This is a genomic window from Collinsella sp. Sow4_D11 (assembly GCF_052116465.1).
Classification (GTDB): domain Bacteria; phylum Actinomycetota; class Coriobacteriia; order Coriobacteriales; family Coriobacteriaceae; genus Collinsella.
The window spans coordinates 1-163,480 of record NZ_JBQKLA010000002.1; the positions used below are offsets into that span (position 1 = coordinate 1).

147 protein-coding genes, 6 tRNA genes, 2 rRNA genes, 1 pseudogene and 1 riboswitch are annotated in these 163,480 nt (G+C 59.1%); of the genes and pseudogenes, 43 read left to right on the top strand and 113 right to left on the bottom strand.

Annotation, left to right across the window (positions count from 1 at the left end; translation table 11 throughout):
* The coding region (locus ACTQ40_RS01260) for a hypothetical protein (protein WP_441563162.1) at positions 1-195 on the top strand (195 nt) is incomplete at its 5' end.
* 204 nt (positions 196-399) lie between these two features.
* On the opposite strand, the gene ACTQ40_RS01265 is transcribed toward ACTQ40_RS01260, so the two are convergent.
* The 5 genes from ACTQ40_RS01265 to arcA (ACTQ40_RS01285) form a co-directional block, all read right to left on the bottom strand.
* Positions 400-1,887 (bottom strand): YfcC family protein, encoded by a 1,488-nt coding sequence (locus ACTQ40_RS01265; RefSeq protein WP_370450555.1) that lies wholly within the window; start codon positions 1,885-1,887, stop codon positions 400-402.
* Between the two features lie 138 nt (positions 1,888-2,025).
* Entirely contained in the window at positions 2,026-3,021 is a 996-nt protein-coding gene (gene argF, locus ACTQ40_RS01270; RefSeq protein ID WP_154515223.1) for an ornithine carbamoyltransferase, read from the bottom strand.
* 104 nt (positions 3,022-3,125) lie between these two features.
* Positions 3,126-4,367 carry an arginine deiminase gene (arcA, locus tag ACTQ40_RS01275; protein WP_427719164.1) on the bottom strand — a complete coding sequence of 414 codons (1,242 nt, stop codon included), beginning with the start codon at positions 4,365-4,367 and terminating at the stop codon, positions 3,126-3,128.
* Positions 4,368-4,946: 579 nt separating this feature from the next.
* Positions 4,947-6,071: an aminotransferase gene (locus ACTQ40_RS01280; RefSeq protein WP_441044759.1), complete on the bottom strand. Its 1,125-nt coding sequence runs from the start codon at positions 6,069-6,071 to the stop codon at positions 4,947-4,949.
* 262 nt (positions 6,072-6,333) lie between these two features.
* The gene (gene arcA, locus ACTQ40_RS01285; RefSeq protein WP_427719164.1) at positions 6,334-7,575 is read right to left on the bottom strand and encodes an arginine deiminase; all 1,242 of its coding nucleotides are present in this window, start codon (positions 7,573-7,575) and stop codon (positions 6,334-6,336) included.
* A 548-nt stretch (positions 7,576-8,123) separates the two neighbouring features.
* On the opposite strand from arcA (ACTQ40_RS01285), the gene ppk1 reads away from it, so the two are divergent.
* Positions 8,124-10,532: a polyphosphate kinase 1 gene (gene ppk1, locus ACTQ40_RS01290; protein ID WP_441044760.1), complete on the top strand. Its 2,409-nt coding sequence runs from the start codon at positions 8,124-8,126 to the stop codon at positions 10,530-10,532.
* Between the two features lie 86 nt (positions 10,533-10,618).
* Positions 10,619-11,947 carry a 23S rRNA (uracil(1939)-C(5))-methyltransferase RlmD gene (rlmD, locus tag ACTQ40_RS01295; protein WP_441044761.1) on the top strand — a complete coding sequence of 443 codons (1,329 nt, stop codon included), beginning with the start codon at positions 10,619-10,621 and terminating at the stop codon, positions 11,945-11,947.
* A gap of 252 nt (positions 11,948-12,199) precedes the next feature.
* On the opposite strand, the gene ACTQ40_RS01300 is transcribed toward rlmD, so the two are convergent.
* The 3 genes from ACTQ40_RS01300 to ACTQ40_RS01310 all read right to left on the bottom strand — a co-directional run bounded on the left by ACTQ40_RS01300 (position 12,200) and on the right by ACTQ40_RS01310 (position 16,214).
* Positions 12,200-13,648, bottom strand: coding sequence for a PTS transporter subunit EIIC (locus tag ACTQ40_RS01300; protein WP_441044762.1), 1,449 nt, complete (start codon positions 13,646-13,648; stop codon positions 12,200-12,202).
* A 31-nt stretch (positions 13,649-13,679) separates the two neighbouring features.
* Positions 13,680-15,110 carry a 6-phospho-beta-glucosidase gene (locus tag ACTQ40_RS01305; RefSeq protein ID WP_441044763.1) on the bottom strand — a complete coding sequence of 477 codons (1,431 nt, stop codon included), beginning with the start codon at positions 15,108-15,110 and terminating at the stop codon, positions 13,680-13,682.
* Between the two features lie 123 nt (positions 15,111-15,233).
* A complete protein-coding gene (locus tag ACTQ40_RS01310) occupies positions 15,234-16,214 on the bottom strand; it encodes an EamA/RhaT family transporter (RefSeq protein WP_441044764.1) in 981 nt (326 codons plus the stop codon).
* Positions 16,215-16,794: 580 nt separating this feature from the next.
* On the opposite strand from ACTQ40_RS01310, the gene ACTQ40_RS01315 reads away from it, so the two are divergent.
* The 3 genes from ACTQ40_RS01315 to ACTQ40_RS01325 all read left to right on the top strand — a co-directional run bounded on the left by ACTQ40_RS01315 (position 16,795) and on the right by ACTQ40_RS01325 (position 19,017).
* Positions 16,795-17,337, top strand: a complete 543-nt coding sequence (locus ACTQ40_RS01315; RefSeq protein ID WP_441563163.1) for a DJ-1 family glyoxalase III — start codon at positions 16,795-16,797, stop codon at positions 17,335-17,337.
* Positions 17,334-17,915: a Maf family protein gene (locus tag ACTQ40_RS01320; RefSeq protein WP_441563164.1), complete on the top strand. Its 582-nt coding sequence runs from the start codon at positions 17,334-17,336 to the stop codon at positions 17,913-17,915. The genes ACTQ40_RS01315 and ACTQ40_RS01320 overlap by 4 nt, the downstream gene beginning before the upstream one ends.
* A gap of 100 nt (positions 17,916-18,015) precedes the next feature.
* On the top strand, positions 18,016-19,017 hold the full coding sequence (locus ACTQ40_RS01325) for a P1 family peptidase (protein WP_441563165.1): 1,002 nt from the start codon (positions 18,016-18,018) through the stop codon (positions 19,015-19,017).
* A gap of 373 nt (positions 19,018-19,390) precedes the next feature.
* On the opposite strand, the gene ACTQ40_RS01330 is transcribed toward ACTQ40_RS01325, so the two are convergent.
* Together ACTQ40_RS01330 and glf are read right to left on the bottom strand one after the other, a co-directional pair.
* Entirely contained in the window at positions 19,391-20,422 is a 1,032-nt protein-coding gene (locus ACTQ40_RS01330; protein ID WP_427748209.1) for a glycosyltransferase family 2 protein, read from the bottom strand.
* A complete protein-coding gene (gene glf, locus ACTQ40_RS01335) occupies positions 20,415-21,617 on the bottom strand; it encodes a UDP-galactopyranose mutase (RefSeq protein ID WP_441015723.1) in 1,203 nt (400 codons plus the stop codon). Before glf ends, ACTQ40_RS01330 begins: the two co-directional genes overlap by 8 nt.
* Before the next feature lie 231 nt (positions 21,618-21,848).
* Between glf and pta the strand changes: the two genes are divergently transcribed.
* On the top strand, positions 21,849-22,829 hold the full coding sequence (pta, locus tag ACTQ40_RS01340) for a phosphate acetyltransferase (protein WP_427718446.1): 981 nt from the start codon (positions 21,849-21,851) through the stop codon (positions 22,827-22,829).
* A 551-nt stretch (positions 22,830-23,380) separates the two neighbouring features.
* Here the strand turns inward: pta and ACTQ40_RS01345 are convergent.
* From ACTQ40_RS01345 to rnd, 7 genes are all read right to left on the bottom strand, one after another.
* Positions 23,381-24,559, bottom strand: a complete 1,179-nt coding sequence (locus ACTQ40_RS01345) for an acetate/propionate family kinase (RefSeq protein ID WP_427748213.1) — start codon at positions 24,557-24,559, stop codon at positions 23,381-23,383.
* Positions 24,560-24,722: 163 nt separating this feature from the next.
* Positions 24,723-25,901: an acetate/propionate family kinase gene (locus tag ACTQ40_RS01350; RefSeq protein WP_441563166.1), complete on the bottom strand. Its 1,179-nt coding sequence runs from the start codon at positions 25,899-25,901 to the stop codon at positions 24,723-24,725.
* 147 nt (positions 25,902-26,048) lie between these two features.
* Complete coding sequence (locus ACTQ40_RS01355; RefSeq protein WP_035137921.1) at positions 26,049-26,384, bottom strand: histidine triad nucleotide-binding protein; 336 nt, start codon at positions 26,382-26,384, stop codon at positions 26,049-26,051.
* A 155-nt stretch (positions 26,385-26,539) separates the two neighbouring features.
* Positions 26,540-26,806 (bottom strand): exodeoxyribonuclease VII small subunit, encoded by a 267-nt coding sequence (gene xseB, locus ACTQ40_RS01360; RefSeq protein ID WP_006234311.1) that lies wholly within the window; start codon positions 26,804-26,806, stop codon positions 26,540-26,542.
* Between the two features lie 42 nt (positions 26,807-26,848).
* A complete protein-coding gene (gene xseA, locus ACTQ40_RS01365) occupies positions 26,849-28,300 on the bottom strand; it encodes an exodeoxyribonuclease VII large subunit (RefSeq protein ID WP_441563167.1) in 1,452 nt (483 codons plus the stop codon).
* A 115-nt stretch (positions 28,301-28,415) separates the two neighbouring features.
* On the bottom strand, positions 28,416-29,120 hold the full coding sequence (locus ACTQ40_RS01370) for a zinc metallopeptidase (protein ID WP_441040951.1): 705 nt from the start codon (positions 29,118-29,120) through the stop codon (positions 28,416-28,418).
* A gap of 238 nt (positions 29,121-29,358) precedes the next feature.
* Positions 29,359-30,492 (bottom strand): ribonuclease D, encoded by a 1,134-nt coding sequence (gene rnd / locus ACTQ40_RS01375; RefSeq protein WP_441540625.1) that lies wholly within the window; start codon positions 30,490-30,492, stop codon positions 29,359-29,361.
* Positions 30,493-30,590: 98 nt separating this feature from the next.
* Between rnd and ACTQ40_RS01380 the strand changes: the two genes are divergently transcribed.
* The 6 genes from ACTQ40_RS01380 (at position 30,591) to ACTQ40_RS01405 (ending at position 35,967) form a co-directional block, all read left to right on the top strand.
* Complete coding sequence (locus tag ACTQ40_RS01380) at positions 30,591-31,508, top strand: diacylglycerol/lipid kinase family protein (RefSeq protein ID WP_427718460.1); 918 nt, start codon at positions 30,591-30,593, stop codon at positions 31,506-31,508.
* A 261-nt stretch (positions 31,509-31,769) separates the two neighbouring features.
* The gene (locus ACTQ40_RS01385; protein WP_441563168.1) at positions 31,770-31,976 is read left to right on the top strand and encodes a hypothetical protein; all 207 of its coding nucleotides are present in this window, start codon (positions 31,770-31,772) and stop codon (positions 31,974-31,976) included.
* 169 nt (positions 31,977-32,145) lie between these two features.
* Entirely contained in the window at positions 32,146-32,715 is a 570-nt protein-coding gene (locus ACTQ40_RS01390) for a tryptophan transporter (protein WP_441563169.1), read from the top strand.
* A gap of 131 nt (positions 32,716-32,846) precedes the next feature.
* Positions 32,847-33,392, top strand: coding sequence for a hypothetical protein (locus tag ACTQ40_RS01395; protein ID WP_441563170.1), 546 nt, complete (start codon positions 32,847-32,849; stop codon positions 33,390-33,392).
* Positions 33,393-33,461: 69 nt separating this feature from the next.
* Positions 33,462-35,228 (top strand): ABC transporter ATP-binding protein, encoded by a 1,767-nt coding sequence (locus ACTQ40_RS01400; RefSeq protein WP_441563171.1) that lies wholly within the window; start codon positions 33,462-33,464, stop codon positions 35,226-35,228.
* Positions 35,221-35,967 (top strand): energy-coupling factor transporter transmembrane component T family protein, encoded by a 747-nt coding sequence (locus ACTQ40_RS01405; RefSeq protein WP_427727867.1) that lies wholly within the window; start codon positions 35,221-35,223, stop codon positions 35,965-35,967. The genes ACTQ40_RS01400 and ACTQ40_RS01405 overlap by 8 nt, the downstream gene beginning before the upstream one ends.
* 194 nt (positions 35,968-36,161) lie before the next feature.
* On the opposite strand, the gene ACTQ40_RS01410 is transcribed toward ACTQ40_RS01405, so the two are convergent.
* Both ACTQ40_RS01410 and ACTQ40_RS01415 read right to left on the bottom strand, forming a co-directional pair.
* Positions 36,162-36,908, bottom strand: a complete 747-nt coding sequence (locus ACTQ40_RS01410) for an aspartate/glutamate racemase family protein (protein ID WP_229770678.1) — start codon at positions 36,906-36,908, stop codon at positions 36,162-36,164.
* A gap of 85 nt (positions 36,909-36,993) precedes the next feature.
* Positions 36,994-38,250 carry a carboxylate--amine ligase gene (locus ACTQ40_RS01415; RefSeq protein WP_441563172.1) on the bottom strand — a complete coding sequence of 419 codons (1,257 nt, stop codon included), beginning with the start codon at positions 38,248-38,250 and terminating at the stop codon, positions 36,994-36,996.
* Between the two features lie 257 nt (positions 38,251-38,507).
* On the opposite strand from ACTQ40_RS01415, the gene ACTQ40_RS01420 reads away from it, so the two are divergent.
* Both ACTQ40_RS01420 and ACTQ40_RS01425 read left to right on the top strand, forming a co-directional pair.
* A complete protein-coding gene (locus tag ACTQ40_RS01420) occupies positions 38,508-38,804 on the top strand; it encodes a hypothetical protein (protein ID WP_441563173.1) in 297 nt (98 codons plus the stop codon).
* A gap of 234 nt (positions 38,805-39,038) precedes the next feature.
* Complete coding sequence (locus tag ACTQ40_RS01425; RefSeq protein ID WP_427718477.1) at positions 39,039-40,172, top strand: coiled-coil domain-containing protein; 1,134 nt, start codon at positions 39,039-39,041, stop codon at positions 40,170-40,172.
* A 37-nt stretch (positions 40,173-40,209) separates the two neighbouring features.
* Here the strand turns inward: ACTQ40_RS01425 and ACTQ40_RS01430 are convergent, their stop codons facing one another.
* The 9 genes from ACTQ40_RS01430 to ACTQ40_RS01470 form a co-directional block, all read right to left on the bottom strand.
* On the bottom strand, positions 40,210-41,589 hold the full coding sequence (locus ACTQ40_RS01430; RefSeq protein WP_427795826.1) for a serine/threonine protein kinase: 1,380 nt from the start codon (positions 41,587-41,589) through the stop codon (positions 40,210-40,212).
* Between the two features lie 98 nt (positions 41,590-41,687).
* Positions 41,688-42,110: an XRE family transcriptional regulator gene (locus ACTQ40_RS01435; RefSeq protein WP_154517313.1), complete on the bottom strand. Its 423-nt coding sequence runs from the start codon at positions 42,108-42,110 to the stop codon at positions 41,688-41,690.
* 39 nt (positions 42,111-42,149) lie between these two features.
* A complete protein-coding gene (locus tag ACTQ40_RS01440; protein ID WP_154517316.1) occupies positions 42,150-42,692 on the bottom strand; it encodes a DUF4352 domain-containing protein in 543 nt (180 codons plus the stop codon).
* 419 nt (positions 42,693-43,111) lie between these two features.
* Complete coding sequence (locus ACTQ40_RS01445) at positions 43,112-44,215, bottom strand: ADP-ribosylglycohydrolase family protein (protein ID WP_441048600.1); 1,104 nt, start codon at positions 44,213-44,215, stop codon at positions 43,112-43,114.
* A gap of 9 nt (positions 44,216-44,224) precedes the next feature.
* Positions 44,225-45,148: a GIY-YIG nuclease family protein gene (locus ACTQ40_RS01450; protein WP_427727850.1), complete on the bottom strand. Its 924-nt coding sequence runs from the start codon at positions 45,146-45,148 to the stop codon at positions 44,225-44,227.
* Positions 45,149-45,628: 480 nt separating this feature from the next.
* Positions 45,629-45,874: a hypothetical protein gene (locus ACTQ40_RS01455; RefSeq protein WP_441015765.1), complete on the bottom strand. Its 246-nt coding sequence runs from the start codon at positions 45,872-45,874 to the stop codon at positions 45,629-45,631.
* Between the two features lie 107 nt (positions 45,875-45,981).
* A complete protein-coding gene (locus ACTQ40_RS01460; RefSeq protein ID WP_427727846.1) occupies positions 45,982-46,323 on the bottom strand; it encodes a HigA family addiction module antitoxin in 342 nt (113 codons plus the stop codon).
* Positions 46,295-46,576 (bottom strand): type II toxin-antitoxin system RelE/ParE family toxin, encoded by a 282-nt coding sequence (locus tag ACTQ40_RS01465; RefSeq protein WP_441563174.1) that lies wholly within the window; start codon positions 46,574-46,576, stop codon positions 46,295-46,297. The genes ACTQ40_RS01460 and ACTQ40_RS01465 overlap by 29 nt, the downstream gene beginning before the upstream one ends.
* A 100-nt stretch (positions 46,577-46,676) precedes the next feature.
* Positions 46,677-47,864 carry an N-acetyldiaminopimelate deacetylase gene (locus tag ACTQ40_RS01470; RefSeq protein WP_441563175.1) on the bottom strand — a complete coding sequence of 396 codons (1,188 nt, stop codon included), beginning with the start codon at positions 47,862-47,864 and terminating at the stop codon, positions 46,677-46,679.
* 144 nt (positions 47,865-48,008) lie between these two features.
* Positions 48,009-48,177, top strand: a riboswitch (Lysine riboswitch).
* Positions 48,178-48,242: 65 nt separating this feature from the next.
* On the opposite strand from ACTQ40_RS01470, the gene dapA reads away from it, so the two are divergent.
* Genes dapA through dapD form a run of 3 tightly spaced genes read left to right on the top strand, consistent with a single transcriptional unit; the run spans position 48,243 to position 52,044 of the window.
* Complete coding sequence (gene dapA / locus ACTQ40_RS01475) at positions 48,243-50,552, top strand: 4-hydroxy-tetrahydrodipicolinate synthase (RefSeq protein ID WP_441563176.1); 2,310 nt, start codon at positions 48,243-48,245, stop codon at positions 50,550-50,552.
* Complete coding sequence (gene dapB / locus ACTQ40_RS01480; RefSeq protein WP_441563177.1) at positions 50,545-51,285, top strand: 4-hydroxy-tetrahydrodipicolinate reductase; 741 nt, start codon at positions 50,545-50,547, stop codon at positions 51,283-51,285. The genes dapA and dapB overlap by 8 nt, the downstream gene beginning before the upstream one ends.
* Before the next feature lie 39 nt (positions 51,286-51,324).
* Positions 51,325-52,044, top strand: a complete 720-nt coding sequence (gene dapD, locus ACTQ40_RS01485; protein WP_154517324.1) for a 2,3,4,5-tetrahydropyridine-2,6-dicarboxylate N-acetyltransferase — start codon at positions 51,325-51,327, stop codon at positions 52,042-52,044.
* A 231-nt stretch (positions 52,045-52,275) separates the two neighbouring features.
* On the opposite strand, the gene ACTQ40_RS01490 is transcribed toward dapD, so the two are convergent.
* The 6 genes from ACTQ40_RS01490 to ACTQ40_RS01515 form a co-directional block, all read right to left on the bottom strand.
* Positions 52,276-52,620, bottom strand: a complete 345-nt coding sequence (locus ACTQ40_RS01490) for a type II toxin-antitoxin system RelE family toxin (protein ID WP_441563178.1) — start codon at positions 52,618-52,620, stop codon at positions 52,276-52,278.
* Complete coding sequence (locus ACTQ40_RS01495; protein WP_441063773.1) at positions 52,617-53,039, bottom strand: hypothetical protein; 423 nt, start codon at positions 53,037-53,039, stop codon at positions 52,617-52,619. The genes ACTQ40_RS01490 and ACTQ40_RS01495 overlap by 4 nt, the downstream gene beginning before the upstream one ends.
* 12 nt (positions 53,040-53,051) lie before the next feature.
* Positions 53,052-54,056: a nucleoid-associated protein gene (locus ACTQ40_RS01500; RefSeq protein ID WP_118377194.1), complete on the bottom strand. Its 1,005-nt coding sequence runs from the start codon at positions 54,054-54,056 to the stop codon at positions 53,052-53,054.
* Positions 54,057-54,228: 172 nt separating this feature from the next.
* Entirely contained in the window at positions 54,229-55,179 is a 951-nt protein-coding gene (locus tag ACTQ40_RS01505; protein ID WP_441563179.1) for an L-lactate dehydrogenase, read from the bottom strand.
* Between the two features lie 201 nt (positions 55,180-55,380).
* Complete coding sequence (locus tag ACTQ40_RS01510; protein ID WP_154517336.1) at positions 55,381-56,544, bottom strand: pyridoxal phosphate-dependent aminotransferase; 1,164 nt, start codon at positions 56,542-56,544, stop codon at positions 55,381-55,383.
* Positions 56,545-56,662: 118 nt separating this feature from the next.
* Positions 56,663-58,642, bottom strand: a complete 1,980-nt coding sequence (locus ACTQ40_RS01515; protein WP_441563180.1) for an NAD(+) synthase — start codon at positions 58,640-58,642, stop codon at positions 56,663-56,665.
* A 203-nt stretch (positions 58,643-58,845) separates the two neighbouring features.
* Here ACTQ40_RS01515 and ACTQ40_RS01520 point away from each other — a divergent pair, with 203 nt between their 5' ends.
* Positions 58,846-59,808: a hypothetical protein gene (locus tag ACTQ40_RS01520; protein WP_441563181.1), complete on the top strand. Its 963-nt coding sequence runs from the start codon at positions 58,846-58,848 to the stop codon at positions 59,806-59,808.
* A gap of 138 nt (positions 59,809-59,946) precedes the next feature.
* Positions 59,947-61,248, top strand: a complete 1,302-nt coding sequence (locus ACTQ40_RS01525; RefSeq protein ID WP_441563182.1) for a hypothetical protein — start codon at positions 59,947-59,949, stop codon at positions 61,246-61,248.
* A gap of 59 nt (positions 61,249-61,307) precedes the next feature.
* Here ACTQ40_RS01525 and ettA read toward each other — a convergent pair whose 3' ends face one another.
* The 3 genes from ettA to ACTQ40_RS01540 form a co-directional block, all read right to left on the bottom strand.
* A complete protein-coding gene (gene ettA / locus ACTQ40_RS01530) occupies positions 61,308-62,987 on the bottom strand; it encodes an energy-dependent translational throttle protein EttA (protein WP_055251458.1) in 1,680 nt (559 codons plus the stop codon).
* 184 nt (positions 62,988-63,171) lie between these two features.
* Positions 63,172-63,873: an SdpI family protein gene (locus tag ACTQ40_RS01535; protein WP_441563183.1), complete on the bottom strand. Its 702-nt coding sequence runs from the start codon at positions 63,871-63,873 to the stop codon at positions 63,172-63,174.
* A complete protein-coding gene (locus tag ACTQ40_RS01540) occupies positions 63,866-64,144 on the bottom strand; it encodes an autorepressor SdpR family transcription factor (protein WP_427727824.1) in 279 nt (92 codons plus the stop codon). Before ACTQ40_RS01540 ends, ACTQ40_RS01535 begins: the two co-directional genes overlap by 8 nt.
* A gap of 300 nt (positions 64,145-64,444) precedes the next feature.
* Here ACTQ40_RS01540 and ACTQ40_RS01545 point away from each other — a divergent pair, with 300 nt between their 5' ends.
* Both ACTQ40_RS01545 and ACTQ40_RS01550 read left to right on the top strand, forming a co-directional pair.
* The gene (locus ACTQ40_RS01545) at positions 64,445-65,242 is read left to right on the top strand and encodes a tRNA threonylcarbamoyladenosine dehydratase (RefSeq protein WP_154517356.1); all 798 of its coding nucleotides are present in this window, start codon (positions 64,445-64,447) and stop codon (positions 65,240-65,242) included.
* A gap of 14 nt (positions 65,243-65,256) precedes the next feature.
* Positions 65,257-66,039 (top strand): TatD family hydrolase, encoded by a 783-nt coding sequence (locus ACTQ40_RS01550; protein ID WP_441563184.1) that lies wholly within the window; start codon positions 65,257-65,259, stop codon positions 66,037-66,039.
* 59 nt (positions 66,040-66,098) lie between these two features.
* On the opposite strand, the gene ACTQ40_RS01555 is transcribed toward ACTQ40_RS01550, so the two are convergent.
* The 9 genes from ACTQ40_RS01555 to ACTQ40_RS01595 all read right to left on the bottom strand — a co-directional run bounded on the left by ACTQ40_RS01555 (position 66,099) and on the right by ACTQ40_RS01595 (position 75,354).
* The gene (locus ACTQ40_RS01555; protein WP_441548301.1) at positions 66,099-66,758 is read right to left on the bottom strand and encodes an HAD family hydrolase; all 660 of its coding nucleotides are present in this window, start codon (positions 66,756-66,758) and stop codon (positions 66,099-66,101) included.
* Between the two features lie 64 nt (positions 66,759-66,822).
* Complete coding sequence (locus ACTQ40_RS01560; RefSeq protein WP_441548302.1) at positions 66,823-67,665, bottom strand: Cof-type HAD-IIB family hydrolase; 843 nt, start codon at positions 67,663-67,665, stop codon at positions 66,823-66,825.
* 150 nt (positions 67,666-67,815) lie between these two features.
* Positions 67,816-68,490: a deoxyribose-phosphate aldolase gene (gene deoC / locus ACTQ40_RS01565; protein WP_441015806.1), complete on the bottom strand. Its 675-nt coding sequence runs from the start codon at positions 68,488-68,490 to the stop codon at positions 67,816-67,818.
* A gap of 278 nt (positions 68,491-68,768) precedes the next feature.
* Entirely contained in the window at positions 68,769-70,463 is a 1,695-nt protein-coding gene (pgi, locus tag ACTQ40_RS01570; RefSeq protein ID WP_441040996.1) for a glucose-6-phosphate isomerase, read from the bottom strand.
* A 199-nt stretch (positions 70,464-70,662) separates the two neighbouring features.
* Entirely contained in the window at positions 70,663-71,847 is a 1,185-nt protein-coding gene (locus ACTQ40_RS01575) for an iron-containing alcohol dehydrogenase (RefSeq protein ID WP_441563185.1), read from the bottom strand.
* Complete coding sequence (locus ACTQ40_RS01580) at positions 71,847-72,998, bottom strand: NAD(P)/FAD-dependent oxidoreductase (RefSeq protein WP_441536793.1); 1,152 nt, start codon at positions 72,996-72,998, stop codon at positions 71,847-71,849. Before ACTQ40_RS01580 ends, ACTQ40_RS01575 begins: the two co-directional genes overlap by 1 nt.
* Positions 72,999-73,000: 2 nt before the next feature.
* The gene (locus tag ACTQ40_RS01585; RefSeq protein WP_441536791.1) at positions 73,001-73,369 is read right to left on the bottom strand and encodes a (2Fe-2S)-binding protein; all 369 of its coding nucleotides are present in this window, start codon (positions 73,367-73,369) and stop codon (positions 73,001-73,003) included.
* Positions 73,362-74,969, bottom strand: coding sequence for an FAD-dependent oxidoreductase (locus ACTQ40_RS01590; RefSeq protein WP_441563186.1), 1,608 nt, complete (start codon positions 74,967-74,969; stop codon positions 73,362-73,364). Before ACTQ40_RS01590 ends, ACTQ40_RS01585 begins: the two co-directional genes overlap by 8 nt.
* Position 74,970: 1 nt before the next feature.
* The gene (locus tag ACTQ40_RS01595; protein ID WP_441563187.1) at positions 74,971-75,354 is read right to left on the bottom strand and encodes a (2Fe-2S)-binding protein; all 384 of its coding nucleotides are present in this window, start codon (positions 75,352-75,354) and stop codon (positions 74,971-74,973) included.
* Positions 75,355-75,596: 242 nt separating this feature from the next.
* Here ACTQ40_RS01595 and ACTQ40_RS01600 point away from each other — a divergent pair, with 242 nt between their 5' ends.
* The 5 genes from ACTQ40_RS01600 to ACTQ40_RS01620 are packed head-to-tail and all read left to right on the top strand — an operon-like array spanning position 75,597 to position 82,874.
* The gene (locus ACTQ40_RS01600) at positions 75,597-78,179 is read left to right on the top strand and encodes a dynamin family protein (RefSeq protein ID WP_441563188.1); all 2,583 of its coding nucleotides are present in this window, start codon (positions 75,597-75,599) and stop codon (positions 78,177-78,179) included.
* Between the two features lie 8 nt (positions 78,180-78,187).
* Entirely contained in the window at positions 78,188-81,652 is a 3,465-nt protein-coding gene (locus tag ACTQ40_RS01605) for a helicase HerA domain-containing protein (RefSeq protein WP_441563189.1), read from the top strand.
* Positions 81,649-81,840 carry a hypothetical protein gene (locus ACTQ40_RS01610; protein WP_441563190.1) on the top strand — a complete coding sequence of 64 codons (192 nt, stop codon included), beginning with the start codon at positions 81,649-81,651 and terminating at the stop codon, positions 81,838-81,840. The genes ACTQ40_RS01605 and ACTQ40_RS01610 overlap by 4 nt, the downstream gene beginning before the upstream one ends.
* Before the next feature lie 9 nt (positions 81,841-81,849).
* Positions 81,850-82,497, top strand: a complete 648-nt coding sequence (locus ACTQ40_RS01615; protein WP_441563191.1) for a DNA/RNA non-specific endonuclease — start codon at positions 81,850-81,852, stop codon at positions 82,495-82,497.
* Entirely contained in the window at positions 82,497-82,874 is a 378-nt protein-coding gene (locus ACTQ40_RS01620; protein WP_441563192.1) for an immunity protein YezG family protein, read from the top strand. Before ACTQ40_RS01615 ends, ACTQ40_RS01620 begins: the two co-directional genes overlap by 1 nt.
* A 233-nt stretch (positions 82,875-83,107) precedes the next feature.
* Here the strand turns inward: ACTQ40_RS01620 and ACTQ40_RS01625 are convergent, their stop codons facing one another.
* The 8 genes from ACTQ40_RS01625 to ACTQ40_RS01660 all read right to left on the bottom strand — a co-directional run bounded on the left by ACTQ40_RS01625 (position 83,108) and on the right by ACTQ40_RS01660 (position 89,803).
* Positions 83,108-84,241 (bottom strand): tyramine oxidase subunit B, encoded by a 1,134-nt coding sequence (locus ACTQ40_RS01625; RefSeq protein ID WP_441563193.1) that lies wholly within the window; start codon positions 84,239-84,241, stop codon positions 83,108-83,110.
* A 6-nt stretch (positions 84,242-84,247) separates the two neighbouring features.
* Positions 84,248-85,354: a polyamine ABC transporter substrate-binding protein gene (locus ACTQ40_RS01630; protein ID WP_441563194.1), complete on the bottom strand. Its 1,107-nt coding sequence runs from the start codon at positions 85,352-85,354 to the stop codon at positions 84,248-84,250.
* 3 nt (positions 85,355-85,357) lie between these two features.
* Positions 85,358-86,203: an ABC transporter permease gene (locus tag ACTQ40_RS01635; RefSeq protein WP_441563195.1), complete on the bottom strand. Its 846-nt coding sequence runs from the start codon at positions 86,201-86,203 to the stop codon at positions 85,358-85,360.
* A 3-nt stretch (positions 86,204-86,206) separates the two neighbouring features.
* Positions 86,207-87,142 (bottom strand): ABC transporter permease, encoded by a 936-nt coding sequence (locus ACTQ40_RS01640; protein WP_441563196.1) that lies wholly within the window; start codon positions 87,140-87,142, stop codon positions 86,207-86,209.
* Positions 87,143-87,154: 12 nt separating this feature from the next.
* Positions 87,155-88,267, bottom strand: coding sequence for an ABC transporter ATP-binding protein (locus ACTQ40_RS01645; RefSeq protein WP_441563197.1), 1,113 nt, complete (start codon positions 88,265-88,267; stop codon positions 87,155-87,157).
* Positions 88,268-88,295: 28 nt separating this feature from the next.
* Positions 88,296-88,646, bottom strand: coding sequence for a P-II family nitrogen regulator (locus tag ACTQ40_RS01650; protein ID WP_441536775.1), 351 nt, complete (start codon positions 88,644-88,646; stop codon positions 88,296-88,298).
* Positions 88,647-88,897: 251 nt separating this feature from the next.
* Positions 88,898-89,218 (bottom strand): DMT family transporter, encoded by a 321-nt coding sequence (locus ACTQ40_RS01655; protein WP_441563198.1) that lies wholly within the window; start codon positions 89,216-89,218, stop codon positions 88,898-88,900.
* 9 nt (positions 89,219-89,227) lie between these two features.
* A complete protein-coding gene (locus ACTQ40_RS01660; RefSeq protein ID WP_441031640.1) occupies positions 89,228-89,803 on the bottom strand; it encodes an iron-containing alcohol dehydrogenase in 576 nt (191 codons plus the stop codon).
* Positions 89,804-90,011: 208 nt separating this feature from the next.
* Here ACTQ40_RS01660 and ACTQ40_RS01665 point away from each other — a divergent pair, with 208 nt between their 5' ends.
* Positions 90,012-91,538 (top strand): Y-family DNA polymerase, encoded by a 1,527-nt coding sequence (locus ACTQ40_RS01665; RefSeq protein ID WP_441563199.1) that lies wholly within the window; start codon positions 90,012-90,014, stop codon positions 91,536-91,538.
* Positions 91,531-91,956 (top strand): hypothetical protein, encoded by a 426-nt coding sequence (locus tag ACTQ40_RS01670; RefSeq protein ID WP_427718560.1) that lies wholly within the window; start codon positions 91,531-91,533, stop codon positions 91,954-91,956. The genes ACTQ40_RS01665 and ACTQ40_RS01670 overlap by 8 nt, the downstream gene beginning before the upstream one ends.
* Before the next feature lie 20 nt (positions 91,957-91,976).
* Here the strand turns inward: ACTQ40_RS01670 and ACTQ40_RS01675 are convergent, their stop codons facing one another.
* Positions 91,977-92,360 (bottom strand): heavy-metal-associated domain-containing protein, encoded by a 384-nt coding sequence (locus ACTQ40_RS01675; RefSeq protein ID WP_441563200.1) that lies wholly within the window; start codon positions 92,358-92,360, stop codon positions 91,977-91,979.
* A 12-nt stretch (positions 92,361-92,372) separates the two neighbouring features.
* On the opposite strand from ACTQ40_RS01675, the gene ACTQ40_RS01680 reads away from it, so the two are divergent.
* Both ACTQ40_RS01680 and ACTQ40_RS01685 read left to right on the top strand, forming a co-directional pair.
* Positions 92,373-92,573, top strand: a complete 201-nt coding sequence (locus ACTQ40_RS01680; protein WP_441031675.1) for a DUF3793 family protein — start codon at positions 92,373-92,375, stop codon at positions 92,571-92,573.
* A gap of 46 nt (positions 92,574-92,619) precedes the next feature.
* Positions 92,620-92,757, top strand: a complete 138-nt coding sequence (locus tag ACTQ40_RS01685; protein WP_441031646.1) for a flavodoxin domain-containing protein — start codon at positions 92,620-92,622, stop codon at positions 92,755-92,757.
* Between the two features lie 116 nt (positions 92,758-92,873).
* On the opposite strand, the gene ACTQ40_RS01690 is transcribed toward ACTQ40_RS01685, so the two are convergent.
* The 6 genes from ACTQ40_RS01690 to ACTQ40_RS01715 form a co-directional block, all read right to left on the bottom strand.
* Positions 92,874-93,626, bottom strand: coding sequence for an amino acid ABC transporter ATP-binding protein (locus tag ACTQ40_RS01690; protein ID WP_441031648.1), 753 nt, complete (start codon positions 93,624-93,626; stop codon positions 92,874-92,876).
* A 12-nt stretch (positions 93,627-93,638) separates the two neighbouring features.
* Positions 93,639-95,000 carry an ABC transporter permease subunit gene (locus tag ACTQ40_RS01695; protein WP_441031650.1) on the bottom strand — a complete coding sequence of 454 codons (1,362 nt, stop codon included), beginning with the start codon at positions 94,998-95,000 and terminating at the stop codon, positions 93,639-93,641.
* Between the two features lie 116 nt (positions 95,001-95,116).
* Positions 95,117-95,977 carry an ABC transporter substrate-binding protein gene (locus ACTQ40_RS01700; RefSeq protein ID WP_427793865.1) on the bottom strand — a complete coding sequence of 287 codons (861 nt, stop codon included), beginning with the start codon at positions 95,975-95,977 and terminating at the stop codon, positions 95,117-95,119.
* 147 nt (positions 95,978-96,124) lie between these two features.
* Positions 96,125-96,991 (bottom strand): deoxyribonuclease IV, encoded by an 867-nt coding sequence (locus ACTQ40_RS01705; RefSeq protein WP_441563201.1) that lies wholly within the window; start codon positions 96,989-96,991, stop codon positions 96,125-96,127.
* A 166-nt stretch (positions 96,992-97,157) separates the two neighbouring features.
* Positions 97,158-98,177: a Gfo/Idh/MocA family protein gene (locus ACTQ40_RS01710; protein ID WP_441563202.1), complete on the bottom strand. Its 1,020-nt coding sequence runs from the start codon at positions 98,175-98,177 to the stop codon at positions 97,158-97,160.
* A gap of 93 nt (positions 98,178-98,270) precedes the next feature.
* Positions 98,271-99,458: an aldo/keto reductase gene (locus ACTQ40_RS01715; protein WP_441563203.1), complete on the bottom strand. Its 1,188-nt coding sequence runs from the start codon at positions 99,456-99,458 to the stop codon at positions 98,271-98,273.
* Between the two features lie 163 nt (positions 99,459-99,621).
* On the opposite strand from ACTQ40_RS01715, the gene ACTQ40_RS01720 reads away from it, so the two are divergent.
* The gene (locus tag ACTQ40_RS01720) at positions 99,622-99,816 is read left to right on the top strand and encodes a hypothetical protein (RefSeq protein ID WP_427793860.1); all 195 of its coding nucleotides are present in this window, start codon (positions 99,622-99,624) and stop codon (positions 99,814-99,816) included.
* Between the two features lie 116 nt (positions 99,817-99,932).
* On the top strand, positions 99,933-100,847 hold the full coding sequence (locus tag ACTQ40_RS01725; RefSeq protein WP_441563204.1) for a ketopantoate reductase family protein: 915 nt from the start codon (positions 99,933-99,935) through the stop codon (positions 100,845-100,847).
* Between the two features lie 91 nt (positions 100,848-100,938).
* Here the strand turns inward: ACTQ40_RS01725 and ACTQ40_RS01730 are convergent, their stop codons facing one another.
* From ACTQ40_RS01730 to ACTQ40_RS01740, 3 genes are all read right to left on the bottom strand, one after another.
* Complete coding sequence (locus tag ACTQ40_RS01730; protein WP_154517389.1) at positions 100,939-101,157, bottom strand: hypothetical protein; 219 nt, start codon at positions 101,155-101,157, stop codon at positions 100,939-100,941.
* A 185-nt stretch (positions 101,158-101,342) separates the two neighbouring features.
* On the bottom strand, positions 101,343-102,119 hold the full coding sequence (locus ACTQ40_RS01735; protein ID WP_441038733.1) for a hypothetical protein: 777 nt from the start codon (positions 102,117-102,119) through the stop codon (positions 101,343-101,345).
* Between the two features lie 312 nt (positions 102,120-102,431).
* On the bottom strand, positions 102,432-103,742 hold the full coding sequence (locus ACTQ40_RS01740; protein ID WP_441038734.1) for an O-acetylhomoserine aminocarboxypropyltransferase/cysteine synthase family protein: 1,311 nt from the start codon (positions 103,740-103,742) through the stop codon (positions 102,432-102,434).
* Positions 103,743-104,016: 274 nt separating this feature from the next.
* Between ACTQ40_RS01740 and ACTQ40_RS01745 the strand changes: the two genes are divergently transcribed.
* The 5 genes from ACTQ40_RS01745 to ACTQ40_RS01765 all read left to right on the top strand — a co-directional run bounded on the left by ACTQ40_RS01745 (position 104,017) and on the right by ACTQ40_RS01765 (position 107,627).
* The gene (locus tag ACTQ40_RS01745) at positions 104,017-104,964 is read left to right on the top strand and encodes a LysR family transcriptional regulator (RefSeq protein WP_427718589.1); all 948 of its coding nucleotides are present in this window, start codon (positions 104,017-104,019) and stop codon (positions 104,962-104,964) included.
* Positions 104,965-105,105: 141 nt separating this feature from the next.
* Positions 105,106-105,591: a ribonuclease HI gene (gene rnhA, locus ACTQ40_RS01750; RefSeq protein WP_370450639.1), complete on the top strand. Its 486-nt coding sequence runs from the start codon at positions 105,106-105,108 to the stop codon at positions 105,589-105,591.
* A gap of 74 nt (positions 105,592-105,665) precedes the next feature.
* The gene (locus tag ACTQ40_RS01755) at positions 105,666-106,772 is read left to right on the top strand and encodes a Gfo/Idh/MocA family protein (RefSeq protein WP_427718592.1); all 1,107 of its coding nucleotides are present in this window, start codon (positions 105,666-105,668) and stop codon (positions 106,770-106,772) included.
* Positions 106,773-106,774: 2 nt separating this feature from the next.
* Positions 106,775-107,185, top strand: coding sequence for an acylphosphatase (locus ACTQ40_RS01760; RefSeq protein ID WP_427795950.1), 411 nt, complete (start codon positions 106,775-106,777; stop codon positions 107,183-107,185).
* 61 nt (positions 107,186-107,246) lie between these two features.
* A complete protein-coding gene (locus tag ACTQ40_RS01765) occupies positions 107,247-107,627 on the top strand; it encodes a Fur family transcriptional regulator (RefSeq protein ID WP_441038736.1) in 381 nt (126 codons plus the stop codon).
* A 76-nt stretch (positions 107,628-107,703) separates the two neighbouring features.
* Here the strand turns inward: ACTQ40_RS01765 and ACTQ40_RS01770 are convergent, their stop codons facing one another.
* The 3 genes from ACTQ40_RS01770 to ACTQ40_RS01780 form a co-directional block, all read right to left on the bottom strand.
* Entirely contained in the window at positions 107,704-108,501 is a 798-nt protein-coding gene (locus tag ACTQ40_RS01770; protein WP_441038738.1) for an HAD-IIB family hydrolase, read from the bottom strand.
* Positions 108,502-108,584: 83 nt separating this feature from the next.
* Positions 108,585-109,163 (bottom strand): urease accessory protein UreE, encoded by a 579-nt coding sequence (locus tag ACTQ40_RS01775; RefSeq protein WP_441038739.1) that lies wholly within the window; start codon positions 109,161-109,163, stop codon positions 108,585-108,587.
* Positions 109,164-109,166: 3 nt separating this feature from the next.
* Positions 109,167-109,595: an FKBP-type peptidyl-prolyl cis-trans isomerase gene (locus tag ACTQ40_RS01780; RefSeq protein ID WP_055286916.1), complete on the bottom strand. Its 429-nt coding sequence runs from the start codon at positions 109,593-109,595 to the stop codon at positions 109,167-109,169.
* A gap of 120 nt (positions 109,596-109,715) precedes the next feature.
* On the opposite strand from ACTQ40_RS01780, the gene ACTQ40_RS01785 reads away from it, so the two are divergent.
* On the top strand, positions 109,716-110,729 hold the full coding sequence (locus ACTQ40_RS01785) for a dipeptidase (RefSeq protein WP_427718605.1): 1,014 nt from the start codon (positions 109,716-109,718) through the stop codon (positions 110,727-110,729).
* A 74-nt stretch (positions 110,730-110,803) separates the two neighbouring features.
* Entirely contained in the window at positions 110,804-111,580 is a 777-nt protein-coding gene (locus ACTQ40_RS01790; RefSeq protein WP_441563205.1) for a M48 family metallopeptidase, read from the top strand.
* Positions 111,581-111,586: 6 nt separating this feature from the next.
* On the opposite strand, the gene folB is transcribed toward ACTQ40_RS01790, so the two are convergent.
* From folB to uvrA, 41 genes and pseudogenes are all read right to left on the bottom strand, one after another.
* Positions 111,587-112,072 (bottom strand): dihydroneopterin aldolase, encoded by a 486-nt coding sequence (gene folB / locus ACTQ40_RS01795; protein WP_427718610.1) that lies wholly within the window; start codon positions 112,070-112,072, stop codon positions 111,587-111,589.
* Positions 112,073-112,115: 43 nt separating this feature from the next.
* The gene (locus tag ACTQ40_RS01800) at positions 112,116-112,697 is read right to left on the bottom strand and encodes an HD domain-containing protein (protein WP_441563206.1); all 582 of its coding nucleotides are present in this window, start codon (positions 112,695-112,697) and stop codon (positions 112,116-112,118) included.
* A 2-nt stretch (positions 112,698-112,699) separates the two neighbouring features.
* The gene (gene folE / locus ACTQ40_RS01805) at positions 112,700-113,257 is read right to left on the bottom strand and encodes a GTP cyclohydrolase I FolE (protein WP_441540597.1); all 558 of its coding nucleotides are present in this window, start codon (positions 113,255-113,257) and stop codon (positions 112,700-112,702) included.
* A gap of 67 nt (positions 113,258-113,324) precedes the next feature.
* Positions 113,325-113,906, bottom strand: coding sequence for an anaerobic ribonucleoside-triphosphate reductase activating protein (gene nrdG, locus ACTQ40_RS01810; RefSeq protein WP_154517419.1), 582 nt, complete (start codon positions 113,904-113,906; stop codon positions 113,325-113,327).
* A gap of 425 nt (positions 113,907-114,331) precedes the next feature.
* Entirely contained in the window at positions 114,332-116,554 is a 2,223-nt protein-coding gene (nrdD, locus tag ACTQ40_RS01815) for an anaerobic ribonucleoside-triphosphate reductase (RefSeq protein WP_427718616.1), read from the bottom strand.
* 567 nt (positions 116,555-117,121) lie between these two features.
* Positions 117,122-117,304 (bottom strand): hypothetical protein, encoded by a 183-nt coding sequence (locus ACTQ40_RS01820; protein WP_154517425.1) that lies wholly within the window; start codon positions 117,302-117,304, stop codon positions 117,122-117,124.
* Positions 117,305-117,520: 216 nt separating this feature from the next.
* A tRNA-Val gene (locus tag ACTQ40_RS01825) sits at positions 117,521-117,595 on the bottom strand.
* 3 nt (positions 117,596-117,598) lie between these two features.
* A tRNA-Gly gene (locus ACTQ40_RS01830) sits at positions 117,599-117,674 on the bottom strand.
* Between the two features lie 33 nt (positions 117,675-117,707).
* Positions 117,708-117,974 carry a hypothetical protein gene (locus ACTQ40_RS01835; protein ID WP_441563221.1) on the bottom strand — a complete coding sequence of 89 codons (267 nt, stop codon included), beginning with the start codon at positions 117,972-117,974 and terminating at the stop codon, positions 117,708-117,710.
* Between the two features lie 32 nt (positions 117,975-118,006).
* Positions 118,007-118,708 (bottom strand): annotated as a pseudogene (locus tag ACTQ40_RS01840) (alpha-amylase family glycosyl hydrolase); the annotation flags it as partial.
* A 210-nt stretch (positions 118,709-118,918) separates the two neighbouring features.
* Positions 118,919-118,994 (bottom strand) — tRNA-Gly (locus tag ACTQ40_RS01845).
* Positions 118,995-119,036: 42 nt separating this feature from the next.
* Positions 119,037-119,110 (bottom strand) — tRNA-Cys (locus ACTQ40_RS01850).
* A gap of 35 nt (positions 119,111-119,145) precedes the next feature.
* Positions 119,146-119,221 (bottom strand) — tRNA-Gly (locus ACTQ40_RS01855).
* Between the two features lie 105 nt (positions 119,222-119,326).
* On the bottom strand, positions 119,327-120,073 hold the full coding sequence (locus ACTQ40_RS01860) for an anti-sigma factor antagonist (protein WP_441038749.1): 747 nt from the start codon (positions 120,071-120,073) through the stop codon (positions 119,327-119,329).
* 81 nt (positions 120,074-120,154) lie between these two features.
* Complete coding sequence (locus tag ACTQ40_RS01865) at positions 120,155-122,500, bottom strand: GAF domain-containing SpoIIE family protein phosphatase (protein WP_441563207.1); 2,346 nt, start codon at positions 122,498-122,500, stop codon at positions 120,155-120,157.
* Between the two features lie 59 nt (positions 122,501-122,559).
* Positions 122,560-122,649, bottom strand: a tRNA-Leu gene (locus ACTQ40_RS01870).
* 595 nt (positions 122,650-123,244) lie between these two features.
* Positions 123,245-124,273, bottom strand: a complete 1,029-nt coding sequence (locus ACTQ40_RS01875; RefSeq protein WP_441563208.1) for an ABC transporter ATP-binding protein — start codon at positions 124,271-124,273, stop codon at positions 123,245-123,247.
* Positions 124,274-125,365: an ABC transporter ATP-binding protein gene (locus ACTQ40_RS01880; RefSeq protein ID WP_154517437.1), complete on the bottom strand. Its 1,092-nt coding sequence runs from the start codon at positions 125,363-125,365 to the stop codon at positions 124,274-124,276. It abuts the gene before it with no gap.
* Positions 125,366-125,367: 2 nt separating this feature from the next.
* On the bottom strand, positions 125,368-126,258 hold the full coding sequence (locus ACTQ40_RS01885; RefSeq protein WP_370450642.1) for an ABC transporter permease: 891 nt from the start codon (positions 126,256-126,258) through the stop codon (positions 125,368-125,370).
* Positions 126,259-126,317: 59 nt separating this feature from the next.
* Positions 126,318-127,355 carry an ABC transporter permease gene (locus ACTQ40_RS01890; protein ID WP_304212150.1) on the bottom strand — a complete coding sequence of 346 codons (1,038 nt, stop codon included), beginning with the start codon at positions 127,353-127,355 and terminating at the stop codon, positions 126,318-126,320.
* Between the two features lie 157 nt (positions 127,356-127,512).
* The gene (locus tag ACTQ40_RS01895) at positions 127,513-129,189 is read right to left on the bottom strand and encodes a peptide ABC transporter substrate-binding protein (RefSeq protein WP_441563209.1); all 1,677 of its coding nucleotides are present in this window, start codon (positions 129,187-129,189) and stop codon (positions 127,513-127,515) included.
* Positions 129,190-129,483: 294 nt separating this feature from the next.
* Positions 129,484-129,738 (bottom strand): preprotein translocase subunit SecG, encoded by a 255-nt coding sequence (secG, locus tag ACTQ40_RS01900; RefSeq protein WP_006236144.1) that lies wholly within the window; start codon positions 129,736-129,738, stop codon positions 129,484-129,486.
* A 164-nt stretch (positions 129,739-129,902) separates the two neighbouring features.
* Positions 129,903-131,456, bottom strand: a complete 1,554-nt coding sequence (gpmI, locus tag ACTQ40_RS01905; RefSeq protein WP_441563210.1) for a 2,3-bisphosphoglycerate-independent phosphoglycerate mutase — start codon at positions 131,454-131,456, stop codon at positions 129,903-129,905.
* Between the two features lie 5 nt (positions 131,457-131,461).
* Entirely contained in the window at positions 131,462-132,229 is a 768-nt protein-coding gene (gene tpiA / locus ACTQ40_RS01910) for a triose-phosphate isomerase (RefSeq protein ID WP_441563211.1), read from the bottom strand.
* Positions 132,222-133,412: a phosphoglycerate kinase gene (locus ACTQ40_RS01915; RefSeq protein ID WP_304212190.1), complete on the bottom strand. Its 1,191-nt coding sequence runs from the start codon at positions 133,410-133,412 to the stop codon at positions 132,222-132,224. Before ACTQ40_RS01915 ends, tpiA begins: the two co-directional genes overlap by 8 nt.
* 140 nt (positions 133,413-133,552) lie before the next feature.
* Entirely contained in the window at positions 133,553-134,578 is a 1,026-nt protein-coding gene (gene gap / locus ACTQ40_RS01920; protein WP_154517458.1) for a type I glyceraldehyde-3-phosphate dehydrogenase, read from the bottom strand.
* Positions 134,579-134,771: 193 nt separating this feature from the next.
* Positions 134,772-135,701 carry a DNA-binding protein WhiA gene (gene whiA / locus ACTQ40_RS01925; protein ID WP_441048567.1) on the bottom strand — a complete coding sequence of 310 codons (930 nt, stop codon included), beginning with the start codon at positions 135,699-135,701 and terminating at the stop codon, positions 134,772-134,774.
* A gap of 6 nt (positions 135,702-135,707) precedes the next feature.
* Entirely contained in the window at positions 135,708-136,628 is a 921-nt protein-coding gene (rapZ, locus tag ACTQ40_RS01930; protein ID WP_427718645.1) for an RNase adapter RapZ, read from the bottom strand.
* Between the two features lie 99 nt (positions 136,629-136,727).
* On the bottom strand, positions 136,728-137,414 hold the full coding sequence (locus tag ACTQ40_RS01935) for an N-acetylmannosamine-6-phosphate 2-epimerase (RefSeq protein WP_154517496.1): 687 nt from the start codon (positions 137,412-137,414) through the stop codon (positions 136,728-136,730).
* A 70-nt stretch (positions 137,415-137,484) separates the two neighbouring features.
* Positions 137,485-138,450: an ROK family protein gene (locus ACTQ40_RS01940; protein WP_427728775.1), complete on the bottom strand. Its 966-nt coding sequence runs from the start codon at positions 138,448-138,450 to the stop codon at positions 137,485-137,487.
* A 170-nt stretch (positions 138,451-138,620) separates the two neighbouring features.
* Entirely contained in the window at positions 138,621-139,541 is a 921-nt protein-coding gene (locus ACTQ40_RS01945) for a dihydrodipicolinate synthase family protein (protein ID WP_427718650.1), read from the bottom strand.
* Between the two features lie 68 nt (positions 139,542-139,609).
* Complete coding sequence (locus ACTQ40_RS01950) at positions 139,610-140,461, bottom strand: acetylxylan esterase (protein ID WP_441563212.1); 852 nt, start codon at positions 140,459-140,461, stop codon at positions 139,610-139,612.
* On the bottom strand, positions 140,454-141,431 hold the full coding sequence (locus ACTQ40_RS01955) for an acetylxylan esterase (RefSeq protein WP_427728772.1): 978 nt from the start codon (positions 141,429-141,431) through the stop codon (positions 140,454-140,456). Before ACTQ40_RS01955 ends, ACTQ40_RS01950 begins: the two co-directional genes overlap by 8 nt.
* Before the next feature lie 80 nt (positions 141,432-141,511).
* Entirely contained in the window at positions 141,512-142,339 is an 828-nt protein-coding gene (locus ACTQ40_RS01960; RefSeq protein ID WP_154517508.1) for an ABC transporter ATP-binding protein, read from the bottom strand.
* Entirely contained in the window at positions 142,340-144,355 is a 2,016-nt protein-coding gene (locus ACTQ40_RS01965; protein WP_154517511.1) for a dipeptide/oligopeptide/nickel ABC transporter permease/ATP-binding protein, read from the bottom strand.
* Positions 144,356-144,358: 3 nt separating this feature from the next.
* On the bottom strand, positions 144,359-145,315 hold the full coding sequence (locus ACTQ40_RS01970) for an ABC transporter permease (RefSeq protein ID WP_370450641.1): 957 nt from the start codon (positions 145,313-145,315) through the stop codon (positions 144,359-144,361).
* Between the two features lie 157 nt (positions 145,316-145,472).
* A complete protein-coding gene (locus tag ACTQ40_RS01975; protein WP_441563213.1) occupies positions 145,473-147,080 on the bottom strand; it encodes an ABC transporter substrate-binding protein in 1,608 nt (535 codons plus the stop codon).
* Between the two features lie 364 nt (positions 147,081-147,444).
* Complete coding sequence (gene uvrC, locus ACTQ40_RS01980) at positions 147,445-149,331, bottom strand: excinuclease ABC subunit UvrC (RefSeq protein ID WP_441563220.1); 1,887 nt, start codon at positions 149,329-149,331, stop codon at positions 147,445-147,447.
* A 60-nt stretch (positions 149,332-149,391) separates the two neighbouring features.
* Positions 149,392-151,689, bottom strand: coding sequence for a murein biosynthesis integral membrane protein MurJ (murJ, locus tag ACTQ40_RS01985; RefSeq protein WP_441563214.1), 2,298 nt, complete (start codon positions 151,687-151,689; stop codon positions 149,392-149,394).
* Between the two features lie 3 nt (positions 151,690-151,692).
* Positions 151,693-152,193, bottom strand: coding sequence for a Cys-tRNA(Pro) deacylase (gene ybaK, locus ACTQ40_RS01990; protein ID WP_427718664.1), 501 nt, complete (start codon positions 152,191-152,193; stop codon positions 151,693-151,695).
* Positions 152,194-152,327: 134 nt separating this feature from the next.
* Positions 152,328-155,207 carry an excinuclease ABC subunit UvrA gene (gene uvrA / locus ACTQ40_RS01995; protein ID WP_441563215.1) on the bottom strand — a complete coding sequence of 960 codons (2,880 nt, stop codon included), beginning with the start codon at positions 155,205-155,207 and terminating at the stop codon, positions 152,328-152,330.
* 260 nt (positions 155,208-155,467) lie between these two features.
* On the opposite strand from uvrA, the gene ACTQ40_RS02000 reads away from it, so the two are divergent.
* The 3 genes from ACTQ40_RS02000 (at position 155,468) to ACTQ40_RS02010 (ending at position 159,291) form a co-directional block, all read left to right on the top strand.
* Positions 155,468-156,298 (top strand): Mrp/NBP35 family ATP-binding protein, encoded by an 831-nt coding sequence (locus ACTQ40_RS02000; protein WP_427718672.1) that lies wholly within the window; start codon positions 155,468-155,470, stop codon positions 156,296-156,298.
* Positions 156,299-157,570 (top strand): NAD(P)/FAD-dependent oxidoreductase, encoded by a 1,272-nt coding sequence (locus tag ACTQ40_RS02005; RefSeq protein ID WP_441563216.1) that lies wholly within the window; start codon positions 156,299-156,301, stop codon positions 157,568-157,570.
* Positions 157,571-157,650: 80 nt separating this feature from the next.
* Positions 157,651-159,291, top strand: coding sequence for an NAD(P)/FAD-dependent oxidoreductase (locus ACTQ40_RS02010; protein ID WP_441563217.1), 1,641 nt, complete (start codon positions 157,651-157,653; stop codon positions 159,289-159,291).
* A gap of 65 nt (positions 159,292-159,356) precedes the next feature.
* Here ACTQ40_RS02010 and uvrB read toward each other — a convergent pair whose 3' ends face one another.
* From uvrB to ACTQ40_RS02035, 5 genes are all read right to left on the bottom strand, one after another.
* Complete coding sequence (gene uvrB, locus ACTQ40_RS02015; protein ID WP_441563218.1) at positions 159,357-161,597, bottom strand: excinuclease ABC subunit UvrB; 2,241 nt, start codon at positions 161,595-161,597, stop codon at positions 159,357-159,359.
* A gap of 51 nt (positions 161,598-161,648) precedes the next feature.
* Positions 161,649-162,230 (bottom strand): lytic transglycosylase domain-containing protein, encoded by a 582-nt coding sequence (locus tag ACTQ40_RS02020; RefSeq protein ID WP_154517536.1) that lies wholly within the window; start codon positions 162,228-162,230, stop codon positions 161,649-161,651.
* On the bottom strand, positions 162,223-162,864 hold the full coding sequence (gene coaE, locus ACTQ40_RS02025; protein WP_441563219.1) for a dephospho-CoA kinase: 642 nt from the start codon (positions 162,862-162,864) through the stop codon (positions 162,223-162,225). Before coaE ends, ACTQ40_RS02020 begins: the two co-directional genes overlap by 8 nt.
* A 192-nt stretch (positions 162,865-163,056) precedes the next feature.
* Positions 163,057-163,172, bottom strand: a 5S ribosomal RNA gene (gene rrf, locus ACTQ40_RS02030).
* A 146-nt stretch (positions 163,173-163,318) separates the two neighbouring features.
* Positions 163,319-163,480: ribosomal RNA gene (locus tag ACTQ40_RS02035) — 23S ribosomal RNA — on the bottom strand; the annotation flags it as partial.

Below are 163,480 nucleotides of genomic sequence, written 5' to 3' on the forward strand. Positions count from 1 at the left end.
TTTTTGACTACCCTTTATGTGGGGGTAGTCAAAAAAGCCCCGTCCCAAATTAGCTGCCCCAAACGCACTTCCCCTGCACCAACAATGGCAACATCGCAGGTTGAGCATAAGTCAGCGAGCGCCGTCCAGAACGTACAAGTTGGCATGAAAAAGGCAAGGCATAGACCTTTTGGTCATGCCTTGCCTTTTGAATGACAAATTGTCGTTCTGGGCGGCGCGCAGCGTCAACTGGTTGCGCGGTTCGTAGAACCGCGCAACATAAGAGCGCCCCCTCCCGCGCACGGAACGGGAGGGGGCTAAAGGTAGGAGTCTACCGGTGGGTTGACCCCACCGGACAGACGATGACCAAGTGATCCTCTACAGGATCGTCAAGGTTTCCGTGGGGCACCCGTTGGGTACTTAGATCAACACGCAGGCGACGGTCAGGATGATGGCGCAGACGACGGAGAGAACGACGATGAGCTTAAGGGCAAACTTGAGCCAGGTCGTCCACTCGATCTTGGCCAGGGCGAGACCGCCCATGATGGCACCGGAGGTCGGGGTGAACAGGTTCACGACACCGATGGCGGCGGAGAAGATCATGACCATGACCTCGGGCGAGAAGCCGAGCTTAACAGCCAGCGGTCCCATGATGGGCATGGAGACGGTAGCCATACCAGAGGTCGACGGGATCAGGAAGGACAGGCCGAAGTAGACCAGGAAGCTCATGGGAGCGAAGATCACGCCGGACAGACCAGCCAGGGCACTGGCGGCAGCGTCGAGGACGTAGACGTCGAGACCGGTGTTGGCCATGAGGACGGAGATGCCACGGGCGAGGGCGATGACGAGAACAACGGACATCATGTCGGCAGCGCCGGTGATGAAGGTGTTAACGATCTGCTTCTCGGACAGGCCACCGATGATACCGATCAGGATAGCCATGAGGAAGAACCAGGTGGAAGCCTCGTCGAAGTACCACTGGCCAATGGGCAGGCCGGTGATCAGGGCAGACCAGCCCTGGACGACGGTGTTACCGTCGGCATCGTAGACAGCGCCAGCGTCAAAGAAGTTGGCAACGCCCTCGTTGAGGTCGGCCAGCGGAATGAAGCCGACGATCATGACGACGAAGGTGAAGGCAAAGGCGATCAGAACACCCTTCTGACGACCGGTGAGCTTGACCTCCTTGTTAACCTCGGAAGCAGCCTTGCCGTGAGCCTCTTCGGCGTCCTTGAGCTCCTGCATCGACAGGATGGTGGAACCCTTGTCAGCCTTGACCTTCTTGGCATAGCCCATGACGAAGAAGATGGAAATGGCCGTGGTAACAATCCACAGGACGGCACCGAGGCCGATGATGATGGACTGGTTGACCTCAATGCCAACGCCGGTCAGAGCGTCGACGGCAGCGCCGACGGCGAACGGGTTAACCGTGGAGCCCAGGCAGCCGCAGCCAGCGCCGAGCAGGACGGTAGCGGCGCCGACCATGGGGTCGAAGCCGGCAGCCATCATGGTAGCGGCGAGCAGGGCGTAGAAGGGAACGGTCTCCTCGCACATACCATAGGTGGTACCACCGAGGGAGAAGATGAGCATAAGGACAGGAACGAGCATGATCTCGTTGCCCTTAAGCTTCTGCACCAGAACGGCGATGCCGTTGTCCAGAGCGCCAGTCTCGGTCATCATACCGAGGAAGCCGCCCAGGATCATAACGAAGAGGCAGACGGGCAGAGCGTCAGCGAAGCCCAGGATCGGGGCGGTGCAGAAATCGCTCAGACGGGCTGCAGTAACAGCGCCGCCGGACGTGCCGGAGACGATAACGGTAATCACTGCAACAATTGCCAGCAGAGCTAGAAGAATGGTGAACGATGAAGGCATACCGCGCTTTTTCTTAGCGGTCTCAGTCATAGTTCTCATCCCCCCTTCATAAATCATTTAACTTTCTCGCGCGAAGCGGATCTTCCGTGCCGTGCCCACCGCCCGACGCAAGATATTTACCAGACAAACCGCTCGGGGTGTGCAGCAATACACCCCGAGCGAAATGCTTAAAGGCTCTTACTTGAGCGTTGCGTACATGACAGCCTTGATGGTGTGCATGCGGTTCTCGGCCTCGTCGAAAACCTTGGAAGCGGGGCTCTCGAAGACCTCGTCGGTGACCTCCTGCTCGGTAATGCCGAACTGCTCGCACTTCTCGGCGCCAATCGTGGTGTTGGTGTCGTGGAAGCTGGGCAGGCAGTGCAGGAAGATGGCACCCGGGTTGGCCATAGCCATGACCTCGGAGGTGACACGATACGGGGTGAGCTGAGCGATGCGCTCGGCCCAAACCTCGTCAGGCTCGCCCATGGAGACCCACACGTCGGTGTAGATAACGTCGGCACCGGTGACGCCGTCCTTGACGTCGGTGGTCAGCTTGATGGTGCAGTCGTTAGCCTCGGCGATAGGCTTGCAGGCCTCGATGACGTCGTCAGCGGGCATGCACTCCTCGGGGCCACAGGCCACGAAATTCATGCCGAGCTTGGAGCAGACAACCATGAGGGAGCGAGCAACGTTGTTCTTGCAGTCGCCCATGAAGACGAGGGTCTTGCCCTTGATGTCGTAGTTGAAGTTCTCCTGGACGGTCAGGATGTCGGCGAGCATCTGGGTGGGATGCCACTCAGTGGTCAGGCCGTTCCACACGGGCACGCCGGACTTAGCGGCGAGCTCCTCGACGTCGTCCTGGGCAAAACCACGGAACTCGATGCCGTCATACATGCGGCCGAGAACGCGGGCGGTGTCCTCGATGGACTCCTTCTTGCCCATCTGCGACGAACCCGGATCGAGGTAGGTGACGCCCATGCCCAGATCCATGCCGCCGACCTCGAAGGCGCAGCGGGTACGAGTGGAGGTCTTCTGGAAGAGCAGAACGATGTTCTTGCCCTCGAGATAGCGATGCGGAACGCCAGCGCGCTTCATGTCCTTGAAGTTCTTGGAGAGCTTGAGCAGGTACTCGATCTCCTCGGTGGTGAGGTCGAGGAGCTTGAGGAAGCTACGGCCGGAGAGGTTAACACCCATGGTTCGTTTCCTTTCGAAAAATGAATTACGCAAGTATTCGTGTTGCCCGTTTGACGGGCAAAACCGGTGCGGTTGTAGGGGGACCGCACCGGAAACGGAAAGACTTAGAGGTCCTCGCGCCAGAAGGGCATGCTCATGCAGCGCGGGCCGCCACGGCCGCGGGAGAGCTCGGCGGAGGGCACGACGAGAAGGTCCAGGCCCTCCTTGTACAGCACGTCGTTGGTGACGGTGTTGCGGGCGTAGACGCAGATCTTGCCGGGCTCGACGCACAGGGTGTTGGAGCCGTCGTTCCACTGCTCGCGGGAGGCCGCGATCGGGTCGCCGCCGCCGCAGGGGATCAGCTTGACCTGGTCGACGCCGGTGGCGTCCTCCAGGACGTGCTCGAGGGTGTCCTCGATCAGGCGGATGTTCACGTCGCCCGGGTTCTTGCCGGCGGTCAGCTCGTAGACGCGCAGGGTGCCCATGATGGCGGGGTGGATCGTGAACTTATCGACGTCGATCTGGGTGAAGACCGTGTCGAGGTGCATGAAGGCGCGCGAGACCGGGATGTCGAAGGCCAGGATGCGCTCGACCTTGGAGTCGGAGTTCCAGAAGATGTTCTGGGCCATGACGTCGATAGCGGCGGCCTGGGTGCGCTGGGAGATGCCGACGGCGAGGGTCTTCTCGTTGATGTTCAGCACGTCGCCGCCCTCGGTGTGGAACTGGCAGTCGCGGCGGAAGTACAGGGAGACGTCCTTGTAGTCGGGGTGGTACTTGAAGACGTACTTGCCGTACAGGGTCTCGCGGTTGCGGGTGACCGAGTACATGCGGTTGAGGTTGACGCCCTCGCCGACGACCGCGAACGGGTCGCGGGTGAAGTAGAGGTTGGGCATCGGGTCGATGATCAGGTCGGACTCGGACTCGGAGTTGACCAGGGAGTCGAGGGTCGTGGAGGCCGTGAGGGGCATCTCGATCTCGGCCTTGGTCATGCCGGCCATGGTCTTCTTGACGAACTCGAGGTTGTCCTCGATGGAGTCCAGCTTCTCGCGGACGATCTGCGGCATGTGCTTCCCGCGGATGCCGGCCTCGGCGATGTACTGGTCGGTGAACTCGTCGCGGGCGCCGGGGACCTGGTCGAACACCTCGGCGACGAGGTTCTCGAGGTAGAGCACCTCGACGCCCTGGTCCCTCAGGATCTGGGCGAAGGTGTCGTGCTCCTGCTGCGCGACCTCCAGGAACGGGACGTCGTCGAACAGGAGCCGCTCGAGCTCGTCGGGCGGCAGGTTGAGGAGCTCGTCGCCGGGACGGTGTAGGCAGACCTTCCTGAGCTTGCCGATCTCGGAAGGCACGTGCAGACCTTTCGTCATGGCCTCCTACCTTTCTTTCGGGCCCTTGTCAGGGCCGATTCGTTAGCGCCCCTCCGTGTGAGGCGTTATTGCTGACGACATATTTATATCCAAAATCAACCCATACTTCCACCTTGCCCCCGAACGGTTTTTTATAGGGGGTGAACGGCATACACATATACTTCACGCATGGCACACTTCATCTTAATAAAGTGTATTTACGTGCTTAAACGCGTTTTCAATCCAAAAATCAAATGGAACTAAACTTTATTAAACCACCCTCAGATTGCATATTTCGTGCAACGATATGAATAGAATTCGCAATTCTTGCTGTGTCTCAACCATTTTGATTTTTATTCATAAAAAAGTTTGTCCTATTCATTTTTAGCAAACAGATTACCGTTTACCAGACGTTGGATACCGTTCACCGGAAGCTTAGTATAAGGCCCGTCGAATACCCGATCGATCTTGCGTCTCCATTTGTAACAACTTGACTTTTCCGGCGGCAAAGACATGCAGACCCGCTCCCCAAAAGGGGCGGGTCTGCATTCGGTACACCTAGGGCCAAGTAAGGTTTAGGCCTTCGAGGGCCTCAAGGGATTAGCGATCGAACTCGGCCAGTGCATCGCCCAGAAGCCTCAAGCCCTTGCGAAGAACATTTTCGCTCGCGCAGTAGCCCAGGCGTGCGCCGCAGGGAAGCTCAAAACGGCTGCCGGGCACCAGCAGCACTCCCCTCTCGGACAACAGACGCTTGCAGAACTCCTCGTCGTCCTCGGGAATATCAAGCTGGATAAACGAGGTAGACACGCCCTGCGGGGCCGTCCAGGAAACGCGATGTTGCGTATCGATCCAAGCCTGCGCGATATCGCGATTGCCAGACACGATCTTGCGGTTGCGCTCGAGAATCTTGTCCTTGTGCTCAAGCACATAGGTCGCCAGGGCATCGTTGAACACGCCGCCGCAGATCATAGTGTAATCGCGATAGGTACGGATGCGATTGGACACCTCTTCGTCGGTCACGACCCAACCCACGCGGGCTGCAGGCGTCGAATAGGTCTTAGATACCGAGTTGGTGACAATGGCCTTCTCATACACGTCGGCCATCGACATAAAGGACTCGGTGTTCTCGAGCGGCAGATATACCTCGTCACACAGCACGTAGGCGCCCACTGAACGGGCAATCTCGGCAATCTGACCGAGCGTATCGGCATCAAGCACCGTACCAATGGGGTTCGATGCGTTATTGATGCAGATGAGTTTCGTGTTGGGGCGAACGAGGCGCTTGAGTTCCTCGATATCGGGTTTCCAGCCAAGCTCCTCGCGAAGCTCCCAATACTCGACCTCGGCGCCCAGTGTACGCGGGATCTCGTAGAGCGGCGCATAGGTAGGCCACTCGGCGATGACATGATCGCCGGGCTCGACCACGGCCATGATGGCGTTGAGGTTGGCACCCGTGCAGCCGTTGGTCTGCAGAATGTGATCGGGATTGACCTCGCGACGATAGAGCTTGGCGACTTCAGCCTTAAACTCCGGTGAACCCTCGATCCAGCCGTAGTTCATCTTCTCGCGATCCAGGCGCTCGTAGAAGGTAGCGCCGTCCTGCTCGTCGAGCGCGCGCAGCTCACCCATGGTAAGCGACGAGATCGTCGACTGGGCGATATCCCACGTGGCGCTCTTCTCCCAAACGTTGAGCCATTCCTCAACGCCGATTGTCTTGATATCCATGGCTAGGCTCCAATCGCTAGAACACGGGGATGATGCCGGCGAAGGTCATGGGAATGGAGATGATGCCCAAAAGGCAAAGAAGCCGACACCGTTGGGGGGTATCAACGTGACTGCCCCTAGTCATATGGGCCGCCTTATCTGATGTTAATTAAGCTTCATTAAACAAGAATGGGGCGGTGCGAAAGATCCGCACCGCCCCAATGGGAGACATCTAATGGCAGCTAGATGTTTGTTTTAAGACCTGTACGGGTCTTTGAAAACCTTAGAGGTCCTCGCGCCAGAAGGGCATGCTCATGCAGCGCGGGCCGCCACGGCCGCGGGAGAGCTCGGCGGAGGGCACGACGAGAAGGTCCAGGCCCTCCTTGTACAGCACGTCGTTGGTGACGGTGTTGCGGGCGTAGACGCAGATCTTGCCGGGCTCGACGCACAGGGTGTTGGAGCCGTCGTTCCACTGCTCGCGGGAGGCCGCGATCGGGTCGCCGCCGCCGCAGGGGATCAGCTTGACCTGGTCGACGCCGGTGGCGTCCTCCAGGACGTGCTCGAGGGTGTCCTCGATCAGGCGGATGTTCACGTCGCCCGGGTTCTTGCCGGCGGTCAGCTCGTAGACGCGCAGGGTGCCCATGATGGCGGGGTGGATCGTGAACTTATCGACGTCGATCTGGGTGAAGACCGTGTCGAGGTGCATGAAGGCGCGCGAGACCGGGATGTCGAAGGCCAGGATGCGCTCGACCTTGGAGTCGGAGTTCCAGAAGATGTTCTGGGCCATGACGTCGATAGCGGCGGCCTGGGTGCGCTGGGAGATGCCGACGGCGAGGGTCTTCTCGTTGATGTTCAGCACGTCGCCGCCCTCGGTGTGGAACTGGCAGTCGCGGCGGAAGTACAGGGAGACGTCCTTGTAGTCGGGGTGGTACTTGAAGACGTACTTGCCGTACAGGGTCTCGCGGTTGCGGGTGACCGAGTACATGCGGTTGAGGTTGACGCCCTCGCCGACGACCGCGAACGGGTCGCGGGTGAAGTAGAGGTTGGGCATCGGGTCGATGATCAGGTCGGACTCGGACTCGGAGTTGACCAGGGAGTCGAGGGTCGTGGAGGCCGTGAGGGGCATCTCGATCTCGGCCTTGGTCATGCCGGCCATGGTCTTCTTGACGAACTCGAGGTTGTCCTCGATGGAGTCCAGCTTCTCGCGGACGATCTGCGGCATGTGCTTCCCGCGGATGCCGGCCTCGGCGATGTACTGGTCGGTGAACTCGTCGCGGGCGCCGGGGACCTGGTCGAACACCTCGGCGACGAGGTTCTCGAGGTAGAGCACCTCGACGCCCTGGTCCCTCAGGATCTGGGCGAAGGTGTCGTGCTCCTGCTGCGCGACCTCCAGGAACGGGACGTCGTCGAACAGGAGCCGCTCGAGCTCGTCGGGCGGCAGGTTGAGGAGCTCGTCGCCGGGACGGTGCAGGCAGACCTTCCTGAGCTTGCCGATCTCGGAAGGCACGTGCAGACCTTTCGTCATGGCCTCCTACCTTTCTTTCGGGCCTTACTGGCCGAATGTATCAGCGCCCCTCCGTATGGAGCGCTGCTTGCTGACAGCTCTAGTTATATCCAATTTCCACCCGCAATTCCACCTCGCCCCCGAACGGTCAACAAAGTACGATGAACGGTATATCGCATATGATTTCCCATGATGCACTTCAGTTTCGTAAAGCAGATTTTCCTAGGTAAACGTTATTTTTCTAGGAAATCAAGATTGAACACTCAAAGTTATCCATGATTCAAAATTGCATAGCGAAAACGGTTTTCTGCATATAAATGACGCTTGTCCTCGATTCGACCTAAATTCGATTATATTCAGCTTGCTATCATTCTTATTCATACATTCTCACCAGTTGAGTGAGGATATAGATCGCTTGTTCAAAGCACCGGACGTTAGTGCTTCGGATCGTCAGCGTAATAAGTAGGTAAAGATACCGTTCGCGCGATACGTCCGCGCCATAGGTCGACTAAATTGAGACAATAGCAAACAGTGTTAGGCTACCGTCCCTTTGGGGACTGAACGGACAGATGCATATGCCGAGCAAAATCGAAAAGAAGCAGAACGCCGCCAAGCTGCGCAAGAAACCGCGCGATTTCTCGTATACGCAAAATCGAGAGCTTAGCTGGCTGCGCTTTGATAACCGCGTACTCGACGAAGCCTTCGATGAGTCTGTGCCACTGTTCGAGCGCCTTAAGTTCGTCTCGATCTTCGAGTCAAACCTCGACGAGTTTCTCATGGTGCGCGTGGGCGGCTTGTCCGATCTGGCGGAGCTCAAAAAACAGCCCGTCGACAACAAGAGCAATATGACCGCCTCCGAACAGGTCGATGCTGTCATGGCAGAGCTGCCCGGGCTCCTTACCCGCTGGGAGTCGATCTTTAAGAGCATCGAGGACAAGCTCGACGCTTTGGGCGTTCACCGCGCCCGCATCGATTCGCTTACGCCCGAGGAACATACCTTTGTAACCCGCTACTTCCAGGCCTACGTATCACCGGTCATCTCGCCGCTGGTCATCGATCCGCGCCATCCCTTCCCCAACCTGCGCAACGGCGCGCTCTATCTGGCTTGTGGCCTGGACGGCATCACCGACGAGGAGAGCCTGCTGGGCCTTATCGAGATTCCCGCCTCGATGAACCGCGTGGTCGAAATCCCCTCGCCCACCGGCACCTACTCCTACATTCTGCTCGAGGACGTCATCCTCGCCTGCCTGGACAGCTGCTTCGGCTCCTATAAGCCGCTCGACCGCGCGCTCATCCGCGTCACCCGCAACGCCGACATCGATCCGGACGGCGAAGGCGTCGAGGAGGAAGAGGATTACCGCCAGCACATGAAGCGCATCCTCAAGAAGCGCCTGCGCCTGCAGCCGGTGGTGCTCGCCGTATCGGGCTCGCTCGAAAAGCCAACGCTCAAGACCATCCGCAAAGCGCTCGAGCTTTCGCGCCGCTCGGTTTTTACCTGCGATATCCCGCTCAACCTGGGCTATGTCTTTAGCATTGAGGGCAAAATACCCGAGCATCTACGAAACGAGTTGCTCTTTACGCCGTTTAGGCCGCAGCCCAACCCCACCATCGATATGACCCGCTCCATCCGCGACCAGGTGCTGCAGCACGACAAGCTGCTCTTTTACCCTTACGAGACCATGAACCCGTTCTTGGACCTGGTGCACGAAGCAGCCTACGACCCCGAGTGCATCTCGCTTCGCATCACGCTCTACCGCGTGGCCAAACAAAGCCGCCTGTGCGAGTCGCTCATCGATGCTGCCGAAAACGGCAAAGAGGTTACAGTGCTCATGGAGCTCCGCGCCCGCTTTGACGAGCAAAACAACATCGAATGGGCCGAGCGGCTGGAAGAGGCCGGCTGCACCGTTATCTACGGCTCCGAGGGCTTTAAATGCCATTCCAAGATCTGCCAGCTCACCTATCGCGAGGGCATGGCGCTTACCCGTCTGACGCTTTTGGGTACCGGCAACTTTAACGAGAAGACGGCCAAGCTCTACAGCGACTTTATGCTCATGACCGCGCATCCCGGCATCGGCGAGGACGCCAACCTGTTCTTCCGCAACCTGTCGCTGGGCAACCTGCGCGGCGACTACCGCTTCCTGGGCGTGGCGCCCGTGGGCCTCAAGCCGCTCATCATGCGCGGCCTGGACCGCGAGATTCAGCGTGCCCTTGTCGGCGAGCCCGCCCGCGTGTTCTTTAAGCTCAACTCGCTTACCGACCGCGAGGTCATCGACAAGATCGCCGAGGCATCGTGTGCCGGTGTGCGCGTGGACATGATCATCCGCGGCATCTCGTGCCTCAAGCCCGGTGTTCCGGGCAAGACCGAGAACGTGCACGTGCGCTCCATCGTCGGACGCTTTTTGGAGCATGCGCGCGTCTATGCCTTTGGCGTGGACTCGGATATGATCTACCTGAGCTCGGCAGACATGATGACGCGCAACACCGAGCACCGCGTGGAGATCGCCTTCCCCGTGCTCGACCCCACCTGCCGCGCCCAGGTGCACGAGTACATGGGCATGCAGCTGCGCGACAACGTGAAGGCACGCAGTCTGACGAGTGACGGCACCTGGATTCCCGTGGAGCGCAAAGAAGGCGAGAAGCCCTTCAACTCGCAGGAAGCTCTGCTGGAGCATGCCTATCGCAACGCCGAGGCCGTCGCCAAGACAGAACCTACGCTCGCATCCAAGCCTGAGCTCGAACCGCAGCCGGCCGCACCCGAGGTCCAGAAGGTTCAGGCAACCGTCATAGAGCCTGAGTCCGAGCCTGCTCCTCGGCCCCAACCGCAGACGGCCAACCCCGCGTCCGAGAAGGGCGCCCGCCGCGAGAAGCCCGCTGGCAAGACCAAGACCATCGAGCGCCATCGCCCCGGTCGCGTGCGCATGGGACTGGGCCTGATCGGCCTAGGCCTTAAGACGCTCATTACCGGCAAGACGAAATAGACGTTTGTAGAAGCGCCCCGTATTTGAGGAATACCCCAAATACGGGGCGCTTTTCACTGCTACCATGGTTGCGAACAATACCGCGAATGACAGGCAGGAACATGAAGCTCACCATAGAATCGATGACCTACGGCACCGACGGACTGGCGCACGCCGACAACGGCAAGGCCGTCTTTGTGCAGGGCGCCGTGGCAGGCGACACCGTCGAGGCCGAGATCGTGCAGGACGGCAAGTCGTTTATGCGCGCCCGCACGACCGAGATTCTGGAGCCGGGCCCCGATCGCATTCAGCCCCCCTGCCCCTTCGTGGGCGTCTGCGGCGGTTGTTCGTGGGGCAATCTCTCGCGCATCGCGCAGCTTGCCGCCAAAGAGCAAAACCTGCGCTCCACGCTCGAGCGCATTGGCAAGTTCGCCCCCGAGCAGGTCAACGATCTTGTCCAGCCCATCCGCCACACCAAGGACGACTGGGGCTACCGCAACAAGATTGAGCTGGAGCCCACCCTCGTTAACGGCCGCGTTCGCCTTGGCATGCACGGCGTCGATCCCAGCAAGATCGTCACCGTAGATTCGTGCCCGCTGTTCGATAAGCGTTTTCCCAAGGCGCTCAAATCGGTCGTCGGCGCGCTCAACTATCTGAGCGGCAGTCACGATCTGGGTCTGGAGCGCGTGGGCATTCGCGCTTCGCGTCGCACCAAGGCACTCGAGGTCGCACTTTGGACGCCCACGGGCTCCTTCCCGCGCTCGCAGGTCTCGCGCGTGTTGGCAGACGCCGCTCGCCCCACGAGCGTAGTGCGCGTCATGAGCAAGGGAGAGAAGAAGGCCCGCCGCGTCTCCAAGGTGGAGATGCTCGCCGGCGAGGGCTCCTGGACCGAGAACATCGCCGACGGCCAGATGCGCCTTTCTGCCCCATCGTTTTTCCAGGTCAACACCAAGGGCGCCGAGATTTTGATCGAGCTTGTCATGGAGGCGCTCGACCCGCAAGAAGATGAGCTTGCCATGGACCTGTACTGCGGCGCCGGCACCTTTACCCTACCGCTCGCCCGCCGCTGTGATTTTGTTGCCGCCGTCGAGGCCTACGGCCCGGCCGTGCGCGACCTGCGCCGCAACCTCGAGATCAACAAGCTCGATAACGTCGATGTCATCGGCGGCGATGCCGTGCGCGAGTTCCCCGACCAGGATGCCGATGTCCTGGTGGTCGACCCGCCGCGTGCAGGTCTGGCACCCGAGGCAATCGATCTCATCGCCAGCACGAGTGCCCGCGACGTGGCCTACGTGAGCTGCGATCCGGCGACTCTGGCACGCGATCTTAAGCGCTTTGTCGAGGAAGGTACCTTCTCCCCCGTCAAGATCACGCCGGTCGACCTGTTCCCGCAAACCTTCCACTGCGAAACCGTCGTCCATCTCAAGCGCAACTAGACTGTTTGCCCAAGACCACACCCGATGATTTTTCTGGGACGGGGATAAAAATAAATTTGTTCCGAATGATTATTTAATCCCCGTCCCGAAATTAAACCGCCCCCCATTTCTTGGACATTGAACTGCCGCCCGAGAAAGCTAAACGCCTTCTGGCAGGTTGTCCCGGGCCGAGGGCGGCCGCCTCAACCGTCCTCGGCCCTCACCCACCTCAACTGCCCTCAACTACATAGAGCTGGTCGAGAAGGGCCCAAGCTAGCGGGCGCCTTCCTCGTCGTCGTTGGGCCGGTAGGTAATGAACTCGATAACAAAGGCCAGGACGGCAGAGACGAGCGAGGCGATGATCGCGAAGATCATGTGGGAGATTCCGGCGCCACCAGGGGTCCCGTCGATGAAGTTGAGCAGGTTGAAGACACCGAGGCCACCCGAGATGTACATGAGGGCGCCCGTCATTCCCACGATGGCGCCGCCCACGGCGGAGCTCAGGCATGCCACGACGAACGCGCGCTTGTTGGGGAGGGCGATGCCGTAGATGCCCGGCTCGGTGACGCCGAAGAAGAAGGCGGAGATCATCGCGGGAAGGGCGATGCCGCGGAAGCGCTCGTCCTTGTTTCTGAGATACATGGCAAAGATAACCGCTCCGAGCGCGAACCCGTGGCCGACGGTGGCGGCGAGCACGCTGTCGTGGCCGAGGGTGTTCAGGTTCATGATGGAGATGGGGATGAGGCTCCAGTGGAAGCCAAAGATGACAAGGCACATCCACAGTCCGCCGACCAGGGCGCTGCCCAAGACGGAACCAACCACGGGAAGCTGGAAAATGAACGAGAACGCCGCGCTCAGCAGGTTGGTGATGAGGGTGGCCACCGGGCCGATGACGAGGTAGCCCAAGACGATGGAGACCGTCATCGTGGCGAGCGGGACGAGGAACATCTTGAGCGCAGCCGGCATCCAGCTCTTGAGCCAGCGCTCAATGATAGAGCCGAACCACACCATGAGAAGGACGGGAATCACCGAGCTCACGTAGCCGGACACGGGCATGATGATGGGGACCCCGAGGGCGGTGGCGTACCACGAGAACGTGCCGGCCACGCCGAGGTCGATGCTGCCGAGCGCCTCGCCCGAGGTCAGGGCGACCATCGTCGGGTAGAGGAGCGCCACGCCGATTGCCACGCCGGTGAACTCGTTCATACGGAACTTGCGCGCGGCACTGAACGCCAGGGCGACGGGAAGGAAGTAGAAGAAGCCGTCAGCCACGGTGTAGAGCAGCGTGTAGAGGCCGTCGTTTGCAAAGGCCGGGACGAAGTAGGTGATGAGGGCAAGCAGTCCCTTCATGATGCCTGCGGCGGCAAGCGGTCCCAGGATGGGCTGGAAGATGCCAGAGATGAGGTCGATGATGACGGAGGCAACGGTCTTATCGCCCTGGGGCTCGTCGTCGGCGCTTGCGCCGCCCGAGAAGTTACCGGCCTCCAGGACCGCGTCGTAGACGTCCTCGACGATGTTACCCACGACCACCTGGTACTGGCCGTTGGCCTGGATGACCTGGATGACGCCCTTGAGGGCCTCTATCTTGGCCGTGTTGGCGCGGGACTCGTCCTTGAGCTTGAAGCGCACACGCGTGATGCAGTGCGCGACGCTGGCGACGTTCTCGGCGCCGCCTACGTTCTCGAGTATGGATCTGGCCAGATCGTCGTATTTTTCAGCCATTATTTTCTCCTTAGTGATATTGCCCGGGCGGCTAGCCCAGGTCGCCTCCGTTGGTGGCGATGGCCTGTCGGTACCAGTAGAAGCTCTTCTTGCGCCTGCGCTCGAGCGTGCCGTTGCCCAGGTTGTCGCGGTCCACGTAGATGAAGCCGTAGCGCTTCTCCATCTCGCCGGAGCCCGCGCTCACGAGGTCGATCGGCCCCCAGGTGGTGTAGCCGAGCATCTCGACGCCGTCCTGCTCGATGGCGTCGCGCATGGCCTCGATGTGCTCGCGCAGGTAGGCGATACGGTAGTCGTCCTCGATCGTGCCGTCGGGAAGCACCTCGTCATAGGCGCCGAGGCCGTTCTCCACCACAAAGAGCGGCTTTTGGTAGCGGTCCCAGAGGTCGTTGATCGTGATGCGGAATCCCAGCGGGTCGATGACCCAGCCCCAGTCGCTCGTGCGCACGTAGGGGTTCTCCACGCCGGCGAAGGCGTTGCCCTCGGCGACGCCGCCCACGGAATCGGGGTCGCCCGCGGTGCAGCGCGAGGAGTAGTAGCTAAACGAGATGAAGTCGACGGTGTTCTCCGCAAGGATGCGCTCGTCCTCGGCGGTCATGCCCACGTCGATGCCCTCGCGCTCGAGCATCTTGAGCGCGTAGCCGGGGTAGTGCCCGCGCGCCTGCACGTCCACGAAGAAGAGGTCCTCCTGGTTCTTGACCTGCGCCGCGCGGACGTCCTCGGGGCGGCAGGAGTAGGGGTAGTAGCTTCCCGCGGCGAGCATGCAGCCCACCTTGTTCTCCGGGTCGACCTCGTGGGCGATCTTGGTGGCCCAGGCGCTGGCCACGAGCTCGTTGTGCGCGGCGCGGTACTCGGCCTCGCGGGCGTTCTCCCCGGGCTCGAGGACGATGCCGGCACCCATAAAGGGACGGTGCAAGATCATGTTCATCTCGTTGAACGTGATCCACCAGCGCACGAGGCCGCGGTAGCGGTTGAAGAGCACCGTCACGAGCCGCTTGTAGAGCTCGATGAGGGTGCGGTTTCGCCAGGCGCCGTACTTCTTGACGAGGTGGATGGGGCAGTCGAAGTGCGTGATGGTCACGAGGGGCTCGATCCCGTGCTCGCGGCAGCAGCGGAACACGTCCTCGTAGAAGGCGAGCCCGGCCTCGTTGGGCTCCTCCTCGTCGCCGTTGGGAAAGATGCGGCTCCAGGCGATGGAGAGGCGAAAGACCTTGAAGCCCATCTCCGCGAAGAGGGCTATGTCCTCGCGGTAGCGGTGGTAGAAGTCGATGCCCGTCTGGGCCGGGTAGTAGTACCCGGGCTCGAAGTCGAGCATGCGCCTCAGGCCGCGACTCACGTCGTTGCGCTCCGGCCCGTGTGGGATGACGTCGACATTGGCAAGGCCGCGGCCGCCCTCGTCATAACCTCCCTCGCATTGGTTGGCGGCGGTGGCTCCTCCCCAAAGGAACCCTTTTGGAAATGGCATGGTGCCTCCTTCTCTCTGGCGTCCCCACCTCTGCGGGGGACGCTTTAATAACGTCCTTGCGACCTCACGCGCCGGGCCCGTGGCCCTTTCCCTGATGCGCGCGGGCCGCCTGTGAAGGGATGACTAGCTGACGGCTTGTCCTGCGGCGGCGCGACGTGCCTCCCGGCCTCCAAGCAGGGAGGGGACCTGCGCCAGGCACACGCCGGCGAGGATGATGGCGACGCCCAGCCACTCGACGACGCCGAGCGGCTCGCCGAGGACGATCATGGCGATGAGTAGGCCGGCAGGGAGTTCCGCGGCGGCCATGACAGTGGAGAGGCCCGCGGGCAGGTGCGGAGAGCCCATGCCGAAGAGCAGGACCGGGCAGAGCATGCCAAAGAAGCCGGCGATGACGGCAAAGGGCAGGATGCCCTGGGCGAGGACGCCCGAGACGACGTAGTCCGGGCACACCGTGAGCGACATGACCACGGAGCCCGCGCATACGATGACGCCACGCTGCTCGGACGAGCAGGGGGCCTCGACCTTGCCGGAGAGGGTGACAAAGAGGGAGCAGGACACGGCCGCCCCCAGCGCGCAGAGCAGGGCCACGGGGTCGTACCCGGTGATGCCGGTCTTGTAAACGCCGCTGGCGAACACCGTTCCGAAGACGATGACCAAGGCGGAGACCACTTGGAGGGCCCTCGGCGGTCGGCGCGTCATGACGGTCTGCCACAGGAGCCCCAGCCACGTGAACTGGAAGAGGAGCGTGAGTGCCACCGGGGCGGGCAGCACGCTCATGGCGTAGCAGTAGAGGATTGAGGTGAGGCAGGTGAGGGCTCCCAGGCCCATGAGCTTAAGGGCGAGCTTCCAGCCCACGCGCTGCCATCGGTGCCCGAGTGCGTGGCCCGCGAGTGTGGCGAGAGCGAAGAAGAGGCAGCCGAACCACGCCTGGCTCGCCACCACCTGCGCCGAGGTGAAGCCCGCGGCGTAGGCGAGCTTGTAGGTCGTGGCCATCGCGCCGTAGCAGGCGCCGCCCGCAAAGACCTGGAGCGCCGCCTTGGCCTGTCCCGCGCCCGTGGCTCCTGCCTCGGCGGCCTGTTGCTTGATTGTGTTTGTTCCTGCCATTAGGCTCCCTTCCATCTGCTGTCTTGCAGATGCACGTCTCGTGCGTCTGTTCCCTGCAGTCGGAAGGTGGGCTCGTGCGGTCTTCTGGCGGTGCATGTGGCACCTGCTGCCAAGACGAAAAAAGCCACGCAACCGACTGCTCGGTTGCGTGGCAAAAAGGTGGCTAGCGCCCAGAAAAGTCCACGCGTTTTTAGACTGAGACAAAATACTACAACAGGTGAGATTCCGTCAAGAAAAACCGAGGAAAAAAGTGAGTCTCTGCCCGCCGTACCTGTGGCGGTCGTTCCCCGAACGGGGCGGTGCGTTGGGGACTGTCTCGATCTGTAACAGTAAGATCCGGTTTTAGTCCGTAGATGTTACAGATTTAGACGTTTTGTCGGGGCGGTTTCCGTTTGTCTTGATCTGTAACAGTTAGGGGTCAAAAGTGGGTCTAGATGTTACAGATTGAGATTGTTGAGGATGGGTGAGGGTAGCTAAAATAGCCCCGTCCCTTTTTAAACATTGGGAAATCGAGCGTGGCAAGCATAGGTCTTCGGGGTATAAGACGGCTAATTGTATCCGCCTTACGAAAGGAACTCTCATGCCCAGCGTTGCCGTTCTCGCCGCCGATGGTTTTGAAACTATTGAATGCCTGACCATGGTCGACGTCATGCGTCGCGGCGGCGTGCGTGCCACGCTCGTCTCGATCATGCCCACACGCGAGGTCGTGAGCTCGCTGCAGATTCCCGTGACCTGCGATGCGCTCTTTGATGAGATCAACTTTGAGGAGTACGACTGCATCGTGCTGCCCGGCGGCCTGCCCGGAGCCACCAACTTGCGCGCCGACCAGCGTGTCTGCGATGTAGTCTGCGAGTTCGCCGCAACAAAGCACGTTGCCGCCATCTGCGCCGCCCCGTTTATCCTGGGCGAGCTTGGTCTACTCGAGGGGCGCCGCGCCACGTGCTTCCCCGGCTTTGAGAAGGGCTTCCCCGAGGGTGCTTATACCGGCGAGAAGGTCACGCAAGACGGCAACATCATCACTGCCAGCGGCATGGCACAGTCACTTCCCTTTGCCTTGGAGCTGCTGCGCACACTCGCCGGCGACAAGGCCGTCGAGAAGGTTGCCGAGGGCATCCAGCTATGATTTTGGCTTCGCAATCGCCGCGCCGCATAGAGCTGATGCGCGAGGCGGGCTATGACGTTCGCGTAATTCCCGCAGATATCGACGAAACACCTTTTGATGGCGAAGCTCCGCTTACGCTTGTCGAACGCTTGGCACGCGCCAAAGCCGCTGCCGTTGCCTCCGAGCACGCCGAACCCAACGAACTGACTGTCGCAGCCGATACCATTGTCACCTTTGACGGGCAAATTTTGGGCAAGCCGGCAGACGAGGACGAGGCACGCACCATGCTCCGCGAGCTTTCGGGCCGCACGCACCAGGTGGCAACCGGCGTCTGTATCGTTAAAGCCGGCGACGCTGCAGCTCCGCATGCTGCCGAAAGTCTGTCGTTTGTCGATGTGACCGACGTGACGTTCTATGAGCTTACCGAGGAGCAGATCGGGCACTATGTTGCCTCCAGCGAACCCATGGACAAGGCAGGAGCCTACGGTATCCAGGGCACAGGCGGCCGCATGCTCGTGCATGACATTTCGGGCGACTTCTACAACGTGGTGGGCTTACCCATCGCTCGCGTCGCACGCGCGATTCAAAAACTCTCGTAATTGCATCTGGCGCTGGGTATCCCCCGGCGCCTACAATTTTGCCGTACCGTACGGATCCCGACCGAGCATAAGGCCCGGCGGAAAACCGATAGGAGAAAACATGGACACACTGCTCGAAGCCATTGACGTTTGCGATGTCGATGGCTTTTGCTTTGGCAACTATACAGACGGGGAGGCCGGCACCGGCTGCACCGTAATCGTGGCGCCCGAGGGTGCCACCGGCGGCGTTGACGTACGTGGTGGCGCTCCCGCTTCGCGCGAGACCGATCTGCTGCGTCCCGAGAACACCGTCGATAAGGTCCACGCCGTCTGCCTTTCGGGCGGTTCGGCCTTTGGTCTCGAGGCGGCAAGCGGCGTGGCCCGCGAACTCGAGAGCCGCGGCATCGGTCTGCCCGTCGGCCCCACGCAGGTGCCCATCGTGTGTTCCAGCTGCATCTTCGACCTCGCCTTTGGCGATCCCACCGTGCGTCCCGACATTGAGGCCGGTATCGCCGCCGTGCGCGAGGCGCTCGACCATACCCCCACCACACTCGATCAGGGCAATGTAGGTGCCGGCACCGGCGCCACCGTAGGCAAGCTCATGGGGCCCGCCACCTGCATGAAGGCTGGCCTGGGAGCTGCTGCCGTGGCACTCGGCACCGTCAAGGTGGGCGCCGTGGTCTCGGTCAACGCCTGTGGCAACGTGGTCGACCCGACCACCGGCGAGTGGGTGGCCGGCATGCGCGCCGCAGCCGATAGCGACCAGATCGTCGACATGGAGCTCGCCGCCCTTGCCGCCGCCGGCTCTATGAAAATGCCACTCGACCGCACCAACACCACCATCAGCTGCATCGTCACCAACGTGGAGCTCACTAAGGCCCAGGCCACCAAGGTCTCCCAGATGGCCGCAGACGCCCATGCACACGCCATCCGCCCCACACACACCACCAACGACGGTGACACCATCTACACCCTTGCCAGCGGCAAGCTGGGCAGCCAGGCAAGCGCCGCCGTTCCCCTAGACCTGCTGGGCATGCTCGCCGTAAGGGCCCTGGAAACCGCCATCGTAAACGGAGCCAAAACCGCCAAAACATCCCACGGCATCCCCGGCGTTGCGAAGTAAACTAGCTCGTCCGGTTACCCGGTTGGTCTTGGTTATGTTTGCTGCTCTACAGTCCTGGCTCGCACGAAGAGCACATTAAGTGCTCTTCGGCTCGTGCGGAACTCGCGACAAACATAACCAAGACCAACCGGGCAACCTACTCAACAAGATCTCTTTCAGCCCAGGCCCCTGTGTACCGCGCGTCCAAGATCTTCAGATTCAGGCAGCCTGACAATCGATTCTTATAGCAAAGGCCCCTTGGCCTTTAGTTTGATACAAGTTCCGCACGAGCCGGAAAGCACTTAATGTGCTTTCCGTGCGAGCAGGACTGTTCGCAGTATCAAACTAAAGGCCAAGGGGCCCAGTCAACCTATCAGCAGCGATTACTCAACAGCTAGTTAAATTTGAAGATCTTTGAGGCAAGACGGTATAGGCCGAGTGTGGTTTTGTCTCCAGCCCGCCCGTGCAGGTTGGTAAAGAAGCCGACCACACCGTAGCGTGCACGACGATACATACGCTCGTCGTAGGCCTTCAAATCACTCCACAATGTCGTCAGGCGCTCGTCGGCGCAATCCTCATCGGAAAGCTTGGTTAGCACCGAACAAATTGCCATCATCATGGTGAAATAGCCCATCATGTACGCGCGCAGACGCGACGACTCGACATCGCTGTACAGATGGAACGCCTCCATCATAATGCGCGTCACGCGAAACTGCTGGTCCAGACGTTTGACCATCGTGGCCTCGTTGACGCTCTGGCCCTCGCGACCGATAAAGTAACGATAGAGGTCGATGTCGGCGTAGTACATGGTCTTGCAGCGCGGCAGCGGCACATAGGCGTAGATATTGTCTACATAGAACGTGTGCGGCGGCATAGGCAGATTGGACGCGCGCAGCACATCCGTGCGATAACACAGGCTGTGCATGAGCAAATTCTGGTCCGGGCGGAAATGGCCAATCTGGTCCCAGGTAAAGATCTTTTTGCGCGGCAGGGCAAACTTGTAACCAATAGCGGTATGCGTACCCTCGTAAACCTTCTCGTACACATAGTTCGAGATAAACAGATCGACGCGCTGGTCGCGCTCCTCAAAGCCACGCAGAATCGAAAGCATGGTCGAAAGCGCCGCACCGTCGAGCCAGTCATCCGAGTCGACGACCTTGTAGTAGGTGCCCTGCGCCTCGCGCAGGCCCGAGAGGACGGCCATGCCGTGACCGCCGTTCTCCTGATGCACCGCGCGGATGATACCGGGGTAACGCGCCTCCCACTCATCGGCCTTAGCTGCCGTCTCGTCCTTGGAACCGTCATCGACGATGATGATCTCGATATCGGTGGCGTAATTGCTCCCCTCCAGAATGGAGGTGATGCAATGGTCCATGTCCTTGGCGGCGTTATACGAGGGAATACCGAATGATATGACTTTATGCATGGCAGGCGATAATCTCATCCGAAAGATCGAGGGCAGAGTTGGTCACGGCATCCATATCGTAGTAACGATACTCGGCCAGGCGACCCACCGGGTGGAAGTTCGTCAGGTTCTGGACGCGCTCAAGATAGCGCTCATAGAGCTCGCGGTTCTCGGGCTCCAGAATGGCGTAATAGGGCGTCTCGCCCGAGCCGGGCGTATAGGACTTGGAATACTCCTTCATGATGGTGGTCTTGCCGGGCAGGACCTGACCAGTCATGTTCTTGAACTCGGTGATACGCGTGTAATCCTCGCTCGTGGTGTAATTGACGGTGCCCACGGGCTGGAACTGGTCCATATCGAGCGTCTCGAACTTCATGTCGAGCGTACGGTACGGCAGAGCGCCCAAGTCGAGGTTGAACAGCTCGTCGAGCGGACCGGTGTAGACGATCTCGCCGCCATAGACCTTGCCGTCGATCTTGACGGTGGTCTCGTCAATCTCAAAGAGGTCACGGGCGTCCACGTCGCAGAACACATCAATCAGATCGTGGTCGAGCATATGCTCGAACAACGCGGTATAGCCGTCCTGCGGCATGCCCTGGAAGGGAGCCTGCGGGAAATAGCGGTCATCGTCGCCCACAAAGACGGGAACGCGGCCGGTGATCGAGGGATCGATCTGGTCGGGCGTCTGGCCCCACTGCTTCATGGTGTAATGCAAAAAGACGTTCTCGTAGACGTAATCGGCGACCTCGGCAAGATCCGGGTCGTTCTTCTTGCGCAGCTCCATGATGGGCACCTTGACGTCCTTGCCAAAGGTCTCCACGAGCTTCTGATACAGCTCCTCGCCGCGCTCATCGCCAAAGGCGAGCTTGAGGCTCGCATGGTTAAAGGGCACGGGCATAAGGGTGCCGTTGATGTTGGCGAGCACCTTGTGCTGGTAGTCCGTCCACTTGGTAAAGCGCGACAGAAAATTGTGGACGCGCTCGTTAAAGGTATGGTAAATGTGCGGACCATACTCGTGGACCAGGATCCCGGCCTCATCAAAGCAGTCGTAAGCATTGCCCGCAATGTGGCCACGGCGCTCCAAAACGGCAACGCGATAGCCGATGGTCTCGGCAAGACGGCGGGCACAAACGGCACCGGCATACCCGGCACCGACGACAATCATGTCATATGCGCCGGCGTTAAAGCCTTCAGGCAGGCCTGAGGTAATCTGCATCGATACTCCTTGTCAAAAGCCACGGGCTCGTTAGCTGGGCTTTTCTCGAACATTCTTCGAGACATATTTATCAGAGCGATTATAGCGCTAATGCGTCCTATAATGAGCTTGCCACACAAGGAAAGCTCAAGCACCCCGGCGTACATATTTGAAAGGTAAACCCGCTAGCAGCGGGTTTATTCGTGGACAGCCGGGTGCCTGGAGCTTAGCGAAACGCTTGTAAGGAGTAACATGAGCGATTTCCTAAACCGTATGAAGTCTGCCGCCAAGGCCGACCTTAAGACGATCGTCCTGCCCGAGGGCGAAGATCCGCGCACCATCATCGCAGCTACCAAGATCATCGAGGAGGGCTTGGCAAAGATCGTCATCTTGGGCAACCCCGACGAGATCAACGTTCCCGGCGCTACCGTCATCGACCCGCGCAATGCCGAGAAGCACGAGGAGTACGCGCAGAAGTTTGCCGAGCTCCGCGCCAAGAAGGGCGTCACTATCGAGCAGGCTCGCGCCCAGGTGATGGACGCCACCTACTTTGGCACCATGATGGTCAAGATGGGCGATGCCGATGGACTGGTCTCCGGCGCCTGCCACTCCACCGCCGACACTCTGCGCCCCGCGCTGCAGATCCTCAAGACCGCCCCGGGCACCAAGCTGGTCTCGGCCTTCTTTGTGATGTGCACCGACACCCCGCAGTTCGGCACCGACGGCACGCTGATCTTCGCCGACTGCGGCCTCAACATCAACCCGTCCTCCGATGAGCTCTCCGAGATCGCCATCGCCTCCGCTCACTCCTGGTCCACCTTCATGGGCAACGTTGAGCCGCACGTGGCTATGCTCTCCTACTCCACCATGGGTTCCGCCGGCGGCGAAGTCGCCAAGAAGGTCCAGGAGGCCGTGAAGTTCTGCAAGGAGAAGGCCCCCGAGCTCGCCATCGATGGCGACCTGCAGCTCGACGCCGCCATCGTCCCCAACGTCGCCCAGCTCAAGGCTCCCGGCTCCTCCGTTGCCGGCAAGGCCAACGTGCTCGTGTTCCCCGACCTCGAGGCCGGCAACATCGGCTACAAGCTGGTCCAGCGCTTCGCCGGCGCCGACGCCTACGGCCCCATCCTGCAGGGCATCGCCAAGCCGGTTAACGACCTTTCGCGCGGCTGCTCTGCCGACGACATCGTGGGTGTCGTAGCCATCACCGCCGTCCAGGCTCAGATGGCTGAGTAGCGCACGCACTCGCCCGAAGGCCGTACGGGCTAACCCCTGAAAACGTCCTCGACCAATGAAACGCCCCCGTTCTGCTCCTTCGGAGCTACGAACGGGGGCGTTTCTGGTCTGCGGAATGTTTTCAGGGGTTAGCCCGTACGGCCTTCTACCGCAACGCAGCAATCAGGGCATCTGGAGTGGACGGCGGCTTGGCTACGAGCTGGGGCTGAAGATCTGAATGATTGGATGCCGTTGCTGGGGGGCAAACGATGCGGATATGGTCACTTTGGATTTGAAAGGCTTATAGGGCCTCGGCGGCCATTCTGCCGGAAAGCGTGTCCCGGTTTGAAGGCGGATTGCGGGATGTAGCTTCCACTTGGGGGCTGTTTGGGAAACTGCGGGACGGAATTTTGCTTTATTGTGGGTCGCACTTTCCGCAACCTGCCCCAAACGGAAAGTGTGTCCCAAAATCCGCGTTCAAAATGGGATGGGGTTTCCGCCGTCCGCCCTCCAGAAAAAAGTCTCCCGAGCTGTTGCTCAGGAGGCCTTTCGTTTACATGCAAACGAGCGCGTTAGTTGTTCTTGGTCAGACGCTCGACGTCGTGGGCGATCATGTATTCCTCGTCGGTGGGGATGACCATGACCGTGACGGCGGAACCGGCGGAGCTGATGACCTGCGGGCCGTTGCCCACGGCCTCGCGGTTCTTGTTGTTGTCGATGCGCACGCCCAGCCACTCAAAGCAGTCGCAGAAGGCCTTGCGGATCGACCAGTCGTTCTCACCGATGCCGGCGGTAAAGGTGATGGTGTCCACGCCCGCCATGGATGCGATCATGGAACCGGCCTGCTGCATGGCCTTGTAGGCGAACATGTCGAAGGCGAGCAGGCAGCGCTCATCGCCCTCGGAGGCGCGCGTGCGGATGTCGCGGGCGTCGTTGGAGATACCCGAGATGGCAAGCAGACCAGACTGCTTGTTCATCATGTCATCGACTTCCTGATAGCTGTAGCCGCCCTCGCGCTGGAGGTAGCACACGGTGGCCGGGTCAATGGAACCACAACGGGTGCCCATCATCAGGCCATCGAGCGGCGTGAGGCCCATCGTGGTGTCGCGGCACACGCCGTCCTCGATGGCGGCGAGCGAAGCACCGTTGCCCAGATGGCACGAAAGCAGACGGTGGCAGCGCGAACCCAGGATCTCCTTGGCCATCATCCACTCGTAACGGTGGCTCGTTCCGTGGGCGCCGTACTTGCGCACGTGGTACTTGTCGCACACGTCCTTGGGCAGGGCGTAGGTGTAGGCAACCTCGGGCATGGTCATGTGGAACGAGGTATCGAAGACGGCCACGTTGGGCAGCTCCGGATACTTCTCGCGGCAATATTCGATTGCCGCGGCCTCGCCGTAATTGTGCAGCGGGGCGAGCGGTGCCACCTCAAGAATCTTGGCCATGACCTCGTCGTCAACGACTGCGGAATCATCGAAGTGCCAGCCGCCCTGAACGATACGATGCCCAATGCCATCAATCGTAAAGTCGGTCTTCTCAAGCTCCTCGAGCACACGAGCGATAGCAGAGCGATGATCGGGGAAAGGGACCTCCTCGGTCTGCTTGGCGCCACCGTTCTCGGAGTGGCCAAAGATGCCCATGTCCGATCCGATACGCTCGCAGTTGCCCTTGGCGAAAACCTCGCGGGTATCGGTATCCAAAAGCTGATATTTAAGGCTTGAGCTGCCGGCGTTGACAACAAGTACGTTCATGAGACTCCTTTGCAGTGCAATACGGTCGACGCAGACCCCTTAAGGCGACCGCATGTTAATAAGAAGTTATCATATCTTGATAAATAGCTATCAGCATATCGCCCAACGAGCGCAAAAGAGGGGCCGAACGGCGCTCGGTCGCCCAGCCCCTCCCCTCTTGCAATTACTTGCCGTTGACGATGCGCTCGACGTCGGAAGCGATCATGAACTCCTCGTCCGTGGGGATGACGAAGATCTTGACCTTGGAATCCTTGGCGGACAGGCACCAGGCGCCGTCGCCACGCAGGGCGTTGCGGGCATGATCCATCTTAACGCCCATAAAGGCCAGACGATCGGCCACGCCGGCGCGAACGGCCGGAGCGTGCTCGCCGATGCCGGCGGTAAAGATCAGGGTGTCCATACCGCACATGGAAGTGGCCATCTCGGCAGCCTTGGCGGCAATCTTGTAGACGAACATATCGAAGGCGAGCTGAGCCTCGGGGTCACCAGCAGCGGCGAGCTCCTCGACGTTGCGGCAGTCGTTGGTCTTGCCGCCGGTCACAGCCAAAAGGCCGGACTTCTTGTTCATCATCTCGTCGACCTCGTCGAAGGTGTAGCCACCCTCGCGCTGCAGGTAGCACACGGTAGCCGGGTCGATGGAGCCGCAGCGGGTGCCCATCATGACACCGTCGAGCGGCGTCAAGCCCATGGTCGTGTCCATGCACTTACCGTCCTCGATAGCGCACAGGGAAGCGCCGGAACCGATGTGGCACACGACGACCTTGCGAGCCTCGCCGTTGGTCATCTCGGCAACCTTCTTGGAGATGTAGCGGTAGCTGGTGCCGTGGGCGCCGTACTTACGGATGTGCAGCTTGTCGCAGACGTCCTTGGGCAGGGCGTAGGTCTTGGCGACCTCGGGCATATTGAAGTGGAAAGCAGTGTCGTAGACCGTGACGTTGGGCAGGTCGGGATACTGCTCGAGGCAGTACTCGATAACGTTGGCCTCGGGGTTGTTGTGCAGCGGGGCGAGCGGAGCGACCTCGCGGATCTTGGCGAGGACGTCCTCGTCGACGAGGGAGGAATCGCCGAAGTACCAACCGCCCTGAACGATACGGTGGCCGATGCCCTCGATCTTGACACCGTTGGCCTCGAGGTCCTTCAGGACGACCTCGATGGCGACCTTGTGGTCGGGGAACTCGATGTTCTCGGTCACCTTCTTGGAACCGTTGGCAGCGTGGGTGAAGGTACCGCCGGTAAAGCAGACGCGCTCGCAGGAGCCCTTTGCGGACACCTTGTGGGACTTGGTATCGATGACCTGATACTTAAGGGTCGAAGATCCTGCGTTGACGACCAGAACGTTCATGTGTCTCCCTACTAACAGGCGGTGTGGCGCCGCCAGGTTACATACGCTTCAATAATAAACCCAAACGCCCTCGCGCTCGGGTTTATTGCGTTGATATATAAGTTATCGGTGCCTAAGCTTTCGCCTCATCCCACGGAAGAAGCGTCCTCAGATGAGGTTCTCGCCCAGGTTTTTGCCGCCGAGGACGTGCATGTGGAAGTGCATGACGGTCTGACCGGCATTGACGCCCTTGTTGGAGATGACGCGGAAGCCGTCCTCCAGGCCCTTGGCCTTAGCGACCTCCTGGATGGCGTGGGCCATGGCGCCCATGGTCTCGGCAGGTACGTTGTCGGCGATGTCGCTGTAGTGCTTCTTGGGGATTACGAGCGTGTGGACCGGCGCCTGGGGATTGAGGTCGTCGAACGCGATGACCTGATCGTCCTCGTAAACGACGGTCGAGGGGATCTCGTGGTTGGCAATTTTGCAGAAGATGCAATCACACATGGTTGGTTCCTTTCTCACAGACCAAGGTAGTCTTTTTGGGACGGGGCTTTTTTGACTACTTTTTCGCAAGCGCAGGCACCTGGCGAGCCGTCGCGCAAGGGTAGTCAAAAAAGCCCCGTCCCAAAAAGACTACCCCAAAGTAGGCTGCGAGGTGGTTAGAACGAAAGGTTGTCGTCGGTGTTGGCGGCTTCGCCGTCGGCGAGCACGTCGTTGCCGTCGACGTCCTTCAGGAGCACCGAGACCTTCTGCTCGGCATCGGACAGGCGGGTACGCAGGCTCTTGAGGAGCTCGACGCCGCGGGTATAACTCTCGAGCGACTCCTCGAGCTCCATATCGCCCGACTCCAGGCTGCGAATAATAAGTTCCAACTCCTGCGAGGCCTGCTTGTACGTAAGCTGCTCGACCGGGGTCTTCTCTGCCATATCTATTTCCTTTCCTAAAGGTTTATCACTATGAAACGCGGCCTACTCGACCGTATCGACCGTTGCTGCCACGTTGCCGTCCGCCATGCGCACGCGAATGGCGTCGCCCGGCTTAAAGGTCTTGGCGCTCGTAGCCACACCGTCATCGCTGTACGCGATGGAGTAACCGCGGGCAAGCACCTTGAGCGGCGACAAGGCATCGAGCGACGCAGCAGCTCGGCCCAGGTCGGACGCGGGCTTGCTGAGCATCGTGCGCCCCTGATGCTCCAGACGGGAGCTCGCAAGCGTGAGCGCATGGCGTTTGCCATCGAGCCCCGAGGTGCTTGCGATCAAGCGCTCGGGCAGGCGCTCAAAGTCGGAGCGGAAGGCCCCAACCGAACGCGTTATGGCGCCGGACAGGCGATCGGCCGTCAGGGCAAGCTCGGACTCGCGACGCTCGACCATAAACGTTGGATCGTTGAGGCACGGGCGGCACGCGGCCGCATCGAGCGCGTCGCCCAGACGAGCCGTATAGGTGTCCCAAGCGCGGCGACCACGCTGATCGAGCATTTCCAGATCGACCTGATCCGACCCAATCATCGAAGCCATCGCGGCGCCCAGACGCTGATGGCGCGTCTCAAGCACGTCGGCCAACTCCGTCATAGCCGGCGCCACCGATTCTGCCGCCGCCGTGGGCGTGGAGGCGCGGCGGTCGCTCACCATGTCGCAAATCGAGGTATCGGGCTCATGGCCAATGCCGGTCACCACGGGCACAGGACAAGCCGCCACCGCGCGGGCAAGCTCCTCGTCGTTAAAGGTCATGAGGTCCTCGAAGGAACCGCCGCCACGCACGAGCAAAATGCAATCGGGCGCCGGCGTAATGGAAGCGGCGCGACGCAAACCCTCAATGAGCTCTGCCGGCGCACCCTCGCCTTGAACCTTGGCACCCACGCAAACGAGCTCGACGAGTGGGTTGCGACGACGCAATGTGCGCTTGACGTCATCGATTACGGCACCCGAAAGCGAGGTGACGACCGCCACACGCGAGCAGAACACCGGGATGCGGCGCTTGCGCGCTTCGTCCATCAGGCCCTCGCGTCTCAGCTTTTCGGCCAGTTGCGCCACTTGTTGACGCAGCAGACCCTCCCCCGCCAGCGAAAACGAGCGGGCGACAAAACTCATGCGGCCCGTGGGCTTATAGAGATTGAAGCTACCCTTAAAGCTCACCTGCATGCCGTCGCGCAGATCGAACGTGCGCTTGAGATAGGCACCCTTCCAAATGATGCAGTCAACGGCGGCCGAATCGTCCTTAATCTGGAAGTAGCAGTGGCCGCTTCGGGCATTGGGGCCACGGAAACCCGTGACCTCGCCCAAAACACTCAGCTGCGGAATAGCATCGAGTGCACCGGCGGCGATCTCCACCGCCTGGCTCACGCTGAGTTCCTTGCGCTCCTGATCGCCCGAGCCGTCAAACTCGGCGGAAACGGCATTGCCGGTTAGATTCCAGCCTGCCACGCAGCCTCCTTTCGTTATCGCGCACAAAGGCTCCAGCCCTGCGCAAATTCAAGTCCAACACATAGTACAGCGCCGCGGGGACACAAATCCCCGCGGCGCCTGTCAAGCCAATTTGTTATCGGTTGGAGTTTCTGTTGTAGCGAGCCATCAGGTAGAGCAGCTGAATGATCGAGGTGAGCGCTGCGGCCACATAGGTAAGCGCGGCTGCCGTCAGGACCTTCTTGGCACCGTTGACCTGCTTGGAGCTCATGCCCGACTGCTCGATGTACGCCACGGCGCGGCGGCTGGCATCGATCTCGACCGGCAGCGTAACCAGCTGGAACAACACACTAAACGAGAAGAAGATCAGCGCGAGGGTTGTGAGCCCGGCAATGTTCATAAACAGGCCCAAGAGCAACACGATGGTCCAGGTGTTCTGGGTAAAGTTGACGACCGGGACCAGGGCAGTGCGCACCTTCATCATGGCATAGCCGCTTTGGCGCTGGGCGGCGTGGCCCGCCTCGTGGCAGGCGACGGCAACGCTTGCGACCGATCCGCCCGAACGGTTGGCATCCGAGAGATACAGGTTGTTATCCTGCGGGTTGTAATGGTCGGTGAGCTCACCGGCGACGCCCTTGATACCCACGGCATTGCAACCGCTGGCGTCGAGCATGCGGCGCGCGACCGCAGCGCCCGTGTCGCCGTCCGAGCGAACCTTGGACCAGGTTTTATACGTCGAGTTGATATAGCTCTGCGCGGCAAGACCGAGCACCGTACAAACAAGGACGACCAGCAGGTACAGCGGGTCGATGCCAAAGCCATAACCATAGTAATAGGGCATGCGAATTCCTCCGAATCGAGTTACACGTTGAAGGCATTCTACCCACTCGCCCAGCCAACGAGACAGCATCGATGTTTTGGCAATGTCAGTGAAAACGGCCGAGAGCGAGCAAGGTGACGTGAAAGAGAAGCGACGCGTACTTTGGTACGCGAGCGACGATTGAACGTCAGATTGCCACTCTCGGCCGTTTGCAGCGTCGAGCCGTTACGCGGTTTGGTAAAACCGCGTAACCATATACCTACAGGAGCTCGATTTTGCCGTCCTTCACCGTCAACCCCATGTTGCCCGAGAGCAGATCGTCCAGGCGCGAGCCCACAAGCTCAAAGCGCCAACCTTCGCGCAAAGGGCTCTGCTCGGGATGCTCAATATAGTCGGTCAGGTCATCGCGCGAGGCAATGACCGAGGTCGCCACGCCCGAACGCTCGGCAACCAGGCGAATGAGCGCGTACATGAGATCCGTCACGCTCTCCAGCTCCGGAGAGATCTGGCGATGTCCGCGCACCATGAGCGGTAGGCGATCGTGCGGGCAGCTCGCGCCGCGCTTGATGGCCATGAGCGCGCCGTCCACATCGCGCTCCCCCAGTTGATCGGTGCCGCGGATGCTGCGGAACTCCTCAACGCGCACGGGATTGCGCTTGACGAGCGCCAGCAGCGTATCGTCGGACATGACCCACTTGCGCGGGATGTTGCGGCGCTCGGCGCGGTCCTCGCGCCAGGCGGCAAGCTCGCGCGCAATGCCCAGCTGATGGCGGCTACACGAGTTGATGCGCTTGACCTTGCGGAATGCCTCATGCCGGTCGGCGCGGTAGTGCGACTCGTCTGCCAGCGGGCGCAACTCGTCGAGCACCCAGTCCACGCGGCCCAGCTCGCGCAGGCGGCTCATCATCTCGGTATAGGCGACGATCAGATACTTGACGTCATCGATCGCGTACTCAATCTGCTTATCGCTCAGCGGGCGGCGCGACCAATCGGTCAGCGACTCGGTCTTGGGCAGCGATACGCCGCAGAACGTCTGAACGAGGGCGCCGTAGGAAATCTGCTGGCGCTCACCCAAAAAGGCGGCGGCGACCTGCGTGTCAAAAATCGGTCGCGGCAGCGCGCCCACGGTGTGGAGCATGACCTCCATATCCTGCGAGCAGGCGTGGAAGACCTTGACCACGCTCTCGTCGGCCATAAGCTCGGCCAGCGGCGACAGGTCGTCGATCACCAAAGGATCGACCGCGACGCTCTCGGCAGGGGTGGCAATCTGAACCAGGCACAGGCGCGGATGAAACGTGCGCTCGCGCAAAAACTCGGTATCGACGGCAATCGCGTCGAACTCACGAGCGCGCTGACAAAAGTCGAGTAGAGCCTGATGTGTGGAAATGTACATATCAACCCATCGAATAAGGTTAGGCCCGAAAAACACGGGTAGGATATCGGCATTGCCCTACAACTATACTCGGTTAGTCACAGAACGGGAACGTAAGTATGCGCTGCCTTATCATCCACAACCCGGCATCGGGTCCCAGCTCCGATGAAATCTACGCATTCACGCACGCTCTTGCACAAGGCGGCGACGAGGTCGTAATGCGCTTTATCGGCGATGGCATGGAGCCCGAGGACGCGGTAGCGGACGTTCGTGAGTTCGACCGCGTAGTCGTTTCGGGCGGCGACGGCACCGTCTCCAACGTGCTCGACCAGATGCGCGGGTGCGGTGTCCCTACGCTCATCTTCCCCTCCGGCACGGCCTGCCTGTTCTTTAACAACATCGGTAATGCCCCCGAGGCGGCGGCGCTTGCCAAGGCTTGCCGCGCCGGCCGCACGGTCAAGGTGGACATGGGTGAGCTCTTTTGGATCGACGAGAACGGTAACGAGAAGCGCCACGGCTTTATCATCATCGCCGGCTCGGGCTTCGACGCCGAGATCATGATGAAGGCCGCCCCCACCAAAAACGACATTGGCGAGATCGCCTACTTCCTCTCCGCGCTCGCCACGCCCAACCCCACGGTGGCGCACTTTACCATTGAACACGACGGCATTGTCGAGGAGCTCGACGGCATCTGCTGCATGGCGGGCAATACCTCAGTCATCCAAAACGACATCAACCTGTTCCCCAACTGCCGCATGAACGACGGCATGGTCGACATCGTCGTTATTGAACCCGTGCGCACGGTGCAGCTGCTCCCCACGGTGATCACCGCCGCGCTCGACCCCGCTGGCAAGGTGCTCGGCCGCCCGCAGTTTAAGATTATCCAGACCAAGGAAGCCAAGATTACCTGCACGCCGTCGCTGGGCATGCAGTTCGATGGCGAGATCATCTCCAGCAACTCCGGTGTCTTTGGCGCCCGCGCGCTTCCGCAATGCCTCGACCTCATCGTCGACGAATTCTCTCCACTCGGAAAATAGGAGGACCCCGTGAACGACAACCCTATCATTGGCTTTATCGTCATCGTTCTGGCCATGCTCGTGGGCTACGCGATTAACGTAATCCACCGCCGGAAGAAGTAATTCCACATTGGTATGATATTCATCCAATCACCGAGGAGAAGTCCAAGGGCAACAACATGGCCGCCATGGGTGTTGGCGCCATCATCATCGGTGTCTGTGGCTTCGTGATCTATCGTCGCAAGAAGGCCTAAGAACCCCACACCTTAAGGCGCGGGCGGGATGGCCAAGGTCGCCCGCCCGCTCAGCCCGCCCCTTCGACCGGCGGGAAACGTCGCTGAAATCTTTCAAAAAAGATTCCCCGCAAACACTTTGCTGTGCTATAGTGCAGCGCAACAGCAACTGGGCGCGACCGCGCCATGGCATCACGAAAGGAGCCACCAAGATGAAGAACACGATGACGTCTCTCAACAACTGGTGGTGGCGTGATGCGAATACGATCGGTCGACGGTGAGTCCCTCACGCCTGTTTTTGCGCTCTAGGTGATTGGAAGGCCTCCGGTTTCGACCGGGGGCCTTTTTCTATCTCGAGCCCGATCGCATTCGCATCACGCGCCTCCGCTTTTCCCTTGCACTCCCCTTCCGAAAGGATTTTCAACATGTATCAGAACACCACCGCCCAGCCCCGCACCGTCCAGACCACTGACCGCGGCAAACTCGACCTCAAGGCACTCACTCTCTATGCCATCCTCCTCGCCGCCGGTTTCGTCCTCAACATGACCGTCTCCAAGTTCTTTAGCGGCCTCACCGGAGGCTTCCTCTCGCCCGAGTTCATCATCGCGGCTTTCTGCCTCGAGATTCTCATCGTCAAGCCCAACATCGGCCAATCCGCGATTATCGGCCTCCTCGCCGGCGTGGTAATCCAAATCACCGCCTCCGTCAAGGGCCCCGACCTGATCGCCGAGCCCGTCGCCGCCATGGTCATGGCTCTGCTCGTCTCCGTGCTCGCCGACTCCAAGGTCAAGGGCCTGCTCCCGCTCGTCAGCACCTTTGTTGTCACCTTCATCTCCGGCATGATCTACGCGGCGATCTTCTCCTTTGGCGTCATGAACAACCCGGCTTTCATGGGCGTCATGGCTCCTGTCGTCGTCGCCACCGGTGTTGCCAACGCCATCATCGTGACCGCCCTCTACATCCCCATTAAGAAGGCCCTCAAGCTTAACGACTAAGTAGCTGACAGACCACACGCAGACACCTCTACAACAACTCCGCTCATAACACTCTAGAACCCAACGACGCTCCATCCTTGCGCCGCCCATCAGCTATGCCGACGCAACCCCCATTGAGAAAGGGAACTCCCATGTCTCAGAACAATGCCCGCACCGTTACCGCCGCTGTCAACTCCGTTGGAATCCTCGACATCAAGTCGCTCGTCCTGCTCGCCATCCTGCTCGCCGCCGGCTTCATCCTCAACTTGACCCTCGGCAACGCACTTGCCATCGTGGGCATCAAGCCGCAGTTCATCATCGCCGCCTACGCACTCGCCATTCTTCTGATCGACGCAAACTACCTCCAGGCAATCATCTTCGCGGTTATCTCCGCCTGCGTCATCCAGCTCACCACATCAATCCCCGGCCTCAACTTTGCCACCGAGACCGTCGCCGCGCTCGCCATGGTCGCGCTCGTTAAGTCAGGCATCGGCGGCAAGAACTTCAACCCGCTCGTTGCCACGTTTGTCGCCACGTTAATCTCGGGCGCACTCTTCGCCGTGCTCGGCACGGTAATCATGGGCGGCGCCATCGCCTCCACCGCGGTCAAGATTCCACTGGTCCTAGGCACCGCCGTCTTCAACGCCATCTTGGTCCAGGCCCTCAGCGTTCCGCTCAAGAAGGTCTTCTCCAAGTAGTAATACTTGCTACCATGTAGACCGCCGGTCGTTTTGCGGCCGGTGCTCTTTTACGATAGAAAGGCCCCCATGAGCTCCAGCAATACCATCATCAAGCTCGATGACGTCTCATTTTCCTATGGGCACGAGGCGCACAATGCCCTCGATCACGTCTCACTCGCCATCGAAAAGGGTGAGTTTGTGGGCGTCATCGGCCCCTCAGGCGCCGGCAAATCGACGCTTGCCGCCGTTATGAGCGGAGCCATCCCCCACCATTACACCGGCCAGCTCTTTGGAGCCACGCTCGTCGACGACCGCGACACCTGCGAGATCACCCTCACGGATATCTCGCGCGTGGTGGGAAGCGTGCTGCAGGACATCGATGCCCAGATGGTTGCGCCCATCGTTGAAGACGAGATGCTCTTTGGCCTCGAGAACTTTGGCATACCGCACGATCTAATCGAGGAGCGCATCAGCCAGACGCTGACGACCGTCGGCATTAGCGACCTGCGCCACCGCGAGATTGCCACGCTTTCGGGCGGGCAGAAGCAGAAAGTCGCAATCGCCGCGATCATCGCCATGGCGCCCAACGTGCTCGTGCTCGACGAGCCCACGGCAGCGCTCGACCCGGCAAGCTCCACGCTCGTTTTTGACACGCTGCGCCAGATCAACCGCGAACACGGCATCACCGTGGTTGTTATCGAGCAGAAGGTCGCGCTGTTGTCGAAATACTGCAGCCGCGTCCTCGTCATGGCAGACGGCAAGCTCGCGTTTGACGGCGAACCCCACCAGGTCTTTGCCCACGCAAGCGAGCTGCGCCAGATGGGCGTCGACAGTCCCCGCGTCGCGCGCATCGCGAACAGCCTGGCAGAAGTGGGTCTGTTGCCGAGCGATCAGGCGCCCTGCCTCAATGTTTCCGAAGCGCACCAGCTTATCTCGTCCTTACTTGCGGATGCAACGAGCAAGGACGCGCCCGCCGATGTGCCCGAGACCTCTCCCCATATCCCGGCGGTCCCCCGCGGCGTCAATCAGGAGCCAGTAGTCGAACTCACCGATGTGACCTTTGCCTACCCCCATGGCGGTGCCTCGGTCAGCAACCTCAACATGTGCGTCTATCCCGGCGAGCTCGTAGGCATCATCGGCCAGAACGGTGCTGGCAAGACCACGCTCACCAAGCTGTTGAACGGCCTTCTGCATCCAGCGTCGGGAACCGTGCGTATGGCGGGGATGAACACCGCCGACGTCCCCACCAGCGCGATCGCTGCAAAATGCGCGACGCTGTTCCAGAACCCCGACCGCCAGCTCTGCCGCGACACCGTACTCGACGAGGTTGCCTTTGGTCTTGAACTGCACGGTGTCGGCACCGACGAGGCCCGCCAGCGTGCACGGGTGGCGGCGGAGCGCTTTGGGCTCCCCTTGGACGAATCGCCGTTCTCGCTTTCGCGCGGACAGCGACAGATGGTCGCCCTAGCGTCCGTGGTTGTGCTCGACCCACAGGTGGTTCTGCTCGATGAGCCCACGAGCGGCCTCGATTACCGCGAGTGCATGACCGTGATGGAGACGGTGAGCGAGATGGCCGAGCGCGGCTGCGCCGTGATCATGGTGTGCCACGACATGGAGGTCGTCTCGGACTTTGCCCAGCGCCTGGTAGTCATGGCAGACGGACGCATCCTCGAGCGCGGCGACGCGAACCGGATCTTCGCCGACGATGCCCTCATGCGCGCCGCCTACGTGGAGCCACCGCAGGTTGTGGCCCTGTCCAAAGAACTCGCGCGCGACGTTTCGCCCCGATTCGCCGGAATCAGTCAGGTCTCCGATCTGGTCGACCTGGTAAAGGAGATGCTCAAGCATGACTAACGTGATCGACTACGTGCCCGGAGACTCACTGCTGCACCGGCTGAACCCCGTGACCAAGCTAGCCCTGGCCGCGGCTATTATCTTGGCGACCTTCCTCGGCGACACTTATGTGCTCCTGATCGCCCTGCTTGTGCTGACTTTTATCTTGGGCATCTACGCCAAATCGACCGCAGGCCTAGTCTCGCTCGTCAAGCTCATGGTGCCGCTCTCACTAATCATGCTGGTCCTGCAGACCGCCTTTATCCGCACCGGAGCCCCCATCTTTGCCTGGATTACCACAGATGGTCTTATCACCGGCACCAAGGCGGCGCTTCGCCTGCTCGGCGTGGCGCTGCCGCTCATCCTCATGCTCACCATCACGCAGCTCGGCGATCTCGCTAACGCTTGCGTGGAGGTGCTGCACGTGCCGTACCGCTATGCGTTCACGTTTACCACGGCACTGCGCTTTGTACCGGTCTTTAGCCAGGAGATGAACGCCATCATGGAGGCGCAGACCGCGCGCGGCGTTGAATACGACACCAAGAACCCCCTCAAGAAGATCCAGCTCATGCTACCGCTCTGCGTGCCGCTGCTGGTGAGCTCCGTGGGCAAGACCGATGCCACTGCCCTGGCGGCCGAGCAACGTGGCTTTTATCTGCGTACGCGCGCGAGCTCGTACAAGCGCTATCCCATTAAGGGCATGGACATTGCCATACTTATTGCCAGCATTGCCCTCATCGTCCTCGGATTCTTGTTCTAACCTGCCAAAAAGGGACAGGTTTATTTTGGTCGGTTTTATATGGGCAAATGTCAGTCTCGTCCTTTAAGCTCCAGCACCAAGCAGCAACCGCAAAATGCAAAAGGCCTCGGCTCGCACAAACGAGCCGAGGCCTTTACTGTTTTCCCAGATAAAACCTACCAAAATAAACCTGTCCCTTTTTGGCAGGTCGAGAGCTACAGGCGGTAGGGGGCGCCGCTGCGGATGATGGACTCGCGTACCAAAACGTCCATGGCGTCGAGGGTGATCTCGGGCATCTCGCGATACTTTTGCAGCACCGAAAGCTCCGTGCAGGCCAGAATGACGCGGTCGCAGCCGCTGCGGGCAAACTCCCACATCACTCGGTCAAACTTATCCATATCGGGCTCGCGTCCTGCCTTCACGTCATCGTAAATAAGCGACATCACATCGGCCTGGCGTTTCTCGCTGGGATAAACGACTTCGACGCCCGCCGCCTCGCACTCGCGACCGTAGACGCCGGCACCCACGGTGCCATCGGTACCCATGATGCCGATCTTGCGCACCGGCTCGGCCGGCATGCTCAAGTTGGGGTCGAACTCACACTCCCCCATCACCACGCCGGCAAGCGCATAGCGCACCGACTCGCGCGGCATATGGATGATGGGGACCGAGGTAAACGACTGAATCTGATCGTAGAAGTAGTGCGACGTGTTGCAGGGAATGGCAATGTGCGCGCAGCCCAGCGTCTCGAGCGCCTGCGCGCATTCCTTCATGGTCGCCAGCAGCTCGGTATGGTCGCCGGTCTTAATGGCCAGCGTGCGGTCGGGCATGGTCGACTTAGAGAGCACCACCATGTCGATATGTTCCTGATCGCGGGCGGCCGCCGTGTGACGCACCACCTGGTCGTAGTAATACGACGTGGCCTCGGCGCCCATACCGCCGATAACTCCCAGCTTTTCCATCGCCGCCTCCTTGGTGACGCTCGCACCATTGCGCGTATCATACCCGCGCCCGTCCGATACAAACCGGGCGGGCGCGACGTTCATCCTATTTGTAATACGTCTTAAACAGCTTAAAGTGACGCAGTTTGGTGTGCCACATGCGCAGCCAGCGGTTAAAGACAAAGTCGCCCTTCATAAACGAGGGGTCGGCGGCCTTACCCTCCTTGACCAGGCGATGCGCCTTAGCGCGCAGCTCGGGATCCTTGACGTATTTATCGACCACGCCCATGGGGACAACCATCCACAGCGCCTCGTTCTGCGCCGTCACAAACTCGGGCTCAAACGGGCGGTTGTACACATGCTCGTCCACTACGTACTTGGCAACGTTAAAGCCACTGTTGGTGACGTAGTAGTTACTGCGGCCCTGGCGAGTGTTGAAGTCGAAGAACTTGAAGGAACCGTCGCGCTCGTCGTATTTGACGTCAAAGTTGGAGAAGCCCGTAAACTTGAGGTCCTCGAGCAACTTTCGCACGCCGCCCATGAGCTCGTCATTGGGCTCGGTGATGATGCAGGCGTGGTTGCCAACGCCGTGAGGCTGGTGCTCCTCGAGCAGCACGTGGCCCAGGCACATCATGCGCACCTTGCCGTTACGGTCGGAATAGCTGGTAAGCACGCGCATGTACTCGTCGTTGCCGGGCACGCGATCCTGCAAGATGAGGTCATCGGTGTAGCCACTCGCGTATACATCGCGAATGACCTGCTCCAGCTCGGCGCGATCGGCGATCTCGTAGGCCTTCTTCTGGCCCTCGAACTCATGCTCCCACCACATGATGCCGTCGGAAGGCTTCAGAATCATCGGGAAGGGAAAATCGATCTGGTCGAGCACCTCGGCAGGAGCCTCGCCCCGGGCGTTGAGCATGGCCATGGTAAAGGTAAACGTATGCGGATAGGGAACACCGTGCTTCTCGCACAGCTCGTAGAAGATTTCCTTCTTCTGGCACTGTTCGAGCATGCTGTAGGGCGCATAGGGCGCGATGACGTTTGAGGCAAGCTCGCCGGCATCCTGAGCCTGTGCGGCAAGCGCGACATAGTTGTCGCCGCAGCCCATGAGAATAATCTTCTTATCGGGATTGGCCTGCGCGACACCGTTAATGGTCTCGATCATGACCGGCATGGTGTCGATATCCACATTGGGCGTGTAGTCGATAATCTGGCTGCGGTACGCAGGACCGGTCTGGTACTTGCCAAAGACCAGGCTCTTGACCTGATACTCCTCGTAAAAGGCGCGCGCCACCGAATAGGCGTTGATGTCGCCACCGAGCAGCACGGGGATAAACTCGCGCTCTGTAAACTGCAATGCCATGGAAACTTCCTATCTAGAACTGCCCACGACGGGCGGTCTTTATGCAACCTGTTTATTTTAGCGTGCCGGACCGTTTCCTCCTAAAGCTCCACTGTATCTATGACAATCAACGCAATTATCCAGCATGAAGGCCGCACTCACCGCCGTATGACAAACGGCAATGAACCCACCGTTGTTGTAGGGTTCAGCATATTGATACCCCCGAGCGAAAGGCGCACGCGTGCTCCAGGACCTTCCAACCGATAACCCCATCCTCGATGCCGCAAAACGCGAGTTGGCGCAGCGCGCAAGCGACTGATCCTCTGCGCACCGCAAACAACGCTTACGACGGTGCCGCCTACATCACCTCCATCGATACATCGGCGCACAAAGGCACGCGCAAGACGCCCGTCGCTGGCGGACACGATACCGCCATCGAGCAGTTTGGCCTCGTCTCCGATGCCCACGCCGGGGTCAACATCAGGGTAATCAAACTCGGCGACGGCACCTGTTCGTTCACCCCCGCCCAGGCGCTCAACGAAGTAGAGCAAGCTCGCCGCAATGGAACCTTATAGCCACAAACCCCAACGTTGAGATAGCCTTCACAGTCCAAAGCCCGTCCCAAACAGGCCCCCGTAACGTTAAAGTTGAACTCTATGGTTTCTCAACAATTCGATATAACTGCAGGTCAAAGCCAAAGTCTCAAGTTCAACTTGACCCTTTAAAACCTTTAAGGTTCAAGTTGAGGTCGAAAGCAGTAGTAGAATACCTGAGAAACAATAACCTACGATTGATTGCAGAGGGACTGGATGCAGCATTCGAATCATCGCACCGCAGCGCTCATCGCGTCGAAGCCGGCTCGTATCATCACGAGCGCCGCGCTCGCCGTTGCGTTGACGGCCACGCCGATGCTCTCCCCCGTCGCGGCGTATGCCGCCTCGCAGGCAACGCAGGATCAGCTTGCCGCCGCCCAGCAGAAGATCGAAGCCGCCACGAGCGCCTACAACGATGCCCGCACCAAGCTCGGCGATCTGCAGAAGCAGATTGACGCCAACGAGGCAAGTATCGAAAAGATCGAGGCGAAGCTTCCCGATCAGCAGGAAAAGGCATGCACCGCCATGCGCGATCTGTACAAGTACCAGAAGGGCACCAACCCCATCGTGAGCTTCCTGGTCAACGCACAGAGCCTGGGTGAGTTCATCACGACCTGCAAATACACCAACCAGATCACAAGCTCGAGCGTCGACGAGATCGAAGAGCTCAATAACATGCAAACCGAACTCGAGCAGAACAAGGCCGAGCTCCAGCAGGCCAAGTCTCAGCTTGAGGCAGAGCAGAAAAACGCCGAGGATGCGCTGGCGCAGGCCCAGCAGCTCCGCAGCGAGGCACAGGCAAAAGCCGAGCAGGAAAATGCCGCCGAGCTTGCCAAGCTTGAGGCCGATAAGGCCGCTGCCGCCGAGAAGCTCTCGGGCGAGGGCGTGAGCGGCAGCAATTCCAGCAGCCAGGCCACCAACGCCAACACCACCATCGACACCACGGTGAACAACGCCAACACCGGTAGTTCCGATTACGATTCGTTCATTAATGAGTGGACGAGCCGCATCGACAATTACCTCGCCGGCTCCCCTATGGCAGGCCAGGGCTATAACTTTGCCGTCGCCGCTTGGAATACCGGTGTCGACCCCCGTTGGTCCCCCGCCATCGCCTGCATCGAGAGCACCAAGGGTGCTTATTGCGCCAATTCTTACAACGCCTGGGGCTGGAGTGCACGTGGCGGCGGTTGGCGCAGCTTTGGCAGCTGGAGCGAGGGCATCTTCGCTCACGTTGCCTATCTGGGCGCCAACTACGGCTCCACCCTTACCCCGGCTGCGGCCAAAAAGTACTGCCCACCCACGTGGCAGGACTGGTACAACAAAGTCGCCGCTCAGATGAACCGCATCTAAGTGCAACTGCAAAGGGCCCCAATGGGGCCCTTTTCTTTTAGGTAGCGGAGGTATCGACGACGCCGGTCGCATTGGCAACCGCGACTATAACGATCATGCATAGGAGCAGCACACCCAATGCCTTGAGCCAGAGTTTCGCGAGTTTCTTGCCGCGATAACTGTCGAGCAGTGCGAATCGCCGACGTAGACGGCGCTTATCGAGCACCGCAAAATGCGTAAGCGCCATAAGGCCATCGACAAAGAAAAAATACTCGATTATGAGAAGCCACGTCGGGTAGCTTTGGTTTGCTCCCGTGGGTTGAAAGACGGCAAAGTGACTTCCGGCAAAGAACACAAGCAGCGAGAAGCAGACGAGCGTATTCCAAATGCGCCCCAGGGACTCCGGAACGCGAGAGAGCAGACCGCATGCAGCGGAGGTGGCAGGCCTAGGAAGCCTTGCGGGGTTCTGGAGCCCTTGGGGCGTCAACAACGTCTCCGAGGCCGGAGTACGGACAGGCGCAGGCGCAGGAGGCCGCACGGGGCGACTCAGATCGTATGCCGCGCGCGTCGCCCGTCCCAACGCTTCCGCACTCGCAAAGCGCTTGGCCGGATCGAGCGCCATCGCCATGCAAACGACATCGGCAAGTGGAGTGGGAATGCCGCGCACCTCGCATTGCTCGCGCATGTCGAGCCCTGGTTTAGGGTCGACTCCCGTCAAGCAGAAGAACAGCAGGGCACCGAGTGCGTAGACGTCGCTTCGCACGCTCGTCTGTCCAAACCCATACTGCTCGGGCGGCGCATAGGGCCGTGTCCCAAACTTGACAGTATCGGCATCGGCGCCATCCCGCCACACGCGCGCGATCCCCAAGTCGATAATCACCAGCGATGAAAACGTCAGGCCGTCATCAGGCGTATAGTTGGCACCTGTCACGATGATATTCGACGGCTTGAGGTCGCGATGGATCACCGGCGCCGAAGCCTCCCCCGCCATTGCAAAACCGGCATGGAGCTCGCCCACGGCGTCGCAAAGGACAGGATACAATTCACGCGCATAATCGGGAGCGGATCCCAGACGGTCCACCAGTGCCCCGAGTGTCTCCCCTTCTATATATTCCATAACCACGTTGAGCTCGTCGCCCGCACGACGACAATCGACGATTCTGGGCAGGTGCTCAAAACGCCTGCCTGCCCGCTGAGCGGCAAACAGACGCTCGTATGCCCCGCCGATTTGAGCCGAAGCATCGATGCGTTTACGGACAAAGGGACCGAGCGAACCACCGCCGGTTCCTTCAAAGTACACGAGCTCGGTTGTTTCAACGGACGAGCGCTTAAGTACACGCTCCACGCGATAGCTGTCGTCGCGATCGAGCGACGCCAGGTGCTCGGCAAGCGCTGCGGTCAGCTCGTCATTGGAATAAGTTGGGGTCTGAGTATCCATAGCCTCCATCATAGCGCAGGGCGCAGACACCCCATGGCATCCGCGCCCCGTTCGTTTGCATCGTTGTTCGACAGCTCCGCCGGCTCAGATATCAGCGGCTAATTCACCGTCTCCTCGCCAAAGCGATACAGCTCCTCGTTGACCTTTTGGAGGCTGCACCCGCGATCGATGCAAAAGATGATAATCGCATCGCGGCGGTCCTTGCAGTTAAGGACGCTTACCCCGGCAGCCGTCAGCGCACGGTTGGTCTCTTTGAGCGTCAGCGCCATCGCAAAGGCAATCTGCAGCACCTTATTGCGACTCGGATGACGCGCACCGGTAAAGATCTGATAGCCAAAGGTCTCATTGAGATCGGCCATACGAACCACGCGCGAGCGCTCCAAGCCCTTTTCCTGCAGTAGCTGCTTCAGGTAATCCGAAAGCGACGGGGCGGCAAAGTCGTGCTCCCTGATATAGCCATCGATGTTCGGCGCATCGAGAAGCTCATTGAGCAACTCCTCGGTCAGCTTTTTATCGGGCATACGACTTCACCTCCCATCCGGCGCAACGGTAGCGACATGCTAGGCCAGCACCCAGCTTGCAGTGGCAGACTTATCAAACATGTTGGCAAAATACAGTGCCTTCTTGATATCGCCATCAAAGTAGATATTGCCCGCCACGGAGCCACCGGCGGAAAGGGTACCAGACTGCAGCTCATCGGAGCCCTCGCTGTAGTAACCCTGATTCTGTTGGGCGCCGTTGGCGTCCTCGCCCTTCCAGTCGTAGATATTGTAATCTGCGCCCTCATCGCCATTGTTGACGTACGTGACGTGAATGCCCGTCATGGTCGAACCGTCATAATTTGTAAGGCCGGGCTGGACGGAATCGACGACGACGGAAAGACCGGCAGCTGTGGTCACCGTCGTGCCAACCGCCAGGTCAGTCGTAGGCTGCTCTTCCTTCTTCGCCTCTTCCTTCTTGTCGCCATCGCCAGCGTCCTCGGTGACGGTCGCCTTATCGCTACCACAACCGGCAAGAAGACCGGCAGTCCCCAAGGCGACGGTGGCGAATGCGCCAAGTGCAGCGCGACGGCTCAGCAGCACTTCGTTTTCGAGCTTTTTCATTATGCATCCTTCCTACGATCCGGCTACCGCGCCGGTACACAGCACATCGTAGAAGGCAACGAGCTCAAATTCATTAGCTGGGAGCTAATGGGGGGGTTGTAAGCCAGATTGGTACTGGATTGAGAAGATGCCTGTTCAGATGGAGCGGTGATTGAGGCTGCAGCTTGATACCAAAGCGCCCTTGCCGCGCCTCTGGCCGACGTTAGCCGCACCCCTCTCACCTGCAAGATGCCCATGAGGGGGGCTGCCCGTCGAAGATAGCGCGCGCATGGTGTTCGACGATTCCGTCGCCCCGCTATCGAATAAAAGGTATGGTCCTAAGATCACTCAGGCAATAAAGCAATAGTGCTGCGGTATATCTCCCCGTGCTTTAAGTCGGCATCAGCCACCTCAGGCAAGCGATTCAAATCACGGCACCCCTATGCCAGCTCGCGAAGCCTCCCGAGCGCCAGCCTGAACCACTCCAGATCGTCCTCATCAGGCACGCTATCGTACTTCCAGTGCGTTATATAGCGCCACCGAGAGAAGACGCCGCTGCCCAGAAGCCCAACGTCGTCTATGGTGTCTATGTCCTCTCGCAGTCCTTCGGCCGTACCGGAGCGCGGATATGCCCCGGCAAAGGCCTCGCCAAAGTCCATGTGCCAACCCAGGCCGAACATGTCATGGGCCAACGCGTGGAAGTCGCGGGTGGGACCGTCCAGCGAATCCTCGAAGCGCTTAACGAACCTGCACAGGTCATCACCGTAAGCCCCGCCGAACAAATAAGGCTCAATCACGTCCTTGCCGCGCAAGGCCTCTAACCACTCGGTCGGAATGCCCTCGTATCCGTACAGGATGCCGGCCAATCCACCGGCCACGCAAGCCGTGGTGTCGGTATCGTCGCCCAGGTTCACGGCGGTCAGTACGCAGTCGCGGTAGTTGTCGGTATGTTCTAGGCACCAGATGGCGGCGTGGTAAGTATCCCACACGTAGCCGCCGCTGGCACCAGCTCTGTCCTCACTCTCGCAGCCGGCGTGCCCGCTGTAAAGCACCTCGCGGGCATAGGCGATCATGTCCACGCAGGCCTGGCAGCAGTCGTCGGTAGCGTGGGTGATCGCGCTGACCTCCCTTATGTCGCAGTCGGAGCATTCCATAAACACCATAGGCAGGCAACGCATGAGCGAGCCGTTGCCCTTGCTGTATTCGCTTGTGAGCCCGCAACCCGTATCGAGCGCCTGCCTGGTGGCGTTGCCGTAGTCGAAGACGTTCCCGTCGGCGGTGTATGCGCCTTCGTTTATCCAATTGCGGAACTTGACGAGGATATCGTCGCAATTGATATCGCCGAGCTCGCGGTAGCTGTCGCACAGCGCGAGCGCCATGGACGTGTCGTCGCTCCATGTGCCCGCAGGCTGGTTGTGCGTGCCGAGGCCCACCATGTCCGTGCAGGTAAAGCTGCCGCGCGGCCTGAACTCGTAGGGCACGCCGAGCGCATCGCCCACGGCCATGCCGTACACGCAGTCCCTCACCGTCCGTAACAAGCCCATGGCGCGCACCTAGTTCCAGTTCATGCCGAACTTGCGCGAGCAAAGCACGTCTTTCCAGTGACTCTCGCGCTCGCACACCTCGGCGGTGGTCATCTTGGTGTCGCACACCTCTAGAATAGAGTAGGTGAAGTTTTCCACGATGTACCCAGTTCCGTGCTCGGCCACGATGGCCTTGAACTCCTTGTTGCCGCCAGTCGGGTCCATGGGGTTGGCATAGGCGCTCCAGCGCTGCCAGATACCCAAGTCCGCGCCCGCGTCCTTCTTGCTGTCGCCCGAGGCCGAACCCACGTAGAGTTTCCCCGTCGCGGTGTCGGTGATGCAGTAGACGCCCTTCACGTTGTCCAGCGCCCAGTACCAGTCGGAGCCCACGCTGGCGATAACGGCCTGCAAGGTCTTGTGGTCGATACACACGTACTTGTAGCCAGGAAAAGGGGCAACGTTGCCCAGGCTCATCGAGTACTCGTACACTACGGGCTCGAAGTCGTGCATCGTGTTCTCGTAGAACTTGTTGTAGATGTCGCGCCCGATAGGCTTCTTCAACTTGATGATGAGGCGCTTGATGTAGGCCTCGTAGTCGGGAAGAAGCGTCAACTTGTAGCCCACGCCGCCCAGCACCTCGGGTACTGCCTTCTCCACTTTGTGCATGCCGCCGAAGATGAAGTACTCGGGCCCGTAGGTGTAGTACTGTGCGAACGAGAGCAGGTAATCCGCATGGTTGAGGTTGTTATTCGCTTGTCCCGTCGCGCTCCTCCACGCGTTCATCTCGTACCATCGCGAGCCGCTATCGGTCTTCTCGGGGGTCGAGGTGTCCTTCAACAGCATGTCGTACGCGCGCACGTTCACGTCGCCAGCATTCATGTTGAATTTGATCTTTGTCTTCTCTGGGTGCGCCACCGGCATCAAATCCCTGAGCGTTATAACAGCATTTCCCATGTTAATTCCGCCGTTTCAGTTTGAAAAGCCTGTAGGTCGAATCATACCACTCGCTTTCCAGACGAAAATTAGTGCTCGGCTAACCGCTCTGCTGTTGTCGTTTCTTATGGCGAAGAAGAGCACGAAGCCGATAAGCCCCGCGCCCGTGTTTATGCCTTGTTTGGCGATTGTTCGTGATATGCCCGCACAGCTATTTTTGGTGAATAATCCGAAAGTAAGGAAGATAAGCGCGAATCATCCACGCCACCATCCGTCTCGCCCGCACTCGGGCAATACGCAGTGCCCGCTCCTGATCGGCCGTCCCTAGCGCCGGCGCGAACTCTTAGATGGCGTCTTTTGCGCTCATCACCTTGCGGAAGACGGTCGCGTCCTGCTTGCCGATGGGAATCGCGATCTTCTTGCCGCCCGCGCGTCGCACTCCGTCTTGAACAACATGTCCCATCCGCCCCCTCGCCTCATCCTCAAAAGGCTCGTCGAAGCCTAGCCCACCGTGACGGATTCCCCGGTAAAGGTGCTAACGAGCAGCAAAACAAAGAACACAAGGTAGCCGATGCTCAACAGGTAGGCGGTAACCAAAAAGACAATCCATCCCACATCGGTCTTGCCGTCGGCATGGCGTTGCTCGCGATTGCGGCAGAGCCAAATCGTCACGCCAATGGCCACGATCAGCAACACGAGTGCCGCTGCCGCCAACCCGGCAAGCGCAAACATAACGCCAATGCTCACAGCAATAACCGGAAGCAACAACAAGCCGCATCCACACCCACCGGGACTATAAACGGCAGACTGTCGGCGTCGCCCCATCGTCACTCCAACCTCAACATCTTTGAACACTACAATGCGATAGCCTGCTGAACAGGAACGATCTTATCCAGTTCCGGCTCGATGCGCCTCTTTTCCGCCTCGAGGTCAAACGCTATCTGGGCGCGCAGCCAATAACCATCCGTTAGGCCAAAGTAGCGGCAAAGGCGAAGATCGGTGTCAGCCGTAACACGACGCCTCCCCAAAATAATCTGCCCAATACGCTGTGCCGGAATCCCGGTCTCCTTAGCAAGACGATATTGAGAAATGCCCATAGGAACAAGAAATTCCTCTTTGAGAAGTTCACCAGGAGTCACCGGTGACAGCAAATCGGGCGCGGTCTCATCACTTGTGATAATCGACGATTTCGACATTCCAAGCCATCCCCTGTCTCCACTCAAAGCAGACCCGATAGCGCTCATTAACACGGACACTATATTGGCCGGCGCGATCGCCCTTCAACGCTTCAAGACGATTGCCCGGAGGAACGCGAAGGTCATCAAGTGAAGCACAAACCTGCAGTTGACGAATCTTCCTCAATGCGACCCGCTCAAAGGGCACGAACCTCCTGACCCGCACACCCATTGCAAAACGCTCGCTATCCTCATCTTTGTACGATGCAATCATAGTATCGCCTTACGTTAATAACGTCAAACGTTTCTACAGACATACATCTCTATTATACCGTACATTTGTTCGTATTTTCTAGAACATGCGCCCGCGCCGATTAACCAAGCAAAAGCAATCGTTTGTAGACATCGAGGCCCTTGAGCAAAATTTCCTCGTCAAAGAGCATGGTATCGGTGTGAAGGGCGCTCGTGGCATAGGCGGGACAGCCATCCGAATCGCTCGGGTTTTCTTGACCCTCCGGCACACCCGTGCCCAGCAAGAAGAACACGCCCGGCAGATGGCGCTGATAGAACGCAAAGTCCTCGGCAATTAACAGCGGCTCCTCCACAAGCTGCAGGCCGGGCAAGGCAGGCGCGACGCTGGCAAACAACTCGGGGTCGTTGTCGACCGGCGGATAGCCCTCGGCAAAGTCGAGATCGTACGTGCAGCCCGTTGCGGCACAGGCATCGTCCAGCACGCGGCGCACGCCTTCGCGCGCCCGGTCGAACATGCCGTCCGTAAACACACGCAGGCTTCCGGCCACATGGGCCTCCCCCGCCACCGCGTTGCAAACCGTACCGGCCTGCAGCAGACCAAACTTGCCGATACAGGGCTCGTCGGTGCCCAGTTCGTCCATCAGCTCGCGCTCGGCAACCAAAAACTTCGCTGCCGCCAACGCGGCATCGTGCGACTCCTCGACCGGCACGCCATAGGTCTTAGCAATATGGATGCTCGTACCGTGAATATAGATATGCGTCTCGCTCGAACGCGCCAACAGCGGACCGGAACAGCTCGCCAACGTGCCGGCAGGCAGATCGGGCCACACATGGAAGCCAAAAATGCGGTCGGCCCCATAGCGCTCGAACACGCCGCTCTCGCATACCGTCTTGGCACCACCGGTCGTTTCCTCGGCCGGCTGGAACACAAAGAGCACGTTGCGCCTCATGGCGCCCGGCTGCTCGCGAATCGTACGGTCGACATACGTCGCGGCGGCAAGTGCCATGGCCATGTGACCGTCATGTCCGCAAGCGTGCATCTTGCCGGAATGGGTCGAGGCAAAGGCCGCCCCTGTCGCCTCCTCAATGGGCAGCGCATCCATATCGGCGCGAATCGCCGTGGCATGCGCGGCATCAACGCCGGCGTCGAAGAAAGCGCAGACGCAGCTGGGGCACGGATGGGTCACTTCGCAGGTGAGCGGTGCCAGCACGCCCTCGATATAGGCAATGGTTTGCGGAAGATCGAAATCGAGCTCCGGAATGCGATGGAGATCGCGGCGATAGCGACGGAGTTCTTGGAGCTCGGTCATAGAGGATCCCTTCGTGAGGCACATCTGTTGCAACTTATTGTGATACAGGATTGTGGCGCACATGTTTCCAGCATATCCCTGCATTTTTTAAACGTTATATACGAATACTCTTGTTTGGTAAAGTGCAACGTGATAGGGTCTTTACCACTTGATAGAGGCGCGGGCACGAAGAGCCGCGGGCGAGCCGGCAGGCTTTGACCCCGCGGGGAGGCGAAACCCGCCGAACTGGGTTTTTCGGGCACGAACAACCTGGTGGGCCTGTGGGAAACACCCACAGGACTGTCTGCAGCAATGCGGGAGCGCTATCCGGACATTGGGTCCACGCTATGCGGATTCGATGCGCAGATGGCGCCGTCTGGATAGCGAGGTTTACGGGACATGGCATTGACCCCCAACGAGGCATATGCGGCCAAGCAGCCGTTTGTGGACAAGGAGACGCTCGAGCATATCGTCGAGCAGTTCCCCACGCCGTTTCATCTATACGACGAGGCGGGCATCCGCCGCAACATGCAAGAGGTGCGCGACGCCTTTGCGTGGAACCCGGGCTTTAAGGAATACTTTGCCGTCAAGGCCAACCCCAACCCGGCACTCATCTCCATTCTCAACGAATACGGCTGCGGCTGCGATTGCTCGAGCTATACCGAGCTCATGATCGCCCGCTCGCTGGGTATCACGGGACACGACATCATGTTCTCGTCCAACGACACGCCGGCTGCGGACTTTGAGCTCGCCGACAAGCTGGGTGCCATCGTCAACTTTGACGACATCAGCCACATCGAGTTCTTTGAGCGTGTTGCGGGGCCCATCCCCAAGACGGTCAGCTGCCGCTTTAATCCGGGCGGCCTGTTCCAGCTCTCCAACGGCATCATGGACAACCCCGGCGACTCCAAATACGGCATGACCACCGAGCAACTCTTCGAGGCCTTCCGTATGCTCAAGACCAAGGGTGCCGAGGACTTTGGCATCCACGCCTTCCTTGCCAGCAACACCGTCACCAACGACTATTACCCCAAGCTCGCGCGCATCCTCTTTGAGCTTGCCGTGCGCCTGGAGCGCGAGACCGGCGCACACGTCGCCTTCATCAATCTATCCGGCGGCGTCGGCATCCCCTACCTGCCCGAGCAGCAGGCCAACGACATTCACGCCATCGGCGAGGGAGTGCACGCGGCATACGACGAGATCCTGGTCCCCGCAGGCATGGGCGATGTGGCAATCTACACCGAGATGGGCCGCTTTATGATGGGCCCCTACGGCTGCCTGGTCACCAAGGCCATCCACGAGAAGCAGATCTACAAGGACTATATCGGTGTCGATGCAAGCGCCGTCGATTTGATCCGCCCCGCCATGTATGGTGCCTACCACCACATTACGGTGATGGGTCAGCCGGGCGGCGCCGACAAGGGCACAGCGCCCGTCACGAACACCTATGACATCACGGGCAATCTGTGCGAGAACAACGACAAGTTCGCCATCGATCGCGAGCTACCGCATATCGACATGGGCGACCTGCTTGTAATCCACGATACCGGTGCGCATGGCTACTCCATGGGCTACAACTACAACGGACGGCTGCGCTCCGCCGAGGTCCTGCTGCGCCCCGATGGCGCGGCCGACCTCATCCGCCGCGCCGAGCGCCCGGGCGATTACTTTGCCACGCTCGACGTGCTGCCGTGCGGCCGAGAACTGTTGGCCAAGTCGCGCGCCGAAAGTGCCCGCCGCCGCGCCCAAGACGAGCGCCTGGCAGTCGCCGCCCAATGGAACAAGCGCATCCAGATCGCCGAAGCGAAGGAGAAGAACATGGACATCCGCAATCTCGAGGGCTCAATCGTCGCCCTGGTTACGCCGTTTAAAAAGGACGGCAGTGTCGACTTTGATGCGCTCGAGCGCCTTATCGATTTCCACCTGCAAAATGGCACCGACGCCATCCTCGCCCTGGGCACCACCGGCGAGAGCGCCACGATGACCGACGACGAGGACAACTCCGTTGTCGCCGCGGTGGTCAAGCAAGTTGCAGGACGCGTCCCCGTCATCGCCGGCTCGGGCTCCAACTCCACGCAGACCATGCTCACCAAGTCGCTCACTTACCAGGGCTTGGGAGCCGACGGCCTGCTGCTCATTACCCCCTACTACAACAAATCCAACGAAGAGGGTATCTACCAGCACTTTAAGACCGTCGCCGATGCCGTGGACATCCCCTGCATCCTGTACAACATCCCCGGCCGCTGTGGCTGCGGCATCAGCGAGCGCAACGTGGAGCGCTTGGCCGCGCACCCCAACATCATGGGTATTAAGGAAGCCTCGGGCAACGTCGCCTACGCTGCCAAGATCGCCCACCTGCTGTCCGACGACTTCCGCATGTACTCGGGCGAGGACGCGCTCACCGTGCCGCTCATGAACCTGGGTGCTTCGGGCACCATCAGCGTGTGGGCCGACGTGCAGCCGCAGCTCGTACATGACATGTGCCGCGCCTATCTGGACGGTGACGTGGCACGTGCCCGCGATATCCAGATTGCCGGCCAGCCGCTCATCAATGCCCTCTTTAGCGAGGTCAACCCCATCCCCGTCAAGGAAGCGCTCGCCCAGATGGGTATGATCGAGGCAAACTACCGCATGCCGCTGTGTCCCATGGCAGACGACACGCGCTCCGCACTTACCGATGCTCTGAAGGGAGCTGGTCTGCTTGATTAAGACCGTCATTATGGGAACGGGCCGCATGGGCTCGCTCATCCGCACTACCGCCGAGGGTATTGTCGACGCTGCCGGAGAGCCCGTTTTTGACATCGTCGCCCAGATCGGCTTCGACTTGTCAGAGCTCGAGAACGCTCCGGCAGCCGACGTCATCATCGACTTCTCGAACGTTGCGACCTTCGACGCCGTCGTCGCCTATGTCGAGCGCACGGGTGCGGCGTTGGTCTCGGGCACCACAGGCTATACGCCCGAGCAGATGGATCGCCTGCGCGAGCTGGGTCAGAGCGCCCGCGTCATGCACTCCGGCAATTACTCCATCGGTATCGCAGCCCTGCGTCATCTGGTGGCACAGGCCACGCGAGAGCTGCCCGGCTTTGACTGCGAAATCGTCGAGACGCACCACAACCAAAAGGTCGACGCCCCCAGCGGCACTGCCAAGTTGCTGCTCGACGCCGTCGTCGAAGCCGAGGCCGAGGCAGGCTACCACCCCGTCTATGGCCGCGAGGGCATGTGCGGAGCGCGCGACCCCAAGGAGATCGGCATGCACTCGCTGCGCGGTGGCACTGTCGCCGGCGTGCACGAAGTGAGTTTCTTTGGCCAGGACGAGGAGGTCACGCTCACGCATCGCGCCACGAGTCGTCAGATCTTTGTCAACGGTGCCTTGGCAGCCGCGCAGAAACTCATCACCCGCGAGCACGGCTTCTATACGTTCGACCAGGTCATGTTTGCCTAACCAGGTATCAACCGGATCCACCCAAAGGAGAGACCGCAAATGAGCAACGCAGCCGAAATGGATGCACAGGAGATTATCAACTATATCGCCACCGCGCCCAAGAAGACGCCCGTCAAGCTGTACGTGCGCGAAAAGCCGGGCATGAAGGTCCAGTGGGGCAATGCGCATGTCTATGGCGGCCGCCGTGGCAAGACTGTATTTGGCGACTGGGATGAGCTCAAGGCAATCCTCGACGCCAACGTCGATTCCATCGATTACTACGATGTGGAGAACGACTGCCGCAACTCCGCCGTGCCCATGCTCGACCTCAAGGGCATCAACGCCCGCATCGAGCCGGGCGCGATCATCCGCGACCGCGTCGAGATCGGCGACCGTGCCGTCATCATGATGGGCGCCATCATCAACATCGGCTCCGTCATTGGCGAAGGCTCCATGATCGATATGGGCGCCGTGCTGGGCGGTCGCGCCACCGTGGGCAAGAACTGCCACATCGGCGCCGGCACCGTGCTGGCAGGCGTCGTGGAGCCCGCCAGCGCCACGCCCGTCATCATCGAGGACGACGTTATGATCGGCGCCAATGCTGTGGTCCTGGAAGGCGTGCGCGTGGGCAAGGGTGCTGTCGTTGCCGCCGGCGCCGTGTGCGTCGAGGACGTCCCCGCCGGCGCCGTCGTGGCCGGTGTCCCCGCCCGCGTTATCAAGATGCGCGACGAGAAGACCGACAGCAAGACCGGTCTCGAAGAGGGCCTGCGCCAGCTGTAGGGTTACGCGGTTTTACCAAACCGCGTAACTTGTCGACGCTGCAAACGCCCCTAAGCGGCAATCCGACGTTCAATCGTCGGTCGCGTACAAAAGTACGCTTCCCTCCTCTTTCACGTCACCTTGCTCGCTTAGGGGCGTTTTCGCTGACGTGTGCTCAACCTGCGGGGTAATGTCAGCAACCAAGCCGAAAACAACAAAGGCCGAAGCCCTCGTCCGAGGCTTCGGCCTTCCCTATCTCAGGGTTCCGTCGTATTCAACCATGGCGGGTTGCTTTGACAGGCGCCCTACGGCCGTCTTATAGACCTCGAAACGATCGCGCCTCCCTATTGCCACAATCTCGGCAATCTCAACCATTCCGTCCTCTCGGATTCGGAAAACCATTCTGAGTCCTGCATTCCGCCATTTAATCTTTTTGCAGCCGGCGAGCTCGCCGTGAAGCGGCGTTCCGATTTCATCAGCGCGCGTCTTTAATTTTGCGACGGCAATACGGACGAGCCTGCGCTGGGATCCATCTAGTTTTTGATATTCCTTCTCGACGTCTCGATTCAAAAAGCCGACAACAAAATGCCCGCTCATTCGAAAAGGTCCTCGTCGGGAATCGCGTCCGGATCCATCGACTCAAGCTCCGCGAGGTCCTCGGCAGTTAAGGCGTCCTCAAACGGAACAAACTCATGCGGACCATGCTTGACTCGATCCGCAGCGATGCGATTTATCTCAAGTTCACGCAGATACTGCAGCGCGCCGTACATTTCCTCATAGGCAGCATAGTCGATAATCACGGTATCGATATCATTATGATCAGCAATGAACTGAGGCGCGCGTTTTGCGCGTTTACGAATGGTGGATAAGGACTTGCTTGCTTCGGTAGCAGAAACAACCTGGTCTTTTGTAAACACCGGTTTTTCCAGAACAAGTGGGGACATTTTGACCTCCAAAAAATAATCTGGATTATATTTCAAAGTATACTTCAAAATATAATCCAGACTTTTATTCAAAAGTTAAAAGCCTTATCGATTCTCGATGCTACCGATGTTTTTGAGCTCGATGGAGATGAGGCCGTTGGGCTCGTTGACGAACTCGATGTACTCGGAGTTTGAACCCATCTCGGCCGGGAAGCTGATCTCGATGCCCGTGTCGGTACGAATCTTGTGATTGCGTACGGCCGCGCGTTCGACCTGCTTGCGCTCCACGGGCACACGCTCAGGTACCTTCTCCTCGGTCAGTGCCGCGCGCACGCTCTCCTTGATGACCGGCTCGTCCTCAAAGACCTCATCGACGATATCCCACGGCGGCAGTTCTTCGTCATCCTCAACCTTCTCGGCAACGGCAGCCTTAACCTTGGCGAGCGCTACGGCCGTATTGGCGCCGTGCTCTTCGGCGACTTCCTCGACCACACGCGTCACCGTGTCGATGACCTCCTTACCCGAAACCCCCGTGTCGCACTGCAGCAGGCCGTCGGGAATGAGCATGCGGTCCTCGCCGGCAATCTTGCGCTTCTTATCCACATAGCCGATCTCCATGGTGCTTGCACGCACGATGGCATAGCTCGGCACCTTTTGCGAGGGGTTTGGCAAAATGGCGTAGTGGCGCGCGATGTCGTTACGAACCTCGCCCTCTTCGCGACCCACCTCGTGCATGAATGCCTGCTTGGAGCCCAGCAGCATCACGGCAAACCAGCGGGCATCTTCATCATCGTCAAAGTCCGCCACCAGCACGTCGGTGGACTCGGCTTTCTCGGCCTTGGTGAGTTCGGAAGAGATGAACTCCGCAATCTGCTGAGACAAGTCCACGAACTCACGCTCACCAAAGAAATAGCCCTTGAGCTCGCCGCCAAACGCAGAGTTCTCCGCAAACGTGGCGCGCTTATTGTCGGCCGAGGTACGTGCGCGGCGCAGATGCGTGGTCACAAAGCTGCGCACGGTACGGCTTTCGATATCCAGCTCGCGCTGGCTCATGACGTTGACGGCAGAGTCAAAGTCCAGGATATGCAGAATCGCGTGATTGATTTTCATATACGGCATTCCGTTCTAGATCGCTTTTGGCACGAACCAGTATAGCGGTCGAGTCCACCCCAGGCGCATAGAAGATTGGTGCAAACAAGCCTGTCCCCTTTGCATAAAAAAGCGCCCGGGTCACATGGGCCCGGACGCCTTCGTTGTAGCCTGTTGCTTATACGAGCCGAATTTAGCAGGAAAAGTCGACGCTGTCGATAATGTCCTTGAGGGCCTTTGCGGAGGCGGTGAGCTCATGCTGCTCGTCATCGTTCAGCGGCACGGGAACGCGGCAGATGACACCGTCGCGACCAACGACCGTCGGCATGGAGATGGCAAGATCGGACAGGCCGTACTCGCCCACCATGAGCGAGGAGACGGGCAGAACGGTCTGCTCGTCACGCATGACGGCAGTGCAGATGCGCTTTACTGCCATAGCGACACCGTAGTAGGTGGCGTGCTTCTTCTCGATGATGGTGTAGGCGGAGTTCTTGACGTCCTCGGCGATGCGCTTCTCGGCAGCCTCATGCTCCAGGTGACCGTGAAGCTCGCAGAAGGTGTTCAGCGGCACGCCGGCAACCTGAGCGCTGGACCAGGCGACAAACTCGGAGTCACCGTGCTCGCCCATGACATAGGCCTGGACATCGCGCGGGTCAACCTCGACATGAGCGCCGAGCATCTGCTGCAGACGGCCGGTGTCGAGCACGGTGCCGGAGCCGATGACATGGCCCTCGGGCAGGCCGGACATCTTGATGGCGGCGTAGGTCAGAACGTCGACCGGGTTGGAGACGATGAGCAGAATGCCGTCGAAGCCAGACTTCTTAATCTCGGGAATAATGGACTTAAAGATGCTGACGTTCTTGTTGACCAGGTCCAGGCGGGTCTCACCGGGCTTCTGAGCAGCGCCAGCGGTGACGACGATCATGGCGGCGTCGGCGACATCAGAATAATCGCCGGCGTAGATCTTCATCGGCTCGGCAAACGTCATGCCGTGCGCAATATCCAGGGCCTCGCCCTCGGCGCGGTTCTTGTCCACGTCGATGAGAACCATCTCGGAGAACAGACCACTCTGCATCAGCGCGAACGCCGAAGACGAACCGACGAAACCGCAGCCGACAATAGCGACCTTCTTCTCGTTAACCATTAGAAACTCCCATCTCTCTCCACAAACAAGCCGCCCGGGAACGACCCGAGCGGCTTGACGTAATCCCAATGCATCCAATCGGGATTTTGATTATGCTCCTATACGCAGCCAAAAATCGACCGTTTACCGAAATTGTTTGCAGGATTCGTAAAATAACTGCACGAAATCGGTTTCGAGCTATTGACGAGCCCAAATAGTCTTCTAATACAGGCCCGCCTCGCGGATGGCCTCGACAGCCAAAGCGATCTGATCGGGCGGCAGGACCAGCGCCATGCGCACGTGCCCCTCGCCCGAAGGGCCAAAGCTCGCGCCCGGCGTCACCACAACGCCGGCCTTCTCCATAAGCTCCTCGCAAAACGCCATGGAATCGGTGCGGCCACCGGGAAGCTTGGCCCACACAAACATAGAGCCATGCGCGTTGGGACGCTCCCAGCCCAGGTCCTCAAGACCGTCGCACAGGGCATCGCGGCGCTCCTGGTACTTCAGACGTTGCGCCTCGACCTCATCGCGCGGACCATTGAGGCAGGCGATGGCGGCCTTCTGAATCGGGAAGAACATGCCAAAGTCGATCTGGCTGCGCAGCTTGGCAAAGGCAGAGACCACATCCTCACGGCCGACCAAAAAGCCGATGCGCGCACCGGTGACGTTAAACGACTTGGAAAGCGAGAAGAATTCCACGCCCACCTCGAGCGCGCCGGGATACTGCAAGAAGCTGCCGCCGGGCTCGCCGTCAAACACGATGTCGGAGTACGCGTTGTCATGGACGATCAGCAGGTCGTGCTCGCGGGCGAAGGCGATAATCTCCTCGTAGACCTCGGGCGTGCCCACCGAGCCCACCGGGTTGGCGGGCAACGACACGATCATGTACTTGGCACGATCGGCCACCTCGGGATCGATGCCCGCCACATAGGGCAGGTAATTGTGCTCCGCCACCAGCGGATAGTACTCGAGCTTGGCGTCGGCGATCTTGGCGCCCGCCTCAAAGACCGGATAGCACGGATCGGGAACCAGAATGGTGTCACCCGGATCGAGCAGGGCCAGGCCCAAATGACCCACGCCCTCCTGCGTGCCGTTGCACGACTGCACCATGGACGGCGTAATGCCCGAAACGCCAAAGCGACGCTCATAGTAATCGCACACGGCCTGCTTAAGCTCGGGCAGGTCGCGCAGGGAATACTTCCACATCTCGGGATTTTGGGCGGCCTGCGTGAGCGCCTCGACCACGTGGTCGTACGGCTTAAAGTCGGGCGTGCCCACGCTCATGTTGTAAATGGTCTTGCCCTGAGCCTTCAGCGCAAGAAGTTTGTTGTTGAGCGAGGCGAAGACCTCCGCGCCAAAGCGGTCGAGACGCTGCGATGCCTGCATGGTGCCACCTTTCGATATAAAAAATACGGCGCTCCGACAAGAGCGCCGCGCGATACGGGCCATCAGATTGCAAAAGTGTAACGCTTGCAACCCCCGTATTGGTTCAATTTAGCCAACCTTAGTCAATTGGATTGAGCGCGTCGATCCGCGCAAGCCACAGACGCGAGCTGGCGTCACTCGGCATACGCCAATCGCCGCGCGGGCTGAGCGTCACCGAGCCCACCTTGGGACCATCGGGCAGACAGCTGCGCTTAAACTGCTGGGCAAAGAAGCGACGATAGAACGTACGCAACCACGTGTGGACGGTCTTGGCGTCATAGACACCCTCAAAGCTCTTGAGCGCCATACGGTAGATCTTGCCCGGCTCAAAGCCAAAACGCAGCAGGTAATAGAGGAAGTAATCGTGCAGCTCGTACGGGCCCACCAAATCCTCGGTCTTCTGCGCAATCTCACCGTCGCCCGTGGGCGGCAGAAGCTCGGGGGACACCGGCGTATCGAGGATATCGAGCAAGACCTCGGCAATACGCCCGCCAAAGACATCGGCGGCATAACGTACCAGATGGCGCACAAGCGTCTTGGGCACGCTCGCGTTGACGGCGTACATGCTCATGTGGTCGCCGTTATAGGTAGCCCAGCCGAGCGCCAGCTCTGACAGGTCGCCCGTGCCGATGACAAAACCGCCAGCCTGGTTGGCCAGATCCATCAGAATCTGCGTACGCTCGCGGGCCTGGCTGTTCTCGTAGGTCACGTCTTGGACGGCCGGATCATGTTCAATGTCCTTGAAGTGCTGCTCCACGGCCGTGTGGATCGAAACCTCGCGGAAGCTCACGCTCAGGTCGCGAGCGAGCGACTCGGCATTGGACTTGGTGCGACGCGTCGTGCCAAAGCCGGGCATGGACACGGCTGTGATACCCGTGCGCGGCAGTCCCAGTGCATCGAAGGCACGCACGGTCACAAGCAGTGCCAGCGTGGAATCCAGGCCGCCCGAAAGACCGATGACTGCAGCCTTGGTACCCGTATGGGCAAGGCGAGTCTTGAGGCCGGCAGTCTGCAGATTGAGGATCGTCTCGCAGCGCCCGGCCAGGTCACCATGGTCGGCCGGCACAAAGGGCGCGCGGGGGAAGACACGGTCGATGTCGAGCGCATCGCGCAGGACAGGTTCTTCGGCCAGCACGCCCTCAAACGAAAACTCAACGGCTGTGGCCTCCGGCGCATCGTCCGCGCGCGTCCACGTGGTCGAACGACGACGCTCGGCAACCAGACGGTCGAGGTCAACGTCGGCCACCGCCATATCGCAGGTGAGGAGCTTCGTGGCGGCGAGCTTCGAACCGTTTTCGTAGACGAGGTTCTCGCCCGCAAAGACCATATCGGTCGTGGACTCGCCCTCGCTCGCGTCCGCGTAGGCATAGGCACAGTACAGGCGCGCACTCTGATTGGAGATGAGGCTGCGGCGATAGTCTGCCTTACCGATAATCTCGTCCGAGGCCGACGGATTGAGGATCACCGTCGCACCGGCAAGCGCCATCTCGGTCGAAGGGGGCGCCGGCACCCACAGGTCCTCGCAGACCTCAATACCGAGTACCAAATCCTCGGCGCCCTCATCACAGCAGCGGTAGACAAGCCCCGAACCCAGCGGAACCGGACCCTGACCGGCAAACTCAACCCACACGGAATCGGCGGGCGCCGGAGCAAACCAACGGCGCTCATAGAACTCGCCATAGTTGGGCAGATACTTCTTGGCCGTGAGGCCCAAAAGCTCGCCCGCGCAGCACACGGCGGCACAGTTGTAGATATTCTCGGCCACCGCAACGGGAAGACCGATGGTAAAGACAATCGGCAGCTCGCGGGTTTCATCGAGAATATGTGCCAGTGCGGTCTCGCAGGTATGCAGTAATGTGCGGTTATGGAACAGATCAGCCGCGGTATAGCCAGTCAGATTAAGCTCGGGCAGTACCAGAGCACGGACACCGCGCTCGACCGCCTCGCGAACAGCCGCCAGCGCAACCTCGGCATTGCCCTCGACATCGGCCACGCGAATTCGCGGCGAGGCCGCCGCCACACGCAAAAAGCCATCAGACTGAGAAAGGTGAAGATTCATAAGAATGCTCCCGTGCGTAGACGCCATTCACAACAATAAGCAAGCCCTATTGTAGTTCAACCGCCGGGTGTAACCGCATCCCACCAATTTGGTGAGCTATTGATGAGTTGATGGTATCTGTTAAATGTCACGTACGATTCACATCTGGTGGGTACCCTGATGGCTACACGAAACGAAGCAGATTTACACCGGGAGGGCCCCGTATGACAACCAAGTACACCGACGCGCCGCGCACGCGCGTCATGACACCGGCCGCGCTCAACAACGGCGTTCACGAAAACCATTCCATCGGACAGACCATGGCCATCGCGCCCAAAAAGGGCCTGTTCGACGACATTTCCATTCCCCAAATCATCGCCGGCGCCGCAGCTGCCGCCACGAGCGTCGCACTTGCTTCCAAGATCGGCATCGCCGGATCGGTGATCGGTGCCGCCGTGAGCTCGGTCATCACCGTTGTGTCCTCGCAGGTCTACCGCCACTTTATCTCTGCCAGCGCCGAAGCCCTCAAAGGTACGCACGCCGCCGTCGACTACCCTGCCGGCGCCTATGAGCCCGTTGACCTTAATGCCGAGGAGCACCTGGGCGGCGCCGCGACTACGCAGGAGATGCGCCAGGTTGCGGGGCGCGCGACCACGGCGCGCGTCGCCACCAACAGTCTGCGTGCCAAGGCGGCGGCAGAGCGCAGCCAGACGCAAAAGAAGGTCATCGTCTTCTCGATCGCCATCGCCATCGTCGCGGTCATCGCCTGCGCCGGCGCCATCCTTATCACCACCGCCGGTGAAGGTCTGGGCGAGCGCCCCGAGTCAATCCTTTCGTCGCGCACGACCGAGCACGACGCGGATAGCTCCGGTCAATCGCAAAGCCAGCAGGACGACTCGCAGGACACCTCCGCATCCACCGACTCGTCCTCGAACACCCCCGATCAATCGCAGGGCGCCGATTCCTCTGTGAACAACAGCGGCACGCAATCCGGCACGACTGACTCAAGCCAAACGACCGACGGCTCTCAACCGAGCACGGGCGACCAGGCAAACGGCAATACATCGGGCACAAGCTCCACCGACAACAGCAACACCAATAGCTCGAACAGTTCGAACAGTTCGAGCGGATCCGCGTCCGGCACGCCATCTGACAGCTCGAGCCAAGGCACGGCATCGGGCAACTAAGCACGTTTGCCTCTCATAGATAACCGACCTGCATAACGGGCGCGAACCGGCAACGGTCGCGCCCGTTTGCCTTGGGCGACGAGATGGCAAGCCCCATGCGATGGTAAGATGCTTTGGTGTGTATAGAGGAGATTTGCCATGAGCAAGACAATAGTTAAGCCCGCACTATCGCTGGGCAACCACATCTATCTGTATCGCCTGCTGCGCGACGCGATTGGGTGCGGCAAGCAAACGTTTATGACGCAGGTCGAGGAGGCGCTCGCCGCTGGTGACATGGCCGCTTATGACCTGGGCTTCGAGTCCACGCGCGAGCTGCTCGAGGAGCTCGACGACTGCATTAAGCTGACCGTCTTTAAGGGCGGCCGTCTGTATGCCACCGTCATCGCCAACGAAGCCTGGGATGCCGCCCTTGCCAAGGGCGAGGACAAGCCCAAGGCTGCCAAGGGAGCCAAGCAGTCCTACAAAAAGAAAAAGCGCGGCGAGAAGGACCTCAAGGCCGTGCGTCCCAAGCACGTTAAGCGTCCCGAGCCAGAAGCCATGGTTGAAGCCGTACCGGAACCCGAGCCCGAGACAGAGATCGAAGTCGCTATTGAGGTAACAGCAGGAGCCGAAACCGAAATCGCCGCCACGACCGATCCCGAAGTCATATCAGAGCAGGAAGCCACTGCGGAGCTCGACGAGGCTCCCAAGTCGACAACCGAAGAAGCCGCCAACCAACCCGAGACGTCTGCGTTCCAAAACAGCGATGTCTTTGGCGACGAGGCCGAGGACGATCAGTCCGACGAGCCCGCGGATCAAGACGCTACCGAGTCGACGCCAGAGCCCGAGACGCCGCAGCCCGCCATCTCGCTCACGGTCGTCTATGACCCCGAGAACGCAAACGCCGGCATCACCACCATGGCCTCCACGCCAGCCGAGGCAAAGCCATCTGTCGAGGCAGAGGATGCCCCGCGAGCCGATACCAAAACCGAGACCGCAGACACGTCCGTCTCCGTGGAACCGACGGATTTCGCAGTTAAGCCGGAAACAGCGCCTGAGCCTGCCATCGAGTCCGCATCCGCATCTGCCTGTGACCAGATTCCCGCACCTGCACCGGCTCCGCTCCCCGTTGCAGTACCTGTCACCACACCCGCAGCACCGACCATCCCCGAGGACTTCCCCGTCGATTTCACAACCGAGGTCTTCTGTCCCGGCCCATTGCTACACCAGCTGTCGACCTATCTCCCCTACGGCGCCGACACGCTCGGCATCGTCGGCGAGTACTACTGGATCGCCCGCGAGCGCGGCACCATCGAGGCCGCGCGAAACCGCGCAAGCTTCCCCCTGCGCTACACGCAGGCCGGCGAGCGCCACGAAGTCACCGTGCGCATCCGCCGCAACACCACCGGCGGTCTCGGAGCCACCTGGACCATCGATAAAGTCGAGCCTTCTACCAAGTAAAAAAGGGACGATAACCCTCAAGGTTATCGTCCCTTTCCCGTTAGGTCACCTGAGCTCGACTAATCGCGCGTCAGCTTGCGGTGAATACGATGCGGCTGGGCTGCGTCCTCGCCCAGGCGCTCGATGCGGTTGGCCTGATAGGCCTCGAAGTTGCCCTCAAACCAATACCAGTTGCCCGGATTCTCGTCGGTGCCCTCCCACGCCAGAATGTGCGTGGCGACGCGGTCCAGGAACATACGGTCGTGGCTAATGACCACCGAGCAGCCCGGGAACTCGAGCAGCGCCGCTTCGAGCGAGGACAGCGTCTCGACGTCGAGGTCGTTCGTGGGCTCGTCGAGGAGCAGCAGGTTGCCGCCCTGCTTGAGCGTAAGCGCCAGGTTCAGACGGTTGCGCTCGCCACCGGAAAGTACGCCAGCGCGCTTCTGCTGGTCCTGGCCCTTAAAGCCAAAGCTCGCCACGTACGCGCGGCTGGGGACCTCGGTCTCGCCGACCATCATGTGGTCCAGGCCATCCGAGACGACCTCCCACAGGTTCTTGTCGGGGTCGATGCCGGAGCGGTTCTGATCGACATAGGAGATCTTGACGGTCTCGCCCACCTCGAGCTCGCCCGAAGTCAGCGGCTCCAGACCCACAATCGTCTTGAACAGCGTGGTCTTGCCCACACCGTTGGGGCCGATGACGCCCACGATGCCGTTGCGCGGCAGGGTGAACGATAGGTCGTCGATGAGCACGCGACCGTCGAACTCCTTGTGCAGGTGATGGGCCTCGAGCACCTTGTTGCCCAAACGCGGGCCCACAGGGATGCGGATGTCGGTCCAGTCGAGTTTCTGGCTTGCGCGGGCCTCGGCCTCCATCTCCTCATAGCGAGCCAGACGGGCCTTGTTCTTGGCCTGGCGGGCCTTGGGCGAGCTGCGCACCCACTCGAGCTCGGCCTCCATGCGCTTGGCGAGTTTGGCGTCGCGGTTACCCTGAGCCTCGATACGGGCGGCTTTGGTCTCCAGATACGTGGAGTAGTTGCCTTTGTAGGGATAGAGGTGACCACGGTCGACCTCGCAGATCCACTCGGCAACGTTATCCAGGAAGTAGCGATCGTGTGTGACGGCAAGCACCGCGCCCTGGTAGTTGTGCAGGAAGTGCTCGAGCCACAGGATCGACTCGGCGTCCAGGTGGTTGGTGGGCTCATCGAGCAGCAGCAGGTCGGGAGCTTCGAGCAGCAGCTTGCACAGGGCCACGCGACGGCGCTCGCCGCCGGAAAGCACATTGACCGGCATGTCGGAATCGGGCAGCTGCAGGGCATCCATAGCCTGGCCGAGCTTGGAATCGATATCCCAGCCGTCGGCGGCATCGATCTCGTCCTGGAGCTTGCCCATCTCGGCCATGAGGGCATCCATGTCACAGTCCGGGTCGCACATCTCCTCGCCGATCTTATTGAAGCGATCGACCTTGGCAATCATGTCGCCAAATGCCATGCGCACGTTCTCGATGACGGTCTTGTCGTCGTCGAGCGGCGGCTCCTGCTGCAGGATACCCACGGTGTAGCCGGGGGTAAGTCTGGCATCGCCGTTGGAGACTTCCTCGATGCCGGCCATAATCTTGAGCAGGGTCGACTTGCCCATACCGTTAGGGCCCACGACGCCGATCTTGGCACCGGGATAGAAGCTCAGGGTCACATCGTCAAGGATCACCTTGTCGCCATGGGCCTTGCGAGCCTGATACATCTGGTAGATAAACTCCGCCATTTGCCTGTTTTATCCTTTCTACCTGCTGTTTCCCTATTCTTGTTTCGCTTTAGTGGAAACGAGATGAGAAAACCAGCTCTAAAACGTAACGAAAAAGGGGCACGGTTGCCCATACCCCCTAATACTACCTGGGAAAAGTCCCCCGGAACATACTATGAACTGCGTACGCTAGTTTTCCGCAACCTTAACGAGCGGCTCGCTGCGATTTGCGCCACAGCAGATACGAGTAGACGTAGACGACTCCGACAGAACCAAACGCCAGAACCGCAATCACCGCGGCGACAACTTCACTCGAAAGCACGCTACCCGCAACGCCCATCACAATCAGACCAACACCCAGCACCATAAAGCAGGTACCGCCAAAACGCTGCGTACGGCGCCAGTTCTCGGGATCGGCAAGCGCCCAGGGCGTCTTGATACCGAGCGTATAGTTCTGCTTCACACGCGGCAAGTAGTTGCCTACGCCAATGAACAGCAAACCGACAGCACCAGAAATCAGCGCGTTGACCGAACCGACCGCCGGCACCACGCCCCAGACCGTAAGCTCTCCCAGCCAGCTTATGGCGCACATGAACAAGGTGAAGGCGATTACGAAGCCCTGATAGAACTTGCCCGAGGTTCGATATGCCTCACCTTTGGGATCGATGCGCGGCACCACGCAGAACATTGCGAGAAGCACCAGGGGCAGCACGCCGAGCGCGGAGGCCTTCCAGCTGGGACCCCAACCGTCAACGCCGTTCGCGCCCCAGTGCGTGGGAATCTGCGCAGGCAAGCTCGGCATCACCATAAGGTGCGCTACGATATTGGCGACGCATAGAGCGACCAGCGCGATCCACACGCGTGGCGATACCCCCGTGGCGTGAATGCCCTTGTATTCGTTATTCATCCTTATCACCTTCAGTGTTTGTAAAGCCCATAAACCAACCGATCAAGTCCTGCATGACGGTGGTGTTTAAGCTGTAAACGATGTTTTGGCCATGACGTTCATCGGTCACCAACCCGGCGTTTTTGAGCGTCGCCAAATGATGGCTCAACGACGGCTTGCTGATATCGAAATGCTCGGCAAGCTCCCCGGCCGTACAATTGCCCTTGCGCAACAGTTCCAAAATGTGACGCCGTGTAGGATCGGCCAGCGCTTTAAAACCCTCTCCCGGCATAGGACCTCCTCTCAGTATTTCGTTCGACGCGCACACTATACTCGATATTTAAATGTTTGTCTAATTATCTAATCTTATACTCAAAAAAATAGCCGCCCCCGCGTAATGCGAAGACGGCCACTTCTCACGCCATAAACGTGTTTCGGAGTTGGCTAACCCGCGGCAACGGGCGCCATCTGCTTCAATCTTATGCGAATCCCGATCCCATTTCAACAAACCCCAAGGGTTCAAATGGAATCGTGATAATACCTATAATGGCGATAGCTAAAACACGATTCGCTTCCCCATCGGAGGATATTTATGACCGAAACCGTTGCCGCAGCCGCAATCGAGACACGCGACACCAAGCTCGAGATCATCATGGGCCGCGAGGCACTCGATAAGCTCGCCGATGCTACGGTGCTGGTGCTCGGCTGCGGAGGTGTGGGCTCCAATTGCTGCGAGGCACTCGCCCGCGGCGGCATCGGTCATTTCGTCATTCTGGACAAGGACATCATCGCGCCCAGTAATATCAATCGCCAGGCCATCGCCTTCCACAGCACCGTCGGCAAGCGCAAGGTAGACGTGATGGAAGCCATGATTCGCGATATCAATCCCGCCGCCACCGTTATCAAGCGCACCGAATACCTGTTGAGCGACAACATCGACGAGTTCTTTGCGAGCGTTTTTGAGCAGACGGACGGCAAGCTCGACTACGTCGTCGACGCCATCGACACCATCTCGGCCAAGCTCACCATTGCCAAATATGCTCAGGACCACGACATTCGTTTGGTTAGCTCCATGGGCGGGGCCAACAAGCTCCATCCCGAGTGCCTCCGCTTTGCCGACATCTTCGATACGGTACGTGACCCCATGAGCCGCATTATGCGCAAAGAATGTAAGAAGCGCGGAATCAAGAGCCTACATGTATTGTTTAGCTGCGAGGAATCGGTTAAGACACAGCCCCGCGACCCTTCCAACATCCACGAGCGTACCGAGCTCGGAACCGCCAGCTTTATGCCGCCCATCATGGGTCAGATGATTGCCGGCGAGGTTATCCGCCAGATCAGTGGCCGCGGCACCGAGCGCGTGCGCGCCGATGGCCAGCGCCTGGACTAGCGGAGTGCGCCGAGATGGAGCCCCGGTTATTTGATGCACACTGCCATCTTGATTTGATGGCTTACCCGAATGCTGTTGCCGACGAAACTGCGGCTATAGGACTGGGGGTCTTTGATTGCGGGGTCGACCCGCGTGACTTCGCGGCAGCAAAAAAGCGGGCCAGCCGTTACCCAAACATTATCTCGGGCGTCGGGCTCCATCCCTGGTGGCTCGCCGACGGCCGCTGCGGTCCTGCCGAAATCAATCTGCTTTGCAAAGTTGCTGCCCAAGAGCGCTATATCGGCGAAGTCGGACTCGACTTTTCCGCGCGCTTTGCCGGAAGCGAACCGCTGCAAATACAGGCACTTGACCGGCTCTGCGATGCGCTCGTGCAGTGTCCTCTTGCCGGGCGCGTAATATCGATTCACGCCGTTCGTTCGGCAGGAGCCGTACTGGACGTCCTCGAATCGCATGGACTACTCATCCCAAACCCCGACTCCCCCGCTATCATCTTCCACTGGTTTAGCGGCACTTCGGACGAACTCGCCCGCGCGCGTAATGCGAGCTGCTATTTTTCCGTGAACGATCGTATGCTCGCCACCAAGCGCGGTCGCGAATACGCACGACAGATTTCGCTCAATCGTCTACTGCTTGAAACCGACGCCCCAGCCGAAGCAAACACAGAAACAAGCGCGCAGTCGCTCATCAAATCGCTCACAAGGACCTCGATGCGCATCGCCTCGCTCAAAAATTGTGACGCAAAGCGCATCGAATCGGCAGTTTTAGCAAATGCGCACTCTATTTTTGGCCTTCGCTAACCCTGTATGCAAAAAGACGACAACGATACCATTATGACGGTAGACGTGCCGTCCAAGTCCTACGCAAGCTCCAGCAGCTCCGGCAGTTGGTCGATAATCTTGTCCGCGGCATCTTGGCTAAAGCCGAAGCGTTCCTCGCGCTTGGCAATGACCGTCAGGCCGGCTCGCTTGCCGGCAGTGATACCAGGCACCGAATCCTCAACGCAGCAGCAGCGATTCGCGGGAAGTCCCAGCAGGTCCAGCGCATGCAGGTAGATGTCGGGCTCGGGCTTGCTCTCCTTAAACTGCTCGCCGCTCACCACATACTCAAAGGCATCCGACAGCCCGCACGCATTGAGCACTTCCTCGATGCTATCCATGGGAGACGAGCTGGCAAGCGCCACGCGAACGCCGCGGCGCGGCAGCTCTCGAATCGTATCCACGGCGCCTGGGTTAATCAAAGCCTGATAGTCGCGCGGACGCTTATGCGCCCACTCGTCCCAACGGGCCAACGCTTCCTCGCCAGTGAAATGCCCCTTACCGGCGCGCTCAAACCAATCGACCAGCATATGCAGGAAGAACTGATGTGAGGTACCGATCTGCCCGTTCAACTCCTCTTGAGTCAGGTTAAGCCCAAGCTCCTTGGCAAACGCAGCAGTCTCGCCCAGGTAGTAATACTCGGTATCGACAATGACGCCGTCCATGTCAAAGATAACGGCGTCGAACGGAAATGCGGACACGGCACCCTCCCTAACAAAAGGGCGCCTGTAAGCAGGCGCCCGAACCATGCATTAATCGGCGATTCTAACCCAGCAGCTTATCCAGCGCCACCGCAATGCCGTCTTCGTTGTTATTGGCAGTCACCATCTGGGCCACGGCCTTAACCTCGTCAACCGCGTTGCCCATGGCAACACCGGTGCCGGCCCACTCAATCATGGACTTGTCGTTCTGGCCGTCGCCAAACGAGACGACCTCGCTGGCATCGATGCCGAGCTTGGGCAGGGCACCCTCGAGCGCGCGGGCCTTGTCGATACCGGGAGCCGTAAACTCAAAATACCAGTCGGCCGTAAACATACCCGAAAGCGTCTGGGTAAAGGGCGCGTACATCTCCTCGTAATGCGCTTGCAGATAGGCCGGGTCGCCCGCAGTGAGCAGCTTGTCCACGGGATAAGTGTCCACGACCTCATGCAGGCTCTCCACCTCGCGAATCTTAAGATCGCACGCGTCGCGTTCATACTTGACGATATTCTTCTGCGAGCCATCCGGCAGCGTAATCATGCAGCGGTACGAATCCTCGACATGCAGATCGCGACCGAGCGAAATCATAGGGATCACGTCGAAATTGCGCAGATGATCAATGAGGCGATGCAATTCGTCGGCAGGCATAGCCTGATCGAACAGCACCTCGTCGGTCTGGGCATCGACGACGTGAGCGCCATTAAAGGCCACCAGCAGACCGTCATGGTTATGAAGGTCGAGCTCCTGCGCCAAGGCGTGCAGCCCCCATGCGGGACGGCCCGAAGCCAAAATGAGCTTAATGCCCGACTCCTGCGCCGCGAGCAGCTTCTCGCGCGTACGCGGGCTGATGACCTTTTGATCGTTGGTGAGCGTACCGTCGATATCCATTGCGATGGCTTTGATTGCCATATAAGCCTCCCTGTCATTGAACAACCTTGTCTGAGTCATCATACAGAACACCTACTGCGGCTCTGTCTGCAACGGGGTAAAAAGTCATATTGTCCCGAACATAAACAGCGTGTGGTCGTGAAGCTTTATCGCTCAGGTCAAATACGTCTGCTAGCGACGCTCATCCGTCGGTGCGCCCTCGACGATCGCGATGCCCGCCGATGCACCTAACGCGCTGGCGCCGGCCTCGATGAATGCACAAGCCTCTTCGTAATTATGGATACCGCCCGCCGCCTTGATTGCCACGGCATCGCCGAGCACCTCGTGCATCAGCCGCACGTCCTCGAGCTTAGCACCGCCAAAGCTTCTGCCGGTCGATGTCTTAAGGAATCCCGGCTTGGCCTCCAGCGCGATCTCGCATACACGGCGCTTGGCGGCGTCGTCGCCGTCCAGCTTGCACATCTCAACGATTACCTTGTCAGTGATGCCATGCGCGCGACAAAAATCAGCAACGGCAGTCATCTCGCGCTCGATGGCATCAAAATCGCGGTTCTCGATCGACCCCTGATTCAAAACGTAGTCAATCTCGGTAAAGCCACACGCAGCGTATTCCTCAAACCTCGCAAGCTTCTCCTCAAGCGTCATAGTGCCCTGGGGAAAGTCGATAGCGCCGGCAAGGATGATGTCAGAGCCCTCGAGCATGGCGCGGCCCGTCTCGTACTCCTGCAGGTTCGCAAATACGCAGCGAAAGTTGTACTTTAGCGCCTTCTCGACATACTGCTCAAACGTGTCCTCGGGGGCATCGATATAGTCGATGTATTTATTGATGGGTTTGGCAAGCGTCATGCTGGGCCTCCTTGTTCAGGGTTGACAACCGATTCGTGGTTTCACGCGAAAAACCACGTTCAATCTACGCCCGACATGCAAGGACAGTGTCCGCATTCCGGCAAGTGGTATGAAATTAGCTGTAGACGTATATTTACGGACAGCGAATGGCACCGCACGCGGATGCCGACTGCAAGACATTCCCCTCAATACGCCCTCATGCCCACTCAAATAGCAAAGGGGCCCGCATCCCAACAGATACGGGCCCCTTCGGCCATGACCTATCTCAGCAACAAAGACTACTTGCGGTGAGCGCGGTAGAACTCGATGAGTGCCTGGGTCGAAGCGTCCTGCTCGGCCTTGGCGGCGTCGTCGTGGAAGGCCGGGGTAATCTGCTTGGCAAGCTGCTTGCCCAGCTCGACGCCCCACTGGTCGTAGGAGTCGATACCCCAGACCGTGCCCTCGACAAACGTGATGTGCTCGTACAGGGCGATGAGCTCGCCGAGTGCGAACGGGGTCAACGTATCGCCGAAGATCGAGGTCGTCGGACGGTTGCCCTCAAAGCAGCGGGCCGGGACGATCTGCTCGGGCGTGCCCTCGGCGCGCACCTCATCGGCCGTCTTACCAAAGGCGAGTGCCTTGGTCTGGGCCAGGAAGTTGCCCAGGAACAGCTCATGCACGTCCTGACCGCTATCGGTCGCGGGGTTGGCGGTATTGGCGAAGGCGATAAAGTCGGCCGGGACCACCACGGTGCCCTGGTGCAGCAGCTGGTAGAAGGCGTGCTGACCGTTGGTGCCGGGCTCGCCCCAGAAAATCTCACCGGTATCGGAGGTCACAGCGCTGCCGTCCCAGCGGACGTGCTTGCCGTTGGACTCCATGGTGAGCTGCTGCAGGTAGGCCGGGAAGCGGTGCAGATACTGGCAGTACGGAAGCACGGCGTGGCTCTTAGAGCCGAAGAAGTTGACGTACCAGACGTTGAGCAGGCCCATTAGCGCGACAGCGTTGTTCTCGAGCGGGGTATTGCAGAAGTACTCGTCGATGGCGTGGAAACCCTCGAGGAACTGCTGGAAGCGCTCGGGACCGAGCACGACGATCAGCGACAGGCCCACGGCGGAGTCGACGGAGTAGCGGCCGCCGACCCAGTTCCAGAAGCCGAAGGCGTTGGCGGGGTCGATACCGAAGGCCTCGACCTTGTCGAGTGCGGTGGAAACGGCGACGAAGTGCTTTGCCACGGCCTCGGCGTTCTGCTCCTCGGAGCCGTCGATGGCACCCTGAGCCTTGAGCTGCTCGAGCATCCAGGTCTTGACCTCGCGAGCGTTGGTGAGGGTCTCGAGCGTGGTGAAGGTCTTGGAGACGATAATCACGAGCGTGGTCTCGGGATCCAGGCCCTTGAGCTTCTCGGCCTGATCGTTGGGGTCGATGTTGGAGATATAGCGGCAGTCGATACCGGCGTCGGCATAGGGGCGCAGAGCCTCGTAAGCCATGACCGGGCCCAGGTCGGAGCCGCCGATGCCGATGGACACCAGATGCTCGATCTTCTTGCCGGTAACGCCCTTCCACTCACCGGAGCGCACGCGCTCGGCAAAGGCGTACATGCGGTCGAGGACCTCGTGCACGTCGGCGACGACGTCCTGGCCGTCAACGATGAGCTGGCCCTTCTCGCTTGCCGGACGGCGAAGCGCGGTGTGCAGGACGGCGCGGTCCTCGGTGGTGTTGATGTGCTCGCCGGAGAACATGGCGTCGCGGCGCTCCTCGAGCTTCACCTCGCGGGCAAGATCGCACAGCAGCTTGACGGTCTCATCGGTCACCAGGTTCTTGGACAGGTCGAAGTGCAGGTCACCGGCGTCAAAGCTCAGCTTGTTCACGCGCTCTGCATCGGCAGCGAACCAGGCCTTGAGGTCGATACCTTCGGCCTCGAGCTTCTCCTGATGAGCCTCGAGCGCCTTCCAAGCGGCGGTCGACGTAGCGTCGATAGGTGCGGCAACAGTTGCCATAAAGTCCTCCTCAACATACGGGCGCAAACCTCCATGCGCCCGGATAATCAGATGCCCCTATTCTAGCGCAGGTCAAGACCGTAATCAGCCAGCGTTGCCAATCCGCCCCCAAACGGCGACCGACCAAAAAGGGACAGGTTTATTTTGGCAGGTCAAACGCTTTACCTACCAAAATAAACCTGTCCCTTCCTGGCAGGTATTAGGCGAGCATCATGCTGAAGATACGGGCGACGGCATGCTCATCGAGCGGGAGATAGCCTCCCACGGTACCGGCGCGACCGCCGGCAAAGCACGTCTCGTGAGCCAGCAAGGGGATATCCTCGAGCTTGCCGCCCACCTCCTCGAGCGTCGTCGGCATACCGAGCAAGGCAAAGAATGAACGCTGGGCTTCGACACCGGCACGGGCAGCAGCCATATCGTCCGCCTCGTCAACACCCCAAACGCGACGTGCCAGTTGAGCCAAGCGCGGCACCGCGGCCACCTCGACATCCAGGTAATACGTGAGCACCGCTGGGATCACCACGGCAAGCCCCGCGCCGTGCGCCACGCCATAGCGCGACGACAGGGCGTACTCGATATCGTGGCTCGCCCAGTCATGCCGACGGTCAACGCCGGCAATACCGCAGTGCGCCATCGTGGCGGCCCACATAAGGTTGGCACGCGCATCGTAGTCCCTCGGGTCATCCACAACAGGCCCCGCTTCGTCGATGATCGCGAGCATCAGACCCTCGATCATGCGGTCGGACACGCCAACATCACTGCTCCTGCTCACATAGCGCTCCAACAGATGCGAGTACATATCGGTAATACCGCACGCCGTCTGATACGCCGGCAGAGTCTCAGTCAACTCGGGATTCAGGATGCTAAACGTCGGCAGCAGCACCGACGAGGACGTCTCGCGCTTGAGCATCGAGCCATCCTGCGTGATCACCGAATCGGGCGAGGCCTCGGAGCCAGAGGCTGCAATCGTGAGCACGCAGCCCACCGGCAATGCCCGATCGGGCGTGCGGTCGCCGCCGTAGAAGTCCCACACGTCACCCGAATAGCGCGCGCCGGCAGCAATGGCCTTCGCGGTATCGATAACGCTGCCGCCGCCAAGCGCGAGAATAAAGTCCACGCGCTCATCACGTACAAGCGATATACCCTCGTAGACCGTACTCAGCAACGGGTTGGGCTTGACGCCCTTGAGCTCCACATGATCGAGCAGCGCTCGGTCGAGCGAATCAAGCACACGCGACAACAGGCCAGATCGCTCCACCGAGCCGCCTCCGAACAGCACGAGCGCCTTGGTGCCGCCGTAGTGCGCCACGAGCCGTCCTGCCTCCCGCTCGCAACCGCGCCCAAACACAAAGTGCGTGGGCAGGCGATACGAAAAATCTTCCATCACAACCACGCCTTAAAGCGGTCGTAGCGAAAGGCCGAGACGTCGAGCGTCGTGGGCTCATCGCACACTAGCTCGGAAAGCAGCAGACCCACGATGGGCGAGATGCCAAATCCGTGTCCGGTAAAGGCGCAGGCGATGGTCAGGCCCGGAACCTCATCGATCTTCGAGATCACCGGCACGCCATCGGCGCTCTCGTCCTCCCAGCCGGCCCACGTACGCACAATCTTGGCTTCGGCCAGGCGCGGAATGTAGCCCATGATGGCGCGGCACTCAGCCGACGCCGTAATGCTCGAGGTGGGACGGCCGCCAAACGCGCCGTTCGACTCCTCAAGACCTGAGCTGCCACCAAAGACAAACGACCCGTGCGCCGTCTGGTGGCCATAAAAGTCACCCGTGGCAACGCCGAGCATCTGCGGGAACATCGTAGGCTCAGCCTCGGTAACCAAGCACTCGATGAGCGATCCCGTCATGGGGATATCGATGCCCACGCTCTCGGCGATACCGCGGCTGCCTAGACCCGCTGCCAGCAGCACGTCGTTAGCCGTAAAGGTGCCGATGTTGCACTCGACGCTGGAGATGCGACCACGCACCTTGCGCAGGCGCTTGACCTCGACACCCGTCACAAAACGCACGCCGAGCGCCTTTGCCGCGCGATAATACGCGAGCGTGGTGCGCATGGGATTAGCATGTCCGTCCGTAGGGCACCACGAGGCGCCAATCACCTGATCGGACAGGTACGGGTTGATCTCACGTACTTCGTCCGGACCGATCATCTTCATGTCGAGCCCCAGGCCCTGCGACATACTCGCCAGTTTACGGAGCGTCTGCAGGTGTTCCTCGGTCTTGCCCAGGCGCAGATTACCGCGCTTGACGTACTCGACATCGGCGCCCAACTCGTCGGACAGCGTGGGCCAGATGTTCTCGACGGCATACATGGCCAGCGGCAGCTCGCGCGCATCTCGGCCGCTCTGGCGAACGCCACCGCCGTTGCGCGAGCTTGCGCCTTCGCCCACATTGGGCTCACGGTCAAGCACCGTGACGCTACGGCCCTTCTTGGCCAGGTTGTACGCCGCCGCGCATCCAATCACGCCGGCACCGATAATGACGACGTCGCAGGCGGCATCGGTGATATCTGCATAAGTTCGCGCCATGGCTACGCCCTCCCCTCTTCGCCGTTGCCGAGCACGCTCATCTCGATCGGGCGCATGGGCGCTCGCGAGGTTTCGGGCTCCAGCAGCGCCACGGCCGGCGTGCCGGCAAGCTCCGTGGCCATAATGCGACGCACGAGCTTGGTGCAGCTCTGCCCCTGGCACAGCCCCATGCCCTGACGCAGGTAGCGACGAATCTCGGTCATGGTGTACATGCCGTCATGAATGGCACGACGGATATCGCCCTTCGTCACCTCTTCGCAACGGCAGACGAGCACGCCGTCATCGGGCGCAGGCACATACGGGCCCAGGTCAATCGCCGCACGGTCGAGCGGCTCGCCCGGCTCCTTGTAAAAGTTCACGGCCTCACTCATGGCAGGCCACCTCCTCGGTATCCTCGACGGGCTTGAACATGCGCGCTGTCATGGCAAACTCCTTGGGCACGCTCATGGTCACGAGCGCCGTCTTGTCGAACGCCTTGACGCTGCGCACGCGCACCACTTGGGCATCGCACACCGGCTCGCCCGAGCGGCTCAAAGCGCGGCCGCAATCGCCCACCTGAGGCAACGGATAGAACTCGTAGGGCAAGGTGACCGTCGCGGTACCGTCGCCGCAATCCTCGTTGACCAAAAAGATCGACTGACCAGGGCAGCTCGCCACGCACATGCCGCAGTCAATGCAATGGGAATCCTCGATCACGATTGGCAGCGACGTAATGTGCTCGCCAATGGAGATACAGCCCTTTTTGCAGGCATCTTGGCATGGGTTGCAGGGAATGTTCTGCGTGCACTCGATCACGGGGTGGACGCCCGCGTCGTGGGTCACACCGGGGTAGTTATCGAGCTCGTCGTCGGAAAGGTAGCCATGGCGCAGCAGATGCTGCGAGACCGGGCACCCTTCCTCGGTAACCTCGATCTTTTTGCCGCGGTTCTTGGGCGCAAACATGCCCTGACGCAAGGTGTCGAGCGAGGCCTCGAGCTTATCCTCGGACTCGTCCGCATCCGCCGCATCGGTGTAACCCAGGTATTCGGCAATCGCCACACCCGAGATACGGCCCTCGATCATGGCGGAGCTTGCCTCCTCGATGCCCGCGACATCACCCGACACGTACACGCCGGGCACGCTCGTCGCGCCCCTCTCGTCACACACCGGCACATAGCCGCCGCGCTTGGGATCATCGACCATGTCACAGCCCGCCATCGAGAGCAGCTGGCTCATGGGAGAAAGACCGACGGCAACGCAGATTGTGTCCACATCAAAATGTTTCTCGGTTCCGGGCACAACTTGCCAATGCGCATCGACCTCGCCAATCGTGACGCCGGTCACGCGATCTTCGCCCTCGGCGGCCACCACGGTGTGCGACAGATAAAACGGTACGCCGCAGCGGGCGACCTTGGCCGCATGCACGCCGTATCCGCCCACGCGCGGTGCCGCATCAACCAGCGCGACCACGTCGCAGCCCGCCTGCAGCAGCTGGAACGAGACGACCAGGCCAACGTTGCCCGAGCCGACCATAAGCACACGGTCGCCCGGCTTCACGCCATGCAGGTTCATCATAGTCTGCGCGGCGCCGGCACCAATCACGCCGGGCAGCGTCCAGCCGGGAAAGTTGAGCGTGTTTTCGGCCGCACCCGTTGCGACCAGGACAGCGTCGCCCTTCACATGGCGCACGACATCCCCAACACGCACCACGACCTCGCGGCCCTCGTACAGGCCGATCACCATTGCATCGAGCACCACGGTGACGCCCGCCGTATCCGCCTCGGCAAGCAGCTCATCGCCAATGCGAAAACCGCGAACCTTGGCGCGATGCTCCTTGGAACCAAAGAACTTGTGAATCTGCTTGAACAGCTGACCGCCAGGGCGAGCGTTCTCGTCAAACACGACGACGTCGAGCCCGCGCTTGGCAGCCTCGATGGCAGCGGAAAGACCGCTGGGGCCGGCGCCGACCACAACCAGATCATGGCGTTCCATACTACTCATCCTCCCTTACGGCAGCAGGGCTTGCGGCCGCCCCGGCAACCAAGGCCTCGGCGCGCGGGTCATCCAAATCGAGCGGGGCCACGCCATCTTGCGTACGCACGTCCATACCGGCGGCAAGCGGCGTCATGCATGTGCGCACGTTGGGCTTACCGTCCACGACCATGACGCAGTCGGTACAACGTCCGATCGCGCAAAAGATGCCTCGCGGCTCGTGACGCTTGGCGGTAAAGCGATGGACCTCGACGCCTGCGGCCTTGAGCGCCATGGCAATCGGTTCGCCCTCGTATCCCTCCATCTCAACGCCGTCGTAGGTGAAAACGACTCGACTCCCCTTGCTGGGAGCGCCCAAAATGGGATGTTCGACAATCCTGGACATGGCACCACCAAACCCCTCTCGTTCATCGGCTACCAACAGCGCCTATCCTACGATTTGCCCTGTTAACGAGCAGTTTCCGGTCGATTACCATTCAAACCGAAACAATGGCAATGAGGTGGTAACAGAATGTAGCCATCGATCGCCCGGCCGTCCGCGGAATAAAAGGAAACCGAGACACCCACCAAAAAGGTAATTCCGTATCATTAAATCGATTCACGACCGATATCCTAAGGACGGAAATCATGGCGGAAACCGTAATTAAAATCGTAAGCAACCCGTATGAGGAGCGTGTCCGGTACTACCGACTCGATGACGGCTGGCACGAGATCACGTTGGCGACAAACCCCGGAAGCGCCCTACATAGCGAAAAGCTGGTGCATGGATTCTTTCCCTTCAAGGCAGAGGAAATCGCTAAGATCATCATCGGTGAATTTGGATCGGGCGACAAAATCAAACTGGTCTTCGAAGGCTCGGACGATGAATGGGAGGAACTCAAGGCGATTTGCGACGAGAGCGACTCCGCCAGCTCGATCTACGCGGTCCGCAGTGAGCGCCACCTTGCAAACGCGCGCGATGTTCTCCCCGAGATCATCGAGGTGTTCAAGGAGATCAAGCCGCTGGTGGACGATTCCGTTTCACAACGAAAGATAGTCGCGGAGAAGATCGACCGATTCACAGACGTCTCGAGCGACATCATTCCGCTGTGTGTGCTGGGCAACTATAGCGCGGGAAAGTCGACGTTCATCAACGCGCTCGTCGGCATGGAGATTCTCCCCAACGGCGACGAGCCTGTGACGGCGCGCGTGTTTCAAATCAAACGGTCTAAAGATCGCGACCGTGCCATGGTCCAGTTCTCCTGCGGGAACAGGCGCTTCTTACTGCGCTTCGACCCCACGGGCCTCATGGAGAACAAGGACCTAGCAGGCGAAGCACTTTATGACCTAATCACCGCAAGCGCCACCAAGGCCGAGACGGGAATGGCATCGCAAATCAACGCGGCGCTCAAGGTGCTCAACTCGTATCGTCAGGGCGATAGCGGAGAGCAGGTGTCCGACCTCATCAAGCTCGAGGTCCCATTCAGCGATGCCGACCCGTGGCCCCATGACAGGGAATTTGTCATCTTCGACACCCCGGGCTCCAATTCGGCTTCCAACGAGGACCACGCTCGCGTGCTCCGCGAGGCTATGGAGGGCCTCTCGAACGGCCTTCCAATCTTTGTCGCAGAGTACAGCACGCTCGACTCGACCGACAACGAGAAACTCTATAGGGAAATCGAGCAGATTCCGGCGATCGACGAACGTTTTGCCATGATTGTCGTGAACAAGGCCGACTCCGCCGATCTACCCAAAGGCGGCTTCGAAGACTCGGATGTCGCACAGATCATGCACTGGTCAATCCCGTCGAACCTATATGGGCAGGGCATCTACTTTGTCTCGTCGATTCTCGGACTCGGCTCGAAAAACAACGGCGAGTTCATGAGCGACAACTACGCCGAAAAATTCGAGGACCAGCAGCGCAAATACGTCGACCCCGCAAGCCGCTTCTACAAAACGCTCTATCGTTACGACATTCTCCCCGGCCAGATTTCGCGTAGGACAAACAAGGAGTCCGAGGCGTGCAAAGACCTCTTGCTCTCAAACAGCGGTCTGTTCTGTATCGAAAACGAAATACGGCTCTTTGCCGAACGTTACTCCGCCTACAACAAATGTACCCAGTCGGAGGCGTTGCTCCAAGAAATCATCGGGATCACCAAAGAGGAGATCGACGAAGCGAAGGCCGTGGTCGAAGAGGAAAAGCGCAAGCGGGAAGAGGAGCTTGACCAGGAGAAGAGTCAACTCATCGAGCGACTCGAGGACTACGGAACGCTTGCCCTGCAAGATTCGGAAGCCGCATATGGTCCCGAACTCGACAGCACCGTAACGGCAAAGACATGGAAAACCAGCACAGACGCGCTGCTGGCGCGCCAACACACCATCACTGAGGAGAAGCGCAAGGGGCTCAATTATTCCGACCGTGCGGGCGAGGCCGTAAGCGCATTCGACTCGATACTCCCTAACCTTCTCGACAGGGTCGGCTCCCCCGCGCAAAATGGCGACCCAAACGACCTCATGGGTCGCGCATCAAAGCTCGCAGACAACGTGAAGAACGCCGCGAAGGGCTTTGTCGACGACGCCGCCGATGCCCTTAAGAAGCAATCGGACGTAAAGGAAACCGAGAAGAAGGCAGACAAAGACGCCGCTGACCAGCTGTTCGACGAGGTCGTGTCGAACTACAATCTCGCCGCCGCCCAAATGGCGTCGACAATCGACGATCGCTCGCGCTCCTATTGGATCGGCCGCGCAGAGCAATGCCGCGATGCCCTCTACCGCATCGCGACCGCCGACGACAACCCGCTCTCCGATGAGAAACGCGAGGAAGTTGGAAAGATCATCATCGGTTTCCACGCCCTCAGCCTTGCGGAACCACGACACGACGTGTTCAACAAATCAGATTTTAACGAGCTCCGCTGGGGCAGCACGGTCGTCTTTCGGTCGGACAAGCTGTTCCTGCACAAAGTCGAGCAGAGGTTCAACGACGAGATCGACCGGTCGTTTGCCAAAACGCGCGGCGAGATCGGACGCGGACACATCTGTGGATTCAACACATGGTTAAGCGATCTGATCACCCAAATTATCGCTAACATCACCGACTACAACCCGGTACTTCACGGGCACGTGGAGGAAATCGGCAAGAAGACCGCCGAGATCGCCTCTCTCGAGGCAAAACTCGGAACACTTGAGGACCGCAAGAATTACGTCTCGCGCGTTATCGACTGGAAGGAGTAGGAGTTCCCATGGGCATCAAAAGCGCCATCGTCCATGCCGCTGATAAAGCGGGCAACGCGGTCGCCAAAGTCTCATCGCTCAGCAGCGAACAACTCGAGCAAGTCGAGAAAAAGCGAGAGGCCTACCTTTCACAGAAACCCGATCCAACCGATGCAACGGCAACCGAACTGACCAACCGCCTCCTTGCGACTGCTGCCGTCGAGATACACGGGGCCTATCTCTCCCAGCTCAGAAATGTGTACTGCCCGGTCGATCCAGCGGTGGAATACCCGGACAGCTTCAACGATGAGTTCAACATCCGCTATATAAATATCGCCAAATGGGTCGTGGACCCCAACGAGGACAGCCTCGAGAAGCTCGTTAACGTCTACGATGTCCTTGCCGACGAGAACTGCAACATCGCCCTTGTGTTCAATAGGACCTCGACGAATGCCAACGTCTACCTCGCCGTGGTGGACACAGAAAACGCGAGCGACAACATCGATGTGGACAATTTCACGCGTCGCGTCTCCGATGCGCTCAAGGGCAACTTTCCGGGATCCGAGATCGGTGCTCCGCAGCGCGGCAGCCTCCCCTGTCTGGAGAGAAATCGTTCGTATTCAGTGGCAACGGTCTCGAATATCCCGACCGAGAAGAACGACAAGTTCGTAACCCAGACCATCGAGAAGTTGCTCGACGGCATCGTTCCCAAAAGCCGCGCCGAGGAATATACGCTCGTTCTGCTTGCCACGCCCGCGCACGACATTAGAGAGCGCAAATTGCGGCTCGCCGAACTCCATTCGCTGCTGACACCCTATGCGTCTTGGACGACAAACTACACCTACCATCAGAACGACTCGATCGGCTCATCCGCGACCATCGGCGTGAACGCCGGCGTGAGCGCCGGAAGGCAGGCGGGGACCAACCAGTCGGTTGCGAACAACTACAACGAGACGGACTCGACAAACAATTCGCAGACGGACTCCGCCAATCGCGGAACGTCGCAGTCGGAAACGACGACCGAGAGCATCACAGACACCGAATCGAACGAGACGAATGAATCGTCGCAGATAGGGGCTACAGTTGGTGGGGGCGTCGGCGTGCCCTTTGTTGCGAATAGCCACGCCGACCTAAACGTAAACCACACCCAAGGCTCCTCCCACTCCACCTCCGTTGCAAAGGGGACAACCGATGCTGTCGGCAAATCCGTCTCGAGCTCACTCGGCAAAGCCGTGACGAGCGGCATCGGTAAAGCCGTTTCGAAAGGCACATCGGTCACATCGGGCGTATCCAAAGCGGTGAACCTCGGCGCAAACTTCGGCGGGTCGTTCGCCCGCTCGAGCACCGTCACCGCTACGCTTGGAAACGACGAGGGAATCACCCAAACGTTCAAGAACTACACAATCCAGCACGCGCTCGAGATCATCGAGGCGCAGATGAAACGCCTCGACCTCGCCTCGGCCCTCGGCATGTGGGACTTCTGCGCCTACGTGCTCTCCGAAGACCACAACGTCGCAAACAACGTGGCGCACACCTACCTCGCCCTCACCCAGGGCAAAGAGTCCTTCATGTCACAGGCGGCCGTCAGCCTCTGGCGCGGTGACCTTGGAGAAAACAGCGAGGACGCCAAAGCGATCTGTACCTACCTAAAGGATCTGCGCCATCCCATCTTCGCGCTCTCTCCCGCGCTTCTCGATAAGCACCCGAGCTTCTCAGTCTACCCCGCCTCCGTCACCGCGACGACAGTGCTCTCCGGCAAAGAGCTTGCCTACTCGCTCAACTTCCCCAAGAAATCGATACCCGGCCTACCCGTTATCGAATGCGCGGCCTTTGGACGCAACGTCTCGACCTTCGACGGAACACAGCCGACATCGGGGTTGAAGCTGGGAAAGATATTCCATATGCATAAAGTGGAGCCTGTGAGAGTTCTTCTACAAAAGGATTCGCTCGCGAGTCACGTATTCGTCACAGGCAGCACAGGTGCGGGCAAGACCAACACGGTCTGTCGCATCCTCGACGAGGCCTCCGACCAAGACGTCAAGTTCCTTGTGGTCGAACCCGCCAAGGGCGAGTATAAAAATGTCTACGGCGGACGCGATGATGTGCGCGTGTTCGGCACCAACCCCACTGTCGCGCCGCTGCTTCGCATCAACCCGTTCAGCTTTCCCGAGAGCATCCATGTGCTCGAGCATCTCGATCGTCTCGTGGAGATCTTCAACGTGTGCTGGCCCATGTACGCCGCCATGCCCGCCGTGCTCAAAGATGCCGTCTCGCGCTCCTATGAGGACTGCGGCTGGGATCTCACCGCTTCGGTGAACCCTTATGGTCCCAGTCTTTACCCCACCTTTGCCGATGTGGCACGCAATGTCCGCGAGATCCTCGACGAGAGCGAATACGACGCCGAAAACAAGGGCGCCTACAAGGGTTCGCTGCTCACGCGCCTAAACTCGCTCACCAACGGGCTCAACGGCATGATCCTCACACCCAAAGAGGTTGGCGATGATACGCTGTTCGACGGCAACGCGATCGTCGACCTATCGCGTGTGGGGTCGGTCGAAACAAAGTCGCTGCTCATGGGTTTCATCGTGCTCAAGCTTCAAGAGCATCGCATGGCGAGCAGTTCCAGCATGAACCAGCCGCTGCGTCATCTAACCGTTCTCGAGGAGGCGCACAATCTGCTCAAGCGGACTTCCGCCGATCAGAATAGTGAAAGCGGCAACCTCCTGGGTAAGAGCGTCGAGATGATCTCGAACGCCATCGCCGAGATGCGCACCTACGGAGAGGGCTTTGTGATTGCAGACCAAGCCCCGGGACTGCTTGACATGGCTGCAATCCGCAACACCAATACCAAGATCATCCACCGTCTACCCGACCTCTCGGACCGTGAACTCGCCGGCCGAGCAGCCAACCTTAACGATCAACAAATCATCGAACTTGCCCGCCTGCCCAAGGGCGTCGCCGCCGTCTATCAGAACGACTGGGTCGAGCCCGTGCTCTGCAAAGTCGCCAAAACCGATGACAGCGAGCCGCTCATCTACGAGCAGCCCACTCCCGCTGCCCCCGCAGATAACGCAAACGTCGCAGCATCAATCGCCAATGCGCTCATCGCTTGCGCCCCCGTCAAGAATACGACGGCGCTGCGAGACATTCGCGAAGCGCTCGACCGCCTCGATATCGCCGCATCGACCGCAGTGCGCATCCTGCGTACGCTACAGAATCCTCCCATCGATCCGCACATGACCGAACTCGCTCCGTTCATGAGCGCGCTGTTCCCCAGCGTAAAAGAGGCCGTAGAAGCGGCAATCAAGCGTAGCGAGAACCCCAAGCAATGGACCGTTGCCGCCGAGTCCGAGCTCAAGAACAGAGTTAATGCCATGATGGGCGACACAGTCCGTCGAGCGATCATCCAAGGCGTGATAACCGATATCCTCTACCTGGATGAGACAGATGAGGCCAAGTTCACTGACTGGTACAACAACGGGGGCCTCGTATGATCGAGTGGATCAGCCCAGAGGCCACTCCCGAGTCCAAGCAACCCTCTGACACTAAGCACATTCTCGACTTCAATCCCAATCACCTGATGGAGTCCACGACAGTCTGTGTCAATATCGACACAGACAGCGATGTCAAAGAAACCTATTACCGAGATTTGGCACCCGCTCTTTTCACTGGCCTTGAATAGGAGGGTGATATGAAATTAGAGTCACCAAAACCCGAAACCAAAGCACCAAATACGGTCAATCGGCTCAAAAACATGGCAGATCGCCTCATAGGATACGAGTCCAAAGAGCAAAAACACGCACCGAACGAAACCAAAAACGTCATCCCAATCAACCCCAACAAGTTGATTGAACCTGCCAATAAGGAATACAGGGACGACAACGGCAAACTATTCCGCAAAGGGAACGAACTCATACCTAACAATAAATACGTCGAAAATGGATATAGCTATCGCACGGATTCGGAAGGGCGCGTTAAATCGGCTGAAGGGCAACTTCAACTCAGTAAAGAGCCTCGCAAACAGATCTCCGATTCCATGGAAACGATCGGCAAAGGAGACCAGAAGGAAGGCGACCAGAAGGGCCATCTCATTGGCGACCGCTTTGGGGGCGGCAACGGTCTCGAGAACATCGTGGCCATGGACGGAAGAGTCAATCAAAGCGATTACAAGCGAATCGAAAATACGTGTGCCGAAGCCCTCGAATCTGGTCATGAGGTATACCTGAAAGTCGTTCCAAAATACGATAAAAGCTCCAACCGACCCACGAGCTTCCGAATCACCTACACCATCGATGGCGAAAAGACAGTGACCACCATAAAGAACGGAGCAAGCAAATAATGGAAAGCGCAGATTACTTCCAGGGACTATTCGACCTCGTTTCGCCTTATCTTCCAACAGGCTGGAAGACCACCGTGGTATATGCAGAATTCGGCGACGCGTCATATTCGATAGAGTTCTACGTCGCATGCAAGCCAAACGCGTTTATCAAGTGCTTCGACCTTCCCGGCATCGATGAAGACGAGCTGCTCGATTCCCTGGATGATGCGGCAAATGTCCTGATAAAACAACGCGAAAGTCAAACCACAGGAGAGGTCTGGACGAATATGACCATGACTGTTCAGTCCACGGGGGATATGAAAACGGACTACGACTACACCAGTCCCGATGAGCTCACCTTTGAGCATAAGCAAGCATGGAAGGAACGCTATCTATAGCTCTCGATGCTGCAGTGTCGCTGAACCACGTCTCGGTGCCCTTGAAATCTTCAGCCACGGCAGGGCACCATCCTACACGAAAGCCCCGGAGGGTCACTCGCGCGAAGCATCGTGATACCCCGGGGTTATTGCTGTCCCTGCGAGGACTCCTGATAAAGAAAGCGCCGCTGGACGACCTTCGTTTTCAAATCGTTCGGCGGCGCACTTCGTTAGCACCCTTATTTTAATGCAAGCTACGCCAGCGCCGGCGTATCCCAAAGCTTGAGCTCCTGGCCCAACCCCATCTCGACGGCCTTGCGGTAGATCGTAGTGCCCCAGCTCACGTCCTCGGTGTTAATGCCACCGATGCTAAAGAAGTAGATGTCGTCCTCGCTCGTGCGACCGGGGTCGACGCCGCGCACGATGTCGCCCAGGTCCACTACGCGCTCGCGCGGCAGCATACCGTAGTCGACCATATCGACCCACTCGTTGCCGAGTGTACCGCACACATCAAAGCGACCAATCTCGTCGCGCCAGTCCTCGTACATGGGATACAGGTCGGTCACGCACTTCCATTCGCCCTCGATAAACGGTTCACGGTCGGCATACAGGTCGCTCGGGGCACAGATGAGCGCGCCGGGCTTGACCCACTCACGCTTCACGCGCGGGTATGTCTCGATTCCACCGTTCTCGTTGGTAGCGACACTCACCAGGTCGCTGTCGCGGATGGCTTCCTCCTCGGTTTCGACGATCTGCACGTTTTTAATGCTCGGGAAGTTCTGATGCACGTAGTCCACGTAAGACTCCAGCGAACGGCGCCCACGGCCCTTAACCTTGACCGTCTCGATATCGGGACGCTCCATCAAAAAAGAGCGCAGCGTGGTCTTGTTCATCACGCCCGGGCCGATAATGCCCACCGTGCGCACGTCCTTACGTGCAAGATAGCGCGCACCTACGGCAGGCACGGCGGCCGTACGATAGCCGCTGATAAGGTTTGCGCTCATCAGGGCCAGCGGCGCACCCGTATCGGGATCGTTGAGCATAAGCGTCAGAATCGATCGCGGCAGGCCCTTCTCGCGATTGTCGACATTGGAGCCGTACCACTTAAGGCCGCACATGTTGTAGCTGCCGCCCAGGTAGGAGCACATGGCCATAAAGCGGCGGTCGGGTCCGGCGACGGGCATGTTGGGAAACGGCGAGTACTCTGGGAAGTCCATAAACGCACCGTGGCTGTTCTTGTTCTTGCCGCTCATGCGGTAATCGCCCAGACTCAGCAGCTTAAACTGGTCTTCCATCACATCGATGCAGTGCGCCATATCGGTCGCGCCCGCCTTGATGATATCGGGCTCCGAAAGAAATCTAAAATCGATTTCGGTCGAGTTACTCATATCGATCTATCCTTTCAGATTCGTCCAGATCTTGTCGTATTTACGCAGCACCTTGGGCGGTAGCGCCTCGGTGCGGCGACCATGCTTAAACACGTCGGAGGGCACGTTCTCGACCGGATTGTTTTGGAAATCCTCGTCGAGCAGCTTGATGGCCTCGGTGTTGGGCTGCACATAGGGGTAATCCTCCGAGACCACCTTGGCCACCTCGGGGCGCAGCATGTAGTTGATAAAAGCCAACGCGTTGTCGTAGTGCTTGGCTCCCTTGGGGATACACCAGTTATCGGTACCGATGCCGCAACCCTCGCTGGGAAACGCCACCTGAATCGCCGGGTTATCGCGCTGCGCCAGGGCAATCTCTGCCGTCCAGATAATGCCGGCGATGCAGTCGCCCGACACCAGCGCATTGCGGGGGCTGTCGGAGTCGTACAGTTTAAAGTTCGGTTTGAACTTAGCCGCTTGCTCGGCAATCTTGGCGATGCTCTCGTCGTCTTCCTCGTTACCAGTAAGTCCCACCGTCATGCCGGCAACGGCGAGCACCTCACGAAAGTCGTTGAGCGTCACGATATTGCTGCGGAATTTCTCATCGAGCATATCGTTAAAGCTCTCTGGCTTATCGACCACGTCCTCGTTGTACGCAATTGCGGTGCAGCTGCCCATAAAGGGAATCGAATACTTATTGCCGGGGTCGAATTCCTGGTCCATATATTGCTTGCCGATATTGCCCTTGTTGGTGAGCACCGAAAGATCGAGCGGTTCCAGCAGCTCTTGAGCAATGAGGCTTTTGACCATGTAGTCCGTGGGCTGCAGGATATCGTAGGTGCCCTCGTTTTCGGTCCTCACCTTGGCCAGCATATCCTCGTTGGACGAGTACAGATATTGGTTGATATGGATGCCCGTCTCCTTCTCAAAACCCTCGAGCACCGAATCGGGCACATACTCGGTCCAAATGAAAATGTTGAGCTCGTTGGGGCTGTCGGATTTACCGCATCCCGTCAGGCCACCCGCAGCGCCGGACGCAAGTCCAGCGGCAGCCAGGCCCAGCGCGCCGCGCAAAAACTGACGGCGCGAGATTTGCTGCCTATGGAAAGCCTCCATCACATCGAAGTCACTCATGTCCTAGCGCCCCCTTTCCTGGCTCAGCTTGGTTGCGGTACGACGCTCACGCCACTTGTCGATCAGCCCGCTTTGAGTTATCACGACGACAAGCACCGTTCCCAACAAGATCAGCGTGGACAGCGCGTTCACATCGGGCACCACGCCGCCCTTGATGGATTGCATCACCTTGAGCGGGAAGGTCAGGTCCTGGCCGTAGACAAAGTAGGACACCACGACGTCGTCGATCGAGAGCGTAAAGGAGAGCAGCGCGCCGCCGGCAATACCCGGAGCCAGCATGGGAAGCGTCACCTTAAAGAACGTGACCAGGCGGTTGGCGCCCAAGTCCATGGACGCTTCCTCGAGCGATGGGTCGTAACCATCCAGACGGGCGCGGACGTTAAAGATCACAAAGCTCACGCAGAATGTGACGTGCGCGATGATCAGGCCCACCATGCCGCGGGGCACGCCGACCTTTACGTAGACCAGCAGCAACGAGATGCCCATGACGATCTCGGGGATAACGACCGGAATGTACAGCAAGCTGTCGATCAGGTTGCGACCGGGAAACTTATAGCGGTACAGGCCCACGGCGCCCAACGTGCCCAGCGCCGTCGCCAGCACCGTCGTGGTGATAGCGAGCAGCATGGTGTTGCCAAAGCTTGCCAGCAGCGGACCGTTCTGGAACAGATGCACGTACCAGCGCAGACTAAAGCCACCCCAGCTCAGATAGGGCTTCTCGGTATTGCCGCTAAACGAGTTGGCAACCACAATCACAATGGGCAAAAACAGGATTGCATAGATCAGGGCGCAAAAGACGATGCCCGTCCCACGGCTCAACTTATGCTTGGTTTGACGCTTGATCGCCATGGTCTACACCCCCAGGCTTTCCATATCGCCGCCGGCCTTTTGGTAGATCTTGACCAGCAGCAGCGTAATAGCGATGAGCAGAATCGAGAGCGCGGCTCCTAAAGGCCAGTCGTTGGCGCTTTGGAACTGGCGTTGAATCAGGTTGCCGATAACATCGGCGTTGCCGCCGCCCAGGATGTCCGAGATATAAAACGCGCCCAGGCTGGGGATGAACACCATGATGCAGCCCGAGAAGATGCCGCTCATAGTCTGCGGAATCACGACCTTAAAGATCGTGGTCAGCATGTTGGCACCCAGATCAAAACTCGCCTCGATCTGCGACTCGTCGAGCTTTTCGATGGCGGCATAGAGCGGCAGCACCATAAACGGGAACATGTCGTATGCCATGCCAAAGACCGTGCAGGCCTGGTTGTACAGAAACTGAATGGGCTCGCTCGTCGCACCGATTGCCATCAAGAACGTATTGAGCTGGCCGGTCGCCGAAAGAAACGTTCGCCAACCGTAGATGCGCACCAACGAGTTCGTCCAAAACGGGATGATGATCATCATGTACAGCAACGTCTTTTTAGACTTAAACGTACGGCTGATCAGATAGCTAAACGGATAGGCCAAAACCAGGCAGATGGCAGTGGAGATGGCCGCGATCAGGATGGACTGTCCATAGATCTTGAGATACTCGGGGTCCAGCATGGCTTGGAAGTTATCGAGCGTAAAGCTATAGACCACGTTGTAGTACTGGTCGGTAGAGCAAAAGCCCATGATCAGGATGTAGAGCAGCGGCACCGCGATAAACGCGAGCAGCCACAAGGTGACGGGGCCCACGGTTACCAGCGCCGGCAGCGTGTTGGAGCGAAAACGACGATGGCGCTCGATACGGGCGGCCTCGACGTCGTGCTCGGTGGCGGCAACGGTCGCCGCCATAGTTGCGGTATCGGACATAGCTGTCGCCCCCTAACGCATCTCGGCATTCTCGAGTGCCGAGAAAAAGACCTGGTCAAGCGTCTTGATGGTGCGAGCATCCGCCGGATCCCAGTACAGATAGACCGGACCGTTCTCGGGCAGCTCATCACCGGCCAGGCGCTCCAGGCGCACCTCTTGGCCATCGGGCAGCACCACAATCGCCTTGACCATGGAACCCACGTACACCTGCTCGCGCACCGTGCCCATAAGCGAGAATCCGTCGCGCGGCTCGAGAGCAAACTGCATGCGCTCCGGACGCACCGACACGGCCACGAGCTCGCCAAAGTGAAAGCCCTTGGCATCGGAGCGAATCGTACCGGACTCGAGCGAAATTTCGAGCCCATCGGGCGTATCGGCCGAGATCATGCCCTCAAACAGGTTGGTCTCGCCAATGAACGTAGCAACGAACTTGCTGGCAGGTGCCTCGTAAATCTCCTTGGGCGTACCGATTTGCTCCAGCACGCCATCGTGCATGATCGCGATACGGTCGCTCATGGTGAGCGCCTCTTCCTGGTCGTGCGTCACGTAAAGGAACGTGATGTTAAGCTTGCGCTGGAGGCGCTTGAGCTCGAGCTGCATCTGCTTGCGCAGCTTGAGATCGAGCGCACCCAGCGGCTCGTCGAGCAGCAAGATCTTGGGTCGGTTGACCAGGGCACGGGCGATAGCGACGCGCTGCTTTTGGCCACCCGACAGCTGGTCGGGTTTGCGGCCCTCAAAGCCGCCGAGCTGCACCAGATCGAGCATCTCCATTACACGTTCGCGGATTTCGTCCTTGGAGACCCTCTTCATCTTGAGGCCGTAGGCAACGTTGTCAAAGATGGTCATGTGCGGAAACAGCGCGTAGCTCTGGAACACGGTGTTCACGTCGCGCTCGAAAGGTTCCTTATCGGCCACGTTGGTGCCGGCGAGCAAAATCTCGCCCGTAGTGGGCTGCTCAAAGCCGGCGACCATGCGCAGCGTCGTCGACTTGCCCGAGCCGGACGAGCCCAGAATCGTCAGGAACTCGCCCTCCTGCACATCGATGGACAGGTCTTTGACCACGTGGTTCTCGCCGTAGAACTTGTTGATGTTCTTAATCTGGACGAGCGGTTGGGTACCGGGCATGGCAATCGCCTTCTCTCGATCCGTTTACCTACAGAGCGGCGTTGCCACGCTCGCCGGTACGGATACGCACGGCATCGGCAATATCGCGGATAAAGATCTTGCCGTCACCCACGCGGCCGTCGGCCATACGCTCGCGAACGGCCGAGATGATGGTCTCGACATCCTGGTCGCGCACGACCACGCTCGCCTGAATCTTGGGCAGCAGGTTGATGTTAATCTTGAAGCCGCGGATCTCGTTGACGCCATCGGTCGAGGCGCCCTTCTGCGTGCCGCAGCCCATAACGGATGAAACGGTCATACCGCCGCAGTGCACCTCGTCAAGAATGGCCTTCAGGCTCTCGAGCATCTCCGGGCGAATGATGAGTACCAGTTCCTTCATGGTTTTCTCCCCTCTTCGGTGGCGGTGAGCGCGCCGGTGCGCGTTCGTTGTTGGGGATTATGCGTGCCAAAACCGCCTGTTTTATTAACGGAGTGTTTTGAAACATGGGCGACGCCGAGCGTTTACGCTCGCGCAACATAGGTTGCAAGCTGGCAATATGTTCGTAATACAAAAGAAACGCCGGTCACGCGGAAGTCCATCCGCACGACCGGCGTTCTTTAATTGCTGTAGAGAAGGCGCTGCCCGGCGAGCTACGACGCGCTCGCGAGGTTCACGATCACCACGCCCGCAACACACAAGGCAAGCCCCAAAAGCATCATCGGATTCAGATGGTCGCCAAAGACGAGCGCTGAGATGACCGAGGTGGCGATGATACCCGCAGCGCACCACGTGGCATAGGCGCTCGCAAGATCGAGCACGTTGAGAACGAGAGAAAACAGATAGAAGCTCAGGCCGTACAGCACGATTGTCGCCACGCTGGGCGCCAGCACGGTAAAGCCGTGCGTGGCCTTAAGCGCCGACGATGCACCGATTTCGCAAGCTATAGCAACAGCAAGCTGAACATACGGCATAACGCCCTCCTACGCCGCAGCGCACACGCTGCCGAGCAACTCACGCAGAGGAGACCCAATGCCCTCAAGCAGTTCGGGCGCGATGATGGCAAAAACGGGAACCTCACCGGCCCCCACGACGGCAGGCACTTTGCCCTCCGAGACAATACATCCATAAGGGACAAAACCGTCTTCGCCGGCATCGAGCGCCGCCATGCGACGCGCGAGTTCGCGCGCAAAGCCAGCAGTATCGGCATCGCCAATCGCCAGGACAAAGTCCACGCCTTCGTCGGTCGCCAGGGCCACAGCTTCGTCGATCAGCTCGTCTCCCCCGTCGCCCTCAACCGAGCCGCAACGAAAAAGCACGCGCTCGAGCAGAGCTCGGTCAAGCGAGCCGAGCGCCGCCGAGACAAGCTCATCGCGCGTATGTTTGTCGCCACCCAGCACCACCAGCGCCTTGGTGCCGCCGTAGTGAGCGACCAATCGTCCACACCAGCGAGCCACGTCTCCATCCGCAACAAGGCGCGTCGGCATACCAAACCCATAGTTGACCATTATCCCCACAACCCTTCCGTGCTTTATGGTGGTATCGATCGTTAGGCTCATGCTACGAAGCGAGGTTTTCCGAGCTGTTTCGCGCTCTTTAGAGCTGCGTTAAAACCCGATGCAACCGCCCGACCATACCTGCCAAAAAGGGACAGGTTTGTTTTGGTCGGTCAAGCGTTTTACCTACCAAAATAAACCTGTCCCTTTTTGGCAGGTTTTGACGATATCCGGACGAGCGGGTATTATCGAACATGTATTCGATAAGAACATGTGTTTGATGGGAGAACGCGTGGGGGACGGGCGTCACACCTATATCTGCATCGACCTCAAGACGTTTTATGCCAGCGTCGAGTGCGTCGACCGCGGGCTCGATCCGCTCACCACCCACCTGGTCGTTGCCGACGAATCACGCGGGCGTACGACCATCTGCCTCGCCATTACCCAGGCCATGAAGGACCTCGGGATACACAACCGCTGCCGTCTGTTTGAGATTCCCGACGGCATCGACTACATCAAGGCCGCACCGCGCATGCAGCACTACATGGAGGTGTCGGCGCAGATCTACGGTATCTACCTGGAATACGTCAGTCCGCAAGACGTTCACGTCTACTCAATTGACGAGTGCTTTATCGACGTGACACCCTATCTAGAGCTCTACCATACCAATGCCAAAAGCTTTGCCTGCATGCTGCGCGATGAGGTCCTCGCGCGCACCGGCATCACGGCGACAGTCGGCATCGGCCCCAACCTATTCCAGGCCAAGGTGGCGCTCGACATTACCGCTAAGCACGTACCCAGCCGCATCGGTATACTCGACGACGAGACCTTTCGCAAGGAGATCTGGCCCCATCGTCCCATCACCGATATCTGGGGCATCGGCCCCGGCGTGGCAGCCCGCCTCGAAAAGTACGGGGTATACGATCTGATGGGCGTCGCCGCGCTCGACGAAAACCTGCTTTACGACGAACTCGGCGTCAATGCCGAGTATCTCATCGACCACGCCTTTGGGCGCGAGCCGACAACTATCGCCGATATTCAGGCCTATCGCCCGCAGGCAACTTCAACCACCACAGGACAAGTGCTCTCGAAGGGTTATGCCTACGAGCAGGCCTACACCATCTTGCGCGAGATGGTCGATGCCGCCGTACTGGACTTGGTCGATAAGCACGTGGTCTGCGACAGCATCTCGCTCTTTGTGGGCTACGCGAGCGAGCGCGCCGACATACGCCGCCTCGACGCCAGCGGCACAGCGCAATATGTAGACGGATGCGGACATTTGCGTTCGAGCACGTCGAGCATCGAACCCGCCGCAACCGCCGGCCCCGAGCTCACACCCCGTGCACCCAAGCCCGTCCAGCGCGATGACGAACGACGCCGTCTGGTGCGCGAGGCACAGGCAATCGACGGCATCTTTGTGGGAGAGCATGGCGGCAAACCGCGCGGCGGCTATGCCGCGCTCTTTGCGCACTCTAACGCTTCGCGCAAGCTGCCCGAGCGCACCAATTCGTTTAAGAAGATCATGGGCTATTTCGATGAGCTCTGGGCGCAGACCGTCGATCCCAAACGGCCGGTCAAGCGCATCAATTTGGGCTTTGGCAACCTCATGCCCGAGGAATTTGCCACCATCGATCTGTTTAGCGATGTTAAGGCCGATGAGCGCGAGCGTGACCTGGCCCGCGCCGTTCTGGCCGTGAAGGGCAAGTACGGCAAGAACGCCCTGGTCAAGGGATTAAGCTTTACCGCCGGCGCCACCGCACGCGAACGCAACGATCAGGTAGGAGGACACCGTGCCTAAGGCCCAACAACAGCCGATGCGGCCACCGACGCCTTTTGAACGCCTGGCGGACCCCGAGGGAAGACGTCGCTCCGCCGACCCCAAGCTCACCGCCAACGGTGCCGTTCGCGCCAACCGCGCCGCGCAGTTTATGCCCTTTGCCGCCCTCACGGGATACTACGAGCTCGTGCGCAAACAAGAGATCTCTGTTGAGCCCAAATGCGAACTCACGGAAGAAAAAGCCCTCGAGCTTTCAAAAAAGCTCGAGGGCCTCAAACGCGGCGACTTGGTGCGCGTTACTTATTACGATACATACGGCTATCGCAGCCGCACCGGCATTCTTGACGAAGTGCTCCCCGCGTTCAAGCTGCTCAAACTCCGAGACATCGCCATCGGCTTCGACGATATCCAAGACATCGAGCTGCGCGGCCGAGCCTAAGCGCAAGCGTACGCCCGGCCCTACGGCTTTATGACGTAATAGCCCGCATCCCTCACGGCAGCCTCAAGCACCTCACGATCGATCGGGTTTTTAGAACGGATGCACGCCGTGTGGTCTGTATACGTCACTGTGGCCCAAATGCCATCGAGAGCGTTGAGGGCGTTCGTCACATTTTGCGCGCAGCCGCCGCAGCTCATACCGCCAATAAGCAGCTCATCGCTATAGGGGTAGTGAGACACATCGGTGTCCGCGACCGCGACCCTCTTGACCTTCTTTCTGCCCGCCCCATCGCCGCAACAGCATTTGCCATGAGTCGATGCGACAATACGCCGGAATCCAAAAAATAAGCCGGCGGCAATTACGGCAAGCACAATGATGTTTGCAGGGTTAAGCAAATCCTCCATATTGGTTATTTCCTGGGATATCCCTACGACGACGTGCACGAGTTTATCGTCCAGCATGGCGAAAACTACAAGGTCTTTGGAGCCTGGAAGGTCTACACAAATGTCGAGCAAGCGCTTGCGACGTTCGAATCCTACCACGCTTGCACGCAGCGCCTCACCCATATCTATCAGCAGGGCCACAGCATCGCAAAACTTGCCCAGACAACCCGATAGAACATACAAACCGCGGCCGCACGCCGCACAACCGAAAGGAAAACATATGAGTAAGATCGCAGTCGTCTACTGGAGCGGCACGGGCAACACCGAAGCCATGGCAGACCTCGTTGCCGAGGGCGCGGCGTCAGCCGACGATGAGGCAGAGGCCGCCTGCCGCGCCCTTGGAGCCGAGCTCGCCTAACGGCGATAAGCTCCGCCCATACGCGGCTCTGCACCAAAACACATTCGCATCCCAACAAAAACGGGGCTGGATCCAAATCCAGCCCCGTTTTCTGCTATGTCAGCCACATAAAGCAGCTACGAGATGTTGCCCAAAAACGCCTTGGTGCGCTCGCTCTTGGGATGGTCGAAGACCTCGCTCGGCGTGCCCTCCTCCACGATAACGCCGCCGTCCATAAAGACGACGCGGTCGGCGACGTCGCGGGCAAAGCCCATCTCGTGCGTCACCACGATCATCGTCATGCCGTCACGCGCAAGATCGCGCATGACGCCAAGGACGTCGCGGACGAGCTCGGGATCAAGCGCCGACGTAGCCTCGTCAAAGAGCATCACGTGCGGATTCATCGACAGGGCGCGGGCGATGGCCACGCGCTGCTGTTGACCGCCCGAAAGCTGGCTCGGCATAAAATCGATGCGCTCGGCCAGACCGACCTTGCTCAGCTCCTCGACGGCAATCTTCTCGGCCTCTTCCTTGCTGCGCTTGAGCACCTTTTGTTGCGCAAGCATGACGTTCTTTTTGACCGACAGGTGCGGGAACAAATTGAACTGCTGAAACACCATGCCCAAGTGCGTACGCACCTTATTGAGGTCGACGCCCTTGGCGCACACATCCACGCCCTCAACGACAATCGAGCCGCTCGTGGGCTCCTCAAGACGGTTAATGCAGCGAAGCATCGTCGACTTACCCGAGCCCGAGGGGCCCAGGACCACGACGACCTCACCCTTGTGCACATCCAGATCGATGTCGCGCAGGACCACGTTATCGCCAAAGGCCTTCTGGAGATTCTTGATGCTGACGACGACCTCGTTCGAGTTATTGGTTTCGCTCATAATAGAACCTCCTTACAGGCCTGCAATATGATCGGCGGGTGTCGCGACAACCTGTCCGGCGCTCTTGGTGGGACGCTTCTTTTTGGTTTCGGCCGTCCCCAGAAGTCTCGCCTCAAGACCGCTCACCAAGCGCGCAAGCGGCAGGGTAATGACCAGATAGAACAGGGCGGCAACCACATACGGCGTGATGGAGCCCGTCGTCGCCACGATGGTGCGGGCATTCATGACGATCTCGACCACGCCCACGGCGGCGAGCAGCGACGTATCCTTGTAAAGCAGGATAAACTCGCTGGTCAGCGTAGGCAGGACATTGCGGAACGTCTGCGGAATCATAACGTAGAGCAACGTCTGGAAGGCATTCATGCCCAGCGAGCGGGCAGCCTCGTTTTGGCCCTTGGGGATCGACTGAATACCGGCACGGAAGATCTCGCACAGGTACGCAGACGAGTTCATGGCCATGACGATAACGCCCAAGACGTAGTCGTCCACCTTGACGCCGGCAAGTGGCAGGCCAAAGAACGCGATATAGATCTGCAGGAACGCCGGCGTACCACGGATGATATTCACGTAGATGCCGGCAAGACAGCGCAGGATGCGCGACTTGGAGATGCGCATGAGCGACAAGGCAAAGCCAAAGGGGATTGCCAGCGGAAACGCCACAAGCACGATCGAGAGCGACATAAGGAAGCCCTTAAATACGACCGGCAGGCTCTGGACCAAAATGACCGGGTTCAAGAACAGGCGCAGGAACATATTGGAATTCCAAGCCTCGACCCACGGCTGTTCCTTAAGATCGGCCTGGAAGTTATCGAAGGCCGTCACGCCCTTAATCTCGACGGAAGGAATCTTGGAAATCTTCTTGGTCGAACCGTCGGCGAGCGTATAGGTGCCGCTAAAGGCCTCGTCGCCGCCTTCGACGGGGAAGGTCACACCGTACACCTCGACACGGAAAAAGCCGCCGGAAGGCGCCGTCTCGCCAAAGTCGATCTTGAGCGTCTGGCCATCAGCCGTGCACGTGGGCTTCATGGGTGTGCGATCCATGAGGTCCTCGCCCGAGAGCATCGTCAATCGCGTGTCATCGGTACCAAACGTCGTGCCGTCGACAAACGTCAGCGAAAGACCGCTCAGTTCCTCGTCGGCATCGGCCTGAACTTCCCAGGTAATGCGTGTCTCGGTGCCGCCGACCACATCGCTGCCCGAACCGGTGTTGGGTCGGGCGGTAATCTTTGCGGTCTCAAGCGCTTGGGCAGTCGAGGGCGCAGATGCCCCCACGCACACCAGCGCGAGCGCCACGGCCATGACGCAGGCTAGCTTTTGGAGCAAGGCGGGTAGTGAAGAACGCTGCTCCACGGCCCCTTTGTTCAGTCGAGACAAGGTGGCTCCTATCGTAGAAGTTGCCGGCAAAAAGAGACGGAAACACTCTCCGTCGAGAGAAGCGCAAAGGCCCTCTCCGCTAAACGGAAAGGGCCCACACGCAATCAAGTATCTGTTTACTTGATGTTGTACTTAGCCATGAGGGCGTCAACGGTACCGTCGTCGGTCAGGTCCTTGATGGCCTGGTTGATGTCGTCCTTGAGCTTGGTATTGCCCTGGTTGATGGCAATGGCGTACTCCTCGCCGGTGCTGATCTGTTTAACCGTGTGGCAGGTGTTGAACTGCTCGGCGGTCAGCTGGCTGGCAACGGAGCGGTTGGTGACTACGGCATCGCCCTTGTCGGACTGCAGGGCGCTGAAGCAATCGGTAGCGTCCTTGTAGGGGATGATCTTGGCCTTGGGGAAGTTCTCCTGAGCAAAGGCCTCGGCGGTCGAGCCAGACTGGACGATAATGGTAGCGTCGGCGTTGTTGAGCTTCTCGCTGTAATTGTCGGCCGTGATGTCGGTGTTATCGACCTTGGTCACGATAGCCTGATCGTCCATGTAGTAGGAATCGGAGAAAGCGACTTCCTTCTCACGCTCGGGCGTGTCGGTGATAGCCGCAATGGAGACGTCATACTTGGTGCCCGAAGCGACGCCGGGGACGAGCGTGTCGAAGTCGTTGTTGACGTACTCGACATCCAGGCCCAGCTTGTCGCCGATAGCCTTGATGAGCTCAAGGTCAAAGCCCTGATAATCGCCGTTGTCATCCTTGTACTCAAACGGAGCGTACTCGGCAGAGGTGCCGACGGTCAGCGTACCGTCCTTGACGAGCGCATACTCCTTGGAGCCGTCGACCTTCTCGACCTTAGCGTCGTCAGAGCTGCTGGAACCGGCATCAGAACCAGAGGTGGCGTTGGACGAGCCGCAGCCCGTCAGTGCGAGGGCGAGCGCCATGGCGCCCGTGGCGGCAAATGCGCCAAGCTTCTTCAGCTTCATAATCAGTCTCCTTCCAATGGCCCCATGTGATTCAGGGGCCTGCAAAAACTGAGGGCTATTATGCACCCGCGTGAGAGAATCTGCAATTAGAAAACTGATTGAAACAAACCCATAACGTGAATGGAACACTCCACTTTATGACAGTCATTACTGCTGCAATGACCTTAATAGTTTAATTTCAGCCGCATAACCTGCAAGTTCGTTCGGCGTTTCCAAAATGAATGGCAGTGATCGCAGGCAGCTATTCGATACAATATTCTGCATAACCTGCATTCCACCGCCAAGTTCCTCGCTGCCGAGGTAACCCTTGCCGATGCACTCATGCCGGTCCTTATGGGCACCGCGGGGATTCTTGGAATCATTGATATGCACAGCGCGCAGGCGCTCGATACCCACCACACGATCGAACTCGTCGAGCACACCGTCAAGATCTTGGACGATATCATAGCCGGCGTCATTTACATGGCAGGTGTCCAGGCAAACGCCCAGCTTGGCCGACAGCTCGGGGCGCCTGTCAGCAACGCCCTCGATGATGATCGCCAGTTCCTCAAAGCTGCGGCCCACCTCGGTGCCCCTGCCAGCCATGGTCTCGAGCAGCACCGTCGTCTGCTGGCCCTCAAACATCACCTGGCACAGGGCGTCGACGATCATCTGAATGCCGGCGTCGGAGCCCTGTCTCACATGCGCACCGGGATGGAAATTGTAGTAGTTACCGGGCAGCGCTTCCAGACGCTGCAGATCCTCAGCCATGGCCTCCAGGGCAAACTCGCGCGCCCGCTCTTTGGCCGAGCAGGGGTTATAGGTATACGGAGCATGGGCCACGAGGGGACCAAAATCGTTTTGTTCCATAAGCTCGCGCAGGGCCGCCACGTCATCCATGTCAAGGCCTTTCGCCTTGCCGCCGCGCGGGTTGCGCGTAAAGAATGCAAAGGTATTGGCGCCAATGGATAGCGCCGTCTCCCCCATCGCCCGATAGCCCTTCGTCGTGGATAGGTGACACCCGATCGTCAGCATCCCCAGCTCCCCCTCATCAGTTACGGTGAAATAGTTCCTGTTGATGCCTTATTCTGCCGCAAACAGGAACTATTCCACCGCAAGTTATAAAAGGGGCATCAGAGATGCGTGACGCCAAGCACTGCGGGCGCCGGCGTCATGATCCCCTACGCGCCAGCGTCAAGTTCTAGAAGGTCAGACGGATTGCATCGATAATACGCGCACAACGCTGCGTGGCGACAAGGGGCATGACGGGACTCTCGAGTTTTCCCGCCCGGATGAGCTGGGTCGCATGCTGGATTTCGCCGTAGAAATCATCGACCTCAAACGGGGCGTTTATTTCGAGCATTCGTCCGTCGGAGTACTTCACATGGGCGAGCTCGGGGCGATGGAGGCGCTCGATTTCCAACGAGCCCCGCTCGCAGGCAATCGTTAAGCGGCTTTCATATGCTGCTTTGCCGTCGCACGCCATATGAATGGGTACGCCGCCGACGCTCATATGGATCTCATCGGCCCAATCCACGCGGCCGCCCGATACGTCACGCCAGCGAACTTCACGAGACAAAACATCGCACGCGCCCGCGAGCAAAGCCTCAAACCAACCGACTGCATAGCAGCCCATGTCATATAGGCAGCCGCCTTGCAAAGGGTCGAGCAGATAACCCGAAGGAGTCTCGCCGTAATCGAGCTTTTGCACACTCTCAATCGAGACAATGCGGCCAAGCTCTCCCGACGCAAGCAGGCCCTTCACGCGAGTGCGTATCGGACAAAACCGATTCTTCATCGCCTCCATAAACAGTACGCCGCACTCGCGAGAGGTGGAGGCAATCGAGAGGGCCTCTTCCTCACTCAGAACGGCCGGCTTTTCGCACAGCACGGCCTTTCCGGCACGCAGGGCGCGACAGGCCCAGTGCGCATGCATACCATGCGGAAGAGCCAAGTAGATTGCGTCGACATCGGGATCGGCGATCAACGCGTCATAAGCCGTATCGCCGTTATCGTCAGCCAGGGCATAGCCATGGGCGGCATCGATCGAAAACGCTCGGCAAAATTCCTCGACATGCGCAGGAGTGCGGCCGGCCGCAGCCACCAGCCGTGCCCCGTCAACCTCCTTGAGCGACGATGCAAATCGATGCGAAATGTGCCCCGCGCCCAAAACGCCCCAGCGAACATCACGCGAATCATCACGTAAACCTCGATCGACCAAGATAACCCCCATCAGTTACGGTGAAATAGTTCCTGTTGATGCCTTATTCTGCCGCAAACAGGAACTATTCCACCGCAAGTTATAAAAGGGGCATCAGGAGAGCGTTTTGCCGAAGGCCTTAAGCGCCGCCGTCACGGGGCCAGGCTGGAAACGTCGGCGCACATCGTCGAGACGCTCGGGAATATCGATGTGCTGCGGGCAGTGGCGTGCGCATTTGCCGCACTTGACGCAATTGCTCACCAACTTGGGCTCGCTTGTGCGCACCGCACTCGCCGTAAAGTACTGCGATAGACCCGTAAACCAGCTGTGCGCATAGCTTGCGTTGTAGGCGGCAAAACACCCAGGAATATTGATGCCTTTAGGACACGGCATGCAGTAACCGCATCCCGTGCAGGGCACGCGATTCGATTTTTCAAACTCCGTCAGCACGTGCGCGATGGCATCGAGCTGAGTAGCCGTCATCGAATCCGGCAGGGCCCGATCGGCCAACGCCGCGTTCTCATCCACCTGCGCGGTATCGGTCATACCCGAAAGCAGCATCGTCACCTGAGGATGATTCCACACCCACGAAAGCCCCCAGGCGGCAGGAGTGCACAAATGCGGGTCACGGGCGCTATCGAGCACAGCGCGGGCCCGCGGCGGCAGCTTGCCCGCCAGGCGTCCGCCCAAAAGCGGCTCCATCACAAACACCGCGAGGCCTTGCTCGGCGGCGGCCATGAGTCCCGCCGTTCCCGCTTGGTAACGCTCGCCGGCATAGTTGTACTGTATCTGGCAAAAATCCCAGTCATATGCGTCAAGCATCGTCAGGAAATCCGCCGCGCTGCCGTGATACGAAATACCAATCTGGCGAATGCGCCCCGCCGCCTTTTGACGCGCGATCCAGTCCTCGATGCCCAACGCCACCACACGTTCCCACTGGGCGGGCGAGGTGATGTTGTGTATAAGGTAGTAGTCGATATGGTCAGTCCGCAAACGGTGCAGTTGCTCGTCGAAGATGCGGTCGAAATCATCCGCACTCTTGCACGAAGCGTGCGGCAACTTAGTCGCCAGCAGCACCTGGTCGCGCAGCCCCAAGCGCTCAAGCGAGGCGCCCACGCACGCCTCGTTGCCGGGATAAAGGTACGCCGTATCCAGATAATTTATCCCTCGCTCCACCGCACGGGAAATGATGGCATCGGCTGTCTTCGCATCCGGACGTCCCGGCGCACCAGGAAATCTCATGCAGCCCAGACCCAGAGCGGATATTCGGTTACCACTTTTGGGGTCAACGCGGTATTGCACGGCCCCTCCCTTCGCCATCAGCGCCCCGGCAAGGCGAAACACAAGGGTCACGCGGCCGAAACATCGTGGAATCGCAATCGAGAACGTATCGTAACGCAGCAGAAATCGAGCTGTCACGGCACCGCTTTAACATCAGCAAAAAGCCCGATGAAAGGAGGCGAGCGTGACCACACACGAGGATGCCTACCCCTATCCCGGCGAACAATGCACCCTCTCGGTCGACCGCTACCAGATCGAGATCATGGACCATCTGGACGAGCTTCCCGCCACGGGCGCCGTCATCTTCTGCACCTTCCCCAAGGTGCGCGATGGCGTTGGATATCCCGCGCGCGTTTTTGCCATCTGCCCCGCGGCATAAGTTCCCATGCATTTGTTCTTCTAAATTCAGCCTCCGGTGTACGCCACATGCCCCAGCGGCATACAATCCATCAGGCGCCCCATATGCGGGCGCCTTTTTGTGAGGAGATGATTCACATGCAGATCAACAAGGTCGCCTTTATCGGCAAGGGCGGCGTCGGCCTGCTCTACGGCAGTATGATTGCCAAGGCCCTCGGCAATGACGCCGTCGAATACGTCATGGATGACGCGCGTTTCGAGTGCCACGTGGGCGATGCGCTCACCGTCAACGGAAAGCCCTGCGCGCTCAAGTCCATCCGCGCCAGCGAGGCAACGCCCGCCGATCTGGTCATTCTCACGGTCAAGACGACGGGGCTCAACCAAGCACTCAAGACTATGGAGCGCGTCGTGGGACCCAACACGCTCATCGCCTCGCTGTGCAACGGCATTACGAGCGAGCAAATAATAGCCGAGCGCTTTGGCTGGAAGCACACCGTCCTGGGCATCTGCCAGGGCATGGACGCCGTATTCCTTAACGGCGCGCTCACCTTTACCAATGCGGGCGAGATTCGCTTTGGCGCGGCAGCAGGCACCGAGCCCGCAACCGTCACCGCCATCGATGAGCTCTACACGCGCTGCGGCATCGCCCATACCGTCGAGAGCGACATTGTGCACCGCATGTGGGCCAAACTCATGCTCAACGATGGCATCAACCAGACCTGCATGGCCTATGGCGGGACCTACGGGAGCGCCACGGAACAGGACTCCGAGCAGCGTCGCTGCTTTGTTTCCGCCATGCGCGAGACACTTGCGGTCGCCAACGCCGAAGGCGTTGAGCTTACCGAGGCAGACCTGACGCAGATGGTGCACCTCATCGAGGGAATCGACCCCGCCGGCATGCCCTCGATGGCGCAGGACCGCATCGCACAACGTAAAACCGAAGTCGAGGAGTTCGCGGGCACCATTTGCCGCCTGGCCGCCAAACACGATATCCAAGTGCCGCAAAACGATTGGCTCTACCAGAGGATTCGCGAAATAGAAAGCAGCTGGTAGCCTCGCCCGCACGGCGACGCGCGCAATGTAAGCAGACAGTCCTTCGCGAGGATCCCATCGCTCGCGAAGGCCTGTCGCATTTAGGCCGAGGCTAAAACTGAGGCTCGTTTTGCGACTCCGGGACCTCGTCCTCGTCATCGCGGCAAAGCACCACGCCGGCGCTTCCCAACAGCGCCGCTGCAATCAAGGCGCTCACAACCACAGGAGCAGCACCCGTAGTGGACTGCAAGCCGGCAACTAACGCCGCCGTCGGACCAAGACATCCGATCAAAAGGGCAACGACGGCAATAGCGACATCTCGAGCGTTCATGGGATCACTTCCTCCACGAGAAAGACCTTGTTTCTCATGACTTAGTGTGCCCCGCGCCCATATGCCCAACGTAGTGCCACGGTAAGGGCTCTGTTAACCCAAATGCATATAAAAACGGGCGCCCCTACATTGCCCGAAAGCTCGGTAAAGACGCCCGTCCATCATGTGCAATCGATGCCGACAGATTACCAACCGGTGTAGTAATCGGTAGTTCCGGCTGCGCAACCCGAATCGTAGACCTTGCACTCGCCCTTAGAGCCCGTAAAGGTCGAGCCCTGGGACTTATCGCTCGCAGCCACCACGTAGTAGCCGTCGGAATCACGCCAAAAGCCCTCGGAATCCAGCGTCCACTCACCCGTGCGGTGGTGATACAACACGTTGCTGCTGTAATAGGTCTCGCGACGACCGTTGTAGTTATTGACGCCGCTCGAGCGCGTCAGGCCCGAGCCGTTCGCGTAATACGCAGCAGACGCGTAAGACGAGCCGGAGCCGGCGTTGTAATACGAAGCCTGAACGGCCTCGGCAGCTTCTGCCTCGACGGCCGCAGCCTCGAGCGCCTCGCGCTTAGCATCCTCGAGCGTGGAGCGAAGCTCGTCGAGCTCGGCCGACTTCGCGTCGACCTCCTCCATCGTCAAAAGACTGCCCGCACCGTCGATACAACCCTGCAGTACAGCGCGCTCGTCATCGGTGGCATAGTCACCGTACATGTTCATGATGATCTGCGCGCGGACCTCTAGGGAATCGCGCTTGGCCCCCATCGAGGCGTTCCACTCCTGCATGGAGCCAAAGCCGTCGCCACGATAGTCGACGGGCTGCATCAGGGTCGCCTCGGACGGCGTTGATCCGACCGCGTCGGACAGTGTTGCCGCGTGGGCATCGGTTACGCTGGCACCCACTAAAAGCGCCACGGCAAGCGTGGCAGAAAGGGCGGCGGCCTTCGGTTTTCGTGAATCGATCCTCATGTAGCTGGAAACCTCCGTAGTGAGTTTTTGCTGCGTTTAAGCTGCGTGTGATTCGATCGCGCTGCATAGTACCCCGAGTAAATCGCGACCTGCGGTTTTTCTCAAAAGGTGCACGTCATTTGCGTAAAACTCACATCCTCTCAACAGGAGTTTTCCACAACTCGCATGCATAAAGCATGCCAAAAACCCTGTAACAGCGCCCTTCCTATGCAAAAAAGGCGCCTGCGCAACCATTGTTCGCGCAGGCGCCTTGAGCAGGCATTTTATGCAGTTATACCTATCGAGTCGCAAGGGGCCCTTGCACAAGTCGCCTTACTCGTCCAGCGCGGCAAAGGCCTGCTTCAGATCCCAAATGATGTCCTCGGCGTTCTCGGTACCAATGGAAAGACGGATTGTAGAGGGCGTAATGTTCTGCTCGGCAAGCTCCTCGGCAGAGAGCTGGGAGTGCGTGGTGGTAGCCGGGTGCACGACGAGCGACTTGACGTCGGCCACGTTGGCGAGCAGCGAAAAGACCTGCAGGTGGTCGATGAACTTCCAAGCAGCCTCCTGGCCGCCCTTGATCTCGAAGGTGAAGATCGAGGCGCCGCCACGGGGGAAATACTTCTGGTACAGCTCATGGTCGGGGTGCTCGGGCAGGCTCGGGTGGTTCACCTTGGCAACATGGCCGTCACCGATCAGGAACTCAACGACCTTCTTGGTGTTCTCGACATGGCGGTCAACGCGCAGCGACAGGGTCTCGGTGCCCTGGAGCAGGACCCAGGCGTTAAACGGGCTAATGCAGGCGCCCTCGTCACGCAGCAAGATAGCACGGACATAGGTCGCGAAGGCAGCGGGGCCGGCGGCCTCGGTAAACGAGACGCCATGGTAGGAGGGATTGGGCTCGGCGATCTGCGCATACTTGCCGCTCGCCTTCCAGTCAAAGTTGCCGCCATCGATAATCACGCCGCCCAACGAGGTGCCGTGGCCGCCAATAAACTTAGTTGCAGAGTGAACGACGATGTTGGCGCCGTGCTCCAGCGGACGGAACAGATACGGAGTGCCGAAGGTGTTATCGACAACAACCGGAAGACCATGCTTCTTAGCGACCTCGGAGATAGCGTCGATGTTGGGGATATCGGAGTTGGGGTTACCGAGCGTCTCGAGGTAAATGACCGTGGTGTTGTCCCTGATGGCACCCTCGACCTCGTCCAGGTTGTGGGCATCGACGAAGGTGGTCTCGACACCAAACTGGGAGAGCGTGTGCTCCAGCAGGTTGTAGGAACCACCGTAGATGGTCTTTTGGGCCACCACATGGTCGCCGGCCTGAGCGAGGGCCTGCAGGGTATAGGTGATGGCGGCGGCGCCAGAGGCGACGGCAAGACCTGCAACGCCGCCCTCGAGCGCGGCAATGCGGTCCTCAAAGACGCCCTGGGTGGAGTTGGTCAGACGACCGTAGATGTTACCGGCGTCGGCAAGGCCAAAGCGGTCAGCAGCGTGCTGGGAGTTGCGGAACACATAGCTCGTGGTCTGGTAGATAGGCACGGCGCGGGAATCGGATGCGGGGTCGGCGCTCTCCTGGCCAACGTGCAGCTGCAGGGTGTCGAAACCAAAGGTGTGCTCGGGGTTGTTGATAAACTGGCTCATGATGATCTCCTTGATCGAACAAAAGTAATAAGAGTAAGAGAAGTAAGTCGCCGTCTCCTGATCACGCCGACGGGCGCAAGCAGGAGCCCGGCATTCGTCTTAGTAAGCAGTTCATATGCGGTCCTCCTTTTGACATCCCGTTCTCGTGGTCGGCTTAATTACCTACCGCCTTTGTGTGTTTTGAATAGTACGAGTATTGTTTCGCGCGGTCAATCACTTAAAAGCGCTAACCTGTTATCGGTTTTTTAGATAGCTATCGAAAGGACGGGTGCCGATGACCCTCCAGCAGCTTCGTTTTCTTATCGCCGTGGCAGAATCCGGCTCAATTAACGCCGCAGCTCAGCGCCTCTATACCGCGCAATCCAATATCTCCAACGCCGTCAAAAGCCTAGAGCAGGAGCTCCGTCTGGAAATCTTTACGCGCTCCAGCCGCGGCGTCACACTCACCAACGACGGCACCGAGCTTTTAGGCTATGCGCGCCAGGTCGTAGAGCAGGCCGATATGCTCGAGGCCCGCTACGAGGACGGCGGCACACCCCAGGCACGCCTTGCCGTCTCTGCCCAGCACTACGCTTTTTCGGTCGAGGCCTTTGTCAACGTCGTCGAGCGCTGCCGCGACAGTAAGTTTGAGTTCATCATGCGCGAGACCACCACGTCACAGATCATCGACGACGTCCGCGCATTTCGCAGCGATATCGGCATTCTGTATCTGGATGACTTTAACGCCCGCGTCCTACAGAAGGCCTTCGCCGACGCCCGCGCAAGCTTCCATCCCCTCTTCGATGCAACGGTCCACGTCTTCGTTAGCGAGCGCCATCCGCTCGCACGCCGCCCCCAGCTATCGCTTGCCGACCTTACGCCCTATACGCGCTACAGCTTTGAGCAGGGGACCTCGAACTCCTTCTATTACGCCGAGGAGCCGTTTAGCTATATCCCCTGCGACCGCAACATCCGCGTTTCCGACCGTGGCACGCTCACCAATCTGCTCATCACGTCGAACGGTTACACTTTGTCGACCGGTGTCCTCTCCAATGAAATGCAATGGGGCATGGCATCGATCCCGTTGGCAGACGCCCCAACGATGCGCGTGGGCTACATTATGCACGATGAGCGCAAGCCCTCTCCCCTGCTGCGGCAATACCTCGACGAACTCGAACGCATCATCCACGAAAACCAACCATTTGGGGACGGGATAGAAATGGCAGATTTAAAAGCCCTCTAGCTCTTGACAATTCAGGTCGCCCATCTTTCTTGGCGACAACGTCTCCACCATCCTTGTGGAGCGGCGCGCCTCGCATAAAACAGGATGGACCGGGCGCTACAATAGACAGCCGCAAGAGAGGAACTCGACGAAAGGAAGTCTGTGAAGGTCATCATCTATACCGACGGCTCGGCTCGATCCAATCCGGGACGCGGTGGCTACGGCGCCGTGCTCAAATACACCAACCCCGCCGGCAAGACCTTCACCTCCGAGCTTTCGCGTGGCTACGCCAAGACCACCAACAACCGCATGGAGCTCATGGCGGTCATCGTGGCGCTCGAGGCGCTCAACCGTCCCTGCGAGGTGGAGGTCCACTCCGACTCGCAGTACGTCGTCAACGCCTTTAACAGGCACTGGATCGACGGCTGGAAAAAGCGCGGGTGGAAAACTGCCAACAAGCAGCCCGTTAAGAACCGCGACCTGTGGGAGCGCCTGCTTGCCGCAAAGAGCAAGCATAAGGTGGAGTTCATCTGGGTTAAGGGGCATGCCGGCCACGAGCTCAACGAGCGCTGCGACGAGCTCGCCACCACCGCGGCCGATGGAGTCAACCTCGATATCGACACCGGCTTTAACGAGAGCGACCTGTAATAGCGTTTTCGCGCAGCTTTATATCCCCACGCGCTACACTCATCCTGTAGACCAAAACAACGCAAGGGGGACGTATGCTGCGCATCGCGACCATCGGCACATCCATGATCACCGACGACTTTATCCAGGTCGTCAATGCCAACGACCAGGCTGTATTCGTAGGCACGCTCTCGCGCAACGCCGAGCGCGGCGCCGCCTTTACTGCCGAGCACGGCGGCGAGCGAAACTTTACTTCACTTGATGAGCTTGCAGCAGCCGCCGACGTCGACGCCGTCTATATCGGCAGCCCAAACGCACTTCACTACGAGCAGGCCCTTGCCTGCATCGCCAGCGGCAAGCACGTCATCGTCGAGAAGCCCTTCTGCGCCACCGAGGCGCAGGCGCTGGAAGTCTTCCGCGCCGCCGAGGCGGCGGGCGTCGTAGCCCTCGAGGCCATGCGCCCGCTCCATGACCCCGCTTTCCACGCCATCGAGGACGCCCTGGGCGAGATTGCGCCCATTCGTCGCGCCTCACTGCGCTTTGGCAAGTATTCTTCACGCTACAACGAGGTTCTCGCGGGACGCGCCACCAACATCTTCGACTGCCACATGGCCTCGGGCTCCCTCATGGATATTGGCGTCTACACCGTCGAGCCCATGGTCGAGATCTTCGGCATGCCCTCCGGCCTTACGAGCATGGCTACTCTGCTCGACCCCACCACGCAAGAGCTCACCCATGGCCCCATCGATGGCTGCGGTTCCATCCTCGCCAGCTACGGCGGTGGCCGTATCTCCGTCGAGCTCGCGCACTCCAAAATTACGAATGACCTACTGCCCTCGCAGATCGAAGGCGAGCGTGGCACTATCCAGATTGACCATCTGTCCACGCCCCGCAACGTCCGCATCGACTATCGCGGCGATGTCGTACGCGGCTCGGCGACCGAGGCGCCGCGCGAACAGAGCGACAACGGCCGCGTACTCGACCTGCCCAAATCGAGCAACACCATGGAATACGAACTCGCAGACTTTATCACCGCCATCGGCGGCATCGATAACGTCAAGGAAGAGATTTGGGAGACCCCGGCGGGACGTCACGAGCTTGGCCACTATCGCGATGTCACGCTTGTCTCGCTGCGCATCATGGATGCCGTGCGCCAACAGGCCGGCATTACCTTCCCCGCCGATTCTGTCAAGCAGGCCTAGCGATGGGTATTTTCGACAAGCTTTTCTCGGGCGTCGCCGGCGGCAGCCGCGAGCCCCAAAAGCCCTCTGGCGTCGAGCTCGAGCTGCGCCGCAGGCTTACTGTGCTCGCAAGCGACGAGGCCACTCAAGACACTCCCCTGCGCTATTTCCTGCGCTGGGAGGGGCAAGTCCAAGGCGTTGGCTTTCGCTTTACCAACACCAACCTCGCGCAGGCACGCGCACTCACCGGCTGGGTGCGTAACATGGAAGACGGCTCAGTCGAGATGGAGATACAGGGAGCTCCGGCAAACATCCTATCTCATCTCGAGGCGCTTCATGCCTCCTACGAGCGCATGGGAACGCGTTTTCGCCTCGTAGACGCTCAGGTCCGAGCCCCACTTGCCAATGAAGACGGTTTCACTCCTCATTATTAGTATTGTGTGCTAAATACGGTATCATTTACCTACGACCGTTAATAGAAAAGAGGCGAGGCGCATGGCGGTGCAAAGAAGGAATACCAGGCAGCGAAAGCTAGTTCTTGATGCCGTGCGCCAAAGCTACAACCATCCCACCGCCGACGAAATCTACAACGTCGTGCGCGCCCAGGATGACAAAATCAGCCGCGGTACGGTCTACCGCAACCTCAATCTCTTGACCGATGCCGGGGAGATTCTCTCGATTAAAACGCCGGGCGGCAGCCGCTTCGATCGTGCCATCGAACCGCATGCGCATATCATCTGCACCTCGTGTGGCCGCGTCATCGATGTGCCGCTCCCCTTCAATACCCAGCTCGACGCCAGAGCATCCGAACAAATCGGATGGAGCGTCAGCTCGCACTACACCATCTTCGAAGGCCTCTGCCCCAACTGTAGGTAGATTTTGGGACATGCCTTAAAAACAACTTTTTCACCGATTGCGGCAAAAGAAAGATTTCCAGGCATGTCCCAAATGTCTACTCAGCAAGTAGGCGACGCAGCTCTTCTTCGACCGTGCGCACGTAACGGACGCGGTCGTTGATACCGCGCATACTGGGATTGCAGCTCTCCATCAGATAGGGATGGCCCACCACGTTGAGCATGTCGCGGTCGTTTTCATTATCGCCAAACGCCATCATTTCGTTAGGTGAGATCCCCAGCGCACGACCATAATCGGCAAGCGCGGACCCCTTGCCCGAATCAAAGCCGATAAAGTCGGTCCATTCGGTTCCCGACGTCATCACATCGACCCGGTCGCCAAAGCGACGGACGAAATACTCCAGCGCCGCCGGCTGCTCTGTCTCGGGCGTTTGAAACGCGATCTTAATGACGTCCTCGTCGATGTCCTCGGGACGGTCGACCACCGCCACATCGCAATGGACCTCGTAGCGCAAATGGTCGACGAATGCATCGTTGCCGCTCATGGTGTAGAGGTGCCCCTCGCAGGAAAGGGTCACGTCGGCACGGGGATACGCAACCACGGCATTCGCGATATCCATAGCAAGGTTACGCTCCATGGAACGCTTGACAACGGCACGCCCCTCGCTCATCACGAGGGCTCCGTTTTCGCATACATAGGCGAGATCATCGGCCACCGGGGCAAACAGATAGCGCAAGCTCGCATATTGACGGCCGCTCGCCGGCATAAACACGATGCCACGACGATGCAGCTCATCGATGAGCTCAAAGGCCTCGGAACGCGGCTCGCACTCCCCCGGATGCAGCAACGTGCCGTCCAAATCGCATGCAATCAGCTTGATTCCCTCAAGACCCATATGCTTTCCCCCACAGCACCTCATCAACAGCAAGACGGACTTTGAATAGCTGCCTCTCAAAGTCCGTCTTGCTCATACGCACGTTAACCGCGCGCCTTTTTTACGATCGTAAAGTCGGGAGCCATACTCACGACGACCTCCGCCGCACTCGACGCAAAGCGCCGGTCCGTATCGAGTTCACGGGTAACCACCGAGAGCCGAACACCCTCGACGCCCCGGAGCATGCGGCCCAAAACAGGCTGCACCGGCGTATACATGCGCACGGTATGCTCGTCCGAATCGCCTCGGAAAAGCGGCGCGTGCATATTGCCGATCTCCCAACACGCATGCGCGAGCGCAATCGGATCCATGCGGTCGACTTCGACCAAATAGACCTCGGCGCCGCGCAGGCGCACGACAACCGCCACGGGCACCATGCCCGAACGGTCGATGGCGAGCACGTCGCCGTCGGCAAGACGACTGCCGTCGGCAGCATCTAGCCGAACATCGACCGTGCGCCCCAGCTCCGTCACGCCCGCAAACGCGCAAACATCAGCCTGGTCCCAATCGAGCAGCAGCTCGTCAACTTCAAAGATGCCACCCAGCTCCCGACGAAGCAGGAGTTCATAGGACGGATCGTTGAGATTTCCCAAGCATGTCGTCGAAACCAAGCGTTCAGGCATACTCTAACCCTCGACCTCGACGAGCTCGATATCAAAGTTGAGATCCTTGCCGGCCAGCTCGTGGTTAGCATCGAGCGTCACGGCCTCGGGCGTCACATCGATGACAACGGCAGGGACAGGCATGCCGCTCGGCGTGGACAGGAAGAGCTTCATGCCCTTCTCGATCTGCTCGATGTTGGGAACCTGCTCAGCCGGGAAGGTGATAACCATCTCGGGATTGTGCTCGCCGTAGGCATCGGCAGCAGGAATGTGCACGGTCTTCTTCTCGCCCACCTGCATGTCGACAACGGCGGCATCGAAGCCCTTGATCATCTGACCGGCACCGCAGGTGAACTCCAGCGGCTCGCCGCGATCGTAGGAGCTATCGAACTGCGTGCCGTCGTCGAGCGTGCCGCGATAATGAGTCTTGACCTTCTTGCCCTGGTTGGACATGGAAACCTCCGTGATAAGGGCGGCACACAACGCGGGCCGCCATGAACGTATGGCGCTAACTATACCCTAGTCATACAATTCGAAGACAGTTTGCAAAGAAACGCTGCAACCGGAGGAACCATGGCATATCCCGTATTTGACTTGCACTGCGACACCGCCGACCGCATCGGCTGGGCCACACTCGATCTCGACCTGCGCTTTACCGCCGGCACCGACGGTTATTTCCCCGGCGACGAGACGCATCCGCAAGATTTCGACCTCATCGAGGGCAACGCCTGCGCCATCTCGCTCGCAAAGATCGGCAACACGCCGTGGGCACAGTGCTTCGCCACGTTTATCCCCGACGAGATTCCCACCGCCCACGCCGCGCGCTTCCAGGCGCAGATCATGGCGCATATGAGCGGCCAGGCAATGCTCAACCACGACCGCATGGTCAACGTGCGCAGCGCCGCTGACATTCGTCCCGCGCTCAAGGACGGCAAGGTCGCCTGCATCCACACCATCGAAAACGCCACGTTCTTTGCCGAGGACCCCGCACTGATCGAGGTGCTCAAGAGCTTGGGCGTACTCATGTCATCACTCAGCTGGAACGCGCAGGGGCCGCTCGCGAGCGGACACGATACCCACGCCGGCCTCACCGCCGCCGGCATCGAGGCACTTACGCAGATGGAGCACGCCGGCATGGTGCTTGACGTCTCCCATCTCAACGATGAGTGCTTTGACGAGGTCGCCGTCCGCGCCACGCGTCCCTTCGTCGCCAGCCACTCCAACTCCCGTGCGGTTTGCGGCGCCAAACGCAATCTTACCGACGACCAGTTCCGCACCATTCGCGACATGGGTGGCATCGTCGGCCTCAACTACTGCAGCGAGTTCCTTTCCAACGACGCAACCGACAAGACCGCCGCAGACGTCACCTTCGATCAGCTGGCGGCACATATCGAGCACTGGCTCGACCTGGGCGGCGAGGACGTCATCGCGCTCGGCGGCGACTGGGACGGCGCCACGGTGCCCGCTTTCCTCTCCGATGCCAGCAAGATGCCCGAGTTCCAGAACATGCTCTCCAAGCATTTTGGCAAGACCGTGATGCAAAAGCTCTGCAGCGACAACGCGCTTGCCTTCTTTGAGCGTTATTAATTTCACATCCCTTGAGCGGGCCGGCATGCCGAACGGTCGACATGCCGGCCCGTCCCCAATCTGAAGGACCGCTTTTGACGCAGCAGTTTACGATTTCCGTATCCCGACCGGATGGGATGCCCATCCCCGTCGTCGTTACCAAAAAGCGCGTCAAGAACTTCAACCTACGCGTCACATCGAGCGGTGAGGTCCACGCAAGCGCACCGCTCGGTGCCACCCGCGAGCGTATCGAAGCATTTGTGAAGCGCAACAGCGCCTGGATTATCAGCCGACTTGCCCAGCGCGAGCAACGTCAGGCGACGGAGCGAGAGCCGCTCAGCCCCTCGTCCATCATTGCGCTTTGGGGCAAGCCCATCACGGTACAAGATGCGCTCGATCACAACTTTGCATCACCCGCACCGCGACCCAAACAGGCCACCTTCGCAAGTTTTATGGGTACCGACGAGCCAGACGAACACCCACAGGCCAAGCGGCACGCAATCCTCGACGGCCTAACGCCCGATGAGCTCCAAGCCCGCATCGACCAGCTCTATACATCCGAGGTCACCACGGCGCTGCGCGATATGGTGCGCACATACGAAATCGCAATGGGTGTCGTCGCTTCCCGCGCTTCCGTGCGCAGCATGAAAACGCGCTGGGGCTCGTGTACGCCCAAAACCGGTGCCATTCGCATCGCACGCGAGCTTGCCGCCTACCCCGTCGAGTGCCTTGACATGGTTGTCGCCCACGAGCTCGTCCACTTGCTCGAGCCAAGCCACAATCAGCGGTTTCACGCCCTGCTCGACACGTACTGCCCCAACAATAGAGCTCTGTCGCAGCGGCTCAAGCAGCCACCCATAGAGACGTATTAGAACCGGTTAGCGCACGCGCTCGATCTCGACACCGCAGCTTGCCAGGGGAAGACCGACGGGCGCCCAAGGCTTATCGAGCTTAACACGCACGCCGAGCAGCAGAGGGTAACGACGTAGCAGCATCTGGGCCACGCCCTCGGCTGCGGCCTCGATGAGCTTAAACGTATGCTCGCGCAGATAGCCATCGACATCGTGGCACACTGAGCCGTAATCAATCGAGGCATCCAGGTTATCGTGCTCCCCTGCTGCACGCAGGTCGGCATAGAGCACCAAGGACACGATGAACTTCTGACCCAGGGCGTTCTCCTCGGGATACACGCCGTGGTTGGCAAAGACCTCAAGACCTTCAACGGTGATGCGATCGGCATGGCGCAGATCGTCATAGCTCACGTGGGGCACCGCCGTTGCGGTGGATATTTCGCCCCTTCCACGGCGGGCGAGCTCGGCGCCTTCAGTCTTGGTTGCATTCTCGGGCAGTTTCTTGTTGGTCATCGCGATCGTCTCCTTCGTTTAGAACCCCGACCGCGCAAACCAACTACACGCGAATCGACAGGTTCTTTTTATCATCGCTCCAGTTGCAGGCATTGCGCGCGGGGCATGCAAAGCAAGCGCGCGACGCTTTGTCAGCTGCATAGAGCAGACGCTCAAGCGGTTGGCTGTTCACGCGCAGCTTTCTATGGCCTAAAATGGCCGTCTTAATGGCCGCGGCATCGGCCGGATCAAATGCCACGTCATCGGGCATGCCGCCAAGAATCGCATCAGCGACGCGCTCGCTTGCAACATCATGGGATATACCCGATTCATACTGTTCATCTTTGCCGATATCGTGAAGAAGTGCCGTGGCGTAGATGACCTCGCGGTCAAATTCGAGCTGTTCCTCAAGATTCTTAATCCACATAATGCGCGCGACATCCAGCAGATGGTCAATACCGTGGCGGCAAAAGATGCGCCCCGATTCCAACTGTGCAATGTTGCCCAGGTGCCGCCGGAACAGCCCGTTGGCACAAATGTAATCAATGCGAGGCATGGCGCCAAAGGGAGTCAGGCCCGAAGGCATAAAGCCGCGACGCGGCGTCCCCTCATCGGTCTTCGATGTAAAGTCGTTGACGACTCTCATGGTTAGCGGTCCAGCATCCTAAAGAATCGCTCCTCGAGCGCGGGATCGGTCTCAAAGACACCGCGACGAGCAAGCGTTACGGTCTTGGTACCGGGCTTTTGCACGCCGCGCATGGTCATGCACATATGCTCGGCTTCCATCAGCACGATCGCCCCTTGGGGAGCAAGATATTCCATGAGGGCATCGGCAACCTGCGCGCACAGCTGCTCCTGCAGCTGCAGACGACGGGCATAGACCTCAACCGTGCGAGCAAGCTTAGACAGACCCGCCACGCGACCGTTAGGGATATAGCCGATCGCAGCCTTGCCATAAAACGGCAGCAGATGGTGCTCGCACAGCGAGTAAAACGTAATGTCACGCTCGATAACCAAATCGTTCGAAGCGACGGCAAAGGTTTTGGACAGGTGCTCCTCGGCACTCCGGCCCATACCGCCGGCAATCTCGCCATACATACGGGCGACGCGTGCCGGGGTCTCCAGTAAGCCCTCACGAGTTGGGTCCTCGCCTATACCTTCAAGCAGCAGCTTAATAGCAGTCTCGACTTTTTCCTGATCGACCATCTGGGCCTCACTTTTTTCGATTTCGCGTTCGCGCTATGGTACCACGCTGGAACGCAACCTCTTCCAGCTACATAGTATGGGTCGAATAGACCGGATCGTCCCGCCAAAGCTCCACAGCGTCGCAAAGCGCAACGCCCTCGCGCGCAGCACGAGCGCGCGTGGCGTTCATGTCGATCACGCGCTGATTGCTCGAGCCCCTAAAGCGCAACGAAATATCGTACAGATCTTGAACGAACGGACCGTCCACCAGCATGTCGAGGCAAGCAAGGATACGGTCCGTCACGTCGGTATGGTGACGGCCGCCCGGCATTAGTTCCTCGAGCACGTCACCGGTAAAGCACCAAATGGTCTTCCCAGACTCCACAGGGTAGGTCGCACGCACGCGTTCGATAAAATCAACGAGCCCCGCCTGGTTCTCGGGTTCCATAGGCTCCCCGCCCAGAATCGTCAGGCCATCAATAAAGGGATGATCAAGACTATCGATGATTTTGTCCTCGACGGCACGATCGAACGGTTCACCCGCGGCAAAGTCCCACGCGACGGAGTTAAAACAATTCTTGCACCCACGACGGCACCCACTCACAAACAGAGAAGTACGAACGCCTTCTCCATCAGCAATGTCGAAATACTTAATGTTCGCGTAGTTCATAGGTAACCTTCCTGGGGGTCTGGAGCATATCATCCCGTCCTCAAACATTCTCGGCCTTCGGCCTGCGAAACTGCGGGCGGGACGATATGCTCCAGACCCCTCGCGAGCGACACTCGGTGAACGAAGCGAACATCGAGTATGGGGTTCGAGGTCCAATAAAAACTGGGTTGCGGCTCAGCCGCCATCGCAAGTAAATCGCAGCTGCAGCTCGAATTATTTCCGCCAAAAACTTCGAGGAGTGAGCAGACCGCATGCTGCATCTCAGCTACATCAACTTGGCTGCCCCGTAGCGAGACCCCGGACCTTTGCTCGATATGAGTTCCGCACGAACAGGAGGCGCCAGTGGCGCCTCCGTCGTGAGCCAAGACTGTCCGAAATAGCGAGTAAAGGTCCGGGCCTCGCTACGGGGCAGCCTGGGATGGTTATTAGAGATGCAGCACGCGGTCGCGGATCTCCTCGGTTCGACCCTGGTTCCAGAACTGGGTACCGATGTAGCCGCACGTGCGACGGGCGACATTCATCTTCTCCTGGTCACGATTGCCGCAATTGGGGCACTCCCACACCAGTTTGCCATCGTCCTCGACAATGCGAATCTCGCCGTCATAGCCGCACACCTGGCAGTAATCGCTCTTGGTGTTGAGCTCGGCGTACATGATGTTGTCGTAGATGTACTGCATTACGCGAATGACCGCCTTGAGGTTGTCCTGCATGTTGGGAACCTCAACGTAGGAGATAGCACCGCCCGGCGAAAGCTGCTGGAACATGCCCTCAAACTTAAGCTTGTCGAAGGCATCGATCTCCTCGGACACGTGGACGTGATAGCTGTTAGTAATGTAGCCCTTGTCCGTCACGCCCGGGATAATGCCGAAACGGCGCTGCAGGCACTTGGCGAACTTGTAGGTCGTCGACTCAAGCGGGGTGCCGTACAGCGAGAAGTCGATATCGCTTTCGGCCTTCCACTCGGCGCACTTGTCGTTCATGTGCTGCATGACGGCCATGGCAAACGGCGTGCCCTCCTTCTCGGTATGGCTGTGGCCCGTCATGTACTTGACGCACTCATACAGACCGGCGTAACCCAGGCTAATGGTGGAATAGCCGCCCACGAGCAGCTTGTCGATCGTCTCGCCCTTCTTAAGGCGCGCCAAGGCACCGTACTGCCAAAGAATCGGCGCAGCATCCGAAAGCGTGCCCATCAGGCGCTCATGACGGCACAGCAGGGCGCGGTGGCACAGCTCAAGGCGCTCATCGAAGATCTTCCAGAACTTGTCCATGTCCTGATGCGAGCTCAGCGCAACATCGGGCAGGTTGATGGTCACAACACCCTGGTTAAAGCGACCATAGTACTTAGGCTTGGTCGGGTCATAGTTCAGAGCGTTGGCGACATTGTTAAAGCCGTTGCCCGAACGGTCGGGCGTCAGGAAACTGCGGCAACCCATGCAGGTATAGCAATCACCGTTGCCGGCGGTCTCGCCCTTAGACAGCTTGAGCTCGCGCATCTTCTTCTCGGAGATGTAGTCGGGCACCATGCGCTTGGCGGTGCACTTGGCGGCGAGCTTGGTCAGATAGAAGTACGGCGAATCCTCGCGGATGTTATCGTCCTCGAGCACGTAGATGAGCTTGGGGAACGCCGGGGTGATCCACACGCCGGCTTCGTTCTTAACGCCCTCATAGCGTTGACGAAGCGTCTCCTCCACAATCATGGCAAGGTCGTGCTTCTCCTGGGGCGTACGGGCCTCATTGAGATACATAAAGACCGTCACGAACGGCGCCTGGCCATTCGTGGTCATAAGGGTCACGACCTGATACTGAATCGTCTGGACGCCGCGACGAATCTCATCGCGCAGGCGTTCCTCAACGACCTCGCGAACCTTCTCGGCAGATGCCGAAACACCGAGCTCCTCAAGCTCGCGAGCAACCTCGCCGCGAATCTTTTGACGGCTCACCTCAACGAACGGGGCGAGATGGGTCAGCGAAATAGACTGACCGCCGTACTGGGAGGAAGCAACCTGGGCGATAATCTGCGTCGCGATGTTGCAGGCGGTCGAAAAGCTGTGCGGCTTCTCGATCAGCGTGCCCGAGATAACGGTGCCGTTCTGGAGCATGTCCTCCAGGTTCACCAGATCGCAGTTGTGCATGTGCTGGGCAAAGTAATCCGAATCGTGGAAATGGATCAGACCCTCATTATGGGCATCCACGATCTCCTGGGGCAGCAGCACGCGTTGGGTCAGGTCCTTGGAAATCTCGCCGGCCATATAGTCGCGCTGAACGGAATTGACGGTCGGATTCTTATTGGAGTTCTCCTGCTTAACCTCTTCGTTATTGCACTCGATCAGCGACAGGATCTTGTCGTCGGTCGTGTTCTTTTGGCGCTTCAGGCTCTGAACATAACGATAGATGATGTAGCGGCGAGCGACCTCGTAGCAGTCGAGACGCATGATCTCGTCCTCGACCAGATCCTGGATCTCCTCGACCGATACGGTATGGCCGGCCTTCTCACATGCCTCGGCGACGTTTTGCGCCGCATAGATCACCTGGCGGTCGGTAAGACGAGAGCCCTCCTCGACCTCCAAGTTGGCGGCGCGAATCGCATTGACGATCTTATCGATGTCAAAGGCAACCTCGGTACCGCTGCGCTTGATGATCTTCATCCTCTTGCCTCTTTCGCGTCGTAATCCCATTGCGCTTCAGAGCCAAACGATGCCTGGCAGGGCTTGTCCCTGTCTTGCGGCGCCGTCGCGCAATCTGTGTTCTCGATAAACCATAGGTCCTCATGCGGACAATCCTCGCGGCCGATCAAGCGGCTCAAAGGCGTGTCCAAATGGGACGAACAAGGTCTTCGTTCTCTGTCCGCCATCTATCATACGACAAAGACGCCTCTATATCCTGTATTCTTTTTTTAGGTCAAACACAACATATAGTGTTTCAGCAGGTCAAAGCAATTGGTCATTTTACAGACACATTAATTATGAGGGTTTCTTGGCAAGTCGGTAAAACGTTACCAACGCGGCTACCTGCAAGGCAGTTATAAAACCCCCTCGTCAAGCCGCCGACAAATCCTATCAAAACCAAGCCGCTCACGCGAAAAGAATCCAAAAGATTATGCTTGACCAACATGTTGCGGTCGAATGCCGGCGGACGGAGCGACGGGGCTGCAAACGCTCGGAAGACTACAGCCCCGGCACCCCGTCCGCCGGCATTCGATAGGCGCGGAGCTATTAGTTCTCTTCGCGAGCTATCATGCGGCCGAGAGCCGCTGTAAAGGGATCGAGCAGCACGCCGGCGATAACCACAAAAGCCCACCCCTTTGTGACAAGGCCCGCCCAGCGCGCGAAGAACGTACGGCCTTCAATCGTTCCGAATCCTCCCTGGAAGGCAATCTCGCCAAAACCGATCACCATAAAAGATTGCGCGGGGGTCAACCATGGAAACGCGGGCGACGTGCACGGTTATGATCAAAATAATCATCTCCAACGAGACCAAGAGGCCAATAACGACAAATTATGCTGGGCAGCAAATGCAACGTGAAAAAGCGACCGAGGTCGATAATTTGACGGCATATTATGTGTGTTTATAACAAAACAGTCCAGAAGCAAAGCCTCTGGACTGCGAACATTTGGTGGGCGTTACAAGATTTGAACTTGTGACCTCTTCCGTGTCAGGGAAGCGCTCTCCCCCTGAGCTAAACGCCCAAATGGAGCGGACAACGGGGCTCGAACCCGCGACCCCAACCTTGGCAAGGTTGTGCTCTACCAACTGAGCCATGTCCGCTTACGGGGATTAATCTTACGTGATACCCGCATCCTATGCAAGAACTTTTTTTGAAAAGTTTTGCGACGCCCTCGCGAACCTCACGAAGACATCAGCCACCTCAAAAAGGCCGAGCTCCTCACCCTGATACACGTATACCGAGCCCGGAAGCGCCAGCTCAAGCAAAAGGGCCGCCCGCGCGCGGCGCTCGCCGAGTTCACGGCCCTCGTCATAAGACGACCCGTCGCGTAAGAGCCAGTCGAGCGCAATCTGGTGGTAGCGCGTCGCCTTGATTTGCGGCAGGGCATAGCGCGTCGCCACGCGCGATAGATCTCGTGGACCTCGTTGCGGTCCCACAGCGGATGGGTGCCGTCGTCAACCATGTCATCGCCCTCGGCGAGATGCCACCGGTCGAGGTCATCGCGGTCGAGGTCCTTGGCGAGACCGTGCGCCACATCAATGCGAAAGCCATCAACGCCTCGATCGCTCCAAAACGTCAGGACGTCGCAAAAGAACGCATGAACCTCGGGGCATGACCAGACAAAGTCCGGCCGCTCGGGCGTAAACATATGCAGCTACCACTGACCGTCCGCAACACGCGTCCAGGCGGGGCCGCCAAAGTTGGCATTCCAATTGGTGGGAGGCAGCTCGCCATGTTCGCCGCGACCATCGCGGAAGATATAACGGGCGCGCTCGGGCGATCCGGGGCCGGCGGCAAAAGCGGCTTTGAACCAGGGGTGCTGGTTGGATGAATGATTGGGCACGATGTCGACGATGACCTTGATGCCGCGCGTGTGAGCCGCAGCGACCATGTCCTCGAAGTCGTCAAGCGAGCCGAGACGTGGGTCGACATCGCAGTAATCCGCCACATCATAGCCACCATCGACAAGAGGCGATGGGTAAAACGGGCTCAACCAGATGGCCTCGATGCCCAGCCGCTCAAGATAGTCCATCTGCTGGGTAATGCCCACGATGATACGCCCAAAGCTGATATTCGCGGCAAACAACGCCACAGCCACGCCCCAAGACGCTCGCTCCCTCTCGGCTTCGAGCATCCCGGGACGAATCGAACGATTAGTGAAAAGAACGGAAAACCCACTCCCCCGGCCACGACAGCGAGCGGGCTCCGGGTGCCCCAGGTTGCCGCGAAAGAGGAGGGAAGCGTACTTTATGTACGCGACCGACGATTGAGGGGCAAGATGGGGTGCCCGGGGCTCGCGCAGCGTCAACAAAAAACGCGGTTCGTTAGAACCGCGTAAGATAGTTGGAGCGGACAACGGGGCTCGAACCCGCGACCCCAACCTTGGCAAGGTTGTGCTCTACCAACTGAGCCATGTCCGCATATGTAAAACAAAACGGGCGCCGGAGCGCCCGGATGTTGCCTGGAGGCGAAGCCCGGATTCGAACCGGGGGTAAAGGCTTTGCAGGCCTCTGCCTTACCACTTGGCCACTTCGCCGAAAAAGGACCGTTAAGAACGGTCCGGAAATGCAATGGAGCGGACAACGGGGCTCGAACCCGCGACCCCAACCTTGGCAAGGTTGTGCTCTACCAACTGAGCCATGTCCGCTTGCGGGTTATTAATTTACGCGAGTTATCCAAAAGACGCAAGTACTTTTTTCAAAAAAGTTGCCCAAAGCAAGTTCACGCAGGAAAATCATGTCAACCCAAAGCGCTAAGCGCACGATTCCAATGCCGAACTAAACAGCTTCACCATCCGAACGCGTGTGCCGGCACCATCCGTGCGACGGGCAACCTCCACATTATCGACGAGCATGCGCATAAGCTTGATACCGCGTCCGCGTTCCTCGGATGCCATAGGTTCGCTCGCCCCATCGATAGAATAGCCAGAACCTCGATCAAGCACCTCAAGCACAACACGGTCCCCATAGGCCTGAATCGTCAGGATGCAGCCAACACCGCCCGCATGGTCATATGCGTTACCCAATGCCTCCCCCAACGCTAATGCGACGTCATAGCGCTCATCACGCCTCAGGGGAAGCGATTCGAGAAGCTCGGCCACACGGTGCCGATAATACGGGAGATTCTCGATGCCTCGCTGCACCTTGACGCTCTTGCTCCATCGCGGCAACTCCCCCACCGGAATGGCGGGAATCGACTCCCGCACCGGACCCGCAACATGAAGGATGTCGACAAGTCGGGCAATCTCCAAAAAGCGAACGACCTCATCGGAGGCGTTAACAAGCGAAAGCAGCCCTTCTCGTCTCATAAGCTCTCTGGCACGCGTAAGCAAAAACGCCAAACCCGTCGAGTCGATAAAACCCACGGTCTGGCAATTGATGACAACACGGCGCACGCCCCGGTCGATTAAATTATCCAACCGTCGGCGCAGCTCGGGCACCGAGGCGATATCGATATCGCCCGGTGGCGCCAAAACCGCTATGTCATTCCACTCATTCATGCGACCATGGTTCCCCAAAAGAGCTCGCTCGATGCAAACTTTTCTGCAACCGTTAGGATTCTGTATGCCCAACGTCGCGACCTACGATCGACCCCGTAAAAACTCAAGGGACACCAATGCAATGTCATCGTCCAGCGCCGAGTCGGTAAAGCGGTCAAGCTCGCCCAAGACCTTACCGCAGATGCCCGATACGCCCTCACCCGAAACAGAGAGTAGAAGGTCGCGCAGGCGTTGCTCGCCAAAGAAAGCACCCGAGCGGTCGCGCGCTTCGATCGTTCCGTCGGTATACATAAACAGCATGTCACCAGGATCGAACGTAAACACGCCCGTCTCGTACACCATGCTCTCAAAGGCACCGATCACGCCCGATTGGCACCCAAGGAGCTCCACTTCTCCCCCGCAGGTCTCTCCTCCGCCATGCGGCGTCGACGACGGCCTAATGACCATAGTGGGAGGATGTCCCGCAGAGCAATAGGTAGCGCGGCCCGCTTTAAGATCAATCTTGGCGATAAACGCCGTCACAAACGTCTCGACCCTCGAAAAGCCCATGAGCATGCTATTGAGCGAGCGGGCCATGCGAGCGGGTCCCGCACCCTCCCAGGCATAAGCCGTCAACGCCGTCTTGACGAGCGCCGACATCGACGCCGCCTCAATTCCTTTGCCGGAGACATCGCCCAATATCATAACGGCGCAATCGTCGGGAAGACGGACAAGCGTATAGAAGTCACCACCAACCAACGCCGAATTCGTTGCCGACAGGTATACCGAATCGGTTGCGATGCCCGGAACGTCGCCTAGCGAATTTCTCATGCCAATCTGAAGCGTCTGAGCGATATGACGCTCTTCACGCTTTTGAGACTCGCCCTCATAGATCAGCTCAAAGTCGTGTGCCAAATGCACCATGTAGTCGTATTCAAGGTCGTCGATTGGCTCCTGGCTGCCATCACGGAGCAGCAAAACGCGCCTCGTCGGTCCCTTGGCGATATCAGCGGGCACGATTGCATCGTTGCTTCGCGTACCATCCGCCTCCGAGCGGCAGCGCCCCGCCTCGATACCGGAATCGACATAAAGTCCCTGACACGGCAGGCCGTGGGCTCTCAACCATGCGCCCATAGTCGTGGATTCGTCCACGCGCGTAAGGCGCACGTGCTTGAGGTCGTCGGCGCTCGTCCCGCCCAGCACCGATGTCTCAAATCCATCGGAAATTGCCCCCAGGCGCGCCGCCGGCGTCGTGACAGAAAAGAAGAGTGACTCCGGATCGCCCGGCAATGCCACACGACTGCCGCCTTCAAAATCGATGACATAGGTTCCGAGGCCCGCATCATACTCCACGGGGCAGAAATGGCAACTGAGCACAGCGCAGATTTCGGTCGACACCGCACGCGAGGCGGCAATAGGATCATCGAGATAGGCAAACAACTCATCGCGCAGCACGTTGAGAGAACGGCCAAGCTCTGCCGTGCGACGTGAACGCAGACTCGATGCCATGCCGACTAGTTGGATGGAGAGATAATCGCAAATGACCTCGAGCACGTTGACATCATAGGCAAGCGGCGCCTGCGGACGTTTCCAACCGACCTCCAACACACCGAGCACCTGAGTGCCATAAAACACGGGAAGACATATCTCGCTGCGGTATGGAGGCATATCTTGCACGCGTAGCAGGTGCTTAGAACGATTATCCAGGTCCATAAACATACCCGAGGCAACCCTATCGCCCTCGAGGTCCTGCTGAATCGACAGGCGGCAGGCACGAGACTCACGGAGCACATACGTCGGGATGCCCGCACCATACGGCATAAACTCGGGCAGGTAGCTGTCATACAGCTCCTTGGAAACACCGCGAAGCTTAAAACCGCCGCTCTCAGAAAAATAGATGGCAGCACCCGAGGCATCGAGGGTTCCTACAAGCTGGTTCAAAACGGTATCCAACAAACTAGGCAGCTCATCGGAGCCCACCGTGCTCATAATGACCGACAACGTGCCCGAGAGGCGCTTATTCGCCACTCTGAGCTCCGAAAGCGCACGCTTGAGCTGACGGTCATGCGAATACTGCTCTTCGATACTATGGAGCGCCACGAGAACACGCGGCGCACGGCGGCCAAAGATACGAGGCGGCGTAACCGAGCCGGCACAAACTAGGACGGGAATAAAGGAGCCGTCACTGAGCTTAAGCATCAACTCGCTCTCGGTACCATTGGTCTCAAAAGGAAGACGATGTTCTGTCGCTCGTTCAAATGCTGACGAGTACAAGAGATCTTTAACGTCCCCGTTGATCACATCGGAACGTTCCTCGCAGATCAAGTCGAGCAAGCGATTGTTTACATGCAAAATGGTTCCGTCGAGCTCGCAGATAATGACAGCATCGCTCGTAATATCGACCAATTGGGCAACGTCAACCCACTCATTGCGCTCAAGCGTTTCCATCGTGAACCTCACCGTCTATCGGTAACAAAAAAGCCTCCGAAGAGGCTTCTCAAATGCGATGGTGTCGGAGGCGGGACTTGAACCCGCATGACCAAAAAGCGGTCACTAGCACCTCAAGCTAGCGCGTCTGCCAATTCCGCCACTCCGACATGCTATATTGTTGATTCGCAGTTCGTTTTGTTGGACCCGCGCTTTCAACGAGGAAGATAATAACCTATGATTCGAGAACTGTGCAAGCACTTTTTTCAAAAAAGTTTACGAATTTGAAAATGCGCAGGTAAATCTATATGTCCGGTCCCGGATCGGTGTTGCCTCCCGGCGCGTCCTCGGGCACGAGCGATATTTTGCTACGCACTTCGTGCTGCAAAATATCGCTCCCCCTGCGGAATGCGCCGGGAGGCAACACCGATCCGGGACCTGCAAATACGTACTTCATGCACAGTTCTCAAACATGTTCTGGGGGCTGATATTAATTTAGTGGCTCGGCTTTGCCGAGCCCTTTTATGGGGAGGCCGGAGCTAAAGCTCCGGCCTCGCTCAATTTCTTATTAGATTAAGTGAGCGATCAAGGAATCGAACCCCCTGCAGTGGTAACACAGGACCCGTGCTGGACTTAGTTTTCAGAACATTCCGCAGACCAGGAAACCCCCTTATCCGCAGCTCCGAAGGAGCAGGATAAAGGGTTTCCATGGTCGAGGACGTTCTGAAAACTAAGTCCAGCACGGGCCCGAACGATAACAACCGACTACAGGTCGATGTGCGATTCCTTGATCGGGAACGGCTCGGCGAAGTGGCAGGCGCAGCAGTGGCCCGGAGCAACTTCCCTAAACTCGGGAAGCTTCTCGGAGCAGATGCCCTGCGCGATCGGGCAGCGCGTGTGGAAACGGCAGCCAGTCGGCGGATCCAGCGGTGACGGCGGATCGCCGGCGAGGATGATGCGCTTACGAGACTTTTGGATATCCGGATCGGGAACCGGCACGGCAGACAGCAGCGACTGCGTATACGGGTGGTGAGGCTCGCTATAGAGCGTCTTCCAGTCAGAAACCTCGACCACCTTACCCAGATACATAACGGCAACGCGATCGGAGATGTGCTGAACGACGGACAGGTCGTGGGCGATAAACAGATACGCCGTACCAAACTTGTCCTGCAGTTCCTTAAGCAGGTTCAGAACCTGGGCCTGAATGGACACATCCAGAGCGGATACCGGTTCGTCACAGATAATCAGCTTGGGCTTCAGCGCAAAAGCGCGGGCAATACCGACACGCTGACGCTGGCCACCCGAGAACTCATGAGGATAGCGGTTGATGTGCTCGGGGTTCAGTCCGACAACGTCGAGAAGCTCGCGGACGCGCTCAATGCGCTCCTCCTTGGTTCCCACACCGTGAATGGTCATGGGTTCGGAGACGATCTCGCCGATGGTCATGCGAGGATTCAGCGAGGCATAAGGATCCTGGAAGATAAACTGCATCTCGCGACGCATATCCTTGATCTCATGCTTGCTCATTTCGGCAACATCTTTACCCTGGAAGAACACCTTACCGGCGGTCGGCTTGGTCAGGCGCATGATGGTGCGACCCGTAGTGGACTTACCGCAACCAGACTCACCAACCAGACCAAAGGTCTCACCAGGATAAATCTCAAAAGAGATGTCGTTTACAGCAGAGACGACGCGCTTGGAAAAACGCTTGGCGAACATGCCGGACTCTGCGGGGAACTCCTTAGAGAGGTGCTCGACCTTCAGTAGCGGAATGCGCTCGTTATTGTCTGCCATTTACGCCTCGCCTCCCTTCTTGGAATCCTTACGCGTGCGGGACGTCTCAGGGGCGTTCTTGAGGAACTCGGGGTCACCGGAATAATGACACGCAGAATAGTGGCCGGACTCGGTGACAAAACGCTCGGGGCGCTGCTTGCGGCACTTATCGGTCGCATAGGGGCAACGAGGCGAGAACACGCAGCCCTCGGGCAGGTTCATGAGCGAAGGCGGGTTGCCGTGAATCGGCGTAAGCGGCTTCTTCTCATCGATGGCCTGCTCCGGGATGGAGCGAATCAGGCCCCAGGTATAGGGGTGACGGCTCTCGTAGAAGATTTCCTCAGCAGTACCGAACTCGACGGGACGGCCGGCGTACATAACCATGATCTTGTCGGCCATATCGGCGACAACGCCCAGGTCATGGGTAATCATGATGATGGCGTTGCCGTTCTTCTCCTGCATTTCCTGCATAAGCTCAATAATCTGAGCCTGGATGGTAACGTCCAGGGCAGTCGTGGGCTCGTCGGCAATCAGAATATCGGGATCGCAGGCAAGGGCCATGGCAATCATGACGCGCTGACGCATACCACCAGAAAACTGGTGCGGATACTCATTGACGCGTTTCTCGGGCTCGGGAATGCCAACGAGGTCCAAAAGCTCGGTGGCGCGCTTGAGCGCCTCCTGCTTGGAGTAGCCACGGTGCAGACGAAGGCCCTCACCCACCTGCTTGCCGATCTTATAGACCGGGTTCAAGGAAGTCATAGGATCCTGGAAGATCATCGCGATATCGTTGCCACGAATGTGCTGCATCTCTTCCTCGGTCATCTCGAGGATAGAACGACCGCGATAGCGAACGTCACCGCCCTCAATCTTTCCCGGAGGCATCGAGATAAGACCCATGATGGTCATGGCGGTCACGGACTTACCGGAGCCGGACTCACCGACGACACCCAGGGTCTCGCCACGATCGAGCGTGTAGGACACACCATCGACAGCGCGAACGACGCCATCCTCGGTGTGGAAATACATCTTAAGGTCATCAACCTCGAGCAGATGCTGGCCCTCGGGAACCGGCTGGTCCTTCAGGTCCACATAGTTCTTGTTCTTCTTCATCCTTATGCGTCCTTCATCTTGACGTCGAGGGCGTCGCGCAGACCGTCACCCAGCAGGGTGAAGGCGAGCACCGTCGAGAGAATTGCCAGACCGGGCATGATCATCATCCAGGGAGCAGTCAGAAGATACTGCTGACCGTCCTGAATCATGGAGCCCCACGAAGGCGTAGGCGGAATAACGCCCATGCCGAGGAAGGACAGAGCGGACTCGGTCAGAATGGCGCCACCAATGTTCATAGTCGCGTAGACCACGATGGAGGCAACGGAGTTCGGGAAGATGTGACGCACGACGATACGAGCATCAGATGCACCCATCGCGCGCGCAGCGTCAACATAGTCGTTTTCCTTGACCGTCAAGATCGCGGATCGGAAGACGCGCGCAATCGAAGGCCAGCCAAGAATACCGATGGCGATAAAGACGTTCTGAAGACCACGGCCGATAACGGCGATCATGGCGACAACGAACAGCACGTACGGGAACGCAAGGAAGATGTCCGCACAGCGCATGATGATCGTATCCCAGATGCCGCCGTAGAAACCGGCCAGAGCGCCCATGACCAGACCAATCACCGTGGAGATCGCAGTGGCCATAATGCCGACGGACAGCGAAACGCGTGCACCGTAGATAACGCGGACGAGAATGTCACGGCCAAGGGAGTCGGTGCCAAACGGGTGCTCTGCACACGGAGCCAGCAGCGACGTCTCGGCCATGGTGGTCGAATCGGAAGCCGTCGGCGAACCGAGCCAGGGCTTAGCCCACAGATCTGCGGTCAAGGCAACCACAACGACGATAATGATCCAGCAGACACCGATAACGGCGAGCTTGTTCTTACGAAGACGCTTAAAAGCGTCGCCCCACAGCGTGCGAGACTTGGCGGGAGCAGATGCGGCCATGGTGGCGGTAGCCTGCTCCTGAGACTGAGAATCAGTTTCCTGCATGAGACGTACCTCCCTTAGGCCTTATCCGACGGACCGCCAAGGCGGATGCGCGGGTCGAGGAATGCATAGCTAATGTCGACGAGCAGGTTGATCACCATGACGACGACGACGATGAGCGTAACGCCGCCCATAACGATGGGCCAGTCACGCATGCTAATGGCGCGATAGACCTCATAGCCGATACCGGGCCAGTTAAAAACCGTCTCGGTCAGGATGGCGCCCGAAAGCATGGCACCAAAGTCGACACCAATATAGGTAACGACGGGGATGAGTGCATTCTTAAGCGCATGCTTGATGATGATCGCGCGATTGGAGAGACCCTTGGCCTTTGCCGTACGGATGTAATCCTGGCTCATGACGTCAAGCAGCTGCGAGCGCATAATGCGGGCGGCATAAGCGGTCGAAACCGAAGCCAGCGTAATGGTCGGAAGCACATAGTGCATCCAATCCTGATACTGAGAACTGGAACCACCGGCACCCGAAATCGGCATGGAGAATGCACCGCCCGTGGCGTCCTTGAGAATGACGCCAAAGAACAGCTGCAGCAACATACCGAGCCAGAAGGCCGGGACGGCAACGAGGATCGACGTGGTGAGCGTTACCAAAATATCCCAGAAGGAATAACGCTTTACCGCCGAAATGATACCCGCACCGATACCCATGATTGCCTCGAGTACGATGGCGCACGCGGCAAGTTTGACCGTATACGGATACTTCTGGGCAAAGATTTCCGTAACCGGCAGCTTGCGCTGATAGGAATTACCCAGATCGCCATGAAGCAGGCCGTTCATGTAATACAAGTAACGGTCCACGAGCGACGTTTGAACGGGGTCGCCGTTCTCGTCAAGGATCGCGTTGCCGTCCTCGTCCGATTGGACCAGGTGATAGCGGACGCGAAGCTGAAGCTCCACCTCGGGGGACAGAGCCTTGTCTCCACCGATCAGCTTGATCGGATCTCCCGGCACGATATTCTGGAGGGCGAACAGAATCAGCGTAACGCCCAAAAATACCGGGATGAACTGAAGCACACGTTTAACGATGTACTTACCCATACCACTCCCCTATCTAGGGATTAACTTAAATGGGATGCCGATCGCCAGACCGGCATCCCAAAATTACCATCAGCCAGTTTACCCCAGGTTAGGGAGAACTGTATGTTTCCCATGAGGTCTACGTAAATACTTGACCCTCACGGAAGTTGCAAAACTCTTAGGCGAGCTCAGCGGTACCCAGATCGGCGTGCTTCTGCGGATCGACATAGAGGTACTTGATGCGATCGGAGCCGGCGATGGTGTGCGTGTAGAACATCAGCGGGATGACCGGGCAGTCAGCAGCGACAATTGCGTCGGCCTCCTGCATCTTAGCGACGCGCTCTTCGTCGTCAATCGTGGTACGGGCCTCGTCGACCTTGGCGTCGAACTCGGGGTTGTTGTAACCAGAACGGTTGTCGCCACCGAGGGAGTCGGAGTGGAACAGCGGATACAGGAAGTTGTCCATGATCGGGTAGTCGGCAATCCAGCCCAGACGACCGAACTGATAGTTGAGGTTCTGGTACTGCTCGAGCAGGGCAGACCACTCGGGGGTATCGGAGACGGCGGTAATGCCAACCTTGGCAAGGTCACCGATGATGGACTCCATGATCTCCTTGTGGCCACCGTCCTGGTTGTAGGACAGAGTCACGTTAATGCCACGATCGCCGTTGGCGTCAGCGGGAGCAACCTTGTCGAGGTACTCGTTAGCCTTGTCGACGTCGTAGGCGCAGAACTCCCATGCGCCCTCCTTGTAGCCATCGATGCCCGGAGGAACAATGCCGTCAGCGGGGGTGCGGGTACCCTTGAAGATGGTCTTGCAGATGGCCTCACGGTTGATGGCCAGGGAGATGCCCCTGCGCAGATCGGCGTTGTTGAACGGCTCGGCCGTGGTGTTGCAGGTCAGGTAGTAGGTGGAAGGCTCGGCGCCGAGCAGCATGCGCTCGCCGTCGCCCATGGTGTAGCCGTCCTTGGACTCGCCGCGATCCTTCTTGGCGGCGTCGATCTGAGCAACGGGAACGTCGCAGATGTCAAGGTTACCGGCCTGGAACTCCTTGTAAGCGGTCTCCACGTCCTTGATGACCTGGAAGTGGATGCCATCGATCTTGGCCTTGTCGCCATAGTAATCGTCGAACTTCTTGAGGTTGATCTCCTGACCATCCTCCCACTTGCCGTCCATCATGAACGGGCCGTTACCGACCGGTGCAAGGTAGAAGCTCTTGACATCGGACTCGGCGCACTCGGGAACCGGGGCCAGAGCCGGGTGAGATGCGACGAAGGGGAAGTCGGCGTAAGCGGAAGTCAGCTTGACGACGAGGGTCTCATCGTCAGGGCAGGTAACACCGCTGAGCTCAGTAGTGTTACCGGCAAGCAGATCGTCATAGCCCTCGACCATGGAAAGGTGATAGGAGACCTCGGAAGGACCATACTCTTTAGCGACAGCGGACTTGGTGCTGACCAGACGCTCCCAACCGAGCTTGAAGGACTTGGAGGTAACGTCATCACCGTTGTGGAACTTGGCCTTCTTGATCTTGAAGGTAAACTCGGTGGCGTCGTCGTTGGCCTCGAAGGACTCGCAAGCCAGCGGAACGATCTCGCCCTTCTCGGCGTCATAAGAGGTCAGAGCGTCAAAGAGCTGGTACTCGACCTGAGTGCCCTGGTCCTCCTGGACATTGTAGGGGTCGATGCAGACCGGGTTATTGATGTAGAAGTTCAGCGTCGAACCGGACTCAGAACCGGAAGCGTCGCCGCCCTTCTTGCCGCATGCGGCAAGAAAAGCCATGGAGCTCGCAGCAAGGGTACCGCCGACAAAGGCGCGACGACCCATAACGGGCTGGTGGAACATAGAATCAGCCATGCCATCCTCCTTATGAGATAGGACAAAGAAATGTTCAGTCGGACATATGTCGAGACAATCCGATCCGAACTATCGAAACGCCGCCCGTTGCTATGGCTGGTTATGCACAACAGGCCAACGTTTTCAATACAGTAGCGCATTTTATGCACTATTTGGGGCTAATTCCGGTTAACGGTCGAGAATTTCTTTAGTTGGGCGCAGTATGTGGTGATATTCTGGCTCTGTTACAAGTCTGTAAACAAAAAGGGTCCCGCACTTGCGGAACCCTTTTCAATTATTTTATGCGGCTCGTGCTTAGTAGCCCACGATGCCCTGCGGGAAGAAGAACATGCACAGCACGACGCACACGGCAAACACGACAGCCATGATGACGGTCAGGCGGTCAAGGTTCTGCTCCATAACGCCCGTGGCAGAGCTGGAGTTATACAGCGAGCTGGCGATCATATCCGAAACGCCGGTGCCCTTACCGGAATGCATCAGGACGAGAATCGTCAGCGCCACGGCAGAGACAGCCCAAACTACAAACAGCAGAATCTGAAACGGACCCATAGAGAAGCTCCTTAATAGAACAATTCAAACTCTAGTACTGTACCACAACCCCCGACACTCCCCACCTGCCATTTGGGGACGAGGTAGAAATGGCAGAAATACCAAAAAAGGGGGTTGCCCGAATATGGTCAACCCCCTTGCAAAGAAACGCTTGGCGTTTTCTCTTAGGCCTCGGTCGCGAGCACGCGGCCCGTCATCTCGGCGGAAGGCTCCAGACCAGCCATGGTGAGCATAGTCGGGGCGATATCGGAAAGTCGACCGTCCTCGATACCGGTGAGCTGTGCCTTCTCATCAACGATGATGAACGGCACGCGGTTGGTGGTGTGAGCCGTAAACGGATGCTTGGAACCGTCGGAAGCAACGTCAAACATGTGATCGGCGTTGCCGTGGTCGGCGGTAATCAGCGCAAAGCCGCCCTTAGCGAGAATCGCCGGGACAACCTTGGACAGGGCATCGTCAACAGCCTCGACGGCCTTAACGGCCGCGTCAAAGACACCGGTGTGACCAACCATATCGCAGTTCGCGAAGTTCACGATGTAGAAATCAGCGCGATCCTCGTTGATGGCAGCGACGAGCTTCTCGGTAACCTCGGGAGCGCTCATCTCGGGCTGCAAATCGTAGGTAGCAACCTTGGGGGAAGCGACGAGCACGCGCTCCTCGCCTTCCTTGGGCTCCTCGATGCCGCCGTTAAGGAAGAACGTCACGTGGGCGTACTTCTCGGTCTCGGCGGTGTGCAGCTGCTTCAGGCCATTGGCTGCGATAACGTCGGCCAGAACGTTCTCGGGGAACGTCTTGGGGAAGGCGACCTCGACGTCAAACGTCGGATCGTATTCGGTCATCGTCACAAAGTGCGAGAACTTGATCTGCTCGCGCTCAAAGCCGTCGAACTCCTTGTCCGTGAACACGCGGGTCATCTGACGAGCGCGGTCGGGACGGAAGTTGAAGAAGATGGCCGCGTCGCCCTCGTGGATGCCCTCGTTGTGGGCAGCGAACGGCTCAACGAACTCATCGCCGCGCGGATCCTTCTCGTAGTAGGCCTTGATACCGGCAACGGGGTCGGTATCGGCATCGGACGCATTGACCATGACGTCGTAGGCGCGCTCGATGCGCTCCCAACGGTTGTCGCGGTCCATGGCCCAATAACGGCCCGAGACGGTAGCAACGCGAGCGTCGCAACCAGTCTCCTCGGAGATCTTGGCCAGGAAGGCGCAGAACTCGCTCATGTAGCCGGCACCGGACTGCGGATCGACGTCGCGGCCATCCATAAAGGCGTGAACGCGAACGGTCTTAATGCCATACTGGGCAGCCATCTTGACCAGGGCCTCGACATGGTTCATGTGAGAATGAACACCGCCGGGGCTCATGAGGCCCATGAGGTGCAGGGTCTTGCCCTCGGCCTTGACGTCATCCATAGCCTTGACGAAAACCTCGTTCTTGGCGATGGAGCCGTCCTTGATGGCGTTGTTGATGCGCGAAAGCTCCTGAAACACGATGCGGCCGGCACCGATGTTGAGGTGACCCACCTCGGAGTTGCCCATCTGGCCGTCGGGAAGGCCCACGTCCTCGCCCGAAGCACCGAGCGTGGTGTGAGGATACTTCTCGTACAGGCTATCGAGGAAGGGCGTCTTGGCGGCAGCGACGGCGTTCTCGCCGTCGGCCGGAGCCAAGCCGCAGCCATCCATGATGATTAGGAGTGCAGGAAGATGACGCTGTGCCATATGCCCTACTCGCCTGCCTTGACGACCATAGAGGCGAAGTCGGCAGCCTTGAGCGAAGCGCCGCCCACGAGGGCGCCGTCAACGTCGGGCTTGGCAACAAGCTCGGCGATGTTGGCGGGCTTGGCGGAGCCACCATAAAGAACGCGGATGCCGTTGGCGAGCTCCTCGCCGAACATCTCCTTGAGGGTCTTACGGATAGCGCCGCAGACCTCCTGAGCGTCCTCGGCGGTAGCGGTCTTGCCGGTGCCGATGGCCCAGATGGGCTCGTAGGCGACGACGACCTGCTTGGGGCAGGTGATCTCAAGACCCTCGAGACCAGCCTTGACCTGGTTCACGACATGCTCGACATAGGTGCCGGCCTCGCGAACCTCAAGGGACTCACCGCAGCAGAAGACGGGAACAAGACCGGCGGCAACGAGAGCCTTAGCCTTCTTGTTCTGGTCCTCATCGGTCTCGTGGAAGTAGTCACGACGCTCGGAGTGGCCGATGATGCAGTAGGTGCAGCCAGCGGACTTGAGCATGTCGCAAGAGGACTCACCGGTGAAGGCACCCTTGGCCTCCCAGTACACGTTCTGTGCACCGAGGGCGATGGGGGCAGCCTGAATGCGGTCATGAACCGTAGTAATGTCGATGGTCGGAGGGCAGACGAGCACCTCGACGCCAGCCGGCACCTCGGGCAGAGCCTGGGCCAGCTCGTCGGCGAGCTTGGCAGCCTCGGCGACGTCGTTGTTCATCTTCCAGTTACCAGCGATAAGAAGGGTGCGATTAGGCATCGAGAAGCGCCTCCACTCCGGGCAGGGCCTTACCCTCGACGAGCTCCATGGAAGCGCCACCGCCGGTGGAGATCCAGCTCATCTTGTCGGCCAGGTTAAACTTGTTGACGGCTGCGACGGAATCGCCACCACCGATGATCGAGGTGCAATCAGCCTCGGCGACAGCCTCGGCGATAGCCTGGGTGCCGTGAGCGAAGTTGTCGAACTCAAAGACGCCCATGGGGCCATTCCAGAATACGGTCTTGGCGCCCTTGACGGCCTCGGCGTAGAGCTCCTCGGTCTTGGGGCCGATGTCCATGCCCTCACGGTCGTCGGGGATAGCGTCGGAAGCGACAACCTCGGGGACAGCGTCCTCGCCAAAGTGGTCGGCAACACGGTTGTCGATGGGGAGCAGGATCTTGACGCCCTTCTCCTCGGCCTTCTTGAGCATCTCGCCAGCGCGCTCGACCCAGTCCTCTTCCTTGAGGGACTGACCGACGGTCATGCCCTGAGCCAGGAAGAAGGTATAGGCCATGCCGCCACCGATAATCAGGGTGTCGGCGGAGTCGATAAGGTGATCGAGAACGCCGATCTTGGAGGAAACCTTGGAACCGCCGACGATGGCGACGAAGGGACGCTCGGGCTCGGCGAAGATACCGGTCAGCGTGTCGACCTCCTTCTCCAGAAGGAAGCCAGCGACTGCGGGCAGGTAAGCGGCGGGACCCACGACGGAACCCTGGGCGCGGTGAGCGGTACCGAAGGCGTCGAGGACGAAGACGTCGCCATAGGAAGCGAGGGTCTTGGCGATCTCGGGATCGTTCTTCTTCTCACGCTTGTCAAAACGGACGTTCTCGAGAACGAGAACCTTGCCCGGCTCGACGGCGGCGACGGCCTCGGCGGCCTTCTCGCCATAAGTGTCGGCGACAAAAGCAACATCGAGACCAGAGAGCTCGGCGAGCTTCTTGGCGACGGGCTCGAGGGAAAGCTCGGGCTGGAAGCCGGTGCCCTCGGGACGGCCGAGGTGGCTCATGAGGATAACGCGAGCATTGTGCTCAACGAGATAGTTGATGGTGGGCAGGGCAGCCTTGATACGGGTGGTGTCGCCAACGACGCCATCCTTGATAGGCACGTTGAAGTCAACGCGGACGAGAACGCGCTTGCCGTCGACATCGATGTCGCGGACGGTCTTCTTGGTAAAGGCCATGTTTGCTTCTACCTTTCGTACGTGTCTGCCTCCCATTACGGCAGACGATTTCTTATAAAAAGGGCGCGACCTTAGGGTGTAAGCCCTATAAGGCCGCGCCCTTTTTTAGACGCTCAACGAGCTATTCGCTAAAAGCCAAATTAAGCAACGAACTTCTCGAAGTACTTGATGGTGCGGACCATCTGAGAGGTGTAGGAGTTCTCGTTGTCGTACCAAGAGGTAACCTGAACGAGGGTCTGGCCGTTGCCGAGGTCAGAGCACATGGTCTGAGTGGCGTCGAAGATGGAGCCATGGGTCTCGCCGATGATATCGGTGGAGACGATGTCGTCCTCGTTGTAAGCGAAGGTCTCGGAGATGGTGGCAGCGTAGGCCTTCATAGCGGCGTTGACCTCGTCGGCGGTAACCTTCTTGTCAACGACAGCGTAGAGGTTGGTGAGGGAGCCGGTCGGCGTCGGGACGCGCTGGGCGGCACCGATGAGCTTACCGTTGAGCTCGGGGAGAACCAGGCCGATAGCCTTGGCAGCACCGGTGGTGTTGGGGACGATGTTGACGGCGCAGGCGCGGCTACGACGCTTGTTGCCCTTGCGCTGCGGGCCGTCGAGCGGCATCTGGTCGCCAGTCCAGGCGTGAATGGTGGTCATGATGCCGGACACGATGGGAGCGAAGTCGTTCAGACCCTTGGCCATCGGGGCGAGGCAGTTGGTGGTGCAGGAAGCAGCGGAGATGATGTTGTCCTCAGCGGTCAGCGTCTCATGGTTGACGTTGTACACGATGGTGGGCAGATCGCTGCCGGCCGGAGCGGAGATGACGACCTTCTTGGCACCAGCGTTGATGTGGGCCTGAGCCTTAGCCTTGCTGGTGTAGAAGCCAGTGCACTCGAGAACGACGTCGACGTCGAGGTCGCCCCAAGGCAGGTTGTTGGCGTCGGCCTCCTTGTAGATCTTGATCTCCTTGCCGTCAACGGTGATGGAATCCTCGCCAGCGACGACCTCGTGATCGCGAGCATAGTTGCCCTGCGTGGAGTCGTACTTCAGCAGGTAAGCGAGCATATCGGGAGAGGTGAGGTCGTTGATAGCGACGATCTCGGAGCCCTCATGACCGAACATCTGACGGAAGGCCAGACGACCGATGCGACCGAAGCCGTTAATAGCAACCTTTACTGCCATTGTGTCTCCTTTCGTAAGGCCCCCGCAAGCTACAGCGCCCGCCGTTGAGGCCCACAAACTAACCACTCGCCTAATATACCTTTTTTTTGACTTGAATTTCACGAGAATGCTCGAAATTGAAAATCAAATTTGCTTTAAAACGTTTTAAAGCATAAAACAGCAGTTCAAGTACTATATAAACTGCCGCTTTAAACTACCTGTTCGCTTCAATGAGCTTTTCAAGACGCAAAACACGGTGATATAGGGCCGACTTTGACAAAGGAGGGTCGGCCATCTCCCCCAAATCTCGCAGTGAGAGATCGGGATAGCGCTCGCGTAAGTCACAAAAGGCCGCCAAGGCATCCGGGAGCACATCGCGCATGCCGCGTCGCTCAAGCTCCTCGATAAGCGCGAGCTGATGTTGGGCAGCGCCGGCGCTTCTCGTCTGGTTGGCCAGCTCAGCATTCACGCGACGATTTACGTCGTTTTTCACCAACTTGACCGCACGGGCTTCCTCGATTTCGGCAACGCTGCGCTTGGCACCAATCAATTTGAGTAAATGCTCAATCTCCTCGGCGCTCTTGATGTACACGGCATATGATCCTCGCCGGGCGTTGACGCGTGCATGAACCCCGACCTGCCCCAACAGGTCGCAAAGCCCCTTGGCGTATTGTTCGCCCTGAACCGCAATCTCCAGGTGAAAATCGCCACGCGGGTCTGCCACAAAGCCGCCGGCAATCAAAGCGCCGCGAATGTAGGCGAGCCTGCAGCAGGGCCGGGCGACGATATGGCGCGGCACACCGGCGACGAGCCCTCCCCTGCGGTCGAGAATGCCCAGCAGAACCAAAGCCTTATCGAGGTCGGGCTGGTCGGGCAAGGTGATGAGATAGTTTCGCACCTTATGCAAGACCGACTTGCGAACGGTAAACTCCGTTTTGAGCTTGAGGATGCGGTGCGTCAGCGTAATCATCGTGCGTGCAACGGCACCCGTCTCGGTCGCAACCGTCAAACGGTACCGACCAGAGCCCGCCAGCGAAAGCGTGCCACTCACACGTGTAAGAGCGGCAAGTGTCGACAGATCGCAATATTCACATTCGGGTTCGCAGCGCGCAAGCTCGTCACGCACCTCGGCGGTAAACGACATTCAAACCTATGCTTTCGTGTTGGCACGCGACAAGTCGCGGTGAGAAATGCTCACGTGATACTGAGCACCTTCCAGGTATCGGGCCGTAGCCTCTGCAATGGCAACGCTGCGGTGCTGGCCGCCCGTACAGCCGATGGCAATGGAAAGCTGCGGCTTGCCCTCCGCGATATAACCCGGCATGACCGTATCGAGCAACTGCGTCCAAACCTTCCAGAACTCCTGCGTCTTGGGATGGTCCAGGACAAAGTCGGAGACCTTCTTATCGAGGCCGGTCAACGTGCGCATCTCGGGGTCGTAGAATGGATTAGGCAGGAAGCGAACATCGATCATGATGTCTGCCTCGACGGGCATACCATGCTTAAAGCCAAATGAGAAGACGTGGACGTCCATGAGCTGCTGGTCGGACAGCTCTGAAAAAGCCGCACGCAGCTTATTGCGTAAAGCAGAGGTACGAAGGCGGCTCGTATCGATGATCATATCGGCTCGGTCGCGCACGCCCTGGAGTTGTAAACGCTCGCGCTGGATGGCGTCGGCCGTGGTCTCCCCCGGCTTCGCAATGGGATGGCGGCGGCGGTTTTCGCTGTAGCGGCGAATCAGCACCTCATCAGATGCATCGAGAAACACAATGTCACAGCTCATCTCGCGCTCTTCCAAGGCGGCAACGGCGTCAAGCAGCTCATCAAACAGGCCTTGGCTGCGAAGGTCACAGGTAACAGCAAGATGTCTACCCACACCCGTATTGATGCCAACAAGCTCTGCGAGCTGCGCAATCAGGCGCGGAGGCAGGTTGTCGATACAAAAATAGCCCATGTCCTCAAACACATGCATGGCTTGCGTTCGGCCCGATCCGGACATTCCGGTGATGATGACGATATCGGGAATGCGCTCCGTGCGCTCCGCCGCATCCATGGCATCTCCCTTTTGCATGTGCTGCCTCCTAAAATAAGCGCAGGACCCGGCCAGCGGATCCCGCGCGATCAATTGCCTTAGTTGAGTATACCGCCCCAAGCGGATACGAGGCCCGTCTTACGCCTCAAGCGCAGCCTTGAACCAACTCGTAATACTTGTGGGGTGCGTAATGGCAGTGCCAACGACAACGGCCCAGGCGCCGGCGTCAATCGCGGCGCGAGCCTCCTCGGGCGTATGCACACGACCCTCGCAAATAATGGGAAGACCGGGGAACTCCTCGGTTGCCTGGCGCAAAAGCGGCAGGTCGGGGCCGTCTGCCATGGTGCAATCGATGGCGGCGACGCCATGCGAAAGCGTAGTGGAAACCAAATCGAAGCCCATGTCGACCGCGCGGCGGATATCCTCGATCGTGGCGCAGTCCGCCATCAGAAGCACGCCCTCCTCGTGCAGCGGACGAAAAGTGTCCTCGAGCGACTTGCCATCGGGGCGCGGACGATCGGTGGCGTCAATCGCCACGATGTCAGCACCGGCAGCAACGCAGGCGCGGGCGTGACGCAGCGTCGGCGTGATGTAAACGCCCTCGTGTCCATCCTTCCACAGGCCGATAACAGGAACCTCACAACGACCCTTAATGGCAGCAATGTCGGCAAGGCCCTGGCAACGAATGGCGGCGGCGCCACCGAGTTCGCAAGCGCGAGACATTTGAGCCATGGTCTCGGGCGTACGAAGCGGCTCGCCCATATACGCCTGAACGCTCACGATGAGCTTACCCTTCAGGGATTGAATTAAAGGATCGACGGTCATAAGGCTATAACCTTTCTCAGAACAGCCTCCCAAGGCGTGTCGTCTCGGGAGGCTCCTACAGCAGATACGTTTACTTTAACGAGGCAAGAAGATGCTCGGCGGCACCGATAAGCGGTGCGTCGCCCTCCAGAGAACCGATGAGGATCGGCGTGTCCTGAAGCGGATCGAGCGCCTGGCTAGCATAGCCCTCGTGTACCGAATCCTTCCACGTCTGCGAACGCCAATCGGGTCCCTGGTGAATTACGCCACCCGAAAGCACGATGACCTCTGGATCCAGAATGTTGGCGAGCGAGCCCAAGCTAGCGCCCAATGCAAAGCCGGCATCGTGGATGACCTCGGTCGCCTTTGCGTCACCCGCGCGGCACAGGTCGTTCACGTCGCGGCCAACCGAGGGACGGCTGGGGTCAACACGACCGAAGCGCTCGTCGTACATGCGCCCAATCGACGTACCCGAAGCCACCGACTCCAGATGGCCGGAACGCCCGCAGGCGCAGGGAATGCCGGCGGCAGCCGAGCACTCGATGTGGCCCATATGGCCGGCAGCACCATGGAAGCCCTGCATCACGCGGCCGTTCTCGACATATGCGCCTCCGATACCCGTGCCGATGCCCAGACACAAGACGGAGAACTTGCCCTTGCCGACGCCCCAATGGGCCTCACCCAGAGCATGAGCCTGCACGTCGCCTACAACGGCAACGGGAAGACCGAGGTCCTCGCGCAGACGCGGCCCCAACTGAACGCCGGACCAGCCGGGCATGATCTCGTTGGCATACGCGATGGCGCCCGTCTTGGGATCGACGACGCCAGCGGCACCGATACCGACGCCAAGGACCTCGACATCGGGATTCGCCTCGAGAGCGGCTTTGATGGACGCCTCGATACGCTGGAAGACGGCCTCACCGCCCTCTTGGGCCTCGGTGGGAACCTCAGCCTCAAATACGGGATGGGGCACGCCGCCATCAGCCGGATATTCCATAATGGCGGTCGCAATCTTGGTGCCACCGATATCAACGGAGCAGATGTACTTGTTCTCCATGTCGCTCTCCTTAGGAGATAAAAACAACTACAGGAAATAAAGGCGGTGTTATCGCCGCAGCTTGCTAAAGGCTTCCCGAGTGCCCGGGGTTGGGGTGAAAGCGGTCGGGCATTGACCTAATGGGTCACGCTCGATCGCTTGAGCCCCAAGATCGGGTGCCCGGGAAAGCTTTACAGGAGACCGTTGTCCTGGAGGACCTTCCTAATCGCCTCGACGTTCTCGCCGGTCATGGCCTTCACCGGGCGCGGCATGGTCGGGCTGTCGAAAATGCCCATGAGGTTCATAGCGGTCTTGAAGGCGCCAACGCCACCGGCATAGCCCTGGACGCCCGAGGTGACGTCCCAGATGTGCGAAATCTCATTGAGGCGATCCTGCTCGGCTTTGACGGTAGCCCAGTCACCAGCCTGAGCGGCCTTCCACTGACGCACGTAGCCCTCGGGCTCAACGTTGGCGAGACCCGGGACAGAGCCGTCGGCGCCACCAAGGTAGGCACCGTCGACGACGACCTCATGGCCGGTGAGGATGCTCATCGGATGGCCGTTCTTCTCGTTCTCCTGAACGAGGTAGCGGAACGAGACGTCGTCACCCGAGGAATCCTTGACGCCAGCAAGGACGCCCTCGGCGCCGAGCTTTGCAAGGAGCTTCCAGGGGAGCTTGGTGTGAACGCACACGGGAATGTCATAGGCAAAGATGGGCAGGTCGAGCTCCTCGTGCAGGATGCGGAAATGCTCCTCGACCTCGGTCATGCCCTGCAGGGCATAGAACGGGCAGGTGGCGACGAGCGCATCGGCGCCCAGCTCCTGAGCAACCTTACCGTGCTCAATCATGCGCTCGGTCTCGGTATCGATGATGCCGACCAGAACAGGAACGCGGTGGTCGACGATTCGAACGGCCTCGGCGATGATCTGTCGACGACGCTCGTCGGTGGAGAAAACGACCTCACCCGAAGAGCCCAGGAAGAACAGGCCATCGACGCCGGCGTCGATCATGCGGTTGATGCTGCGCTCAAAGGAGGCAACGTCGAGCTGGTGATCTTCGGTATCGGGAACAACGACGGGAGGAATAACGCCGGTGAATTTCTGAGTTGCCACAAGAATCTCCTTAGTTGTCTGGCGGGTGGCCCTATGCCGCCCGCTCTTGTTGGCAGTGTCCAGGCCGTCTAGGCCAAAGAACACAGGTAGAACGCTTGGTTAAAGAAGTCGACGACTTCGTTTTCGAACGCATTGATGCGTTCGTGAGCATATTTGGCATAGATAATATGCCTCCGGTCACACTCAAGACCGTTGAATACGGCAAACTGGCCCTTGGGATCGCTCACGGCATCCATGAGCGATGTACCCATAAGTACCGATCCGCGCACCCGAGACGACAGCGCTTCGAGGCCGCCGGGAAGCGGATTGGCAACCGCCGTGCAGGCAAGGCCCCGCTCGTCTAGAGCAGAAACCGCCAGCGCGACTCCACCGCCAAGGCCCTCGCCCCATGCAAAGATGCGGTCGGGGTCCATGCCGTCAAGATTGCGCGCGACCTTTGCCATTGCACAGCCCCAGCGGACGCGTTCAACAAAAACGGGCGAGGTAACCCCCTGCTTCAGCTCGCTGAGCCCAATCACATCGTCGTCCAGCGCAAGCACGGCATATCCCATGGCGGCAAACCTCGTCATGTGATGCCATCCACGTACGGGTCGGTCGGTGTCATGAAACATCAGGCATAGCGGCACAAGCTCGGATGCCCGGGCACAACCTGAGGGCTCAATCAAACGGCCGTGTACGACTTCCCCGGCAAGTTCAAAGGAAACCTCGGAGTAGCGCGCGCACGGATTGGCGAAATCAATCGCCGTGACAGTCAGTCCGCAAACCTCAAGGTCCGAAGCGGCTGCCTCCAACTCGGAAACATCCGCCAAGGCATCGCCGCGCCAATCACGGAAATCGGAGAGCCTTGACGAAACCGTCCCAGAGATCCCCGCAAGCTCGGGGTCAATCAGCTCATTGACATTGCTCTCGCACTTAGACATGAGCCTCCCCTTCCTTGCAGAAAAACGGAATGATCAGATCGTCAAAATCCTGAATCTCCTCGTGGCCAAAGCCCTCAAAGAACTCATGGCGCTTCTCACAGGTCAGGTTATTGTAGACCGCAAACTGCGTCGCCGGTGGACAGACGATATCAGCCGTTCCCGTGCCAAACAGCACGGGGCATTTGACCATGGGGGCAAAGTTCTTGGAATCGAAATACGCCAGCTTGGCATAGGCCTCGTCAATACGAGTCGAGTCCTCGTCAAACCAGCGAGACCAATAGCGCAGGCCCTCGTAGGCAATGTCGTCGGCATCCAAATCCCAGACCAGGCGGAAATCCGACAGGAAAGGATAGAGGATGGCGGCACGATTGATAAGCTCGCTGTTAAGCGCGCAGGTCGCAATGCCCAAGCCACCGCCCTGCGACGCACCGTTCACAAAAACACGGGCAAGATCGATGCCCTCGAGCTCGCGAACAATGCGGCACAGAATGCGGATATCCTGATGCAAGCGTACGTAGTAGAGATTGGCCGGGTCGCCGTCGATACCGGCAACGATATGCCCGGCAACCGTTGTGCCTTCAAATCCACCAATATCCTCGGAGGGGCCACCCTGACCGGGGCAGTCGAGGGCGACAAGTGCCATGCCCATACCCGCAAACGACGCCTGCTCGAACCAGCTGCGGCTTGCGCCCGGATAGCCGTGGAACTGTAGCACCAGCGGCACGGACTCGTCCGAAACCGGCTTGAGATACTTGGCATGCAGGCGGGCGCCGCACATGCCGGTATACCAGAGGTCAAAAAACTGGCAGGTCGCAGCATCGGCAATCGATGCCGCCTCGACCGAATAGTCGATCTCGACGGCGTCAGCCTCGGCCATGCGGTCGTTCCAAAAGAGATCGAAATCTGATGGACGAGGCATGGCGCCCCGATAACCACCAAATTGCTGTTGTAGCTCCTGAGCGCTTGGCATGGCTCGTGAACCCAACCTTTCGAAATCGCAACGAGGGTGCGCCCGGCAAGGGAGCCGGGCGCACAGGAGGGAAAGCGAACCTACTCGCCAAGCTTGGGGTGCAGCAGCGACGGCGCAGCACCGAGCAGCATCTTGGTGTAGGGGTCCTGCGGGTTCTGGAAGACCTGCTTGGCCTCGCCCTGCTCGACGATCTTGCCGCCGTTCATGACGATGATGTCGTCAGAGATGTAGCGGACCGTCTGGATGTCATGGCTAATGAACACCATGGCCAGGCCGAGCTCCTTCTTAAGATCGGTCAACAGGTTGAGGATCTGCGCGCGGACCGAAACGTCCAGAGCCGAGGTGGGCTCGTCGGCGATGATGGCGTCAGGGTTCAACGACAGGGCACGGGCAATTGCCACGCGCTGGCGCTGACCGCCCGAAAGCTGGCCGGGAAGAACCTCGGCGGCAGAGCTGGGCAGACCGGTAAGTTCCAGGAGTTCCTTAACGCGCTTCTCCTGCTCGGCCTCGGTACCCAGGTTGTGGACGCGCATGGGATCGAGCAGCTGCTCACGAACGACCATGCGAGGGTTGAGTGCCGTCGCGGGGTTCTGGAACACGACCGAGATGACGCGGCCCATGTGACGACGATCCTCGGCAGTACGCTTGGTGACGTCCTTGCCCTTAAAGTAGACCTTGCCACTCGTGGGGGCCTGCAGGCCGCACATGACATTAGCAGTGGTGGACTTGCCGCAACCGGACTCGCCGACGATGCCGATCGTCTGACCGGGCATGAGCTTAATGGTCACGCCTTGGACGGCATGAACCAGATTGGGGTGCAGGATCGAACCGGTACGGGTCCTAAAGGTGACGTGGACATCGTCAAGGAAGATAATCGGCTCGACGCCGTTGACCGCAGTCTCGCTCATCTACATCACCTCCGCATGAGGGGTCAAACCATTTGCCTTGAGCACCTCATCGGGGAGCTCGGAATAGAAGTGCTCGGTGCCGGGCACGCGCTTGAAGACCGGACGGGTGTCCAGGCCGATGTGCGGATGGCTTGAGCGGGGCGCGAAGCGATCGCCCTTGGGGAAATCGCGCGGGCTGGGGACGGCGCCGGGCACCTGGTGCAGGCGGCCCGAACCGCTCTCGATGGACAGAACGGAACCCAGAAGACCGCGGGTGTACTCGTGAATCGGGTTGGTGAGCAGCTCCTTGGTGGGCGCCTGCTCGATAACCTGACCGGCGTACATAACCGTGATGTTATGGGCGACCTCGGCGACCAACGCCAGGTCATGCGAAACGAAGATCATGGCAAAGCCGAGCTTGGCCTGAAGATCGTTGAGCAGCTTAATGACCTGCTTTTGGACGGTAACGTCCAGAGCGGTCGTGGGCTCGTCGCAGATGACCAGCTTGGGGTCGCGGGTAAGGGCCATAGCGATCAGAACGCGCTGACGCTGTCCACCGGAAAGCTCGTGCGGATAGCTCTCGAGCGTGCGCTTGGGATCGAGGCCGACGAGCTCCAGGAGCTCCTCGGCGCTGCGGGTGCCGCCGCGCTTGGTGAGCTGCTTCATCTGGGCGGAGATGAGCATAGAGGGGTTGAGCGAAGACAGGGCGTCCTGATAGACCATGGCGATATCGGTACCGCGCAGGCCGAACCACTCCTTCTTGCTCATCTTAAGCAGGTCACGACCCTCCCAGAGGACCTCGCCGGAAAGATGCTCGTCCTCATCGGTCAGGCCCATGATGGCCAGCGTGGTGATGGACTTACCGCAGCCGGACTCGCCTACCAGGCCCATGGTCTGGCCGGGACGGACGTCAAAGTTGACATGGTCGACGACGTTGATATCACCGTGGTGCTCAAACTGGATGCAGAAATCGCGGACCGAAAGAATCGGCTCAACGGACTCATCGGGCACATGGCGGTCGTTACGCTTGAGCTCGACATCGCGCAGGGCGCCAAGACGGGCGGACAGGGACTGGGCCTGCTCCTTGTAGGCGCGAACGGGGTCGGAGACCAGCAGGTCGGCCTCGCGGCGCTTGGAGGAATCGGTCGGATCCAGGGCGGCGGAAGGAGCAGCGGCCATAGCGTCGGTAATGCCCTCGGAGAGGATGTTGAGCGCCAGGCAGGTGATCATGATGGCCAGACCCGGGAACAGCGCCTGCCACCAACGACCGGCGAGCACGCCACCGCGGGCGTCGGCGAGGATGTTGCCCCACGTAGCAGTGGGCTCCTGGATGCCAGCGCCGATAAAGGTCAGCGAAGCCTCGAAGATGATAGCGTCGGCGACCAGGGTGACGGTGAAGACCATGATCGGGGCAATGCAGTTACGAAGAACGTGCTTGATCAGAATCCACGGAGCCTTGGCGCCGGAGACGATAACCGCGCGGACATAGTCCTCACCGTACTCGGATACGATGTTGGCACGCACGATACGGGCGATCTGCGGGGTGTACATAAAGCCGATCGCAAAGATAATCGACGGCACGGAGTTGCCCAGGATGGAAACGAAGACGGCTGCGAGGGCGATACCCGGGACAGACATGATGATGTCCAGGATGCGCATAATCGTCTCGGAGACGGCCTTGCGCGAAACCGCAGCAAGAGCACCGACAACGGAGCCACAGACCAGAGCCATAGCGGTAGCACCAAAGCCGATGATCAGCGAGTAACGGCCACCGTAGAGCATACGCGAAAGGATGTCACGGCCCTTGTCGTCGGTTCCGAAGATAAACCCGTTGCCGGGAGCCTGGCGAGCCGTAAAGATCTCGACCGGGCTATAGGGGGCAAGCAGGGGGGCAAGAATCGCAGTCAGGGCGACCAGCACCAGCACGATGGCGGCAATCTTAGAAGACAGCGTCATCTTCTTCCAGCCACCGAGCTTGAGCCCCTTGGAGGCAGCCTTCTCGAGCTGCTCGGTTTGCTTCTCTCGAATCTTTACCATAATCTACACCGTCCTGATGCGCGGGTTGATGAGCAGGTAGAGCATGTCAACCACGATGTTGATGATGATGAAGGCAAGAGCAACGACGATGACGACGCCCTGAACCAGGTTCGCTTCGTTGCCCTGAACGCCCTGCAGGATCGCAGTACCCATGCCGGGGAGGTTGAAGATGACCTCGATGACGACGGCGCCGCCCATGAGATAGCCAATCTTAAGACCGAGGGTGGTGACCGGGGTGATCAGCGCGTTGCGAAGAACGTTGATGCCGACGACGACCTTCTCGGGAACGCCGGCGCCGCGAGCCATACGGACATAGTCCTTGTCGAGCTCCTCGACCATGGCGGTACGCACGATACGAGTCATCTGACCCGTCAGCGGAAATGCCAAGGCGATGGCGGGCATGATCATGCGTCCCAGATAGCCAGCCGGATTCGTGGTGAAGTGCGGCAGGGCACCCGATGCCGGGAGTACCTTAAGGTAGGAAGAGAACAGCAGGATCAACAGAACGGCAAGCCAGAACGACGGGGTTGCCAAGCCGGCGATGGAAAAGACGCGGATCACTTGGTCCGGCCATTTATCGCGATACAGTGCCGCGATGACGCCGAGCAAAAACGATACGACCGCACCGATGGCAAGACCGATGAAGGTCAGCTGCATCGTGACGGGTAGGGCCGTGGAGATGCGCTTGGCAACGGAGTTGCGAGCAGCACCATAGGTGCCCATGTCGCCATGGATCAAATTGCCCATATAGCGCACGTAGCGCACGGGCCAGGGGTCGTCCAGACCATACTTCTCATGGTACTCGGCAACCGCCTCGGGCGAGGCACCGTCACCCAACGCCGTGTAGGCGGGGTCGGTCTTGGAGAACGACATAAGGAAGAACACCAGGACGGTGACGCCCAATGCCATGATCGGCAGCGCCACGAGACGCCTTCCAATCAAACGTAGAAAGTTGTTCACGTTCTCTCCCCTTTCTTTTGTCGGTAGGACCAACTGGTATATGAGTACGGACACTCATTACAAGACCCGAGCGACATCGTTGCCGCCCGGGTCTTTGTTTCAACTATGAGGATACGGTCCCAACGGCCGACATCCTGCATATAGACTCAAGCGAGTCTTACGCCTTGACGGTCGCGACACCCTTAAAGGACATGCTCGTCGTGCCGATGCCCTTGAAGCCATCGAGGGCCTCGCCGTTGGGCGCAGTGGACGGATCGTTCCAGGAAGCGGAGACGGTCTTAACGTGGACAACGGGGTACAGAACGGCGTTGTCGGCGATGATGTCGAAGCACTCGTTCCACTTCTTCTGCTGCTCGTCGCCCTCGGCGGCAAGAGCCTCGTCCATAAGGCCGTGGAGCTTCTGCCACTCAGCGGACTCCTTCCACGGGCAACGGGTCTGCATCCAGACGTTGTCGCCGTACCACCAGTTGAGCAGCAGGTCGGGGTCTGCGCCGAAGCAGGAAGGATCGCCAGGGGCAAGGAGGATATCGTAGGCCTCGCCGCCGTCGATGGCAGCATAGGTGGCCGGCGAGGTATCGGTCTGGATGGTCACATCGAAGCCGAGAGCGTCGAGGTCGTTCTTGACCTGGGCAGCCATACCCTTGATCTGCTCGTTATCAGTGGTGCGCAGGGTAATGGCGCCCGGGGTGATACCGGACTCCTCGATAAGCTTCTTGGCCTTCTTGGCGTCGGTCTTGTACACCGTGGAGGCCTCATGATAGTTGGTGAAGCTCTTGGGCAGGTAGCAGCTGGCAGCGGTAGCAAGGCCGGCGAAGGTGTTGCTGATCATCTTCTCGGTGTCGAGCGCATACATGACAGCCTGACGGACCTTGACGTCGTTCCAAGGCTCCTTGGCGACGTTGAACATGATGAAGCGGGTGCCGAAGCCCTGGACGTTGTCGATCTTGCAGCCAGCGCCCTCGAGCTGGTCGACGGCGTCAGCGGTAACGAGCTCCATGACGAGCGTGGAGCCTTCCTGCTGAGCGGTGACGCGAGCGGTGGGGTCGGTCAGGATACTGTACTGGATCTTCTTATCCTCGGCAGCATACTCACCGTTGTACTCGGGGTTGGGAACCAGGGTGATCTCGGTATCGGAGATAGAATCGTACATCCAGGGGCCGGAGCCGATCGGCTGCTTGGCGCGATCCTCCTCGCTCTGGGTGGCAGGAGTAACGCGAATGATGGCCAGACGGTCCTTGAGCAGGGAGAAGTTGGGGACCTTGGTCTTGACCGTCACGGTGCTGGCGTCCTTGGCCTCGATGGACTCGAAGGGCTGGAAGAACGGAGCGTAGGTAGCAGAAGCGGCGCAAGCGGTGTAGGAGGCGACGACGTCGTCAGCGGTAACCTCGGTGCCATCGGAGAATTTGGCGCCCTTGCGGATGGTGACCTCGAAGGTGGTGTCGTCCACGGACTTGGGATCATCGGTGGCGAGCTCGTTGAAAGTGCTGTAGTCGTGGTAATCGATGCCGTAGAGGCCCTCGACGACGTGCCAGTTAGCGCCCAGGCCCACGGCGGAGCCGGTGCTGGCGGGGTCGAAGCTGGACGGAGCGTAAGCGGAACCGGCGGTGATCACGCCGCCGCCACGGTTGGCGGAATCGGCGGGAGCGGAACCCTCGTCGCTAGAGCTACCACCGCAGCCAGTGAGACCAAAGCCGGCGACAGCAGCGACGCTGCCGGTGAGGCCAAGGAACGAACGCCTGGACATACCCTTATTGATGATGGCCATGTCTTCTCCTATCAATAGAGAATCTTACCCGGGAGCACCTAAACTTGCCCCCGCGCAACTTGCGGACGATATATACCTTACCTACCGACAAACCCAACTGAGGTGCCGCGCTCGGCGACCGATACATACATACGCTTGAACGGTATTTACTACCGTTCACCGAATTCGTTGACAAACGATACAGCAGACAGTATGTATCGGCGAGGTGAGATATCAGTCTTCGTCAACCCGCAGGATAGCAGGGTTTTCGCTTGGGTTAGTCAAACGTTTTAGCGTTAATAAAACCCGAAACCTGCAGGCAATCATGGCGAAATAAATGGTTGAAAATCGCGCAATCATGTATATCAGTTGTTTATGCTCGTGTTTAGCTATCGGAATGGCCAGCCGCGGCCTCGGCGCGCTCGGCATTCCATGCAACGAGCGCCTCGTGGACCGCCTTGGCAACATCGGCAGGTATGCCGCGAACTTCCGCGATCTCTTGCTCGCTCGCTGCGCGCAACCGCTTCATCGAGCCAAAATGGCGCATAATTGCACGTTTTCTAGTGGGTCCCACGCCTGGAACGTCATCGAGTACCGAAACCGTCATGGCTTTATCGCGCAATTCGCGATGGAACGTGATGGCAAAACGGTGCGATTCGTCGCGCACCTGCTTGATGAGATAGAGCGACGCAGACCCAGTCGGAAGTACGACAGGAGTCTCGTCCCAAGGCACGAAAACCTCCTCATCGGCCTTTGCCAAACCACAAACTGGTATATCGAGCCCAAGGGCCTCAAGTTGCTTAATTGCAGCCGTCAATTGCGGCTTGCCGCCGTCGACAACGAGCAAATCGGGGCGCGAGCCAAAACGTTCGTCGGCCATCCGCTCGGGAGCATAGCGACGCCCCAAAACCTCGGACATCGAAACGAAGTCGTTCGCCTCATCCAATTCGGCCTGGATTTTAAAGCGGCGGTACTGGCTCTTGTCGGCGTGGCCGTTGGTAAACACCACCATCGAGGCGACCGTAAAGGTGCCATGAAGCGTAGAGATATCGAAGCACTCGATTCGCATTGGCGGCGCAGGTAGCGCCAAGGCGCTCTCAAGCTCCAGGAGCGCTCGATTGGTGCGATCGTCGGCGTATCCCGTGCGCATCATATAACGCATGAGGGCATGACGCGCATTTTTAGATGCCATATCGAGCAACCGGTGTTTTTCGCCGCGCTGAGGCCTATGGAGATGACAGGAACGCTCGCGCTTGTCCGAAAGCCATTCCCCTAGCGCCTCCGCATCCTCAAGCTCGACGGAAAGGTTCACCTCGGCTGGAATATCAGCCGTCTCGTCGTAATAGCGCTTGAGAAAGCCCGACTGAAGCTCCTCTTCATCGACATCCAGGCCCTTATCGAGAATGAACTCACAGGTTCGAACCGTTCGCCCCTCGCGCACAACAAACACGCAGGCGGCCGAAATGGTCTCTTCTCGATAGAAACCAATCACATCGAGATCGACACTCGACGGAAAAACGACCTGCTGTCGGTCGTCCAGGCCCCTAATAACTTCCAAGCGACGCTTGACGCGCGCCGCCCGCTCAAAATCGAGCGCTTCGGCGGCGTCCGTCATCTCGGATGTAAGCTCATCAACGACATCTTTACGATGGCCCGACAAAAATCGCTCGACGCGTTTAACGTTTTTAGCATAGTCGGCTGGAGAGATCGCACCGACGCATGCCCCCGGGCCGCGGCCAACATGGAAGTCAAAGCAGGGACGCCCGTTTTGAGCGCAAATCATATTGACGATATCTTCTTCGCCCTTGTGGGACTCGACGATACGGCGGCATCGACGCCATTCCGCACAAGAAGCCGAGCAGATCGGGATTACCTTGCGCAGCGTATCAATGGTCTCGCGCGCCGCGCGGCTGTCGGTGTAGGGACCAAAATAACGCGTTCCCGGCTTATGACGCTCACGAGTATATTTAATAGCTGGGAACAGATCGCTCTTGGTGATAGCGATAAAGGGATAGCTCTTATCGTCCTTAAGGTCGACATTAAAGTACGGATGGTATTGACCGATCAGGTTGCGCTCGAGCACCAGCGCCTCGTGCTCGTTCTCGACAACGATATAGTCAAAGCTCGCAACCAGCTGCATCATCAGTGGAATCTTTTGGCGCTCGTCCTGCAGCGTCACATATTGACGCATGCGCGAGCGCAGATTTTTAGCCTTGCCAACGTAAATGACATCGCCCTTGGCATCTTTCCAAAGGTAGCAGCCAGGCTGCATGGGCACACGCGAAACCTGTTCGGCAAGCGTTGGAATGTTGTCATGACCTGCCACGACTGCCTACCTGCGGCGAAGAAGCGCGGAGACCTCAGGCATCTTTAGAAGGACGGCAAGGCCAAAAGTCACGGCAAGTGAAACCATGCCCGCGATGCAAACATAGCCCAAGGTAATAAGAATCGATCCGCCAAGCGCTCCGACAAAACTCTCGAGCGCCCACAAAACGCCGGCACCCGCTGCGGCACCCAGGCCGCCGAGCAAAAGGCCATAGAAGCAGCCGTGCAGAATAGATTTAACCTGAAGACCCTGCAGACGACGACGCAGCCACCACAGCGAACAGCCGACCAGAATCACATAGTCGACAACATACGACATCGCAATCGCAGGCATGCCATAGCCCAGCACCACACCAAACAGCAGAACCGAACCAGCCTGACCGATGGCAGAGTATAGGCAATAGCGGCTATAGGGCTTCATGTCGAGCAACGCCGAGAAGCTCTTCTGCATCAACACGACCACGCCGTAGAGCGGCAGGGAGAGCGCCAGATAAACCAAAAACTCGGACACAAGCGCCACACCCGACTCGTCGAACTTGCCGGCGCAATAAATCATGTTGAGCGGACGGGCAAACACAATGAGATATAGCGCGAAAGGAATCAGGAAGAAGAGCATCTGGGCCACGCCGCACGAGATACCAACGCGCACGCTGTCATAATCCTTTTCCTGGGCATCGTGCGAAAGCTCGGTATAAAGCGCCGTCGAGAGCGAGGCGGCTATCAAGGCATAAGGCAGTGTGTACCAAAGGCGCGCATAGGCAATTACAGAAGGACCGGTCTCGGGCTGCACCACCAGCGCGGCTGCGTTGGTAATGGAAGTCGACACGAACATGCATACCGTAGCGAGCAACGTCGGGACGCCGAGCGCGAGCGTCTGTCGCAGTGCAGGATCCTTAAAGTCGATATGAATATGAGGCCGGACACCATGCTTACCGAGTGCGGGAATCTGGCACGCCATCTGGACAAAAACGCCAAGCGTCGTGCCGAGCGAAATCAAAACGACGCCCGCTTGCTCACCAAAGCAGGCAGATAAGGGAGCGAAGCCCATAAAACTCGCAATGACAATCACATTGTTGAGTACCGGGGCGAACGTCGACCAAAAGTAGTCACGATGCGCGTTAAGAACGCCCGAGAACACCGAGCCCAGGCCGTAGAACAAAATCTGAATGGCAAAGAAACGGAACATGAATGCAGCGGTATCCATGCTTCCGCCATCGCCCGAAAGGAACGACTGCGTCCAGATAAAGCCCGGAGCAAACACGGTGCCCAACACCGAAATGCCGCCCAGCAGCAAAAGCAGGATGCCGAGCAGATTACCTACGTATTCGTTTGAGGCGTCGCGACCCTGCTCACGACGCACGCCCATGTACACCGGCAAAAAGGCGGTAACCAACATACCGCCCATCACGAGCTCATAGAGCATATTGGGCAGGTTGTTGGCGACCTGATAGGAAGACGAGAGCAGCGACATGCCGATGGCGGCAGCCATAGCCCAAGTACGGATAAACCCGGTGACGCGCGACACAATGGTCAGTGCAGTCATGAGGCCGGCAGAACGGCCAACCGTAGAGTAGTCCGACGAGCCCATATCATCTACGTCGTCCTGTGATTGGGGGCTGACTTCAGTGTGTTGTCGAGAATCAACCTCGATATCAGGCTCATCGATTATCGCGAAGGGGTCGTCGACCAAAACGGCATCATCGGCAGAAAAAGCTCCGTCAACAGGCGTGACATCGTTGTCAAACGAAGCGTCATCGTTAGCTACGGCATTATTACCAAACACCGTGTCAACTTCCCTGGCGGCAGCGGTTCGACCAGAAAACGATAATAGATCCCAATCATCGTCCTCAACAGCAACGCCCTCGACCGGATCGGTCGAGCCGAGCGGTGACCACTCGTCATCCAAAAGCAACTGCTCGCCATCACCGTCGGTTGCAGGCCTCGCGGGACGATCGGCTGGGACACCCTGCAGTGCGCCCTTTCCCTGAGCCGCCATCAAAAACACCGCCGTCTCATCGGGACGCGGCGCACGAGACGCCCCGGCGTCAGGCATCCGTCCGGCACGGGATTGAGCCGCGGCCAAAAACACCGCCGTCTCATCGGGACGAGCCGAAGAGAGAATCGTACGGGGAGGCACCGTACCGGCACCGGCGGCACGCAAATACACAGCCGTCTCCCCTGGATCTGCAGCAACGGACCAAGCGTTTCGAATCTGGTCATCGACCGAAGAAGCCTCAGGCGCGGGCGTCTGAGAAGCCGAACCCTTTGCAAAGTGAGCTCCGCGCTTCGATTCTTCCTGCGGCATCGCTCAGTCCTCTCTCGTGATCGGGGCAACCGTCGCCCCGCAAAATGCAACTAAGTCGTCGGGGGCAAGCTCAAGTTGATAGCCACGCTTACCGCCTGAGATAAAAATGGTATCCCAAAGGACGCATGTCTCATCGATCAGCGTCCGAAAGCGTTTTTTCATGCCGACTGGACTGCAGCCGCCCCGGACATACCCCGTCGCGGCAAGCAAGTCCTTGACATGCATCATGGTCAGCGACTTTTCACCAGCGGCGCGCGCGGCGGCCTTTAGGTCAAGCTCGTCGGCAACGGGAATACAGCACACAACGTGTTCGTTGGACGGCGTCACGCAAACCAAGGTCTTAAACCCCTGGCCAGGCTCCTCGCCAAGTTGTTCCAAAATTGCAACGCCTAAACCCACCGACTCATCGCCATCGTCTTCATACGTATGGAGAATATAGGAGATGCCGGCGTTTTCCAGCTCGCGCATCGCATTGGTTTTCGGCGTCTTTGCAGCCTTTGCCATGGCATGTCCCTTCCCTCGCATTCGAACGTAACGCCTAAGTATATGTCCAATTTAGCCGCATACGTCATCTCGACACACAGAAGCGCCACCGAATCGAAAGGAATCGGTGGCGCTTCTCGTACGACGGCGTCTCTTTACTGGGCGTCGAGTTGTGCCTGACGCTCGCGGTCGCGCTTGAGCAGCGGTGCCAAGAACTTGCCCGTGTAACTCTGCGAACATGCCGCGACCTGCTCCGGCGTACCCGAGACCACGACGGCTCCGCCGCCATTGCCGCCCTCGGGACCCATATCGATCAGGCGGTCGGCAACCTTGATGACATCAAGGTTGTGTTCAATCACCAGCACCGTGTTGCCCGCATCGACCAAGCGCTGCAGCACATCGAGCAGCTGGCGGACGTCCTCAAAATGGAGGCCGGTCGTCGGCTCGTCCAAAATATAGAACGTCTTGCCCGTCTGGCGTCGATGAAGCTCCTTGGCGAGTTTCACACGCTGCGCCTCGCCGCCCGAAAGCGTCGTGGCAGGCTGCCCCAAACTCACATAGCCCAAGCCAACGTCATACAAAGTCTGAAGCTTGCGCTTAATCTGCGGGATATTCCCAAAGAAGGCCAGCGCCTCGGTGACGCTCATGTCGAGCACGTCCGAGATGGTCTTGCCACGGTAGGTGACCTCGAGTGTCTCGCGGTTGTAGCGTTTACCGCCGCAAACTTCGCAGGGAACGTAGATATCGGGAAGGAAGTGCATCTCGATCTTGATCTGTCCGTCGCCCTTGCACGCCTCACAGCGCCCGCCACTCACATTAAAGGAGAAACGACCCGGCGAGTAGCCGCGCGCCTTCGACTCCGGCGTACTCGCAAACAGCGCGCGAAGATCATCCCACAGGCCAATATAGGTAGCAGGGTTGGAACGCGGTGTGCGGCCAATCGGCGACTGGTCGATATCGATAACCTTATCGATACACTCGATGCCCTCGATTTTCTTATACGGACCCACAGGGCGCGTCGAACGGTGAATAGCATTCGTAAGGGCAGGCGCAATGGTGTCGGTAACCAGGGAGCTCTTGCCCGATCCCGACACGCCGGTAACAACCGTAAGCGTACCAAACTCGATCTTGGCAGTAACGTTTTTGAGGTTGTTAGCTCGAGCGCCCGTAATTTTAAGGCAGCCGCGACCGGGCTTGCGCCGTTCATCAGGCACCCGGATCATTCGTTTGCCGGTCAGATAAGCGCCCGTCATCGACTCAGGACACGCCATGATATCGGCAGGCGTTCCCGCCGCGACTACGTGTCCGCCGTTGACGCCGGCGCCGGGCCCCATGTCGATCACGTAGTCGGCGGCACGGATCGTGTCCTCGTCGTGTTCGACGACGATGACGGTATTGCCGATATCGCGCAGACGCTCAAGGGTCTTGATCAGGCGCTCGTTATCGCGCTGATGAAGGCCGATCGATGGCTCGTCCAAAATGTACAGGACACCCATGAGGCCGGCGCCGATCTGTGTTGCCAGGCGAATACGCTGCGCCTCGCCACCAGAAAGCGTCGCCGAGGCACGATCGAGCGTCAGATAGTCGAGTCCAACATCGACCAGAAAACGCAAGCGCTCCAGGATTTCCTTGACGATGCGCCCGCCGATAAACTGTTGGCGCTCGGTGAGCTCCAGGCCCTCAAAAAACTCGAGCGACTCACGGCACGACAGGCAACAAACCTCGTAAATGGACTTGCCACCCACGGTGACGGCGAGCATCTCAGGGCGCAAACGAGCGCCGTGGCAGCTCGAGCACGGTTCCTCGCGAATGTACTTCTCCAAGCGCGCCTTGGTGTTCTCGTTCGTCGTCTCGGTATAGCGTTCGTACAGGATGTTGCGAACGCCCGAAAACTTGGTATCCCACTGGCTACGACGTCCGTCGAGCTTTTGGTAGTCAACCGAGATCTTCGTATCGCCCAGGCCATCCAAGAATGCACGACGCACGCGAGGGGGCAAGTCCTCCCACGGCGTATCGGCGCTTACCTTAAAGTGTTTACAGACCGCAGCAAAAATCTGCGGGTAGTAGTTCGAATTACCAAACAGGCTACCAAAGACTCCGTCGGCAATGGACTTCGAGGGGTCCTCGATCAGCGCCTCGGCATCAACGGTTTTCTTAAAGCCCAGGCCGTCGCACTCAGGACATGCGCCATAGGGAGCGTTAAACGAAAAATCACGCGGCTGAAGACCGTCAATGGAGTGTCCATGCTCCGGGCACGCCAAGGCCAACGAATACTCCAGCAGCTCGCCCTCGGTCCCCTCGGGAGCATCACGATCGGGCAGCATGTACACATTTACATTGCCGTGAGCCAGCGCGGTCGCCTGCTCAACAGACTCGGCGATACGACCCAGAGAGTTCTCACGGATCACGATGCGATCGACCACGACCTCGATATCGTGCTTGAACTTCTTGTCCAGATCGATTGGATCGTCGAGCGAGCGCACTTCACCGTCGACACGCACGCGGCTAAAGCCCTCGGCGCGAAGGTCCTCAAACAGTTTGGTGTACCCGCCTTTTCGCCCGCGCACCACCGGTGCCAGCACAAACGCGCGGCGACCCTCCCCCGCCGCCAAGACCTTGTCGGCAACCTGGTCGGTCGTCTGGCGCTCAATGACGCGGCCGCATTCGGGACAGTGCGGGGTGCCCACACGGGCGAACAGCAGGCGCAGATAGTCATAAATCTCGGTTACGGTGCCAACCGTCGAGCGAGGGTTTTTAGACGTCGTCTTTTGGTCGATCGACACCGCCGGCGAAAGGCCGTCGATTGAATCCAAGTCGGGTTTGTCCATCTGGCCCAAGAACTGGCGCGCATAGCTCGAAAGGCTCTCGACGTATCGACGCTGGCCCTCGGCATAGATAGTGTCAAATGCCAGCGAGCTCTTGCCCGAGCCAGAAAGACCGGTAATGACCACGAGTTGGTCACGCGGAATGGAAACATCGATATCACGGAGGTTGTGCTCACGAGCGCCGCGAATAACGATAGAAGAATCAGACATGGAAGCTCCTTGCCTCCTATTGCATCGAATCATACTGCCGATGAGTTTAGCGCACTCGACGCGCACAGATGTTCGTAATACAAGATTCGCAGACCTTTAGCTTTGTCCGACGCACGCATGCTGCGTGTCCGACCCACGCTTTCGAATGCCATCGATTACCCATCGCACATCACAAATGACTCCCGCTCGCAAACGAGGGTACAATGACGCTCGTGTCACATCACGGGGCCCCGGCCCCAACATATACAAAGGAGTCATACATGGGTTGCGAGCACGCACAGGCCGCCGGCGGACAAACGTCGCCGTCGCAATTTGAGGAGAACACGCTGTCCGAGGTCAAACGCGTCATCGCCGTGCTTTCCGGCAAGGGCGGTGTCGGCAAGTCGTTTGTCACCGGCGCCATCGCCACCGAGCTTGCCCGTCACGGCCACAAGGTCGGCGTCCTCGATGCCGACATCACCGGTCCCTCTATCCCCAAGATGTTCGGTATGAGCGGACGCCACGTCCATGCCCTTGGCAACCTTATGCTGCCCGAAATCTCCGAGCACGGCGTCAAGGTCATGAGCTCCAACCTGCTGCTCCAAAACGAGACCGACCCCGTCCTTTGGCGCGGTCCGGTCATCGCAGGCGCCATTAGGCAGTTCTGGAGCGAGACCTCGTGGGGCCCCATCGACTACCTGCTGGTCGACATGCCTCCGGGAACAGGCGATGTCGCGCTCACCGTCTTCCAGTCGCTGCCCGTCGACGGCATCGTCATCGTCACGAGCCCGCAGGATCTGGTCTCGATGATCGTCGCCAAGGCGGTTAACATGGCCGAGAAGATGAACGTCCCCATTCTGGGCATTGTCGAGAACATGAGCTACATTGAGTGCCCCGACTGCGGCAAGAAGATCGAGGTCTTTGGCAAGAGCAAGCTTCCCGAGGTCGCAGAGCGCTATAACCTCGACATCTTGGGCCAGCTTCCCATTAATCCAGCACTCGCCGAGGCCTGCGATAAGGGCGAGGTCGAGACCGCGCTGCCCGACGGCATGTTGCCCCAGGCCGTCTCTGCCGTCGAGGCCATTGCCCCGCACGAGACCGACGAGGCCTAAGTGAACACGAGCGCCTTCTATGACGTCCTGGTAATCGGCGGCGGGGCTTCAGGCCTCGCCGCCGCCATTACGGCCGCACGCGCTGGCAAAAGCGTCTGCATCGTTGAGCGCGATGTCGCCTGCGGCCTTAAGCTCCTTGCGACCGGCAACGGTCGCTGCAACCTCTCCAACGAATCGATTGAACCACAGCGGTATAACCACCCCGCATTCGTCGAATCCGTCATGGGCCCCCAGCCCGAACAAGAGCTTATTGGTTTCTTCTCCTCGCTGGGCATCATGACAACCTCCGAGGAAGGCCGGCTGTACCCGCGCTCCCTTCGCGCCGAATCGGTACGCGACGCGCTTCTCAACGTTTGCGACCGCCTGGGTATCACCTTAATCTGCGGAGCCAACGTTGCCTCGGCGCACAAAGCTTCCGAAGGCTGGGCACTCCAAATAAACCGTCCAGCGCGGGCACTCAAGGCAAAAAAGCACGACGACCGAAAATCGGAGCTCCGCTCGCTTCGGAAAGCACTCGCCGATGTCCCTCGCAAGAACGAGGCCTTGGAGGCACATGCCGTAATTATCGCCACGGGTGGCAACCCCACCGGTATCGCCGATACGTTTAGCCTCCCCCTCACTTCGCTGCGCCCCATCCTCTGCCCCGTATCGGCAACGGTCGTCGGCGATCGGGCGGCACTCAAGACGTTGGATGGTCTGCGCGTCCGCGCCCGCTTGACGCTCACCCGTAACCATAGTGAGCTCTGGCACGAAGACGGTGAAGTACTGTTTCGAACCTTCGGTATCTCGGGCGTCGCTGTCTTCAACCTCTCCCGTCGTATCCAGCGCGGCGATACGATCCTGCTCGACGTTTTCCCCGACCTCTCTAAAGACGAGTTGCTCGATATGCTTAACCGGCGCGTTAAGCTGCTCGGCGGCTTTTCGCCCCGCGATCCCCGTTGGCTCGACGGCATGCTCGCCCCGCAACTCTCCCGCGTCGTCTGCACAGCGTTCGAGCAGTGCCATCCAGGCTCCAACGATGTCGTCCACCTGGTCTCGTTCCTCAAGCACTTTAAGTTGCTCGTCGAGGGAACAGCCGAGGAGCGCTCGGCGCAGGTCACGCGTGGTGGCGTATCTGTCGAGAGCATCTCAACACCCAGTCTACACGCGTGCAGCGTTGTCGACGCCCCACTTTACGTCTGCGGCGAAGCGCTCGACATCGACGCCGATTGCGGAGGCTTTAACCTTGCGTGGGCCTGGATCTCGGGCATTCGCGCTGCAAGCAGCCTGTAGCCGCACAGTCTATAATCAAAAACGCATTCGGGCCGTCTGGGATACCGGACGGCCTCTTTCTTGCCTCTAAGGAGACCTCGATGATCGAACTCACCCAAGTCAACGCGTCACTCGATGAAGCCGGCGATGAAAATGCCTGCCTCATTGTTGGCAAGCGATTCGCCAAGCGCGTCCTGCGTTGCAAGGACTCCGAGATCAAGTCCATCGAGCTCCACCGCAAGTCAATCGACGCTCGCAAAAAACGAGACGTCCATTTTATCCTGAGCTTTCGTGTTGAGCTGACTAGTCCCCACCTCGAGCGAGAAGCGATCGACAGCGTTGCCGAGCGTGACCGCTCGCGCGTACGCGCGATAGAAGACGATGAGCCTTCATTCCCCTCCCCCGTTTCCGGCGCACCCAAAGAGCGCCCCGTCGTCGTCGGTGCCGGATGCGCCGGCCTTTTCGCCGCACTCACCCTTGCCGAAGCAGGTCTGAAGCCCTTGCTCATCGAGCGCGGCGACCCGGCATTTCGCCGCTCGCAGGCGATCGACCTCTTTCTAAAAGAGCGTATCCTCGACCCCGAGAGCAATATTCAGTTTGGTCTGGGCGGCGCGGGGACCTTCTCGGACGGCAAGCTCAATACGGGAACAAAAAATCCCGCCCATCGCCTCATCCTCGAAACCTTCGTCGAGGCGGGTGCGCCCCGCGATATTCTGTGGGATGCCAAGCCGCACATTGGCTCCGACATCCTTCCCACGGTTGTTACCGCTATATCCCAGCGCATCGAGCAGCTCGGAGGTGTCGTCCGTTATCGAACAAAACTCGTCGACATTCGCATCGACGCGTCTGGCGCCATCACCGGTATTGATGTCCAATCATCCCAAGACGCCGCTTACGAGTCAATTGAGACAAAGCATCTCATCCTCGCCTGCGGGCATTCTGCTCGCGATATTTTTGAACTCCTTAAGGACCACGACGTGGCCCTCGCACAAAAGACCTTTGCCATGGGCGTTCGCATCGAGCATCCGCAGCGCGACATCGACCGAGCCCAATATGGAGCCTCGGCGGGACATCCTGCCCTCGGAGCAGCCCCCTACAAACTCGTCGCTCATCTTCCCAACGGCCGCAGCGTGTTCTCGTTTTGTATGTGCCCCGGCGGGCAGGTTGTCGCCGCCTCTTCCGAGCAGGGCCACCTGTGCGTCAACGGCGCCAGCCTCAATGCCCGCGACGGCCGTAACGCAAATGCCGCCCTGCTCGTTAACGTCACGCCCGAGGACCTTCCCGACGATGACCCGCTCGCCGGCATCGAGCTCCAGCGCGCCTGCGAGGCGGCCGCCTATCGCCTGGGCGGTTCCAACTGGAACGCACCGGCACAACTCGTCGGAGATTTCCTCGCAGGACGCGCCAGCAAGGCGCCCGGAAAGGTAAAGCCCACCTATCCGCTCGGTGTGACCTGGACGGCAATTGACGAAGCCCTGCCGCAGCATATCGTCGAGTCGCTCCGCCTGGGACTTCCCCTACTCGGAAAAAAGCTACGGGGCTACGACCGCCCCGATGCCGTTCTTACCGGCGTGGAGACTCGTTCGAGCTCACCGGTCACTGTCACCCGAGACCGAACGTGCCATGCCGTGTCGACCCCGGGCCTCTACCCTTGTGGTGAGGGAGCTGGATATGCCGGAGGCATCATGAGCGCGGCCACCGACGGTATCCGTTGTGCCGAAGCCCTGATCGCAGACCTCTAGCGAACGAATTCCAGCGCGCAAAAGACACAGGCCCCGAGCTCCACAGGGAACTCGGGGCCTGTTCGCTATTTCTTAAACCGTGCACCCTGGCGTTTTCTACCCGATGCGAACGTGGAACCCTTGCGGGCCTGCGAACGTAAGCGCTCGATCGTCTCGTCCTCAGACGCACCCTCGAGCATCGCCCGAATCTGAACGACAGCATCACGCAGGCGCGCCGCCTCCTCAAAGTCCATGACGGCAGAAGCGTTACGCATATCTTCTTCCATGGTTTCGACGATCCGCACAAGCTCGTCATGCGGTAGTTCTTCCAACTGCTCCGCAAGGGTCTGCTCGGGCGCCGCCGTTTCCGGCACACCGCCCTCGCCCGACTCATCGGGCGTATAGAATGCACCATGGCCAAGAGAGTCGCCCTTCGAGCGTCCCTTGGAGCCCACAGTTTTTTCGGCCTCGGCAATAAAACTTGAGATGTCGTTGATGGCCTTGCGCACTGTCTTGGGCACAATGCCATGTTCTTCGTTATATGCCATCTGAATCTCGCGACGGCGCCGCGTCTCCTCGATGGCCGCTTTCATCGAATCGGTCACAACGTCTGCATACATGATGACTTCGCCATCGGCGTTACGGGCCGCACGGCCAATCGTCTGAATCAGCGAACGGCGGTTGCGCAAGAAGCCTTCCTTATCGGCATCGAGAATTGCCACCAGTGAGACCTCGGGAAGATCCAAGCCCTCGCGAAGCAGGTTGATGCCAACGAGAACATCGATCTTGCCCTCGCGCAGCGTTCGCAGGATCTCGACACGGTCCATTGTCGCCGTATCAGAGTGCATGTAATTGACCTTAATGCCCGCATCAAGTAGATGGTCGGTCAGGTCCTCGGCCATGCGCTTGGTCAACGTGGTCACCAGCACGCGCTCCTTGCGGGCAACGCGCTCGCGAATCTCGTCCTCAAGATCGTCAATCTGACCGCGAACGGGACGCACGTCAATCTTGGGGTCGAGCAGGCCGGTCGGACGAATAATCTGCTCCACGTCGTTTTGGCTCACCCGCAGCTCGTAGTCGCCCGGCGTTGCCGAAACATAGATGAACTGGGGGATTCTCGCCTCAAACTCATCGAAACGAAGCGGGCGATTGTCAAGCGCCGAAGGCAGGCGAAAACCATGCTCAACAAGCGTAACTTTGCGCGATCGGTCGCCTTCGTGCATGCCGCGAATCTGTGGCACCGTCACGTGGCTCTCGTCTATGATGCAGAGCATGTCCTTGGGAAAGTAGTCAATCAAGGTAAACGGCGGCTCACCCGGCTTACGCCCGTCCAAATGGCGAGAGTAGTTCTCGATACCGTTGCAAAAACCCATGGTCTCGAGCATCTCTAAGTCATAATCGGTGCGCTGCTGCAGTCGTTGCGCTTCGAGCAGCTTATTGGTTGCCTTGAGCTCCGCCACGCGCTTCTCGCACTCTTCACTGATTGACTTCAAGGCCGCCTTGACCTTGGGCTTCTCGGTCACATAGTGCGATGCCGGCCACACGGGAATAGCCTCATACTCACGAAGCATCTCACCGGTAACCTCATCGATTTCGGCGATAAGCTCGACCTCATCGCCAAAGAACTCAAATCGCAACGGATGCTCGGCATAGGGCGGATACACATCGACAACATCACCACGCACGCGGAAGGTGCCACGCGCCAAGTCATAGTCGTTCCGGTCGTACTGAATGTCGATGAGCGCATGGATAAAGTCATCGCGCTCGAGCGGTACTTTCTTGTCGACATTCGGCGCCAGCCCCGCATAGTCCTCAGGAGAGCCGATGCCATAGATGCAGGACACCGAAGCAACGACGATCACATCGCGTCGAGAAAGCAACGAGGCGGTCGCCTGATGTCGAAGCATCTCGACTTCTTCGTTAATCGAAGCATCCTTCTCGATATACGTATCGCTTTGCGGCACATATGCCTCGGGCTGATAGTAGTCGTAGTACGAGACGAAGTAGACCACGGCGTTGTTGGGAAAGAATTCTTTGAGCTCGCTCGCAAGCTGGGCGGCGAGGGTTTTGTTGGGGGCCATGACCAGCGTTGGCTTACCGAGAGCTTCGATGGTCTTGGCCATGGTAAAGGTCTTGCCCGAGCCGGTCACGCCAAGCAAAACCTGATAGCGGTCTCCGTCCCTCACACCCTGCACAAGCGACTCAATGGCCTTAGGCTGTGAACCTGCAGGCTCATAGGGAGACACGACCTCAAACGGTACCTCAGAGCCCTCAACGCCAAAACGTTTGAGCTCTCCGCCAACACGCTCAACTTCAAAATCCGCCATGGATACTCCTAACTCATACATCTGCAGTATACGCAGGCGGCAGGCATAGTCCTATACGAACCGGTCGGGATAGAGGGTCTTATAGCGAACCCAGGCATTATTGACACGAATCAAATAGGCTTGCGTCTCGGGAAAGGCAATCGCGTTATGGAGCGATGTGTTTTGCTGCGCCCACCCATCGACATTGCCCATTCCGGCATTGTAAGCAGCAATAGCGCTATCCGTCGACCCATTGAAATACGTCAACAGGTATGAGAGGTACGCGCACCCAAATTCGATATTCGAAGCGGGGTCATTCAGGTCATCGGCTGAATACTCGTCCCCGTCGACAAGGCCCTTAGCGATCATATCCTGAGCGGTTTCGGGCATAAGTTGCATGAGACCTTGGGCGCCCTGATTTGATTCCGCCTCGGGATCCCAGTTTGATTCCGACTTGATGACGGCACACACCAGATACGGATCGAGATTATGCGAAATACTGGACTGCTTTACATACGCCTCATAGTCAATCGGATAGAACGGTTTAAAGAAAGCGGCGGGAGCACACGAGTAAACGAGCGAGATAAGGCCAAAGACGAAAACGACAACTAGCGGCACAAGGCGATACCACGTAAAGAAACGCGTCTTAGGCATCTGTCGTCTCCTTATCCATAGCATCCATAAGGCCATGGCGAGCAAGCCACGCGTCCAGTTGTTCAAAGAGCGAGCTGTCGCCCGCTGCGTTATCAATCACGGTCGTGGCGAGACTGCAAAGCGAAGACTCATCGGGTTGGCAAGCACAGCGAGCATCAAAATCGGATGGCTCCATACCACGGTGAATAGCGCGTTCGCGACGGACCGCTAAAGGAGCGCTAACAACCATAATTTCATCCGCAAGGCCAAAGGCGTCCTCAAAGCCAGTCGGAGCAGATACTTCGACCGCCGCAAAGGGATAGCGGGAAGACGAAACCGTACAGCAAACAGGATCGAGAATCCTCAGCGAAAGCTGCTCAATGAGAACGGGGTGCACAATACTATTGAGCCTTGCAACCATATCGGGAGAAACAAAAGCTCGAGAAGCGAGGATGTTACGTCGAACACCGCCATCCTCGTCCAAAATATCCCAGCCAAACTCTTCAGCAAGAGCATTGACGATATCCGACCCCGGCACGTACAGCGATTTGGCAAGAACGTCTAAATCGATAAGCAGGGCTCCGCGAGATTCCAGAAAGCGGCAGGCAGTCGATTTACCCGAAGCAATATTGCCCAAAACGAAAACGGTAAACATCAAGCCCTCCCTAACGTCAATGCGAGTAATTATCGCGCAAATACAAAGCGACGGTTCAAAAAACAGCCAAACAGTAAGAGAGTCAAAGGAAGAGTCCGTTCACAAGGCACAGCTTGTATATAGCGCAAAAAAGGGGGAGGCCGCGAGGCCTCCCCCTTCTCGATTCTCGATGACGGCTCGGTGCCGTCCACCGGTCAGCGGCGCCCTGGCCTCCCACGGGCTGGCCCCGCAGTACTCTCGGCGCGATGGGGCTTAGCTTCCGGGTTCGGAACGGGACCGGGCGTGCCCCCCATGCTCTGGCCGCTGACCGGTGGGCGGCGCCCACCGTATCTTCGGTGCCCGGTGTCTCTCTCACGTGCCCTGGGGGCCGCATGGCGCATAGGGGAGGTGACTCGGGGGCATCCTCGTGCCCGGACCGCGCGTGAGCGCTGGGTCCCGCGGGCCGCGAGGTGCGGTTCCGGAAGAGCTCGGGCGATTAGTGCGGCTCGGCTGAGGGCGTCGCCGCCCTTGCACCTGCCGTCTATCGACCAGGTAGTCTACCTGGGCCCTTACCGGAAGGAGAACTAATCCCTGGAACGGCTTCCCGCTTAGATGCCTTCAGCGGTTATCCGCGCCG

Excerpts from the sequence above, each read along its gene's own strand:
- ACTQ40_RS01265 (WP_370450555.1), bottom strand. The coding sequence starts at position 1,887 with ATGAGAACTATGACTGAGACCGCTAAGAAAAAGCGCGGTATGCCTTCA.
- argF (WP_154515223.1), bottom strand. The coding sequence starts at position 3,021 with ATGGGTGTTAACCTCTCCGGCCGTAGCTTCCTCAAGCTCCTCGACCTC.
- arcA (WP_427719164.1), bottom strand. The coding sequence starts at position 4,367 with ATGACGAAAGGTCTGCACGTGCCTTCCGAGATCGGCAAGCTCAGGAAG.
- ACTQ40_RS01280 (WP_441044759.1), bottom strand. The coding sequence starts at position 6,071 with ATGGATATCAAGACAATCGGCGTTGAGGAATGGCTCAACGTTTGGGAG.
- arcA (WP_427719164.1), bottom strand. The coding sequence starts at position 7,575 with ATGACGAAAGGTCTGCACGTGCCTTCCGAGATCGGCAAGCTCAGGAAG.
- ppk1 (WP_441044760.1), top strand. The coding sequence starts at position 8,124 with ATGCATATGCCGAGCAAAATCGAAAAGAAGCAGAACGCCGCCAAGCTG.
- rlmD (WP_441044761.1), top strand. The coding sequence starts at position 10,619 with ATGACAGGCAGGAACATGAAGCTCACCATAGAATCGATGACCTACGGC.
- ACTQ40_RS01300 (WP_441044762.1), bottom strand. The coding sequence starts at position 13,648 with ATGGCTGAAAAATACGACGATCTGGCCAGATCCATACTCGAGAACGTA.
- ACTQ40_RS01305 (WP_441044763.1), bottom strand. The coding sequence starts at position 15,110 with ATGCCATTTCCAAAAGGGTTCCTTTGGGGAGGAGCCACCGCCGCCAAC.
- ACTQ40_RS01310 (WP_441044764.1), bottom strand. The coding sequence starts at position 16,214 with ATGGCAGGAACAAACACAATCAAGCAACAGGCCGCCGAGGCAGGAGCC.
- ACTQ40_RS01315 (WP_441563163.1), top strand. The coding sequence starts at position 16,795 with ATGCCCAGCGTTGCCGTTCTCGCCGCCGATGGTTTTGAAACTATTGAA.
- ACTQ40_RS01320 (WP_441563164.1), top strand. The coding sequence starts at position 17,334 with ATGATTTTGGCTTCGCAATCGCCGCGCCGCATAGAGCTGATGCGCGAG.
- ACTQ40_RS01325 (WP_441563165.1), top strand. The coding sequence starts at position 18,016 with ATGGACACACTGCTCGAAGCCATTGACGTTTGCGATGTCGATGGCTTT.
- ACTQ40_RS01330 (WP_427748209.1), bottom strand. The coding sequence starts at position 20,422 with ATGCATAAAGTCATATCATTCGGTATTCCCTCGTATAACGCCGCCAAG.
- glf (WP_441015723.1), bottom strand. The coding sequence starts at position 21,617 with ATGCAGATTACCTCAGGCCTGCCTGAAGGCTTTAACGCCGGCGCATAT.
- pta (WP_427718446.1), top strand. The coding sequence starts at position 21,849 with ATGAGCGATTTCCTAAACCGTATGAAGTCTGCCGCCAAGGCCGACCTT.
- ACTQ40_RS01345 (WP_427748213.1), bottom strand. The coding sequence starts at position 24,559 with ATGAACGTACTTGTTGTCAACGCCGGCAGCTCAAGCCTTAAATATCAG.
- ACTQ40_RS01350 (WP_441563166.1), bottom strand. The coding sequence starts at position 25,901 with ATGAACGTTCTGGTCGTCAACGCAGGATCTTCGACCCTTAAGTATCAG.
- ACTQ40_RS01355 (WP_035137921.1), bottom strand. The coding sequence starts at position 26,384 with ATGTGTGATTGCATCTTCTGCAAAATTGCCAACCACGAGATCCCCTCG.
- xseB (WP_006234311.1), bottom strand. The coding sequence starts at position 26,806 with ATGGCAGAGAAGACCCCGGTCGAGCAGCTTACGTACAAGCAGGCCTCG.
- ACTQ40_RS01370 (WP_441040951.1), bottom strand. The coding sequence starts at position 29,120 with ATGCCCTATTACTATGGTTATGGCTTTGGCATCGACCCGCTGTACCTG.
- rnd (WP_441540625.1), bottom strand. The coding sequence starts at position 30,492 with ATGTACATTTCCACACATCAGGCTCTACTCGACTTTTGTCAGCGCGCT.
- ACTQ40_RS01380 (WP_427718460.1), top strand. The coding sequence starts at position 30,591 with ATGCGCTGCCTTATCATCCACAACCCGGCATCGGGTCCCAGCTCCGAT.
- ACTQ40_RS01385 (WP_441563168.1), top strand. The coding sequence starts at position 31,770 with ATGGCCAAGGTCGCCCGCCCGCTCAGCCCGCCCCTTCGACCGGCGGGA.
- ACTQ40_RS01390 (WP_441563169.1), top strand. The coding sequence starts at position 32,146 with ATGTATCAGAACACCACCGCCCAGCCCCGCACCGTCCAGACCACTGAC.
- ACTQ40_RS01395 (WP_441563170.1), top strand. The coding sequence starts at position 32,847 with ATGTCTCAGAACAATGCCCGCACCGTTACCGCCGCTGTCAACTCCGTT.
- ACTQ40_RS01400 (WP_441563171.1), top strand. The coding sequence starts at position 33,462 with ATGAGCTCCAGCAATACCATCATCAAGCTCGATGACGTCTCATTTTCC.
- ACTQ40_RS01405 (WP_427727867.1), top strand. The coding sequence starts at position 35,221 with ATGACTAACGTGATCGACTACGTGCCCGGAGACTCACTGCTGCACCGG.
- ACTQ40_RS01410 (WP_229770678.1), bottom strand. The coding sequence starts at position 36,908 with ATGGAAAAGCTGGGAGTTATCGGCGGTATGGGCGCCGAGGCCACGTCG.
- ACTQ40_RS01415 (WP_441563172.1), bottom strand. The coding sequence starts at position 38,250 with ATGGCATTGCAGTTTACAGAGCGCGAGTTTATCCCCGTGCTGCTCGGT.
- ACTQ40_RS01420 (WP_441563173.1), top strand. The coding sequence starts at position 38,508 with ATGCCGCAAAACGCGAGTTGGCGCAGCGCGCAAGCGACTGATCCTCTG.
- ACTQ40_RS01425 (WP_427718477.1), top strand. The coding sequence starts at position 39,039 with ATGCAGCATTCGAATCATCGCACCGCAGCGCTCATCGCGTCGAAGCCG.
- ACTQ40_RS01430 (WP_427795826.1), bottom strand. The coding sequence starts at position 41,589 with ATGGATACTCAGACCCCAACTTATTCCAATGACGAGCTGACCGCAGCG.
- ACTQ40_RS01435 (WP_154517313.1), bottom strand. The coding sequence starts at position 42,110 with ATGCCCGATAAAAAGCTGACCGAGGAGTTGCTCAATGAGCTTCTCGAT.
- ACTQ40_RS01440 (WP_154517316.1), bottom strand. The coding sequence starts at position 42,692 with ATGAAAAAGCTCGAAAACGAAGTGCTGCTGAGCCGTCGCGCTGCACTT.
- ACTQ40_RS01445 (WP_441048600.1), bottom strand. The coding sequence starts at position 44,215 with ATGGGCTTGTTACGGACGGTGAGGGACTGCGTGTACGGCATGGCCGTG.
- ACTQ40_RS01450 (WP_427727850.1), bottom strand. The coding sequence starts at position 45,148 with ATGGGAAATGCTGTTATAACGCTCAGGGATTTGATGCCGGTGGCGCAC.
- ACTQ40_RS01460 (WP_427727846.1), bottom strand. The coding sequence starts at position 46,323 with ATGTCGAAATCGTCGATTATCACAAGTGATGAGACCGCGCCCGATTTG.
- ACTQ40_RS01465 (WP_441563174.1), bottom strand. The coding sequence starts at position 46,576 with ATGATTGCATCGTACAAAGATGAGGATAGCGAGCGTTTTGCAATGGGT.
- ACTQ40_RS01470 (WP_441563175.1), bottom strand. The coding sequence starts at position 47,864 with ATGACCGAGCTCCAAGAACTCCGTCGCTATCGCCGCGATCTCCATCGC.
- dapA (WP_441563176.1), top strand. The coding sequence starts at position 48,243 with ATGGCATTGACCCCCAACGAGGCATATGCGGCCAAGCAGCCGTTTGTG.
- dapD (WP_154517324.1), top strand. The coding sequence starts at position 51,325 with ATGAGCAACGCAGCCGAAATGGATGCACAGGAGATTATCAACTATATC.
- ACTQ40_RS01490 (WP_441563178.1), bottom strand. The coding sequence starts at position 52,620 with ATGAGCGGGCATTTTGTTGTCGGCTTTTTGAATCGAGACGTCGAGAAG.
- ACTQ40_RS01500 (WP_118377194.1), bottom strand. The coding sequence starts at position 54,056 with ATGAAAATCAATCACGCGATTCTGCATATCCTGGACTTTGACTCTGCC.
- ACTQ40_RS01505 (WP_441563179.1), bottom strand. The coding sequence starts at position 55,179 with ATGGTTAACGAGAAGAAGGTCGCTATTGTCGGCTGCGGTTTCGTCGGT.
- ACTQ40_RS01510 (WP_154517336.1), bottom strand. The coding sequence starts at position 56,544 with ATGCAGGCATCGCAGCGTCTCGACCGCTTTGGCGCGGAGGTCTTCGCC.
- ACTQ40_RS01515 (WP_441563180.1), bottom strand. The coding sequence starts at position 58,642 with ATGAATCTTCACCTTTCTCAGTCTGATGGCTTTTTGCGTGTGGCGGCG.
- ACTQ40_RS01520 (WP_441563181.1), top strand. The coding sequence starts at position 58,846 with ATGACAACCAAGTACACCGACGCGCCGCGCACGCGCGTCATGACACCG.
- ACTQ40_RS01525 (WP_441563182.1), top strand. The coding sequence starts at position 59,947 with ATGAGCAAGACAATAGTTAAGCCCGCACTATCGCTGGGCAACCACATC.
- ettA (WP_055251458.1), bottom strand. The coding sequence starts at position 62,987 with ATGGCGGAGTTTATCTACCAGATGTATCAGGCTCGCAAGGCCCATGGC.
- ACTQ40_RS01535 (WP_441563183.1), bottom strand. The coding sequence starts at position 63,873 with ATGAATAACGAATACAAGGGCATTCACGCCACGGGGGTATCGCCACGC.
- ACTQ40_RS01540 (WP_427727824.1), bottom strand. The coding sequence starts at position 64,144 with ATGCCGGGAGAGGGTTTTAAAGCGCTGGCCGATCCTACACGGCGTCAC.
- ACTQ40_RS01545 (WP_154517356.1), top strand. The coding sequence starts at position 64,445 with ATGACCGAAACCGTTGCCGCAGCCGCAATCGAGACACGCGACACCAAG.
- ACTQ40_RS01550 (WP_441563184.1), top strand. The coding sequence starts at position 65,257 with ATGGAGCCCCGGTTATTTGATGCACACTGCCATCTTGATTTGATGGCT.
- ACTQ40_RS01560 (WP_441548302.1), bottom strand. The coding sequence starts at position 67,665 with ATGGCAATCAAAGCCATCGCAATGGATATCGACGGTACGCTCACCAAC.
- deoC (WP_441015806.1), bottom strand. The coding sequence starts at position 68,490 with ATGACGCTTGCCAAACCCATCAATAAATACATCGACTATATCGATGCC.
- pgi (WP_441040996.1), bottom strand. The coding sequence starts at position 70,463 with ATGGCAACTGTTGCCGCACCTATCGACGCTACGTCGACCGCCGCTTGG.
- ACTQ40_RS01575 (WP_441563185.1), bottom strand. The coding sequence starts at position 71,847 with ATGGAAGATTTTTCGTATCGCCTGCCCACGCACTTTGTGTTTGGGCGC.
- ACTQ40_RS01580 (WP_441536793.1), bottom strand. The coding sequence starts at position 72,998 with ATGGCGCGAACTTATGCAGATATCACCGATGCCGCCTGCGACGTCGTC.
- ACTQ40_RS01585 (WP_441536791.1), bottom strand. The coding sequence starts at position 73,369 with ATGAGTGAGGCCGTGAACTTTTACAAGGAGCCGGGCGAGCCGCTCGAC.
- ACTQ40_RS01590 (WP_441563186.1), bottom strand. The coding sequence starts at position 74,969 with ATGGAACGCCATGATCTGGTTGTGGTCGGCGCCGGCCCCAGCGGTCTT.
- ACTQ40_RS01595 (WP_441563187.1), bottom strand. The coding sequence starts at position 75,354 with ATGTCCAGGATTGTCGAACATCCCATTTTGGGCGCTCCCAGCAAGGGG.
- ACTQ40_RS01600 (WP_441563188.1), top strand. The coding sequence starts at position 75,597 with ATGGCGGAAACCGTAATTAAAATCGTAAGCAACCCGTATGAGGAGCGT.
- ACTQ40_RS01605 (WP_441563189.1), top strand. The coding sequence starts at position 78,188 with ATGGGCATCAAAAGCGCCATCGTCCATGCCGCTGATAAAGCGGGCAAC.
- ACTQ40_RS01610 (WP_441563190.1), top strand. The coding sequence starts at position 81,649 with ATGATCGAGTGGATCAGCCCAGAGGCCACTCCCGAGTCCAAGCAACCC.
- ACTQ40_RS01615 (WP_441563191.1), top strand. The coding sequence starts at position 81,850 with ATGAAATTAGAGTCACCAAAACCCGAAACCAAAGCACCAAATACGGTC.
- ACTQ40_RS01620 (WP_441563192.1), top strand. The coding sequence starts at position 82,497 with ATGGAAAGCGCAGATTACTTCCAGGGACTATTCGACCTCGTTTCGCCT.
- ACTQ40_RS01625 (WP_441563193.1), bottom strand. The coding sequence starts at position 84,241 with ATGAGTAACTCGACCGAAATCGATTTTAGATTTCTTTCGGAGCCCGAT.
- ACTQ40_RS01630 (WP_441563194.1), bottom strand. The coding sequence starts at position 85,354 with ATGAGTGACTTCGATGTGATGGAGGCTTTCCATAGGCAGCAAATCTCG.
- ACTQ40_RS01635 (WP_441563195.1), bottom strand. The coding sequence starts at position 86,203 with ATGGCGATCAAGCGTCAAACCAAGCATAAGTTGAGCCGTGGGACGGGC.
- ACTQ40_RS01640 (WP_441563196.1), bottom strand. The coding sequence starts at position 87,142 with ATGTCCGATACCGCAACTATGGCGGCGACCGTTGCCGCCACCGAGCAC.
- ACTQ40_RS01645 (WP_441563197.1), bottom strand. The coding sequence starts at position 88,267 with ATGCCCGGTACCCAACCGCTCGTCCAGATTAAGAACATCAACAAGTTC.
- ACTQ40_RS01650 (WP_441536775.1), bottom strand. The coding sequence starts at position 88,646 with ATGAAGGAACTGGTACTCATCATTCGCCCGGAGATGCTCGAGAGCCTG.
- ACTQ40_RS01655 (WP_441563198.1), bottom strand. The coding sequence starts at position 89,218 with ATGCCGTATGTTCAGCTTGCTGTTGCTATAGCTTGCGAAATCGGTGCA.
- ACTQ40_RS01660 (WP_441031640.1), bottom strand. The coding sequence starts at position 89,803 with ATGAGCCTAACGATCGATACCACCATAAAGCACGGAAGGGTTGTGGGG.
- ACTQ40_RS01665 (WP_441563199.1), top strand. The coding sequence starts at position 90,012 with ATGTGTTTGATGGGAGAACGCGTGGGGGACGGGCGTCACACCTATATC.
- ACTQ40_RS01675 (WP_441563200.1), bottom strand. The coding sequence starts at position 92,360 with ATGGAGGATTTGCTTAACCCTGCAAACATCATTGTGCTTGCCGTAATT.
- ACTQ40_RS01685 (WP_441031646.1), top strand. The coding sequence starts at position 92,620 with ATGAGTAAGATCGCAGTCGTCTACTGGAGCGGCACGGGCAACACCGAA.
- ACTQ40_RS01690 (WP_441031648.1), bottom strand. The coding sequence starts at position 93,626 with ATGAGCGAAACCAATAACTCGAACGAGGTCGTCGTCAGCATCAAGAAT.
- ACTQ40_RS01700 (WP_427793865.1), bottom strand. The coding sequence starts at position 95,977 with ATGAAGCTGAAGAAGCTTGGCGCATTTGCCGCCACGGGCGCCATGGCG.
- ACTQ40_RS01705 (WP_441563201.1), bottom strand. The coding sequence starts at position 96,991 with ATGCTGACGATCGGGTGTCACCTATCCACGACGAAGGGCTATCGGGCG.
- ACTQ40_RS01725 (WP_441563204.1), top strand. The coding sequence starts at position 99,933 with ATGCAGATCAACAAGGTCGCCTTTATCGGCAAGGGCGGCGTCGGCCTG.
- ACTQ40_RS01730 (WP_154517389.1), bottom strand. The coding sequence starts at position 101,157 with ATGAACGCTCGAGATGTCGCTATTGCCGTCGTTGCCCTTTTGATCGGA.
- ACTQ40_RS01735 (WP_441038733.1), bottom strand. The coding sequence starts at position 102,119 with ATGAGGATCGATTCACGAAAACCGAAGGCCGCCGCCCTTTCTGCCACG.
- ACTQ40_RS01740 (WP_441038734.1), bottom strand. The coding sequence starts at position 103,742 with ATGAGCCAGTTTATCAACAACCCCGAGCACACCTTTGGTTTCGACACC.
- ACTQ40_RS01745 (WP_427718589.1), top strand. The coding sequence starts at position 104,017 with ATGACCCTCCAGCAGCTTCGTTTTCTTATCGCCGTGGCAGAATCCGGC.
- ACTQ40_RS01755 (WP_427718592.1), top strand. The coding sequence starts at position 105,666 with ATGCTGCGCATCGCGACCATCGGCACATCCATGATCACCGACGACTTT.
- ACTQ40_RS01760 (WP_427795950.1), top strand. The coding sequence starts at position 106,775 with ATGGGTATTTTCGACAAGCTTTTCTCGGGCGTCGCCGGCGGCAGCCGC.
- ACTQ40_RS01765 (WP_441038736.1), top strand. The coding sequence starts at position 107,247 with ATGGCGGTGCAAAGAAGGAATACCAGGCAGCGAAAGCTAGTTCTTGAT.
- ACTQ40_RS01770 (WP_441038738.1), bottom strand. The coding sequence starts at position 108,501 with ATGGGTCTTGAGGGAATCAAGCTGATTGCATGCGATTTGGACGGCACG.
- ACTQ40_RS01775 (WP_441038739.1), bottom strand. The coding sequence starts at position 109,163 with ATGCCTGAACGCTTGGTTTCGACGACATGCTTGGGAAATCTCAACGAT.
- ACTQ40_RS01780 (WP_055286916.1), bottom strand. The coding sequence starts at position 109,595 with ATGTCCAACCAGGGCAAGAAGGTCAAGACTCATTATCGCGGCACGCTC.
- ACTQ40_RS01785 (WP_427718605.1), top strand. The coding sequence starts at position 109,716 with ATGGCATATCCCGTATTTGACTTGCACTGCGACACCGCCGACCGCATC.
- folB (WP_427718610.1), bottom strand. The coding sequence starts at position 112,072 with ATGACCAACAAGAAACTGCCCGAGAATGCAACCAAGACTGAAGGCGCC.
- ACTQ40_RS01800 (WP_441563206.1), bottom strand. The coding sequence starts at position 112,697 with ATGAGAGTCGTCAACGACTTTACATCGAAGACCGATGAGGGGACGCCG.
- folE (WP_441540597.1), bottom strand. The coding sequence starts at position 113,257 with ATGGTCGATCAGGAAAAAGTCGAGACTGCTATTAAGCTGCTGCTTGAA.
- nrdG (WP_154517419.1), bottom strand. The coding sequence starts at position 113,906 with ATGAACTACGCGAACATTAAGTATTTCGACATTGCTGATGGAGAAGGC.
- nrdD (WP_427718616.1), bottom strand. The coding sequence starts at position 116,554 with ATGAAGATCATCAAGCGCAGCGGTACCGAGGTTGCCTTTGACATCGAT.
- ACTQ40_RS01820 (WP_154517425.1), bottom strand. The coding sequence starts at position 117,304 with ATGGTGATCGGTTTTGGCGAGATTGCCTTCCAGGGAGGATTCGGAACG.
- ACTQ40_RS01860 (WP_441038749.1), bottom strand. The coding sequence starts at position 120,073 with ATGAATGAGTGGAATGACATAGCGGTTTTGGCGCCACCGGGCGATATC.
- ACTQ40_RS01865 (WP_441563207.1), bottom strand. The coding sequence starts at position 122,500 with ATGGAAACGCTTGAGCGCAATGAGTGGGTTGACGTTGCCCAATTGGTC.
- ACTQ40_RS01875 (WP_441563208.1), bottom strand. The coding sequence starts at position 124,273 with ATGGCAGACAATAACGAGCGCATTCCGCTACTGAAGGTCGAGCACCTC.
- ACTQ40_RS01880 (WP_154517437.1), bottom strand. The coding sequence starts at position 125,365 with ATGAAGAAGAACAAGAACTATGTGGACCTGAAGGACCAGCCGGTTCCC.
- ACTQ40_RS01885 (WP_370450642.1), bottom strand. The coding sequence starts at position 126,258 with ATGGCCGCATCTGCTCCCGCCAAGTCTCGCACGCTGTGGGGCGACGCT.
- ACTQ40_RS01890 (WP_304212150.1), bottom strand. The coding sequence starts at position 127,355 with ATGGGTAAGTACATCGTTAAACGTGTGCTTCAGTTCATCCCGGTATTT.
- ACTQ40_RS01895 (WP_441563209.1), bottom strand. The coding sequence starts at position 129,189 with ATGGCTGATTCTATGTTCCACCAGCCCGTTATGGGTCGTCGCGCCTTT.
- secG (WP_006236144.1), bottom strand. The coding sequence starts at position 129,738 with ATGGGTCCGTTTCAGATTCTGCTGTTTGTAGTTTGGGCTGTCTCTGCC.
- gpmI (WP_441563210.1), bottom strand. The coding sequence starts at position 131,456 with ATGGCACAGCGTCATCTTCCTGCACTCCTAATCATCATGGATGGCTGC.
- tpiA (WP_441563211.1), bottom strand. The coding sequence starts at position 132,229 with ATGCCTAATCGCACCCTTCTTATCGCTGGTAACTGGAAGATGAACAAC.
- ACTQ40_RS01915 (WP_304212190.1), bottom strand. The coding sequence starts at position 133,412 with ATGGCCTTTACCAAGAAGACCGTCCGCGACATCGATGTCGACGGCAAG.
- gap (WP_154517458.1), bottom strand. The coding sequence starts at position 134,578 with ATGGCAGTAAAGGTTGCTATTAACGGCTTCGGTCGCATCGGTCGTCTG.
- whiA (WP_441048567.1), bottom strand. The coding sequence starts at position 135,701 with ATGTCGTTTACCGCCGAGGTGCGTGACGAGCTTGCGCGCTGCGAACCC.
- rapZ (WP_427718645.1), bottom strand. The coding sequence starts at position 136,628 with ATGCAAAAGGGAGATGCCATGGATGCGGCGGAGCGCACGGAGCGCATT.
- ACTQ40_RS01935 (WP_154517496.1), bottom strand. The coding sequence starts at position 137,414 with ATGACCGTCGATCCTTTAATTCAATCCCTGAAGGGTAAGCTCATCGTG.
- ACTQ40_RS01940 (WP_427728775.1), bottom strand. The coding sequence starts at position 138,450 with ATGGAGAACAAGTACATCTGCTCCGTTGATATCGGTGGCACCAAGATT.
- ACTQ40_RS01950 (WP_441563212.1), bottom strand. The coding sequence starts at position 140,461 with ATGTCTAAGTGCGAGAGCAATGTCAATGAGCTGATTGACCCCGAGCTT.
- ACTQ40_RS01955 (WP_427728772.1), bottom strand. The coding sequence starts at position 141,431 with ATGCCAAGCGCTCAGGAGCTACAACAGCAATTTGGTGGTTATCGGGGC.
- ACTQ40_RS01960 (WP_154517508.1), bottom strand. The coding sequence starts at position 142,339 with ATGAGCGAGACTGCGGTCAACGGCGTCGAGCCGATTATCTTCCTTGAC.
- ACTQ40_RS01965 (WP_154517511.1), bottom strand. The coding sequence starts at position 144,355 with ATGGTAAAGATTCGAGAGAAGCAAACCGAGCAGCTCGAGAAGGCTGCC.
- ACTQ40_RS01975 (WP_441563213.1), bottom strand. The coding sequence starts at position 147,080 with ATGGCCATCATCAATAAGGGTATGTCCAGGCGTTCGTTCCTTGGCCTC.
- uvrC (WP_441563220.1), bottom strand. The coding sequence starts at position 149,331 with ATGCAGCCTGGCTGCTACCTTTGGAAAGATGCCAAGGGCGATGTCATT.
- murJ (WP_441563214.1), bottom strand. The coding sequence starts at position 151,689 with ATGCCGCAGGAAGAATCGAAGCGCGGAGCTCACTTTGCAAAGGGTTCG.
- ybaK (WP_427718664.1), bottom strand. The coding sequence starts at position 152,193 with ATGGCAAAGGCTGCAAAGACGCCGAAAACCAATGCGATGCGCGAGCTG.
- uvrA (WP_441563215.1), bottom strand. The coding sequence starts at position 155,207 with ATGTCTGATTCTTCTATCGTTATTCGCGGCGCTCGTGAGCACAACCTC.
- ACTQ40_RS02000 (WP_427718672.1), top strand. The coding sequence starts at position 155,468 with ATGGGTTGCGAGCACGCACAGGCCGCCGGCGGACAAACGTCGCCGTCG.
- ACTQ40_RS02010 (WP_441563217.1), top strand. The coding sequence starts at position 157,651 with ATGATCGAACTCACCCAAGTCAACGCGTCACTCGATGAAGCCGGCGAT.
- uvrB (WP_441563218.1), bottom strand. The coding sequence starts at position 161,597 with ATGGCGGATTTTGAAGTTGAGCGTGTTGGCGGAGAGCTCAAACGTTTT.
- ACTQ40_RS02020 (WP_154517536.1), bottom strand. The coding sequence starts at position 162,230 with ATGCCTAAGACGCGTTTCTTTACGTGGTATCGCCTTGTGCCGCTAGTT.
- coaE (WP_441563219.1), bottom strand. The coding sequence starts at position 162,864 with ATGTTTACCGTTTTCGTTTTGGGCAATATTGCTTCGGGTAAATCGACT.